148 protein-coding genes, 2 pseudogenes and 1 riboswitch (2 of these 151 running past the window's edge) are annotated in these 230,686 nt (G+C 54.9%); of the genes and pseudogenes, 73 read left to right on the top strand and 77 right to left on the bottom strand.

Features of this window, described 5'->3' with window-relative positions; translation table 11 throughout:
• From ABEA92_RS13810 to ABEA92_RS13800, 3 genes are all read right to left on the bottom strand, one after another.
• Window positions 1-308, bottom strand: the 5' portion of a protein-coding gene (locus ABEA92_RS13810) for a class I SAM-dependent methyltransferase (protein ID WP_345684418.1). 478 nt of this gene lie to the left of the window's left edge; 308 of the gene's 786 nt are visible here — the first part of the coding sequence; its start codon is at window positions 306-308; the stop codon falls past the left edge of the window.
• 107 nt (window positions 309-415) lie between these two features.
• Window positions 416-823: a VOC family protein gene (locus ABEA92_RS13805; RefSeq protein ID WP_345684417.1), complete on the bottom strand. Its 408-nt coding sequence runs from the start codon at window positions 821-823 to the stop codon at window positions 416-418.
• 139 nt (window positions 824-962) lie between these two features.
• A complete protein-coding gene (locus ABEA92_RS13800; protein ID WP_345684416.1) occupies window positions 963-1,436 on the bottom strand; it encodes a TIGR03067 domain-containing protein in 474 nt (157 codons plus the stop codon).
• 431 nt (window positions 1,437-1,867) lie between these two features.
• Here ABEA92_RS13800 and ABEA92_RS13795 point away from each other — a divergent pair, with 431 nt between their 5' ends.
• Window positions 1,868-2,995: an alpha/beta hydrolase fold domain-containing protein gene (locus ABEA92_RS13795; protein ID WP_345684415.1), complete on the top strand. Its 1,128-nt coding sequence runs from the start codon at window positions 1,868-1,870 to the stop codon at window positions 2,993-2,995.
• A gap of 75 nt (window positions 2,996-3,070) precedes the next feature.
• Here ABEA92_RS13795 and ABEA92_RS13790 read toward each other — a convergent pair whose 3' ends face one another.
• On the bottom strand, window positions 3,071-6,898 hold the full coding sequence (locus ABEA92_RS13790; protein WP_345684414.1) for a hypothetical protein: 3,828 nt from the start codon (window positions 6,896-6,898) through the stop codon (window positions 3,071-3,073).
• A gap of 631 nt (window positions 6,899-7,529) precedes the next feature.
• Here ABEA92_RS13790 and hflK point away from each other — a divergent pair.
• The 12 genes from hflK (at window position 7,530) to ABEA92_RS13730 (ending at window position 26,593) form a co-directional block, all read left to right on the top strand.
• Window positions 7,530-8,513 (top strand): FtsH protease activity modulator HflK, encoded by a 984-nt coding sequence (gene hflK / locus ABEA92_RS13785; RefSeq protein ID WP_345684413.1) that lies wholly within the window; start codon window positions 7,530-7,532, stop codon window positions 8,511-8,513.
• A gap of 2 nt (window positions 8,514-8,515) precedes the next feature.
• A complete protein-coding gene (hflC, locus tag ABEA92_RS13780) occupies window positions 8,516-9,481 on the top strand; it encodes a protease modulator HflC (RefSeq protein ID WP_345684412.1) in 966 nt (321 codons plus the stop codon).
• A 441-nt stretch (window positions 9,482-9,922) separates the two neighbouring features.
• On the top strand, window positions 9,923-10,630 hold the full coding sequence (locus tag ABEA92_RS13775) for a hypothetical protein (protein ID WP_345684411.1): 708 nt from the start codon (window positions 9,923-9,925) through the stop codon (window positions 10,628-10,630).
• 438 nt (window positions 10,631-11,068) lie between these two features.
• Entirely contained in the window at window positions 11,069-14,242 is a 3,174-nt protein-coding gene (locus ABEA92_RS13770; RefSeq protein ID WP_345684410.1) for a DUF1553 domain-containing protein, read from the top strand.
• A 16-nt stretch (window positions 14,243-14,258) separates the two neighbouring features.
• Entirely contained in the window at window positions 14,259-15,773 is a 1,515-nt protein-coding gene (locus ABEA92_RS13765) for a DUF1501 domain-containing protein (RefSeq protein ID WP_345684409.1), read from the top strand.
• Between the two features lie 607 nt (window positions 15,774-16,380).
• Complete coding sequence (locus ABEA92_RS13760) at window positions 16,381-18,108, top strand: purine-cytosine permease family protein (protein WP_345684408.1); 1,728 nt, start codon at window positions 16,381-16,383, stop codon at window positions 18,106-18,108.
• A 168-nt stretch (window positions 18,109-18,276) separates the two neighbouring features.
• The gene (locus tag ABEA92_RS13755; RefSeq protein WP_345684407.1) at window positions 18,277-19,773 is read left to right on the top strand and encodes a mannitol dehydrogenase family protein; all 1,497 of its coding nucleotides are present in this window, start codon (window positions 18,277-18,279) and stop codon (window positions 19,771-19,773) included.
• Window positions 19,774-22,303: 2,530 nt separating this feature from the next.
• Window positions 22,304-23,149, top strand: a complete 846-nt coding sequence (locus ABEA92_RS13750; protein WP_345684406.1) for a thioredoxin domain-containing protein — start codon at window positions 22,304-22,306, stop codon at window positions 23,147-23,149.
• 56 nt (window positions 23,150-23,205) lie between these two features.
• Window positions 23,206-24,423 (top strand): ABC transporter permease, encoded by a 1,218-nt coding sequence (locus tag ABEA92_RS13745; RefSeq protein ID WP_345684405.1) that lies wholly within the window; start codon window positions 23,206-23,208, stop codon window positions 24,421-24,423.
• A gap of 3 nt (window positions 24,424-24,426) precedes the next feature.
• Complete coding sequence (locus ABEA92_RS13740) at window positions 24,427-25,122, top strand: ABC transporter ATP-binding protein (RefSeq protein WP_345684404.1); 696 nt, start codon at window positions 24,427-24,429, stop codon at window positions 25,120-25,122.
• A gap of 117 nt (window positions 25,123-25,239) precedes the next feature.
• Entirely contained in the window at window positions 25,240-25,644 is a 405-nt protein-coding gene (locus tag ABEA92_RS13735) for an ArsR/SmtB family transcription factor (RefSeq protein ID WP_345684403.1), read from the top strand.
• Between the two features lie 223 nt (window positions 25,645-25,867).
• Entirely contained in the window at window positions 25,868-26,593 is a 726-nt protein-coding gene (locus ABEA92_RS13730; protein WP_345684402.1) for an NYN domain-containing protein, read from the top strand.
• A 202-nt stretch (window positions 26,594-26,795) separates the two neighbouring features.
• Here ABEA92_RS13730 and ABEA92_RS13725 read toward each other — a convergent pair whose 3' ends face one another.
• Together ABEA92_RS13725 and ABEA92_RS13720 are read right to left on the bottom strand one after the other, a co-directional pair.
• A complete protein-coding gene (locus ABEA92_RS13725; protein WP_345684401.1) occupies window positions 26,796-27,401 on the bottom strand; it encodes an SOUL family heme-binding protein in 606 nt (201 codons plus the stop codon).
• 113 nt (window positions 27,402-27,514) lie between these two features.
• Complete coding sequence (locus tag ABEA92_RS13720) at window positions 27,515-28,159, bottom strand: hypothetical protein (RefSeq protein WP_345684400.1); 645 nt, start codon at window positions 28,157-28,159, stop codon at window positions 27,515-27,517.
• Window positions 28,160-28,464: 305 nt separating this feature from the next.
• Between ABEA92_RS13720 and ABEA92_RS13715 the strand changes: the two genes are divergently transcribed.
• Window positions 28,465-29,016: an EF-hand domain-containing protein gene (locus ABEA92_RS13715; protein ID WP_345684399.1), complete on the top strand. Its 552-nt coding sequence runs from the start codon at window positions 28,465-28,467 to the stop codon at window positions 29,014-29,016.
• A gap of 71 nt (window positions 29,017-29,087) precedes the next feature.
• On the opposite strand, the gene ABEA92_RS13710 is transcribed toward ABEA92_RS13715, so the two are convergent.
• The 3 genes from ABEA92_RS13710 to ABEA92_RS13700 all read right to left on the bottom strand — a co-directional run bounded on the left by ABEA92_RS13710 (window position 29,088) and on the right by ABEA92_RS13700 (window position 34,253).
• Window positions 29,088-30,098, bottom strand: coding sequence for a zinc-dependent alcohol dehydrogenase family protein (locus ABEA92_RS13710; protein WP_345684398.1), 1,011 nt, complete (start codon window positions 30,096-30,098; stop codon window positions 29,088-29,090).
• A 294-nt stretch (window positions 30,099-30,392) separates the two neighbouring features.
• On the bottom strand, window positions 30,393-32,363 hold the full coding sequence (locus ABEA92_RS13705; protein WP_345684397.1) for a glycoside hydrolase family 97 protein: 1,971 nt from the start codon (window positions 32,361-32,363) through the stop codon (window positions 30,393-30,395).
• Between the two features lie 348 nt (window positions 32,364-32,711).
• Window positions 32,712-34,253 (bottom strand): arylsulfatase, encoded by a 1,542-nt coding sequence (locus ABEA92_RS13700; RefSeq protein WP_345684396.1) that lies wholly within the window; start codon window positions 34,251-34,253, stop codon window positions 32,712-32,714.
• A gap of 177 nt (window positions 34,254-34,430) precedes the next feature.
• Here ABEA92_RS13700 and corA point away from each other — a divergent pair, with 177 nt between their 5' ends.
• Window positions 34,431-35,450 carry a magnesium/cobalt transporter CorA gene (gene corA / locus ABEA92_RS13695; RefSeq protein ID WP_345684395.1) on the top strand — a complete coding sequence of 340 codons (1,020 nt, stop codon included), beginning with the start codon at window positions 34,431-34,433 and terminating at the stop codon, window positions 35,448-35,450.
• A 25-nt stretch (window positions 35,451-35,475) separates the two neighbouring features.
• Here the strand turns inward: corA and ABEA92_RS13690 are convergent, their stop codons facing one another.
• From ABEA92_RS13690 to ABEA92_RS13680, 3 genes are all read right to left on the bottom strand, one after another.
• Window positions 35,476-36,606, bottom strand: coding sequence for a helix-turn-helix domain-containing protein (locus tag ABEA92_RS13690; RefSeq protein WP_345684394.1), 1,131 nt, complete (start codon window positions 36,604-36,606; stop codon window positions 35,476-35,478).
• A 152-nt stretch (window positions 36,607-36,758) separates the two neighbouring features.
• Entirely contained in the window at window positions 36,759-37,946 is a 1,188-nt protein-coding gene (locus ABEA92_RS13685; protein ID WP_345684393.1) for a cysteine desulfurase family protein, read from the bottom strand.
• Entirely contained in the window at window positions 37,943-38,644 is a 702-nt protein-coding gene (locus tag ABEA92_RS13680) for a hypothetical protein (RefSeq protein WP_345684392.1), read from the bottom strand. The genes ABEA92_RS13685 and ABEA92_RS13680 overlap by 4 nt, the downstream gene beginning before the upstream one ends.
• Window positions 38,645-38,894: 250 nt before the next feature.
• Between ABEA92_RS13680 and scpB the strand changes: the two genes are divergently transcribed.
• The gene (gene scpB / locus ABEA92_RS13675; RefSeq protein ID WP_345684391.1) at window positions 38,895-40,124 is read left to right on the top strand and encodes an SMC-Scp complex subunit ScpB; all 1,230 of its coding nucleotides are present in this window, start codon (window positions 38,895-38,897) and stop codon (window positions 40,122-40,124) included.
• Between the two features lie 477 nt (window positions 40,125-40,601).
• On the opposite strand, the gene hemA is transcribed toward scpB, so the two are convergent.
• Both hemA and ccsA read right to left on the bottom strand, forming a co-directional pair.
• A complete protein-coding gene (gene hemA / locus ABEA92_RS13670) occupies window positions 40,602-41,885 on the bottom strand; it encodes a glutamyl-tRNA reductase (protein ID WP_345684390.1) in 1,284 nt (427 codons plus the stop codon).
• Window positions 41,882-42,856: a cytochrome c biogenesis protein CcsA gene (gene ccsA, locus ABEA92_RS13665; protein ID WP_345684389.1), complete on the bottom strand. Its 975-nt coding sequence runs from the start codon at window positions 42,854-42,856 to the stop codon at window positions 41,882-41,884. Before ccsA ends, hemA begins: the two co-directional genes overlap by 4 nt.
• A 220-nt stretch (window positions 42,857-43,076) precedes the next feature.
• On the opposite strand from ccsA, the gene ABEA92_RS13660 reads away from it, so the two are divergent.
• A complete protein-coding gene (locus ABEA92_RS13660; RefSeq protein WP_345684388.1) occupies window positions 43,077-44,135 on the top strand; it encodes a ThiF family adenylyltransferase in 1,059 nt (352 codons plus the stop codon).
• A 396-nt stretch (window positions 44,136-44,531) separates the two neighbouring features.
• Here ABEA92_RS13660 and ABEA92_RS13655 read toward each other — a convergent pair whose 3' ends face one another.
• From ABEA92_RS13655 to ABEA92_RS13645, 3 genes are all read right to left on the bottom strand, one after another.
• Window positions 44,532-47,111, bottom strand: coding sequence for an ATP-dependent Clp protease ATP-binding subunit (locus ABEA92_RS13655; RefSeq protein WP_345684387.1), 2,580 nt, complete (start codon window positions 47,109-47,111; stop codon window positions 44,532-44,534).
• Window positions 47,112-47,444: 333 nt separating this feature from the next.
• On the bottom strand, window positions 47,445-48,086 hold the full coding sequence (locus tag ABEA92_RS13650) for a tetratricopeptide repeat protein (protein ID WP_345684386.1): 642 nt from the start codon (window positions 48,084-48,086) through the stop codon (window positions 47,445-47,447).
• Between the two features lie 160 nt (window positions 48,087-48,246).
• A complete protein-coding gene (locus ABEA92_RS13645; protein ID WP_345684385.1) occupies window positions 48,247-50,232 on the bottom strand; it encodes an AAA domain-containing protein in 1,986 nt (661 codons plus the stop codon).
• 45 nt (window positions 50,233-50,277) lie between these two features.
• Here ABEA92_RS13645 and ABEA92_RS13640 point away from each other — a divergent pair, with 45 nt between their 5' ends.
• Complete coding sequence (locus ABEA92_RS13640; protein ID WP_345684384.1) at window positions 50,278-50,553, top strand: DUF1294 domain-containing protein; 276 nt, start codon at window positions 50,278-50,280, stop codon at window positions 50,551-50,553.
• A 181-nt stretch (window positions 50,554-50,734) separates the two neighbouring features.
• Window positions 50,735-51,178: a GNAT family N-acetyltransferase gene (locus ABEA92_RS13635; protein ID WP_345684383.1), complete on the top strand. Its 444-nt coding sequence runs from the start codon at window positions 50,735-50,737 to the stop codon at window positions 51,176-51,178.
• Here ABEA92_RS13635 and ABEA92_RS13630 read toward each other — a convergent pair.
• Window positions 51,168-51,998 carry a putative signal transducing protein gene (locus ABEA92_RS13630; protein WP_345684382.1) on the bottom strand — a complete coding sequence of 277 codons (831 nt, stop codon included), beginning with the start codon at window positions 51,996-51,998 and terminating at the stop codon, window positions 51,168-51,170. The two genes, ABEA92_RS13635 and ABEA92_RS13630, sit on opposite strands and share 11 nt — an antisense overlap.
• Window positions 51,999-52,223: 225 nt before the next feature.
• On the opposite strand from ABEA92_RS13630, the gene ABEA92_RS13625 reads away from it, so the two are divergent.
• Both ABEA92_RS13625 and ABEA92_RS13620 read left to right on the top strand, forming a co-directional pair.
• Window positions 52,224-55,958, top strand: a complete 3,735-nt coding sequence (locus ABEA92_RS13625) for a PVC-type heme-binding CxxCH protein (RefSeq protein WP_345684381.1) — start codon at window positions 52,224-52,226, stop codon at window positions 55,956-55,958.
• A 151-nt stretch (window positions 55,959-56,109) separates the two neighbouring features.
• Complete coding sequence (locus ABEA92_RS13620; RefSeq protein ID WP_345684380.1) at window positions 56,110-57,198, top strand: TIGR03032 family protein; 1,089 nt, start codon at window positions 56,110-56,112, stop codon at window positions 57,196-57,198.
• 52 nt (window positions 57,199-57,250) lie between these two features.
• Here the strand turns inward: ABEA92_RS13620 and ABEA92_RS13615 are convergent, their stop codons facing one another.
• Window positions 57,251-58,066 carry a hypothetical protein gene (locus ABEA92_RS13615; protein ID WP_345684379.1) on the bottom strand — a complete coding sequence of 272 codons (816 nt, stop codon included), beginning with the start codon at window positions 58,064-58,066 and terminating at the stop codon, window positions 57,251-57,253.
• Window positions 58,067-58,490: 424 nt separating this feature from the next.
• Here ABEA92_RS13615 and ABEA92_RS13610 point away from each other — a divergent pair, with 424 nt between their 5' ends.
• Both ABEA92_RS13610 and ABEA92_RS13605 read left to right on the top strand, forming a co-directional pair.
• Entirely contained in the window at window positions 58,491-59,162 is a 672-nt protein-coding gene (locus ABEA92_RS13610) for a hypothetical protein (protein WP_345684378.1), read from the top strand.
• 378 nt (window positions 59,163-59,540) lie between these two features.
• Complete coding sequence (locus ABEA92_RS13605) at window positions 59,541-61,595, top strand: DUF5722 domain-containing protein (protein WP_345684377.1); 2,055 nt, start codon at window positions 59,541-59,543, stop codon at window positions 61,593-61,595.
• Between the two features lie 498 nt (window positions 61,596-62,093).
• Here the strand turns inward: ABEA92_RS13605 and ABEA92_RS13600 are convergent, their stop codons facing one another.
• Window positions 62,094-63,347 (bottom strand): outer membrane protein assembly factor BamB family protein, encoded by a 1,254-nt coding sequence (locus ABEA92_RS13600; RefSeq protein ID WP_345684376.1) that lies wholly within the window; start codon window positions 63,345-63,347, stop codon window positions 62,094-62,096.
• 280 nt (window positions 63,348-63,627) lie between these two features.
• Here ABEA92_RS13600 and ABEA92_RS13595 point away from each other — a divergent pair, with 280 nt between their 5' ends.
• Window positions 63,628-64,761 carry a DUF3500 domain-containing protein gene (locus ABEA92_RS13595; protein ID WP_425572435.1) on the top strand — a complete coding sequence of 378 codons (1,134 nt, stop codon included), beginning with the start codon at window positions 63,628-63,630 and terminating at the stop codon, window positions 64,759-64,761.
• Window positions 64,762-66,651: 1,890 nt separating this feature from the next.
• On the opposite strand, the gene ABEA92_RS13590 is transcribed toward ABEA92_RS13595, so the two are convergent.
• From ABEA92_RS13590 to ABEA92_RS13580, 3 genes are all read right to left on the bottom strand, one after another.
• A complete protein-coding gene (locus tag ABEA92_RS13590) occupies window positions 66,652-69,180 on the bottom strand; it encodes a protein kinase domain-containing protein (protein WP_345684374.1) in 2,529 nt (842 codons plus the stop codon).
• A gap of 7 nt (window positions 69,181-69,187) precedes the next feature.
• The gene (locus ABEA92_RS13585; protein WP_345684373.1) at window positions 69,188-69,856 is read right to left on the bottom strand and encodes an EF-hand domain-containing protein; all 669 of its coding nucleotides are present in this window, start codon (window positions 69,854-69,856) and stop codon (window positions 69,188-69,190) included.
• A gap of 320 nt (window positions 69,857-70,176) precedes the next feature.
• Complete coding sequence (locus ABEA92_RS13580; RefSeq protein ID WP_345684372.1) at window positions 70,177-70,776, bottom strand: sigma-70 family RNA polymerase sigma factor; 600 nt, start codon at window positions 70,774-70,776, stop codon at window positions 70,177-70,179.
• Between the two features lie 406 nt (window positions 70,777-71,182).
• On the opposite strand from ABEA92_RS13580, the gene ABEA92_RS13575 reads away from it, so the two are divergent.
• The 23 genes and pseudogenes from ABEA92_RS13575 (at window position 71,183) to ABEA92_RS13470 (ending at window position 113,602) form a co-directional block, all read left to right on the top strand.
• Window positions 71,183-74,020, top strand: coding sequence for a sulfatase-like hydrolase/transferase (locus ABEA92_RS13575; protein WP_345684371.1), 2,838 nt, complete (start codon window positions 71,183-71,185; stop codon window positions 74,018-74,020).
• A gap of 623 nt (window positions 74,021-74,643) precedes the next feature.
• The gene (locus tag ABEA92_RS13570; protein WP_425572434.1) at window positions 74,644-75,876 is read left to right on the top strand and encodes a DUF6786 family protein; all 1,233 of its coding nucleotides are present in this window, start codon (window positions 74,644-74,646) and stop codon (window positions 75,874-75,876) included.
• Window positions 75,877-75,947: 71 nt separating this feature from the next.
• Window positions 75,948-76,892, top strand: a complete 945-nt coding sequence (locus ABEA92_RS13565; protein ID WP_345684369.1) for a ThuA domain-containing protein — start codon at window positions 75,948-75,950, stop codon at window positions 76,890-76,892.
• A gap of 29 nt (window positions 76,893-76,921) precedes the next feature.
• A complete protein-coding gene (locus ABEA92_RS13560; RefSeq protein ID WP_345684368.1) occupies window positions 76,922-78,184 on the top strand; it encodes an SGNH/GDSL hydrolase family protein in 1,263 nt (420 codons plus the stop codon).
• A 60-nt stretch (window positions 78,185-78,244) separates the two neighbouring features.
• Window positions 78,245-81,691 (top strand): PVC-type heme-binding CxxCH protein, encoded by a 3,447-nt coding sequence (locus ABEA92_RS13555; RefSeq protein ID WP_345684367.1) that lies wholly within the window; start codon window positions 78,245-78,247, stop codon window positions 81,689-81,691.
• Window positions 81,692-82,173: 482 nt separating this feature from the next.
• Entirely contained in the window at window positions 82,174-83,439 is a 1,266-nt protein-coding gene (locus ABEA92_RS13550; RefSeq protein WP_345684366.1) for a DUF1552 domain-containing protein, read from the top strand.
• Between the two features lie 158 nt (window positions 83,440-83,597).
• Window positions 83,598-85,856, top strand: a complete 2,259-nt coding sequence (locus ABEA92_RS13545; protein ID WP_345684365.1) for a DUF1592 domain-containing protein — start codon at window positions 83,598-83,600, stop codon at window positions 85,854-85,856.
• A 305-nt stretch (window positions 85,857-86,161) separates the two neighbouring features.
• Window positions 86,162-87,649, top strand: coding sequence for a sulfatase family protein (locus ABEA92_RS13540; protein ID WP_345684364.1), 1,488 nt, complete (start codon window positions 86,162-86,164; stop codon window positions 87,647-87,649).
• 39 nt (window positions 87,650-87,688) lie between these two features.
• Entirely contained in the window at window positions 87,689-89,218 is a 1,530-nt protein-coding gene (locus ABEA92_RS13535; protein ID WP_345684363.1) for a sialate O-acetylesterase, read from the top strand.
• A 72-nt stretch (window positions 89,219-89,290) separates the two neighbouring features.
• A complete protein-coding gene (locus ABEA92_RS13530) occupies window positions 89,291-91,159 on the top strand; it encodes a sulfatase (RefSeq protein ID WP_345684362.1) in 1,869 nt (622 codons plus the stop codon).
• A gap of 250 nt (window positions 91,160-91,409) precedes the next feature.
• A complete protein-coding gene (locus ABEA92_RS13525) occupies window positions 91,410-93,830 on the top strand; it encodes a glycoside hydrolase family 95 protein (protein WP_345684361.1) in 2,421 nt (806 codons plus the stop codon).
• Between the two features lie 199 nt (window positions 93,831-94,029).
• Window positions 94,030-94,758, top strand: coding sequence for an SGNH/GDSL hydrolase family protein (locus ABEA92_RS13520; protein WP_345684360.1), 729 nt, complete (start codon window positions 94,030-94,032; stop codon window positions 94,756-94,758).
• Between the two features lie 335 nt (window positions 94,759-95,093).
• On the top strand, window positions 95,094-96,206 hold the full coding sequence (locus tag ABEA92_RS13515; protein ID WP_345684359.1) for an alginate lyase family protein: 1,113 nt from the start codon (window positions 95,094-95,096) through the stop codon (window positions 96,204-96,206).
• A gap of 428 nt (window positions 96,207-96,634) precedes the next feature.
• Window positions 96,635-98,443: an arylsulfatase gene (locus tag ABEA92_RS13510; RefSeq protein ID WP_345684358.1), complete on the top strand. Its 1,809-nt coding sequence runs from the start codon at window positions 96,635-96,637 to the stop codon at window positions 98,441-98,443.
• A 224-nt stretch (window positions 98,444-98,667) separates the two neighbouring features.
• Window positions 98,668-99,666, top strand: a complete 999-nt coding sequence (locus ABEA92_RS13505; RefSeq protein ID WP_345684357.1) for a family 43 glycosylhydrolase — start codon at window positions 98,668-98,670, stop codon at window positions 99,664-99,666.
• Between the two features lie 25 nt (window positions 99,667-99,691).
• A complete protein-coding gene (locus ABEA92_RS13500) occupies window positions 99,692-101,116 on the top strand; it encodes a sulfatase family protein (protein ID WP_345684356.1) in 1,425 nt (474 codons plus the stop codon).
• 171 nt (window positions 101,117-101,287) lie between these two features.
• Entirely contained in the window at window positions 101,288-102,829 is a 1,542-nt protein-coding gene (locus ABEA92_RS13495) for a sulfatase family protein (RefSeq protein ID WP_345684355.1), read from the top strand.
• 321 nt (window positions 102,830-103,150) lie between these two features.
• Complete coding sequence (locus tag ABEA92_RS13490) at window positions 103,151-105,619, top strand: glycoside hydrolase family 95 protein (RefSeq protein ID WP_345684354.1); 2,469 nt, start codon at window positions 103,151-103,153, stop codon at window positions 105,617-105,619.
• A 164-nt stretch (window positions 105,620-105,783) separates the two neighbouring features.
• Window positions 105,784-107,274 (top strand): sulfatase family protein, encoded by a 1,491-nt coding sequence (locus ABEA92_RS13485; RefSeq protein WP_345684353.1) that lies wholly within the window; start codon window positions 105,784-105,786, stop codon window positions 107,272-107,274.
• Window positions 107,275-107,309: 35 nt separating this feature from the next.
• A pseudogene (locus ABEA92_RS31385) lies at window positions 107,310-108,818 on the top strand (alpha-L-fucosidase); the annotation flags it as partial.
• 726 nt (window positions 108,819-109,544) lie between these two features.
• Window positions 109,545-111,011, top strand: a complete 1,467-nt coding sequence (locus ABEA92_RS31380) for a sulfatase family protein (RefSeq protein ID WP_425572433.1) — start codon at window positions 109,545-109,547, stop codon at window positions 111,009-111,011.
• 94 nt (window positions 111,012-111,105) lie between these two features.
• The gene (locus ABEA92_RS13475; RefSeq protein WP_345684351.1) at window positions 111,106-111,990 is read left to right on the top strand and encodes an alpha/beta hydrolase; all 885 of its coding nucleotides are present in this window, start codon (window positions 111,106-111,108) and stop codon (window positions 111,988-111,990) included.
• A 226-nt stretch (window positions 111,991-112,216) separates the two neighbouring features.
• Window positions 112,217-113,602, top strand: a complete 1,386-nt coding sequence (locus tag ABEA92_RS13470) for a sulfatase family protein (protein WP_345684350.1) — start codon at window positions 112,217-112,219, stop codon at window positions 113,600-113,602.
• 43 nt (window positions 113,603-113,645) lie between these two features.
• Here ABEA92_RS13470 and ABEA92_RS13465 read toward each other — a convergent pair whose 3' ends face one another.
• The 9 genes from ABEA92_RS13465 to ABEA92_RS13425 all read right to left on the bottom strand — a co-directional run bounded on the left by ABEA92_RS13465 (window position 113,646) and on the right by ABEA92_RS13425 (window position 124,534).
• Window positions 113,646-113,915: a hypothetical protein gene (locus tag ABEA92_RS13465; protein ID WP_345684349.1), complete on the bottom strand. Its 270-nt coding sequence runs from the start codon at window positions 113,913-113,915 to the stop codon at window positions 113,646-113,648.
• 128 nt (window positions 113,916-114,043) lie between these two features.
• The gene (locus ABEA92_RS13460; RefSeq protein ID WP_345684348.1) at window positions 114,044-114,172 is read right to left on the bottom strand and encodes an Hsp20/alpha crystallin family protein; all 129 of its coding nucleotides are present in this window, start codon (window positions 114,170-114,172) and stop codon (window positions 114,044-114,046) included.
• A gap of 563 nt (window positions 114,173-114,735) precedes the next feature.
• A complete protein-coding gene (locus tag ABEA92_RS13455) occupies window positions 114,736-116,157 on the bottom strand; it encodes an arylsulfatase (protein WP_345684347.1) in 1,422 nt (473 codons plus the stop codon).
• A 163-nt stretch (window positions 116,158-116,320) separates the two neighbouring features.
• Window positions 116,321-116,500, bottom strand: a complete 180-nt coding sequence (locus ABEA92_RS13450; protein WP_345684346.1) for a hypothetical protein — start codon at window positions 116,498-116,500, stop codon at window positions 116,321-116,323.
• 141 nt (window positions 116,501-116,641) lie between these two features.
• The gene (locus tag ABEA92_RS13445) at window positions 116,642-117,733 is read right to left on the bottom strand and encodes a DUF1559 family PulG-like putative transporter (RefSeq protein WP_345684345.1); all 1,092 of its coding nucleotides are present in this window, start codon (window positions 117,731-117,733) and stop codon (window positions 116,642-116,644) included.
• 345 nt (window positions 117,734-118,078) lie between these two features.
• Window positions 118,079-119,281, bottom strand: a complete 1,203-nt coding sequence (locus ABEA92_RS13440) for a hypothetical protein (protein ID WP_345684344.1) — start codon at window positions 119,279-119,281, stop codon at window positions 118,079-118,081.
• Between the two features lie 10 nt (window positions 119,282-119,291).
• Complete coding sequence (locus ABEA92_RS13435; protein WP_345684343.1) at window positions 119,292-121,625, bottom strand: hypothetical protein; 2,334 nt, start codon at window positions 121,623-121,625, stop codon at window positions 119,292-119,294.
• Between the two features lie 15 nt (window positions 121,626-121,640).
• Window positions 121,641-122,645, bottom strand: a complete 1,005-nt coding sequence (locus ABEA92_RS13430) for a hypothetical protein (protein WP_345684342.1) — start codon at window positions 122,643-122,645, stop codon at window positions 121,641-121,643.
• 146 nt (window positions 122,646-122,791) lie between these two features.
• Window positions 122,792-124,534 (bottom strand): serine hydrolase, encoded by a 1,743-nt coding sequence (locus ABEA92_RS13425; protein ID WP_345684341.1) that lies wholly within the window; start codon window positions 124,532-124,534, stop codon window positions 122,792-122,794.
• Between the two features lie 223 nt (window positions 124,535-124,757).
• Between ABEA92_RS13425 and ABEA92_RS13420 the strand changes: the two genes are divergently transcribed.
• Both ABEA92_RS13420 and ABEA92_RS13415 read left to right on the top strand, forming a co-directional pair.
• A complete protein-coding gene (locus tag ABEA92_RS13420) occupies window positions 124,758-126,818 on the top strand; it encodes a S1C family serine protease (protein WP_345684340.1) in 2,061 nt (686 codons plus the stop codon).
• Complete coding sequence (locus ABEA92_RS13415) at window positions 126,815-128,053, top strand: SHD1 domain-containing protein (RefSeq protein ID WP_345684339.1); 1,239 nt, start codon at window positions 126,815-126,817, stop codon at window positions 128,051-128,053. The genes ABEA92_RS13420 and ABEA92_RS13415 overlap by 4 nt, the downstream gene beginning before the upstream one ends.
• Before the next feature lie 45 nt (window positions 128,054-128,098).
• Here the strand turns inward: ABEA92_RS13415 and ABEA92_RS13410 are convergent, their stop codons facing one another.
• Window positions 128,099-130,279: a S9 family peptidase gene (locus tag ABEA92_RS13410; protein ID WP_345684338.1), complete on the bottom strand. Its 2,181-nt coding sequence runs from the start codon at window positions 130,277-130,279 to the stop codon at window positions 128,099-128,101.
• 754 nt (window positions 130,280-131,033) lie between these two features.
• Here ABEA92_RS13410 and ABEA92_RS13405 point away from each other — a divergent pair.
• Together ABEA92_RS13405 and ABEA92_RS13400 are read left to right on the top strand one after the other, a co-directional pair.
• Window positions 131,034-131,276 (top strand): OST-HTH/LOTUS domain-containing protein, encoded by a 243-nt coding sequence (locus ABEA92_RS13405; RefSeq protein WP_345684337.1) that lies wholly within the window; start codon window positions 131,034-131,036, stop codon window positions 131,274-131,276.
• 247 nt (window positions 131,277-131,523) lie between these two features.
• Entirely contained in the window at window positions 131,524-132,705 is a 1,182-nt protein-coding gene (locus tag ABEA92_RS13400; RefSeq protein ID WP_345684336.1) for a phosphorylase family protein, read from the top strand.
• Between the two features lie 77 nt (window positions 132,706-132,782).
• Here the strand turns inward: ABEA92_RS13400 and ABEA92_RS13395 are convergent, their stop codons facing one another.
• Together ABEA92_RS13395 and ABEA92_RS13390 are read right to left on the bottom strand one after the other, a co-directional pair.
• Complete coding sequence (locus tag ABEA92_RS13395) at window positions 132,783-133,196, bottom strand: carboxypeptidase-like regulatory domain-containing protein (protein WP_345684335.1); 414 nt, start codon at window positions 133,194-133,196, stop codon at window positions 132,783-132,785.
• Between the two features lie 63 nt (window positions 133,197-133,259).
• Window positions 133,260-134,312 carry a DUF1559 family PulG-like putative transporter gene (locus ABEA92_RS13390; RefSeq protein ID WP_345684334.1) on the bottom strand — a complete coding sequence of 351 codons (1,053 nt, stop codon included), beginning with the start codon at window positions 134,310-134,312 and terminating at the stop codon, window positions 133,260-133,262.
• A gap of 1,280 nt (window positions 134,313-135,592) precedes the next feature.
• On the opposite strand from ABEA92_RS13390, the gene ABEA92_RS13385 reads away from it, so the two are divergent.
• Complete coding sequence (locus ABEA92_RS13385; protein WP_345684333.1) at window positions 135,593-136,735, top strand: hypothetical protein; 1,143 nt, start codon at window positions 135,593-135,595, stop codon at window positions 136,733-136,735.
• Complete coding sequence (locus ABEA92_RS13380) at window positions 136,732-137,100, top strand: hypothetical protein (protein WP_345684332.1); 369 nt, start codon at window positions 136,732-136,734, stop codon at window positions 137,098-137,100. The genes ABEA92_RS13385 and ABEA92_RS13380 overlap by 4 nt, the downstream gene beginning before the upstream one ends.
• A 729-nt stretch (window positions 137,101-137,829) precedes the next feature.
• Here ABEA92_RS13380 and ABEA92_RS13375 read toward each other — a convergent pair.
• The 4 genes from ABEA92_RS13375 to ABEA92_RS13360 form a co-directional block, all read right to left on the bottom strand.
• Window positions 137,830-139,569: a sugar phosphorylase gene (locus ABEA92_RS13375; protein WP_345684331.1), complete on the bottom strand. Its 1,740-nt coding sequence runs from the start codon at window positions 139,567-139,569 to the stop codon at window positions 137,830-137,832.
• Between the two features lie 271 nt (window positions 139,570-139,840).
• Window positions 139,841-141,052: a glycosyltransferase family protein gene (locus tag ABEA92_RS13370; RefSeq protein WP_345684330.1), complete on the bottom strand. Its 1,212-nt coding sequence runs from the start codon at window positions 141,050-141,052 to the stop codon at window positions 139,841-139,843.
• Window positions 141,053-141,066: 14 nt separating this feature from the next.
• The gene (locus ABEA92_RS13365; RefSeq protein ID WP_345684329.1) at window positions 141,067-142,083 is read right to left on the bottom strand and encodes an HAD-IIB family hydrolase; all 1,017 of its coding nucleotides are present in this window, start codon (window positions 142,081-142,083) and stop codon (window positions 141,067-141,069) included.
• Between the two features lie 18 nt (window positions 142,084-142,101).
• Window positions 142,102-143,193, bottom strand: a complete 1,092-nt coding sequence (locus tag ABEA92_RS13360; protein WP_345684328.1) for a GntR family transcriptional regulator — start codon at window positions 143,191-143,193, stop codon at window positions 142,102-142,104.
• 287 nt (window positions 143,194-143,480) lie between these two features.
• Between ABEA92_RS13360 and ABEA92_RS13355 the strand changes: the two genes are divergently transcribed.
• The 4 genes from ABEA92_RS13355 to ABEA92_RS13340 all read left to right on the top strand — a co-directional run bounded on the left by ABEA92_RS13355 (window position 143,481) and on the right by ABEA92_RS13340 (window position 156,415).
• Window positions 143,481-144,383, top strand: coding sequence for an HAD-IB family phosphatase (locus tag ABEA92_RS13355; RefSeq protein ID WP_345684327.1), 903 nt, complete (start codon window positions 143,481-143,483; stop codon window positions 144,381-144,383).
• A gap of 137 nt (window positions 144,384-144,520) precedes the next feature.
• Window positions 144,521-145,789: an MFS transporter gene (locus ABEA92_RS13350; RefSeq protein ID WP_345684326.1), complete on the top strand. Its 1,269-nt coding sequence runs from the start codon at window positions 144,521-144,523 to the stop codon at window positions 145,787-145,789.
• A gap of 190 nt (window positions 145,790-145,979) precedes the next feature.
• Complete coding sequence (locus ABEA92_RS13345; protein ID WP_345684325.1) at window positions 145,980-149,651, top strand: AAA domain-containing protein; 3,672 nt, start codon at window positions 145,980-145,982, stop codon at window positions 149,649-149,651.
• A gap of 488 nt (window positions 149,652-150,139) precedes the next feature.
• Window positions 150,140-156,415 carry a carboxypeptidase-like regulatory domain-containing protein gene (locus ABEA92_RS13340; RefSeq protein WP_345684324.1) on the top strand — a complete coding sequence of 2,092 codons (6,276 nt, stop codon included), beginning with the start codon at window positions 150,140-150,142 and terminating at the stop codon, window positions 156,413-156,415.
• A gap of 99 nt (window positions 156,416-156,514) precedes the next feature.
• Here the strand turns inward: ABEA92_RS13340 and dnaN are convergent, their stop codons facing one another.
• The 6 genes from dnaN to ABEA92_RS13310 all read right to left on the bottom strand — a co-directional run bounded on the left by dnaN (window position 156,515) and on the right by ABEA92_RS13310 (window position 161,996).
• The gene (gene dnaN / locus ABEA92_RS13335; RefSeq protein ID WP_345684323.1) at window positions 156,515-157,633 is read right to left on the bottom strand and encodes a DNA polymerase III subunit beta; all 1,119 of its coding nucleotides are present in this window, start codon (window positions 157,631-157,633) and stop codon (window positions 156,515-156,517) included.
• A gap of 590 nt (window positions 157,634-158,223) precedes the next feature.
• Entirely contained in the window at window positions 158,224-158,550 is a 327-nt protein-coding gene (locus tag ABEA92_RS13330) for a DMT family transporter (RefSeq protein WP_345684322.1), read from the bottom strand.
• A gap of 30 nt (window positions 158,551-158,580) precedes the next feature.
• Window positions 158,581-158,641: riboswitch (guanidine-III (ykkC-III) riboswitch) on the bottom strand.
• Window positions 158,642-158,680: 39 nt separating this feature from the next.
• Window positions 158,681-159,667 (bottom strand): FAD-dependent oxidoreductase, encoded by a 987-nt coding sequence (locus ABEA92_RS13325; RefSeq protein WP_345684321.1) that lies wholly within the window; start codon window positions 159,665-159,667, stop codon window positions 158,681-158,683.
• A 41-nt stretch (window positions 159,668-159,708) separates the two neighbouring features.
• Window positions 159,709-159,948 (bottom strand): hypothetical protein, encoded by a 240-nt coding sequence (locus ABEA92_RS13320; protein ID WP_345684320.1) that lies wholly within the window; start codon window positions 159,946-159,948, stop codon window positions 159,709-159,711.
• Window positions 159,945-161,396: a YeiH family protein gene (locus ABEA92_RS13315; RefSeq protein WP_345684319.1), complete on the bottom strand. Its 1,452-nt coding sequence runs from the start codon at window positions 161,394-161,396 to the stop codon at window positions 159,945-159,947. The genes ABEA92_RS13320 and ABEA92_RS13315 overlap by 4 nt, the downstream gene beginning before the upstream one ends.
• An 87-nt stretch (window positions 161,397-161,483) precedes the next feature.
• Window positions 161,484-161,996, bottom strand: coding sequence for a MarR family winged helix-turn-helix transcriptional regulator (locus ABEA92_RS13310; protein ID WP_345684318.1), 513 nt, complete (start codon window positions 161,994-161,996; stop codon window positions 161,484-161,486).
• A gap of 231 nt (window positions 161,997-162,227) precedes the next feature.
• Here ABEA92_RS13310 and ABEA92_RS13305 point away from each other — a divergent pair, with 231 nt between their 5' ends.
• Window positions 162,228-163,667, top strand: coding sequence for an FAD/NAD(P)-binding protein (locus ABEA92_RS13305; protein ID WP_345684317.1), 1,440 nt, complete (start codon window positions 162,228-162,230; stop codon window positions 163,665-163,667).
• Window positions 163,668-163,837: 170 nt separating this feature from the next.
• On the opposite strand, the gene ABEA92_RS13300 is transcribed toward ABEA92_RS13305, so the two are convergent.
• On the bottom strand, window positions 163,838-164,626 hold the full coding sequence (locus ABEA92_RS13300; RefSeq protein ID WP_345684316.1) for a carbon-nitrogen family hydrolase: 789 nt from the start codon (window positions 164,624-164,626) through the stop codon (window positions 163,838-163,840).
• Between the two features lie 504 nt (window positions 164,627-165,130).
• On the opposite strand from ABEA92_RS13300, the gene ABEA92_RS13295 reads away from it, so the two are divergent.
• Both ABEA92_RS13295 and ABEA92_RS13290 read left to right on the top strand, forming a co-directional pair.
• Window positions 165,131-166,345, top strand: a complete 1,215-nt coding sequence (locus ABEA92_RS13295) for a DUF1559 family PulG-like putative transporter (protein ID WP_345684442.1) — start codon at window positions 165,131-165,133, stop codon at window positions 166,343-166,345.
• 258 nt (window positions 166,346-166,603) lie between these two features.
• Window positions 166,604-166,768: a hypothetical protein gene (locus tag ABEA92_RS13290; RefSeq protein WP_345684315.1), complete on the top strand. Its 165-nt coding sequence runs from the start codon at window positions 166,604-166,606 to the stop codon at window positions 166,766-166,768.
• 41 nt (window positions 166,769-166,809) lie between these two features.
• Here ABEA92_RS13290 and ABEA92_RS13285 read toward each other — a convergent pair whose 3' ends face one another.
• On the bottom strand, window positions 166,810-168,282 hold the full coding sequence (locus ABEA92_RS13285) for an RNA polymerase subunit sigma-70 (protein ID WP_345684314.1): 1,473 nt from the start codon (window positions 168,280-168,282) through the stop codon (window positions 166,810-166,812).
• Window positions 168,283-168,297: 15 nt separating this feature from the next.
• Window positions 168,298-168,942, bottom strand: a complete 645-nt coding sequence (locus ABEA92_RS13280; protein ID WP_345684313.1) for a sigma-70 family RNA polymerase sigma factor — start codon at window positions 168,940-168,942, stop codon at window positions 168,298-168,300.
• A gap of 191 nt (window positions 168,943-169,133) precedes the next feature.
• On the opposite strand from ABEA92_RS13280, the gene ABEA92_RS13275 reads away from it, so the two are divergent.
• From ABEA92_RS13275 to ABEA92_RS13265, 3 genes are all read left to right on the top strand, one after another.
• On the top strand, window positions 169,134-173,435 hold the full coding sequence (locus tag ABEA92_RS13275; RefSeq protein ID WP_345684312.1) for a sulfatase-like hydrolase/transferase: 4,302 nt from the start codon (window positions 169,134-169,136) through the stop codon (window positions 173,433-173,435).
• A 211-nt stretch (window positions 173,436-173,646) separates the two neighbouring features.
• Window positions 173,647-174,978 carry a Na+/H+ antiporter NhaA gene (locus ABEA92_RS13270; RefSeq protein ID WP_345684311.1) on the top strand — a complete coding sequence of 444 codons (1,332 nt, stop codon included), beginning with the start codon at window positions 173,647-173,649 and terminating at the stop codon, window positions 174,976-174,978.
• A 171-nt stretch (window positions 174,979-175,149) separates the two neighbouring features.
• A complete protein-coding gene (locus ABEA92_RS13265) occupies window positions 175,150-176,196 on the top strand; it encodes an LOG family protein (RefSeq protein ID WP_345684310.1) in 1,047 nt (348 codons plus the stop codon).
• A 53-nt stretch (window positions 176,197-176,249) separates the two neighbouring features.
• Here ABEA92_RS13265 and ABEA92_RS13260 read toward each other — a convergent pair whose 3' ends face one another.
• The 3 genes from ABEA92_RS13260 to ABEA92_RS13250 all read right to left on the bottom strand — a co-directional run bounded on the left by ABEA92_RS13260 (window position 176,250) and on the right by ABEA92_RS13250 (window position 181,123).
• Window positions 176,250-178,259 (bottom strand): MutS family DNA mismatch repair protein, encoded by a 2,010-nt coding sequence (locus ABEA92_RS13260; RefSeq protein WP_345684309.1) that lies wholly within the window; start codon window positions 178,257-178,259, stop codon window positions 176,250-176,252.
• A gap of 11 nt (window positions 178,260-178,270) precedes the next feature.
• A complete protein-coding gene (locus ABEA92_RS13255; RefSeq protein ID WP_425572430.1) occupies window positions 178,271-180,046 on the bottom strand; it encodes a hypothetical protein in 1,776 nt (591 codons plus the stop codon).
• Window positions 180,047-180,196: 150 nt separating this feature from the next.
• Window positions 180,197-181,123: an EamA family transporter gene (locus ABEA92_RS13250; protein WP_345684307.1), complete on the bottom strand. Its 927-nt coding sequence runs from the start codon at window positions 181,121-181,123 to the stop codon at window positions 180,197-180,199.
• 26 nt (window positions 181,124-181,149) lie between these two features.
• On the opposite strand from ABEA92_RS13250, the gene ABEA92_RS13245 reads away from it, so the two are divergent.
• From ABEA92_RS13245 to ABEA92_RS13235, 3 genes are all read left to right on the top strand, one after another.
• Window positions 181,150-182,355: a hydrolase gene (locus ABEA92_RS13245; RefSeq protein ID WP_345684306.1), complete on the top strand. Its 1,206-nt coding sequence runs from the start codon at window positions 181,150-181,152 to the stop codon at window positions 182,353-182,355.
• A 138-nt stretch (window positions 182,356-182,493) separates the two neighbouring features.
• Entirely contained in the window at window positions 182,494-183,924 is a 1,431-nt protein-coding gene (locus tag ABEA92_RS13240; protein ID WP_345684305.1) for an aminotransferase class III-fold pyridoxal phosphate-dependent enzyme, read from the top strand.
• Window positions 183,925-183,980: 56 nt separating this feature from the next.
• A complete protein-coding gene (locus tag ABEA92_RS13235; RefSeq protein ID WP_345684304.1) occupies window positions 183,981-185,018 on the top strand; it encodes an arginine N-succinyltransferase in 1,038 nt (345 codons plus the stop codon).
• 1,021 nt (window positions 185,019-186,039) lie between these two features.
• On the opposite strand, the gene ABEA92_RS13230 is transcribed toward ABEA92_RS13235, so the two are convergent.
• The 7 genes and pseudogenes from ABEA92_RS13230 to ABEA92_RS31375 all read right to left on the bottom strand — a co-directional run bounded on the left by ABEA92_RS13230 (window position 186,040) and on the right by ABEA92_RS31375 (window position 193,127).
• The gene (locus tag ABEA92_RS13230; protein WP_345684303.1) at window positions 186,040-189,087 is read right to left on the bottom strand and encodes a sulfatase-like hydrolase/transferase; all 3,048 of its coding nucleotides are present in this window, start codon (window positions 189,085-189,087) and stop codon (window positions 186,040-186,042) included.
• On the bottom strand, window positions 189,084-190,211 hold the full coding sequence (locus ABEA92_RS13225) for an FG-GAP repeat domain-containing protein (RefSeq protein ID WP_345684302.1): 1,128 nt from the start codon (window positions 190,209-190,211) through the stop codon (window positions 189,084-189,086). Before ABEA92_RS13225 ends, ABEA92_RS13230 begins: the two co-directional genes overlap by 4 nt.
• 316 nt (window positions 190,212-190,527) lie before the next feature.
• Window positions 190,528-191,262, bottom strand: a complete 735-nt coding sequence (locus ABEA92_RS13220) for an SDR family oxidoreductase (protein ID WP_345684301.1) — start codon at window positions 191,260-191,262, stop codon at window positions 190,528-190,530.
• Window positions 191,241-191,507, bottom strand: coding sequence for a hypothetical protein (locus ABEA92_RS13215; RefSeq protein WP_345684300.1), 267 nt, complete (start codon window positions 191,505-191,507; stop codon window positions 191,241-191,243). The genes ABEA92_RS13220 and ABEA92_RS13215 overlap by 22 nt, the downstream gene beginning before the upstream one ends.
• Window positions 191,494-191,709, bottom strand: a complete 216-nt coding sequence (locus ABEA92_RS13210; RefSeq protein ID WP_345684299.1) for a hypothetical protein — start codon at window positions 191,707-191,709, stop codon at window positions 191,494-191,496. The genes ABEA92_RS13215 and ABEA92_RS13210 overlap by 14 nt, the downstream gene beginning before the upstream one ends.
• 487 nt (window positions 191,710-192,196) lie before the next feature.
• A pseudogene (locus ABEA92_RS13205) lies at window positions 192,197-192,769 on the bottom strand (peroxidase family protein).
• 103 nt (window positions 192,770-192,872) lie between these two features.
• Window positions 192,873-193,127: a polysaccharide lyase family 7 protein gene (locus tag ABEA92_RS31375; protein WP_425572429.1), complete on the bottom strand. Its 255-nt coding sequence runs from the start codon at window positions 193,125-193,127 to the stop codon at window positions 192,873-192,875.
• A 115-nt stretch (window positions 193,128-193,242) separates the two neighbouring features.
• Between ABEA92_RS31375 and ABEA92_RS13200 the strand changes: the two genes are divergently transcribed.
• The gene (locus ABEA92_RS13200) at window positions 193,243-193,986 is read left to right on the top strand and encodes a type 1 glutamine amidotransferase (RefSeq protein WP_345684298.1); all 744 of its coding nucleotides are present in this window, start codon (window positions 193,243-193,245) and stop codon (window positions 193,984-193,986) included.
• Window positions 193,987-194,372: 386 nt separating this feature from the next.
• On the opposite strand, the gene ABEA92_RS13195 is transcribed toward ABEA92_RS13200, so the two are convergent.
• Both ABEA92_RS13195 and ABEA92_RS13190 read right to left on the bottom strand, forming a co-directional pair.
• Entirely contained in the window at window positions 194,373-195,866 is a 1,494-nt protein-coding gene (locus tag ABEA92_RS13195; protein WP_345684297.1) for a cryptochrome/photolyase family protein, read from the bottom strand.
• Between the two features lie 180 nt (window positions 195,867-196,046).
• A complete protein-coding gene (locus ABEA92_RS13190) occupies window positions 196,047-196,712 on the bottom strand; it encodes a PP2C family protein-serine/threonine phosphatase (RefSeq protein WP_345684296.1) in 666 nt (221 codons plus the stop codon).
• Between the two features lie 563 nt (window positions 196,713-197,275).
• Here ABEA92_RS13190 and ABEA92_RS13185 point away from each other — a divergent pair.
• A complete protein-coding gene (locus ABEA92_RS13185; RefSeq protein WP_345684295.1) occupies window positions 197,276-197,785 on the top strand; it encodes an NAD(P)-binding protein in 510 nt (169 codons plus the stop codon).
• 247 nt (window positions 197,786-198,032) lie between these two features.
• On the opposite strand, the gene ABEA92_RS13180 is transcribed toward ABEA92_RS13185, so the two are convergent.
• Together ABEA92_RS13180 and ABEA92_RS13175 are read right to left on the bottom strand one after the other, a co-directional pair.
• Window positions 198,033-199,886, bottom strand: coding sequence for a dockerin type I domain-containing protein (locus ABEA92_RS13180; protein ID WP_345684294.1), 1,854 nt, complete (start codon window positions 199,884-199,886; stop codon window positions 198,033-198,035).
• 248 nt (window positions 199,887-200,134) lie between these two features.
• The gene (locus ABEA92_RS13175) at window positions 200,135-202,510 is read right to left on the bottom strand and encodes a glycoside hydrolase family 95 protein (RefSeq protein WP_345684293.1); all 2,376 of its coding nucleotides are present in this window, start codon (window positions 202,508-202,510) and stop codon (window positions 200,135-200,137) included.
• 679 nt (window positions 202,511-203,189) lie between these two features.
• On the opposite strand from ABEA92_RS13175, the gene ABEA92_RS13170 reads away from it, so the two are divergent.
• From ABEA92_RS13170 to ABEA92_RS13150, 5 genes are all read left to right on the top strand, one after another.
• Complete coding sequence (locus ABEA92_RS13170; RefSeq protein WP_425572428.1) at window positions 203,190-203,585, top strand: ArsR/SmtB family transcription factor; 396 nt, start codon at window positions 203,190-203,192, stop codon at window positions 203,583-203,585.
• A complete protein-coding gene (locus ABEA92_RS13165) occupies window positions 203,582-204,607 on the top strand; it encodes an ArsJ-associated glyceraldehyde-3-phosphate dehydrogenase (RefSeq protein WP_345684292.1) in 1,026 nt (341 codons plus the stop codon). Before ABEA92_RS13170 ends, ABEA92_RS13165 begins: the two co-directional genes overlap by 4 nt.
• A 16-nt stretch (window positions 204,608-204,623) precedes the next feature.
• Entirely contained in the window at window positions 204,624-205,871 is a 1,248-nt protein-coding gene (gene arsJ / locus ABEA92_RS13160) for an organoarsenical effux MFS transporter ArsJ (RefSeq protein WP_345684291.1), read from the top strand.
• A 32-nt stretch (window positions 205,872-205,903) separates the two neighbouring features.
• Window positions 205,904-207,016: a phosphate ABC transporter substrate-binding protein PstS gene (gene pstS / locus ABEA92_RS13155; RefSeq protein ID WP_345684290.1), complete on the top strand. Its 1,113-nt coding sequence runs from the start codon at window positions 205,904-205,906 to the stop codon at window positions 207,014-207,016.
• 69 nt (window positions 207,017-207,085) lie between these two features.
• Window positions 207,086-207,538, top strand: a complete 453-nt coding sequence (locus ABEA92_RS13150) for an arsenate reductase ArsC (RefSeq protein ID WP_345684289.1) — start codon at window positions 207,086-207,088, stop codon at window positions 207,536-207,538.
• 141 nt (window positions 207,539-207,679) lie between these two features.
• On the opposite strand, the gene ABEA92_RS13145 is transcribed toward ABEA92_RS13150, so the two are convergent.
• The 15 genes from ABEA92_RS13145 to ABEA92_RS13075 form a co-directional block, all read right to left on the bottom strand.
• On the bottom strand, window positions 207,680-209,284 hold the full coding sequence (locus tag ABEA92_RS13145; RefSeq protein ID WP_345684288.1) for a sulfatase: 1,605 nt from the start codon (window positions 209,282-209,284) through the stop codon (window positions 207,680-207,682).
• Window positions 209,271-209,624 carry a YciI family protein gene (locus ABEA92_RS13140; RefSeq protein WP_345684287.1) on the bottom strand — a complete coding sequence of 118 codons (354 nt, stop codon included), beginning with the start codon at window positions 209,622-209,624 and terminating at the stop codon, window positions 209,271-209,273. The genes ABEA92_RS13145 and ABEA92_RS13140 overlap by 14 nt, the downstream gene beginning before the upstream one ends.
• Window positions 209,625-209,730: 106 nt before the next feature.
• Window positions 209,731-210,576, bottom strand: coding sequence for a YciI family protein (locus ABEA92_RS13135; protein WP_345684286.1), 846 nt, complete (start codon window positions 210,574-210,576; stop codon window positions 209,731-209,733).
• A 157-nt stretch (window positions 210,577-210,733) separates the two neighbouring features.
• The gene (locus ABEA92_RS13130) at window positions 210,734-211,975 is read right to left on the bottom strand and encodes an RNA polymerase sigma factor (protein WP_345684440.1); all 1,242 of its coding nucleotides are present in this window, start codon (window positions 211,973-211,975) and stop codon (window positions 210,734-210,736) included.
• Between the two features lie 159 nt (window positions 211,976-212,134).
• Window positions 212,135-214,018 (bottom strand): glycoside hydrolase family 97 protein, encoded by a 1,884-nt coding sequence (locus ABEA92_RS13125; protein WP_345684285.1) that lies wholly within the window; start codon window positions 214,016-214,018, stop codon window positions 212,135-212,137.
• 1 nt (window position 214,019) lies between these two features.
• Window positions 214,020-215,066 (bottom strand): family 43 glycosylhydrolase, encoded by a 1,047-nt coding sequence (locus ABEA92_RS13120; RefSeq protein WP_425572427.1) that lies wholly within the window; start codon window positions 215,064-215,066, stop codon window positions 214,020-214,022.
• Window positions 215,067-215,311: 245 nt separating this feature from the next.
• Window positions 215,312-216,436 carry an alpha/beta hydrolase fold domain-containing protein gene (locus tag ABEA92_RS13115; protein WP_345684438.1) on the bottom strand — a complete coding sequence of 375 codons (1,125 nt, stop codon included), beginning with the start codon at window positions 216,434-216,436 and terminating at the stop codon, window positions 215,312-215,314.
• A gap of 139 nt (window positions 216,437-216,575) precedes the next feature.
• Window positions 216,576-218,729: a right-handed parallel beta-helix repeat-containing protein gene (locus tag ABEA92_RS13110; RefSeq protein ID WP_425572432.1), complete on the bottom strand. Its 2,154-nt coding sequence runs from the start codon at window positions 218,727-218,729 to the stop codon at window positions 216,576-216,578.
• Window positions 218,730-218,839: 110 nt separating this feature from the next.
• Entirely contained in the window at window positions 218,840-220,372 is a 1,533-nt protein-coding gene (locus ABEA92_RS13105) for an arylsulfatase (RefSeq protein ID WP_345684283.1), read from the bottom strand.
• A 162-nt stretch (window positions 220,373-220,534) separates the two neighbouring features.
• Complete coding sequence (locus ABEA92_RS13100; protein ID WP_345684282.1) at window positions 220,535-221,212, bottom strand: transposase; 678 nt, start codon at window positions 221,210-221,212, stop codon at window positions 220,535-220,537.
• 248 nt (window positions 221,213-221,460) lie between these two features.
• Entirely contained in the window at window positions 221,461-224,967 is a 3,507-nt protein-coding gene (locus ABEA92_RS13095; RefSeq protein WP_345684281.1) for a GH116 family glycosyl hydrolase, read from the bottom strand.
• Window positions 224,968-225,543: 576 nt separating this feature from the next.
• Window positions 225,544-227,067, bottom strand: coding sequence for an SHD1 domain-containing protein (locus tag ABEA92_RS13090; RefSeq protein WP_345684280.1), 1,524 nt, complete (start codon window positions 227,065-227,067; stop codon window positions 225,544-225,546).
• 110 nt (window positions 227,068-227,177) lie between these two features.
• A complete protein-coding gene (locus ABEA92_RS13085) occupies window positions 227,178-227,453 on the bottom strand; it encodes a hypothetical protein (RefSeq protein ID WP_345684279.1) in 276 nt (91 codons plus the stop codon).
• Between the two features lie 32 nt (window positions 227,454-227,485).
• Entirely contained in the window at window positions 227,486-230,209 is a 2,724-nt protein-coding gene (locus ABEA92_RS13080; protein ID WP_345684278.1) for a GH116 family glycosyl hydrolase, read from the bottom strand.
• A 4-nt stretch (window positions 230,210-230,213) separates the two neighbouring features.
• Window positions 230,214-230,686 carry the end of a sulfatase family protein gene (locus tag ABEA92_RS13075; protein ID WP_345684277.1) on the bottom strand. The gene runs 973 nt beyond the window's last position, so 473 of the gene's 1,446 nt are visible here — the last part of the coding sequence; the start codon falls outside the window, past its right edge; it ends in the stop codon at window positions 230,214-230,216.

The following is a 230,686-nucleotide window of genomic DNA, read 5'->3' as shown; positions in this document are numbered from 1 at the left end:
TCGGCGACCATTCGATCTTGGTCCAATTGTCGTGGCGAGTTGTCAAAGACCGTCACTTCCGCGCCGGCCGCTGCAAGCACCGGAGCCTGTTGACCACCCGCCGAGGCAAGGCAAAGCGTCTTTACCCCATTGAGTGGTGGGAACCAATCGGCGGGCACCGGAGTTGTAGGCGTCAAGACGATTTCAAACTCACCATTTCTAGCCTTCCGAATCGTTTCTTGATCCACCGGTTTGGTCCATCGGTTGCCTTCGCGGACCTGCTTGTCCCACGACCGACGATTGTGCTCGCGAACGTCATCTTCGTTCATGCATGATTCCTTGGGGTATTGTTCCGATCTTCTCAAATGATGACTGAACGACCTTTCGCGTCGTCACTAGTGGATGCCGTATTACAAGATCGATAAGCATCGGTGTCTCACCATCCACTCGGCAATTGCCAGACACCGGGCGTGATTAATTCGACCGAATTGCCAGCTGGATCGCGAAAGTAGATGGACTGTCCGCCGGCGGGCCATTCCACTTCGGCTTCGATCTGGACGCGATGATCCTGCAGGTGTTGCCGCCAATCACCGAGCGACTGTCTTTCAATGCCTAACGCGAAATGGCCTGGTCCCATTGCACCATGATGCGGCAGCTTGTCTCCCGTGCATGTCGTCTTCGGATTGAACGCGAGCAGAACCTGGGCCTGGCCGACTCGAAAGAAAACATGCCGCGTGGGCTCTTTGGCAATCACATCCAGACCAAGGATTCGTTGATAGAAGTCTTCGGCGGCATCGAGGTCGTCGACATAGATCGCCGTTTCAACAACCGACAGCACTTTCATTTCAATTCACCATCCAATGCAGAAACGCAACCGCGACACGACTGCCAGATTCAAATCGGGTCTCGCATGCGATAGGTCACAGCACAAACAGACGCAAATTATTGCAACCGCCCTATCCAGGCGTGAATTCGATACTTCACTACTCAGACTTTATCCGTTTCAGCGTAACGAAAATGTGCTGGTTCTCAGCCGTGGAAGAAAACTCAGTGGGCCGAACCTTTCCCGAGGGTGCAAAGCACAATTTCCGAGCGTTCTTTTCGAGTTGATAGATTCCGAAAAACTGCTTGCCTTTTGCGTCCCCTTCGCTCGGCGTGAAGTCAATCGTCTTTGGCTTTGTTGTTGGGTCGAAAGTGCTGGTCCCCATCGCGACTTTGCGATCGTCAGACCAGAGGGTCCATGCGCCCTTATCGTCGTTAACCACGGTAAACTTTGCGGCGTCTTCATCCTTCGACTTGTTCCCCTGGATGACCAGTTCAACGATTTGCCATTTCCCTTCAATTTTCTTGCGATCTTCTTTGATCGCTTCGGCTTTCGCATCGTCAGCCGAGGCTACGGACGAAAGCAAGAATCCAGCAAGCAACAGACTGGAAAACAAATATCGCATCGTGGTCATCGTCGTAGCCTCCACCAGCATTCGAAAGAAACCAAGCACCCACACCAATTATAATGCACTAGCGGTGACCGCTGCTTCATCAACCTTAGAGCCGCGGAACGTGTGCGGTTGTTTTAGGGGCGTTTTCGTGTAATCGAAAGTCTTGACGGCTTGTTGATTTGATGAAGTCTCCTGCGGCATGGGGTGTAGGATGGACTTCCTAGTCCGTCAATGGTGGATTCGACGGACTAGGAAGTCCATCGTACGACTAAAACAACAAGCCGCCCGCGACTTCCGCTACCGGTTTTCAGATCTGTTTTAATGTAAGGTTCCGACCCTAACCGATCTCACACGTTAGCATGTCACCGCGGATGCCGCGAAACCAATGGCCTCGTCGTGGGTTTCATTGGAGGGAATCCGCATTTACTCACTTGAACCGAACCAAGCGATCCATGATGAATCATCGACGATATTTCCTCACAATTTTGTGTCTCGCCTTGACGGGAATCGGCACGTCCACGAGTCATGCTCAAACCGCATCCCAAGAAACCAGCCCCCAATTCAAACGTCTCGATCGCAACCGAGATGGCAAACTGACCGACGACGAGTTCTCTGGGCCGCTGTTCCGCCGCATCGACACGAATCAGGATGGCGTCATCAGCGTCGCAGAAGACCAAGCATTTACGCGTCGCGCCGGTCGTGGGCCAGCCGCGGCAGTCACAACATCCGTCCAGGCTGAACTTGATCTGCCTTATGCCGGCACGGACAATCCGCGGCAAACACTTGATTTGTATCTACCCAAGACACGCAAGGACGACAAGCCGTTGCCGGTTGTCGTTTTCATCCACGGCGGCGGTTGGCAAAACGGGGATAAAAAGGGTGGCTACGGGCCCCTTGCTCCGCTGGTCGAAAGCGGCCAATACATCGGAGTCTCGGTCGGATACCGACTCAGTGGCGAAGCGATCTGGCCCGCGCAAATCCACGACTGCAAGGCTGCCATTCGTTGGCTGCGAGGCAATGCGAAACGCTACAACCTAGACCCTGACAAAATCGGCGTGACGGGCACTTCGGCTGGCGGACATCTCGTCGCAATGCTAGGAACGACCGGCGATGTCCCCGAACTCGAAGGCCAACTGGGCGACCACCTAAGTCATAGCAGTAGCGTCAATTGCGTCGTCGATCAGTACGGTCCCACCGATCTGCTGTCGATGGGTGGTTGGCACGACGATGCGAATTCACCCGAGTCCAAACTCGTGGGCGGAACGCTTCAAGAGAACCCAAAGGCAGCCCGCAACGCTTCACCGATCACGTATGTCTCGAAGAACGATTCGCCGTTTCTGATCATCCACGGAACCGATGACCGCGTGGTACCGCTGGATCAATCCGAGCAGCTGCACGAAGCACTCAGCAAGGTCGGAGTCGAGTCGATGCTGGTTCCGGTGCAAGGAGGCGGGCACGGCCGATTCTCGTCGCCGGAAGTCGCCAAGCGGCTGAAACAGTTTTTTGACAAGCATCTGCTTGGCAAAGAGGTAACGATTTCAAGCGAACCGATTCCGCAGCGAAGTAACAATCCAAAGTAGGCAACGCCTGAAGAATCATCGACGGATTGTCGCTGATATGTCGGGAAGAGCACCTTGATCCGTCAGCGGTCACGGTCAAAACATAGCGTTGTGGATTCGTCGCTGTAGCCTAAGAATCCGGTAGTGTGCCGCGCGGTCTGGATCGGACGATTGGTTCGCCGCTGCTGCAACGTAAGCGATATACTCGTCTTGATCCGGAGTGCTGCACAGCATCAAATCCGTAAACACGCGCGCGGCATCTTGATTGAATCCCTCTGCACTCAATTGTTCGGCAAGTTCTAGTGCTGCGGATGGACTGAACGCGAGGCACCGGGCGTGCATCTTCGTCCGTTCCCCCTCGGCTGCATCCAAGTTCGCTTGGCACAAGCCTGCCATGTACAGATGAAACGGCGAACCAAATCTTTCAGGTCCACTCCAGCGACGCTCCGACCACCAACTCCATGCCCTCAGAAAGAAGTCACTCGCGAGATCATACTCTTTTCGATCCAATGAATCTCGACCATCCAGAACTAACCTGTCGAGTGAGTTTGTCGATGGTTCCTTCTCGCGATTTCGATACTCACTTAATAATCCATACCGCGTAAAGACCGCAACAGGGAAGTAGGGAACCATAAACGGCTCCACCGAATCCTTGAATGGATCGTCCGTCGTTCCGTCGTTCAGGATCTGAAACGGATGGGTTAGCATTTTTCGTATCTCACTCACGTCCTCGCGACCAGAAACAATTCGATCCACACTCTCTAACCGGCTCACGAACGAAATTTCAGGATTGTCGTTAAAATTCAATCGCCAAAGCTCAGCGGCTTCATCAGAGAGACTTGGCAACTTTCGATCAGAATAAACTTGACGAAAGAACGACATCGGAACTTCGTCCTCCTTGTGCAATTCACTTACGATTTTCCAAGCCTCTTGCCGATGCCCATGCTCGTAAAGTGATATTGCGATTTTTTCCAAGTAGTCCAATTCCTCGGCTTCACTCAGGTTCCCCCGCTTGGCATATCGTAAGAGCGTTTGAAGCACCGCCCCCCCGAGCTCCTTTTCACCTTCGGTATCAAGTGCAATCCCGATCTTCAGCAAACGATCGAGCGAGTCGACACGGTCTTCGATCGGATACCACGCATGGTTTGCCAAACGATCATAAAGTTCATCTAGATCATCGCGTTGCTTACGGACGATGTTCATCGCCGGCGTCGGGTCCGCTTCAAAATAGAACCAGAACAACGAGTCTGCGGGAATGTGCTCGCGGATCGCGTTCAGCGCTATCACGCGTTCCTCATTTGCCAGGATGGAATCACAGGCAATTTGCAAAGCGTCGAAAACCTCGGAGTTTTCTTTGAGGCACAGTAAGATCTGACCTAGCAACGCAGTTCGTTCTTCAGCGAGATTCAATCGAGAACAAATTTCGTACTGAATACAGTTCGATGCAAGTTCAGCGGATTTGTTGTTCGAATGTTCATAATCAGGCACTCGAAGACTTTTGGCTGCACTCCAATCGAACCGTTCGATGGCATCGAACCAAGCGAGTTCTTGTCCGGCTCTTTTCGCTTGTTTCAGAGTCCGCACTTCGCCTTGGCCCGAAAGATGAGCGAAGAGCAATGTGTCAACTTCGCCGATCTTGGCGTCTTGAAGCTTGCTTAATCGCTCTAAAGCAACTGACATCTCATCGCTGCGAATTGCACTTTGAATCGATCGATGTAACGAACTGATGTAGTAAGATCGCAGTGAGTCATCGCGGGCGCTCTTCGCGAGTCCAATCAGTTTGTCGATTTGCCCATTCTTCCAAACAGCATCAATGTAATCAGGATTGGAACTCAGTTCTCGTATCGAATTTCGATCTCGCTCGTTGAGAAAAATCGTCACAATGCCATTGGCAAATCGCTTGGAGTTCATCGCGTCATGAAATCCGGTGATTCGATGGAAGTTCCAATAGAAATTTAGTCGACGTCTCGAGTCGTCCTTGGATGCGTCCATCGAATCAATGAAAAGGCTTAGATCCCTGCTCTCGATGTAGAATTTCTTTGCACCTGGCAAGGTGAGGTATTCCTGCTTGTCACGATCCTGCATTTCTTGGCTAAACCGCTCCCAGCAACCGTCATGCAGAATCCAATTCAATGCATCTGCTTTGTCATGATCATTAAGAGTTAAACGGACTCCTTCGCGTTTTCCCCTTTCGATCATGTCGATCAAAAGCGACGCCTTCTCACCACGCGACCTGAATTGTGCGATTGCCGAGCCATGAGTGTAGAGACTCCAGCGGGATTTCAAGCTTGGTTTCCAATTGCGTTTTCCATCGGCAAGATCGCGGAGAAGATCGAAATGGCCCAAGGCAATCAGTTTATGGATTACGTTCGCCGAGTCGAACAGGGTTGCGAGATACACTTCCGAATCAGAGCGTTGAAGCAATTCATCCCAAACACCATTGATCTCGTCGCCCGTCATCCGGTCAGTGAGCTGGTGAAAGTGCAGTGACTTTTGCAAAACGCGAAATCGTGCCTCGGGGTCAGTGATCCGGTAGGCTGCGTCAATAAAACTGCGGCCTCGTTGCGTTGTTGCAAAGTAATATGGCACACGGGATGCATATCCAAGTGACAACTCAAAAACGTTGGCATTCGAACGCTCTATTTCACTCATTAGCGAAGTGAAGAGGGGTGTCGTGACCAATTGGGTATTGAACTCGTGACTATTTCGATTGAGCATGACAATACAAAGTTCACTTTCAATCTCCGCGTCGCCATTTGCCACCCTTTGAGAATACTTGACAAGCACGTCCACAGATTTGCTGGGCGTGGATTGACAAACTCTCCGTGCAATCTTTCGGCTGAGCTTTGCATTTTTCACCTCGCCAAACGCTTTCAGCACGCGGATTGCTTCGTCCTCTTTTCGCCCGCTCATCCTCAAAGTCATACCACGCAGGATCCCATCATGGCTCTCTTCGGGTACGAGCGTCATGAGTGGTTCAAAGACCGAAAACTGGTCGAGCATGACGAGATCAATGGCTAGGTTTCGCGACAGCGCCTTGGCGATGACCGTTTTTAAAAACTCGCGGGCAGAACTCGTTGGAGAAAGCAACAACGATAACTCACCAGTGGACTTTCCGATGAGCGCTGCCCGAAACCACTCTTGCAAAAGTAGTTCGGTTGCGATTTGAGTGCCGTGGCCCTCGCTCAGGATCGCAAAGGACCAAAGTTTCTTCGCATACATCGGTCCATGAACATCTCCCAATTGTTGCACAAAGTCCTGAAGGAATTGAGAACATTGATAGTTGTTTACAAATTCAATCAACCAGAGAAATTCAATGACTTTGTTCTGTTGGAGGATTACGGAAGGCAGCGTTTTGTAATACGCCTCCTCTTTGTCCCGAAAGAGACGATTGACCGCATCGAGACGCACCGAATCGTCATCTTCGTTAAGCAACACATCGATCATCTTGCTGTAAACTTTGGCATTCTGTTCCGAAAAACCGCTCCGAAACTCTGAAGTGACCACTTGCCACAGTTTTTTACGACTGTAGGGTTCTTTCTCCGTTGCAATCGCAGGTAGCACGCCAAGAAGGATGTCGTTACGACCTAGTTCGAACATGGTCCGAATGGCGAATGATTTGTCGTCACAAGCCGCAAACCACGCTTCGGTGTTCGCCGAATTTGGGGCGTCTGTCGATGAGAGTTCAAATTCGCTTAGATCTCGAACGAAACGAATACTTTTTCGCACGCTTGCATTATCGTGACTCGCGTGCTGATGGATCCATTGCGACCAATCCGCATGATGACGCCACAAGTGCATTATCGCCCGACTTCGCAACAGAGAATCATGGCTCTGCAGGTGTTTTAATAGATCGCCTGGATCGATGCCTTGGCTATCAGAACGCAGAGGAGTCGACGTTTGACCGACGGTCCACGTCGACATAGGAATCAAGCACAAGAAGAGAGCAAGTAGAGAAGATCGCATTTGCCGACTGCCTGAAAGGGAAACTCTGAACGACGTCGCTCATTGTAGCACACGAATGCGTCGAGATACCACAAAGAACGGGCGTTGCCGACTCGAGCAGCGAGCCGGATGTAGGCGACATCGGTGACTTATCCCTAAACAAGCGTAACGTGTTTACAACTTGTTGATTTACTGAGCCGCGATGCGTCAGCGGCCGGGTACCACCCGCTACCCACTGCCTTACGACCAATGCCGTCTACGTTCGCCCCAACCAGGTGATTTTCGTAGCGAAACGGCGCAAGCCGCCCGGTAAATTTCGAACATATTACTCGCTACAACCCGGCGGTCGCCGCGCCGCTACCCAAAGTAGATGGCATTGGCCATACGGTTCACGGCTCACCGTTGCGTTTTGTGTTTGGATTAAATCAAAAAGCCGTTTGAGTTTTCCGTCGTTTCGGGTGGATGTCTGCATCCGATCGAAGATCGTTTTTTTTATGCCGCCGTCCGGCGCTCTCAGCAAGCTATACTTGCGGGAACTTGGGGATCGGTGCCACGAACTTTGCGTGCACAATCCTCTGAATCCCCATAACCGCAACAAATCAACGATCCCATGAAATTTGATCCCGACGACTGGCGAGACTTCGACTGGCGTGACATCGACTTCCGACAATTGCGTCTGCTGTGGGTGATCCCAGCGGTCCTGCTGGCCCTGGCTGTCTTCTCGAGCGTTTACACCGTGCAAGCCGAATCCGAAGGCGTGGTGCTGCGATTCGGTAAATATGTTCGCAATGCCGAACCAGGACTGCGATTCAAGTTGCCTTTCAATATCGAACGCGTGTTCATGGTGCCGGTCAAACGCCAACTAAAACAAGAGTTTGGTTTCGGAACCTCCGGTGGAAGCAACCCAAACCAATTTTCCGCCGAGCAGACGCTCGAACGTGGCATGGTAACGGGTGATTTGAACGCCGCGACGGTCGAGTGGATCGTTCAGTACCGAGTCCAAGATCCCGAGCTCTATTTGTTCAAAGTTCGCAACCCCGACAACACGCTGCGTGACCTGTCGGAATCGGTCATGCGTACCGTGGTTGGCGACCGCACGGTCGACGAAGTGATCACCGTTGGACGTCAAGAAATCGAATCCGATGCTCTGACTCAGCTACAAGAAATGGTGAACAAATTCGAGCTCGGACTAAGCATCGACCAGGTTCAACTGAAGAATGTGAATCCGCCGTTGCCTGTCCAACGTTCGTTTAACGAGGTCAACCAGGCTCAGCAAGAACGCGAGCAGTTAATCAACGTGGCCAATGGCGAATACAACAAAGTCGTGCCGCGAGCCAGCGGCGAAGCCGAACAAAAGATCCAAGCTGCCGAGGGCTACGCGCTGAAACGCGTCAACGAGGCCGAAGGGGATGTCGCTCGATTTAACGCGGTGATGACCGAGTACCTGAAAGCTCCCGAGGTCACCAAACAACGCATTTATGTCGAAACGATGCGTCAGATCGTTCCCAAGCTTGGCAAAAAGATCATCATTGACGAAAACGCCAGCCAGATTTTGCCTCTATTGCAACTGTCCACCGAATCCACAAAGAACTGATCATGAAAAACATTCCTATTCCCGCTCTGATCGGATTCGGGCTGCTGTTTACGTTTTTGTTGTACAACGCGTCGTACACCGTGGATGAAACCGAACAGGTAATCATCACCCAGTTTGGTAAACCGGTGGGCGATCCGATCAGCGACGCCGGGCTGCACTTGAAGATCCCCTTTATTCAGGAAGTCACCCGAATCGAGGAGCGGATTCTTGAATGGGACGGTCGTCCCAACGAGATGCCGACCAAAGACAAGACCTACATTATCGTTGACACGTTTGGACGTTGGCGGATCAATGACGCCAAGCAGTTCTTTCTGCGACTTCGAGACGAGCGGAGTGCTCAATCACGCTTGGACGATATCCTGGGCAGTGAAACGCGTAACGCGATCGCCAAACATGAATTGATCGAAGTGATCCGGACCACCAAGGACCGGCAACCTGTTCGCGACGCGGTGCTTGTCGATGCACCCGGGAACGTCGGAGTGCTGTATCCGATTAGCAAGGGGCGAGCCAAGATCGAGAAAGAGATCTTTGACAAGGCTGCCGGAAAGCTGAGCGATTTTGGGATCGAGCTGCTTGACGTTCAATTCAAGCGGATCAATTACAACGAGAGCGTTCAGCAGCGAATCTATGACCGCATGATCAGCGAACGCCAACAGATTGCCGAGCGATTCCGCAGCGAGGGCGAAGGCGAAGCGGCCAAGATTATCGGAAAGAAAGAACGCGACTTGCTGGAGATTGAATCCGAAGCCTACAAACGGGTTCAACAAATCCAAGGAGCCGCCGACGCCAAGGCAACCGAGATCTACGCCAGTGCCTATAACCAGAGCGAAGACTCAGTGTCGTTCTATGAATTCATCAAAACGATGGAGACGTATCAAGAGATGCTCGGCGGCGATAGCACGTTGATCATGACGACCGGCAGCGACATCTTCAAATTCCTCAAGCACGTCGATCCTGACGGCAAGTAAGGCGGACTCGGTAGCCACTCAAGCATGAATCTTCGAGACGCTGTGTCCGCCGGGACAAGCTCCCACGGAAGGATTGAGGCAGAAAAATGGGTGACTCTCAGATTCAAGAGCCCCATTTTCTTACCTCTATCTTCCTACCAATCTATGGTTTCCTTCTTTGAAGCGACATAAAATCTGCGTTTAAAGGCCCGCGGCTAGCGACGTCGGCTCAATTCTTTTGGATGGGTTAGGCTCCAACGACTCCGGCCCCTTTGTCGATCTATGTTGGCCCCATGACTAGCGTTCATACGCAGCGCTGTGAAGCATTTCGTAGCGGAACTCGTCAAGAGTTTCGGGGACATACACCTTGGAACGAAAGTCTTGACGACTTCCGCTACGCTAAATTAGCACAATCCCTGTAAGGAAAAATACTTCACAGCGTTAATCCATACGGCTAACCGCATGCGGGCAACCATTTTTGTGGGTGGCACGGATTTGGCCCTCAATGGAACGGGGAATGCACATGATGCCCTGGTGACCGGTGGAAACACCGCTATCGATATTGGACTTCGAGTGCAAAGAAAACAAATGGCGAACGATCCAGGGATGCTGAAACGGTTGAAACACGACCTGATTACGGCCTGCGTGATTGGAACCGTGATCGCCGTTTCGATCGCCAGCGCAGCGATCGTCCTGGGACATGTCGGGGACACCGAGGCTCGACGACTGCTGGAGGCAATCATTCCCACAAGTCGCCTGTTCTGTTCGTCTCTCTTAACGGTGTCTGCCACCATTTTGGCGTTGATGTTGACGATGATCGGACTGGGAAACAACGCCGATCGCAACCTTGCCGATGCGCATTACCACCGAATCATCAAGATCGCCTTGTATGATGCGATCTTATTCTGTGCCGCGGCGATCATGTTCGTATTGCATTGTGTCCCCGTTTATGAATCCGATTCGTTGCCGGGATGGTGGTATCCGACGATCTATTACGGCGTGCTGATTGCATCCTCGTTACTGGCCGGCGGGGCGGTCGCGATCGTCAGCCTGCTGTACTTGGCGGTGAAAGACGTCGTCCAGATCGTAGCACTGGGACAAACCGATCATCGCTACGCTGCCTGCCAAACGGACGAGGATGACGCGTCATCGACCACCGATCACGCGTGACCCGATCATCCGCGGACTAACTTCGCAGCAAGCAGTGAGGTAAGAGTCTTTCAGAATATCGGCCGTTTTGGCGCTGTGAAGCCTTTCGTAGCGGAACTCGTCAAGAGTTTCGGGGGCATTCATCATGGAACGAAAGTCTTGACGACTTCCGCTACGCTAAATTAGCACAAACCCTATAAAGAAAGATGCTTCACAGCGTTGCCCCAAACGGCTAACGAGATTTTCACACAATGATTCCTGCCTACCTGCTTCGATTCGCGAAACCGACCCTGGTCGCGCCGCGTCTCATTCGGGGGTAGATCCAGCGGCGTGGGGATCTTTAGCAAGATCCACTACGTTCATGACCCCACTGCACAGGTCGATTTGTGATCTCGGTCATCCATTTAGGATAAGATGGCTGTATTCGATTATCCCCAACATCGATCACAACGCCTCCCAATGCTACCTACCACAGAATCCGCCACCCGCTCCGCTCGCCGGCGTCTCGTTCGCCTTGCGACCGCTTGTAGTTTTGCTATCGCTGGATTTGCCTTGCCGGTGAAGGCCGACGAGGTGGAATTCAATCGCGACATTCGCCCGATCTTTTCCGATACCTGCTTCAAATGTCATGGGCCCGATGCAAATACTCGCGAGGCCGGTTTACGATTGGACCAGCGTGAGGCGGCGGTCGAAGACTTGGGCGGGTACGCAGCGATTGTGCCTGGAAACGCGGACGAAAGCGAAGCGGTAGCACGTATCGAAAGCGAGGATCCCGAACTGCGGATGCCGCCACCCGATTCAGGTTTGGTTCTGACCGCGGACCAACGGTTGCGTGTGCGACAATGGATTGACCAAGGTGCAAAGTACCAGCGGCACTGGGCATTCGAACCGATCACCCGGCCAACGGTACCGGCCGAATTTGATTTACACCAGCCAATCGATGCCTTCGTATCGAAGCGATTGAAACAAGCGAGTTTGGAACCGCTCGGGCCAGCGTCACCGACCACCCAGCTCCGCCGCGTCACGCTCGATCTAACAGGATTGCCGCCAACGATCGAGCAGACACAGCGGTTCTTGGCCGATGTTCATTCCGTGGGAATCGACGTGGCTTACGAAAACGCCGTCGACCGACTGCTGCATTCACCACGCTTCGGCGAACGGATGGCGTGGCAGTGGTTGGAAGCGGCTCGCTATGCCGACACCGATGGTTACCAAAATGACGGACCGCGAGAAATGTGGCGTTGGCGAGATTGGGTGATCGACGCCTACAACCAAAATCTGCCGTTTGATCAATTCACGATTATCCAACTTGCGGGCGATCTGTTGCCTAATCCAAGTGAATCCGATTTGATCGCGACCGCGTTCAATCGCAACCACCGCTATAACTCGGAAGAAGGCATTCCGATCGACGAGTTTCTGCTCGAAAACGCCGTCGATCGTGTCGATACCACGGCAACCGTTTGGATGGGCATTACCGTGGCTTGCGCTCGATGTCACGATCACAAGTACGATCCGTTCAGCCAACGCGAGTACTACCAATTGATCGACTATTTCAACGACGTCGCCGAAAGCGGACGCGCGATCAAGTTCGGCAATTCTGAACCCTGGATCAAAACACCAAATGACGTCCAACGAACGCAACTCGAAAAACACCGGCAACGCGTCGCAACGTGTCGAGCAAGACTTGATGCAGCCAACGACGAACTGAGCGAGGCCCAGAGAGCATGGGAATCGACGGCCGACTTTGCTTCGCTGCCGCCCGTCGTCCATCACGGGCTGGACCATTTCTTTGACTTCGACTCGCCCAATAAACGTGTCGTTTTTAAAGGCGACACGCTGGCGTCGCAGAAACAATCCACTTCGCCAACCGGTCACTTTGGCAACACCGCCACGGTCTCAGGCCGCGATCACTATGAACTCGGAAAGATCCCGGGACTGGTCGGCAACGCACGGTTTTCGATCGCGTTTTGGATGTCGCCGGAACAAACCGATGCGGGGGTCGTGTTGTCAAACGAACAAGCCAGCACGAAACGCGAAGGCATTTTCGTCGAGTTCGTCAATGGACATTTGCGGTGGAACATCAACAGCCGCTGGATCTCGGGGGTATCAACGATCCAAACGCAGCGAACCTTTGCACCGCGCCAATGGAAACACATCGTCTTGACCAACGACGGGACACAGCGAGCACAAGGCATGAAGATTTATGTCGACGGTGTACTGCAACCGGTCGAGGTCATTCGAAACACCAACAGCAACACCGCCAATCGAAACCACGGCGGTACGATGAGGATCGGCTACAGCCCGCATGCCGGTCGCTGGAAAGGCCAAGTCGACCAGCTTCGTTTCTATACGACTCGCACGCTGGCGGCCGACGAAGCGGAACTGCTGGCGGTTGCGAATTCACCAAAAACGATCGCCGCGATTCCCGAGGATCGACGGACCGAGCGTCAATCGCGTGTCCTCCGCACCGTTTATCTCGAGAACACCGACAACACCGCACACCGTCAATGGTTTTCCGAACTAAGCGATGCCATCGCGGCGGAAACCAAGTTTTTTGACTCGGTGCCCACGACGATGATCATGCAAGATCTACCCAACGGCCGTCCGTCGTTCGTGCGATCACGCGGGGTGTACGACCAATTGGGCGAAGCGGTTACCGCGGGCGTACCCGCTGTTTTGACGTCCGCGAACCAGCCCACCGATCGGCTCGCCTTTGCTCGATGGTTGGTCGATGGAAAACATCCGCTGACCGCGCGGGTGACCGTGAATCGTTATTGGCAGTTGCTGTTTGGCCATGGTCTGGTCAATACACCCGAGGATTTTGGGTCGCAGGGAGATTTGCCGACGCACCCTGAATTGCTGGATTGGTTGGCGTCGGAGTTCATGGATGGCGGCTGGGACATCAAAGCCATTTTGAAAACCATCGTCACCAGTGACACCTACCGTCGCAGTTCCCAAGTCACCCAAGAGCATCGAAGTCAGGATCCCGACAACCGTCTTTACGCGCGAGCTCCGCGAAAGCGATTGCCAGGCAACGTGCTGCGTGACCAAGCGTTACAAGTCTCCGGATTGTTGGTGGAAACAATCGGCGGCCCGAGCGTGTACCCCTACCAGCCCGCTGGGCTGTGGAAAGAGGCGAGCAACTTTACGTACAAAGTTGGTAAAGGCGATGACCTTTATCGCCGCAGTCTGTACACGTATTGGAAGCGGACGCTGTCGCCGCCCACGATGGCACTGTTGGACACCGCAGACCGCGAGTGGTGTTCGGTCAAACCGCGTCAGACAAACACGCCGCTGCAATCGTTGACCCTGCTGAATGACGTGACCTTTGCCGAAGCGGCGCGCAAATTTGGTGAGCAGATGCTGCAAAACGGAAGCAGCGATGACGAGCGGATCACGTACGCGTTTCGTCGTCTGTTATGCCGCGACCCGTCGGCGGCCGAGACGAAGGTGCTAAAGGATGCGCTGGACACGTATCGTGGCGAATTTTCGCAGTCGGCTGAACAAACCAAGGCAGTTTTGTCGATCGGACAGTCCGAGTCGCTTGAAAAATATTCGGCTGTCGATCGGGCGGCGATGACGGTGCTGGCCAACGTCCTATTGAACTTAGAAGAGGCGACCACTCGTGACTAGAGAATCGACGAACCCCATGCATCCGAAAACCGCCGACCCCTGTAGCGGAAGTCGTCAAGACTTTCGTGATTCAACGAACCGTTCGAAACGATTGACAAATTCCGCGACGCCAGCAATTTTTCCAAAGGTCCTTAACCGCCGCGACCTGTTGGCGTCCGCCTCGGCAACGCTCGGTGGTGCGGCAGCCGCATCGCTATTGGACCCGTCATCGACGTTCGCCGCCGCGGTGGGACCACGAGGGCTGCATTTCACGCCCCGCGCCAAACGCGTGATCTATTTGTTTCAATCCGGTGGCCCGCCTCAGCACGACATGTGGGACTACAAGCCGTATTTGAACAAGGTGCATGGCGAAGAAACGCCCGCGTCGGTGTTCGGAGGGCAACGGTTGACCGGCATGACCGCAGGTCAATCCTCGTTTCCGGTGGCCCGATCCACTTTCAATTTCAAACAACATGGCGACAGCGGTGCCTGGGTCAGCGACGTGTTACCGCACACCGCAAGGATCGTCGACGATCTGTGCATCATCAAATCGATGCATACCGATGCGATCAACCATGACCCCGCGATCACGTTCCTGCAAACCGGTTTTCAAATCGCGGGACGCCCCAGTATTGGGTCGTGGATGAGCTACGGTCTGGGCAACGAAAACGCGAACTTGCCTGCCTTCGTCGCGATGCTTTCCGGCAGCGGTGGACAACCGCTGTACGATCGGTTGTGGGGCAGCGGTTTTCTGCCGTCGGTACACCAAGGCGTGCGATTCCGCAGCGGCAAGTCGCCCGTGTTGTATTTGAACAACCCGCCTGGATTCAGTCCAAAGCTGCGACGGGACACCTTGGATCGACTGTCCCAGCTGAACCAATTTCGTGCGGACGAGGTGGGCGACCCCGAGATCGTCTCGCGGATTGCTCAGTACGAGATGGCGTATCGCATGCAAACCTCGGTGCCGGAGTTGACCGACGTCTCGGATGAACCCAACAGCACCTTTGAACTGTACGGCGAAGACGCGCGGAAACCGGGCACCTATGCGCACAACGCGTTGATCGCCAGACGGCTTAGTGAGCGTGGAGTGCGATTTGTGCAGCTGTTCCATCGCGGCTGGGACACGCACGGCGGGTTGCCGAAACAATTGAAGGCTCGCTGCCGAGAGACTGACCAAGCGACGGCCGCCTTGATCACCGATCTGAAGAATCGCGGGATGCTGGACGAGACCTTGGTGGTATGGGGTGGCGAATTTGGTCGGACGGTCTATTGCCAAGGCGATTTACAACCAGCCAACTACGGCCGCGATCATCACCCCCGCTGCTTCACGATGTGGATGGCCGGCGGCGGAATCAAGCCTGGCATCACATATGGAGCGACGGATGAGTACGGTTACAACATCGTCGAAAATCCGCTCAGCGTTCACGATTTGCACGCCACGATTCTGCATCAATTGGGCGTCGATCACGAAAAGTTGACGTTCAAATTCCAAGGCCGGCATTATCGATTGACCGACGTGCACGGTGAAGTCGTCAAACCGCTGCTTCGTTAGCCAGGCATATCGTAGCCGAACGTCATTCGCACACTTGGAATCGGCATTCGCAGACGTTCCTGGCTCCCCTCTCCGTGGATCGAAAGTCTTGACGACTTCCGCTACGCAAAAAAATAGACAAACCCTAGAGTAAAAACTCTTCATCGCGTTGCGTTTTGGCGTTAGTCACGGTTCCCGAGTTCGACCAGGGTTCCGCCACCTCTCCACCAACTTCGTTGGGGGAGAGGTCGTACGGAGCCTTCAGCGACGTTCGGGTGAGGGGGCGACCGAGCAAGTTGCTCGCCGACGATAACGCCGTTTGCACCGGACTTGCTCGGACGATAGCGCGGTCGCCCCCTCACCCGAGCAACGCCTTGAGGGCGTGCTCGACCTCTCCCCCGACTTCGTCGGTGGAGAGGTGACGATCTAATTCGTCGCAATTAAACCCAACCCTTCACCGTGAACGGTTACCTTTCTCTTTCGAACTTTAATCGTACAAGATGCAACAAATCATTGCTTCTGGCCGCCCAACGTGACTGCACATCGGTTTATAATCGGACTTCTTGTCACATTGAATTTCGCCTGCTGCTGAAATCTAATCCCCCCGAACGAAACACGAGAAGTCACCATGAGTGCCGACACCACCCCGCAAGCGATTGCGGACATGAAGCAAGAGCAGCTGCCGGTTCCGCAGCACAAGCTTCATGGCTGGACGCACTTCGTCGGTTTGTACGCGGGTGAGCATGTGGCGGCGACCGAGTTTGTGATCGGGGCGACTTTTGTTGCCCTTGGCGCGACGACGATGGACATCCTGATCGGGCTGCTGGTCGGCAATATCCTGGCGATCCTCAGTTGGACGCTGATCACGGCGCCGATCGCGGTCCAGACTCGGCTCAGCCTGTATACGTATCTGCACAAGATCGCTGGCGACTCGATGACCGACCTTTACAACTGGGCCAACGTCTTGATCTTTACGGTCATCTCGGCGGCGATGATCACGGTTTCGTGTACCGCCGTGCGATTGTTGTTCAACATTCCAGCTCAGCTGCAATGGTATCCCACCAGTGCATTGTTCGTGATGGTGGTGCTTTCGGTCGGCATGATCGTCGTCTTCGTCGCGATGTATGGATTTAGCGCCGTGGCCGAATTTTCAGGACTGTGTGGGCCCTGGTTGGTGGTGATGTTCGTCAGCGGTGCCCTTGTCTTGTTCCCCGCTCTGGCGGAATCGGTGCTTGGCCGCACGACGCTAAATGGGTTCGGAGATTTCATCACGATCGGTGACCATTCGATCTGGACCGGAAAGAACAGCGCAGGAGAACCCGGCATCGGGCTATTAGAGGTGATCGGTTTTGCCTGGGCAGCCAACACGATCACCCACTTTGGTTTGATCGACATGGCGCTACTGCGATACGCCAAGCGATCGATCTACGGACTGTGTACCAGTGCGGGGATGTTATTCGGGCACTATGTCGCCTGGATTTGCGCAGGCATCATGGGCGCCGGAACCGCGGTGCTGCTCAAATCCACGATCATCGAACTTGACCCTGGCGATGTCGCCTATCGCGCGTTGGGGCTTTCTGGTTACGTGATTGTGATCATTGCGGGCTGGACGACCGCGAACGCGAATCTGTACCGAGCCGGGTTGGCGGCCCAGGCCATCTTTTACAACCACTCCCGCAAGGGAGTCACGTTTACGGTCGGCTGTGTGACGGTCGTGGTTGCATGTTTCCCGTTCGTGTTCGGCCAAATGCTTCCGCTGCTGACCTACGCCGGTCTACTGGTCGTTCCGGTAGGCGGAATCGTGTTTGCCGAACATGTCGTTTTTCCTCGTATCGGTTTCACCCGCTACTGGGTCACCTACCGCAAACTAAATCACAGCACGCCGGCAGTCGCATCATGGGCGGCTGGATTGGTGTTCGGTTTCGGGCTGAACGCGATGCAGGTGATGTCGTTTTATTATCTGTTCCTGCCGACATGGCTATTCACCATCATCCTCTACACGTTCCTGGCCAAATTGTATGGCGCCGCCGAAGAGTATCCGGCCGAACAAGAGGCCGAACGTAAGAAGAACGAAGCGATCAAGGAGTTTCAAATCCAGCAGGCGATCGAGGAGGGCGAACCGGTGAAGGATCATTCGATGTTCTCTAAGGTGTTGCACGTCTTCTCGCGAAGCAGTCTGGGATTGACCGTCGTGCTAGCACTGATGGTGATGTTCTGGAGTCCCGATCTAGAGACCTACGAGCAGAACCGCGACATTTTTTACACCTGGGCCTTTGTGTTCACGATCACCTACTTTGTCTTTGCCTACTGGGTACTGCATCGGCGAAAGGCACTGAACCCGCAACACAATGATTGATGAAACCGTCGGGCTAAAGATGACTCGTAGCGGAAGTCGTCAAGACTTTCGATTCACGGCGAGTGTCCCCGAAACTCTTGACGAGTTCCGCTACACAGCGATTGATCCAAACGCTACTAACCAACGAAACATTCAAAACAACCCACTGAAGATTTGCGAGAGAATTTCATGAGCACCCCCATTCCGCTAAGCCAGGAAAACCTGCCACAGCTCTCCACCGCAATCGCACGCCCCACGTATGACCGCAGCAAACTCAAGACCGGCATCGTGCATATCGGCGTCGGCGGGTTTCATCGATCGCACGAGGCCTACTATACCGATGCTCTGATGAACTCGGGTGATTTTTCGCAGTGGGGCATCTGTGGTGTCGGATTGCGCGAGCCCGATCGCAAGATTGCGACCATCTTAGAACAGCAAGATTATCTGTACACGTTGATCGTCCGGCATCCTGGCGGCAAGATCGAAAACCGGGTGATTGGTTCGCTCGTCGATTTCATGATGGGAATCGACGATCCACAGGCGGTGATCGACCGGATGGCCAACCCCGACACGAAGATCGTCTCGCTGACGATCACCGAAGGGGGCTATAACGTCGATGCCGACAGTGGTGAATTTGACATGGCTAACCCCGAAGCACAGCACGACTTGCAGAATCCGCAACAGCCCAAACTGGCGTTTGGCTATTTGACCGCGGCGCTACGACAGCGACGCGACAAGGGCATCCCGGCCTTCACCGTCCAGTCGTGTGACAACATCCAGCACAATGGCAACCTGACTCGCAAAATGGTGCTGGGTTTTGCCCGTCAGCAGGATCCGGAATTGGCACAGTGGATCGAGCGTGAAGTCTGCTTCCCCAACGCGATGGTCGACCGCATCACGCCAGTCACAACGGCGGCGGATATCAGCTATCTCGAACAGGAAATGGGACTGCAGGACCAGTGGCCGGTGACCTGTGAACCGTTTTGCCAATGGGTGATCGAAGACGATTTCTGCGACGGCCGTCCCGCCTGGGAAAACGTCGGAGCCCAGTTCGTTCCCGATGTCACGCCGTACGAAAAGATGAAGATCCGGCTGCTCAACGCCGGCCATTCGGTCCTGGGAATCCTGGGTTCGATCTATGGTCATCAAACGATTGATGAATGTGTTTCGGACGAACTGTTTGCGACGTACCTGCGTCAATTCATGGACATCGAGGCCACACCGGTTCTGGACGCCGTCGAAGGCATCGACTTGGACGCCTACAAAGACACGCTGATCGAGCGATTTGGAAACCCGAACATCAAAGACAAACTGTCGCGAATTTGTTTGGAAAGCTCCAGCAAATTGCCCGTCTTTCTGATTCCCACGATCACCGAGAATCTCGAGCGAGGCGGCAGCATCCAGTATGCAGCGTTAGTGATTGCGACATGGTGTTGGTACAGCGACCAAGAGGTGAATCAATACAACAAGGAACTCGAGATCATCGACGGCAAGCGAGCGGAGCTGCATCAAGCGGCCGCCGCCACACGCGACGACCCCTTGTCGTTTCTAAGGCTGACGTCGGTGTTTGGAGAACTGGCAAAGAACGAGCGGTTCGCCAAGGTGTACACCGAGATGATCAACAAGATCTACGAGGACCCCGACGTCTCACTTCAGATGCGAAAGATTGTAAAAGCCAACCAGTAAGGCCGGTTCCCACATTGTCATTACCCGAAATCTCAGTCGCGATAGCGACGACAGCAGTGAGCGTGATTAGCTGGCGTCACTACCGACGCTCAATCCCGTTTCCACGCGTCTCGCTGGAGAGGAAACGACCAGAGTAAGATCACGATCAAAAATCGATCCGAAATCCGTAGCGGAAGTCGTCAAGACTTTCGACGGGCATCAACGTGGTCCAAGCTGCCCGATGTTTGGGATCAGCCTTCGTATGTGGAGAACAGGTGAAGATGCGGTACGCCATGCCGTACGCTGCGTTCTCGCTGCTGACAACGATTTAAAAGTCGGCGTGGGGGAACGAGGTGCCCTGGCACGTATCCCCCACACACCCTGCTGTCGCCTCTACCGGGGCTGATGGATATTTCGGTGGAATGCCTTCCCACGGCTCACGCCGTGGGCTATGTGCTGCCGTCCCTACCGGGACTGAGTGATCTCGGCTTTGCACGATGACGCGGCGGGACGTTGCTATTTTGGTGCCGGAGGCACCTTCAGCGATAGCCTTGGACTTTAGTCCAAGGTTTCGGAGCCTCGGTGGGCCGCCAGTCGCGGAGCGACGTTTTGTGACGAACGATCGAAACACAAATCGTCCCGTTGGGACGCGGGTCGACGTTGACGAACATTCCTCGGACTAAAGTCCGAGGCTATCGAAAAGAGTCGCTCCGCGACAGCTGCGTGATATGCATTCCGGTGTTTCCTTGTTGTCTGCGAACGCATCGTTGCCATACCGACGCTCGATGATATTGCTGGAATGGATCGAGTACGAATGAGTCGCTTCGGGTGCTGACCCGGAAATGATTGCCCGCGAATAACGCGAATTGACGCGAATGTTTTTATCATCCGATTTGGATTCGCGTTCATTCGCGTCATTCGCGGGCCAACTATCTTCGCATTCTCTTGGGACTTTGTCGCGCAGGTTGAGGGAGGAACGGCTTCGTCAGCGTCCAGCTAGGTTTTCGATCTGCGTGGAAGCGAGAAGAAAAGGGACGCGAGGTAATTTGAACGTGGCTGCCATTGCGTCAATCTGTCATTTGATATTTTGAGAGATCGCTGTCTTTTGGTGGGACACACCCATTTCCGATATTTTCCTCCTCCCATTTTTTAACCCTTTTATTTTCTAACCTTCTCGTCCGATGCACCGCAACTCTGCCGCTGACACAGTCAGTCTCGTGTAGATCATGCGTCGTTCGACACCGGCTAACCAGGATGGAGAAGAGGTTAAAAGATGAGGGGTTAGAAAATTTAAGAAGGGAAAGCTATCGCTGCGCTGGCGGGGGACTCGCGGACAGAGCGGTTGTTCATCGTCGAACAAATCAAAGGGGTCAAACAAATCAAAGGCGTCAAACCTCTTTGTTCTGTTCAACTGAACAAATCAAAGGGGTCAAACCTCTTTGTGAACAAATCAAAGGGGTCAAACCTCTTTGTTCTGTTCAACTGAGTAAACTCTCTGCATTGATAAGACTTGTTTGCGTTTCGCGATTGTATTCTGCGTAACTTCAACAGCTGATTTTCTGTGAGCCTTCTGCACGTACCTTGCTGTCGCCCCTACCGGGGCTAACGGTTGTTTGGTGGACTGCGTTCCCACGGCTCACGCCGTGGGCTATGTGCTGCCGTCCCTGTCGGGACTGACCGATCTAATGGTTGCTTTGGGTGATGGGCCGGAAATGATTGCCCGCGAATTGACGCAAATGTTTTTATCATCCGATTTGGATTCGCGTTCATTCGCGCCATTCGCGGGCCAACTATCTTCGCATTCTCTTGGGACTCTGTCGCGCGGGTTGAGAGGGGGAACGGCTTCGTCAGTGTCCAGCTAGGTTTTCGATTTGCATGGACGAGATGGAGACGAGGTTAAAAAATGAGGGGTTAGAAAATTTAAGAAGGGAAAGCTATCGGCGCTGGCGGGGGACTCGCGGACAGAGCGGTTGTTTTCTGTCGTGTTGCGATTGACGCTGAACATTGCTATCGCTGCGCGCAGACATGGACTCTAACGGTGACCCAGTGGCAATCCAAATCGTTTAGGACGGCCGCAGCCTTTCAGGGAACGCTCCGTCGATCCCTCGCTTTGATTACCGGATCCTCACCCCTACGACGTAACTGCAGCGCAGCGACCGCGGTCCGTTTGCAACTGGACGCGTGACATCCTCCCCCCGTCCAATGACAATCAACCCACCATCGGACGCAAGTCAAGTCGCTTTGCTGTCGTCGTGCTGACTCATTCGTCAACGCGAGTTTGCGAAAAAAATTTCCGACTCCGCTGCATCCCACTGCGTTTCATTTGACTCCGGAAAATCCTTGATTTCCGAGCCGCTGCCGCCGCTGCAACAACTGCTTTTTGCTGACCAGCTGCGGAATTCTCGAAATTGGGCTGGACGCTCTATATCCGCATAGGCGAATATCCATATACATTCGCCTGGACGCATATAGATCACGGAACCGCCGTCCTCGCGTCCTTCTCCGTTTTTCGATGACGGAGATTTCGTTTCTTTAGTGCAAAGGATTTTCAATGAAACGCATGAAGTTGCATGTTCGCATGCTAGCCGCTTTGACAATCGCTGGATGCTCGCTCGCGCCGATCGCTTCACTCAAAGCCCAACAGGTCACTCCGCCACAAGCGGTCGCTGCGAGCCCCGCGGTCGCCGCGATGCAAAAGGCTGCCCAAGATGGCAAGTACCTGTTCATTTACTTCTGGAAACAGGAGGACCGGCAGACCGAATCGATGCAGACGGTCTTTCAGCAGACAACCAAGGAAATGGCGGAGGTCGCCGACGCGATCCGCGTGCAGATTACCGACCCCGATAACGCGGCCCTCGTGAAACAGTTCGGCGTCGACCGCGCTCCCATGCCTTTAGCCCTGGCGGTCGCCCCCAACGGTGCGGTGACTCGCGGACTGCCGGTATCCTTCGAAGCCCAACAATTGCGGGACGCGATCGTCAGCCCCGGCACCGCCGCCACGTTGAAGGCGATGCAGGATCGCAAGTTGGTGCTGCTGTGCGTGCAACCCGCCGCTGATGCCACGGCGTTTCCAGGCGCCCTGGAATTGACCCGCGACCAGCGTTTTGCTGCTTCGACACAGATCGTCAACATCGACCCCACCGAAGCATCGGAACACAGTTTTCTAAAGTCACTGGGCGTCGAACCGTCGGCCAGCGACGGAACCATGGTCGTGCTGACTCCGCCCGGTCAGGCGGTGGCGACCTTTGCCAAGCATGCCAGTAAAGAGCAGATCGTCGAGAAGCTGACCGCGCTCAGCTCTGCTTGCTGCCCCGACGGGCAATGTGGTCCCGGCGTCCAATGTGCTCCCGGCCAGCAGTGCTGTCCCGGCGGAAATTGTGCTCCCGCACAAAAATAGCCCACCGTCCGATTCGCCCCACCACCCTATTCGCTACTGAGTAAGGAGACAACGCAATGAACTTGAGGACATTAGTCTGGCGCGAGCTGTTCGAGCGAAAGAGCCAGATGATCACGATTTTTACGGGCATCCTGCTGGGGATCACCACCGTCATCGCGATCAAGAACATCACCTACTATTCCGAGATGGCCGTGGCCCGGGAAATGGACAGTTTGGGTGCCAACGTGTTGGTATTACCCAAGTCCGTGACGCTGCAGGACTACTACTCGGCCGACATGCACAACGACACGATTCCCGAGGAATACGCGCTGCGGTTGACGATGTCGAACCTCGCCGGCGTCGACAACCTTTCCCCCAAGTTGTGCGTGCCGGTGGAACTCGACGGTCGTTCCTTCACGCTGACGGGGATCCTGCCCAAGAGTGAATTCCAAGCCAAAGCGGCCTGGGGCGGTGCCGGGATCTTCTCGCGGCCGATCGGCTGTGGAGCGATCGACGTCGGCGGCTCGAGCGAATCCGAAGACCCCAAGACGCTCGTTCGCAACCGCGTCATCGACGACCTGGCGACTGACGAAGCTTTGGTGGGTGCCGACACGGCGGCGGTGATGGGAATCAAGGAAGGCCAATCGCTGGAGTTGATGGGTAAACAGTTTTCGGTCGTCGCGGTGTTGCCGGAAACGGGAACCGTCGACGACTCACGGATCTTTGCTCACTTGCACACGGTGCAAGAGATGTCCAACCAAGATGCGGTGGTCAGCTGTATCGAAATCGTGGGCTGCTGCAAAGAGATTTCGGCGGGGCTTGTCGACAACGTTAACGACTTGTTGCCCGATGCCAAAGTCGTGACGGTCGCCCAGGTGGTGGCCACACAGACCAAGGTCAACGGCATGATGGAAAAACTGTCGATGGTGTTTGTGGCGATCATTGTGGTGATCGGCGGCGCGGGCATCGCCAATTTTATGTTCGCCAACGTTTACGAACGCCGCCGCGAAATCGGCACGCTGATGTCGTTGGGTGCGGAATCCAAATTGATCCTGCGAATCTTCATGCTCAAAGCCTTGCTGTTGGGCGTTGCCGGGGGCGTGGGCGGATACGTGATCGGCACCACCCTTGCGGTCACCCTGGGGCCTCGTCTGGCCAACGTGCCCGTGCTGCCCATGCCGGTGCTGGCGTTTTGGGCGATCGGGATTTCGGTTGGCACGGCGCTGTTGGCCAGCTACTTCCCCGCCCGCAACGCGGCACGTCTGGATCCCGTCACATCCTTCAAGGAGGTTTAAACCATGTTGTCGATGCAAAATGTAACCAAGACCTATGAAATGCACCGCCAGAGCGTGGTGGCGCTAGACGATGCGACGTTGGAGATTCCCAAAGGCGACTTTGTGTCGTTGATCGGGCCCAGCGGCAGCGGCAAAAGTTCGCTGCTGGTGATGCTCGGCGGGATGCTCTCTCCCAGCTCGGGACGAGTGCTGTTGAACGGGCAGTCGATGTACGATTTGAACACCGACGAACGTGCTCGGTTGCGGAAGACGGACATCGGGTTTGTGTTTCAGACCTTCAATCTGATCCCCTACCTGTCGGCTCAAGAGAACGTGCAGATCCCGCTGTACCTGGCTGGTAAGAACGTCGCCGAGCAACGCGACCGAGCCGCCGAGCTGCTGGAGCGGGTTGGCCTGGGCGATCGCCTGGATCACAAACCGACCGAATTGAGTGTCGGCCAGCAGCAGCGAGTCGCGCTGGCGCGGATGCTAGCCAATGATCCGGTCGTGATCCTGGCGGACGAACCGACGGGGAATTTGGATCCAGAAACCAGCGAGCAGGTTATCGGTTACTTCGAGGAATTCAACCGCGAAGGGCGGACGATCGTGATGGTCACTCACAACCCGGAAGCGGCCGAACGAGCCAAACGCGTGCTCAAGCTTCGCAATGGCAAAATCGTCGACGACCGCGCGTCGTTGCCTTCCGTCGACGCCGCATAGACTGCAAATACTTCGGTTGATCCAGTCGCGTCCCCCCGGCTACAATGCCACGCCAATCGGCATGGTGGCGTGCGGGGTACGCGACTGCCGAACCACATCTGCAAAGGCCCTTCGATCATGACTTCGACGACAAAACGACGCTCGCGGGGAACCATATCGAACGTTGCCTTGGCAGACCTCGGCGAACAGATCAACACGGTCTTTCGGGCCTTCGCCGACAGCACGCGGTTGCGGATATTGCATCGCCTAGTCGACGACGAAATCTGCGTGGGCGACCTTGTCGAAATCCTGCAACTGCCGCAGCCCACGGTATCACGGCACCTAGCGTATTTACGCAAAGCCCATCTGGTCGACGTCCGCAAAGAAGGACTCTGGTCGTACTATTCGCTGGCCCCCGCCCAATCCTGTTTTCAGCAGAAGCTCTACGACTGCCTTACCGATTGCTTCAATGAGGTCCCCGAATTGCGGGACGATGCGCTTCGCGCCCAGCAGTTGAAGGAATCCGGCGGTTGCTGCGAATAGGCCTTCGCAACGCGACCCAATCCAGCCATCGACGGCGCAAATCACACACTAAACCTTGGGGCCGCTGGCGACGCTATAATCGACCGATGGGGAGCGGCGAAATTGGCCAAATAGGCTTCTGATCGCAACGACGCCTGCAGCGATGCTTGATTCCCGGAATCGGCGTTCGACTCCTGCTCCGCCTCATTCCATTGCTCATCTTTCTCTTGTGTGATCCACCTTCATGCCCGACAAAAGTCTTCACGACAGCATTGCGTTGTTGATTGATGCAGACAACGCGCCAGCTGCAAAGATCGACTTCATCATCTCTGAATTGGCCACCTACGGCATTGTCAACATCCGAAAAGCCTATGGAAATTGGACCAAGCGTCCACTGGAAGGATGGAAGAAAGTGCTGCATGAGTACGCGATCGCACCGACACAATGTTTCGATTTGGTGAAAGGAAAAAACGCGACTGATATGGCGCTGCTGATCGACGCCATGGACATCCTGTACACCAAGCAGGTCCGTACGTTCGGACTGGTTTCATCCGATTGTGACTTCACCCCGCTGGCGCTGCGAATACGTGAGGACGGAAAGCAAGTGATCGGGTTCGGTCGACAAAACTCACCGGAGCCCTTTGTGTTGGCGTGTAGCCATTTCATCTATTTAGACGAAGACGATCACGACAATACGCCGCAAAAGAAAAAAGAGCATTCGGTGTCGTCGTTGAAACAGAACACGAAACTGATGAACACGCTTCGAACCGCGGTCAAGGAAGCCGCCGACGACGATGGCTGGGCGTCACTCGGCCCCGTGGGATCTCATATTTCCAACCAAGGACCTTTCAATCACCGCACCTACGGTTTTCCCAAACTCAGTGACATGTTCGAAGCGATCGATCTGTTCGATATCAAAAAGACCAAACAAGCAGGTCGGACGGCCGTTCGAGTCAGGCTGCGGAAATGAACGCGCTCAAAGCAAACAGGCTGTGACCGAGCGTGATCAAAACAGACGCGGCCGCCGCGGCCAACATTGTTGACGGTATGTTGATTGATTGAGCCGTGACGCGTCAGCGGCCGGGTCCACGCGGTACCCGGTGCCTTACGGCCAACGGCTCACCATTGCGATTTCCATTTGGATTAAATCAACAAACCGTTATCAAGTTTCGCTACGACTTGTCCGCAGGAGCCTCACTTTTCAAGCGAATCAGCACTTCGTTTCGTCGCAGCGGTCCGGGAGTGAAGGGCGGATCGTAGCCTGCGGTTTCAGCCGCTTGCTCGGCGACCAATCCCTTCTGCTCGATCCACGCTCGCAGCTTCGCTTCGGCCTCACTTGCGGTTTCGGTATTCATGATGCCTGAGAAGCGAATCACGGCAAAACGGCCACCTTTGCGTTCGCGGATTTTAACGGCCTCAGATACCGGCTCTGGCGGCCCGTCGGAAGCGACCTGCTTGGGAATCACAAACCCCATTTGACCTTTGGTTTCCTCCTCGCCCGCTTCCATAAAAACCGGCGTGGTCATCTCGATTTTTTGCTTGGCTTCGTTTCCGCCGCTGATGTAGCCAAACAGACGCATGAAGCTGCCGTCACGACCTTTGGAATCACGCTTCATTTCGGTCGCGGCCAATTTCAGATCGGGATAATCGCGGATCTCAAACTCGCCGTCGGTTTCGACCACCGTGTACTCGGCCGATTCGTACCCGGCGAACGCCCTCAAATTCCAAGCAAAGATGCCTGCGACGACCACCAATAGGATCAGGGTGATGTGACTCATTTTTCTTTTCGTCATCGAACGAATTCCGCTGTCAAGGTTCCAAGAGGAGAAGGATGACCACCAGAACTGTAGATGGACGGCAAGAGATGTGAATCGACCAAGCCGAGGTTCACCTATTTGACTTGACGCCACACCTTGATGTCATCCACTTCGACACCATCCCCCTGGCAACGAAAAACCAGCGTCGGCTTTTTCACACCGAAGGTTGGATGATTGGCTTTGAGCGATGCGTCGCCGTCGATCGTCGCGGTCACGTAGGTTTCCCATGTGGTCAATCGCAGCGTGTACCAACGGTCTTTCTCAAACGACATCGACTCGCTGGCCAGCACTTCATTGGGATCCTGTTTCGGATTTTTCTTGTCGACGTGCTTCATGATTTTCCACGCACTCGGGGTGACGATCACCGAAAACAGGTGTCCCTTTTTATCGAGTTCGCCGGGTGCCGGGTCAAAACCAAAATGAAACGCCTTGGCATCGCCGAGCAAGCGGAATCGCAATTGATAAACCGCGTTGTTGGTCTCTACCGGAAACCGGGCTGCGGCCGCATGCTTGTCCGACGCGACTTCGCTTACTTTCAGCACGCCATTTTTGACCGCCCAGTTTCCTGTATTGATGTGCCACTTACGATCAAGCGAATCGGAATCAAACGATTGATCGACGACCAGCTCGCTATTGGCCGGTGGAGCCTGCTGGGCAACCGCCAAGCTACTGGAAAGCAAGCAAACACAACACGCCGCAAATGAGATTCGAATCATCATGGGAATATCCATCAGTGAAAAAGGAAGTGAGTAAAAGGGAAAGGCGACAAAAAAGATTGTACCAGCCAATCAACCCGACCGAAAAACTCGCTCGTCATCATCATTTGACCCCGTGCAAGACCGATCTCTGATGTCCTTAACTGCAACCGAATTAGGTCAAGAGTACGATTAAGATTAAGAAGGAAAAAAGAGTCGTGTTGGGGTAACATCGTAATTTTTGGAATTCCGTGGCCCTTGCTGGCGAAAACCAACGCATTGGTTTGCAGACCACGTTTACCCTCGCCGCTACTTTCGGAATCACGAACATGTATCGCCTGCTCCCCCAACTCGCCATATTTGCGCTGATCGCTTGCTCGAACATCGCCACTGCACAGCCTCCAGGGCGTGGTGGCCCGCCGGGATTTGGGGGTCCCGGTGGGTCGCCGATCGAGATGATCAGTCAAATCTTTGACCAGGCCGATGCGAACCGTGATGGCTGTTTGAGCAAGCAAGAGCTGTATGCGGCGATGCAAACGATGCAGGCGAACCATCAACGCGGTCGCGGTGGACCACCGCCACAAAATGATGCCTATGGTGCCCCAGCCGGTCGCGAAATGGATCGTCAGCCTCCCGCAGGCGAACATGCCGGTCCGCCACCAAGTCCAGGCCAAGTGCTTCCTGATTTTATCGTCGAATCACTCAATTTGACCGAGCGACAAACTCGACAATTGAATGCGTTACAAGCCGATGTCACCAAACGATTGGCAGGTATCTTGACGGACGAGCAGGAAGCGCAGCTGCAAACTCCACCCCCGCCGCGCCACGGTGGCCCCGACGCTGAAGATGGTGAACGGGGTCGCCCGCAGCGACCTGAGTAAAGCTCGCAACATCCTGGCCAAAAAGCGACAAGTCGTTTCATCGCGAGCATTCACCGCTCGCGTCTGGTCGGCTACGAAACCGCCAAGACATTCGCGCCCTTGATTTGCCCACGGCGAAGGTTGCGAAGCGCCTCGTTGGCTTGCTCAAGGGGATACAGTGTGACTTCGGGCCGCAGTGGGATCTCGGCCGCCAATGGCAGAAACTCGGCAATATCACGGTGGGTCAAATTTGCGACCGATTTGATTTCACGTTCCATCCACAGATGTTCGTGATAGCTAAGCTTTAGCAATTCGCTCTTATCCGCATCCTCTTTACGGATCGCGTTGATCACCAGCCGTCCGCCAGGGCGAAGTTTTTTCATCGATTCGACGACCGGTTTCCAAGCTGGCGTGGTGTCGATGATCGCTTGCAGCGGCTGGGGCGGCACCGCATCAACGCCACCGGCCCAATCGGCGGCCAATTCGCACGCAAACTGCTGGACCGATTCGTCGCGAGTGAACACGTAGACGGGAGAGTTTGGGTACAGATGTTTTGCGGTGGGCAGCACCAGATGCCCCGAACCACCAAACCCCATCAATCCGAGTGGCTCGCCGTCGCGAAGCCCTGTTAAACGCAGTGCACGGTAGCCGATCGCGCCGGCACACATCAGCGGTGCCGCTTGCGTGTCGCTCAGTGAGTCGGGGATCGCCACCGCGTAATCTTCGGGAACGGTCATGAATTGGGCATAGCCGCCGTTGACGTCGCACCCGGTCGCAGCGAACTGAGGCGATAGATTCTCGTCCGCCGTGCCGCTGGAGTGATGAATCCAGCCGACACCGACGCGGTCACCGCTGGCAAAACGGGTGACGTTCGCACCGCACTCAACCACGCGGCCCACGACTTCGTGGCCCAATACGACTGGCAAACGAGGCGGCGTCAGTCGGCCTTCGATCTCGTCGAGCTCGGTGTGACAAACGCCACACGCCGCGACCTGAATCAACAGTTCGTTCTCTGCCGGTTCGGGCGTTGCCATCTCGACGCACTGCAAGGGATCTGGTCGCTCGTTGAGCGGAGCCGTCTGCGACAGCACCATCGCTTTCATTGAATCTTCCGTACCGATTTGTCACACCTAAAGACCTTCCCACAATCAGGTGCAAACGCGATACCATTGGTTCCCGAGAGTGGAAGTCGCCAACGGCTTGTTGAATTCGCGAGCCGCTCGCGCGTCAGCGACCGGGTCCCACGCACTACCCGGTGCCTGACGGCCCACGGCTCGCCGTTGCGATTTCCATTTGGATTGAATCAACAAGCCGTCAACAATTTCGGAAAGCACGGCATTTTGGTCGATCGAGAGAGAATCGCCGAACGTCTTAGCGGCTTTCGCTACGCCCTCAACTTAGTTCGGTTGCTTAATCAGCTGCACGACGAGGCCGCCGCCTTTGGCAAGCGGGACTTTGAATTTTTGAGAACGATCCACTGAACTGCGATCAACTTTAAATGGTACCGCAGTGGTCCACTGTTTTCGTTTGGCCTTGATGTTCACACCGACGCTGGCGAGTTCAACCAGCTCTGCGTCTAAGTCGTCACTGACAATCACGGCTTCGTACGTACCGGACGGCAAAAACCCAAAATCGAGTGCATAGTCGCGAGCTCCGGCACCATTCAAAACACCGACGAACCAATCGTCACCGCTGCGACGGGCAATCGCCGCGACGTCACCAATCCGGCTGTCGGGAAGCACGATCGTCTGATCCCAGACCGTCGGAATGGACTGCATGACGGGAAAGGCCCGCTTCAAAATTGGGGCCTTCATCATCGCATCAGGATGCTCTGCATAGACTTGCAGCGGTGAGACAAAGGCAACCAAGGTGGCTAGCTGATGCGTCCACGTTGTCGGTCCAGGGCTGGTGTACAGAATCGGTGTGTAATCCGCATGTCCCACGACGAATCGGGTAAACGGCAACGCAGCGTTATGTGACGCAGGCAAAGGACCTTCCTTGTGCTTATTGACCTCGATCCCCCGGATGCCTTCACGTGTCAGTTCGTTAGGGTAGGTGCGTTCTTCGCCCGTGGACGCATGACAGCCGTGAAAATTGATTAACAGCTTCCGCTGGGCCGCATTCCGCAAGACCGCTATTTCAAAATCGATCTTCTCTTTTGCCTCGCTGTCCATAAAGTCGATCTTTAATCCGACCGCCCCCACGGCGGTTACCCGATCAAAGTAGTCCCGCAGCTGCCGATAGTCATTTGACGGATCATGGATTTCGTGCGAATGCACCCACAACCACACGCCGACGCCTTGGCTGCGACCATGTTCGCACAACGAGCGAACCGTTTCCCAGGGCGAGTCCCAGTCCTTCCAACCGTCGTCAACCATCGAATACTCAAAACCCATTTCGGCGGCGAGATCGATGAATGTTCGCTGCGTCTCAGGCGTATCCAGTCCCAGTGTCTCCCAGCTCCAAACACTGCGTCCAGGTAGAATGTAACCGGTGTCCGCGAAGAGCTGGGGATCGGGAGCCGGATTCAAATTGGTGATCAAGTCGCTGTTGACCAACTCGTTTAAATCGTCGGCCAGCATCGTGACTCGCCAAGGAGAAACAATCGTACCGTGGACATCAAAGCCTGCGTCGCCTTCGGTAAAGTTGGCCACCACGGTCCGATCGCCAACCGCCTTCAAACGCATGCCACTGTAGTTATAGAGCGCTGCCTTGGTGACTGCGGCATATCCGAGATTGCCCGGTAACTGAAACACCAACGGCGTGCCTTGGATTGGGCCGACGTTTGCCGGTGTTGCGGTTTCAAGTTGGTTGATATCAGTCGACATCCATTCGCCGGCGTACGACTTTAGCTTCCACCTCTTTGCCAGACGCTCGAAGTACCAGACCTTGGCCCCGTCCATCATCTTCCAGCTGGAAGTTTCGCCATCAACATGCTGAGCCGTTTTGCTGGGCCGCGCTTCCGCTGGCACGACATAGCGGTAGGCAACGCCGTCATCGTAAACCCGAAACTCGAGCGAGTATTTGCGACCACTTGCTTTGTGGTGGACTGGGAATTTAAAAACCTTGTAATGGTTCCGTGCCTGCGTGTGATTGCCGCGAGTGTCGTACGTCTCGTCGACCATGCTCGTGTTGGGGTCACCAACCATCACGCCGTTTCCGAGATCCACTCCGTCCACTGTGATGCCAAGCACCGACGGCTCGACGACCTGTTGGTTTTTGAATTGCACGCGATATCGCAGGCCACCGCTTTGAGTCACGAAAACGGAAGCCGCAACCTTCCCATTGGGGCTGGTCATGTTCTCGTCGGCATGACAATCAACCAGAGCAAAACAAGCCACGATCAGAGGAAGGGCGAATCGCTTCATATCAAGCAGGATCTAGCGTGAGTGATCGATCGTGTGAGCCGTGGGCCGTGAGGTACCGGGTAACCTGCGGGAACGGTCGAAAGTCTTGACGACTTCCGCTACGAGGAGCGGCGGACGGTCGAAAGTCTTGACGACTTCCGCTACGAGGAGCGGCGGACGAACGAAAGTCTTGACGGCTTCCGCTACGGAGGAATGTGGGGTGTCGAAAGTCTTGATGGCTTGTTGATTTGGTGAAGGTTCCTGCGGCAAGGGGTGCAGGATGGACTTGCTAGTCCGTCAATGGTGGATTCGACGGACTAGGAAGTCCATCGTACGACTAAAACAACAAGCCGCCCGCGACTTTCGCTACTATGGGGCGAGGTCGGGACGCTGCGAGTTGATCTGCTGTTTTAGGATCGCTTTTAATTGCTCGACCTTTTCTGGATATTGGGCGGCAAGATCATTGCGTTCTTCGTTGTCTTGCAGAATGTTGTAAAGCTGAAACAGCCCCTTTTTCCTGTCAGCTTCCACCAGCTTCATGCCGTCGCCGGCGATCAAGGCACAACTGCCCATTTGAGTAAAGCTGTTGTTGACGATGACATAGTCATGCGTCTGAGTCTGGGGTTCGCCTCGCAGTGTCGGCAGGTACGAGATACCGTCTTTGCCAGCCGGTTTTTCGACTCCGAGAAGATCCGCCAACGTCGCTAGGAAATCGTAGTGCGCGGTCAGTAGATCGGTTTCGCTTCCCGCGGCGACCTTGCCAGGCCAACGCACGATTAGTGGGCATTGCATGCCGCCTTGATAACCACTGCGTTTCAATCCAGCGCGTCCTCCGGCACCATCAAACACGTCACCGGCCTCGGACGTTCGCCATTTTTTATCCGTCAAATTTGTCGGTTCTCCGTTGGGCAACCGCTGTTGTTTGTATTCGGGTTTGGGGCCGTAATAAAGTTCGTGGCCATTGTCCGAGGTAAACACGACGACGGTGTTTTCATCGAGCCCCAATCGTTTCAGTTCGCTCATGATCAGCCCGACGTGATCGTCAAGCATTTTGACCATCGATGCGTACTTCTTTTCCGCAAGCGACATCGTCGGATGATCGGCAAAATCGGGGTGCAATTCGGGGATCGCTACCGGGCCGTGCGGAAGTTGGGTGGGATGATACAAGAAGAAACGTTCCTCTTGATGGTCTCGCAGATACTTCAAGATGCCTTTGATGAATACATTTTGCGAATAGGTTTCTCCGCCATAGCCGACCGGTTCATCTCCCTTTTCACTCGTCTTGCCACAATCAGCGAGGGTGTTTCCAGGCAATTCGAATCGTTCGCCATTCCGCCACAGATAGGGCGGATAGAAACCATGACATCGCTGGTGATCATAGTAGCCTTCGTAGAAATCCCAGCCGAAGCGTTTCACTTGTTCGTGCCAAGTCAGAAAGCCACGGTCGAGTTTGCCGAACTGAGCGGTTTTGTAGCCAGCCTGCTGGGCGATTTGTGCCAGGAAAACCTCGTCCTCTGCGATCGGATGTGCGTTGGATTTCAGTGCCGCTAATCGCTTCTGATATTCTTCTTCGGTGATCTTCCCAGCGTCTCGCAGGATCGGAAGCCCCGGCCGGGTTTGTGCCCAACCCCCGATGCGACCGTCGTGCATTCCGGTCAGTAGCGTCCAACGCGCCGGGGCGCAATAGACGCCGCCGTAATAATTGTTGAACTTCATTCCCTCGGCCGCCAATCGATCGATGTTCGGTGTTTCGATCACTTGTTGGCCATAACATCCGATCATGCCCGGCCCAAGATCGTCGGCGAAAATCAGGATCACGTTCGGTGAATCGGTCGATGCTGCCGGCACGTCACTCGAAAGGTTCAGCACGGAGAGCAGCACGGTCGCAACAAGGCAGATTAGTCGGTTCATCAGATCAGCGGGGTTGGTAGAGAAAAGGGACCGAAACGATTTGCAAGGATCGATTGGGCACTATATTGCAGAAAACAAAGTGTCATCATGCGATGACCTGGGTTTTCGCATTATTTCATTACCATCATGGTAGTTGATTAGACTGCCATTGTAAGCGGATCGCACAGGAACGTCGTTTTGAGCCCCGGAAGCCCTCGCCCTGAATCATCCCCACCGCAGCGGTGCGTGATCAACTCGGCCGCCTATCACAATGGGGTGCGAGTGGCCGACGTGCCGATCCCAGATCTCGGCGATGCCTGGACCCATTCGAACCGCTTCATTTGGGTCGGATTGTACGAGCCGAACGAGCAGGTGCTCTCGCATATTCAAAAGGCATTCGGGCTGCACGACTTGGCGATCGAAGATGCCCATGCTGCCCACCAACGTCCAAAGCTCGAAGTCTATGACGATTCACTGTTTGTGGTCATGCGAACCGCGCGGCTATGCGAACGGGGGGATCACCGGATCGAATTTGGTGAAACCCATGTGTTTCTCGGCCCCCGTTACATCATCACCGTGCGGCATGGTTCGTTGACGTCTCACGTGGGACTGCGGGCGCGCTGCGAATCGACGCCGAATTTGTTGGCCAAGGGCGAAGGTTTTGTGCTGCACGCGTTGATGGACTTTATTGTCGACCAGTATTTCCCAGTGGTCGATGCGTTGGAAGCCGAGCTCGAGGAACTCGAAGACCATATCTTCAGCGGACAATTTGTCCGCAGTGTGACGTCTCGGATCTACCATCTTCGGCGAGATCTGCTGGCGCTAAAACAAGCGGTCACCCCGCTCAGTGATGTGTCGGCGCACCTAACACGAATGGATTCCGATCTGATCCCTGCGGACACGCGGCCCTACTTTCAAGATGTTCACGACCACGTCAGCCGCATTGCCGAGTTGATTGACAATCTGCAACAACTTTCGCACACCGCGCTGGAAAGCAATCTCGCGTTGATCTCGGTCGCTCAGAACGATGACATGAAACGGTTAGCGGGTTGGGCGGCGATCCTTGCGGTTCCCACCATGATCGCAGGATTGTACGGGATGAACTTCAAACACATGCCTGAAACCGAATGGACGTGGGGCTATCCGTTCATCTTGTCTCTGATGATCGTGTCCTGTGTTTTGTTGTATCGATGGTTCCGACGGCTCGGTTGGTTTTAGACCTCGAATCGTATTCGACCTCGAATTAGCAGCCAAGCTTGTCGGCAAGCTCTTCGGACGCCAATCGCAATTCCGCGTCGTCGTGCAATAGCGATTCGGTTTTGCGGATCGCGTGCAGGACGGTCGAATGGTCACGACCACCAAAGTGTTCACCGATGTGAGTCACACTTTTGGACGTGACTCGGCGTGCCAACCACATCGCCAGCGATCGAGCGCGGACGATGTGTTGTTTGCGTGAACTGCTACGCAGATCCTTCGCCTTCAAACGAAAGTAGCGTGCAACGGTGTTGGTGATTTTGTTAAGCGGGATTTCCTCGTCGGGTGCCGCCGACTGGATCGCCGAGGCAATCGCTTCGCAACAAGGCGACGATTGATTCATCCGGCACCACAGATCGACTTGGCGAACCGCGGCCGACAGCGCACGAACGGGCAGCGATGGATCGAGCCCGTCGTCGAGCATCTGAATCAGCGGAGCATCGAGCTCGAGACCTAACTGCAGCGCCAACTCGGTCAACAACATCGTTCGTGTCCGACCCACCGGACAACTGATCGCGATCGTCAAACCGGGCAGTGAACGACTCACCAGCGACGGTCGCAATCCACGCACCTCGGTGGGCAGCCGGCGACACGTCAACACCGTAGGCTGTTGCAACTCACTGCGTGCTTCGATCCGCTGAGCCAATTCTTCTTGAGCGGCTGGTTTGCTGGTGATCAAGTGCAGGTCATCAATGATCAACACCGGAACATCATCGATTTCTTGTCGCAGATGCTGCAAGTCATCCGCAGCGACCGCTTCGGCAAACCGGCGAGCAAATTCGATCGCCGGAAGATGCTGCACGCCGCTGGCGTCGATGTACCCCAGCTTGTTCGCATGACGCACCGAAACGTGAAGCGCCAACGCGGTTTTGCCGGAACCGCTCGGACCGACCAACAAAATCGGGTTACCGAGTTCGAACACCGAGGTTTCTTGGCGAGCGACAAAGGCGGCTAAGCGATTCTCGGGCCCTGCGATGAAGTAGGGCAGCAGGATCGGGTTAACCGCAGATTCACGACGGCGCACCTTTAGCGGCGGACGTTCCAGCGGAAATGCGAAAACTTCGCTCTCCACGGGAGGACGCTTCAGATCGGGCTCGGCTGTCAGCGTTACAGATGACAAAACAGCAAGGTCGTGATCCCACGTCGCCGCGTCGTAGGAAGGTTAGGAATAGGAATTCGACACCTACACCGTTCTGCGTGCGGCGACGCAGAACATCCTGCAAACCAGCGGGATTATACCGAATCCAAAATGGATAACGAGGGGAAAAATCTTCAGTTTTCCACAGCCCTATTCTGCCTTAAACGCTTATAGCACCTTGAGATACGCTCAATTGCGTCGTCGATTTTTTTCTCCGTGGAAAACTTTGACACCCCGAACCTCAATGCCGATTGCACCTGTTCTGCGGGTAATCCCATCGCTAACAGCACATGGCTGGGGGGGCTGCTGCCGCTGCTGCACGCCGATCCACTGCTGCATGCGACCCCGGCCATGTCCAATGCCATCAACATCGATTGTCGATCCGCTCCCAAAAACGACAGACAGGTGGTGTTGGGAAGCCGCGGGACCAATGACCGATCGCCATGGTCGGGCAAGCTGCCGTGCACGACCAAATCGGGGTGAGCCGATCGCAAACCGTGTTCGAGACGATCACGAAGGGAGCTCATCTGGAGCTGGGATTGGGCCAACTCGCTTGTCGCCAATTGCAGTGCGGTTGCCATCCCACAAATCAGCGGCACCGGCTCGGTCCCCGGCCGGCTTTCGAGTTGCTGTTCGCCTCCATGCAGCAGAGGCCGCAGTTTGACACCGCCATCGATCCACAACCCGCCGATCCCGGTGGGGCCGTGGAATTTGTGAGCCGACAAAGTGACCGCCGAAGCACCGAGTGTGCGAAACGAGATCGGCAGCTTTCCGATCGACTGCGTCGCGTCGACATGGAACGTCACACCAAGATCGCGGCAAAACTGAGCCGCCTGTTCGATGGGCTGGACCACCCCGGTTTCGTTGTTGGCGGACATCAACGACACCAACCCGGCGGGTCGATTGCCAGCTTGGATCAAATCGGGCAGCAGATCAATTTTGGCAACCCCGGCGTGGTCGACATCCAACCAGCGGATTTCGCGTCCTCGAGCGGCCAGCTGCTCCGCGACCGCAATCACGCTGGGGTGTTCGATCCGGCTAAGCACAATCGGGGCGTCGGGATCGGCAAGTCCGGTGAGGGCGAGATTGTTCGATTCGGTCCCGCCGCTAGTGAAAATCAACCTCGGGCCGCCTGGTTGATCCAAGGGCGAATCGATCGCCGAACCGATCACGTCGATGGCTTCGTCGATTCGCAGCCGTGCGGCACGACCGACCGCATGTTGGCTCGATGCGTTGCAGGGACCGCTGCGGAGCACGTCGATCATCACATCCACGACGCGAGGATCGATCTCGGTCGTCGCATTGTTATCCAGATAGATCACTTGGCACTCAATTCGCTAACACTTGCCACCGCAGGCAAGCTGGCTTGGTTGTCTGCGGCGACGTCGGGCTGCGACAACGCCTTTAACTCGTTGGATTCCGGAAAATCCATCAATGCTTCCTTCAGCAATCCGGCGGCCAATTCGCTGCGATCGGCCGATCGCATGTCGAGGATCAAATCTCGGTACTGAAGGACAAGCAATTGGTTGATTTGCGTGGTTAACTCGGCAGCGGTTTGCTTTCGTTGGGCCAGTTCAAATAGGGGGGGCATAAGTAGATAGAGTTCGCGATCGGCCAACCGCTGGATTACCGGCCAAAATACTTTGGCGTGGGCAGGGTGATCGATACTCCATTGCCGCCAATATTCGTTACCTTGGTGCTCGAGCGACAACTGATCGACCAATAGTTGACCATCCATTGGGGTAGCGCCCGTGAAGCCTCGCGTGATGCGGACCAGATCCCAGCGTCCGGACGAGGTCGAGGGATCGACGATTAGTTTTTTCTGACGCAGGTAGATTGCGGTTTTTGGCGTCGATGCGGTGCGGCGGATCGGAGTGATCTGCAAATGAACCATCGGGATTTCATAGAACTGGAAATCTCGCATGACAAAGGTGTCGGGCGAAATTTCCCGACCACTGACGTAACCTTGGGTGCGAACAAATAGCAGGACGAACAAGGAGACGAGAATCGTGCCGATCACGATGACCCATCGTTTCAGCGAACCTCGCTGTTTTCGGAGCCTTCGTGGTTCGGAGCCGGCTGACGAAGCGGGCGATGACGTTGATGCCGTGGTAGACAAGGGAGCCTAGATGAAAGATGTTGCGGAAAAAGTGAAGAATCGAAAGGATACGAACGATTGTCAAACAGTATATGCGTTTCGTAGCGAGCGGAATTCGCCGCAATTCTTCGCAAATCGTGATTGATATCTTACCATCCTGACACGTAAAGCGATGAAACGTACCCCATCCATCTTAACGCTGCGAAGTTCGCGTGATCGAGGTCACTTGGCACTCATGTCGGTGACAAATACTCGGTTATCGCGACCCTACAGCGTGTTAGCGGGGCGGGATCCCGATCAGACGCTCGAAGACGAATCGGCCAACGATGACGAACCAGTTCGGCCTCACCCCTCGGATGATAGTGTCGAGAAGAAACGGAAACGGGCCGAAGCGGTGCTGTTTCTCTCCAAATCGCCAATTTCGCTTCGAAAACTTGCCCAATTGGCTCACTTGGCGGATGCAACTGAGGCCCGTACACTTGTCCGCGACCTCAATAGTACGTACGAAACCTATGGACGAGCGTTCCGAGTGGAACTGATTGCGGGTGGTTATCGTCTGATGACCCGAGCGGCACTTTCCCCTTGGTTAACTCGACTTGGACATTTGCCTTTAGCCATGCGGCTGTCGACGCCGATGATGGAAACGCTTGCGGTCGTCGCCTACCGTCAACCGGTTTCACGAGCGGACATCGAAGCGATTCGCGGTGTGGCTTGCGGCGATTTGTTGCGACAGTTGATGGAAAAGGACTTAGTACGCATAGCAGGCCGTAGCGAAGAATTAGGCCGACCGTATCTTTACGGAACCACCAAACGTTTCTTACAACTTTTCGGATTAGCAAACACTGACAGCTTGCCTCCGATCCAGTGGCAAATTCTACAAGACGCCCAACCCGATCCCGCTGCTGAAAACGAAGCCCAAGAAACCCTCGATTCAACCTCCCTAGATCCGTCCCCTAACGATAATTTTTCATCCACGAAGGAGTCTGTCGTGAGCACCGCCGTAGCATCGGTTCTCTCCGAAGCCGATTCAGAAGTTCTGGTCGCCCTCGGTCCCGCTGAAAACTCGTTTGATCCCAATCCAGAAATCGTCGACGACCCGCAGTCGATCATCGAGGACGAAGAAGACGAATTGTATGGCGACGACGATGACGAGGATGACGACGACGTCGATGACGATTGGGACGAGGACGATGATGACCTCGACGAAGACGACGACGATCTCGACGACGATGATGATGATCTTGATGAAGACGACCTCGACGAAGACGAGGACGACGTCGACGATGAAAACGCCGACTGGGAAGAAGTCGACGACGACGAAGAAGACGAGGACTGGGACGAGGACGACGATGATGACGACGACTGGGACGATGAAGATGACGACGACGAGGATTGGACCTAGTCGCCGTTCTCGACCACTCGCAGCGTTTTTCAGTCGCGATAGTTGCTGTCGCTGAGCGACAATTTTCGCTCACCTCGGCCTCGAGTCCGAGGAATTTCTCAAGCGAGCGTCCGGCTTAGAAAAATCCTAATCCGACGCGTTAGCGAGGGAATCTTTATCTTGACTCGGTCCCTCGCTCACGCGTTTTGAAGCTGCGGGTTTGTATTTAGGGGCAAAGCCCCGGACGTTTACCTAGCCCAGCCCAACGGGCTGGGACCAAGAAAACCAATGAATTGTAGGGCCAACGGTCCGGCCGTTTACTGGGACTTAATGAGGGCGGCAAGCAAATGGCCGGGCCTTTGGCCCTTAGGTTTCTTTGCATCGAAAACCTGGCCCGTTGGGCCAGGCTAGGCAAATTGCTGGGCCTTTGGCCCGAAGAACGTCTAAAATCGCAACTTCAAAACTCATTCGCTGAGTAATGATGATGATTGCTCGCGGTTACTCGTCACCTAAATTGAACAGGTGACGCAGTGCTTCGAGCAGCCCGCGTTGGTGCCCTTCGGCGGCGTCATCGCGGACCGACGACAGCGGCGGATGGAGCAATTTGTTGGTCAAGCGATCGAACGATTTGTCGATCTCTTGAATCACCGAAGCGTCGACGTTTAACTGCTCGAGCTTGTTCTTTAACCGCTTCAGCTCTTCCTGTTTGATACCTGCGGCGTTTTCACGCAGACGGCGAATCACCGGCCCCGTCGACCGATGGTTGACCGCCAGAATTAATCGTTCGGTTTCGTCTGCGATGATTTGCTGAGCCTTGGGATACTCTTTCTCTCGCTCACGTCGATTGCGTTCGCAGGCCGCTTTCAAATCATCGATCTGGTACAGATAAACGTTTGGAAAATCTCCTAAGGCGGGATCGAAATCGCGAGGCACGGCCAAGTCCAAGATCAACAACACCCGGCCTTGTCGCTTGCTGCGGATCGATTCGAACATCGTTCGGTCGACGATTGGATCAGCAGCACTGGTGGTGCCGATCAACAAATCGGCTTCGATCAGTTTCTCGGTCAACGATTCCCAGGGCGCGGTTTTGGCGCCGAACCGGCTGGCTAATTCCTTGGCTCGCTGCGAGCTGCGATTGATGATCGTGATCTTGGTCGCGCCGGCTTGGATCAGATAAGGCAACGTTTCTTCGCCCATCTCTCCGGCGCCGCAAACGACGATCTGTTTGTCCTGCAGCGAATCAAAGACCTCCGGAACCACTTCACCCACCGCCACGCTCGGCACGCTGACGCGGCGACGATGAATCGACGTCTCTTGTTGAACTCGTTTTGCCGTTCGGTTGGCGGCTTGAAAAACCGCATGCGTTAGCGGCCCCGCCGATCCACTGTTGCATGCCAAGTCGTAGGCCTGTTTGACTTGCGACAAAATCTGAGCCTCTCCCAACACCATGCTGTCGAGACTTGCCGCAACGGTAAACAGATGCTCGACCGCTTCGGGACCAGTCCGGTAGATCATGTGATGGATGACTTCGTCGGCCGACAAATGGTGTTGCCCCGCCAAGAAATCGGCGACGGCATCGCGATCCAAACCGAGCGAATCATCGTTGGTCGATGCGTACAGCTCGACACGGTTACACGTGCTTAGCAGCACCACCTCGGCGGCCGGAAAACGCTTGCGAAAATCGCGTAGCGCTGTGCCCACCTGGTCGGCGGTAAAGGAAATTCGCTCGCGAAATTCGACGGCAGCATCATGATGGCTGCAACCAATCATTTGTAATTTCATGATCGCTGCCCCTCAGGACGCTGCCCCTTTGGACTCGGCAATTGCCCCATCGAACTCGGCAGTTGGGCGGTCATCACGATCGCATCACGCTGTTCTGCCTCGGACGTTCTTGCCTCGGGCGTTTTTGCATCAGGCGTCTCGCCGCTGCCGTGAGATGACGTCAGCACCCCAAAGAAGGCGAGCACCAAAAAGCCAAGGCTGGCCAAGGTTAGATAGATCGCCTTGCGACCTTGGCTCGCCGGGGCATAGAAAAACTCGACACACGTAGCCACGATCAACCATAACAGTAGTAGAAAACTCAGCAGGGTCCCTCCCTCGGTCCATCCGACGTGTCCCCAACGATTCAAATTCATGACCACGCCGGCCACCACGCCAATCGCAACCGCGGTCGTGCTGACAATCAAACAGCGGCGGTTCAATCGGGCCAGCGTTTCGAGCGTCGGCAATCGCAACGTCGAACCAGCTCGTTTTCGCTTCAGCCGCGATGATTGAGCCAAGTACATCACGCCGGCCAGAAACCCAATCAGGACGGCACCGGCACCGGTGGCCATCGCAAATGCGTGAACGCTCAACCAAACCTCGGCCGCCTCGCTACGCGAAAATGGAGCCATCGGCCGAACCGCCACCGACAATCCGATCAAACCAAGGATCACCGGCAAAAAGTAAAAACTGATGATCGTATCGGGACGCCGCAAATAGAAAATCAAAAAGCATATGGCCATCCCAAGCGCCAATAACAAGGACCATTCCGACCAGCTTGCCATCAGCCCACGGTCCCCTCGACCGACCACATCCATCGTTCGCAGCACCAAGTAAGTGGTGTGCGCGAACAGCCCCAGCGACATCATCACGATGACGAGCAGGCCGCGGCCAGGTATCTTGCCTAGCAGACGGAGTAGTTCCAAGACGAGCACAACGATGTAGCTCGCAAAGAAACAAGTCACGGTAATCTTGCTAAGAATAGCGAGCATCGTGGAGGTTTTTGGGGCTTGGGGGACTGTGACGCTCGACGGGGGACACCGCGGCCGGCCACAGCGACGGGCTACTGCAACGGCCGCAACAAACAGGGGGGGACCCACAACCGCAGACTGTGCTGCGTCACAGCGGAATTTACAACGCTTTTCCAGCAACCATCCTACACACTTGCCAAAATTTGTCAGCTTGGCATCACCTTGAAGCTACGAAACCACGATGCACGATACCCATCACAATCGCTACGCTCGCCAAATCCAATATGCGCCGATCGGTGCGGACGGCCAATCGCGGATCGAACAATCGGCGGTCACCATTCTCGGCTGTGGAGCGCTTGGCAGCGTGGCTGCAGAGATCTTGGCCCGCGCCGGGGTGGGACGATTGCGATTGATCGATCGCGATTTGGTGGAATGGACCAACCTGCAGCGGCAAGCACTGTTTGACGAGAACGATGCGGCAAATGGCCGCGCCAAAGTGCAGGCGGCAAGCGAGCGGATCGCTCAAATCAACCGCTCGATCCAAATCGAACCGCTTGTGATCGACGTCACCGCTGCCAATATCACCGACGTGCTCGAAGGGTCCGATTTGGTGATCGATGCTGCCGACAACTTTGCGATCCGCTTCCTGCTGAACGATTGGTCACTGAAACACAAAACCGCTTGGGTGCATGGCGGATGCATTGGAGCGAGCGGCCAAGTTTGTTTGTTCGATGGTTTGGGATCCCCCTGTTTCCGCTGTCTGATCCCTGAACCGCCGCCAGCCGCATCGGTGCCCACCTGCGACACCGCCGGAGTGCTCGGTGCGGCGACGCACATGATCGCCAGTTTGCAGTGCCTCGAAGCAATCAAATGGTTGTCGGGGAACCGTGATGCAGTGCACGCCGAGGTGTGGTCGTTTGACCTGTGGCGAAACCGGTTCCGAGCCCTGCAACTCGATCCCGGTTTAAGTGAATCATGTCGCGGTTGTGCCCAGCACCAATACGATTACCTGGACGCCGATCATGATCGGTCGGGCGCGGTCATGGAGATTTGTGGACGCGACGCGGTGCAGATCACGCCAGCGACATCGGCCAAGATCGCACTGAAACAGGTCGCCCAGCGATGGCAGGGACAAGGCGACGTCCAGTCGAATCCGTTTTTCGTTCGCTTGACGATCCCAGCTCAAGCGAATCAAGCCGAACTCAGGCTGACGCTGTTCGCTGATGGCCGCGCCGTGATCGATGGTACCGAAGACGCCAGCCGAGCGCGAACGCTGTACGATCGCTTCGTCGGCGGTTGATAAGTCGCGTCGTCCCCCGTAGCGGAAGTCGCGGGCGGCTTGTTGTTTTAGTCGTACGATGGACTTCCTAGTCCCTCGAATGCGCCATTGACGGACTAGAAAGTCTATCCTACACCCTTTGCCGCAAGAACCTTCACTAAATCAACAAGCCGTTGACGAGTTTCGCTACGTCAACGCCAGTCGAAACTCTTGACGAGTTCCGCTACGTCAACGCCGGCAGAAACTCTTGACGAGTTCCGCTACGTCGACGCCGGCGGAAACTCTTCGCGAGTTTGGTTACGTCAACGCCGACCGCAACTCCTTGCGAGTTTCGCTACGATGGTGAAGCGACGAAAAAAGGGCAGAAGCTTTCACTTCTGCCCTTTGATCTCGATGCTCACGAATTCTTAGCAATGACTAGGAATCGTTGCCTTCGGATTTTTCGCTGTCACCTTTGTCTTCGCCAACTCCGGCGCTGACCGTTTCGCTTTGCTCAGGCAATCCGCGTTTCTCGCCTTTGAAATCGAGACGAGTCACTTTGCCGTCGCTGTCCTTGAACGCGTCGATCACGATCGTGTCCTTGCCTTCGAAGGTGCCTTGCAGCAGCTCTTCGCTGAGCGGATCTTCGATACGTTGTTCGATCGCTCGGCGGAGCGGACGTGCACCGTAATCGAGGTTGCTGCCCTTCTTGACCAGGAACTCTTTCGCTTCGTCGGTCAATACGATCGCCAAGCCGCGTTCGAGCAAGCGTTCGCGAACCTTGGACAATTCGTAATCGATCACCGATTTGAGGTCTTCCTTGGTCAAGTGGCGGAAGATGATCGTGTCGTCCAACCGGTTCAAGAACTCGGGTCGGAAAACGCGTTCGATCTGATCCATCACTCGGCTCTTCATCGAATCGTAACTGGCGTCTCCGTCCGGTTTTTGGAAACCAAACGATGACTCGTTCTTGATCGCTTCGGCACCCGCGTTGGTGGTCATGATCAGGATCGTGTTACGGAAGTCGATGTTACGACCGAACGAGTCGGTCAGACGACCTTCTTCCATCACCTGCAACATCATGTTGAACACGTCAGGGTGAGCCTTTTCGATTTCGTCGAACAAGACCACTGCGTACGGACGACGACGAATTTTTTCGGTCAATTGACCGCCTTCTTCGTAGCCGACAAATCCCGGAGGGGCACCAATCAAACGGCTGACGTTGTGCTTTTCCATGTACTCGCTCATGTCGATGTGCACGAGCGCTTCGGCGTCACCGAACATGTATTCGGCCAATGCCTTGGCAAGCAACGTTTTACCAACCCCGGTCGGACCAGCGAAAATGAACGATCCGGTCGGACGCCGTGGATCTTTCAAACCGCTGCGGCTACGTCGTACCGCCTTGGCTACCGCGGTAACGGCTTGCTCTTGGCTAACAACTCGCTTGTGCAGTTCTTCTTCCATCTTCATCAGCCGCAGACTGTCTTCGGTCGACAAACGTGTCAACGGAATACCCGTCATCTTGCTGACCACTTCGGCGATCACTTCCTCGTCGACAACACCGTCGGTCTGCTGACTCTTTTGACGCCATTCGGCAGTGATCTGGTCTTTCTTCTTACGAAGTTTTTCAGCCTGATCACGCAGATTGGCGGCTTTTTCGAAGTCTTGGTTCGCGACCGCGTCCTCTTTTTCCTTGTTCAGCTTTTCGACTTCTTCGTCGATTTCCTTCAAATCCGGTGGACGAGTCATCGTGCGAAGTCGGACCCGAGCCCCTGCTTCATCGATCACGTCGATTGCCTTGTCGGGCAAGCAGCGTGCGGTGATGTAGCGTTCGCTCATCTCAACGGCGGCAACGATCGCGTCGTCGGTGAATTGAACACGGTGATGTTCTTCGTAACGTTCGCGGAGTCCTTTTAGGATCGCGATCGTTTCGGTCTTGCCCGTTGGCTCGACGATGATTTCTTGGAAACGTCGTGCGAGTGCATTGTCCTTTTCGATGTACTTGCGGTACTCGTCCAAGGTCGTCGCACCGATGCACTGGATTTCACCCCGAGCGAGTGCGGGCTTCAAAACGTTGGCAGCATCGATTGCACCTTCCGCACCCCCGGCTCCCACCAAGGTGTGCAGTTCGTCGATGAACAGGATCGTGTTCTTGACGCGGCGAACTTCGGTCATGACCGCCTTGATTCGCTCTTCGAATTGACCGCGGTATTTTGTTCCCGCGACCATCATCGCCAAGTCCAAAACCACGATTCGCTTCTCGGCCAAAATCTCAGGCACTTCGCCTTCGATCACCTTCTGGGCAAAGCCTTCGATGATCGCGGTCTTACCAACGCCTGCTTCACCCAACAGCACGGGGTTGTTCTTGGTACGGCGGCAAAGGATTTGGATCGCACGTTCGATTTCTCGTTCACGTCCGATCACCGGATCCAATTCGCCCTTCTTGGCCAACTCGGTCAAATCGCGACCAAAGCTGTCCAATGCCGGCGTCTTGCTCTTGCTGCTTTTGCCGGATGATCCGCCGCTGCTTTCGCCATCGCCGCTGCGGCCACCACGTTCGCCAACCTCGGCACCTTCGAGCCCGTGGCCCAAAAGATTCAAGACCTCTTCGCGAACGTCTTCGAGCTTCAGTCCCAAGTTCATCAGAACCTGAGCGGCAACGCCTTCTTGCTCACGCAGCAGTCCCAGCAAAATGTGCTCGGTCCCGACGTAGCTGTGGTTCAAATTGCGTGCTTCTTCCATCGAGTACTCGATGACTTTCTTGGCACGCGGCGTCTGTGGCAACTTGCCGACGGTGACCATCTCAGGACCGCTTTGGACAAGTTTTTCGACTTCGAGTCGGATTTTTCGCAAATCGACTTCGAGGTTCTTTAGCACATTGGCGGCAACACCACTGCCCTCTTTGACCAAGCCCAACAAAATGTGCTCGGTGCCGATGTATTCGTGGTTAAACCGCTGTGCTTCCTGATTAGCCAATTGCATGACTTTTCGGGCGCGGTCGGTAAAGCGTTCGTACATATCTATTATCTCGTTTACCCAGGCTGTCAAACTGGCGATACATTTCGCAATGAGTCAGTTAAGCAAACCGTACGCCACTTTCGCACTTGATGGCAATGGCGGTCTGACTCGCAATGACGATTACGGAATGATCTTCAGTCAAACGCAATGACTTTTGACTCTATGTCTGATTCTATCGGTTAGGTCAAAGGCCGGGGATAGGAGCTTGACGTAGGAAACCAGAAAAGAAGGCGATCGCGTGCAATTTGTCTTAAAAAACGCGACGAAGTTTTCTTGCAGAACTTCACGCGGTTCCTGACTCGCAGCGGGATCGACAGAGCTAGAAAGCTAGCATTACGCAGCGGTAGCCCGGTCTGCTGTCATATCGGCAGCGTTTTCAGAGGGGGCGGCTTCGTCGGTGGCGGGATTTTCTCGCGCGTCACTCTTCGTTTTTTTCTTCGCTTCCGCCTCCGCAGCCATCGCACGGCGGATGCGTTTTCGCTCCGTTTCCACTTCGACCCACCACGGATCGGCCACCTCGAGACGGCTGATTTCGTTAATCAGAACGGTGGCGTGGTCCAATTGATCCAAATGACGATATACCGAGCACAACATCAGTAGCGCCGGGGGGTCACGTGGCTCGATCGCCAGGACCGAAGTCAGCAGTTGCTCAGCCGCTTCCCAATCGCCACGCAAAAAGGCCGCATGGGCTTCGCGAAAACGATCAGGCTCTTCACTGACTTTGCGAGGATGAATCAATTCGGGCAGTTCTCGCAGTCCCCGGACCACGTAGAACCCCCACACCGTGACGCCCACCAACGTGGCCATCCAGAACAATCCGCCCGAGATCCAGCCGGGATAGACCCAGCCAAAAACCAGAAAACTATTCAGCGCTAGGCAAAATGCAATCGCCAGCGGTAACGAAGCCATCCGGCCACGCCACCACAACTCTGGCAATCCTGGCCAAAGACACGATAAATAGTAACTCGCGCTCATAACCTCGCTTGTACTGTTTTTGAGCCAGCCAAAGCAAGCACAATTGCCAAATTACCTAAATTCACATCTGGTATCCGATGTAGTGGATCTTGCTAAAGATCCTTCATCGACAAAGGGTAGCTACCGTCGCCAGACGGTGGGCAGTACACGGTGTCGCTACCTAGACGTCACCGTACTGCCAGACCGATTTGTAGGCGTCGGCGTCTTCGAAATACTTTAGCAGCGAGGCGTAAAAATCGTGACTCGCCAGCGTGGCGCTGTCACCCACCATGATCATTTTGCGACGCGCTCGCGTCAGCGCGACGTTGGTCCGCCGGGTATCACTCAAAAATCCGATCTCAGCTCGATCGTTGCTGCGGACCATCGTCAACAGTACCACCTCTTTCTCGCGACCTTGAAAACCGTCGACGGTATCGATTTCGAGTTCGGGCAACTCTAAACGCGAACGCAACAGTCGCACCTGAGCCGCGTAGGGAGCGATCACGGCGATCTGCTCGGGCTGGACTCCGGCTTCAAGAAACTCATGAATCAAACGAACGATCAAATTAGCTTCTTTCGGATTCAACTTGCTCTGCCCATCGGGTTCGAGCGCTTCGTCAAACTCGGCTCCGGCGGTGTCGATGAACTCGATCGGCTGGGTGGTCAATTCGCTTTCAACCACCTCGGGCAAATCGCTGAGCTGGTGCGAACGAACCGAAGCATCAGCGATCAAGGTGCCCTCATAAAATTCTTCGGACGAAAAATTCATGATCGTTTCGTTCATCCGGTACTGGACCACCAAGCGGCGGAACACCGATTCGCCTTCGCGTTCGACGAGCAACTGCATCAACGATTCCTTCATTCCTTCGCGCGATGCTTCGTCGCTAAGCACCGTGGGCGGCAATTGGCAATGGTCGCCAGCCAAAACCAAACGCTCCGCTCGCAGCACGGCTTGCCACACGCTGGGTTGGGTGCATTGGCATGCTTCGTCGATCACGACCAAGTCAAAATTTTGGTCGTACAACAATTCATCATCGATCGTGGTGGTTGTGCATACGACGTCCGACGAATCGATCACGCTACGGATAACGCTGCGTTCAAGTGAACGGATTTGGCCGCGTAATTGTCCCGCTTCGGCATACAATTCCCCTTTCCGCCGATAACCTTCGCGGCCTCGTGGTTTCTTTGCTGCCGCCCGCATCAAATGCTCGAGCTCACGACGCATATCGCGAACGATTTCGGTCGAGGGATCGGCATCCACCAGTTCATCGAGCGTATGCCCTCGAAGCGATTCAAACACTCGCGCCGGATGACCGACTCGCAACACGTTGGGCATGATCGCCACCAAGCGTTCGAGAAGATTATCGACTGCGGTGTTGCTCGGCGCACACGCCAACACACGTTCGCCGCGTGCGACGGCTTGATAGATGACCTCAGCGATCGTCGTCGTTTTTCCGGTCCCCGGAGGCCCATGCAAAATCGCGACGTCTTGAGCCGACAACGCAAAACGAACCGCGTCTTGTTGAGGCGGATTCAAATCGGTCAGAAATTGGACATCAGGCAAATCCGCAAACCGAATCGGGCGAAACCCCAACAGCGCGTCCCGCAGACGGCCGGTCCGAGCGGTCGCGACTTGCGCCTTGGCCATTGCCGCTAATTGGCGTCGACGTGTGGTTTCATCAGGCGACAGATCGATGCGAAACGTCGACCCGGATGGCCACTGCTCGGTCGCCACCTGGATCGTGTTGTGTTTGCGGCGGCTGACGACTCCCGCGATGCCCTCATCGGACGCATCGGACCAGTCCGAGACGACAACGGGGGAACCGACTTTTAAGCGGTTCATTGGTAATGGGTTGCCGTGCGGTTTGACGAAATCCAGCAACAATCGGCCCGCCAGCCCCGTTTTGTGATCGGACATCTGTAGCGAAACGAGGGTTTCCCCGGTACTTTCCACGTCTCGTTGTGACCGCATTTGCCGACGCACCGCCATTCGGGCGCGTTCGGCTTCGCCTTCCAACGCAAGCCAGTGCTCCAAAACGCCGAAATAGTCTTCGGGGGTCATGCAATCCCTCACCCCTTTTAATCCGCCACCAAACGTGCCGGACCCTGAAACCGCAGGACGTGAGGATCCGCGACGCGGACGAGATTGGCCAGAACGAGACGACATCACAGAGAGCTCAAAAATGAAAAAGGTCCGGGAAAGTTTCTGCTCATGTTAATCGGTTTCACAATTTGGACACTGGTAGCAAGTTTGATCACCGCGATTCTGTACGCCTGGGACAAGCGTGCCGCGCGGCTGGATCAACGTCGGATTCCTGAACGAACGCTGCTGGGGTGGTCGCTCGTCGGTGGATGGCCGGGGGGTTGGATCGCTGGCCGTTGGCTGCGGCACAAAACCTACAAGCGATCTTATCGAATCCAATTTGCGATGGCCGCCACCCTGAATCTGCTCGGGATCGCTGCGGTGGTTTATGCAAGCTTTAACTAAGGACCGTCAGAACCTCAAGTGACGGTCCTCACTGGTAGCGGAAGTCGTCAAGACTTTCGTGAATCCCGGCACCGGTCGAAACTCTTGACGAGTTCCGCTACGGCAGCAATCCGACTTAGCTAAGTTCACAACCCAGACCCATTGTTGATTTGACGTCATGCCCTGCGATAGCGCCCCATCTTTGTCAATCAAATTCGTTCGCATCGAATTCCAGTCCGACCTGTATGCTCAAGCGATTGAGTTGCGTCACGCGGTGCTTCGTCAACCGCTGGGGTTAGCGTTCAGCCCGGAACAACTTGCCGCGGAACACGATCAACTTCATTTCGGCATGCTCGGTGGCGATGATTTGCTCGCCTGCGTGTCCGTGATGCTGCTTTCACCGACCACCGCCAAAATCCGTCAAATGGCAGTCGACGCCACACGGCAAGGTCGCGGAATCGGATCGAATCTGCTGTGCCGAGTTGAATTGGAATTGAAATCCATGGGGGTGGAATGCATTCAGCTGCATGCTCGCGAGACCGCTCGAAGGTTCTACGAGCGGCTTGGTTATACGGCGACGGGAGAACGGTTCACCGAAGTCACCTTGCCTCACATCAAGATGACCAAAACGATGGTCACATGCTGAGCCAAAACCAGACGCCCAGCGGAATACAAATCAAATTGACGACCCAGGCAAAGATCAACCTTCTTCGCGCACTGGCGTCACGATAGGCCGTTGTTGGAATGGTGAGGGTGACGTACAGCGAATAAAAGTTCAGCAGTGGTGGGAAGACCAAGACACCCACGATCGACGACAAGTACGCTCGCTTGACGGCGACATCGATCGGTTCATCGAGTACGGACTGCACATCGCGGCGATCGATTGGCAAGGCGGGTGGATGTTTCGGTAGATCCGAAATCGGATTTGGCGGATGGTAGGGATTGGTTGAAACGGCCATCGGATCCGGAGCGATTTCACCGATGAAGTCACCGGCACCCAGCGTCGATACGACACTCTCGTCTTGGTTCGGATCGTGTCGTCCGGTGGCATCGTCCTCGCTACGTCGCTTGTTGCAACTCCAGCAGACCTCGAACGCCGGTTCGTTCTGTTCGTCGCAGCGCGAACAAATCCATGGTCCCACACTTTGGATCAACCTCTCGTCGGCCGCCAACAGCTCGATAGCCCGCTGGTAGTCGGCCGGAGCGACTTCGATCCGCACCAAACGATCTGTCCCCGCGCCACCCATACTGAGCGCCACCGCGGCATCGGTGCCGGTCACGATCGAGCGGATGCCGGCGGCCGCCAGCCGAATTCGCGTCGTTTCGGCCGAAAACGCGTCTCCATACTCGCGAACGCTGACCATGGGACCGCGATAATTCGAACCCGGCATCGCCTTCGCCGCAGTATCGATTTCGACTGAATCGACTTCCGATGAATCAGCGTCTTGAAACTCCGAACTCGGCAAAATGCTTGTCTCCGCACACGCATAATCGGAAAGTGGAACACGCTCAGCTTTAGAATCACCGTGGCTGGAGTGGTGCCAGGGGCAAAATCATTGACTAATATAGTCGCTGGGTGATCGCTGATCCTGCCTTACCACCCTTATTCGCCTGTTCCTCATCGCGGCGAATCCTGCCCCCTTTCACTATAACCACATCCTATTTTCCTCCTATCCGTTAGGTGAACTTCCATGCCGATCCGTTATCGGTTTTCCCAAACCCTTGCTTTTACCGCGTTTTTTCTTTCGATCGCGGTGCTGGGTCCTGCCTGTTTTGCAGAGTCGATTCAGCTTCGTGACGGACAACGCGTTGCCTTGGTTGGCAACAGCACGGCGGAGCGAATGAACTTGTTCGGCAATTTGGAGACCCGCTTCCAACTGCGAACTCACGATCAACGGATCCAATTCCGCAACTTTGGTTGGCCCGCCGATGAAGTTGCCAACCAGCAGCGTCCCGGCAACTACACGCTGATTGACGATCCGTTTAAGGTCTATGGCGGCGACTTTTTTCTCTGCTTCTTTGGCTTTAACGAATCCTTTGCGGGTGATTCTCCCGAGGCGATCGAGACGTTTGTCTCGGACTATCGCAAATACCTCAGCAAACTGACCACTGATTTCACGGTTGATGGACGCAAGCCCACGTTTGTATTGGTCACGCCCATCGCATTTGAATCGACCGGCAAACGGCTGCACGCGGACGCAGATCTGCGCAACGCGGTTCTTTCCAAATACGCCGCGGCCATTCGTGCGTTTGGTAAATCAGACGGTTACCGCGTGGTTGATGTTTTCGAGGCCACTGAAAAATTGTTCTCCGCCGAACCCGGAGCCCAGTACACCATCAACGGAATTCATCTAAACGAACAAGGCGACGAGGAGCTTGCTCGTTTGATCGACGCTCAATTATTCGACGAACCGCTGCCAAGCGTTGACCCCGCTCGCAAGGAAAAGCTTCGCACCGCGATCAATGACAAATCATGGCTGCATTCTCAAGATTATCGCATGCTGAACGGTTGGTATGTCTACGGCGGTCGCCGAACTTGGGATACCGAGACCTTCCCGACCGAGTTCCGCAAAATTCGACAGATGGTCGACGTTCGCGATTCCTACGTTTGGGACATCGCCGCAGGACGGCCGGTTGCCGACAACCCGGATGACTCGGGAACTGGCGAAGTGTTTACTCCGGAAACCATGTTCGGTTCGCGTGACGAAAACTTCCGCAAGATGCGTGAGCCAACGACTCTCGAGTATCCCACGCCCGAAGAATCGATTTCTCAGATGAACGTGCCTGAGGATTTTCGCATCGAGTTGTTTGCTTCGGAACGCGAATTTCCTGAGTTGGCAAACCCCACCCAAATTGCCTTTGATGAAAAAGGCCGATTGTGGGTTTCATGTATGGTGAATTATCCGCAGTGGTTGCCCGGTTCATCACGCCCGAGCGACCGGTTGCTGATCTTAGAAGACACCGACGGCGACGGCAAAGCGGACAAATGCACGACGTTTTACGACAAGCTGATTTGCCCGACCGGATTCGAGTTCTATGACGGCGGTGTGCTGGTCGTGGACGAGCCACGGATTATTCATTTGAAGGACACCGATGGCGACGACAAGGCCGACGAAGTGGTTCATGTGCTCGACGGGCTGGCGACCGATGACACTCATCATACGATGGGCGCTTGGGAATTTTCGCATGGCGGTTTGCTGTACATGCAAGAAGGCGTTTCGATGTCGACGACCTTGGAAACGCCGTGGGGCCCTTTCCGCAATCATGGACCGTCGGGTTCGTACGTGTGGGATCTCGAATCGCTAAAAATCCGCCATTTCCGTACCCCGGCGTATGGAAACCCGTGGTGCCTTGTATTCGACAAATGGGGCATGGGGGTGATCGGTGACGGTACCGGCGCTCAACAACACTGGGCAAGTCTGTTATCGGGCGCAGCGGTTCGTTCGCGAAGCAGCGTGCAACCGATTTTCAATAACGAAGGAATGCGACCCGCGGTCGGCAGCGAGTTTCTGACGTCGCGTCATTTTCCGGAGTCCTATCACGATCACTTTATCTATGCCTGTGTGATCAACATGCACGGGATGCCCAAATTCACGATCGAAGACGAACCGGGCACCGCCGGTTTGACTGGCAAACGAATCGAAGATTTGCTCTCGTCGACCGATATGTTCTTTCGTCCTGTTGATCCCAAAGTGGGCCCCGACGGCGCGGTGTGGTTCGGCGATTGGTGCAATGCGTTGATCGGACACATGCAATATTCGCAGCGGGACCCGAACCGCGATCACGAGCACGGCCGCATCTACCGGATGGTTTACAACAAAAAACCTCTCATCGAACCCGTGCTGCAAGCGGGCAAAAGTGTTGAGGAACTGCTTGATCAACTCGATACCTACGAACTTCGCACTCGTTATCGCGTCCGCCGTGCACTGCACGACCGCGATGAGAACGAAGTGTTGACCAAGGCCGCCGCTTGGCTCGGCGATTCGACCGATCCGATGAAAATGTGCGAAGTGCTGTGGTTGCAAGAGTTCTTTCATCGGGTCGACTCCGAATTGGTCAACCGGATCATGAACAGCGATGACTTCCATGCTCGCAGTGCCGCCATTCACGTGGTCGGCAACCAATGGGAATGGATGGACAATCCCAATGAAATTTTGCGTGGATCGATTGTCGATGCACATCCTCGTGTGCGTCTCGAAACGCTGCGGGCGATCAGTTTCCAAGAGACGATCGAAGCTGTGGAAATTGCCTTGCGGATTGATGAAAACCCACGCGACCAGTGGATTGATTATGTGTTCGAACATACCCTTCAAGCACTGCAACCGGTTTGGGAGCAGGCGACCAAAGACCCTGAATACTTGGCAAGTTTGTCGCCGGAATCGCAAAAGGTGCTGCGGGATTATCAACACTCGACCGGACCGGGACGCGACATCTACGTTCCACTGCGAACGTTGATGAATCCCGACAAGAAGACCGATCACAACAAGGCACTCGAGAAATTGGTAGCCGCCGGCGGCGGAAATATCCAAAACGGCGCCAAGGTGTTCGAGCGAACCTGTGCTGCTTGTCACTTGCATGGCGAACTTGGCAAAGAGTTTGGACCGAAGTTGACCGATGTCGGCAGCCGGATGTCGCGCGAGCAGATCATTCGTTCGGTCATCTGGCCCAACGAAGAGATCTCGAAGGGTTTCGAAACCGTGCAAATTTTGACCTATGACGGACAACCGTTCGCCGGGTTCATTCTTGCCGAAGACGAGGACACGCTGACGCTGGGGATTGCCAATGGCAAAATCGAGAAGATCGACAAAGAAGAAATCGAAATTCGCAAGGAGATGAAAGCCAGTAGCATGCCCGAAGGGTTGCTGGAAACGATCTCGCCCGGCGAGTTCTTGGATCTGATTGTGTTCTTGACCGACGGATGGATTTCGACCGATCCCAACCGCAAAATGAAGCTGAGAAAGTATGGCGAATTCGAAGAGATTTCTCGCGATGCTCAGCTCAAGCTCGGAGCCGACTTTCAAAGCCGATACTCTGGCGGCGCATCGTCGTTCATGAGTGGCAAATCGCCAACCGAGTTTGACTTTGCGTTTCACTCACGCGAGGGTGCCAAGCCCGAAGACACGATGATGGTCATTCGGCTGGCCTCGCCGTCGGAAGTGCGTCACGTGGAATTGACCAATCGACGCTCGGCACAATTTCACAGCCGAGCGAAAGGGCTCGCGATGTGGGCCAGCAACGATGGTCAATCGTGGACCAAAGTATGGACAAGCGAGCAACCGCAAGCGAAATATTCGTTTGATTTGCTTGCAGGAACCCAAGCTCAGTTCATCAAGCTGGGACTCGAAAACGGCGGCACATTCCATCTGGATCAAGCCGTCTTTTACGGTCGCCGTTTGCCCGCATCCGGCGCGGTTAGCCAGAAGTAACGTGTCGCGAGTTCTCGGCGTATGGAATTGAATTAGGTAGACCGGAACAACGATTGGCAACTTTTGCCGTAGTGGACGAGGTACGAGTCCTTTGGATCGGATGAAGGCGATGGGACTCGTTGCCTCGTCCACTACAATTTCTCTTGGAACCATGGCTGCGGTGACCGACATTCCGCCGAACTCGATCGACAAACATGACGCAGGCCTGCGTTCGGTTCATACTTCGAATTTGCCTGACTTGTTGGACCAGTTGGGAATCACGCTGCTTGTGACCACTTACCAGGCGGGCAAGTTGGTGATGCTGCGTAGCGAGGCGGGAGTGCTGAATACACATTTTCGCTCGTTTGATCAGCCGATGGGGTTGGCGGTTGACGCCGATCGCATTGCGATCGGAACCGCGATGCAGGTTCACGAATTTCGCAATATTCCTGCGGCGTGCGACCGTGTGCAATCATCGCATCGCCACGACGCCTGCTTCCTGCCCCGCGTGACACACCAAACCGGGGACATCGATGTTCACGAGATGGCTTGGGTGCAGAACGAGTTGGTCTTTGTGAACACGCGGTTTTCTTGTTTGGCGAAACGCAGTGGCACGTACAACTTTGTTCCCGTTTGGCGGCCTTCGTTCATCACCCAAAATGTGCCCGATGATTGCTGTCACTTAAACGGCATGGCGGTGCGTGACGGCAATGTCCGCTACGTGACGGCACTGGGGGATTCGAACGAGCCGAGCGGTTGGCGAGCGAACAAGAAAGATGGCGGCGTGTTGATTGACGTGCAATCCAACGAGATTGCCGCTCGCGGGCTTTCGATGCCCCATTCACCGCGTTGGCATGACGGCAAGTTGTGGCTGTTGAATTCGGGCAGCGGATCGTTTGGTACGATCGATTTGGCGTCGGGTCGGTATGAACCGTTACTGACGCTGCCCGGTTTCACACGAGGTTTGTCGTTTTACGGACCGCTGGCCTTCATCGGGCTGTCGCAGGTTCGCGAGACCGCCGTGTTTGCAGGAATCCCGATCGCTGAACTGCCGATGGAACAACGCTGCTGTGGCGTGTGGGTCGTCAATTTGCAAACCGCAAATGTGATTGCGTTTGTGAAATTCGAAGACACCGTGCAAGAAATCTTTGCAGTCGAAGTTCTGCCGGGTTCACGTTATCCCGAACTGGTTAACGAAGACCGCGAGTTGATCGCCGGCACGTACGAATTGCCCGATACGACGTTGCCTTGCAATTCTTGATTTCGCTGCCAATGATCGATTGGTGACGTTTCTCGAGGATCGAGGTAACGTTTTAGCGCGGTTTAGAGTGAGTGATTTTGCGGATCGCGGAAATCGTTTCTTCGATCTGTTCGGCTCGAACATCCGCAGCGACGTCGCTGTAGTAATCGGCTCGGATACCTAAGGATTGTTTCATGGCGTTGGCCAAGGCAGGGTCCAGATCCAGCATTTCATCGGCCATCTCGAAATCGCGGTCACTTAGAATCTGGTCGGCAAGGCTTTCGATCAACTCGCACCACTGCGTCATGTCCTCGCTATCGGCGGCCGGCATGTCGTCACTGTCAAAGCCCCAACCGTCGTCGATGAGATCTTCGTCACCAAAACCATCCACCTCGTCAAAGCCCACCTCATCCCCCAGTCGATCGGGACGGAGACCTTCGTCGCCGAAACATTCCTCACGAAAACATTCGTAGTAGGCCTTTAGCGTCAACAATCGCATACTTGGTGCGCGCTCGCTGTACCAATCGTCCGCATCCAATCCATCTGCGTCAAAGCCTTGCCGCTGTTGATCGATCTCGTCCTCGATGAACTGACGAACCGTTTGGAAGATCGCGTAGACCCCGGCATCATTGATCGCCGACGGCGCAAGTGTTTCCGCGGTCGGAGTCAATAAGTACTCGGTAATTTGATGCAGCACGGCGAGCTGTTCGCTGGTCGTCAATTGATCGAACAGCGGGACGTCGAAATCCCAACGCCAATCGCCCTCCAAATTCTTGGGATCTAAAACTCGGCTTTGCAGCCGATCGATCATGCAATGCAGCGATGTGCGAACGAGTTCCGCCTCGGCGCCGTCGAGAACCCGATCCCCTTCGGGTGTTTGCCATGTCATCTCGGTACTCCCTTGTGTGTCATGCGGTTATCGTATCCGAGAGCCCATGGATGCGGAAACCGTGGATCTGGCGATTGGAGCCGGGATCGTCGCAATCGCCCATCGACGGGCGTTAGGCTGCGGTGGTCTGAATCAGCGTGATGGTCCAAATAGCGGGGGGTGGCTGTGGGACCATGCACGACGGGCGGATGATGCTAAGATAACCCCCATTAACAAAAACAGTGAACTTCCGCGCCCGATGAGCTCCTGGTTTGGTGCCAATGGGGGCGAGAGTGATAATTCAACGTGATTACGCAAGCGTGGGAGAAGGATGATGGCAAACGACGCAATCGGCGGCGACGAAAAGCAAGACACTTTGGCAAACACGGAGGGCTCCGCGTCCAAAAGCGTGAAAAAACAACCCAGGTCGAATTCGATTTTGCTGGTGCCATACCCAAAGTTCATCTTTATGTACCCCACGCTGATCGTGGCGACGATCGCGGCAATCGTGATGTATTTTGGCGGCTACCATACTGTGGATCCCGATACCCAAAATCTGCCGGTGGTGATGACGGGTCTGTTTTTGGTTGTGATGATGGCCAATATGTTTGTCATCGTCTTCGATTTCCCGCGGGCCACCTCGCTGACGTTGGTTTTCGTGTTGGCGACGATCGCAATGGGGCTGTGGATGTTGACGCTACTGAAACCCGATCTGTTGCCCGCGATCGGGCACTTGTTCACAGGGTTGCGGCCAGCGGCCAATACGACCTTCTTTGTCTGCACGTCGCTGGCGATGATTTTGATGTATATCGCGGTCTTTGTTAGCGTGCGGTTTGATTATTGGGAACTTCGCAACAACGAATTGCTTCATCACCACGGTTTCTTAAGCGACTTGAAACGTTACCCCGCGCCAAACCTGCGAGTCGACAAAGAGATCAATGACGTCTTTGAATTCTTGTTGCTCGGTGCCGGCCGCTTGATTCTGCACCCCACAACCGAGAAACGAGCGATCGTGTTGGACAACATTTTGTTCGTTGGCAAAAAAGAACGTGAATTGACTCGCGTGCTCGGTTCGATCAAAGTGCAAATCGGCAGCGATTCGTCTGGATCGAACTAGCAAACGGCAGCCCATTTTCCTTTTAAAGCTGCGTCTTTCGAGTAGACCGGATCCCCCACTGACGCTGTTTGTAGTTGCACTATTTGCTGTCGCGGAGCGACATACTTCGATAGCCTCGGACTTTAGTCCGAGGGATTTTCGCCAATATCAATCGAGTCCCAGCGGGACGTTTTGTGACTTGATCGATTGCCACAGAACGTCGCTCCGCGACTGGGTGCCAATTTCAGAACCGAAACCTTGGACTAAAGTCCAAGGCTATCCCATAAAGTGCCTCCGGCACAAAAACAGCAACTTCAAAACTGACGCTTCGGGTTGTGAAAAACGCGCAACTTCGAAACTCCCGCCCCAACATTCCCACCTGATCCCCAACCTTCCCCCATGTTTATCAAACGCGTTTGCGCTGTTTTTTTAGCGTCTTTGGTCATGCCGCCGGTTGCCTCGGCAGCCAATTGGACTGTCGTGCCAGCGCGTTGCAACGACGTTGATATCCAACGACAAGACCAAGTGATTGAGATCCGAACGACGGGAAGCGATCCGTTTCTCGTCGGTGAATTGAGTGACCTCGCTGCCGAAGACTCGGTGCTTCAATTCGACTACTTTTGCGTCTCGGGCGTCAAACAAGTCGAGCTGTTTTTGGGACGCCCCCGTTATGGAGACACCCCGCTGAGTCTGCCCGCGATTCCCGTGGCGGAAACGTGGCAGACCTATAGCACAACGGTCAATCTCGATTCGCTGCGAAATGCGAATCCAGACTCCAAAACCATGCGAATCGATCTGGGTCGAAAACCGGGCGTTCGAATCCAACTTCGTAACGTTCACGTCCGAGCCAAGACGCCGCAAGAAAAAGATCGCGAAGCAAAGCAGCAGCAATTGCGGCAGCAAAAGGTCGTGGCCGCCGAGCGGATTGAAAACTACCTGTCACAATCGTTCCCCGCTCGAATCGACTCGGTAGTCGTCGACCCATCGACCATCACCGTTACGTTCTCGGGGTTACCTCAATCGCTCTCGGAGTCAGAATTGCAGCTGATCGAGTGTCCGCCGTGGCAATCGATCGGCCAATCCGCAGATCCCCGCAAAGTCGACGTGCCGATTCAGCTTGAGGGTGCACGGGGCACGGTGGTATTACCGCGGTTCGAGGGTCATCGAGATCGCTTGCAAAGCAGTTGGCGGCTAGCCAAGTCGGTCTCGGGTTCATTGTCTTACCTGACCGCACGGACGTTTGCTACCGAGATCGATGTGATCGGTGGGAACCACTCGCCACATCGCCCGGTGCCTGCGAATCAGAAAGGGTTGGGCGGTATTGGGCTGCATGGGCCCATCGATGAACTCCGAGAACTTGGCGTCACCGCGATCACCGTCAATATCGCGATCACGTCGTTCGTCAAGGATGCCCCCGGTCAAGGACGGATCAAAATCCCCACCTCAGGTGCCCCCGTTTATTTCGATACATTGACGCTGAGCCACTATGACCGTGTGATGAATTGGGCTCGGGAAAACAACGTGGTCGTTTCGGCCATCATCTTGATTCCGACTCCGCGAGCTGGCAACGACGCTTCACCGCTTGTGCATCCTGAACATGACGGCGGCATCTACACGATGCCCGATTTGACCACGCCTCGTGGCACCGACATCTATGCGTTTGTCTTAAGCGAAATGGCACGGCGGTACAGCAATACCGACTCCGCTCCTGGCGGCATTACCAACTGGATCGCCCACAACGAAATCGATTTCCACACCGTGTGGACCAACATGGGATTGCAGCCTCGAACGATTGTGACCGAGTCCTACTATCGTTCGATGCGAATCATTCACAACGCGGCTCGCCAACACAATCCGCACGCGCGTGTGTTTACATCCTTGACGCATCACTTTAATGTCCCTGAGGATGGCCAGTGGCGGCAACTGTCCGGTCGCGAAGTGATCGAATCGCTGCAGCGATATTCCGTCACGGAAGGCGATTTTGCTTGGGGTGTGGCCTATCATCCCTATCCTCAAAACCTGTTCGCAGCGGTGCCGTGGAACGACACTCGCATCAGCGACGATTTTGAAACGCCGTTGATTACGATTCAAAATTTGCAGGTGTTTGGTCGTTTTATGCAGCAGGAATCGATGCGTGATTCGTCGGGTGCGGTACGACCGGTTTTGTTCAGCGAGCAGGGTTTTCATACCGATTCGTACGACGATGATGCTCAGGATCGTCAAGCCGCGGCGCTGCTGTATGCGATGCAAAAAGTGCGTGCGATGCCGATGGTCGAATCGTTTCACTACCACCGCTGGATCGATCATCCTCGCGAAGGTGGATTGAAGGTGGGATTGCGAACGTTGCCCAGTGAGACCGAACCGTACGGTAAACGCAAACGCGCCTGGCACATGTACCAAGCGATTGGCACCGAACGAGAAGCACAAGTCAGCAAAGGATTGCCGACACCGTAACGTCACGTTTTAGCTAGTCAGGGGAAAATAGTATCCCATCCGATGCGTCAGTTTTGTAGTCGCGTTTTGTAGCCATACAGTGGCGGCAGAATGTAGCATGGGGGCGAAAGCTGGACTGCTGAAACGCTGCTGCTGTCATCCGATATTGGGGGTGAGTTTATCATCCGGTCGAAACTGCTGCTACTTCTCCACCGACGAAGTTGGCGGAGAGGCGACAATCCACAAGTCACCTCTCCCGAGCGAAGCTTGGGAGAGGTCGGACGGGCCTTTAGGCCTCGTTCGGGTGAGGGCCGCGGTGGGCAACCTTGAAGCATGGTTCGATTGAGCTTGCTCGGACGGCCCTCACCCGAGCAGTCGCTAAAGGCTCTGCTCGACCTCTCCCAAACAAGTTTGGGAGAGGTGACTGTTGTAGCGGAATTCGTCAAGAATTTCGGCCACGATTACGTTTGATCGAAACTCTTGACGAGTTCCGCTACGTCAATTGTCGTTGCGATGGTCCTACGGGGTTCCAACACAGTACAGCGACTGGTTGCTGCGTAGATACAGCTTGCCATCGCTTACGGCGGGCGAAGCATTGAAGTCGGTTTCATCGCCGGCGAACTTGTTTTGCGAGACCGGTTTAAATTCGTCATTCGGTGCGTAAACAATCGTGCCGCTGCGGCGAGTCACGACGTAAATGTTCTTGCCGATCAACACCGGTGACGCGTAAACGGGGCGACCGCTTTCAAGATTATCCACTCGTGATTTGTAGATCACTTCTCCGTCTTTGGCCAATGTACAGTAGGCAATGCCTCGATCATCGATCCAGTAAAAACGTCCGCCCTGTAATAGCGGTGTGGCAACATAGGAACTGGAACGATTTGTCCACTGAACATGCGAGTCGGTGACGTCGTCCTTGCCGCCAAGTTTGACGGCGATACTGCCCGAGGCTCGATAGCCGCCAAAACTGTAGACCGTGTCACCATCGACAATCACCGACGGCGTGACGTTGCCGGTCATCGGCGACTCACAATACCACCGCAGCTTTCCCGTCCGAGGATTCATCGACCAAATCTCGCCAGGAACGCTGATCACCAACTCCGGTTCACTGTTTGGCAGCGTTACGATACGCGGCGTACCGTACGTCAGTTCCAACATGTCGGCGTCTTGTCGCCAGTTTTCTTTGCCGGTGGCTTTGTCCAACGCGATGATCGCTCGCGACTCTTCGGCAGCGTTCACGATGACGCTGTTTTCAAACAGCACAAGACTCGATGCAGACCCCCATTGGCGGTTGCTCGATCCTTTGCCGACATCGAAGCTCCAATTCTTTTTGCCATCCAGACTGATCGAATGCACGCCTCCTTTGCCGAGGAAAACGAACACGTTTTCGCCGTCAGTCACCGGGGTGTTACTGGCGTACCCATGTTCGGTGATGTATCCCTGGTATCGGTCTTCGCGGTAATCGATCGGAAAATCGACTGCCCAATTCTGCTGGCCATTTGTTTTGTCGAAACTGATGACTTGACGTTTCGCTTCCGACCCGCTGACGTAACACGTGACAATCACTTGGTCGCCCACGACGATCGGGCTCGATGCACCGGATCCGGGCAGATCGACTTTCCATAGCAGGTTCTCGGTTTCGCTCCAAGTCGTTGGCACCGTATCGGACGACCGGGCTTGTCCGCCAGGCCCTAGGAACTCGGGCCAAGCCGCATTGCCGACGCTCGCGGTCAGGACCCATGTAACAACGGTAAGAAGGGAGCAGATTTGCATGGCAACAGCTTGGGCTAATGGACTTGTGACGCGAAGAGATCGAAATTAAAGGCGGATTGAGTTCAATCAAGTGGATGAGAAACAAGAGCAACCCAGCGAACAGGGCGACCGTGATTTTTACGATCCAGGGACAACTCGCTGGTTCGACTACGTTAATATGCGTAAGATCTGTCAGTAGCGCCCCCTGATACCGGAAAAAATTTCCAGAAAGCTTCCACCAACCACTGAGAAACCAATGATAAGACATCACCGATGGATTGCCGCGTCCTCAATCTTGCTGATGGGCACTTGTGTCGTCGTTTATTCACAGCGTCCGGGCGGTCGGCCTGGTCGCGCACCCGTGGTCGACGAGCCGTTTGTCGGTATTGTCACGTCCGAAGGCATCCAGCGCGACCTGTTTTCGATCAAGTCCACTGGCGTGTCCACCGCGCCGGTTCGCGAGGCGGCCGACGCATTCTTGGCCGGATTGAATGACGATCAACGCAAACGGACGGTCTTTCCCGTGGACGATTCCGAGTGGCGTCAGTGGGACAACCGGCACCGATCGCCACGCCAAGGCGTTGGATTTGATGAGATGTCCGATGCGCAGCGAAAGCTGGCTTTTGAAATGATTGGGCAAAGTCTGAGTGCCAAGGGGCTCAAGAAAACCCAAGACATCATGAAACTCAACGGCACGCTCGCCGAACTCGCCAACAACTTTGACGAATACGGCGAGTGGCTGTACTGGGTCACGATCATGGGCGAACCCTCCAAGACCGAACCATGGGGTTGGCAACTCGACGGACATCACCTCGTCATCAACTATTTCGTGTTGGGCGACCAAGTCGTGATGAGCCCCGTCTTCATGGGCTCGGAACCGATCGAAGCCAAGGGCGGAAAATTCAAAGGCACGATCGTCATGCAAGACGAACAGAACAAGGGTCTTGAGTTCATGCAGAGCTTGACGGACGACCAGCGGTCCAAGGCGATCGTGATGCAGAACAAGGATGGCAACAATAATCTAACCGAAGCGTACAAGGACAACGTTGTCCTTGATTACGCCGGCATCGCTGGATCAGAACTCAGCGACGAGCAGAAGAGCGGGCTACTCAACTTGATCGAAGAATACGTCGGCAACATGCGTCCAGATCACGCAAAGGTTCGCATGTCGGAGGTCCAAGAGCACCTTGATGAAACCTACTTTGCCTGGATTGGCGGAACAACCGACCAGAGCATTTACTACTATCGAGTCCACAGTCCGGTCGTCTTGATCGAGTTCGACCATCAACGCCGGGTAGCCCCGTTCCGTACCGCCGAGCCCACACGCGACCACATTCACACCGTGATCCGCACGCCCAACGGAAACGACTACGGCAAAGACCTGCTGCGTCAACACTACCATGACCACGACCACTCGCACCCACACTCTCATTGATCGATGACGGCACCCGGTGCTATACGAGAGCGTCCGGCTTAGGCCAGAGGCCGATACACTCGCTGCCGTGGCCGCAAGGCTACGGCGTGAAGTAATTGAGCGGCATAGCACTTAGACGCGAACATTTCCCTGCTGTTAATCTTTCTGTCGTTACATCCGGTGCAGAGAAATGTTGTGTACCGCGACGACGCTTGGCCAACGGTAAACGTAGCGCGTAGCGAGTCCCACGATTGCCGTTCAGTTGTTGGCATGCTGACGGGTTTACAGGAAAATGTGGGACAGGAAGATAAGACGATGGTGGGTACCCGTGACCCGAGACCCCGCGTTCGTCGCTTCCCCCATTTTTTAACCCTTCATCTTTTAACCTTTCTTCACCTACCAAGTGCGAGACATTGATGTTGAATGAAGCGACATCGCACTTTGGTTCAAACATTTTTCTGCCGTCCTCCGTCTTCCTGCCCAACCTTGGGTTGCATGGAGTGACGTTTGTCATCGATTTGCGCCTTTGCAGCGACTGCGGGACGAGTTGAAGTGGTGAGATTGGTTCACTGTAAGATCGACCGTTCAGTTCACTTGCTTTTAATCTTTCTGTCGCACCCATCTTTCTGTCGTCACATCCGGTGCAGAGAAATGTTGTGTACCGCGACGACGCTTGGCCAACGGTAAACGTAGCGCGTAGCGAGTCCCACGAATGCCGTTCGGTCGTTGGCACGCTGACGAGTTTACAGGAAAATGTGGGACAGGAAGATAAGACGATGGTGGGTACCCGTGACCCGAGCCCCCGCGTTCGTCGCTTCCCCCATTTTCTAACCTTTCATCTTTTAACCTTTCTTCACCTGCCAAGTGCGAGACATTGGTGATGAATGAAGCGGCATTGCACTTGGGCTCGAACATTCTCCTGCCCCCTCCATTTTCCTGCCCAACCTTGGGTTGACCGTTGTGACACCAACCATCGATTTGCAACGTTGCAGCGACTGAGCGACAAGTTGAAACGTTGAGCTCGGATCACCGTAAGATCGATCATTCAGTTCACTTGCTTTTAATCTTTCTGTCGCACCCATCTTTCTGTCGTCACATCCGGTGCAGGGAAATGTTGTGTACCGCGACGACGCTTGGCCAACGGTATGCGTTGCGTGTAGGGCGTTACGCGATTGCCGTTCAGTCGTTGGCATGCTGACGGGTTTACAGGAAAATGTGGGACAGGAAGATAAGACGATGGTGGGTCCCCGTGACCGGAGCCCCAGCGTTCGTCGCTTCCCCCATTTTCTAACCTTTCATCTTTTAACCATTCTTCACCTACCGCATGCGAGACATTGGTGTGAAATGAAGCGGCATTGCACTTGGGCTCAAACATTTTCCTGCCCCCTCCATTTTCCTGCCCAACCTTGGGTTGACCGTTGTGACACCTACCATCGATTTGCAACGTTGCCGCGACTGCGGAACAAGTTGAAGCGGTTAGCTTGGATCACCACAAGATCAACCGTTGAGTTTCCCTGTTTTTAATCTTTCTGTCGCACCAATGTTTCTGTCCTTACACCCGGCGTGAACGACGTCATTAGCGGAATACGAGTGCACGGTCTGTGAGGCGATCTTAGCGAGTCTTGAGGGGAGAGGACTCTGATAATGGGTAGGCAAAAAAATGTGGGGCAGAAAGATAAGACGGGGATGGGTGTCCGTGACCGGAGCGTTCAACCGGCGTTGGGAATTTGCCAGGCTTAGATTTTGAGGTTGTGGATCTTGCTTAAGATTCTTCCAGATTTGTGGAACGAGGAGCTTTAGCAAGCTCCACTACATTTGAAATACCAATGATCTCTGCTTACCTGCTTAGGCCATCAAGTCCAGTGGATGACACGCGTCTTTGCGGATGATCGGTTGCTACGGACGGCCACGTCATGGACTCGATAGGGCTTCGATGATCTGCTGCGTCTGGACGACGAACGGATGGTCGCGGTCGGCGGGGGCGATTGCGTCGATGTCTGCGGCGGCGTTTGCGATCGCTTCGCCAGCCGCGTCCTGGTTACCTTGTAAATTGTGAACCTCGGCAAGCGACCGATACAATAACGCTCGCCAGCACCGATGGGAAAGATTCTCGGGTGCTGCGTTGACCAACGTGGACTGCATCGCCAACGCCTTCTGCAACTGATGATTCGCTTCGTCGAAATCCTTGTCCGTTCGCGCCAAGTTGAACAGTTTATGGCGAATATGGACTTCCGATACGACGAAGATCGGTGTGTTGGGAAACTGTTGTTGCAAGGTTTGCAGCTCCGCCAGAGCTTTACCCAGCCGCGTTGCCGCTTCGGATCGCTGCAGCCTCGTTTGGACTTCGCGCCGCAAATTCACCGCTGCCAAGGCTTCGACCAACGTGTATCGCACCGTGGTATCGTTGGGCGAAACCTCCAGTTGTTGCCGGAGGATTTCAATGGCGCTCTCAAATCTCGCCCGTTTCGCCGCGGGCCGTTTTTCGATCCGTGATTGTGCCAGCCGAACTCGGGCACGCAGCGTTACGACGGAACTGGTGCTGTTACCGGTTTCGTATAGCGTATCAAGCATCTCGTCCGCCGTCCTCAGGTGCAGCCTACGCTCCCGTGGCGGCTTGTTTCCCTGAGACTCGATCCGCATTCGCTGTGGCGGTGGATCGCCGAGGCCGACGTGAGCACGTGCGAGTTGCAGCATCGCTTCGGTGTTGCTCGTGGCAAGTCCACTCGCTGCGGACAAGGCTGATTTAAAGGCTTGTTCGGACTCATCGAACCGGAGCTCCACTGCAAAAACGTCCCCCAATTCATTCTGCAATCGAGCCATCAAGGATCGGCTCTGCTCATTCGATAAACCCGCGGTCGCGCCGCGGGTCCGGAGCACATCGATGCCATGCTCGAGCGACTCGATCGCGTCGGACGTGTGGCCGAGTTGCCGCTGGATCAACGCCAGCCGGATCGTGGCGCGGATCATTTGCTTGACGATATCGGGCCGGGTTGGCGATTGCTGAGAGAGTCGTTCGTAGAGCGGTTGGATGCTTTGCAGAACGTCCGCCGTATGCGGCGACGGATTCAGCGAGTAGGTGGTCGCGGCGGTTTCGTCGAAACCGACATCGCTGATGCTAGACGCCGGCACCGAAACCATGTCGACAACCCCGTCAAGCGATTGAAGCGCGAGGTCCACGGTTTGCTCGGATTGACGCAGTGCGGTGTTAGTCCGCCGATTCGCTGCGGACGTCATCCACCAACCGCCGGTCGACGCCAGCGTTGCGAGTACGAGCGAAGCGGCGGCGACCGTCGTGGTCGTCGCCATCTTTGGGTTTCGCCGACACCAGCGAAACAATCGTGCTGCGGCGGACGTGCGGCGTGCGTGGATCGGTTCGTCGGCCAAATAGCGGTCCAAATCATCTCGCAGCTCCGCCGCCGTTTGATAACGATGCGCCGGTTCATGACTGATCGCTTTGTCGATGATGGTTTGCAGGTCAAGCGGAATGTCGCCGCGTAGGCTACTGAGTGGCTTGATGCGATGCTGGAGAACCGATTCCATCAAGGGGTGCGGGTCCGATTCGCTGAAGGCGGGAACGCTGGCGACCATTTCATAGAGCGTCAAACCGAGTGCATAGATATCGCAACGCGCGTCGGATTGGCCGCGGAATCGCTCCGGAGCCATGTATCGCGGACTGCCACTGAGCGCGCGAGACATCGTGGGATCATCGCGTGTGTTTCGAGCGAGTCCGAAATCGGTGACTTGTGCAGTCCCGTTTTCGTCGATCAAGACGTTGGCAGGTTTGATGTCGCGATGCAAGATTCCGTTGGCGTGGGAATAGGCCAATGCGTCCGCGATTTGCCGACCGATTTGCGCGGTCTCTCGAAAGCCGAACGCCTCGGTTCCACTCGCGGCGATCCGTTTGTCGATCGATTCGCCTCGAACCAATTGCATCACCAAGTAATGCGTGCCATCGTTTTCTCCGGTCCCAAAGATGGGCACGATGTTCGAGTGATGCATGGCGGCCGCGGTTTTGGCTTCGTGCTGGAACCGCGCCAGTGCCTCGTCGTCGAGCAAGCTTTGCTTGGGCAACACCTTGATGGCAACTGTCCGCGTCAGCGACTCTTGCATCGCCTCGTAAACAATCCCCATACCACCGCGACCGATTTCGCGAACAAGTCGGAAGTCACCAAGCTGCTCGATCAATCGGCCCGCCAGCGTCGCGCTGCCGTCTTGCTCGGCTTGCTCGTCAACCTTGACCTTTTCGACCGACAACGCGAGCGGAAAGACGCGGCGAATCGGCTCGCTCAATTCCGGATGGCGGATCGCGTACTCTTCGATCGTGGGGCGATCGCCGTTTCGATATCGGGCAATGAAATCGCTGGCCAACACATCGACGATGGCATAGATGTCGTTGTCGTCGTCGCAGTTATCAGGATCGGCGATTTCGGAATGGATCATACGAGCATCAATTTCCGCCGCCACGGCGACCTTGCGTGGGACGGTTTTTCATTTCGAGGTTTTCGGATCCAGGTTGAAGTCGGTTGCGGCGAAACTGTGACGCCAGCACCAAACGCTCTCGCTGATCCAGCGTACCATTTTTGTCTGCATCGGCGATCGCAAATGCGTCGTGCATGTGTTCGGGCAGTTCCGATAGGCTGAGCAATCCGTCGGTGTTGACGTCAAACGCCAAGATTTGGTTTGCAAATGCTTCGTCACCTTGAGCGGAATCACCGCCGCGTCCGCCACCGCCATCTGGTCCTCCCTGTCCACGACCACCAGGACCTTGTTGTCCGGGACCACCTTGACGTCCACCAGGCCCGCCCGCGCCGCCTCTCTCGCCACCACGCTGACCGGCGGGACCGCCCGGGGCACCAGGACCGTTTGGTCGCAATTCTTCGGCGGTCAAACGTCCATCCCGATTTCGGTCTAGCTTACGCAACGCGACTGCGGCGGCATCAATTTCGGCAGCCGATAGTTCGCCGTCGTTGTCAGCATCAAAAATCCGCAACAGTGGCGGCGTCTGCTGTGCCCCGCCTTGTGGTCCCCGCATGCCTCCGCCTGATTGTCCCCCACGACCGCCGCGTCCACCGGGTGTTTGAGCCAGAGCAAGCGAACTGCCGAGGGAAAGTAGCATCGCGCAGGAAACCGAAAAAAATGCCAAACGTTTCATCATGAGGTCCAGTGAAGCGGAGTGTGAACAGCGGGATAATACAAAAAACCCCACGACGCCGGAATTTCTACAGGTAATCTGCACTGCTTTCTTCATTTTGCGGGGCCGAAACTCTTGGCGGGTTTGTTGATTTAATCCAAATGCAAATCGCAACGCTGAGCCGTGGGCCGTAAGGCACCGGGTCGTGCGTGGGACCCGGCCGCTGACGCGTCGCGGCTCACTAAATCAACAAGCCGTTGGCGAGTTTCGCTACTGACAAGTTGAGCTGGATAACCAAGCAGCCATCACATCCGTTCCAGCACGTTTCTGAGTCGTTCTAGCGCTCGGACGTAGCGAATGCTGGCTGCCTTGGGGGAAATCCCCAGCTCAATCGCGACCTCTTGATTGGTCAATTCTTCGAAATGGCGGAGCGCAACTACTTCGCGGTCGATCTCGTTCATCGTCTCGAGCGAATTTCTCACTTCCGCGATCAATTCCTTTTTCACCGCCGCTTGACTGGGCGAAGTCAAATGGGCGACGAATCGCTGCGAAAGGCACGCGGATGTTTTCCCCCAATCGCTGCCGAAACTCGCCCCCGACTCTCGCAATGTCGATCTGGATTCGGTGGCCAGATGACGACGATGGACGCGGCTGAGTGTCTGTTGAGCAACGAGCCGTAGCCACAGGAAGAACGACGGAAAATCACCGCCGAGGAAATGCGACAGCCTCTTTTCCGCATCCAAGTAAACTTCCTGAACCACGTCGTCGGCGTCGACGCGAGCACGAACTTGGTCGTTCAAACGGAAGTGAATGATTTGCCACAGACGCTCGCGATGGAGCGCAAACGCATCGGAAAAATGCGTCACCTCTCCGCGCCGCAACGACTGCTCTAAATCTTCAATCACAAAATCTCAACAAAGCGAGTAGATTGGCTGGGATAATCGGGTTTTAAGCTGGTAGAGCGAAGGCTCGGTAGCCGCTTGGGCCAACACTTTGAAGCATTTTCTGGTAGCGGAACTCGTCAACGGCTTGTTGATTTAGTCGTACGATGGACTTCCTAGTCCGTCGAATGCACCATTGACGGACTAGGAAGTCCATCATACCCCCTTGCCGCAGGAAACTTCATTCAATCAACAAGCCGTCAAGAGTTTCGGCGAGGCATACGTCAATCGAACGAAAGTCTTGCCGACTTCCGCTACGCAAAATTTGTGGTGACTCACAATGTCGCGGCAACCATCGACGCTCTGACGAGCGTCGCTACAAAACGCAACAGTAAGAACCAATCCCACGTCTCTCAACAGCGAAAATCCAATGGCACTTCCAATTCTAACCCCGCCCCGACGAAAAGCGACCGTTGGAAAACGGCTCGGCCTTGGTCACCACCTACTCGTTGCGTTCGTTGGTTTCGTACTCGCTTGGCAGTCGTCCGTCGTGATGGCTCAGCACAATGTCGTCGTCCTGTTGGCCGATGATCTCGGGTGGGGCGATGTGGGCTTTCATGGGGGCACGGCTGAGACCCCGAACATCGACCAATTGGCGGCCGAAGGGGTCCAGCTGGATCGCTTTTACGCCTATCCAGCATGCAGCCCCGCGCGGGCCGCGATGTTGACCGGGCGTTTCCCGCACCGCTACGGAATCACCGGGCCGGTCCGTGATCGCGACGCGGGGCTGCCCATCGACGAACGACTGATCACCGCCGATTTTAAAGCCGCCGGCTACCAAACCAGCTTGATTGGCAAATGGCATTTGGGCGGTTCCAACCAACCCAAAGCTCATCCGAACCAGCGTGGGTTTGATCATTTCTACGGATTCATGGATGCCTCGGTCGACTATTTCCAGCACACCACGGGTCGAGGGAAACTCGATTGGCAACGCAACGGGAAAACGGTCAACGAACAAGGCTACGCCACCGATCTGCTTTCGGAAGAAGCTGCAAAGCAGATCCGGTCACGCGATAAACGCAAACCGTTTTGCATGGTCGTCTCGTTCAGCGCCCCGCACAATCCATTCCAAGCACCCGAGCATCTGACCGCGAAATACCAAGGACGTTTGAATCAGCGTGACGCCACCTACGCAGCCATGATCGACTCGTTGGATCAAGGCGTCGGTCGGATTCTGAAAGCGATCGACGATCAAGCGATTCGCGACGAAACGATTGTCGTCTTCGCGTCCGACAACGGAGCGGTTCGAATTGGAACCAACGCACCGTTTCGGGGTCAGAAACGAGAAGTCCTCGAAGGTGGCATCCATGTGCCGTGCGTCATTCGATTGCCGGGCGTGTTGAAGCCAGGAACCCAAAGCAAGCAGCTCTTTGCAATCCACGACCTGCTGCCGACGCTGGCTGCCGCGACCGATGTGAAGCTGCAAAACCAAAAGCCGCTGGACGGAGTGAATCTGTGGGCGAATCTCAAAAACGGAACGCAAGTCGATCGCACTGTTGTCGTCGCTGAAAACGACCACGCGATCATTCGCGGCGATTGGAAACTCATCCAACCCACCGACGGTGCAATTGAACTGTACAACCTTCGCTCCGATACCGCGGAATCCACGAACCTGGCCAGTCGTCAGGGGAAGGTTGCCGCTGATTTGCTAGACCAATTGACGCTGTTTCAAAAGCATGTTCGCAACGATGAACCGGCGGCCTCCAATGGCGAGTTGCTTGTCGCTGAAAATAACAACACGAAAACCAATGCCGCCATCACGCTGCCGCAAGAAGGTGAATTGCTCGCTCGTGCAGAGCTGAGTGGTGATGCGGTCTATGGCGTGCTTGGCAATCGCCACGTCGAATCCAACGGCTCGGGCGTGCGGCTGTTTTCGGCCGAAGACCGAAACGGCGATGGAGTGATCGCGGGTGAAGCGACGGTGGAATCCTCGCAAGTCACCTCCGACCAACCCTGGTACCGTTTCTATATCTCGGGGCTCGCCCAAGATGATTTCCAAGTCGATCAAGACGACTTGTATTTGAAGGTCGAGTTCCTGCAAAAAAACGGCGACTCGTTGGATCTGATCAAAGAACGCATTTACCCGCAGGTGTTGCGTGAACGAAAGGATTTTCGAGACGAAGCCACCAACGAAAGTCTTGGCCACGCGACGTGGCGAACCTACGCCATGGATTTCCGCACTCCATTCGCCGAAGTCGATTCGCTCAAGCTGAGCGTTGGTTTTGCCTCCGGCAAAGGCGAAGGCAAACGCACCGAGTTCTGGATCAATTCAATGAATCTTGAACCGATCGATGCACCGGCGAGCTACCGACCGGCCAAAGCGACGGCCGACGAATTTCCGCAACCCGATCCAAAATCACTGGTGTCACTTGGTGGACGATGGTACTTCGATCCCAAAGGGGGCGATCGCACGGTGCCAAAGCAATTCGATTACACCAACGACGATCAACTGCTTTATAAAACCGATCAGTTCGTTGCCCCGTTTGCCGGCAACATGAGTTCATGGTTGCGAGCGGGCTACTTGGATTTCGATGGCAACGAAGTGACCAAGGACGTATTCAAACCGTACGCGGTCATCATCAATGTCACGGACACTCACATCGTGATCCGCAGCCGCAACTTGCCCAATCACCCCACCGCGACGTTTCCGGATCGTTGGCGGATGCTCGACGGCAACCCGTCCTACATCAAAGAACAAGCCAACACGCACTACTTGCCACTTCAGCCCAAAGTCGATCCCAACGCATTTGCGATGGACGAAAAAAATTCAAACCAAGCACTGCCGATGGGACCGATCGGGGTGGCGACCAATGGGGTGATCTTCTTCAATCCATTCGACCATATCTTTGAAACCGATGCGGTTTGGCGATTAGACCGTTGCTGTGGTCACCCCAGCCCGCAGCAGCAATATCACTATCACAAGTATCCGGTTTGCGTGAAAACGCCATGGAGCGATGAGGGGCACGGACACTCGACCGTCATCGGTTTTGCGTTCGACGGTTTCCCCGTCTACGGACCTTACGAAGCGGCAGGCGTGTTGGCGAAAGACGACCGAGCGAATCCGCTCAACGATTTTAACCTTCACGAAGATGCCGACCGCGGACCTCACTACCACGTCACTCCCGGACGTTATCCGCACATCATCGGCGGCTATTGGGGCGAGCTCGACCCGATGAACGGACGTCGACGAAACGCTACCCGCGGCTAGGCACTGTCTGAGAACGCATCAGAGGCGAAAACCTGGTAGCGGAATTCGTGAAGAATTTCGATTTATCACTGGGTTATGCCATGCTGCCGAAAGTCTTGCCGACTTCCGCTACGGTTTTCAGACAGAGCCTAGAGGCCACCGCCATCTAGTTTCGTAGCGGTGCAGCGCGAGCCGCCCGGTCAATATCGAACGTTTAACTCGCCGCAACCGGGCGGCTCGCGCCGCTCCGCTATAAAAAGCCCCCGGTGCCAAAGTAGACGGCATTGAGCTTCCGCTGCGGGCTCGGCGATTCTCTTTTTGGAAGCGACCTCAAGGACGACCAACATCGAACCTCGCAGGTTCGAAATCACATCGGTTTTGCTAGCTGGCGAGCCGAATTGGCTTGGTTAATGTCGCAAAACATTAATCTAAGGTCGCAAATCATGATCCTATCAGCAACATAATGGATCATAATGCCCTCTTGGCGCCCGGTCTTTGCGATCCTCGTTTCGTCTCGGCCGTGTCGTCCCACCACAGGACCTTTAGAACCGATCCGGCAACCGAGACGCGAATATCCCTCCTGTAAATCCCTCCGTAGAAAGATGAGACCCAAAATGAGACGTTTGAGCCCATTGTTGTTGGGGATGTTCTGTTCCGTCATTTCTTTCAGTCAGAGCCCTACTGTGTTAGCACAAGAATCAAATCAAGTGACCAACGGATTTCGTGAAGACCTCTCGTTTCTGAAGCAGCACACCGACATCATCACGTTGACCAACGGCGAGGCCGCAGTCGCCGTGGCGCCGGCGTATCAGGGACGTGTGATGACCAGCACGGTCGATCGTGAAAATGGAGTCAGCTTTGGTTGGATCAACCGCAAGGTGATCGAGAAAGGATTGCTTTCAGAGGAAGAGCGCAAAGGCAAACTCGAAGAACACATCTACATCTTCGGTGGCGAAGAACGATTTTGGCTCGGTCCCGAAGGAGGCCAATTTGCATTGTTCTTCAAACCGGGCAGCAAGTTCGAATTTTCGGATTGGAGGACTCCCGCAGCGATCGACACCGAACCGTTTGAACTCGTCCAACAGTCGAGCACGACCGTCAAATTCAAACGAAATTGCAAACTGACCAATTTCAGCGGAACGCAATTCGTGATGGGGATCGAACGATCGGTGCGTCTGCTCGATCAAGCCGCCATTGCCAAGGTTTTAGAAACAGATTCGATCGACGAATCGATCAAGTATGTTGGCTACGAGACCGACAATCGGCTGACCAATCGAGGCGAAAACGCGTGGACGAAGCAGACCGGCATGCCGTCGATTTGGATCTTGGGGATGTACAACCCCTCGCCGAAAACGACGATCGTGATCCCTTTCAAACCCGGTGACGCCGCCGAGCTTGGCCCCAAAGTCAACGACACCTATTTTGGAAAAGTGCCGCCAGAATACCTGCAAGTCGAAGAAGACGTTTTATTCTTCAAGGGGGATGGCACGCGTCGCGGCAAGATCGGCATCACACCGGAGCGATCACTGGGAATCGCAGGCAGCTACGACGCCGAAGGGCATGTTTTGACGATCGTCACCTACAACGTCCAAGACGCACCCAACGGGTACGTCAATTCGATGTGGGAAATGCAGGAGGAACCGTTCAAGGGTGACGTCATCAATGCCTACAACGACGGATCGCCTGCTCCCGGCGAACCACCGCTTGGGCCATTCTACGAATTGGAAACCTCGTCGCCAGCAGCCGCGTTGAAGCCGGGCGAAACGATGACCCATGTGCAACAAACGTTGCATCTGCAAGGCAGCGAAGCCGCGTTGGACCCGATTGCCCAACGACTGCTTGGCGTTCATTTGGATGAAATCCAAGTGACCCAGTAGTTCAGCCGTTCTCATCGAAAGATGACGCTCACCGCATCCCGCATCAACCACGACCTGGAGCTCGCAAGTCAATGAAAAACCAACGATTTCGGCCTTACTTCTCGAGTGCGTCTGTGGTCAACGCAAATGCATTGCGGTGGCGGACCTCGTGGCAGTGGACCATAGCGATGGTCATCGTCGCATTTCACGGGCTCACCGCAGCTCCGGCCATTGCCGAGAAGCCGCATGCCGTTCTTGTCGTTGGGACGCTGCACTATTCGCCGGAACTCAGCATGCCGCTGCTTGCCGAGGAACTGGAGCGATTTGGATTTCGCACGACGGTGGTGATGGGCAAAGGCGATCCGGAAAAGAAACGCGAAAATGTTCTGCCCGGGATCGAGGCGTTGGCTGATGCCGATTTGGCAATCTTCTTTATGCGTTTTCTGCAGTTGCCTGATGACGAGTGGCAGCCGATCGAAGACTACGTGAAATCGGGCAAACCCATCATCGGGCTGCGGACCGCCAACCATTCTTTCAAATATCCCGCGGCCCATCCGCGGTCCAATTGGAACGACGACTTTGGTCGCCGCGTGCTTGGGACGCCTTACATCGTGCATCAATCCAGCGAGACCGAAATCAGTGTGATCGAAGAATCACGGCAGCACCCGATCATGACCAATGTATCGAAGTCGAACTGGACATCGCCGGGGACGCTCTATCTGACGCGTTTCGAAGAGGGTGTCGTTCCGTTGGTCAAAGGCAGCGGCAAAGGCCGACGTCGTGAGCTGAAGAAATCGTTTGGTGTCATCCAGGTTCAAGAGGATGAAACCGATACCGTCGCCTGGGCGTGGCAAAACGAATGGGGCGGCAAGGTATTTGGAACCTCCTTCGGTCATCCCGGTGACTTTGCCAAAGAATCGTTTGTCCGCATGGTCATCAATGCTGCCTGTTGGGCCGTGGATCGACCGCTTCCGCAAGCCGATGAAACGATTTCGACTTGGGAAATCCAGCGACAAGATAAAAAGCCGAAGAAGTAATGCATCTCGATCGAAAAACGCTCACAACCATGATTAGAAAACCTCATTCCATCATCGTGCTTTTGTTTTGGGCCGTGGCCGTTTCGACGGTTTCAGCCGAGTCGCCGCTTCCGCCTGAATCGCCCATTCGACCGGGGGATCGTATTGCGATTGTTGGCAACACGTTTGCGGATCAATTGCGAATCCACGGCTATCTTGAAACGATGTTGCTGCAGCGTTGGCCAGACAATCCGGTCTCGATTCGCAACCTGGGTTGGGGTGGCGACATGCTGAACGCGCGTGATCGACCAACCAATTTTCCCGCTGAAGAAGAAACATTGTTGGCACATCGTACCGATGTGATCGTCGGCTGTTTTGGGATGGGAGAATCCTTCGCGGGCGAAGAGGGGGTGCAATCGTTTCAAGCCTCCGTCGATGCATGGATCAAATCACTCGAGGGCAAAACGTACAACGGGAAATCTCAAGTGCGTTTGGTCCTGGTGTCGCCGATTGCCAACGAACCGCTTGGAAAACTGACACCTCGGCACGAGCAACGCGACCGAGAGTTATCCGCATACAGCCAAGCGATGAGCGAAGTGGCCATCGCCGCTCAGGTTCCCTTTGTCGATCTCTATCAAACTTCGCGTTATTTGATGGACGAGCCGATCGGTCCCAATTTCACGACCAACGGCATCCATTTGAATTCGTATGGGTACTGGGCACTGAGTCATTACCTATTCCGTGGCCTCGTCCAAGACGATCTTGCTTCGCCGCAACCACCATGGCGAATCTCCCTTGACGCGACGGATTTGACGGTACAGGCCAATGGGCTTGCGGTTTCCGATACGGCTCGCACCGAGGCGGGATTGACATTTCGAGCCACTGAGTTGATTGCCCCGACGTTGCCACCACCTACCGGCGAAGACCTGCCGCCGCAGCTGCATCATTTTCGTGACTCGCTGACGATCGCCAATCTTGCACCGGGAATCTACAAATTGGCCATCGATGATGTCTCCGTCGTCACCGCTAGCCATGACGATTGGGCTCGCGGAGTCACGATCGACACTTCGCCGGCTCACCAACAGGCCGAAGCATTTCGTGCTGCGGTCAACGACAAGAATTTACAGTTTACGTATAGCTGGAAAGCCCTGAACCAAGTCCACATTGTCGGGGAGAGAAAAAAATCGCCCAGTGGAAAGGCATTGCCAGCGGAAGTGATCGAATTCAATCAACTCGCACAAAAACGCGATGCGAAATTGCGAGATGGGATCGAACGTCAAACGCGGAATTGGCGTGTGACTCGGATTCACTAGAAATCGACGGTAGCTACGTTCGCCAGAACGTGAACCCTAATGACTTTTTTCAAGAACCTTATGAATATCCGAACTTTCAAACAAGCGAACGAGTGTTTTTGGCGAGCGGTCCGCCCGTTGGCGACGGCAGCCCTGATGACCATCGTGTTGACGACCATCGCGTCGGCGCAGGATGCATCGGGTATCAAGAACATCAAGGACGCCAATTTGGACTTGATGAACAATCATGATCCAGCGTCCGAGCAAGAAAACTTTGAACTGCTCGACGGTTACCAGGTCAACCTTTTCGCTTCCGATCCGATGCTCGCCAATCCCACTCACATGCACTGGGACTCGCGAGGCCGGTTGTGGGTGGCGTGTTCGTGGGCGTACCCGCAATTGAAACCGGGCGAAGTCGCAAACGACAAAATCATCATCCTCGAGGACACCGATGACGATGGCGTCGCAGACAAATCAACCGTGTTTGCCGATGGATTGTATATTCCCACGGGGTTAGAGCTTGCCAACGGCGGGTGTTATGTGGCGCAATCACCCGACGTCTTCTTCTTCAAAGATACCGACGGAGATGACGTGGCGGATGTCAAGGAATTGGCGCTGACTGGGTTTGGGATCGAAGACAGCCATCACTCGGTCAGTGCGTGGCGACGCGGTCCCGGCGGATGGATCTATTTCCAAGAAGGTATCTTTTTGCATTCGCAGGTGGAAACGCAGCACGGGGTCGTGCGGAATTTCAACGGTGGCGTCTATCAGTACAACCCTCGGACGCAAGAACTGAGAATGTTCTGCACCGGCACCGGTGGTAATCCTTGGGGCCACGTGTTCGACCAATGGGGGCAATCGTTCATGGTCAACAATCCGCGGATCATGTACCTGTCCCCCGTGACCGGAAACGGGGCGCAGAGCATTCGTGTTCCTACGTTGATCAGCACCGAAAAGCAATGTGGCGGCGACCTCGCGACAGGTTCGCACGTGGGCGATGACATCCGTGGCAATCTGCTTAGTGGCCGCTTTAAAAGTCGAACCATTATCCGCTACGAATTCTCGGAGGACGGTGCCGGTTTTAGCGCCAACGTTCTGCCGCCACTGATGACCTGTAAGCACCCAAATTTTCGGCCCGTCGATGTCAAGATCGGCCCCGACGGAGCGATCTATGTCGCCGATTGGTACAACTCGATCATTAATCATGCCAGCCATGATTTTCGCGATCCGCGTCGCGATCATGAACACGGTCGCATCTGGCGGATCACGCACAAGGATCGACCGCTCGTCAAGAAACCCAAGTTCGATGGAACCACCACTGAGCAACTCGTCGATCATTTAAAGAGTCCCGAAACATGGATACGCCATCAAGCGAAAAAAGAAATTAGCGAACGGGATCCCGACGAGGTCCTCGCGGTACTGCAAACGTGGGTGGACCAACTCGACACCGAGTCACCCGACTATGAACTTCATCTCGTGGAAGCGATGTGGGCGTGTCAAAATGTTGAACGTCCGAGCGAGAAGATTCTAACCAAGGTACTCGCTGCGTCAGACGGTCACGCGCGTTCCGCAGGGGCGCGGGTGATTCGCTACTGGCACGATGCGCTGTCGGATCCGATTGCGATGATTGCCAAAGCGGCTGCCGATCCCTTCCCACGAACACGAATGGAGGCGGTTCTGTCGGCGGGATTCATTCCTCAAGCCGAGGCGTTTGCGGCGGCGCTGAATGTGGTCGATCATCCCGGCGACCCTTTCCTCGACTTGGCATTGCCCCAAACGACGAAGGCGCTCGAACCGTATTGGCGTCCAGCGATGGAGGCAGGAACGCTTCGTTTTGCCAAAGCATCCCACAAGGCGGCTGCGGAACGAGCTGCGGGAATTGGTTTTGCTGAACGGATTGATCACTTTCTCAAACAGCAAGACCCCAGCGAGAAAGAGATCAGCGAATTTCGCGACCAGGTTATCGCAATGGGCACCCCCGATGATCTTTTGCGAATCGTCGCCTCGTTGACCAGCGGAAAGGATTCACGATCGGATGATGCACAAATCGCGCTGCTTGAATCGCTCAAGTCGATGGCAAATTCGCGTTCCTCGGGTGTGCTTCGTCGGCGTTTGCGTTCGTTAACGCGATTGCTTGACGATAACAATGCGACCGTTGCCTCGCTTGCCGCAGAGAATCTTGCGGCTTGGAAAGCCAACAAGGTCACCGAGCCACTGTTGGATGTTGTCCAAGACGAAAGTCGTCCCGCTGCCGTACGTCGGTCTGCTGCGGTCGCGTCGGCAAAGCTAGGTGGCGACAAAGAACTGCAAATCCTTACGAAGCTCGCAGAACATCGTGATCCAGAGACTCGCTACTGCGCACTGGTTGGCATCGTCGCCACCGACATTCAGCAGGGGACGAAGTTGGCTGCGGCGTTATTCAGCCAAGCCCCAGGCGAAGCGGATCCTGTTCCGCTGGTTCAGGCAATCCTGAAGAATCGAAACGGAGCCAGCGTTCTCTCTGATGCGATGAAAGGTGTCGAGGTTCACCCGGCGGTGGCCGCTCGTATTGATCAGTTTCATCGGTCGACGGGGTCGCTACCTGAGAACTTGGCAAAACAATTTCGCCCCTCGCAAGATTCCGAGTCGCTCAACTTGCAATTGTTGGCCGAAGACCTATCGCAACTGACCCATGATGTGGAAACGGATGGCGATGCGGTTCGAGGTGAAGACATCTATCGACGCAAATCGCTGTCGTGCACGAGTTGTCACGGCATTGGTCCCGTCGGCCCCGTCATCGGTCCGAATTTGGTAGCGGTGGGTGCAGCGGCCAAGACCGACTATATCGTCGAATCAATTCTGCGACCCAACAAAGCGATTGCCGAACACTACGAAAACCGCATGTTCGTGTTGGACGATGGAACGACTCAGACCGGCATCGTGACGTTCCAAAGTGATGACGAAGTCGTTGTGCGAGACGCGGCACAAGGTGGAAAAGAAATCCGTCTTGCTGCGGATGAAATCATTGCCGAGAAGGCGATGAACTCGGCCATGCCCGCGGGACTCGTCGATCAACTCGGCAGTCGTCAAGAGTTTCTTGATCTCGCAAAGTTTGTCGCTGCCTTGGGTCGACCCGGCCCCTTCGCCAATGATGAAAGTCCCGTGATTCGAAAGTGGCATCTAACCGCCACTTCCAACTTTGATGAACCGCCGGCCTCAGACACCTCTTGGGTCACAGCGTACAGCAAAGTCCGCGGTGAATTGCCGGCCAACGATTTGCCAAGTGGAGATCACGTGCTCGCTCGAGGCTATTTGAATGTATTGGTCCCTGGTGGGGTGCAATTCAAAATCAACGATTCTGTGGGACTCAAACTTTGGGTCGACGGAGAGGAGATCCTCGATCCAACCAAGACCCTCACACTGGCCAAGGGACGGCGAGCGGTAACGATTGGAATCGACCGAACGAAACGCGGCGACATGGGATTAAAAGTCGAACCGATTGCGGCGCCGCAGTCGCCGGCGAAGTTTCAAATCGAAGGCGGTTTTTGAGGAGACAGCTTTTGCGGGGACAGGCACACTTATTGGCCACACATACCGCTAGCATTGCGTCGGCTCACGTGGTCAACGGTCTGAGGTCAACCTTTTGGAATCGTCGGAACAATAAGTGACGGGTTTTCCTGTAGCGGAAGTCGTCAACGGCTTTCGTTTTCCAGGCTGGTCGAAACTCTTGACGGCTTGTTGATTTAGTCGTACGACGGACCTCCGAGTCCGTCGAATACACCACTGACGGACTAGGAAGTCCATCATACGACCCTTGCCGCAGGAAACTTCACTAAATCAACAAGCCGTTGACGAGTTCCGCTACGTCAGCAATGACTCCGACGATGCTTAACGGCTTCGCACGAGATTCGGGACGCAATTCGTTAGTCATATGTCGCAAAAGTTGGTTTTTTCTCATCCAAAAGTAGATAGGATGAGTTTGTATTGCCGCTAATTCGATGGCGACTGCGTCGCTACGGAAGGACGAAACCATGAAAGCCTTGTCTAGTTCGCCACCAGCCCGCCGATCCTTCTTGAAGGCCGCAGGAATCACGATCGCGCTGCCGATGATGGAATCGGTCGCCACCCCGGCTGGCAGGAGCGACGGCGGCGAGGCGATGCGAATGGTTTGCATCAGCCCGACGTTGGGCGTCTATCCCAAAGCGTTCTTTCCAAAATCGACAGGGGCGAATTTCGAACTGACCCCGACGCTCAAACCTCTGGAAAACTTGCGGGGCGATTTCACCGTTTGTTCCAACATGGATCATCCGGCGATCTTTTCCGGCCACGGTGGCATCTCGACGTTCCTTACCGGGATTCGCGGCGGCAACGTCGTTTCAATGGATCAGCTTGCGGCTGAATACGCAGGTTACCAGACGCGGTTTCCGTCCATGCACGTCGCGGTCGGCGGCGGAATGAATGCCTCGTGGACCTCCTCGGGCATCCGGGTCCGCGAACTAGGGGATCCTCGTGACATGTTCGACCAATTGTTTGTGCCCGATTCGGCTGCCGCGATCAAGGAGCGTGAGCTACGGATTCAGGAACAGGGCAGCATCTTGGATCTGGTTCGCGAACAAGCTAAACGATTCGCGCGTCGGACCAACCCGGCGGATCGGCAAAAGTTGGAAGAGTACCTGACAGCGATTCGTGATGCCGAAACAAAGCTGCAGGGCATGAAACGTTGGGCAAACGTTCCCAAGCCAAAGGTGAACTACCAACCCGAGGGACATCCGCACTCGGGCCAAGATTACGAGTTCCTCGCACCGATGATGTTCGACTTGATCCTGTTGGCCATTCAATCGGACTCGAGCCGCGTGTTCACCGCTGGATTTGGCATGCACAATCGGATGATCGAACTCGATGGCGTTTCCACCGGCTATCACTCGCTGAGCCATCATGGCAATCGTCCCGACATCCTTCGACAATTGGGCATCATCGACAATTTTTACATTCAGCAAATGGCTCGGTTTGTCCAAAAGTTGAAAGATTCTCCTTTGGGCAATCGCGGCGATGGCACGTTGTTGGACAAAACGATGGTGTACTTTGGCAGCGGCATGGGGGACGCTGCTCGGCACAGTAATCGAGATCTGCCGGTCATCTTGGCCGGCGGTGGTTTCCGGCATCAAGGCCATGTCGACTGCAAGACCCCCGGCGGTGAATCGACGCCACTGAATAATCTTTACACCACGATGCTACAGAAATTCGGTGTCGAGATTGAAAGTTTCAATGGTGCGACCGGAACGTTTAGCCTCTCCTAAAAATGATGTGCAGCAAACCCTCTCCCGATCACCGGACTCCTCTTGCACGCCACGCCACAAAGCCGAAGTTGCACCCTTCGATCTTGTGGTTGGCGTCGGCTCTTCTTCTGTTCCCAGCGACACGGATCGATGCAGATGACTTTTCAACCATCGAACCGATGATCCGCCAGCATTGTGTTCGATGTCACAATGCGGACGAGCAAGAAGGCGACGTACGGTTGGATCCATTGTCCAGCGTTGATGCCGAACTGCTGACCAAGGTCTACGAACAAATTGCCGGCGGGTTGATGCCGCCTGAGGATGAACCCCAACCTTCGGCCGCACAGCGCACTTCGCTGGCGAAACAAGTGCTTGAACTCGCCAAGCAATCGCCAAGTGAAAACGTGGGTGGGCTGCGGCGGCTCAACAAACGTGAGTATCAAAATACGGTTCGCGATTTATTGGGGCTGAACGATGGCAACTTTGACCCCAGTTCCTATATCTACGATGACAACGTGAACGAAGGCTTCGACACGAACGCATCGTCGTTGGTGATGTCCGACGAATCACTGTTTGAATACATGGAGGCCGCCCAGGCCGCTCTGTGGCAAGCCTTGTTCACCATGGATGCCAAACAACCTGAGCCGAGGGTGTTCGAGGTTCCCATGCGTCAGCTCACCGGGGCGTCGCGAAGGTATGAAAACCAAGGCAAGGATTTTTATACGTTTCGAATCGGAGGTAACTCGAAAATCGTCGACGGCAAGGCAACGCGAAACTGCCAGATCCCGGGTCGGTACCGGATCACCGTCACCGCATCAGCCGTTGACGAGGACCGGTACCCTGTCAAATTTGTTCCCAAGAATGAACCGCCCAAGTTGGCGATTGGGGTGGTCTCGGCACGGCGAACCGGGGTCAATGAGCTCGGCAAGACAATCGAAACCTTTCCGCTAATCTACGACAAAGAGCAGACATTTACGGTCGAAACCTGGATTGACCGAGATTTTTACCCTTACCTTCGTATGGCGAACGGAACCTCGAAACCGATCGTGCAGATTCGGGCAGCGCTGCGAAGAAGCAAGTTCAAAAAATCGGACTTTGCTGGTCCCTTTCGCGGTCCCGGCATTCGCGTTACCCAGTACAAGATCGAAGGCCCGTTCTATGAACAATGGCCGACCGAGTCGATGAAGACCACGTTGTTGTCGGACAAGATGCCCGATCTGACCAGTGCCACGGCACGTGAATATCTGCTGGGGCGGTTCGCCATCCGAGCCTTTCGGCGACGCGTCACTCGAGAAGGGATTGGGCTCTGGTTCGATTACTTGAATAAGCAATACAAACAATCTCGCGATTGGAACGATGCGGTCGTCAAGACGATGACCGCGATGATGGCATCGACCGATTTTCTGTACCTGTTCGAAGAACAAGGCGAACTGAGCGATTTCCCGCTGGCAAGTCGGCTTTCGTATTTCTTCTGGAGCACGATGCCAGACCAGGAATTGTTTAGTGTCGCCAATTCGGGCAAGTTGACCGAACCAGCAACCCTGAGGGCTCAGGTATTGCGGCTGATGCAAGACCCGCGAGCCGATCGGTTCTGCGAGAGTTTTGCCGATCAGTGGCTGGCACTGGATGAACTTGGAACGATGCCGCCCGATAACAAAACAAGGGAGTTTCGGATCTATGGCGAGAGCATGGAGCAGGCGATGCGTGAGGAAACGCGACTGTTCTTTCGCCATGTCTATGAAGAGAATCGGAGCGTCGCCGACTTTATCGATTCGGATTATTCCTTCATCAACAACAAACTTGCCGAACTGTACGGACTGCCCAAACAAAGTGATGGCAAGTTAACGCTGACCCAACTTCCCGCGTCTTCAAAACGTGGCGGGCTTTTGACTCAGGGAAGCGTGTTGACGCTGACGTCCAACGGAGTCGAAACGTCGCCCGTGGTTCGTGGGGTTTGGGTGCTCGATCACTTTTTGGGCACGCCTCCGCCACCACCGCCCGAAGAAGTGCCTGCAATCGTGCCCGATCTCACCGGCGCCACGACGGTCCGTCAGATGTTAGAAAAACATCGCAACGACAAAGCCTGTATGCAGTGCCACAAGCGAATCGATCCACTCGGTTTCGCGTTAGAAGCGTACGACCCCATCGGACGCTATCGCACCAACTACACTAAACGGCAAAAGGTCAGCACCGACGGTACCTTTAGCGGCCAGGCGTTTCGCGACATCGATGGCTTGAAGAAAATTCTGGCCGCTGATCTGCGACCCTTCGCCCGCAATTTGATCATCCGTATCGCCGAATATGCCAAGGGCCGCGAACTGGTCGCCGCCGACTACCCCATCGTTGAATCGATCGTTCAGCAGACGCAAAAAAACAATTTCCAACTGAAAGAAATCGTTTACCGGATCGCGACTAGCGAATTGATGACGCAGCGCTGACCAAGTTCGCACCCCCCAATCGCCCGTTTTCAGCTTGAATCTCGAGATCGACCACGACGTCGCAAATTGACAGCAGTTTGTCGCAATACCTTATTGATTCGCCCTCGAGCCTCAAGCACAGTGGCCTGATTCGATTGTAGGCTTCCTTATTAGCCAGGGCATTCGCAGACAAACCGGCCTGAAACGTAGCGACGGATGACGGCGGCGGTCAAACAGTCGTTTTACAATGCAAACGCCTATTGATTCCCATTGTCCGTCCCCCCCACCCACCGCACTGGCTTCGAAGCTCTAAACAGGATAGCACTTTGAATAAAACAATCACGACCATGGTCCTCTGCCTGATGGTGGTTTGGAACGGTACGGATGCGTCGGCAATTGAACCGAATTCGCCTACCAAACCGAACATCGTGTTCATCCTTTGCGATGACCTTGGTTATGGCGATGTGCAATGCTTGAATCCAGAGCATGGAAAGATCGCGACGCCCTCGGTCGACAAATTGGCTGCCGAAGGAATGATTTTCACCGACGCCCATTCTGGATCCTCCGTCTGCACGCCAACACGTTATGGATTGATGACGGGGCGTTACAGTTGGCGAACCAAACTGCAAAATGGCGTGGTTCAAGGGTTCTCGCCCAATCTGATCGCCGAAGATCGACCGACGGTGGCCAGCTTTTTAAAGTCACAGGGATACCACACCGGCATCATTGGCAAGTGGCATTTGAACTTTCAATATGTCGATCCCGACACCGGCACCGAACTCAACAAGAAAACAGTAAAGAAGGGGTTGGCGCCGGTCGGCAGCAAGATCCCCGACGGTCCGATCCATCGCGGATTTGACTACTTTCATGGGTTCCATCACGCTCGGGATATGAAATGCGTGATCGAAAATGACGAAGTCATCGAGCTCGACGAAGAGATCAACATGCTGCCGCGGCTGACCCGCAAAGCGGTCCAGTACATCGACGACCGTGCAAACGACGCAAACGAATCGCCGTTCTTTCTGTACGTGCCGTTTGGTTCTCCGCATACTCCGATTGTTCCTACATCACAGTGGCAAGGTCGAAGCGGACTCGGTGCGTATGCGGATTTTGTGATGCAGACCGATGCGGCAGTCGGAGAAATCACCAGCGCACTTCAGCGGAACGGTCTCAGCGATAACACACTTGTCATCTTCAGCAGTGACAATGGATGCTCCAAAGCGGCCGACATTCCTCAGCTCGCCAAACAGGGGCACCTTGTCAGTGCCGGTTATCGAGGTTCGAAAGCTGATTTGTGGGATGGCGGACATCGTGTTCCGTTTATCGTGCGGTGGCCGGGCAAAGTGGCTGCGGGCTCAAGGTGTGATCAAACAATCTGTCTGACTGATTTGTTTGCCACACTTTCGGATTTGACGGGGCAATCACTACCCGAGGGCAGTGCCGAAGACAGCGTTAGCTTTCTGCCAGCCCTAAGCGGCGAACCGATTGATTCAACGCGTGCTGGCGTGATTCATCACTCGATCAGTGGCCACTTCGGATATCGGCAGGGAAAATGGAAGCTACTGTTGGCAAAGGCGTCGGGGGGCTGGAGTTCTCCGACTGAAAAACAAGCCGCCAAAGGTAGCCCGATCGCTCAGCTGTATGACATGCAAAACGATCCCGCCGAAGATACGAACTTGTACGAAACGCATCCCGAAGTGGCGGAACGTTTGCTCGCCCAACTCGAGGCGGATGTCACACGAGGACGCAGCACCGCGGGATCCGAATCAAAAAATGATGTCGATACGATCAAACTATGGAAGAGCGGAAAATAGAGCGACATGCACCGAAACGAGATCCATAACCAAGGTAAAATGATGAAAACTTCTCTCGCGCTCGGTCTGCTGATAGCCGTCTTGGTGCCCAGCACCGCGATCGCCGAGCTTCAATTAGGTTCGCTGTTTACCGACCACATGGTGCTACAACGCGACGCACCGGTTCCCGTCTGGGGAACTGCAGATCCGGGGGCCACCGTCACCGTGAAATTTGCCGGTCAGGAAAAAACAGCCAACGTCCAAACCGATGGCAAGTGGATGATCCAACTTGATCCGCTTTCCGCTTCGTTCGAACCGCAAACGATGACCGCCACGTCGAATTTGAATTCGACAATCGAGAACCAGCAATGCGCCGACGTCCTTGTCGGCGAAGTTTGGATTTGTTCGGGACAATCCAACATGCAGTTTGGTGTCGATGCGGTGCCCGAAGTCAAGGCGTTGATTCCACAGACAAAAAACATTCGCAACTTTACGGTCAAACGCAGCGTCGCGTTGACCGAGCAAGAGCGTTGCGAAGGCCAGTGGGTCGATCGCTATCCTGATAGTGCGGTTGCGTTTGGCTTTGCTCATTTTCTGCAAGCGTCCGCGGACACTCCGGTTGGCATCATCTTGTCGTGCTGGGGAAGCACGTCGATCGAAGCATGGATGCCCCGCGACATGACCGAAACCGTGCCCCATTTCAAAGTCATGATGGAAGAGTTTGACGCCAACACCGAAGCACAAGCGGAAATCAACGCTATTCTCAGTGGCCCTCAACCTTGGAGCGGCAAGGAGGATATCTTTTTGCGTCGGCAATCCAACATCATCTACAACGCGATGATGCATCCGCTTGCGCCTTATGCGTGTCGTGGTTTGGTGTGGTACCAAGGCGAACGCAACACGCAGTCGATGCACGGGATGGTCAAAGAGCCTTGGTTTTCCCGCAACTCAGGCATGCGTATTTATGGCGATGTGCTGAAGCAATGGATGCAGCGGTATCGCCAGCAATGGAACCAGGATGATTTGCACTTCTTAGTCGTGATGTTGCCCGGATACGGAAACGTTTTGAAAACGTCGCCCAACGTACCTCGTGATAACCCGGCGGCACACTCGTGGGCCTGGATGCGGGAATCGCAACTCAAGGCTCTCGAACTGCCGCATACCTCGGTTGCAAACACCATCGACTTAGGCGACATCAAGAACGTGCATCCGAAAGACAAGCTGCCGATTGGGCGGCGATTAGCGCTGCTCGCAGCGCGTGACACGCTCGGGCAGAAGGTCGAAGCTCAAGGCCCCGTCTTTCAAAAAGTCGAGACCCAAGACAACTCGCTAGTCGTCCATTTCGAACATGCCGAGGGTCTAAAGACAACGGATGGTTCCCCGCCAAAGGCGTTTTGGTTGGCCGATGATGATCAGAAGTGGGTTCGAGCCGACGCAATGATCCAAGGCCAGAGCGTGGTTTTGCAGTCCGCTGAATTGGCAAAGCCGTTGTATGTTCGCTACGCCTTTGTCGGAAAGCCAGACGTGAATCTTGTTAACGACGCCAATCTACCGGCCCTTCCGTTTCGCACCGACCGGTTTGAACCCTAAGAAAGTGTCTGCAAATCCTTCCATCGGATCCCGACCAAGCACTCCCTCGATCGCATACAGAAGAAAATCATCATGTTTGTACAGCGCACATCGCACTTTTTGATGTTTGGGTTGGTCGTTAGTCTGATGGCCACACAGCCAGCGTTTGCCAAAGAGCCACCGCCCAACATCATTATCTTCTATGTAGATGACCTCGGATGGCAGGATGTGCAGCTTAATGACGTGGATGATCCGTGTCCCTACGAGACGCCAAACATCGTGAAGTTAGCCAAGGCAGGGATGAATTTTACCGAAGGCTATTCACCCGCCCCGTCCTGTTCTCCCTCACGCGCCGGGATCATCACAGGGCAACATCCCGCAAAAATTCGGCTCACCCATGTTGATCTAGGAGTGATCCGAAAAGGAAGCAAGACGGATCGCGTGGTCGCTCCCTATCTGGAAAAACCGCTGGACCGAGATCTGCTTACATTGGCAGATGCGATGAAAGCGAATGGCTACCGCACCGGGCATTCGGGGAAATGGCACGTCGGGCTGACCGCGGCAAGCTATGGTTTCGACACCGTCAATCAAGACCGAGGGCCGCATCGCAGTGTGCCGGATCGGACCAAGGATTTCGCGACCTCCGATGATCCTAAATTTCCGCTCAGCAAAGAGAAATACCCGCCGGTGAGCAAGAAGAAACCCGAGGGCATCTCGTATCCGTACGACGAGGTCACCGGTTCGGCCATCGAGTTCATGGCACAGAGCAACGATGAGCCATTCTTTCTCAACCTCTGTCACTGGATGGTCCATTGGCCGGTGATGACCCGCAACGGCGAGTTGCTGGAATATTACTGTGACAAGATGGGACAACCCTTTCCGCCCAAGCGTGGCGCGATGACGCTGCCGGGACAGCAAAACCCGTACTTTGCTTCGATGGTCACTAGCGTCGACTGGAGCCTCGGACGGATCGTCGATTTTCTTCAGAAGACCGATGACCCTCGCAGCCCAGACAAGAAGCTGATCGACACCACTTACATCTTCTTTACCTCTGATAACGGTGGCGCAGAGAAAAAGGGCAAGGAGGTGATCTCGGACAACGCGCCGCTGAAATATGGAAAAACGCATGCCGAAGAAGGAGGCGTTCGTGTGCCGATGGTGATCGCGGGACCAGGCATCGAACCGGGCAGCCGCTTTGATGGACTGGTGAACCAGCTCGACTTTTTCCCCACCATCTTGGAATTGACCGATTCCGAAATCTCGCCCGATGATTTTGCCGAACTCAGTGGTTTGGATATCTCAGCCGTGTTGAGCGGGGCGAGTCGGCAGATCGTCGATGCCAACGGGAAAGAACGTGATCATCTGTTTTGGCACTACCCGCATGGTGGCGACTCGATGAAGTCCGCGATTCGTAGTGGTGACTTCAAACTCTACAAACGATACCAGACGGACGATTACGAACTGTATCGGCTCTATAAGGACGGTAAACGCAACGATTACGAAGAGGCCAATGACTTGGCACAAAATCCCGAGTTCGCTTCGGTAGTCGAGCGTCTTGGAAAGATGCTTGAGGCCGAGCTAGTGGCCAACGATGCGGAACTGCCTTACCTCAATCCGAACTACGCCGACAAAAAAACGCCGGTCGCCGATCTGGGCAAAGCTACCTATGAGTCAGCGGCACGAGAGGCAAGGCTCAGCATCAAGCCCAATGGTCCAGCGGTCAAAGAAGCCTATGTGATCTACTGCGAGGATCCAGAGGTCACGAAGACGAAAACCAGAAGGCCCCCGGCAGACATTCCGGAAACCCGTCCGGTGCTTCCCGGAATGAAGGCCCCTGCGACGATCAGCACCGATGGCTCCACTGTTAATGCGACCATTCCAAAGGAGATCGCGGCTTGGCGATTCCAGATCATCGACCAGAATGGTTACCTGCAGTACAGCGATGTCGTGATGGCCAATTGAGTCAATGAAACAGTGACCTGATTGAACAGCGACTTGCCAAACAGTGCACCGGCGAAATTCACCCGCTTTCGAATTGAGTGGGCCTGTTGACTACCGCATCGAATGCAGACACATGTGCAAACCGAACTGCACGACATGTTCAAGATCGTCCCTGAAGCCAAAAACCTTTCCGGCAGCCAAGCTGGTTTTCGGGATCCGGTCGAGGCTTAAAAAAACACTCGTAAACTTTACTACAACGACGAACGGATCAATGAACAAGACCTCACTCTACCTATGCGTCGTGATCAGCATTGCGGCCTGTCCCGTGCTGGCTGCGGATGCACCTAGCAAGGGCAAACCAAACAAGTTCAGCTACAGCGAATCGGCACAGGTGCAACCGCTGAATCAGGCTCCGAAACAGCCATTGTCCTTGTGGTACAACCAGCCGGCCACTTATTGGGAAGAAGCGTTGCCTGTGGGTAACGGCCGACTCGGAGCGATGGTCTACGGGGGAGTTTCGAAAGAGATCATCCAGCTGAACGAAGATTCGATCTGGGCAGGCCCGCCGATCCCCGTGGTGAAAGAGAACGTCCGCAGTACGATCGATGAGGTGCGGCAGCTGTTGTTTGCAGGGAATTACACCGAAGCTCAGAAAAAGCAGCAGGCGATTTTGGCTGGTCGCATCTCTCCGAGAAGCTACCAGACGATGGGGGAACTGCGGTTCGATTTCGGTCCTGTCGCGAAAGCGACCGCGTATCGTAGATCGCTGGATCTGGACACCGCGATTGCAACGACTCGGTACACAGCCGGCGGCGTCAACTATACCCGGGAAGTTTATTCAAGCCCGGTCGACGATGTTATCGCCATCAAGATCGCAGCCGACAAACCGGGCGCGGTCTCGTTTCGTGCGGAGATCGAGCGGGCGGGGACCTTTGCGACCAAAGCAAACGGAAACGACACCGTGATCGCCACCGGGCAAGCTGCGCACGGAAACAAACACTTGGGTGTCAAGTTTGCCACGGTCTATAAGGTCGTTGCGGAAAACGGATCCACCCAAGCGGACGACAATCGCTTGACCGTTGAAAATGTGGACTCGGCCGTCATCTACATCACCGCAGCAACGGATTACAACCGCGACGATACAGACCATCCCTTCACTCATGACTTGGTGGAAATCTGCGACCGCACCGTCGCTGCGGCGAAGCAAAAGGGATACGAGCAAATCAAGGCGGACACCTCCGCTGCACACCAAAAGCTTTTCCGCCGAGTTGAGCTGAAGCTTGGAACTCCATCGACCGAACCGACCCTTGTTAGATTGCAGGGGTATCAAAACGGAACAATCGATCCCGACTTGGAAGCACTTTACTTTCAATACGGCAGATACCTGCTGATCTCATCCTCGCGGCCCGGTTGCTTGCCGGCCAATCTGCAGGGACTCTGGTGCAAAGACATGGCCGCACCCTGGAACAGTGATTATCACATCAACATCAATTTCCAGATGAACTACTGGCTCGCCGAAACGACGAATCTTTCGGAATGTCATCTTCCCTTCATGGCCTACATTGAACGTCTGGTCCCCTCGGGCCAACAGACCGCCAAAGACTTGTATAGTTGCCGAGGTTTTCTAGCGGGGCATGGGTCGGATGTTTGGCATGGCACCGTCCCGTTCGGAAACGTTCAGTACGGACAGTGGGTGGTCGGCGGTGCATGGACGACCCAGCACTTCATGGAACATTACCGGTTCACCGGGGATCGAGAATTCCTGAAAAATCGGGCCTATCCGGTTTTGAAACAATCATCGCTGTTTTTTCTGGATTGGTTGGTCGAAGACCCAAAAACCGGCAAATTGGTTTCCGGACCAAGCACATCGCCTGAGAACAAATTCATCGACCCAAAAACCAACGCTCGATGCAACTTGACGATGGGTCCGGCGATGGATCAGCAGATTATTTGGGACGTGTTCACCAACACGCTCGAGTCAGCGAAAATCCTAGGCATCGAGGACGATTTTACTCGCGACGTTCGGTCCGCACTCGATCAGCTTGCCCTACCGCAAATCGGATCCGACGGGCGATTGATGGAATGGACCGAGGAATTTCAGGAACATGATCCTGGGCACCGTCACATATCGCATCTGTTTGGTCTGTATCCCGGACGCCAATACAACATTGACGACAACCCCGAAATGGTGGCCGCCGCTCGCGAAACGATTGATCATCGGCTCGCCAACGGAGGTGGTCACACCGGTTGGAGCCGAGCTTGGATCATCAATTTCTGGGCACGGTTTTTGGACGCGGAAAAAGCACACAACAACCTTGCACGGTTGCTTGAAAAATCGACTCATCACAACCTTTTTGACAAACACCCGCCTTTCCAAATCGATGGTAATTTTGGTGGCGCGGCCGCAATGGCGGAGATGCTGTTGCAATCTCATGCAGGCCATATCGATCTGCTTCCTGCACTTCCCAAAGCATGGGCCGATGGATCGGTAAAGGGGCTTTGTGCCCGCGGCGGATTTGAGATCGACATGCAGTGGAGCCACGGTGTTTTGACGTCAGCAACGCTGCGATCGAAACTCGGTAATCCCTGCACCATTCGCTATGGCGATAAAACGAAGACGCTGAACACCGAAAAGAACGAAACCTATGATCTAAAATCGCTTCTGGAATCTACTTCGGAAAAAGTGCATTAAACGAATCGGTACTTTTTGATCTAAGATCACAGAACCTGTTGATGTGTTATTGGTTTGGAAGTCTTCTTAAAGAAAAACAATGAAAAGAATTCGATTGCTATTTGCGGGGCAGTGTCTTGCAGTCACAACCACAAGGCGATACTTGCAGGGTACCGCAGCAACCAAAACCTGGGCTTCGCTGCTGTATGCAGCCCTTTTAATGGCGACAACGGTTGTTGCAACGGGTCAGGACTTGGCGAGCGACTTGGCGAGCAAGGAGGAACTGTATACCGGGCAAGAATTTTCAAAGGCATTTGCTAATCCCGAGGATGATCCGGATCTGCCCAACGTCCTGCTGATCGGTGACTCGATATCGATCGGGTATACCATCGATGTTCGCAAGCGTTTGGCAGGCAAAGCGGATGTGTTCCGGATCCCTAGCAACGGAAAATACGCCGCGTTCGGGTGTGAAAACCTCGATCAGTGGCTGGGACAACGGAAGTGGGATGTCATCCATTTCAATTGGGGATTGTGGGATATTTGCTACCGGAATCCGCAATCCAAAACTCAGGGGCATCGAGACAAAGTCAATGGAACCTTGACCGCCACCCCGGATCAATATCGTCAGAATCTGCAGCAGGCGGTGGCTCGTTTGAAACAAACCGATGCGACGTTGATTTGGTGTGCAACCACGCCGGTCCCAGAATTAGAGGCGGGACGAAAGGTCGGCGATGAGATCAAATATAATTTGATTGCCGAATCCATCATGAAGAAGAATGGAATCCGGATCAACGATTTGCATACTCATGCCTTGCAAAAATTGCCTGAGATCCAGAAACAACCCGGCGATGTCCACTTTACGCCTGCGGGATATGCGTTTTTAGCAGAGAAAGTCGCTCTCGACATCGCTTCGGCGCTATCAGACCAAAATAGCAGCGCAAAGAAATAGACTGCCCCGTATGGCATTTTGAGAACGACATACCGCCGAGCGACTGGAGAGAAAGGCGTCACGCATCCGCCAAGTGCTGTGACAACCGAAGTGGTGTTTGATTTGTTCGCCCAAGCATCATGGGGATTGAAACCTTCCCACAGCGACAAACGCGGTTAAGCTAAGAAGCAATGTCATTGCCCCAATATTCAATTCGAACTTCTTTGAAAATCATGATTTCAATCTCGCGAACGATAAAACCAAACCTTGGCGTTGTTGCAATTGCTTTTGTCGGTGCATGGGCCTCATGCTGCTGCGGCGACAATCCTCCGCGAAATGCAAAATCGCCAACCCCTGTGAATCGCTCGGGTGAAACCGGATTTGTGCACCCCGGGATCGCACACAGTGCCGCACGGATTGAATTTGTCAAAACCAAGATTGCCGCCGGCGAACAACCCTGGGCGGGTGAGTGGAAACGACTGCAGGAGTCGAGTATCGCCAGCCTGGATTACCAACCAAACCCAAGGGCTCATGTCGAGCGAGGTCCAAGCAACAATCCTAATATCGGTTCGTCGGAATTTTCCAATGATGCCGCGGCCGCCTATACGCAGTCGCTACGTTGGGTGCTGTCTGGCGACCCGCGGCATGCCCGTAAAGCAGCCGAAATCATTGATGCTTGGTCCTCGACACTTAAGACGATCACGAATCACGACGCCAGGTTGCTGGTCGGCATGGAAGGGCATCTGTTCTGTAACGCCGCCGAGTTGCTGCGACACACCTGGGATGGATGGTCCGAAGCGAAACAGGAACAATTTCGCAAGATGGCTCGCAACGTATGGTATCCAATCATCAAAGACTTTTATCCAACGGCCAACGGCAATTGGGACGCGTCGATGTTACAAACGATGATTGCGATGGGCGTATTCCTAGACGATCGCGAGATGTTTGATCGGGCAGTGAACTATTTCCTTGACGGCGAAGGCAACGGTGCGATTGGAAATTATTTCAATGACTTTGGTGAGTGCCAGGAATCGGGACGCGATCAAGCCCATACCCAAATGGGATTAGAGTTTCTCGCCAATACCTGCGAGACGGCTTGGAATCAAGGCATCGACTTGTACGCCGCAAAGGACAATCGCTTGTTACTCGGATTCGAATACACCGCGAAATACAACCTAGGATTTGACGTTCGCTATGAACCGTTTCGCAGTGTCGAGGGACGCTACCACTACAAGCAAATCTCAGAAGACCGAGGGCGACTGCGTCCGATGTATGAACGAGTTTACAACCACTATTACCACCGCAAAGGTTTGCCAGCGGAATTCACTCAGCAAGCGGTGATGAAGATCCGCGAAGGCGATCGCGATGGCTCTCGTTCACGCGGTCGCCGCAACCGCAATCGTCGCAACAATCGCGAAGGGGGTTTCAGCTCGTTGCGATGGGACACGTTGATGTTTGCAAGCGAATAAGCGCACAACGCCTTCGATCCCATCATGTTTTCTTGCAAACGGCGTCTTAAAGTGGGGACGCCGGCGGATTCGAGCGATACCATGCAAAGTACTTCGGTAAAATGAGCTTGTGGTAAGGCCGAAATGAGATGCGGCGTCTCGCCAAGGCCAGGAAAATGACGCAAATCATTAACTGCATGTCGTAGATACGTCTCGAATGAACCGATCTGGCGAATGATAATGCATCGCATGTAACGCCCTCCTTCCACCCGCCATGATGCTTGCTGCGCGTCACCGGTGCTCGTCCCACACGGCGAGATCGAAAGTCGCTACCGTCGCCGCTTTCGGCCTCAGCGAATAAGTCAATCGACTCCGGCTTGTTCGACAAAGGTCCAATCAATTGCGGCCCCACCGATTGCAGCAACAACGACTTGACGAAAGAAGCAAAAATGAAACTTCTGAACCTAATTTTCGTGATTGGCGTTGGGTGCGTCCAATTGCTTGCGGCCAATACTGGGACCGGAGCTGATACTGACGCCAAGCCCAATGTCATCCTCGTCATGACCGATGATCAGGGCTACGGTGACCTCGGTTGCCACGGCAATCCCATTCTGAAGACGCCGAATATCGATCGTCTCTATTCCGAATCGATTCGTTTCACCGACTTCCACGTCAGTCCGTTCTGCACACCGACGCGGGCGGCGTTGATGACGGGTAACCATCCTGGTTACTCGGGCGCGTACCGCACGAGCTCGGGGCGTACGATGCTGCACCGTGACGAAAAAACGCTGGCGAATCTATTTGCCGAAAATGGATACGCTACCGGCATGGTTGGAAAGTGGCATCTCGGTGACAACGCTCCTCACCGGCCACAGGATCGCGGGTTTCAGGATGTCGTCTGGCATCGATGCGGCGGTGTGGGGCAGGCTTCGGATCACTGGGGCAACGACTACTTTGACGACATCTACGAACGCAATGGAAAGTTCGAGCCGTTCGAAGGCTATTGCACCGACGTTTGGTTTCGAGAAGGCATTCGATTTGTAGACGAGCACAAGGACCAACCGTTCTTTCTGTATCTCGCTTTGAACGCACCGCACGGACCCTATCGCGTTCCGCCTGAATGGGCCGAACCCTATAGTGGCAACAAATCGGTGGCCAACCCGAACTTCTACGGAATGATCGCCAATATCGATCACAACATGGGGATCTTGCGCAAACGGCTCAGTGAGCTGGGGCTAACCGAGAACACGATCCTGATTTTCATGACCGACAATGGGACCGCTGCCGGTGCGAAGTTCAAAGGCTTGGACTCGGAGGCAATCGTGGGCTACAACGCGGAGATGCGAGGCAAGAAGTCATCAGTATACGACGGTGGTCATCGTGTGCCGTTCTTTATCCATTGGCCCGCCGGCGGGCTGAGCGGGGGCAAGGATATCGAAACACTCGCGGCCCACATTGATGTGTTGCCGACGCTAGCAGACCTTTGCGGTATTCCGGTGTCCGAAGATTACCGGCCCGACGGAGTCTCGCTGAAACCGCTGCTCAGCGTCGCTCAGCCAAGCAGCGTCGCTGATCCAGACAGCACTTCAAAGCCCGACGAACCGGATCATGGCTGGCCGCGAGATCATCACGTGGTGCAATTCCATGGCGGGGCCGGAGGCAGCAGGTTGCCTTCGGCGCCGTTTGAATATTCGGTAGTGATGACCGAGCGATGGCGATTGGTCAATTCCGACGGCCAAGCCCTGTATGACATCCAGGCCGACCCCACGCAACGAAACAATGTCGCTGGGGATCATCCCGAAGTGGTGGCGAAATTGCGTGAACTGTACCAACCGTTTTGGGACAAGGTTTCGCCAAGGTTGACGCCGGTTCGAATCGATGTCGGCAATCCAGCCGAGAACCCGACCGTCCTTTGCTCGCAGGATTGGTTCATGCCCACCGGAAACCCACCGTGGAACTTCGCTTCCATCCAAAAACTTCCCAAGGTCACCGGACCCTGGATGATCGAGGTGAAGCAGGCCGGCCGTTACCGAATCACGCTCCGACAGTTTCCCAAAGAAGCCAACAAAGTCGTGGTTGCTGAGCGAGCAAAAATCGAGATCGCCGGCAAAACCGCAGAACAACCCGTCTCCCCGCAGAGCCAGGGAGTGGTGTTTGAGCTGGAACTGCCAGCGGGTCCCACCGAATTGGTGACCTATCTGTATGACGCCAAGGGACGCGCGGGCGGAGCTTACTTTACCGAAGTCGAAGCGATTTGACCGATCTCAAGCCATTTTTGCAAAACTGCGTTGCTACCGTCGCAAGACGGTGAACGTCGAAGCGGGTAAGCAATACGAAGTCATCCAACATGCCACTTGCCTCTAATGAGAAACAGTCGACTCTCTTCACCCCTGCGATATTCGTGATGCTGGCGAAATCAGAAACCGTCGCAGGCTCTCGATATCAAACGCAGATCAATAAATAGTCGAAAGAGAAAAGGATAATGAAAACGGTACCATGTTTGGTCGCTCTTCTGATCGCGTTCGCGGCTCAGGCTCAAACGTTCGCTGAGTCATCGAGAAGCGAAATGGGAACGGTGATGGTGTCGCATTCCGACGTGACCGGGATTGGTGCAGAAGACGGTGTGATGCGTCGCGATCCGAGCGATGTCATCAAGGTCGACGAGCTGTACTATGTGTGGTATTCGAAGGGGCCAACCAAAAGCGGTTATGATGCAACGGTTTGGTATGCCACCTCGTCTGATGGCCACAACTGGACCGAAAAAGGGATGGCACTAGGGAAAGGGAAGCCTGGTTCGGGTTCTTGGGACGAGGCCAGTGTCTTTACTCCCAATATCCTTGTTGCGGAGGGAAAGTACTGGCTGTTTTACTCCGGCATCTCTACCGCTCCGAAAGTCATGCCGGACTCAAAAATTGGTATCGCGGTATCGGATTCTCCCGACGGCCCCTGGGAACGTCTGACCACCAACCCCGTATTGAAAAATGGCGACAACCCGGCGGACTTTGATAGCCATCTGGTTGACGATGCCTGCTTGATGGTGCGTGAGGGAAAATATTGGCTCTACTACAAGGGGCGGCAGTTGGGCAAAAAGCCTGCACATACTCAGATGGGGCTCGCCATTGCAGATCACCCACAAGGACCCTATGTGAAACATCCTGAAAATCCGGTGATCCCAGGGAACCATGCTGTATTGGCTTGGCCCCAGGGTACGGGCGTCGCAGCGATGATCGGGACCACCGGCCCCGAAGAGATCACGAACACGATTCAGTATGCGGCGGATGGCGTTCATTTTTCGAAAACGCACGATGTTGTTGACGGCCCCGTAGCGGGTGGATTTTATCGCCCCGAAGCGTTTACCAATCGCAGCGAAGGTGAGCTGCCCCAATGGGGGCTCGAAATCGGGACACAACACAAGCTGCCCTGTATCAGGCGTTTTGATTGCACGGTTAGCCCAAGTCCTGGGTCCGCCAACAACGAGTAAGAACATAACTAGTAAGTCGATAGCGATGAAATCAATGAAACGCTTCTTAACGGTGATTGCTTTTCTGCTGTTCTCCGGTGCCAGTGCAGCGTTGGCTTCGGACAGCAAACCCAACTTCGTGGTGATCTTTACCGACGACCAGGGCTACAGCGATCTCAGCTGTTTTGGCGGGCAACATGTTGACACGCCGAGGATTGACCAGATGGCGGCCGAGGGCGCACGGCTGACCAACTTCTACGTGGCTGCACCTGTCTGTACACCCTCGCGTGCTGCGTTGATGACGGGTTGCTATCCCAAACGAATCGATATGGCCACCGGCTCTAACTTTGGGGTGTTGCTTGCCGCAGACACCAAGGGGCTGAACCCTGAAGAGATAACCATTGCCGAAGTGCTGAAGACGGCGGGGTACAAAACGGGGATGTTCGGCAAGTGGCACCTTGGCGACCAGCCCGCCTTCCTCCCGACCCGGCAGGGCTTTGACGAGTTCTTCGGACTTCCCTACAGCCATGACATCCACCCGTTCCATACCAATCAGAAGAAGCACAATTTCCCGCCACTGCCGTTGCTCGATGGCGAGACGGTGATTGAAACCGACCCGGACGCCGACTACCTGACACGGCGAATCACACAGCGGGCGGTAAGCTTCATTGAAGCCAACAAGGACACCCCGTTTTTGGTTTACATCCCACACCCCATCCCCCATCGGCCGATTCACGCTTCGCCTCCCTTCATGAAATCGGTTCCTGAGCCGCTCAAGGCGAAACTCGCTCGGGAAGAGCCGAACAACACGATCGACTACAAAACGCGGGATCAGATTTATTCGTCTGCGATCAGCGAAATCGATTGGTCGGTCGGACAGATTCTTGACGCCCTCAAACAGAACGGCATCGACGACAACACGCTGGTGATCTTTACATCCGACAATGGCCCGTCGATCGGCAAGGCGACCCCGCTGAAAGGCAAAAAAGGGTCGACGTTCGAGGGCGGAATGCGAGAGCCGACCGTGATCCGATGGCCAGGAAAAATACCGGCGGGTGTTGATAATCATGAAATCATGACCACCATGGATCTACTGCCGACCTTCGCCAAATTGGCCGGTGCTGAAGTTCCAAGTGACCGAGTGATCGATGGCAAGGATATCTGGCCGACACTGGCTGAAAGCGGAAAATCTCCTCACGAGGCGTTCTTTTACCATCAGGGGGACACGCTTGTTGCAGTACGTTCTGGCCAATGGAAACTGCATTTAGGCAAGTCAAGTGGGAAGCGTGCTGCATCGCCGGTGCTTTTCAATTTACAGCAGGACATCGGAGAAACCACGGATGTAGCGAAGGCGAATCCAGACGTCGTCGCGCGGCTGCGTGCACACATGGTCGCGTTTGAAAAAGAGCTCTCTCAAAACAACCGTCCGGCCGGTTTTGTGGAGAATCCAAAAGCATTGTCAGAGCGTTGAATCATGAGTGGTTTCGTTCCAAAACACATCCCTTCGCTGCTGCCGGGTTTGCCCCGCACGGCACGGCAACTGAAAGCTAGACCTTTGAACCAGACGATGCCTGACCGAGCGACGTCATCCTGAAACGCGACCTAGAAAAATCAGAAATCAATCCTCCCGAGATTATCAAGAATGAATTGCCGATTGAGTTTCCTTTGCCTGCTGTTCCTCGGATCGGCTCTGTCGCTGGCGGCTGCCGAGACGCCGCCCAACGTCGTCTTCATTTTTGCGGATGATCTCGGCTATGGCGATCTTAGTTGCTATGGCGCGACCAAGGTGCAGACGCCAAACATCGATCAACTTGCCAACGAAGGACGAAGGTTTTCGGATGCCCATTCCGCATCCGCAGTCTGCACGCCATCGCGTTACGCCTTGTTGACCGGCGAGTATCCGCTGCGGGCCAATGGCGGCAAAGGAGTCTGGGGACCGCTTCCAGCCAGCTCGGGTTTGATCATCGATACCGAGACGTTAACGATCGGCAAAGTATTCAAAAACAAGGGCTACGCAACGGCTGCTCTGGGAAAATGGCACCTGGGATTCGGCAAGGGACAAAACGATTGGACCGTTCCGCTGCGTCCCGGTCCGCAAGACCTCGGTTTCGACTATTACTGGGGTGTTCCGCTAGTCAACAGCGGCAGTCCGTTTGTCTATGTCGAGAATGATACGATCGTAGGGTACGATCCATCCGACCCTTTGATTCCCGGCGGCAAACCACCGACACCGACGCCTACCTTTCCCAAGGAAGCCTCGGTCAAGCAACCCAACAAGTTTGGTGGAGCAAAAAAGGCACATGCGATTTACGACGATGAAAAAACCGGGACCTTGTTGACCGAGAAGGCGGTCAATTGGATCAGCGAGAACAAGGACAATCCGTTCTTCCTCTACTTCTCGACGACGAACATCCATCACCCCTTCACGCCGGCTCCGAGGTTCAAAGGAACAAGTCAAGCTGGATTGTATGGAGACTATATCCACGAGCTCGATTGGATGGTGGGCGAGATCATGCGATCCCTCGAGGAAAATGGTTTGAGCGAAAATACGCTGGTCATTTTCACCAGCGACAACGGAGGCATGCTCAACTTCGGTGGGCGGATTGCCATGGAAGCTGGGCACAAGATCAATGGAGAGTTGCTTGGGTTCAAGTTCGGTGTGTGGGAGGGCGGACATCGGGTTCCGTTCATCGCCCGCTGGCCCGGCAAGATCGCGGCCAACAGCGAGTCCGATCAACTGATTTGCAACGTTGATATGTTCGCCACCTTTGTTTCGCTCACAGGACAGGACCCCAATTTGTTGCTGGACAAAGACAGCGTCAATGTCCTGCCCGCGTTGCTCGAATCCCCAGCAGAGTCTCTGCGTTCGGATTTAGTCCTGGCACCCAGAAACGAAAAACTTCTGTCGCTCCGCCAAGGCAAGTGGATGTATATCCCCGGCAAAGGGAGTGGTGGTTTTTCTGGTTCCAAGCCCAACCAACACGCCTGGGGTGGCCCTCCCGCCGCCGCTTTTGCCGGCAGCGAAAATAGCGACATTGTCAACGGCAAGATCAAAAAGAATGCGCCCGCTGCCCAGCTCTATGATCTAGAAGCCGATGTTCGTCAAACCAAAAACCTTTACCGTGAATACCCCGAAGTTGTCAGTGAGATGGAAGCACGATTGAGTCGTTATCGACAGCATTAGCCGGTTTGGGCAACGCGGTGAAGCATTTTTTCCAACAGGTTTCGCACCAATCGATCGTAGCCGAGGCCGTCGAGACTTTCGCTTGATTGACGTATTGCCCTCCGAAACTCTTCACGGCCTGTTGATTTAAATGAAATGTAGATCGCATGAATGAGCCGTTGGCCGTAAGGCCTCGGGTGATGCGCCGGACCCGGCCGCTGACGCGTCGCGGCTCAATAAATCAACAAGCCGCGAGTTCCGCTACAAAATGCTTCACAGCGGCGATTGTGTACTAAATCAGCTCACTTGAGCCTCTCACGATATAGAAAGCGATTGAACAATATGAAAACCAGAATACTGCTAGTTCTAACCTGCCTATCGATGCTGGCGGCGACCGCGGATGCACAACATGTCTTGTTCTACGATGCGCCCGTATTGCCCGGAGCGAAGACCATCGCTGGCAAAGGCGAGAAGGATTTTATCCAGCGAGCATTGCCGCTGGGGAACGGGCGACTCGGAGCCATGTTCAGTGGCGGAATCGATCGCGAGCTGATCGCGACCAACGAGATCACGTTGTGGGCCAACGCAAACCGAGGACTCGATGAAGTCACCCAATCGGGAACGCGACTGGGTGCAGGAGCCCATCTGGAAACGGTGCGACAGGCTTACCGGGACGGAAAGTATGGGACGAAAAAGGGCAGCATGGAACAGATGGCCGACCAGTACCTAATCAGTCCCCAGAAATTAGGTAACTACTCGACCTTTACCGAGGTTCAGATTAGCACCGGTCACGATCCGAAAAACGTAACGGACTATCGCCGCGAATTGGATCTAAAAACTGCGATTGGGAAAGTCAGCTACGACATCGGTGAAGCAAGTTACACACGCGAATACTTTTGCAGTTATCCGCACGATGCCATGGTCATGCGTTTGACAGCCCACAACGCGACGCTTGATTTGACGATCTCGACATCAACTCGACATCAAACAAAATCACTCAAAGCCGACGGAAGCACATCGACATTGATTGGTGAAGTCAAACTCGCCAACGACAAGAGTTATTTTTCACAACACATTCACGTGGAAGCCGATGGCGGTAAGGTGACCGCAACGAACGGTGGCAGTTTGCAAGTGTCCGGTGCAAAAGCCGTCAACCTGTATCTTGCCGGCTATACCGATTACCTGCCTGTTTACCCGACTTTCAAAGGCCGTGACTATGAACAAGACGGCTTAGCGACTTTGGATCGCATTAAGCAAGCGGGTTATCAAGCGGTTAAGACGGCGCACATCGCCGATTACCAGTCGCAGGAACAGCGTATGTCGCTGCAGCTGGACTACGAACCATCAGGTTTGACGACTGACCAATTGGTCAAACGCGGCGGCAGTGTCGAGCTTGAGAATCTATACTTCAACTTCGGTCGCTATTTGCAGTTGGGTTGCTCTCGCTCGGCGCCAGTGCCCTCGAATTTGCAGGGATTGTGGAATCCGCACACCAAACCGCAATGGAACTCGGATTATCACTTTGACATCAATTTGGCAATGAATTACTGGTTGCCCGACCCGGCAAATTTGCCAGACTGTTTTTCGCCTTACGTGGACTACATGAAAGTCATTGCCCGCTCGGGTGCTCACACCGCGAGAGAAACCTATGGTGTCAACAAAGGTTGGACCGCTGGCGTGAACGGTAATGTCTATGGGCTAACCGCACCGATCAACGACGGTCGCCGGGTACAGCAGTCCGGAGCTTGGCTGTCACAGAATCTGTTCGATCATTATGCCTTTAATCAGGATCGGGAATACCTGGAAGAGATCTATCCGATCATCAAGGGAGCGGCAGAGTTCTACGTCGAGTTTCTTGCTCCTTGGAAGGACGGCACGCTGGTCGTCTATCCGACTTGGTCGCCAGAGAATTTCTACCTGCCACAAATCGGTGGGAAACTGAACAAACAGTGCTACGGTGCAGCATGGGACCAACAACTCGTTTTGAATTTGTTCACGGACTGTATCGAAGCGAGTGAGAAACTGGAGATCGATTCAGAGTTTCGTGACCAATTAAAAGCGATGATTCCGAAGTTATGTCCGCAAAAAATTGGTCAGCACGGACAACTGCAAGAGTGGCCGGAAGATTGGGACATCCCCACCAACACCCATCGTCATATCTCGCACTTGATCGCGTTACACCCTGGTCGAGACATTTCACCGCTGACGACCCCCGCGATGGTCGACGCAGCACTGGTGACGATGAAACATCGTGGTGATGAATCCACCGGATGGAGCACGGCGTGGAAGACCTGCTTCTGGGCACGGCTGCACAATGGCGACAAGTCTCATCAATTCTACCGCTACCTGACATCCAAACGAGCGTATCCGAATCTATTCGACTTTCATCCACCGTTTCAGATCGACGGAAATTTTGGCGGTCCGGCCGGAGTTTGCGAGATGCTTTTGCAAAGCCATCTGCGAAGCATCGACAATGGCGCTAGTGACATTTCCGATGCCGTGTTTGTGGCCTATCAAAGCGATCCTCAATCACCCAATCACTTTGTTCCGATCAGTCCACCGAAAGCGTTGGCCACGGCGCCATACATCCTGCACTTGTTACCCGCTCTTCCCTCGGCTTGGCCCAATGGCAACGTCAGCGGGTTAAGGGCACGAGGCGGTTTGGAGGTGGATATTCAGTGGCAAAGCGGCAATCTGGTTGCGGCCACGATTCGAGCCACCGAAAACACCACCTTCCGCGTTTATGCCCAAGGTAAACTGAGTGAAGTGTATTCGTTAGCGAAAGGTCAACACAAAACATTGACTTGGTAATTTGCCGCCACACACCAGCGTCATGCCGTAGACCCTTCGCAAACGGACGGCAATTGCGGCCATCTTGTTTAGTTGTTCTCCCCGACACGTCGAAACCAATTTGATGGAATGCTGGCTCGGTTCGATCGATTCCCCATCCTCCAACACAAATCCCAGTTGAACCTATGAAAAACCTACTCGTTGCGATGCTGCTTGCAGCCTTTGTGATTCCCTCGGTTGCGTGGGCCCAGCGTGATCCCATCCAGACGTCGTCACGCGTGGGCGCCGAGGATCGGCCGCCGAACTTCGTGATCATTTTCGCGGATGACTTGGGCTATGGAGACCTCGGCTGTTTCGGATCGACGACGATCAAGACGCCCAATCTCGACAGGATGGCGGCCGAAGGGATGCGGATGACTCAATTTTACGCTCAAACCGTTTGCGGGCCTTCGCGAGCCGCCCTGATGACCGGGTGTTATCCGCTACGCGTTGCGATCAATCAAAACAAAGTCGAGGTTCATCCAGAACTTCACAGCGATGAAATCACGATCGCGGAAGTGCTGAAGCCAGTCGGCTACACCTCTGCCGCATTTGGCAAATGGGATTTGGCAGGGCACCACGGCGAGCGGTACGTCCGCTCGCTGCTACCACTGCATCAAGGTTTTGATGAATTCTTTGGGACGTCGACCAGCAACGATTCCAAGGTCGACCTCTTCCGCGGCGACGAAGTGATCGAAAAGCGGACCGATATGCGGCTGTTGACACAGCGTTACACCGACGAAGCGATCGACTTTATCCAGCGAAGCAAGGATCGACCGTTCTTTGTCTATCTGGCGCACACGATGCCACACGTGAAGTTGGCGGTTTCAGACGCCTTCAAAGGAAAGTCCGATGGCGGTTTGTACGGTGACGTGGTCGAAGAGATTGACGCCAACGTCGGACGGCTGTTGGAAACACTCAAAACTGAAGGACTCGACGACGACACCTACGTCGTTTTCACCAGCGACAATGGGCCCTGGTATCTCGGTCGCAGCAAAGGGCATCTGAATAGGATTGGCAAAGATGCGGCGTCGCATGGCGGATCCGCGGCTCCGCTTCGCGGCGCGAAAACCTCCACTTGGGAAGGCGGACTGCGTGTTCCTTGTATTTTTCGTGCCCCCGGTAGGATCCCCGCAAGTACAACGTGCGATGAAATTGCATCGACGATGGACCTGTTGCCAACCTTCGCCCGGCTGGCCGGAACCACCGCTCCGACCGATCGGGTGATCGATGGGCATGACATCCGCGATCTGATTCATGGAGTTGCCGGCGCCAAAAGTCCTACCGACGCGTTTTTCTATTACCGCCGTACGCGACTAGAGGCGGTTCGATCGGGGAAATGGAAACTGCATCGAGCTTTTCCTGCGGATCCGCAGTGGTCTCATTACAGCAAGGCGGAAGACGCGATTGACATCACTCGACCGATGTTGTTTGACCTCGAAGCGGACATTGCCGAGACCAAGGATGTGGCTGATCAGCATCCCGAAGTTGTCGCAGAGCTAATGAAACTGATCGAGCAAGCACGCACGGACATCGGCGACCATGATCGAATCGGCGAGAACGCTCGGTTTTTTGATCCGCAACCTCGCCGGCCGGACATCAACAAATCCGCCGCTCGTAAACGCAACCAAAAATAAACATCGAGATATCCATCTTTTCAGGACAACATCAAATGACATCCGACCGTGGCACAATTCTGCACACAATCACGACAGCACAATGGCTTAGGGCGCTGATGGCCATCCTGCTTGCTTTTGTTTCCGGAGGCATTGCATCGTGCCAGGAAACTCAGGCGACGAAGTACGATGGCAGTTGGGAATCGCTGCAAAAGATGCCGGTGCCAGCGTGGTTTGATGATGGCAAGATTGGCATCTTCATTCACTGGGGACCGTACAGTGTGATCGGTTACAAGAAGGGCGGTCGCGGCTATGCCGAACATGTACCGAAGCTGCTCTACGATGACTCGCAGCACTATTATCCGTACATGGACCAGCGATGGGGAGCGCATCCGCCCGAGTTCGGTTACAAAGACATCATCCCGGAATTCAAAGCCGAGAACTGGGATCCTGACGCGTGGGCAAAATTGTTCGCCGACGTTGGTGCGAAGTACGTTGTGCTGACGGCTGAACATCATGATGGCTGGGCCAACTGGGATTCTGACCTGACGCCTTGGAACGCGGTCGATAAGGGGCCAAAACGAGACTTGGTCGGCGACCTTGGCAAGGCCGTGCGGAAGCAAGGACTCAAGTACGCGCCGTCGTATCACCGAGAACGTCATACCGGTTTCTTTGCGAAAGAGAAATATGTGGTTCACAGTGAGCCGCAACCGGATATTGCCGAAGAGATCAAGCGAGTTCCCGAGGCCGCCTCGCTGTACGGACCGTTCAGCTACGACAAAGCGTTTGTCGATGACTATGTCGCCCGTTGGAAAGAGATTCAAACGAAGTACCAACCCGACTTTCTGTGGTTGGACGATTTTCCGATCTACACCCGCGACGGCAATCAAGTGCGGGCCGGAAAGATGAAGCCAGAGATCCAATACATGGACGATTCTCTCCGCGGCATGATCACCGACTTCATGAATGATGGTGCCGCGCGTGGACAGGCTGTCTACGTCAACAATAAAGGTGCGAACCGCAATTGGCCTGATGGTGTTGGTTGTTTGGAAAAGGACAATCTGAAACTGAAGGTGATTGGACCGAAATGGCAGAGCTGCACGACGTTTGGAACGTCATTCGGCTATCTCGAAGGCGACAAGTACAAGACCATCGAAAGCGTGATCCACGAGATGGTGGAAGTCATCAGCCGCAATGGAAATTTCCTGATCAACATTGGCCCCAGGGCAGACGGAACGATTGTTCCCGAGCAGTTAGAGCGATTGCATGCGATGGGCGATTGGCTGCGGATCAATGGCGATGCGATTTATGGATCTCGTTATTGGAAACAGAGTGACCAGACGGATGAGCATCTTGTCTTTACCACCAAAGGCAAGAATCTGTATGCGATCAAGATGACCGAGCCACAAAAACCTTTTACGATCACCGGCACGAAAGGGTGGAACGCAAATCAGGTAACGTCGGTTCGGCTGCTCGGTTCCGACGCAAAGACAACTTGGGAAATGACGCCGCAAGGATTGCAAATCACTCCGCCGAAAAATCTCGGCCGCAGCAAGTATGCATGGACCTTTGAAATCGTTACGGATCGCGAGCAGCACGTCCCCAATGTGATTCAGCATGATGCATCCGAGGCTTTGAAAGGCACGAAAAAGGTCGACCTGGATGGGCATGACACTTCGCAGCGTGCCGTTCCGATGGGACCGGCTCATCCCGCAATGAAACCATTCGTACTGCCGGGATCGACCGTAGTGATTGAAACCGCATCGAGTGCCGATGGCTTTCAAAAGCTGGTGCCGTCGCTGGCATCAGGCAGGAAGGTCACGGCGAATCCGGCAACCCGCAACGATCCGCTGAAGTCGCTGACGGACGGAAAACTGGCTGCGGGAATCGGGCCGGTGTTCGGAAATGGGGTTCGTGGCGGAGCCTATAAAATGGACTTGGGCTCGGCACAATCCGTTTCGGCGATCACCAGTTGGTCGCACAATTGGAAAGGGATCCGCGGTGCTCAAAAGATCGTCCTTTACGGCAGCGACGCGGCGACCGATCCGGGGTGGGATCTGACCCGCTTTACCCCACTTGGCGTCATTGATACGACCGGCGAGGCAAAGGCGAAGTTCACGGCGGCATCGTTGCGAGCATCGGCGGGACAGTCGCTTGGTCAATTCCGCTGGATTGTCTGGGCTGTGTCACCAGTGACCGATACGGGTGGCGGCGAGAACACCGCCTTCCAAGAGCTTGCGGTCGACGTTCTCGAATCGAAGGATTCTGCTGCCTCCGATAAGCCTAATTTCTTGTTCATCGTTGCCGATGACCAAGCCCCGTTTGATCTCAAAATCTACGATCCCGCTTCGGCGCTAGAGACCCCGGTGATTGACCGTTTGGCCGCCGAGGGTTTGGTGATCGATGGAGCCCATCAAATGGGAGCCTGGTGTGGCGGCGTGTGCACTCCATCGCGACATATGATCATGTCCGGCCGCACGCTTTGGCATGTTCCGGATAAACCAAAACAAGGTCGGAATCCGCTTGAGGCGGATCCAAATCATGTGCCACTGGATCTTGCGGACCATACCATGGCGGCGGTCTTCAACGCGGCGGGGTACGACACGATGCGAACCTGCAAGAAGGGAAATAGTTACGCTGCTGCGAATGCGAAGTTCACGGTGGTTCATGATGCCACCAAGCGAGGCGGCACGGATGAGTCCGGCAGCGCGTGGCACGCAAAACAGGTGCTCAACTATCTCGACGGGCGCGAGGCCTCAAACGACCAAGACCCGTTTTTAATCTATTTCGGTTTTTCACATCCCCACGATACGCGAGACGGAAAGCCTGAGTTGTTAGCCAAATACGGCGCGGTGAATCATCGGGACAAAAACAGTCTTCCAGCGGCCGATCCAAAGCAGCCGAAGCTTCCCAAAAACTATCTCACGAAACACCCGTTCAACAATACAGACCTGAAAGTGCGCGACGAGGTGAACGTCAGCGGGGTCTGGAGCAACCGTGATGAACGCACCATTCGCAACGAGCTGGGCCGCGAGTTTGCTTGTAGCGAAAATATCGACATCCAGATCGGTGCCGTGTTAGAAAAGCTCAAGCAGATGGGCGAACTCGAAAACACCTACATCTTCTATACGTCGGACCACGGAATGGCGATCGGCCGGCACGGACTGCAGGGCAAACAGAACCTCTACGAGCACACCTTCCGTGTCCCCTACATCGTCAAAGGTCCCGGCATCAAACCAGGGTCTCGCGCTGTGGGGAATATCTACCATCTCGACGCGCTCGCGACCTTGTGCGACCTCGCTGGGATTGAAACGCCAAAGACGAGCGAAGGCATTAGCTTTAAACCGGTTCTCGAAGGCAAGCAGGACACGGTTCGCGATGTGCTTTATGGAGCGTACTGCGGTGGTGCAAAACCCGGGATGCGTTGTGTCAAGAAAGGCGATTGGAAACTGATCCGCTATGAATCGACCCAAGACGGCGTCAGCGAAACCCAGCTTTTCAATTTGGCCGAGAACCCCGACGAACTATTGCCCCAGCACCACGATCCGAAGCTGATCGCGTTAACGCAGTACACACCGAATCCGCAGCAAACCAATCTTGCGAGTGATCCGGCCTATGCCGAGAAGCTCGAGGAAATGGAGCAGATTCTGCTGGACCAGATGCGCAAACACTTTGATCCGTATCGTTTCTCCGATCAGCCAGAGGATGGACTGAATACAACATACATTTCCAATTCGCCAGCACACCAGAATAAGTAAGATGCAGAGATTGACATCTGGACGGGGCAGTTGAATCAACCACAACCGAAACGTCAGCGGACTCCGCACGCTGTCGCCATACCGAGGTAACGAAATGAAGACAATGATCGTATTCGTGGGACTTGTACTATTCTGCAATCGGTGTCTCGTCGCTGATGACTTCACGCCGGATCGCGTCGTGACTTACAAGACCGTTGGCGACGTGGAGCTGAAACTACATGTCTTCGAACCCAAGGGACATCAGACGAGTGACAAGGCTCCTGCCATTGTTTTCTTCTTCGGCGGTGGCTGGGCCGGCGGAGATCCCAAACAGTTTTTCCAACAAGCGAGATCGCTTGCCGACGACGGCATGGTCGCCTTCTCGGCCGATTATCGCGTCAAGAGCCGCAACAAAACGACGCCATTTGAATCGGTCAAAGATGCGAAGTCGGCGGTGCGTTGGATTCGCAGTCACGCGTCCGAACTTGGAATCGATCCCGAGAAGATTGTAGCCTCGGGCGGTTCGGCGGGTGGACACATCGCCGCTTGCACCGGAGTGATTCAAGGCGAAGAGGAGGCAGGCGAAGATCTAACGGTCAGCTCGCGTCCCAACGCGATGATCCTGTACAATCCCGTATTGGACACCACCGCCAAAGGTTATGGGCTATCCAAAGTCGGCGAAACGCGCCAAACCGACATCTCGCCGTGTCATCATGTCAGACCTGGGATCGTGCCAACGCTGCTGTTGCACGGCACGGCGGATACGACGGTCCCGTTTGAGAACGCGGAACGCTTCGCGCGATTGATGGACGCTGCCGGTAACCAATGTCAGCTCGAGGCTTTTAAAGGCCAGAACCACGGATTCTTCAATTCGCCTTTTTTCCGTCCTAAAACCAAAGACACCAGCGTCTACGAACAAGTGATGCAAAATACCCGTGCATTCCTGGTTGCACAGGGCTATTTGGACGATTCGACGTCCTCGAAATCGAAACAAAAGTAGAGTCTCTGAAAAACCCACACTGCGAGTGGCTCGTGTTGGCGACCGCGACCTTGCGGATGCACATGATGGCTGCAGTCATGTTGGGCTGAGATTAAACTGCCAATGGCGTGCTTATCCCTTCCCAGTTCTTTCGGCCAACTAAAGGACGTTCGCTTCATACCGACACGGACAACCTGTAGTGGTGGACCCGCCCCAAAACCATATCGCTTCCCACAATCGAGTTAACATGAGTCTACGCATATTTTTACCACTGCTGTCGGCCTTCGGGCTTTCGATTCTTCCATCGTCCGCGGATGAACCCGATCGCACCGTTGATTCCGAACGACCCAATGTTGTTGTCTTTGTGGCGGACGACATGGGGTGGGGTGATTCGGGAACCTATGGACACGAGTTAATCAAAACGCCCAACTTGGACAAATTGGCGGCACGCGGTGTCAAACTAACCCAGTGCTATTCTGCCTGCGCAGTTTGTTCTCCGTCTCGATCCGCGATCCTGACGGGACGTCATCCCTATCGCAACGGTGTTTGGCGACACTTGTCGGGCAATCACAAAGCGCATCTACGTGAGAGCGAGATTACCTATCCAAAACTGCTCAAATCGATCGGTTACGAAACCTGCCACGTCGGAAAATGGCACCTCAATTCGCTGCCCCACTTCAATACCGCCGAGTACCCACAACCAGGCGACCACGGCTATGACCATTGGATGGCGACTCACAACAACGCTCATCCGAGTCACAAGAATCCAGATAACTTTGTTCGCAATGGAGAGCCCGTCGGAGAGCAGAAAGGCTATTCGGCGCAAATTGTGGCAGCAGAGGCGACGCGTTGGTTGAGCGAGAAACGCGACAAATCCAAACCGTTTGCCTTATCGGTGTGGGTACACGAACCACATTCGCCGATCGCAACGGATCCCAAATTCGAAGCCCTCTACGGTGATCATGAAAACCGGACTTACATGGGCAACATCACCCAGCTCGACGAAGCGGTCGGACAGGTGATGCAAACACTTGATGCCGAAGGCGTCGCCGACAACACGCTCTTTATCTTCACGTCGGACAATGGTCCTGTTGCTCGATTCGGAGGCACGACGGGCGGATTGCGTGGAGGTAAACGCAGTGACCACGAAGGTGGGATCCGCGTACCAGGAATCGTCTGCTGGCCCGGTCATCTCGCGGCTGGCACCACCAGTTCCATCCCGGTGGTGGGAACCGACATCTTCACCACCGTGCTTGCGATCACGGGCATTCCATTGCCAAAGGACCGCACCATTGACGGCGTCAACATGCTGCCTGCCTTGGCCGGAAAGCCTGTCGACCGACCGATCCCCCTGTTTTGGCGGACCCATGTCTCTCCACCGCAAGACCGTGTGGCAATGAGGATCGGAGATTGGAAGATCGTGGGCAATGACACACTGAGCAAATTCCAACTTTTCAACATCGAAAACGATTGGAAGGAAGAAAACGATCTCGCCGATGCAATGCCGGAAAAGACCGAGGCGATGAAGCAGCAACTGCTGACACTATGGAAACAGATCGAAGCGGAAGGCCCGAACGAGTGGTGGGAAGGAGAACGAAATAAGCCTGCCCGAGGAGGAACGCTGAACTATTGAATTTGGGCGTCGCGGATTTCCAACGGCATCATCCGTGTGTGAATCACGAGATCGATTTGCGAATACGCCGGAAGCCGTCTTTGATCTCGCCGCCGACCAATTTCATCGCATCCCATACGTCTTCACCCGTCTCTTCGACAGCGTCTTTGAGCGGTTCATAACGACGGTTCAGGTCGTCAAGCTTTTTACCCAATGCCTGCCACTCGCTCTTCGCCTCCTGCTTGCCAAGATGAATTTGTAACGCCAATTCGTCGCGTTCTTCTTTGAGGTCGTTGAGCATGTTGCGAATCAAACGCCGAGCGGAAACAGGCATTGGACCATTCCAGGACAATTAGGAGTTGTGAAAAAGCGGAACGCCACGAGCAAATCGGAAATTCAAGAGGCGGATCGTGAAGTGATCCAATTCCCCCGTGCCGTTCCGCGAAAGAATCGTCACCAAGATCACGCTTTGACGGCGATTTTCTTGGCTTGGGCTTCTTTTGACTTAGGCATGCTTACCGTCAACACTCCGTCCTTGTAGTGAGCGTCGACCTTGTCTTCATCGACCATCGACGTCGTGATAAATTGCAACTCATGTACCAAATTGCGAAGCACCGAAAGTGCCGGGAAACGGAGTATCGATTAGTGGATGGGATGATCTTCGCGAGCCAATTTGTCACATTCGCTGCGTTCGACTGTGCCGACGCGGTACAACCGCATTGCCACCTGCGGCGTTCGTCTGGAATGCGAAAACTTTGGGGTTGGCGTCGGACATTGAGGAAGATTTTTTGCTTCCGGCCTAGACTGTGGTCTCCTCTCCAGCGACGGAGGAGACTGCTGTTTTAGTGGCAAGCGAATAGGCCGGAGGCCGACACATGACCTGCCGTTGGCGTGAGCCAACGGTTTAGGGGCGAACTGGCGCCGTAAGGCCAATGCCATCTACTTTCGCACTAACCGAGTAGTTTTTGTAGCGGAGCGGCGAGGGCGACCGAGCAAGTGGACGCCTGCTGCAAGCTCAGTTGCGCGGTCGGCCCTCACCCGAACGAGGCCTAAAGGGCCCGTTCGACCTTTCCCAGCTTCGCCGGAAGAGGTGACTCACACATGCTGCCCTGTCGCCGTCAGTGGTGCAGGCATCATGGTAGACATATGAAACACTACGGTAAGCGGATGCGGTCGCGTTCGACCTCTTGGCTCCACGCTTGGAGCGCCTCGTTCATCCGTGCGGTTCGAGCGGGATACTGCGCCGAAACATCATTCGATTCGGTAGGATCCGATGACAGCTGATACAGTGCAGGCGGCATTGTTGAATCGGCTTTTGGAATACCTCGAGTCACATAGGGACGGACCAGTTTCCAGTCGCCTTCACGCATCGCGGCGTTATGCGAGTAGAGGGGATCCTTGCGATTCCATTGCCAAAAACGCGATTGCGGCAACGTCTCGGTCCCAGGCTGTCGTCGTAAAATCCCCGCGAAACTTCTACCGTCAAGCTTCAAGTGATCCGGAATCTCTAACTGGCAAAGCTCCATTAGCGTTGGTAACACGTCGACGAAATGGACCACCTCATCTCGTTCGCTTGGATCCAACTGAGCGGGCCAGCGAATCATCATCGGAACGCGAATGCCTCCTTCGTACACGGTGTACTTCGTGCCGCGTAGCTGTGCATTGAATCGCGAACTCACAAGCGGATCGGGACCATTGTCGCTAGCAAAGATCACGATTGTGTTCTCACGAAGCTTTAACCGGTCCAATTCGCCAAGCAGATTGCCAATGCCTTCGTCCATGATTTCGATCATCGCATAGACGGTCGCGGTCTCACGATCGAATCCCTTCTTCAGATACGGCTCAATGCGATCTTCCGGAGCCCCAAGCGGTCGATGCGGCGCGTAGTGGGCGAGATGAAGAAAGAACGGATGTTGTTGGTGACGGCGTACGAACGCCACCGCGCGGTTGGACAGATCATTCGTCAAATATTGCTTGGACTCGGCGTGGAGCTTGTCTTGAATGAGCAGCTTGTAATCGAAGTAACTCGGCACATGGGTGTGATCGACAAAGCCTTCGAACTCATCAAAACCTCTTGCCAAAGGTTGGTATTCGGCTCCGTCACCGCAATGCCATTTGCCAATCAGCCCAGTGACATAGCCGTGGTCTTGGAACAGATTCGCCAGCGTGGTTTCGTCCTTTCGCAGCCGCGTCAACTGCGGATAACGCTGTTGATTCAGTGTCACCACTCCCGTCCGATGCGGATACCGGCCAGTGAACAAACTGGCTCGAGCCGGCGCGCATACGGGCGCTGCCGAGTAAGCGTGTTCGAACCACACACTCTGTTGTTTCAACTGATCCAAGTGAGGCGTGCGATTGCGATTCCCATTGCGACTGGCGAGATCGCCCATCCCCATGTCATCGGCGAGGATCAAAATCACATTGGGCTTGGCCGCTTGCGAACCGTTTGTGTTTCGATCCACCGCTGATAGCGAGCCAGTGTTGCAAATACACAGAAGCGGCAAAATTAGGAGGCTATAGAGCAGCTTGATATCCCGTGGCATGATCTGATTCGTTGGCATAGGAGAGAGCTTCATTTTTCCGTATCCGACATCGTAGCGTTGGTCGTTTCACACACCAATAAAAAAATGGCAGCGGGACGAAGGTCCCACTACCATTTCGAAAATCTGCGACAAGCGATTCCGATTGTTGCGACCGCGACCAGATAACAAAAATTTGCTATCCGGCCGACCACGTCGATCAGATGCCTTCTTCGCCCTCAACGTATTCTTCGGTCTCCTTGTACGCTTCGTCCTCTTCGAGACCAGCATCCTCCACACCGGGATTGGTGGCCGTCGAGCCACATCCGGTCAGCGGCATGCAAAGACATCCGGCGAACAATAGAAACGCAGCAGTTTTCAGCAAAGCGGAAATATTCATGGAGCAATTGAAATGGAGTGAATGAGAAAAAGAAACACGGACAGGTTCCCCGGCCACCGCGACGCGGCGGCCGGGCACATCAGAAATTTGAGCATCCTGTCGTTGATTAAACGACGGCGGATGCATCCGACAGCGAAATTCTTAAAGCGATTCCACATCAATGACTTCGCCTTCGCCAATCCCACCCACGGCACGCCAGGTGAGAAAGTCAACGGATTCAGTGACGAATTTGACCGAACCGTCCCCCATCAACGACTGCACTCCACCGCTATGCAATGACCGCGTGGCGTACATATTGCGGTCACTGTTGGCACCGCAATCCCATAGTTTCGAGTTGGGGACCATCAACGTATTGAACGAAACCTCATTGGGCGAATAGCCTCTCAACCAAGTCATACCACGAGCACGTCCCGAATTGGTATCCGCACTGCCGGTCATCGGACAACCATTATCGGTCGCGGTCGCAATCAAATCACCTACCGCCCCCGTCGTCTGGGCTTCGTAAGACCGTGTGCCCCTCATCGTTGAATTGATGTTCATACGAGGATGTCCGATGATGCCTTCAGAAACGGCCACGGTGTTGGACAACCCATCAAGCACGTCGCGGAATTTACGATAGCGAGCCTTGATGGTGGAGCTGGTGGCATGCGAGCGGATTCCATCGAAAAATCCAAGCCCTTCATTGTTCCAACGCAACCGGCTATCCGGTCCAACACTGGCGAAATAGTTCATCGGAGCATACGCTTGGTGTGATGGTGACCCCGAATGTCGTGCCGTGGTCGAGTCGTACCAGATACTTGCACCAGTACCAGGATCGGTCGGACAACGGAACGCTTCCACGACGGTGGGCGCCACGATGTCAAAGGTGTCGTTGGGACGCCAAGTACCGGAATACCAATTGTGCAGCGAATAGTCGATGTTCTCGTACAACCCTGGCTGCTCGATGAACGGCAGCAGTCGAGAGGACCAACTAAAGTTCTGAGTATTCCAATTGTTGACGACGCCTGGATTGATATTGTCGTGCCGGTCACGCAGCGGCGGCACCGCCTTGTACGTGCTGTGGTAATTGTGGATCGCGAGCCCAATCTGTTTCAGATTGTTCGAACACTGCATCCGCCGAGCTGCCTCGCGAGCCGCTTGAACCGCGGGCAATAACAAGCCCACTAATACGCCGATGATCGCGATTACGACCAACAATTCGACAAGGGTGAAACCAAGTCTTTTTTTAGTCATCACTGCAAAGTCCCCTCAGAAACGGAAAACAAAAACGAAAAGATGGACAGAGCCGGAAAAGAGCACAAAACGTAGGATAAGAGTGGTTCTCGCCCCCTAAATTGACTCTGTGTCATCCGGTTCTACCCAATCCAGCACTCCGATGCAACAAATTCCGGGGGGGGACTCTTGCTTTTTTCCATCTTTTTGTTCCGCCACAAACCGCGTTGCTCTATAGAAAACGCGATTAACTCTATAGAAACAACACACCTGTTCCGGCCCTTTGTGTTGTTTACGCCGACTGTAAAAAAACTCACTTCAAGGGGTGCACGACCCCCTCTTGTGCGAGTCCGCACGGAATTTCCCTCACCGAATCCAATGATCGGTAAAACGAAGCCCCGGAGCGAAATCGGTCATGGGCATATGGCAGGACAGACAGGCGGAATCGGCCGGTTGCTGCGAACACGTCACGGCCTCCGTGATCGGGTGGGATGGCGAGCCTGAATCCTGCTGCGTCGACGTGTGGCAATCTCGACAAATGGCCTCAAAAAATTCAGGCTCGGTCCGCGATGGCAAATGCGGATCGTGACAGGTGATGCAGTCCAGCCTCGGATAACGCCCGACATTCTCCGCCGCGTTGGCGACTTGGAAACAACGACTCATCGCCAACCCGACCGGAGCAAATCGAATCAAATGGGTTTGATCGACCGAAATCTCATACGACTTCATCTCATCTGCTCGCCGGTGACACTCCCCGCAGCGGTTGATGGATTCAAGCGGCGTTAGTTTGCTCCATCCTTGCAGCAAGGGAAGACTCCCACCGGACCGGGCATGCTCGGCTGCTCCGAAATGACAGCGGCTGCAATCCAAATTCGCAATCATACAGTCCTCGTCGGGCAGCGTGACGCTAGCCGATCCTTTCGCTGTGCCGGATGCTGAATCGGAGTCCATCCCCAACTCACAATGTTGCAGTCCGACAAAGTCGCTCTCAGCCGGCAACCGGCTGACGTGGCATCCGAAACAACGCCGCGTATCGGCCGCCGCTTGATAATTTCCCAACCGCAGTGGAGTGGAATTGACGGCCGATGCACCGGGCGTGGTACGCAATTGACCATCGGCAAAGGATGATACGTACAGCTGGGTCAGCCCTTTGAAATCGAGCGACACAGGCGTCAAGGCGTGGCGCCCCGATCCGAATACCCAATCCACGCGGCGTTGGTAATCCAGGTCGTTGCTTTTGAACCACAACTCGTCTTGTTCCACCGAAAACGAGAATTGGCGACCATCGATCTCGACGGACTGACCGGCAAACGCTGACAACATCGCCGGGTCGTTTCCCCGCCGCAGCGTACTGGAGTGCGGAGCGGTGGCAAAATCGGCGACAATCCCACTGTGGCATTCCGCACAAGTCTGTGACGCCACACGCGGCATCCCCGCTTCCAAACGGCTGACCGGACGCGGCGACGATCCGTACAACGTCACGACCAAGACCACGACGATGACGACGGCCAGCGCACTTACCATCGCGGCGGTCATGTTCAGCGGTTTCAAGCGAAATTTCCTAGCCATGTTTCAACGCTCAGGAGTCCTCATCCGAAGTGGTCTGCGACGGATGTAATTCGCCATTGCGAACTTCGACCAACCGTTTGACCTCCGCCGATACCTGATTGTCATCGAACCACTGCAGGTAGCGATCCGCCGTTTCGTGCTGTCCCGCCTCGATCGCGGCACAAAGTCCAGCATACATCAGTTGAGCGTGCTCGATGCCCGCGTCCGTTTGAAAGTCGGTTGCCACCATCAACGCTGCCGGGCCTCGCTGCAAATACCCAGCGACCCGATTGCGAAGTTCGGCAGCGATTCTGTTTTCCGGCGGTGCATCCCAGAGGGGACGTCGCGAAGGGTTCTTGGCTGCGAATTTCAGTTGCATCGGTGACACGTCCTGCTCGTCCGCCAAATTTTCGATCGCGGCAAAGTAGCGAAACCAACTAAGAACCCCTGCCGTAACGATCTCTGCTTCGGCGAGTTCCGTTTGACAACGCGTCATCGAATGTGCCAGTGGCGTTGACGTGGGAAAGGCTTGGCGAGCGACAAACAGCACCCGTAGCGCCGCATACCGCAGCCCCATCGCCCGAAACACTTCGGCTTGGCGGTATGCTTGATCCACATCGACGATCACCGGAATGATTCCCCAACGATCACGGTCGAAAAGTGAACCGGTCGAGTTTGGAAACGAATATTGCCAGTTCTGAAACTCGACGATCTCGCGACTGGTAAGCGTGTCGATCATTTGACGTGCGTATGGCTCGTCGCCGGCGGCCGCATAAGGAATTGCGGGTGAATCGAGCGAAAGGGGCTTCCAAATTGACGGTTCTAATCCGCGAATCAACTCGGTATCGCGATTTGAAACGACCAACAACGTGGTCTCACGATGCTCAAGGGGCACCCAATATCCGCCTCGCGATCCGTCGCTACGCCAATAGCTCATCAGCCGCTGCTGACGCAGATCATCGATGATTTGTTGATGCGTGGAAAAGCGGCCTGCGATCACCGCTCGCGGCGCCACATCCTGTAACCGAAGCCCCGCAGCGGCGTCTGCGCCCGAAAGTTCGTTGATCTGGGGAAGCTCCCATGCCAACATCCCGCCGCTTCGCGTGTCGTCGGCAAACGCCGTTCCATAAGGATGCGTTGACGCGAGTGCCCTTCGCAACATCCGGCTATCCAGCAACGCATCGATTCCCCACCCCAACGTGGGAAGCCACCCGCTGAATAACAGCATCATCGCGAGAACGATCGGCACCGCCAACGCACCCATCCGTTTTCGCCGCGCGTGATCCACGTCAAGGATCGTCCATCGACCACGACGGTGCCAAGACCACAGCACGTCAAATGCCATCCATGTCGTGGCGAGGGCAACGTTGTGTAGCGAGGTCCACGCCAACCACTGCATCCATGCAAAACAAAACAGTCCGCGTGGCAGACGAGCTCGAGCGATGGTTTGGTTCGCGATCCAGATGGCGGTGATCAAGAAAAAGACGATCGCTTCCTGATTTTGCACTGCGGCGATCAGCGGCTGCCAAGCCGTATCGGCAAGCAATGCCGGATGGTTCCGCCACGCCGGTACGATCGCCGAAAGTGAATCGGACCAAGCGAACACGCCGCGAGGATTGATGCAACCGCCGGCCAACATCAAGCCAGCCAGGATCCAGTTTTTGCGGCGGTGTGGATCGGCCACCAAGGAAGCGCCCACACTGAACGTGACCCACGCGATCAGACCCGCCAGAATCGCGGGCGATAGGTTGCTCCAGATGACGAACAATCCCGCTGCGGTGACCATCGATGCGGCAGAACGGCGACGAGTGTTTCCGGCAACCTGCCCCTCGCTATCCTCGTCCGTTTTGCGATGCATCAACGCGACCAACACGGCCAGTGCAACGACGTCAAACATCGCAGGCATCAAATCAAAGCGTCCCGCCGGCGTGACCAACACCGCGGCCGTGACGATCCAGACCAGCGGATGAACGACACCGCCCGATCGCCGCAACGAAACCAGCCATGCCAAACCACCGGCGACCATCAGCACCCGAAACAACATCAACCCGTGGCCGCCAGCGAATTGATAGACGACATAGGCCGGCAATCCGCCCAGCCAATCCGCTTCGGCCAACGTTTCCTGCGTCAACAGCGATCGACTGGGCGCGATCTCGCCGCTGGCAACTTGTCGTCCACGCGCGAGTTGCCACCACAAATCGTCGGCAGCCAATGGCTGAAACGCCAACACTGCGGCCAAACACGCTAACGCCAACCATTGCCAACCAAATTCCAACCCGGCTGCACGTTCAGCATGGGACGAAGTTTTCGCAGCGGCTGAATCGCGAGCGGGAATCGGTTTGGCTTTGGCAACTTTGGAACGCATCAGGACCTAGCGGCGCTATGGCAGGTAATCGGATTGGCGAAGCAGGTAGGGCGCGACACGTGCCATCATCTGCGGGCTGCCCTCGTAAGCCTGCCAACTGTGCGTTTTGCCAACGCTGCGGCTGACGTTCATCAATTGCACCTTGTCGCGTTCGGCTCCCAAACAAGACGTAGCCATGCCAACCGCGCCAAGTGCCGGTGGCCCCCCGCGACCATTCAGCCGTGGATACCAGTGCAGTACCGAATCCGATGGATTGTACGCGATCAACATGTGTTCGACCTGCGTCAACGCTCGGCCATGATGTCGATGTGGCAACAACCAATCCGAATCCAATGCCGACGCAAACAAAGCCACTCGCACTGTGGGTCCGATGTACGTTCCGCTCGGTGGCAATTGGTAACCTGCAATCGTGCCACCGGCACGAAAATGCAGTGCCGCGGTAATCAAGCGAGGACCATAACTGCTGCCAAACAAACTGACGGGAACTCGTGGATCAATCTGGTCCAATAACCACGCCAAATAGTAACCGTGCATTTCGCTTCGCTGGGCTTTGATCTGAGCATCGGGTCGCGGTCGCACTCCGATTCGATCGCTTGGCCACGAAATCATCACAAGACGGAAATGACCGTTTGCCGATGGCGCGGATTGCTGCAGTTGACAATAGATCGCCTTGGCTCGCCCCCAAGCCTCTTCGGCACTGACTCGATTCTCGTGCACATAGATACACAGTGGCAGCGGATCGCCATTGACGCACTCAAAAAAGTTCGCCGAGGTCGACGATTGCCAACCGACGCCCACGTCACTCGACCAGAATTTGATTCGGTCGGTTTGACTCAGCGACGGCGAACAGCTCGAAGCCGCCCGTGTACTGACCAACCAAATTCGGCTCGAGCCCCATTCATCGGCCCGGCTGGCGTTGACCAGCGCGGCCGATCCGAGCAGCATGGTCACGATCAACGCGATGCAAAATCGCCGTGACGGAAAATGCGAAAGCGGTCGAATCAAGGTTTGCAAGTTCATGGTGTACGTTGGGGTGGCTTTGTGGGATGGTCAATATGGCATTCTCCCTGCCTGAATTCATTGGCGAGAGGCATTCCCGACCTCTGCACAATATAGCTGACTTTCAAGGAGGGCAACGTCGGTAGCGGATCCCAGGTCAAACGAAGCTATTCGGGTTGCGGCGTGCGGATTCTCGACACTTCCAATTGTTGGCCCCCTTGCGTATGCGTCGCCCCGCTAACGGATCCATCATCGTCGACTTTAAACTCGATGCTGGCCTGGACGACTTGCCAATGAAACGTGGTTTCGTTTTCAGGCAGAATCGGAAATTCAGGTTGGCTGCCGAGTTTCGCCAATAAACGGTCGCCTTCGCGGCGGATCGTCATCGTCGCGGGTCCATAATCGTACAGTCCGACGTAGCGATCAAGCGTCTCGGTGGAAAGTTTGACCACCACGTGATCGGGCAACCGATCGACATTCATGGTGTGACCGTTCTGAGTGTGTTTACCGCCGGTGCAACGTCCTTCGGCGTCGACTTGAAATGCCAGCGACGCATCGACGATTTTCCAGAAGAATTCGGTTTCACTGCTCGGGAATATTTCCGCTTTGCCTTGACCCGTCAATTGGGCAAACAGCCGCCCCTCTTCGAGCGTCACCACCAAAATCGCGGCTCCATAGTCGTAGCGGCCCACATAACGCGAAAGGATCTCGGGGGTGACCTTGGTGTCGACCTGATGCACCACAGGCGGCTCCATTTCGGCATCCAAAAACATTTCGGCGATCTTGCTGGTGACCGCTGCCGGATTCATTTCGGGAATTGACGGAGACGCGTTGTGCAGCGTAACGATGGTCAGATTTTGATCCGGGTAGCGGATCAAACTGCTGACAAATCCATTAAGACCTCCGTTGTGCCCGATGGTCTGCAGCCCTCGATGTTTGCCGATCAACCAACCGTATCCATAATCATTCTGGTAGGGCGTGAATGCCTTTTCTTGCAACTCAGGCGTTAGCACTCGCCCACCGAACAATGCTTCATTCCACAGCATCAAATCGTCGACGGTCGAATACATCGCGCCCGCACCGCCAACTTGCGACATGTGCCAATTCAGTGCCGGTTTAAATGTGTCGTCTTCGAGCGAGTAGCCATGGGCCTCAAGGTCGAGATTCAAATCAGGCGAGTGAATGCCGGTGTCGTTCATCCCCAAAGGCCGGAAGAAGACTTCCTGCAAATAGTCACCAAACGATTTGCCGGATACCTGAGCGACGATGTGCCCCAGCAGGAAATAGGCGGAATTGTTGTAGTGATATTTTTTTCCTGGTTCAAAAGACAACGGCAGCTCTTGGAACGAAGCGATTACCTCCGCTTCGGTCGCCGGGCTCGTGACTCGCTGCCAAAATTCCTGTGTTTCCGTAAAGCTAGGGATGCCCGAGGTGTGAGTGAGCAGGTGGTGAATCGTGATTTCATCACCGCGTGGGAACGACGGCAAGAATTGATCGAGCGTATCATCGAGCGCCATTTTGTTTTCAGCCACCAAACGCAGAATCGCTGCGGCGGTGAATTGTTTGGTGATCGAGCCAATTCGAAATTTTGTCTTTGCAGTGGCCGCTATCGAATCTTCGAGGTTCGCCAACCCGATGGTGCGGCGATAGAGCACCCGGCCGTCACGGGCGACAAGCAACGACAGTGCAGGAAGCTTTGATGCATCGACGCCAGCGAGCAGTTGATCCAGCTTCTGTGAGGGCGTTTCGGAATCGGGTATCGCGCCAGCGGTCGATTCGGTATCCGCCGCGGTGGCCGACTCTTGGGTCTGGCCCCAAGCCTCGGTCACGCCACCGACCAGCATGCCCAGCAGCAAGCACCAATACAGCGATCGAGCGTCACTGAAACGCAATTTGCAAAGGATTGTCATCAAAAAATTCCGGTCCGCACAGGAATGATAGAAAGCCAGAGAATTGGAAATGGGGTGAAGTGTGCCGATGAAACACCCCCGAATCACTTTCGTTTCCACGGGCCATTCTATCGCAGGAGCATCGTCGATGGGTCAAAGATTTTGCACCGGGAAACGCGATGAGACGCGGAATACCTGCTATTCTTGCAGACGGGCCATTGCAGATTGCAATTCAATCCGAAACATGAAAACCGAGACACCAAGCATGACGAAGGACACCCATCGCAAAGAGCAAACGGGGGTTTTGATTCTTGTCGTTGCTGGTTTCCTGCTGGTGTTGGTGCTCGTCGCCAGCGTGGCCTCCTTCGCGGCTTGGAAACTTTATCACAGCGTGTTTGTTGTCGCCGAGAATCCACCGCCATCAGCGGATCTTCCGCATCCAGAACATTCGATCGTCTCGGAGCCGCAGAACCATCACGATGCCGCGACCGAGACAAACGTGACGGTCATCCCGATGGCCGCCGAACAGGCAGCCGAATCGACAGCCAATCCGCAGCAGGAAATGGATGTTGAAAGTGATCGCAAAAACGAGCTTGATGACGACGGTTCTAGCTCCGCTGTGGCGCCGGTCCGGTTGATTGCGGATCTTCCACCGCTGGGACCTGAGGTTCCTAAAACACTCGGATCGACCAAATCGCCGATCAAGTACGCTTGGGAATCCATCGAGTCGTTAGTTTACGACTTTGACATCGAAGCTGAACTGGGATCGCGGAAAATCAAGTATCGAGGTCGCAATACGATCCAGACAACGGACAAGTCTTCCACAGAATTCAGCGCCGACGCTCAGACCAACCAAGGGACTGGCAGCGGATTTCTGATTCATCCGCAAGGCATCGTCGTGACCTGCGCCCACGTCGTCAAAGGTGCAACTCGCATCGAAGCGGTGATGGAAGATACAAAATTCAACGCCAACGTGATCAAGTTTGATTTCGAAAATGATTTGGCGGTGCTTCGACTCGAGCAAACCGGGCTTCCCTTTTTGACGTTTGCCGATTCGGATCAAGTCCGTTTAGGCCAAGAGGTCCGCGCGATTGGCTATCCGTTGTCCGACGTCTTGGGCGAGTCGATCAAAGTCACCAGGGGAGAGGTGTCCGGAAGGGGCGGACCCGATGGAGTGGACGGGTTTCAGATCGATGCCACGGTAAACCCAGGAAACAGCGGTGGACCGCTCGTGGATGACACAGGTCGCATCGTCGGCGTCACCAATTCGCTGTTGGCGGGGGCCGGCATTTCTGAAGTCGGTTTCGCAATCCCATCGAGCAAGGTGATCCAGCTTGCCAAGCAGTTAGGCATTCCGATCGTGGTCGAGGATCAATCCGCTGCGATGTCTGCCGCCGATGTGATCGATCGGGTCAGTCCCGCAGCAGTGCTTTTAAAAGTCACCGTTGGCTCGGGTGGCGTCGGGATCGAGCCGCCACGTGCGATGGAGTATTCGGGTTACGTGTACGAATCGCGTCCGCCAAATGCGGGAAATTTTTCGACGGGATTGCCGCGTGATGAACAATTCTCCGGAAAGTTCCGAGTCAATGCATCGGGTGAACTTTTTAGCGACGACTCGCAAGGCATGATGCCGGCGATGTTGGGCGGGAGCAGCCAGATTGGGATCGAAGTATTACCCGATGCAGCGCCTGGACGCACGGTCTCTCGGCACAGGATCTTGATTCCTCCGCAGCAAAGTCACGCTTCGGGATCTACGCTGGACCGCTATGGTTTCGAAAGCTTTTCATCGCAGCGGCGTCTACCTTGGAATCGCCAGCCATCTCCGCCCGAGAAGACGTCCAAATGGATGTTGGGTACCGAATCGACAACCGTCACGCTCGGCAAACCTTCCGCGGATGGGATCGAGCTCGAGAAATCCTATTCACTCAAGGTCGAGGGCGAATCGAAAGATCAGCCACCGCTGAGCATCACAGGGCACGGGAAAGGCACGTTTGATCCAACGGCAGGCCGGATGTTGAACATGCATTACCGCGTGACGATCACGGTGAATCAGGACAACATCACCGCAAGGATCCCGATTACGTTGAACTATCGGCTCGTCGATCCGTCAGCGCTAGAAAAAGAGCGTTTGGCCAGGAAAGAACGCGAGCAAAATCGGATCCGGGAAAAAGCCAGAACATTAGAACATGCGGGGTTTGCATCGTCGCCGCCGACATCGACTGCGGCCGCAAACGAAATCGAAGTTAAGAGTGTCAAAGCGGTCCCCGAGTCACCCAATTTGAATAAGTTTGATCCAAACAAATGACGGTCGCCCGAATGATCCGTATCGTTTCCCTTACCATCTTGCTCGCGTTTGCCGTTTGCCCGACGGTGCTTGGACGAACGTGGACCGACCGCACTGGCAAATCGCATGTCGAAGCCGAATTGGTAACAGTTCGCCAAGGAAAAGCCTATCTGGAAAAATCCGATGGCACCGTCAGTGCGGTTCCGCTGCAGCGATTGAGCATCAAGGATCTCGCGTACCTTGCCGCAATGCCAAAGTACGAAACGCAGGTCAAACCATTTCTAACGGAAAACGCATCATCGCAGCCCTCGGCACCAACGAGCCCGACGATGGCCACAATCGAAGTCGAGACACCGTCCGCCTCGGGTTCGATTCGCCAATTTCGTTCAGACCGTTGGGGCTACAAGGGGTTGGCCTTTTCCAGTGACGGAGCGTATTTGGTCACGTTGGGCAGTAACAACATTGTCGTGATGGACATCAATGCGTCGACCAAAACGGAATACGAGATCGACAGTGGAATGCGATCGAGTTTGACATTGACGCCTGATGGAAAACGTCTGATGGCGGGATCACACGATGGCAACGTCTTGGTATGGCAGTTTGGGGACGACGGCCAATTGACCCCTGAGAAACAGTTTTCGATCTACCAAGGCGAGATCAAATCGATCGTCGTGTCGCCCGACAATCAACACGTCCTGACGATTCATGCACCATCGGTCGCTTGTCTTTGGCAGTTGGATACGGGCAAAGTGTTGGCACGATACAGCGACTTCGCGTTTAACTCGGGTGCCGCAGCCCGCTTCAGTCGTCATGGCGGCCATGCCATGGTGAGCGACGGCCGCGTTGCGGCAGTGATCGACATTGCCACTGCCAACATCCTTCAGCAGATGTCGCTTTCGCGTGGCAGTGGCCAATTCGCTGCGGTCTCGCCCGATGGCAGCTTGATCGCGACCGGTCGCATTTACGACATTCATTACTTCCAACCTCAGACCGGCGCGCAGTCGGCCACCGGGAAAGGAAATGAAACCTTGTGGTCCGCCGCGTTTTCACCCGATGGCAACCGTCTGATTAGCGGTGGCCGTGAAAACATCAAGCTGTGGGATGCCGAAACAGGAGCGATGTTACAAGAGTTCACAATGGGCGACAGTGGCTATGTCAAGTACGTCGCCTTCTCACCCGACGGCATCCACTTCGCAGCCATAGGCGGCCCGATCGGAAAGCTCGTCGAAGTCTTCCGGCTGCCCCAACGTCGTTGATCGCTTTGCCATCAACGACGAGCGGATTGTGGAGCGGCGTGACCTCTAATCGTCCGAGCCAGCAGCAGCGAGGTGTTCGTTGAAGTAGTGGGTCAGGACCGAGTAGAAATGCCGAACCGTATTCGTTCCCTCGTTGATCGCGTGAGAGCGTCCAGGATAGGGCATCACCGAAAACTGCTTGTTATTGGCGATCAATTCGTTGATCAAATACTCGGTTCCTTGATAGTGGCCGTTGTCATCTCCGGTCCCATGGACGATCAACAAGTTCCCTTCCAGCTGACTTGCATAGGTCAGCGGCGAACCGAGCCGGTAGTTCTCGGCATTGTCATCAGGTAACCCCATGTATCGCTCTTGATAGATGGAATCATAAAGCAATTGATTCGCATTGGGGGCGACCGCGATGGCGGTGCTGTACAGATCGGGATAACGGAAAATCGCATTCAGACTCATGCTTCCTCCGCCGCTCCAGCCCCATACTCCGACACGCTTGGGATCCAAATAACTCCACTTGGCCAACAACGCTCGTACCGCCGCGGCCTGCTCCTCCGGCGCAATCACGCCGATCTTTCGATAGATGCATTTTCGCCATTCGCGACCGCGTGGCGATCGGGTTCCGCGATTGTCGATACTGACAACGACATAGCCTTGCTGTGCCAACATCGCGTGCCAAAGACCACGTGCCCCTTGCCACACATCTTTGACGGTTTGACCGTGCGGTTCGCCGTAGACGTGAACCAACAGTGGGTACTTTTTGGTTTCATCCAATTGTGGCGGCTTCAGACACCATGCATCCAACTGCAGCCCGTCGCCGATATCGACACGAAAGAACTCCGATGTCGGGGTGTTCAGTTCAGCGAGTCGCTCTCGCAGTTTGGCATTGTCGCTCAGCACGCGAACCACGCTGTGGTCGTCGAGCCGAATCAGCTTGACCACCGGCGGCGTGTTGAATGTCGAATAGGTATGCACGGCCCATTGACCATCATCAGAGATCGCGTAGGTGTGCCACCCTTGTTGATCTTGTGGCGACAATTGCGTCAGATCCGAACCATCCAACTTGACTCGGTACAGATAACGCTGGGTCGGGTTATCAGGCGAGGCCGCGAAGTAAAGCCAACCCGCTTTTGCATCGATCGCCTCGATTTCGAGCACGTCGTAATCGCCGGCGGTGATCTTGGTTACTTGTGTTCCATCACGGCTGACGCGATAAGCATGTCGCCATCCATCGCGTTCGCTGAGCCAGACAAATGCGTTGCCGTCGTCGATCCACCGCACCGGGTTTTCGTTTTCTAACCAGGTTTCGTCCGTGTCGGTAAAGACGGTTTGTGTCTTGCCATTTTCGGGATTGGCGAGCATCACACGATTGGTGTTTTGCAGGCGATTCATCTGCTGCAGCAAAATCTGGTCACCCGCGGGCGTCCATTCCATTTGCGGCAGATAGTGTTCGCGAGCGTCCCCAGGCACATCAAGCCAAGTGATGTTTCCGCTGTCAATGCGAACGACTCCCAATCGTGTGGCCGAATTTTTCTCGCCGACTTTGGGATACGGAAACGTGGTGATTTGTGGGTAGATGCCGCGAGTGTTATCGATCAAATGAAACCGTCCGACACCCGTGGTGTCGAATTGCCAAAACGCAATCGCTGTCCCATCAGGACTCCAGCGGTAAGCATCGCGGATCGCCAATTCTTCTTCGTTGACCCAATCCGAGGTGCCATTGATCGTCTCGGCGGATCCGTCGTCGGTCAGTTGCGCGATTTGCAGACTGTCTATGTCCTGAACATACAGGTTGTTATTGCAAACGTAGGAAACGCGAAGATTCTCGGGAGAAAATTTCGCGAACATCAACGTCGAGGGTGCTGCGTCCCCACCGAGTTGCTTCAGTTTCTGGGTTGCGACATCAAACACCCAATAATCGCCTCGCGTATTCCGCCGCCACACCCGCTTGCTATTGGTAAAGATCAACAGCTTCGATTCATCGCTGGAAAACTGAAAACCATCGATCGCAAGAGGGGCTTCACGATCGCTTGGAATCAAAGCCTTCGCGGGCACAACCGTTTGTTTTGTGCCATGGGCCGTGTCGACTTGAACCACATCGACGCCCCCTTCGACCTCCGATGATTTCTCAAGCGTGAAGTAGGTGTCGGACCGTTTGCTCCAAACGAGATCGGGCAGGTGGTCCGCTGATAACTCATCCGAGCCAAAGATTCGATCCAGTGATAATGTAGACATCTCGACGTTTGGTTTACCTGTGGGATGATCGGGTGAGAGCGAAGCTGGCGATTGTGAACGGGCACTCTGTTGCCCGCTGGCCGCGAACATGCTAACGGCCAAGAGTGTTGCAAGTATACGACCCGCAATACAAAGACATCGCTTTGTCGTGTGCTGTGAAATCACATTCATCCTACGAGTGCCTCGATGGTCACTGATGCTGGAAATCGCGCTAGAAATTGAAACGGAAACCGACAGCCTCATGTTTTAGTTTCAATTCGGCCGCGAAAATAGGATCAATGCGTTATCGCATCAAGAAACTGCGCACAGTTCGGTCGATTGGAAATATTGTCAATCTGGATGTGCACTGCACGCCATGGCTCTTTCGTTCACTTCATTGTCTGCGAGCCCTCGCGGTATCGGCGTCTATCACCGACCCACCGATTTACGATCTCTGAACAGGCCACTGCGCCCCTTCCGCGTACCCCATCCGGTGCCGTGGCAGACGCTTTTCTAACTGTCATTCCTAACCGAGAACAATTCGCAAATACGGCCGGACGATCCCGAGCCGGGGTCCCGTCGGGCGGTGGCGGCTGCGGTCGAGTGTCGATCAAACAAATGGTTGAGTCCGAGGAAAAAACGTGACCGATATGCCGCTATTGATCGACGCGATGGACATGTCTACTTGGACAAGAACGACACCACCAAACCGAAGCAGACTCAGTCCAAGCAGACCCAGACAAAGCAGACGCCGACGCGAACTCCTGGCACCACGATGAAAAAGAACACTACACTGATCAACCTGCTACGAACGGCGGTAAAGGAGAAAACTGGAGAGGGCGGTTGGGCCTCACTCGGGCAAGTCGGTTCTCATCTTTCCGGACAGGGAGAGTTCAATCATCGCGATCTCGGTTATGCAAAACACATTGACTTGTTCGCGGCGATCGATCTATTCAAAGTCGAAAATCGCAGACAACCTGGCCATCCCCGGGTGCAATTACGGCAAAACAAGAGCTGAGCGTGCTTGAGTACCTGTAGCGCCAGAACCTATCGGTCAATGTCATTGACTTTGGTAGCGGTGCGGCGTGGGGCCCCGTCCGGTTGCAGCGAGTAAAACGTTCGATCTTGACCGGGCGGCTCGCACCGCGCCGCTACGAAAACCACCCGGCTAGTACCAAAGTTGGTCCCCAGGAAATTTTATTCGTCCCGGTGGCTTAACTGCGAAGGGCTTTTGCTTTGCACGGCGATCCATCAAACTGGGGTGTATGAGTGAACCATTTAAAATTGATCCGACTCTTTCTGCAGACGAATTGCGTTGCCAAATCGACTTGGCGTGCGAGCGGATGGAAGCGACGTACGACAATGGGTTTTATTCCAAAGTCAATGTGGTTCGACATTGGTCCAAACACAATCCCGAATTGTCGGGCAAAATTGCGCGTCCCAGTGCGCTGCGTTGGTACCTCCGCCGAGAACTGCTCAAATTAGCCCGGCTCGGAGCCGAGATCACGATCACCCAGTCTCGGCCGCGTGTCGATCTTAACTCGCCAACACTATTGGAGATGATTGACGAATCGGAATTCGATCTGACCGCCAAAAAAGTGTTCCTGTTTGGACCCGAGCGTTGTGAATTGTCAATCGAACGTCTGGAACACTACACCGGGACCCGGGCAGAGGATTTCCAGCGTTTTGTCTTGTTGACGAACTACCAGATGCACATGGATGCGTTCGTCGAGCAGTTTCCCTATTGCGTTGGATCCTCACGAGCCAATGTGCAGATGCCTGCGTTGCATCATCGTGATGTCGGCAATCAAGGTATCAGCATCGTCAATATTGGTGTCGGGCCATCGAACGCCAAGAACCTGACCGACCACTTGGCGGTACTTCGACCCGACGCGATGTTGATGGTGGGGCACTGCGCCGGAGTGCGTAACCACCAAGAGATCGGTGACTTTGTTTTGGCAACAGGCTACATGCGGGCCGACTACTTGCTCGATGAATTGTTGCCTCCATCGGTGCCAATCATTCCCAGTTTTCTGCTCAATCGCGCACTCGCCCAAGTACTGGATCAACGAGGACTGCGTTATCGAATTGGGGCGGTCTATACGACCGCTGACCGAAACTGGGAATTGATGCTGCGGAGGACCAAAGAACATTTGCGGGTCAGCCGCAGTATTGCGGTCGACATGGAATCGGCAACCGTCGCCGCGAATGGGTTTCGCTATCGGATTCCCCACGCCACGCTGCTGTGCGTGTCGGACAAACCGCTGCACGGAAAGCCAAAACTACCCGGTGAAGCGGTCGCGTTTTACAACGAGACAAAGAAACATCATTTGTCCGTCGCGATGGAGGCCATCCGGATCATCAAACAAGAACATCCAGAGGGTTTGCCCAACACTGAAATTCGAGCTCCAGGCGAACCGCTGCTCGGCGGCCCCGGCACCGAGTGATCCGCCCTCGGCAGCAAGCTAGTTGTGGTTGGGGCCTAATGGCTGGCGATTGGCATGTACGCGAGTTTCACGTCGACTCAAGGAAAGCTGACGTCGATGGTATTGCTGCCCGACTCGACCGTAACGCTCTTTTGCACCCCAGCAAACTCGCTGACGCCGCTATCAGGCCCTTCTAACATTTCTGATCCAGTCGAAGTGTCCTCCGGCGCCAGCACTCCCTCGACCGCAGCGATCGTGACGGTGTGAGGCCCCGGGATCGCTCCGGTTGCCGACGGACTGTAGATCAATTCATACTCACCCGCTTCGTCGGTCATCCCGACCGAAGCGCGTCCGCCACTGGTGGGTTGAAAAGTGATTTCCACGTTCGCAGCCGGTTTCCCGTTGACCGTGACCACTCCCTCGACGTCACTTAGCTCAGGTCCACCGCCGCATCCGACCAACAAAGCGGACAAGCATCCAATCCATAACCCATTCCAATTTCGATTTTTCATCAACTCTTGATCCACTGCAACGTTTGAAAACTTATCAATACAAACCATGGTCGCCCGGCCGATTTAGAAGGCGTCTTCGTCGATGACAAGACGATCGTTACGCGACCCGAGTTTTTCCAGCACGCTGTCGACATCTCGATTGTTGGTGGTCGTGAATCGAATGTGTTCGATCGAGTCGGTGATGAAATGGACACTTCCATCCGCAAACAGCGTCATGATCCCACCGGGGTGATGGCTGGAAAAACCATATTGGCACTCGGTTCCTGAAATCGAATTGATGGGTGCCGAAAAGCCGCCGAAGGTTTTTCGGATCGTCAATTGCTCGTTGCCGGAATCCGTTCCCACGAAGATACCGGCGTAGCAATCAATCACACGCGTCGGAGTGCCCTGGCTGTAAACTCGCTCGGACACCGCGATGGTGTTACTTAAACCATCCAAAACATCACGGAATTTGATCGCTTTGTCGCGTAGAAAGACTCCATTGGGAGCGGTGGTCGGACCGGGTGGAATGGTCCATTGACTGAATTCGCCTTGATCGGGTCCGGTCAATCGGCCGCCCGAGTGCCATCGCCGCGTCGTGTTAACACCCAAGTAATTCGACTTTGCTACCGCGGTAATCCAAGGACCTCCGGGGGCATACAGTTGGTTCGAAATGTGCACCATGGGACCGTCGTCGGAGGGGCAAACAAACGTCGCGACCGAGTTCTTGATGACCTCGGTTTTGTCAAGAATGCTGCCATCGGCGGTCAGCGCGGTGGAAAGCGGAATCTGGCCGACCCGCAATTCATCAAACAGCGCTCCCTCTTCGAGCTGTGGCAGCAAAAATGCGCCCCACGCCCACTGCGATCGTGTGTTGTTATTGAACGACGGTCCCGCATGGGCGGTGGGCTTGGGATAGCGAATGTAGCCCGGCGGAAGGCTTTGGTAGGTCGAGTGATAATTGTGTAGCCCCAATCCAATCTGTTTTAGATGGTTGGAACACTGCATCCGGCGAGCCGCTTCACGGGCCGCTTGTACGGCGGGAAGCAGCAATCCGACCAAGACACCGATAATTGCGATAACCACCAATAATTCAACCAGCGTGAATCCATTGCGAATCGTCTTTTTAGTGTTCACAAGAGCCTCTTTAAGCAGACAAAAAAATGACAGCAAACGAAAGCTACGGGAATTTCATTCTCCATAGACTATAGTCTATAGCTTCTGATTCAGACCTATGCAACAACGCAATCGAAAAATGGTTGCACGAAAAGGGAGGATTCCGCACCCTTTAACTCGCAGAATTTCGTGGCAAATCATTGCAATTTCTTGCGACTCGGCCTTCGATTTCGGCCTTCAATGCGTCTAATTGGGAGCCTGGCCGCATGGAACCGTAGAAATACCGTTGGAATAGGGCATCACAAGCTGAACGGGCGACAGGCCGCATGAGAAAATTCAACGTCCTATTGGAATAGTTAATCGCTGACTTGCCGATGCCGAGACGAGGGACTGGTAGCCCGCACCGAAACGCTTCGCGGATGGATTCCACAATCTCCTTTGCAGCCTAAACGAAGACACGGAGGTTTACCTTGAACTCCCCGACATTGATCATCCCGATCCAACGGCAGGTGCAGAGGACACGACAAACCTAGCGACGGAAGTCCGCGATCATCGCAAAACAGAAATATGCAACAACCGACAGCAAGTAAAACTATTCAGCGAATTCGAGTGTGATGTCGATCTCTAGATCGATGCATTAAACCTAAACCGGATTATTGATGCTGACACGCACAACTTCGGATGACCAGTGCATCTTTCACTACTACAGCACCGAGGTGAAGAACTTAGTTATCGATCCGTTCCTAAGCTCCAACGCTGCGACTTGTCGTCCCGAAGGGTACACGATGACGGTCGCTGCTTTCGCAAGGTGTCCAGACTGGTCATCGAAGAACTCAGCGCGGCCGACCACACTCGAGCGTTAATCTCCGAGGGCACAGAAAAATGCGGCAATGGGCACACCGAAACTAAGAGAAAGCTAAGGCGACGCCGTTCAGGAACAAAGCAAACCGCTACGACGAACAAGCCGAAACTCATGAAGCGAACCTCGCTGATTTGATAGCAAAATTCGACCCCGCTTGAAATCAATGCAGTGCAACAACGCCTATCAGATATCGAAAAGCGCCTGCTCAAATCGTATACGCCATCCCACTGGCCGACTCTGATTGTTTGACAGTTTGGAAGTAGCCATGTTCACACCGCCGGGGCTACGGATTCCGACGGCGCAGACAAACGTCGACATTCTCATTTTTGCTGAACATTGAGTGACATATCTCTTGATGAACTATTTGAATACAATAAACGTAAAACTTGGCAGCTATTTGGCTTTTCCCTCGCCGTATCGTTTAGCGGCACGCAATTCCATGACCGAAAACATTGACTTTCTGAGTCCTCGCCTCGTCGGTGACCGTTTTGACGGGCACTCGATTCCGCTTGAGGTCTTGAAAGACTTATCTGCTCTGGAGGAATTGCTTGTCGAGGTTGCGAAATGGCACTATCGAAATGAAAACCCGCAACGGAAGCGAATTCCGAAAGGATTCGCAGAAGAAGTTTCGTTGAAGGTTACCGAGATCGGCGATGGAAGTGCCATCCCTAAAATCGTGTTGTGCGTTTCGTCAGTGACTGGCACCCTCTTTCCGGTCGACCATCGGGAGTACTTCGCAAAAGCGAAAGAGTCAATAGTGACCGCGATCGACCAAGCTCACCACCAGCGTTCGGTGGCTGGGATCTTGCAAGACAGTCATTTAGCCTATTTCGATCGAATCGGACGCAGCCTACGTGACAGTGAAGCATTGGAGTTGAACTATCCGGATACCAAGCGTCCGGCACGAATCAACCGAGCGACTCGTCGCTACTTAACGCTGGCGGCGTCTTCCGTTCAAGGCTTTACCGAGGAAGTCACGCTGCGGGGAAGTGTTTGCGAGGCAGATCAGCGGAAGGACCGATTCCAATTACAACTGATCGATGGTCGCATTATTGATGCACCGATCCAATCCGAACACCGCGAAACGATCTTAGATGCCTTCCAACGCTTCCGTCAGGGAGTTCGGGTGATGATTGAAGGTGTTGGTCGATACAATCGCCGCAGCCGATTGGACGGTCTTGAATCCATTGAACACATTAGCTTGCTCGACTCAATGGACGTCGGCGCACGGCTGGAAGAATTTACTTCTCTGGACAATGGATGGCTGGAAGGCAAAGGCGTTGCACCGAAAGTCGATGAGTTGGAATGGTTGACCGATCAATTCGAGACAAACTACTCCGACCGCTTGCCCGCTCCTTATTTGTATCCTACGGGCGAAGGCGGCGTACAGGCGGAATGGAGTCTCGATCGGTGGGAGGCGACGCTCGATATCGACCTGAAATCGAAGTCGGCGTATTGGCATGCATTGAACCAGAGTAGTGACGAAGAGAGCGAACGTGAAATCGATTTATCATCGCTTGACGGTTGGAAGTGGCTAGCCGATCAATTAACTTCGCTCGTATCTGGAGATTCAGGCGAGTGAATCCTTCAACGACTTTAATTCGGCAGATCCATCCGTCCTTTATTCAAGAAGGCAGGGTCACTTCACAGGCCTTTCGTCCAACGCCGAAAGATGAAGACAAGCTTTCAACCTATGATGGTGACCAGATCGATGCCAAGGCCGCGTGGAAGCACTACACCGAAACGCTCGGTCATGCTTCCGACGGTGCCTTGGGAGTGAGCGTCAGCGAATGCGAAGACTTAGATTTGAGGGTTGTTCCTGATCCCGAACCGTTCCCCGAACACGTGCTGATTGATTTTTCCGAGCACGGACGCAAGCAAATCGAAAAGCGATCAAAAAAACTCAAATCTCACGCTGAAACGCGAGGGTGGTTGTTTCAGCCATAACGTGCGATCCGCCTCCAATCGTCGTGATTAATTTTAGACCGACCTTAGGATGCCGTGAGCTGAGCGACAACTCTTTTTAGGAGTTGTTGGGCAAAGCGATCCGCGAGCACTGCAAAGACAAACGCCGCCAAGCCGCAGACCACCAACGAACCCGGAGTTGCCCCATCAAACGGTCAACCGGGAGACGCTGATTGGCTCTGATGCACGGTTCCGCAACACCTGCGAGGACCGTTAGCTCGTCACTGATATACAATTCTGTGATCGAATTACTCAAACGCGGCCGACCGTCGAAATAGGGGCGACCTTTCATGTGTTTCCACTAATTGCCATCTATTGTTAGTAAAGTGGCCAATGCTGCATCATAACCAGACGTGTCGATGGGGCAACTTACGCTCATTAAATTGATGGCAATGCTATGCAAGCCCAATCGCAGTATGTACCTACGGAAGACGCGGCATTGCTGACAATTGCGGTCCCCTAGGGGCCGCAGTTCCCTCGTTAGACTGCAATCGTTTTCGTCGAATTACAGCTTCGTGAGCAGCTTATGCGACTCAGTCCGGAAATCGCTAGCACTCAAACCGGCTGTGGCGAATGGCGATTGATCTAAATGTCTTCTCGTTGAGAACAATCGAAGGTTCTGTAGAAATCTAAGCGTGGTTAGAAAGGTTCCTCACTGCCTTGCCTACGAGATTGAACTACGATCGATGTGAAGTTCGTAGCCCGCTACGTCTATCGGTTGGTGATCCACAGCGATTGATACGGAGTCACTTCCAAGACCGTGGTTTGCTCGTCGAAGCGGCGGCCTGAGATCGCGTCGTACCAGGCGTCGGTGGAAATCAAATTCAGATCCGATAGCCGCAGTTCCTGAGTCGTGTTGGTCATGTTGTGCACACAGAAAATGCTCTGGCTGCGGTCGGTGCTTTGACGCCAAAACGCAAAAAAGGCATCGCTTAACTGCAGCGTGAACTGCGTCGCGTTGGGGTGGAACGGAGCGTGCCGACGACGCAGTTGCATGCGGCGAGTCAGCTCTCCGAAGACCTGGTGATGAACCGATGACTCATCGCCGAGTCGCTGCTGCAGTTCCTGCCAATCCCACTTGTGCCGATTGATGCTGCGGTTGTGCTGCGTTGCCTCGACCCCCGCTTGGTCATTCGCCGTCGCTAACAAACTGTGAATGTAGAACGCGGGAATGCCCTCCAATCCCATCATCACGGTTTGGGAACAGAGGAAACGCTCGACTTGCCATTCGTCTTCGCCATCAATCGTCCCCTTGAGTGCATCAAACAACGCGACGTTCAGTTCGTAGACCCGTTGGCCACCGTCGGCGGTGCGACGCGTCGAGATTCGGCCTCCAAAACGACCGACGGTCTCGACAAGCTGTAATTGCTCTTCGTCCGACAACAAACCCTCGGCCGGTCGCATGCCGATTCCATCGTGTGAAGCGGTGAAATTCAGATAGGTACAACCGACCGGGGCCGGCGGCATACTCATCATCCATCGCTTCAGGTACTCGGTTTTGCCGGTCAACAGTGCATGGACCAGCAGCGGAGCGAGGCTGAAGTTGTAGATCACATGAGCTTCGTTGCGGTTACCGAAGTACGTCAAGTTCTCGTGGTTCGGCACGTTGGTTTCGGTGATCAACCATGTTCCCGGCGCGAACGCATCGGTGAGCGTACGGATCAGCTTGACAACCTCATGCGTCTGAGGCAGGTGCATGCAGTTCGTTCCGGGTTCTTTCCACAGAAACCCAACCGCATCCAAACGAAAGATGCTGACGCCGTTCTGCAGATACAGCCGAATGATCTTCAAGAATTCCATCAACACCTGAGGGTTGCGGAAATCGAGATCGATCTGATCGTGGCTAAAGGTGCACCAAACATGTTTTAGACCGCTGGCGGTTTCGGTTGGCCGCAACAGGGGTGAAGCCCGCGGTCGGACCACCGCGGACAGATCGTCACCGACATTGGCTTCCATGAAATAGCTCGCCCCCGGCTCGACCCCGGCGCAGTAATTTTGGAACCATTGACTTTGCGAAGAGACATGGTTGATCACGATATCGGCCATCAAGCGATAACGCTGCGAGATTTGCGAGATCTGGGACCAGTCGCCAAGCTTGGGATTGACCTCGTTGTAGTCAATCACGGCAAAGCCGTCGTCAGAGCTGAACGGACAAAATGGCAAAACGTGAACGGCAGAGACGGAATCCTTCAAATGCTCCGTTAGAAACTGCTGAAGCGTTTCCAGCGGAACGGTATCGCGGTCGATGATCGAATCCCCGTATGTGATCAGCAAACAATCCTCTTGTGACCACAATTGATGCAGCGGAAGCGGCGTCTGTGAATTGAAATCATCAAAGATCGCAATCACCTGATCCGCTAATCGCTCGGTGTCGGCATTGGGATACAGAAAACGCAGGTGTTGGCAAAGCTGAGAATGGACGGCGGAGTCGTCGTTTTCAGAAGGATCCATGGCAACAATCGTTGGATGCGAAACGTTCGAAGTCGTATTGAGGTTCGTTTGGGGGTCGCGAATCGGCATTGCAGACCGACTTATCCGCCTAGCCGGCATGGACACCTCAGCCAAGCCGACATGAGCTCATCGGCTGTGCCGGCGCGGGTTCGATGAACCCCAGGTGCCGCTTTCCAGCATCGGCCAAACCGATCGCGTCCCATGTTTATCCTAGATCATGTGGGGACAGGCCTGCGTTGTCGGAGATCGAAATCACGATAAGGTCGCAAAATCAGGCGTTGTCGGCTTCTACCGCCCCCAACAGCATGTCGTAAATGTCCGGCAGCGCACTGGTCACGCGTGACCAATTGGGAATGAAAGGACTTTCGTCGGGACGATTCAAGAAATCGTCTCCGGCAGCAACCAACACGCGGCTGAACAGTTCGACCGTGGCTTCCTCGCGATGACGATCCATGTTCAATCCACTCATCACGGCATCGTTGTGATAATGATCGACCACATCGAGTGCGGTACGGTAGTAACACGCTTTCAGAGTTCGCAGCATGCTGTTGCTGATCACGATGCCTTCGACGGCTAGTTTGCGAATGAAGGCTTTGCAGATGTCATTCGCCATCCGGTGCAATCCGCCGCTTCGATCGTCTTCCGAGACCACTTGATGTTTGTGATCATAGGCGTCCGCGACATCCGCTTGGCAAATCCGATTCAAGCTACAGTTGCGATACATTTCCGAGAGCGTGCCAATTTCGAGTCCCCAGTCGCTGGGAATCCGCAGCGAGGTGACGACTTCAGACCGCATCGAAAATTCGCCCGACAAGGCGTAGCGAAAACTGCCCATGTAGTCGAGGTATTCCACACGACCAAGCACCGTTTTGAGTGCTCGGATCAACGGAATCACCAGCAGCCGGAACACACGACCATTGAGTTGTCCGTTAGCGGCTCGATAGTAATAGCCTTTGCAAAACAGATAGTTAAACGACGGATGAGCCAATGGATACAACAATCGAGCGGGCAGCGACCGATCGTAGGTCAGGATATCACAGTCGTGCAGCGCGACCGCTTTGGATTTTCCTGAGGCCAGAAAATAGCCCAAGCAGTACCATACGTTACGTCCTTTGCCCGGTTCAATCGGCGAGATTCCTTCGGCTTGTAGTGCCGCGTCCACGTGCCGCAGTCGCGTTCCGTCATTCCAAAGCACGACATAGTTCTGCGGCAGTTTGTCAAAGAATCGTCGGGCGGCGTGAAATTGTTCTTCATTGGCTCGGTCCAGCCCAATGATGATTTCACTCAAGTAGGGAATCTTCGCCAATTCTTCGACGATCGGACCCATCGCCGGGCCTTCGAGTTCGGAAAACAGGCACGGTAACAGCAACGACATCGGTGTCTCTGCTGAAAACTCGACCAGCTCCGCTTCGAGTTCTTCGGTGGAACGATTCCGCAGATTGTGCAGCGTTCCAATGATGCCGTTTTGAGCGAAGTCAGCCATGGTGTTTCGTTTGATTAGACAAGGGGAGGAGAATTTTGTGTCGCGGATGCCGCGGCATCCAGTCGCGACAGCAATTGAGTAACCGCTTCGGCCCAGCCCGCTGCGCCTTGCTGTTTTGCCACGATGCCAGGTGACGCGATGTTGACCCCAAGCCCGGACGGTGTCGGAATGCCAATCGGCACGTCCGCTTGGTCCAACATGCTTTGATCAATCGGACTGTCTCCGATCGCGGCCGTCAACGTGTTGGTATCGGGGTGTGACAAACACTGGGCAACTCGCTGCATCGCCACGCCCTTGCTCGTTTTTCCGGCGACGTGCCAGAAACGTCCACCACGGGTTAATGTCAGCTGGTGAGTGCACAAGGCTTGTTCAAACTTTGTTCGCTGTTCGTCGCTATCGTCCCACAACAGCGGTTCGGTTCCCTGGCGGGCGATTGCCAATCGAGCTTTGTCTCGCGAGAGCTGAGTTTCGTCCATCACGCCGTCCACACCCAAATCAGCGAACGAGCGAAAGCGATATTCTGTCTTAAGTTGCTTCAGCACCGAGAGAATATCGTCGCGTGACGCACCAATGACTTCGATCTCGCCCGTGGGAGAATCCGATTTGCCTTTCTCCAGCTCGTCACCCCAGCGAATGACCGAGCCGTTTTCGGAGATAAAAGTCTTGCCAGCGAGTCCCAATTCGCGGGCCAGCTGAGTCATCTCCGCCACCGTTTTGCTGGAGTTCAGGATCACAGGTATCTGACGCTTACTTAGAATCTGCAGCGTCTCTGCGGCGGGGGACCAGTCGTAATCATGCTTATTAAGCAAGCAACCATCGAGATCGGTGAACAGGATCAGTCGTGTGGAGTTCGGTAGCATGCCGTCAAGTTTAGGCGAACGCCAAGTAATTCGCCACAGAGCATCGGCGTGCGGTCGAACAGCCGCGACATTGTGGGCCTTTCTCGATGTCGCCGGCGTGTTATGCGGCATCCCCCCTTGAATATTGTCAATCTGAACGCCGCTGGTGGACGCGACGGATGTCCAACACATGACTCCTTACCGCATGAATCAGCGACCCAAGTAGGCACCGCAGGATTCACGGATGATCAATTGACCCGGCAGCAGACAGTGTCTGGGGGGTACGACGACCTTTTCGATACTGTCCAACATCGCTCGAAACGCGACCATTGCGATGTCACGGCACGGTTGGTGAATGGTGGTCAACGGAACTGTCAACAATTGTGCGTATTTCACGTCATCAAACCCGACCAAGCGGATATCCGACGGCACCGCAATTCCGATACGCGCCAACGTTTGCATCAGCGTCGCCGCCAAACGGTCGTTCGAGCAGATGATTGCATCCGATTTCGCAGCAATCGCTTTAACCCTTTGTTCATCGTCCGGCTGCAACCGCTCGACGTCAAACTGGACCTCTGGTTCATGGTAGCTCAGCGCCGCCTCTCGAGCTCCGGCGATCCGGTGCAGGATCGTCGGTGCCGCCATGGGAGGGCCGAGAAAAAACAATCGTCGGCAACCCAGTTTTAAGAGGTGTGACGCGGCAAGGTACCCGCTGGCGAAATTATCAATCCCCACCAAGTCAAACTCGCTACGCGCCGGGAAGGGGTGAATGTCGCGATCCAGCAGGACCACCGAAACTCCGGCCTGACGCAGTTGTCGGGTGATTTGCAAGTTCAACTCGCGACTCAGCTCGTGCAGTTCAAAGGGCGCAAAAAACACACCACTGACGTTCTGGTCGAGAAATGGTTTGCACAATGTTCTTGCGATGTCGTCCGAGTCATCATCGACGCCGGCGGACCACAACAAACTGAAGTCATGCAATCGAGACAGTCTCGCCAAGTCGCCACAAATCACTTCGAGTATCTCGGTCTCGTTGATCTCCGGGACGAGCAGCCCGATTTGTTGCTGCGCCGTTTCGACCCGACCGGGGTGTTGCCGAACGAAGCTGCCCGAACCAGCGCGACGAACCACAAGCCCCTGATCTTGCAATTGTCGCAGTGCCAGCGCCGCGGTCGGCCGCGACACATCAAATCGCTTGACAAGCTGGGCTTCGCTTGGCAATCGACCCGTTGGTTGATACTTACCGGCTGTGATTTCAGCCATTAATTCTTGCGCGATTTGCTTGTATTTTGGATCGGCCATTTTCCATTAACGTTTTCAAATATGAAGGAAATAAGTGGATTCAATCCGTTAATGGCCAACTATTTTCCCAAGAGCGACATCACTGGATTGTCACTAACAACTTGACATTAAAACCTTACAGCTATTTTGGTCTTCTGAGCCTATTTGTCTATACCATTTCATGGCATCTCCGTAGGATTGACGACGAAGAGCACGGCGAAGGCGATCGACATTTCGACATTTGATGATCGCCGGGTTCTCGTGAATTCCATTTGAAATGAAACTCATAGGGCAATAGGAAGACGAACATGCACCAGACCATCTCGGTTGAACGTTCGTTCAACTCACATTCAATCCTCGACGATTTGGTGGAACCAAAATCGCCCTCGCGGAGGAAACACTATCTGATCGCCAGCGACTTTGATCAGACGCTTAGCTTCAACGACACCGGAGTCGAACTCAGCGCGATGTTGGGGCTCGCGGACTTTGAAGCGAAGGTGAAGGGTTTGGCCAATTCGCACCTCGTCCAACAGGGCGGCGAATTGACTTACCTGTTGCTGCACGATCCCGATTATCGCCAAGTCCGCCGCGAACATTTGTGGGAAGCAGGCAAGCGGATTCGTTTGAAAAAGAATCTGGCTCCGCTGATGGAGCTGCTGCAGCAAGGAATCGATGGACATCGCTTCACATTTTATGTGGTGTCCGCATCGCCCGAAGAAGTCGTTCGTTCGGCGCTCGAAGGCATCGTGCCACCGGAACGTATTTTCGGAACGCGGCTGAATTACCATCCCGAAACGGGCGAGATCACGTCGGTGTCAAAATTGACCGCCGGCTATGGCAAGGTCACCGTGTTGGACAAGTTGCAAGAACAGCTTGGTATTCCTTGGGACCGGATCGTCTATCTCGGTGATGGCAGCTCGGATGTTCACGTCATGCTGCACCTGAACCGCTGTGACGGCTACACGATCGCGGTATCGGAAAACACCCATTTGGCGCCGATCGCTCGACGCACGGTACTGAGCGACAACGCGTTTAGTGTGTTGATCCCGATCCTCGAAGACGTCATCGGATGGTCCGATCGATCCCAGATTCGCGAACTGTTTGAACAACACGGGCTCGACGTCCAAGGCTGGGAGAAAACCCAAGTCGATCGATTGGCGATCGTTGCCACCGTGAATGAAACCGCGAGTGCTCCGCTACATGCGGTCTAAGCATGCATTGACATCAACGCGGTGTGTCCCCTTTTTACTCTTAGACGGTTCGGCCATTTGCACGCCACGCCAGCGGCGATCGCGGCGAATGGTCGATCCGTCAGTCCCCCCCTTTGAACCATAGTCACCAACTGATCATGGCGAACGTCATCCATCCAGCTCAAATGATCCGTACGCCTGCGGCGATGCCGTTAAACGCTTCGCTGTGGGCGGTGCGTGCGCTGTTCTGTTTGAACGGATTTTTGTACGCGACCTGGGCAACGCGAATTCCCGCGATTCAATCTCAGTTTCAACTTTCCAATGGAACGCTGGGGCTTGCGTTGATGGTCGTAGCGGCCGGGGCCGTGGTCGCGATGCCTTGCGCGGGCTGGCTTTGTTCGCGAGTGGGCAGTCGGCGGATCGCTGCGATCAGCCTCGCGATTTATCTAATCGGGCTGCCGACGATCCCGCTGATGCCCGGTTTGGTCACGTTGATCGCTGCGTTATTCATTTTTGGCGTCGGTCATGGCATGTTGGATGTTTCCATGAATGTTCAAGCGCTCGAAGTCGAGCGACGCATGAACCAGCAGATCAATTCGTCGATCCACGCGTTGTGGAGTATCGGAGGATTGGCAGGTGCGTTGGCGGGCAGTTTAATCGCCATCAGCGGTGTGAACGTGCAGTGGCATTTCATCCTGGTCACAGCGGCGTTTGCCACCGCCACCCAGCCGATCATTTCCCGTCTGTTACACGACCGCGTCGAAAACGATCACGCTGCGAACGACAAACCTCTGCGGCGATCCAATCCGACGACGGCGAACGACCGACATGGCAATGCGGCAAGTCAGCAAACGAGTTTGCCGCACCCGGGTCGTGCCTCGCGAAACGCGACGCTCGTGCTAGGCGTGATTGCGTTTTGTGTGATGGCAGGCGAAGGCGCGATGGCCGATTGGAGTGCGGTGCTGCTGCATCAAACACTTGGCATTGGCGAAGGCATCGCCGCGATGGGGTATGCGACCTTCGCGATCGCCATGGCGATGGGGCGATTTGCCGGAGACCGTTTTTCGGCATGGCTAGGGCCGGTCAAACAGGTGCGAGTATGTGCGTTGATTGCACTGATCGGTGTTCTGATCGTGGTAACATCTCATCACGTTGTCGTGGCGCTGATTGGATTCACGTTGATCGGAGCAGGCCTTGCCACGATCGTTCCCGCGGTCTTCAGCGCTTGCGGGAAACTGCCGGGCAGTTCCCCCGGAGTCGCGTTGGCGACGGTTTCCACGATCGGCTACTTCGGATTTCTGCTTGGACCACCTCTGATTGGGCTGTTGTCCGAATGGGTCAGCCTGCGAGTGGCACTTAGCAGCTTGGCGGGAACGATGTTGGTCACGATCGCGCTGGCGTCCGCGACGCGGCCGCATCGCCAATAGAATCGGCGACTGAAAACGGGACGCAGACAAGACAACCGGTGGAACCGACCACCGTCTTTTCTCCATTTTCGCCGGTCCATCTCGACCCGGAATCCGCCGCTGCGATGGTACTCATCATCCGTCCGACACGTCATACTAGCAATTGTATGGTGGCTGCCGAGGTCTCGAAGGGTTACAGGGCACAGATCGGATGGAAGAAGCGTTTCCGGAATGCGAGTCGAATGACAATGCGGCACAGGATGACCTGTTTCGTCCCGCTCGCTTTGCGTCCGAGCTTGATTTGCCGTCCGGCGACGAGCCGCTGCTGAAGGATGCGGCGACGGCGATTCGCCAAGAATTCCGCGATTGCTCGAAATGGAAACGGCTGCGTTGCCGCCGTGTCAGCCTCTTTGCCGAACGCGATCGCGGGGTGGTGTGCGTGATCCATTTGGGCAGCTCGGTCGAGTTCGATTGGACTTGGGAAGGTGCCAAGGCATTTCGTCCGAAATCCTTTGATGACGACGCCTCGGATTTTGCGTATGAACAGGCCGATGTGGACGACAGCGTCGATTGGTCGGGCGAAATCTTGGAGGTCGATGAACGCAACGGTTGTCTCTTTATTAGTTTGGATAATCCCGAAGCGATCCCCACAACAGGATCCTTTTTCGTCCGTCCGTTCGAGTTTCTGTCGGTCTTGGACGCCGTCTACAATGCGGCCGAGTACGCTGAAATTCGATGTCTGCTGCCAGGTCGTTTGAATGCCACCCAAGGTGATGTTCATCCGACCATCTCAACCCCATCCAACGTCGGTTTGTCACCGCTGCAAACCTGGTGGCAACATGCTTGGTCGATTCTGTGGGGACCGCCGGGCACCGGCAAAACCTATACGACCGGACAACAGATTGCCGCGGTGTTGGAAGATGACAGCGAGCGGATCCTCGTCGTTTCGACCACCAATCGCGCCTCCGATGCAGCGGCGTTGTCGATCGGCCACGCCGCTCGCGAGCGATCCGCTGATGCGCTGGCCGAAGGGCGATTGTTACGCATCGGCAAGGGAGCCTCGCTGAAATCGTTTGCGGCGGCGGAACTCGAATGGATGCTACAAGGCACCGAATCCGAGGTGCTTTACAAAATCGATGATCTCGCCCACCAGCTGCGGCAATTCGACAGCTGGGAAGACAAGGCACTGACTCGCAAACAGATCGGTGAATTGCGAGCCAAGGGAAACGACCGCAGCCGACGTCTGTTTGTCGATCCTGATGTCGATGTGGTGGTTGCGACCGCCTTCAAAGCCACAAGCTTTTTGCGGGATGACACGATCATCAAAATCTTGGAATCAGGCGATGCTCCGTTTACGACCATCTTCATTGACGAGGCGGGACTGATCTCGCGAACGGCCGTCGCGGCGCTTTCGCTGCTGGCCTCGCGACGCGTTGTCTTGGTCGGCGACTCGAAACAGCTTGCGCCGATCAGCCGTATCTCGCGAATCCTGCCCACCCGCCAACAGACGTGGTTAGCCAGCAGTGGGCTCAGCCATCTCGATCAGTTAACCGCTACTCCCACCGCCGTACATGTGTTAACCGAACAGCGACGCATGCATCCCGATGTGTGCCAGGTCGTTTCCGAATTCCAGTACGACGGAATGCTGCAAACCGCCGAAGAGACCAAAGAACGACCTTCGCTAATTCCAGCGATGCTCCGCAATCATTCGCGAGCGATCTGGTACGTACTCGATGAAGAGCCCACCGATCTAGCGTCCATTCGTGCCCAGCGAGGGGCGGGCAACAAGAGCTGGATACGATCAATCACGTCGCGAGTGCTGCAAAAGATCTTTGTCGATCCTGAAATGCGGACCGCCAACGGTCTGTTCGTCTCTCCCTACAAAGCCCAAGCACACGCGATCGAAAAGCAGTTCGCTGCGTGGGATTTAGCAAACTGGGAAGCGTCGACGGTTCACAGCCAACAGGGTTCCGAAGCCGACATCGTGATCTTCGATACCGTCAATGCGGGCAGCTACAATTGGCCCTACGACGAATGGAAACGGCTTGTCAATGTCGCCCTCAGCCGGTCTCGCGAAGCCGTCATCGTGTTGGCCAGTCGCAGTGAAATGGACGAACCGTATCTAAAACCGCTAAAACTGCATCTGACCCCCAGCGTGCTGAAACCCCATGGTGATGCGTTCGGCTGGGAAAAAGTCAGCCGAACGAATCAGGGTTTTCATGCTGCGGGCAACGCCACGACCGTTGCCGAGTCGCGTCCCAATTATCAGACATCTTCAAATGCGAATCGCAGCATGGGACACCAAGTGGCCAACCGCAAAGGAATGATGCCAATCCTTTCCGAAGAACAGCAGCGGCTGACCCAATTGAATCTCGACGGTAAACCGAGATTGGTTCGTGGGGTGGCGGGCAGCGGGAAATCGATCGTCCTTTGTAACTGGCTTGCCAAGACCGTCAAGCGATTCGAAGGCAGCAACGATCTTCGCATCTGGGCCGTCTACGCCAACCGGTCGCTGCACAAATTGCTTCGCGAATCGATCGAATCGGCGTGGGAAAACCTGTGCAAAGGAGAACTGTTTCCACAGCAACCATTTCCTTGGGACAAAGTGCATCTGTTGCATGTCAAGGACGTGTTGTCAGGAATGCTTCCCAATGTCGCGTTGTCGATGGATAGTTTTGACTTTGATTATGACCGGGCTGCGGAACAGTTTTTGAGTCGTCAAGATGCGTCTGAGCTGTTGCCGCGGTGTTCGGCACTGTTTATCGACGAGGCTCAAGACATGGGGCCATCGGTATTGAAATTGTTGTTATCGGTCGTCGAGCAAACGGACCCGCAAGACACCAACAGCCGCTCGGCTCACATTTTCTACGACAACGCTCAGAACATCTACGGACGAAAAACGCCAAAATGGTCCGAGTTTGGGCTCGATATGCGAGGCCGCAGTACGATCATGCGAGAAAGCTTTCGCTCCACCGCTCCGATCGCCGAACTCGCTGTCAACGTGTTGCAACGTTTAACCCCGCGAGACCAACGCCAAGACCAGAACGAGTTGTTGAGCATGGGGTTGTTAGATCGAACCGAACGCAACGGCTTGGAATGGTTGAACGTTCGATTCAATCAGATCGAAGGTCCCAAGCCAATCTTTCATCCATTTGATCATCGAACCGCCGAGATCGAGGCGATTACGACTCATTTGAAGTACCTGATCCAACAGGAAGGAATCTCACCGAGCGACATTTGTTTGTTGTACAACGGCAAATCGGTCGTTTCCTTGTTGCAAGAAAAACTGGCGCCCAAGTTAGCCGAAATCGGCGTCGAGTTATCGGTTCAAACCAACCGTCCGTTCGAGCGGAATGCCAACACGTTGATCGTGACGACCTCGCACTCTTACAAAGGCTACGAATCCGAAGTCGTCATGATCCCCTGTGTCGACCAATTCGTTACCGCCGGCGGTGACATTCTCGCTCGCAATCTTTATGTCGCGATGACGCGAGCCCGATCGTTGTTGGCGTTGTACTGTACCCGCACCGGTTCGGCCGCTTCGGGGCGGTTGTGCCGAACGATTGAACACTGCGTCAAAGCGATGAATACGACGCCGGAGATCGAGATATCGACCAGTGCCGGAGAGGACCAACAGGACGTCTTGGACCGCATCGGACATGAACATCGCCAATGGCTGGCCGATCTATGGAATCGTTTTGAGATTCACCAAGAACCCATCACCGACAACGACGGCACGTTGTTGGCGGAACCGCTGTTTTGGTTTGAACACCAAGACGGCAAATTCGCCTGCTTTGCGGATGATTCTGTGACTGAACAGCAACCCAAGGTGCCCAACACCGAGCAGATCATGGTGTTAAAACCTGGTTCGAAGCTGGTTTAGGTTTGTGCTAATTTCGCGACGAAATGCTTCACCGCTAGTTGATTTAATGAGCCGCGACGCGTGAGCCGCCGGGTTCCACGCACTGTCCGGTGCCATTTGCAATTGGATTCAATCAACAAGCCGTTCACCGCGTTGGTCGAAAGCGGCTAACCCATTGAGACACGGTCGATGTTGGTGCCGAGGTGCCAGTCGAACAGCCACAGCCGCTGCCCCGATGCGGATCCCCACGGCATCCGCAACCCAGACTTGGCCTATCATCCGCTGGATAGGGGACCATGCTGCGTGTTTTTCCGGTTTTTTTACACGCATCCGGCACTTTCGATCTAATAAAGGGCTCGATGGATCGTTGTGACTATGATGTTTCGGCGATCTATAATGGCTATGGCCATCTCCTTTTGCACCTGGAACTTGCTGTCATGCATGCGACCTCGCCCGCTCGGGCCCTACTCGGTTTCGGTCTTTTTTTGTCACTCGCCATAGGAAACGTCATGGCAGAACCCATCGGCATCATGGAACGATACGCTTTGACGGACGATCGCGAGGCGTTTCTTGCTGAACTGATCCCCGCCAGTGATGACTATTACTTTTACCACTGTTTGCACTACCAAACCTCGGGCCAATTGGACCGCGCCGAAGTCTTCCTGAACGATTGGTTGGCTGAAAACAAAGGCCGAGAAACCGCGGTCATTCGCGGCATGATCGATCGCCAACGGCTGCTGACCTATTCACAGACCCCCGAGCGAACGATCGACCATTTGGTCAAACGGCTTGGTGTCCAATTGCATCATCCTGCGCCGCCGGTCAAAGGCGAACGACGTTACCCGAGCCAGTTTGATGTCGCACTGTTGGATCTTGATCGTTTGGTTCGAGAGGCGGTGCAGCAGGATGACACGCTGTTGCCGATCGGGATGCAGCGATTGGCCGAAAAGTATCGAAGCGGCGAAACCGCGGGTCTAAAACTGAATTTGCATGATTTTCTCGCCCGAGTCGATCATGCCACGATCAAAGACCTCGACGAGCTGGTGATTCGCGAACTGCAATCGCGACGAAAACAAGAGGTCCGTTTTGGCGACTTGGCGGCGCATCAAGTGCTAACGCTTGCCGAACTGGATCGTGTCGCGGCGGCGGTGCCCGAGATCACCGACGATAACTCGTTTGTGTCGGCCAAGTTATTGCGTCTGCGTCCAAGCGACGATGTTGATTTGTCACAGCAACCGGCTCAGCGGCGGGCCTACCTGCAGCGAGTCGATGCCTATGTTCGTACGCTGCCACCAAGTTACAACTCACTGAAAGCCTCGTCGGCGTTCCGTTTGCTCGAAGCCAATTTAGCGGCCGGTGTCTACGATCGCGAGCTCTTTCTGCGTTATCTCGCGTTGCCGCGGCACAGTCCCATCGTGCACCCGGAATGGGCAAAACGTCCTGCACCGAAGGCGAACCTTGGTGAAAACTTCATGCCGATGGCTCTGCTGCCGCCGATCGGGGACGAAGTTTCGCTGGTCCGCGTCTACCTCGAACACTTTTTGAAGGACGCCGATAACAGCGATGCATTCGCAGAACTGATCCAACCCGATTACCTGTGGCGTGTGTTTGCCGAAACCAAGTTGATGTTCGGCATTGGTGACGAAGAACAATGGTATCGCTTGCTGTCGCCTGCCGAGCGGCAATCGATCCGTGATTCGGTCCAGCTGCGACTGGCCCCGCAAAACAAACCGCGATTTGATAGTGACAATCCGGCGCAGTTGATCGTGGATATCAAAAACGTCGACGAATTGGTACTTCGCATCTATGAAATCAACTCACTCGCTTTTCTGCGAACGCACCAAGAACCGCTGGACACCGACATCGATCTTGACGGATTGGTCGCCACCCACGAGCGAAAACTCACCTACACCCAACCTGCGGTTCAGCGTCATCGCGAAATTTTGGAACTCGACGAAATCCGTGGTCGAGGCGTCTGGGTGGTGGATTTGGTCGGCAAAGGCGTCCGCGCTCGAGCGATGATTCGCCGCGGCGAACTGCACCACGTCGACACGATCACCGCCGATGGAATGAAATTCACGATTGTTGATGAAGACCGCAAACCGATCGCTCACGCCCGCATGATCGTCGCGGGACGCGAATTTCTAGCCGACGATTCGGGCTCGGTGACGTTGCCGCCGGTATCCGATGCCACTCACCGCGATGCGATCGTGAGCGATGGTGAATTGGCCGAAAAAATCAAATTTTCTCACTTTGTCGAAGATTACGTTTTGACCGCCGGGATGCACCTGGATCGCACCCAAGTGCAATCAGGTGAAAGTACTTCATTGCTGATCCGCCCACGCATTGCCATGGGCGACACCCCGCTCGATCCTTCGCTGTTGACCGATGTCAGCGTCCAAATCGAGGCGGTCGATCTGGATGGCATTACGACCACCAAAACGATCGAGGACATCAAATTAAATTCGCAGGGCGATTTGGTGGTGCCGTTTCGCGTCCCCGCTCGAGTGTTGCAGGTTCAAGCGTCGTTGAGCGGCCAAATCCGCTCGTTATCGACGAACCAGTGGCGTAGGCTTCGCACGACTCAGCAGTGGCAAATCGCTACGATTCGGAAAACCAATTCGACACATGATGCATTCCTGACGCGTGATGGTGATGAATATGTGATCGAAGTTCGCGGTCGATCCGGCGAAGCGATTGCCGGGGCGACCGTCTCGATTTCGCTCTCGACCCATGTCCGCGGCTCCGAGATCAAGCAAACGCTGCAAACCGATCAACAAGGCAGGGTACGGTTGTCGTCACTGCCATACGTGAAGCGCATCAGCTTCGCTGCCGGATCGGGGCCGCGACATACTCGTGACCTAAAACTTGACGAGGTGTTTTGGCCTAACACCGTTCACACAACCACGGACATCGGAATTGAATTGCCGGTGGTTGATTCGCCCGACCCGGTCTCGGATCGCTACCGATTGATTCGACTACGCGCGGGAGTCAACGACGCCGATTTGAGCGATCAATTGGTGATCGACAAAGGACTGCTTCGCATCAAAAAGCTGGCGGCGGGCGATTACCGTTTGATCGACCGTAACACCGCGGCACCAACCGCGATCGCGGTCGTCGATGGGCCGGTGATCGACCATGTCGCGGTTGGAAAGATTCGTCATCGCGAGGTCTCACCCATCGTTCCCCTCGGCGTGGCGTCGATGGTACGGGATGCGGAGGGCTTGCGAATACAGTTGTCTGGACAAACCGACTTGGCTCGTGTGCATGTGTTCGCGACTCGGTACTTGGATGTGGAAAGTCCCGCGGATCCGCTGCATTTGCCAATGCCGGGATTGCGTGGGCGAAGCGTTTCGCTTCCTCGATGCGGTTACATCAGTGATCTACGATTAGGCGACGAATACCAATACGTGCTGCGTCGCCGGTACGCCGCCAAGTATCCCGGCGTGATGTTGCCGCAGCCCAGCGTGATCTTGAATCCCTGGGAAACCGAGGAAACAAGCAATACCAGCCAATCGGTGACGGCGGGGGATGAACCGAGGGCGAGTGCCCCGCAAGACAATCTGTCGCGGATGAGAGCCGAGGCGGATCGTCGAAGTGAGGACACCGAAGCCCCAACGTCGGACTACGACTTTTTGGCGGATTGTGGCGTCACTATCACCAATCTGCGACCCGACGAAAATGGGGTTGTCAGTGTGCCGGCTAATTTGATCGACGGGCTGCCGCTGCTGCAAATCATCGTTACCGATCCATCCACGGTGATCCAGCGAACCATGACGGCTCCGCTCGACGATATCGAGACGATCGATCTGCGACTTGCCAAAGCGATCGCAGCCGAAAAAGCGGTCTCGTTTGAACGAGCCGTGACGATCGTATCGAAAGACAAACCGCTCGATTTCCAGCAACTTGGGTCGGCTCAACTGCAGGTTTATGGAAATGTCGCTGCGTTGTTGAAACTGTATCTGACCTTGGTTCCCGACCCTCGGCTCGAAGAATTTCAGGAACTCGCCACGTGGGATCAACTCGAAAAATCAGCCAAGCTGGAAGCCTACTCTCGATTGGCAAGCCACGAACTACATCTATTCCTAAAGATGCATGACCCCCACTTTTTTGCTGAGATCATCAAACCTTATCTCGAAAACAAAAAGGAAAAGCAGTTTGTCGATCACTGGCTGCTCGAAGACGATCTGAAACCGTACACCGAGCTGTGGAAATACAATCAACTGAACTACGCCGAGCGAGCGTTATTGGCAATTCGGATGCCTAAGGTTCGCAACCAGGTGCAACGCGAATTGAAGGAATGGATCGATCTGCAGGACACCGATCACCAACAAATCCGCATCAACATTGAAAGCGCGCTGAAAGCCAACGTCATGTTCGAAGATTTCGGCAGCGACATGATGATGATGGATGACATGGCCGAGTTCGAAGGACTTGGCGGCAGGGGCGGCGGGATGGGAGGCGGCGGATTTGCGTTTGGCGGCGGCGCGATGCCCCGCAACGACAAAGCCAAGGCGGCTCCCGCTCGAAAGAAGCGATCGTTGGATCTCAAAGATTTTGAATCGCTTGACCGAGAACGACTGGGCGAAGAAGAGGAAAAGCGAGTGTTGGGCCGATTCTCGCGTCGCTCCGCTGCGAGGGAGTTGGCTTTCTTTCGTGAACTCGACTCGACAAAACAGTGGGCCGAAAGCCAATGGGATCAAGTTTTTACCGTGCAGGAACCGTTTCCCAGCGATCTGATCGAAGTCGATCCGTTTTGGGCTGACTTGGCACTCTCGGACAGCGACAATCCACCGGTGTCGTCGCATCTGTTGTATCCCGTAGAGAATCGTCACGCCGCGTTGGTGGCGCTTGCGATGTGCGGGTTGCCACTGAAATCGGGTGATATCAGTTTGCCCGGCAACGAAGGTGAATCCTACGCTCCGGAACATCCGGTTGCCGTGGTGATGAAACGGTTGCGGACGCTAAAGGTCAACGACGACGCCAACAGCAGCATCTTGGTGGGGCAACGGTTCGCAGCTGCCAATACGCCGCCACCGAGCCAGAATCGCCGCAGCGAAGAGCCCAAGGAGTTTCTGACAGGCGTCGCTTACAAGGGGCAAACCGTCATTTCGAATCCCACAGCCAATCCACAAACCGTCGATGTGTTCTGGCAGATCCCCGAGGGCAGTTTGCCGCTGAGCGGTAGCCAAGTGACCGACAGCAAGACCGTCACGCTCGCTCCGTTTGCGGTCCACGCGGTTGAGTACGAGTTCTACTTTCCCGCCGCCGGCGATTTCCCGCACTATCCTGCCACGGTCGCAAGCGATGGCGAGTTGCTTGCCCGTGCCCAGAATCGATCGTTTAACGTCGTTGATCAACCAACGGAATTGACTAGCGTGACGTGGGACAAGGTCGCTCGTAGCGGCACCGCGGCCGAGATCACTGATTTCCTCGCCTCGGCGAACCTTCGCGATCTCGATTGGATGTTGATCGCACATCGCATGCAACAGCCGGACGTGTATCAAGCCGTCATCAAGGTGCTGCGAAGTGCCAATCTCCCCGAATCGGAACTCTGGGCCTATTCGCTAAAGTACCGTGATGAACCCGCGATTCGCACCTATTTGTCGCTTTCGGACGATTTGGTCGAACGAGTTGGACCGGAACTGGACAGCCCGCTGCTGCAAGTCGATGCGATCGAGCGACGGATCATCGAGATGCTCGAGTACGCTCCACTGGTACGGGCTCGTATTCATCGTTTGAAGGCCGAAAACGAGATTCTTAACTCGACCTTCCTTGACCAATATCGTGACTTTGTCCGCGTGCTGGGGTTCCAAAGCGAGATCCCGCAAAACCAACGTCTTGCCTTGACGTACTATCTTTTGATCCAAAATCGAATCGAAGAAGCAATCGATACGTTTGCCAAGATCGACCGAGACTCGATTGCGACCCAATTGCAATACGACTACATGGACGCCTACTTGGCCATGCATCAGGGCCAATACGACCGAGCCGAACAAATCGCCAACCTTCGCCGTGATGAATTGGTGCCGCGTTGGCAATCACGGTTTGGTGAACTGGCGAACCAGCTGCGTCAGCGCCGCGATTTGCGAATGAACGAGCAACTTGTTTCCAAAGACCCCGCCAAGGGTGAACCCGATGCGATCCAACAGGGTAGCGGTGATCTAGCGGTACTCGATCGAGAACAGCAACAAGCCTCTGCTGCGGACGAGCAACCCGAGGTCCTTGTGCGTGTCGAAGGCGACTCGTTGCGAATCGATCATCGTCAATCCAAATCCGCGACGCTGAATCTGTACGGTGTGGATCTCGAGTTGCTGTTTAGCAAGGCTCCGTTTGTTCGCGAAGATCTGCAGCGAATGGCGATGGTCAAACCAACGCGGAGCGAAACGCTTGACTTTGATCAAGCCAATGGGGTGGCCCGTTATGAGCTTGATGAGAACCGCCGTCGACAAACGTTGTTGGTGGAAGTTGTCGCGGGAGCCTCACGAGACACGGCACTCTATTTTGGTGGCGAGATGACGACCTATGTCTCGGAAAGCTACGGGCAGCTGCAGGCCAGTGATGCGAAATCTCACCATCCTATCGATACCGCGTATGTGAAGGTCTATGCAAAGTATCCCGATGGAGACGTCCGTTTTTATAAGGACGGTTACACCGATTCACGCGGCCGATTTGATTACGCCAGCGTCAGTGCCGATGATGCCAAAGGTGCGACCCGTTTTGCCATCCTGGTGATCAGTGCAGAGAAAGGTGCATCGTTACACGATGTCGCTCCGCCCCGATAAAGGTCTTTGTTGTAGCTAGTGTCGCCAGACGGTGGACCACGTTCGGGCGAACGTAACTACGGCTTGGATTCTGCAGTATTTATGCAGATGCTCTAATCGTTAGCGGTCGCGGGCCATCGGCATGATCACGTAACTGAAACCATCATCGGTGGTTAACAGTGCGGGTTTGGATGACGATTCGATTTCCATGATGAAATTCGTTTCGTTATCCAACACCTTGCAGAAATCGGCGACGTAACGATGGTCCATCGTCAACGTGATGGTTTCGCCGTCGTAGGGAATCGGCAATTCGATCTGCGACTCACCAATGTCGGCTGTGCTGGCTTCGAGTTTCAGCGTGCCTTCACCAAAGGTAAAATCGATCCCTCGGCTCTCATGATCGGTCACAATCGCGGCTTGACGAAGTGCGGCAAACAACGGTCCGACCGCCATGTCGATCTGTTGGGCCGTTTCACGTTTTGGGAACACTTGTCGCCAATTCGGATAACGCCCTTCGACCAATCGTGAATAGATGACCGCTCGTGGGGTCCGAATCAGCAAATCGTTAGAGCGGGCTGCCACGTCGACGGTGTCGTCTTTGTCGCTGACGGCACGTTCCATCAACTGGATCGCTCGCGTGGGCACAATCGTACTGGTTCCGGTCGTCTGGTGACCACCTTGTGATTCGCCAGTCCCTTCCATCTTGGCCAACCGGCGACCGTCGGTACCGACCGCAACCACCGAGTCGCTTTCCATTTCAAGCAGTACCCCACCGAGAGCGTAACGACTGCTCTCGGCGTCGGTGGCAAACACGGTGCGGCGAACCATTTCACGGAACAAACGGGTCGGTAGCACGTGGTACTTGTCTTCGTTGAATTCCGCGACGCTGGGGAATTCATCAGGATTGTTGCCGGGAAGCCGGAATTTACTGCGGCTGCCGGTGATACGAATCCCCGCTTCATCGGTCTCGATCGTCAGCGTTTCGTCATTGCTTTCTCTCAGGATCGCCATCGTCCGTTGGACGGGCAGCAATGCGGTGCCTTCGGTTTCCACTTCCACCCCTTCTTCGAGATCCAAGCGAATCCCGACATCCAAGTCGGTGGCGGTCAAGGTGATCCGCGAACCCGATGCGGTCACCTTCACATTTTGAAGAATCTCTTTGGGCGAACGAGTCGGAGCGATGCTGGCGGCAAGTGCAAAAGCAGCGGTGAGCGATTCGCGTTGGCAAGTGATCTTCATGGAACCATGGACTTACAAAGAGAAAGAAGATTTCGTAGCCATGTTGTACCGGTTCATGGGCGGATGTGTGTAGTGGTGAATCCTTTCTACAGCTGAACATTCACTGGGTGGCTATCAAAGGCTTAAAGAATATATAAATCGTCGTAGTCTTAATTCGAGCAAAGCAGCTGTTGGTAAGTCTAGATTCACAATCGTAACTTGTTGATACAGAAAGAGTTGCGGTTCAGGTAGGAATGTGGAAAAAGCGTGAATGTCAGGTGTGTGAATGGTTGATAACCAGGGCAAAGTCCAACACGGGCCAACACCGCCACGAAACGACAAACAGACCGCGATGACAACCGTCCACCAAGGACGCTCGAGGAATGAACAGGTTATCCACGAAAAAAATAGTTTTGAAAGCTTTCCTCGTCACCACCAATCGGGGCGTTTCACGATGCCAGTGAGTGTGCTCGTGTAACGTTGTTGCAGCGAGACCAAGCTGGATCCGAGGTAAAGATGGAGAAGGGGCGACAAACAAATCGAGCTCGCTTCGCGGCGAACCCTTGGATCCCCAGCGAGTCCCTCAAGCACGATTTGTCGCTGGACCTCCATCACGCCGAGACCGACGTCCACTTCAATCCGATGATGGCCAGCAGCAGCAAACCGAGAAAGAAAATCCGGGGCAACGAAACCGGCTCACTCAGAAACAGCATGCCAAAGGTCGCGGCGCCGACAGCGCCAATTCCCACCCACACGGGGTAGGCGGTGCCGATCGGAAGCTCGCGTACCGCGATGGCGAGCAACACCATGCTAAGAATTAACGCGACGGCGGTCATCAAGCTCGGCCAAAACCGGGTAAACGCGTCGGTATACTTCAGCCCCACCGCCCACGCGGTTTCTAACAATCCGGCAATCAACAAAATAATCCACGGCTTCATGACGATGCTCCTACGGAAACTAAATTCGTAAGTGCGTCGTCTTGTCTTGACCGGGTACGGCGCGTCTCGTCCGGGCGTAGCGAAACCGATTCTAACGAATGACGCGGTCGTGACAACGGTCTCCACCCGATCAAAACGTGTCGGAATCTTTTTTGACGCCTCGCACAAGTGCCACCACCTCGTCGGCACATCCCCATGCGACGGTGTAGCCGCCGCCGCCATGACCATAGTTATGTACCACGGGGCGGGCTGAGGAGCTCGTGTCCAGCTCAAGCCGGACGGCATGACGGCCGGGGCGAAGCCCGACGGCGGTGCCTAGCACGTTGGCGTCCTTGATCTCGGGCACAATTTCAGCACAGCGAGCAAGGATCGCCGCGGTATCGGTATCGCGTTCGCTGCGGTCCCAGTCACCTTCTTGCGCCGTCCCGCCAAGGATGACGTCGTGGGTGCGAGGCAGCACCAACGTGAATCGATCGTCCTTTTGATAGATCCGCGTCGATCGGCGGAGCCCTTCGGGACGAGCCACACGGACGACTTGCCCGCGAATCGGAAAGACCTCTTCATCGTGGGCAAATTCACGAGCCTCGACTCCCGTACAATTCACGACAAGATCAAACTCGGGGAACAACGAATCAGGTGATTCAATCGTTCGCGTGACAAACGCTGCGTTGGCGCCGGCGACACGTTGTTTCAATTGCCTCATGAAGATGGGAACGTCGATCACCGGCACGGTGACGCGGAACGCTTCGGCACAGGGCACTCCATAATCGGCGCCGTCGACTCGTTCCCATTGGTCGACAATGTCGAGCACGTACGCGCTGTCGTCGGGATCGAGACAGAAACGAAGGTGTTGTTCAAAAAAGACGCCCGAGTCAGCGTCGGCGCTTTGTTTGACATACTCGTCGTACGTGGTTTTGGCCCACGAAGTCACGCGGTCCATGGGATACGTTCGGTGCGGCCACCAATAGGCGCCAGCCGACATCGAATTGGTTTGCTCAAACGGTTCCTTGCTAAACAGCGTTACCGCAAAACCAGCTTCCAATAGCCGCAGAGCGGACGTCAGCCCCATCAATCCTTGACCGACAATCGCGATGTTACCTTGGACTGGTTTGTTCATGACGGTTCTTTCAGGCTTAAAACGGCGATCGAAAGTAATGGTTACCGAGGGTGGTGCAGAAGCTCGGCCTGCCGCTGCTTCGCCAAAATATCCTCCATCACCTCCAGCTCGGTGTAATACATCGCGCTGGGGTCGATACCTTGATCGTCCAGCCACTGCAAATGATCACGCATCTTTGGCTGGCGAGCATACGCCGGCAGGATCACCAACCAAATGATCCAAAGCACGGCAATCGAACCCGCCAGCGATACCGCTCGGTAAACGCGTCCGCGTGGGGTCATGGCGTCACCGCATCCGCGAAGATGACTTTGAACATCAACCAAGCCATCAGCAAAGTCAAAATCAAGTTGAGCGATTGACCGCAGACATACAGAACCAGAGGTTTGCCGCCTTTGAGTTGAGGAAACAATTGACGGAAATTGGTTTCCAACCCGATGCTAACAAACGCCAAACAGAAGAGCCAACCGCGAAGCGTTTTGGTCGACCCGCTGATCATCGCGTTGATCAGTTCCGGTCCGTTAATCAACGAGGAATAGAGTACCGAAAACAGGATCGACATCGAGACAAAGCCGAGCACAAATTTTGGGAAACGATACCAGATTTCGGACAGCCCGATCTTGGGACCCGTTGGATCTCGTTCGACAAACGTGACCCAATAGATCGCCACGCAGAAAGCGGTCACGCCGATTAGAATGTTTTGGATCATCTTCACGGTTGCCGCGACTTCGAGTGCTTCGTCGCCCAGCACCGCACCGGCGGCTGCCACTGCACCGGTAGCATCAATCGTTCCGCCCAACCACGCGCCACCCAGGATGGGATCCATACCCGTGGCGGTGATCACCGCGGGCATCACCGCCATCATGATGACGGTGAATCCCAATGACAAACCAATCGAAAGTGACAATTCCTCTTTCTTGGCTTTGCATGCCGCCGCCGTGGCAATCGCGGCCGAGACACCACACACGGACATGTCCGCAGAGATCACCATATTGAGCGATTTGGATTGGATTTTTAGAATCTTTTGGCCAAACACGTACGTCGAAATCAACACGACCGGCGTGACCACCCAAGCGACAAACACACCGGGCAAACCCAAGGCTAACAAGCGACTCATCAGCACTTCCGCCCCAAGCAGTACCAAGCCGGTCTTGATAAAAAATTCAGTCGAGATCGCCGGACGCAGAAACTTGGGCGTGCCGACCGTGTTGCTGATGATCAGCCCCACTAACAGTGCCCACAATGCGTATTCAAGATTGTAGGCTTTGACCACGCTTTGACCCGACATCCAATACGCCAACGTCGCCAGCAGAAACACGAACGGGAACGCCGCCAAGAAGGCCGACGCAGATTTACCCCGCATCTGATTGGCGACCGCAAACAACGCCCCGATGATCACAAAGGCTCCAAGGATGCCTTGCCAACTTGATGCGATGGCGTCAATCGGGTTGTCGGTCCACTTGCCCGGTTTCGAGAGGTAGGGTTTTAGCGGACTGGTGATACTGACCGATTCGCCGGCGACGATATTTTCGCTGACGTGCTCGCCTTGGCTGAACCAAACGGCGGCGAAGGCACCAAGAAGCAACAGGCCGGCACACCAAATCGCCCACCAATCTTCGCTGGTCGACATGTCCTTCCACAGACTCGGTCGCGGTGGTGGTGTGGCAAGGACCGAATCGTCGTCGATCGATTCATGATCGCTGGATTTTGGTGAAGATGCTTCAGTGCTCATGGGTGGGAATCATGGGGTAGGAGGGTGGAAAAATCGGAATGCAAGACGCAATCGAGGCAAGGGGAAAGAACGAACAGAAAAACGAAGCTACAGAGCGGAACTAGAAAGCGATTCGCCGGCACGACGTTCGACCGCTTTGTTCATGCTGGTTCGCACTAACTGCAGCAACCGAATCAACTCCTTTTGTTCACGGCGTTTCAGATCGCTCATGACATCGCGTTCGAGTTCGCGTAGGTGTTCAACGATCGGCGAGACCAACTTGCGGCCTTCCTTGGTGATCGTCACATAAACCGCCCGACGATCGGTTTCACTTCGCTCGCGCGTAACGAGTTCACGTTTTAACAATCGATCGACCAATGCCGTGACGGCCGGGACGACTTGGACCAGACGCTCGCCAATTTCGCTGCACGTCAACGGACGGTCCTCCATATCCAAAATGCGAAGCAGATTGTATTGCGAAAACGTCATGTCGTGTTGGCGAAAGAATCGCGCTAAGTGATTGTCGAGTTGGTCCCCGGTGCGAACCAAGCTCACGACGGCTTCTTGATCCACGCTTGCGAAAGGTTCGCAGCGGTGCAGTTCTTGGGAAAGGTCGCTCATCAAAAGGAACCTGAAGGGAGGGATTCGTAAAGGAAGGTGAAGGATCGATATCAGTTGACGCAATAATACTTTATCGATAAGATATTCGCGAATCAAGATCTGATGTATGCGGTTTAAACCCGTTGCGACAGAGACTGGTTTACGGTCCCCCCCCTCCTTGAAAACTGCAAGTGGGATGCGTGCCCCCTTGGGCGCATCACCTTCCCTCTCTATCTATGGAAGTTTGTCGACATGCCAACCACGGCCATCATCGGTGGCGGGTTCAGCGGAACGCTGGCCGCCGTCAATCTTACTCGCTTCGCCACCACACCTCAGCGAGTTGTGATCATCAACTCAGGAAGCCCATTTGGCCGCGGGACCGCATACGGAACGACGCGTAGCGAGCATTTGCTGAACGTGGCAGCCCGAAACATGTCGGCTTTTCCGGATCATCCGTCGCACTTTTTCGATTGGTTGCGCTCGCGAAGCGAGTTTGATGCGATCGACGACGATACCCTTCGCGAAACGTTCATTCCTAGGCGAATTTTTGGTGATTATGTTCGTGGCTTAGCAGCTCACTATCTCGGTACGGCGGATCCTCGATCCAGCGTCCAGTGCGAAGTGGTAGAGGATTCTGCCGTCGACGTAGTTCCGCGCGGTTTGTCGGCTAGCGGCAACCAAGGGGGCGTGGTGATGTTGGAAAACGGCGAGCCGATCGAAGCCGAATCGATTTTGTTGGCGACCGGGAATCAACCGCCGGCCGGATTGCCCGGCGCCAGCGTACTCGCGAACGATCGACGTTATTGCGGCAACCCATGGAAGGATTGGCACGAGAATCTTCCCAGCGACGACAAGCACATTGTGATCTTGGGGACCGGGCTGACTGCGGTTGATGTGATCGTGACACTTCGCAACAAAGGGTGGTGCGGAAAGGTGACCGCGATCTCTCGCAATGGAATGTTGCCGCAGCGTCATTTCCGTGGCATCGAGTGGCCACAGGTGATCCCTGATGACGGGCAAACGCGTTCGTTAAAAGAGTTGGTGCGATTGATTCGCCAGGATTGTGAACGTCTGCGGGGCGCCAGCCAAAACCCTGCGATCGCGGTCGACAAATTGCGAAGTCGCACGCAACAGTTGTGGAAGGACCTATCGCTCGATGAACGGACATTGTTCTTGAAAAAGTACTCGGCGGACTGGAACGTGATTCGTCACCGTATCGCCGGCCCGATCCATGATGCAATCACCGATGCGCTCGACTGCGGTCAATTGACCATCACCCCAGCGACAATCCAATCGTTAACGGCGGGTGAACATGGTATCGAAATTCAGATGGTGGATCGCGAAGGATCGCCGAAACGCATCGAAGGTGACTTGGTCATCAATTGCACAGGTCCCAAATCTCGATTCTCCGATTCCGCGTTGCCGCTGTATCGCAATCTGTTCGATCGAGGTTTGGCCAAACCGGATGCTATGGACATGGGAATCGCGGTGGCCGATGACTTCACGGTACTGGACACCAATGATGCTCCGGTGCCTTTCATGCGCGCGATCGGCCCGATCTTGAAGGGCACGTTATGGGAGAGTATCGCGGTGCCCGAACTGCGTCAGCAAGCGTACTTGGTAGCGCGGTCCATCCTGGATCAAGAACCGGTCGCGGTTTCTAACCTGGATACGATCGAGTACTGCATCTGAACGGATTCACGGTCACTTGATTGAATGTCAGCAGCCCTGCGTGAATCAGTTCGCCTCAGAAGATCAGTCTCGCCGTTGCTGATGGCGAGCATCGATCACACCGGCCGTCCCGACGCGGTGGCGACCGACGACGGGGTGTCTCCACCGACGCTTTGAAATTGCTGATCTGCCTACTTCGTATACAACTCCGGGCGGCGATCCGCGAAGACGGGAATTTTTGCACGAATCTCTTCCACCGCTGTGGTATCGATGTCGGCCGTGAACAGTCCTTCTTCCTCGCCCCCTTCGACCAGTACATCGCCCCACGGGTCAACGATCGCCGAGTGGCCACAGAAGGATACGTCGCCGCCTTGCCCCACTCGGTTGCAGGCAATCACAAAGAGTTGATTTTCGATCGCGCGTGCGCGGAGCAGCGTCCGCCAGTGATTCAAACGCGGATGAGGCCACTCGGCAGGAACGAGAATGAGTTGGGCACCAGCGAGCGCATATTGGCGATACAGTTCCGGAAACCTCAGGTCATAACAAATCGAAAGGCCCACCTGGCCCCAGGGTGTCGCGATCATAACGGGCTCGTCACCAGCCGTTAGATATTTCTCCTCGTCCATCAATCTGAATAGATGCATCTTATTGTAGCTTCCGAGCAGAGTTCCATCGGGTGCTGCCCAAGTAAGCGTGTTGCCATATTGATTTTCAGCGAGCAGCGAGAGATTGGATCCCACGATGTGCAGACGATGTTGCTGTGCAAGTTGAGAGACGTCGGCAAAGATGCCCTCGGTGGTACGGGTGACGAACTTCTCGGCTTGTTCCAAGACGTATCCTGTTGACCAAAGCTCGGGCAAAACGAGCACATCCGATCCGGCTACCACGGCCGCATCAATGAACGTTTTTAATGTTTCTAAATTGCGTCTCGGTTCGCCCAACGCAATATCCATCTGTGCTAAAGAGATTCTCAGTTTCATGGTAGAGCCTAAATAGAAGCGAATGACGCGAGCCACGAGGACCGTGGCATGTGGGGGTGCTGGTCAAGGATCGTGTCCAAGATCGCGTGGGTATTTGCCAGGATTGATGGCACCGGATCGTGCTCGCCAAAGCGAGTGACCCGTATCACATCGTTTGATTCCAGGTTGGAAGTCACGATTTCGTTCCTACGTTATAGCGGTCCGGTCGTCTGGATTCAGTGGATCAGTGAGATTGACGATTGGCACCTATAGGGACCCTGACACGGTCATGCAAAATGCCCGTTGCGTGCAAATCGGCGACCTCCTAGAGGAAATAACGAAAAAATTTCTGTTATTAATGTCTGAGTTCGTTTACAACCGCTCTATAAATGAGGACTGCGAACTATCGGGACTGTCCCCCTATTATGAGAATTCTCATTTCGTAAATTCGCTCTATAGAGAGTTTCTGTTTTCCGGATCGTGGTCACACCTTCGCTCATCCCTTTCTTATCAAATTGAGGTGGTATTATTAACGGTCAAAAGTGTCCTCGTCCTGCGTTCACCCTTGTTGAATTGCTGGTGGTGATCGCCATCATCGGCGTGCTAGTCGGTTTATTGTTGCCGGCGGTTCAAGCCGCGCGGGAAGCAGCACGGCGGATGTCGTGTAGCAACAATTTCAAGCAAATCGGGCTCGGTCTACACAACTACCATGCGGCCTACAACAAGCTGCCCAGCGGAGGCAGCGGGACTCGTCATCACACGGGGCGACTGAATTGTCTGGTCGCCCTGTTGCCGTTTATCGAACAGCAATCGCTATGGGAGATGATGTCCAATCCGCTGTTGGCTCAACCCGGTGAGTCCCCTCATTCGAGCGCCGCGATCACGCTTGGTTCAGGAACAGGTTGGCCGGCGTTTGGTCCAGCACTGCACATTGATATCGATGATTATCGTCCATGGCGAACGCAGGTTGTGTCCTATCGCTGTCCTTCCGATCCAGGGCAACCGGCAGGCGGAGCCGCGTTAACGAATTACGCGTATTCGCTTGGTGATTCGGTCAAACGAATCTTCTACAACGAAAACACCAATTGGAATACAAGTCCACCAAGCAATCCGAACATCTACCTTGATCGTGGTTCATTGCGAGGCGTCTTTACTCGAGAACGGTATCGAGGTTTCCGAGACATTCTCGACGGCACCAGCAACACGGTGGCGATGGCTGAAATCGCAACCTATCTCGGTGACACCGGCGTGATCGGTGGCGTGTTGGACAACAGCCACTTTTCGGGATCGGGCGGAGCTCAAACGGTTTCGCGTGGACCCGCGATTCTCGATACCCTACGCGACCCTCAGCGGCCGCTGTTCTATAGCGTTCCTGAATCGCAGCTCTTTACCACGTTTGGGCAATCACGCGGCGGCCGTTGGTACGACGCACTGCCAGCGATGACGTCGATCACCACGGTGTTGCCACCGAACTCGCCGAGCGTGATGGGATTCAATGGCTACGGAACCTATTGGGAACATGGTGTCTATAGCGCATCGAGTCGCCACCAAGGTGGTTGTCACGTGTTGTTTGCCGATGGGGCAGTGAAATTCATCACCGACAGCATCGATTCGGGCAACACCGCGTCGGGTTGGAGCATTTCTAAGGACAACAGCAACGTCGGAGAAAAGAGTCCTTACGGTTTGTGGGGAGCCCTCGGTTCGGCTGCCGCCAAGGAAACGGTTCAAGCCGATTTCTAAAGTACGCCGACAGGAGCGCGGCTGTGTCCCGTTTAGAAAGCCTGGTTCTTCCTTGCGGGACGCTCATCATCGTAACCCGATGCGTCGGTGAAGTACCGAGTCAAGATAACGATTCCCTTGCTCACGCTTCGGGTTGTGATATTCCAGAGCCAAACGCTCTTTAACGCCAACAGCTCACAGGATGCCCGGTCGTTTTACTGGCATGTGCCACACGATGTCGGTTCTTTTTCTTTCCTTCTTCTTTTAGGACTCCCCAACATGTTTCATAGGTTATTGATGTTGATGCTTTTGGTCGCGCCGTGTGTGATCAGCGGGTGTGACAGCGGTCCGACGTCGGAAGTCAAACCGCTCGAAGACAAATCGGTCTACGAGGCCGAAGAGTCTCGCTTTGAGTCAGAAAATGCCGGAGGCGGTGGCGTCTAAGCGAAAGAAAGTGTCCGTAAAAAGGTGTCCGACATTTTTTGCTAGGGAGTTAACGTCAACCGCAGTGTTGGCGGGGATGCGTCGGGGTGTCGCCGGCTGGCGAATCCATGCACGTAACAATCCTTGATGCCGGCAGTTTCCGAGACCAGGATCAGCGTAGCACCGCCGTTGGTGTCTTGGTTCAGGAACTCGGCAAGTTCGGGCGTCGCGATACTGAACATTCGCGTGGGATCGGATTGGGGCACGACAAATTTCCCCAGCAACTTGGTTTTTGCAGGGTCGAGCGTCACGCCGTCAGCAAGCATTCCGGGTGATGATTGCCACCTCAGCGTCGCTTCGTCCCAATCTTCGAGTGACTCGTCGGTCAACCCGTAAACGGCAAACGTGGCATCGGGCATTAATGATAGAAAACCGATCTCGGTGGGAACGCCTTGCAACTGCAGTTTGGCCGAGTGGACCGTTCGCTCGGAAACAAACGATAGATCAAAATGCAGATAGCCACGGCGGCGGAAAGGCGTGCCCCAATGAAAATCAGGCGGTTCTTTCACCAACAGGGCAACTCGCGACACCTTTTCTTCGGACTGTTTGCTCGCCATCACGTAGCCGTCGCGGCCCTCGCCAATGGCGGTCGAGATTTGAACGGTTGATAGTTCGTCCGTAGCGTAGGAATGCCTCGGAGCATCCGTTGCTTCGTCGTTGCTTTCCCTGGTAAATGTTTCAATTCCCACACGGGTGAATCGTCTCGCATCATGGGTGGTCACTGAGACGGTCGCACCCGAGGACAGATGTTTCGCATCGACGCGACCGTTGACCACGGTCAAATCCGAATTGCCGTCGGCGGTGACGTTCACACCGAACACGGTACCGCGATCGATCAATAGTGAAGTGGGGGTTTGCACCTGGAAACCCTCACCGCCAGCATGGACTTTGGCAAGGATACGACCTGAGTGCACAAAACATCGATCCGAGCCAATCAATTCCAAATCCGCTGGGCCTTCCATCGTCACGTCGACCAAACCAATCCGTAGTTCGGCAATCCCGCGAGCGAGAACAAGTCGGCCACGACGCAGCGAGGATCCTGGGACAGTCGGGATGGTCGATCCCTGCCATTGGCAGTTTTCGGTTTTGACGATCAGCCCCATCTCTTGGTCACCACCGCGATCAAAGTATACCCATGCGGAGGTCATGAAAAAAAGAATCCCAGCAGCGATCCCAAGGTACGCCCATTTGGGCATGGACCACCACCGCGACGATGACGGCAGTGTCGCCGAGGTCACCGGTAGGAATGTCATGGCCCATTTTTCGGGAGAAACCGCCAATTCATCTTTCGTATAGGTGATCGCGGCACGAGTTTGTAAGGATTCAACAAAATCGCGTTTAAGTAACGAATCCGCGACAACGCATGCTTCCAGCTCTGCTAGCTGAGCTTCGTCCGCCTCTTCGTCGAGCACCAAATCACGCAGCGCGCAGTAGCGGTTCCAGCGATCGGGGTTTACTTCGTTTTCGGTCGTCATCGTTTTCGGTTGGTTTTATGTTTCACGATCCATCCGCATTCGCGTTGCGACACAATCACGCAAAGTTTCGCGGACTCGGTTGATCATGCGACGAACAGTGGCACTGGAACGGTTGGATGCTTGGGCAACCACTTCGAGGGGAATTTCGTTTCGGTACCGATCTTCGATTAAAGCGCGGTGATGATCAGGAAGCAGTTCAATACATTGATCCAGCGCGGTCACATAGCGTTCATAGTGTTCACGATGATCGATCAGTTCCGAAGAGACAAGTTGCGTCAAATCGTCACTGAAACGTAGTCGTTCACGGCTTTGTCGTTTTCGCCAGGCACGCACTTGGTTGTACGCCACTGTGCAGGCCCAGGCTGCGAAATTGGTTCCACTTTGGAAGCGATCAAATTCACGCCAAGTCACTAGGCAAGTTTCTTGGAAGACTTCGTCGACATCATTTTGGGTTGGAAGCAGGCTTCGCAAATACAGCAAAATCACGCGGCGATGTTGTTCGAACCGTTGGGTGTATTCTCGTTGCCGATCGAGTTGTCCTCGCTGCAACGCGGCATCATTCGCTTCGGCAGCGCTGTCGATTTGATCCGACGAAGCGTCATCGACCGATGAAGGGACACCGGTTGGCGGCTGAGAATTCGCTTTGGCATCGTCCGTCATCCGTCGATCATCAAACCTCGATAGCGCTGGCTAGGGAAAGAGAGCCGAAGTTGGCTCTACAGGACACGATTTTAGCAATTTTTGTTTTTTATTGAGCTACGATGTCTCATTCCGCGTTTGAAGGCTCTTATGGGGCAACTCTCCCGCCCTGCAAATCCCTCCTCGAATTCGTTAACGAAACGGTATTTCTAATGAGACGTCTGAGTTCCCACCACGTTGCCGTTTTGGCCAGCCTGATGTTCGCCGTCGCGGGGACGATCGCCTCGGCCGACACGGGCAAACCGAACATCGTCTTTATCCTGACCGACGATCATCGCTGGGACGCAACGAGTGAATCTGGCGAAGCGTTTGTTCGAACCCCCAATCTCGATCGCATTACCGCGTCGGGAACCCGTTTCGAAAATGCGTTTGTCACCTTGGCGATTTGCTCGCCGAGCAGAGCCGCTTGTCTAACCGGCCGCTATGGAAGTGCCAACGGGGTGACGGAAATCGGAAAGAGTCAAATCCACCATTCGGAAGTCACCTTTGCCCAGTCGCTGAGAAGAATCGGCTATCAGACCGGCGTGACTGGAAAATGGCATTTGGGAAACAAGCCCGAGGATTGTGGATTCGACTTTGCATCGACCTGTTGGTCCAACGGCACGTGGTACGACCGCAAATTCACGGTCGCAGGCGAAACCAAAGTCATGCCAGGGTTTGTCGACGATGTCACCGCCGATGAGTCGATTCGTTTCATCCGCGAAGCGATCGAAAACGACGCTCCGTTTGTGTTGTGGATGAACACGCAGGTGCCGCACATGGACCACCGTCACCAATGGCCAGCAGAACAGGCTTATCTGGGGCAATATGAAGCATCTGAGATGCCACTTCCGCAAACCTGGGACGATGACCTTTCGGGAAAACCTGAATACCTGAAGTCGGCTCGCAACCGCACTCAAGCATTAGCGTATGGCTATGACGACCCAGCCAATATTCGTCAACACGCCAAAGAATACTTTGCCAGCGTCCAGCAGATGGACGCCGCGGTCGGCCGAGTGCTCGATGAAATCGAATCGCTCGAAATCCGTGACAACACGTGGATCATCTTCATGGGGGATAACGGCTGGATGCTTGGTGAACATGGCATGACCAGCAAGGTGTTGCCGTACGAGGAATCGATGCGGGTACCAATGGCGATCACCGGTCCCAACACGAAAACGCAAGTTGTTTCCGAGTTGGTTTTGAACATCGATTTGACAGCGACGATCTACGATCTAGCGGGATTGCCGATTCCAGAATCGCTACACGGTCGCAGTTTGCTGCCGCTGGTGCGTGCGGAAAAGCCTGCCGATTGGCGAACCAGCTTTCTGTACGAAGCTCCGTCACAACAATTAGGAAGCCAACCGTTGTGGGCCGTTCGCAGTTCACGTTGGAAGTACATTGAAACCGAAACGAGCGAAGGAGAACGTTTTTTAGAATTGTACGACTTGGATCGAGACCCGATCGAACAAACGAACGTGGCTAGTGATCCAAGCAACGCGATGGTCGTCGAAGATTTATCGAACCAACTACGCAAGCACCGCAGTGACATCGCCGCGGACGAGAAGACTTTGGTTGCGGAGAATCCGACAGAAATTGAAGCTAGAAAAGTTCCACAGGCTGAGAGTGTGCCCAATGCGGACCGAAACGCTGGAAGCCTATCTCACCGAGACGAGAAGGTTCGCAACGACCTCCACATCAGCGGGGTGTATCCGCATTTGACCACTTATGGCATCTACAGTCAAAACGGAGGCCACTTCAAGTCAGGGCATGATGAGTGTGGGATCGGAGCGATCGTGCCTTGGGCCGACAGACTGTGGATGGTCAACTACGCGCCGCATCAACCTCGCGGCAGCGAACACAAACTGTTCTCGATCGGCGAAGATCTGCAAACGCTGAGCGTGCATCCTGAAAGCGTTGGCGGTACTCCGGCGGGACGGATGATCCACGCGGAATCGAATCAATTGCTGATCGCTCACTACCTGATCGACGCCGAGGGCAACGTTCGTGTCATCTCGCCAGCAGACATGCCGATGCGAGTGACCGCTATCACGCGGCATCTGACTGATCCCGCGAACATGGTTTACTACATCGATATGGAAGGGGCGATTTGGGAAGCCAATGTGCACACGTTGGCGGTCAAGCGATTGTTTAAAAAACCGGTTCCCGGTTGGCATGGCAAAGGGGCTTATGTTTCTCAGGGACGTTTGGTGGTATCCAATAACGGCGAACACGCCGCGGGCACCTACGATGATCTGGTTGTCGGAGGCGCCGCAAAGAACAGCGAAGAACGTGGTGTACTAGCCGAATACGATGGCGAAAATTGGAAAATCGTCGAACGTCGTCAATACACCGAGGTCACCGGCCCCAACGGCATCGCGGGTGGAAGCGACGGCAATGACCCGATTTGGACGATGGGCTGGGATCGCCGCAGTGTGCGGCTAAAGGTGCTCGACGACGGAACGTGGCATACTTACTTGTTGCCCAAAGCCGCCTTTTGTAACGATGCCATCCATGGTTGGTACACCGAGTGGCCGCGAATTCGCGAGATCACCGACGGTCGCTGGATGATGGATATGCATGGCATGTTCTTTGACTTTCCCAAGACGTTTACCAGCCAAAACTCGGCTGGCATCAAGCCGATCGGAAGCCACTTGCGGTACATCCCCGACTTTTGTGCTTGGAATGACAAGTTGGTGTTGGCGACGGATGAAACCAGTATCCAAGGCAACCATTTGGCGGGACAACCACAAACGAATCTGTGGTTTGGCGACTACGAAAACCTGAAAGAATGGGGCCCTGCAAGCGGTTACGGCGGTCCATGGATCGAAGACAAAGTGACGGCAAACACCCCGTCGGATCCGTTCTTGGTTTCAGGGTTTGATCGCCGTGTTTTGCATCTTGCCACCGGACGCACAAAGCCAACCGAAGGCGAAGAGGCCCTCCGAGCGAGCGATCAACAAGAGATTCGTTCGATGCCCGATCGGCTCGCCTCATTACCCCGAGTCACCGTCCCTCGAGGCGATTGGCATCGCGCGGCCAAAGGCTATTCGTTTGACGTTGACCAAAGGGTCACGGTCTTTCTAGCCGTCGACCAACGTGGTAATCCAACCTTGGATCCCGCCTGGAAAATGACCGACATGACGCTCATATGGGGCAAGAATTTACAAGACGTGGTTTACGCTCGTTCGTTCGAACCGGGCACGATCACGATTCCTGAAAACGCAACCGAGCATCAACCGGGATCATTTGGGATGCCTCATACCGCGTTTGTGCTTGGATCCAAACCGAGTGAGCTGAACATCAAAACCGATCGCTCTTCGATTGTCACCCGACCGGTGGAGCAGCGAATCGTCGATGGCGATGCCACCCCCGTTGTTTTTGCATTGCAAGTGGACCGTCGTGGTGATGGCACTTGGGTCGATTACGAATCGATCGAAGTCCCCGCCGACGGATACGTGGCCTATGAATTGCCAGAGGATTTCGATGCAATTTGGTTGCGGCTGAAAACGAATCGTGATTGTGTTGCCACCGCGTATCTGCACCAAACGGCGGCCAAATTTGTCGACGGAAGCGCGTCCGAGAATCAGACGTTGTTTGCCGGACTTGCTAGCGTAGACGACGATCAAGCACGCAGTGCGTTGGTCTATGCCGCCAAGCAAAATCGAAATTTGCGTGTGATTGCGTCAGAGGACCGCTTCTTTGATTTCACCAAGGCAGGTTTTGAATTCAAAGCCGACGAAGACGATCCAAAACTAGCGGACCTATTGAACGTCCAACCGCAATTTACGGTCGATGAAGCTTCGGTAGTATTGAAGCACGGCGGAAAACGGTTGCGATTGCCCAAAGGAAACGCGGCCTATGACAAGCCGTTTGCGTCGGGATGGCCGCGAGATGTCCGCGAAGTCGAATCCGAGCGAGTGTTGGCGAATATCCATGGCACGTTCTATGAGGTGCCATTGGTGATCAACGGAGCCCCGCCGGCGTTCAACTTGATGCGTCCCGTGTCGAGCCACGCAAAACAGATCGCCGATTTCTGTACCTGGAACGGACTGCTCGTACTGACCGGCGTTGGCGAGGATGCGAAAAACGATGGTCACGTCTTCGCCGATGAAAAGCAGGATGCGGCGTTGTGGTTTGGCGGGATCGATGACCTTTGGAAGTTCGGCAAACCGGTCGGTCACGGCGGCCCATGGCTCAGCACAACGGTCAAGGCCGGACAGCCATCGGATCCGTACCTGATGAAGGGTTACGATCGCAAGTCATTATCGCTAACGCACGACTCAGACACACCCGTCACGATGCATGTCGAAGTGGACATCACCGGGGACGGTCATTGGCGACGCTACAAGTCGTTTGATGTGCCGGCCGGTGAAACGCTAACGTATTCGTTCCCCGATGCGTTCAGTGCGGCCTGGGTGCGTTTGATTTCGGCAAGCGACACGACCGCGACTGCTCAATTGCAATACGAGTGAGGGTTGCCGTGTTTTAGCAGGCGAGAAGTTCTCACTTAAAAACGAAACTCGCGTGCCACTAAATCGCGTAAAGGCTCACATTGTGAGCCTTTTTTCTTGGACTCTGACTCTCACCTTCCGGATAACCGCCACAAACTGCCTCATCGGACGCTTTTAACGCCATCGCTTTGCTGCGATTGAAAGTCGCGGCTCATAGCGTAACCCACCTTTAATGACGAGCGATCCCAGCTTTACGGGATTGCCGTCTTCTCATTTAAAGCTGGGGCAGCGTGATTTGATGTCGGGGCAACCAAAACAACGCGGACTTGTTCGCAAGCTGATCGATAATTCATTTTTACTGATCGTCGGGGCGGTGTCGGCTCTGGTGTGGGCGAACATCCATTCGCCCAGCTATCAAGCGTTTGTGAACTTTGATTTGGTGTCCTTATTCACCGCTACTCACGCCGGTGGTCATGATGCCGCCGAGCATGCGAGTTCGCATGGCTTTACGTTACATTTCTTTGTCAACGACATCGTGATGGCATTGTTCTTTGCGATCGCGGCCAAGGAGGTGTGGGAATCGTTGCTGCCCGGCGGATCGTTGGCGGATCCCAAAAAGGCAGCGACTCCGCTGCTTGCCACTGTCGGTGGGATCATGGGCCCAGCCCTGGTGTACATCGCGGGGACTTATTTCACCGGAACGCATGATTCGTTAGGCAAAGGGTGGGCGATCCCGTGTGCGACCGATATTGCATTTAGTTACTTGATTGCACGATTCATTTTTGGTGCCAGCCACCCAGCGATCGCGTTTTTGTTGTTATTGGCGATCGCGGATGATGCCGCAGGCTTGATCATTCTGGCCGTGTTTTATCCACAAGCCGAAATCCGTCCCGAATGGTTGTTACTGACCGTGGGGGCGATGTTGTTCACGATGCAGCTGCGGCGGTCGAAGGTTCATTCTCACTGGGCCTATCTGATTGGTCCGGGGGTCGTTTCGTGGTTTAGTTTTTATCAGGCCAACATTCATCCGGCCTTGGGTTTGGTCCCGATCATTCCCTTGTTACCTCATGCCCATACCGACCTTGGCATTTTTGCTCGCGAGGAACAGAACCGGCACGACACCCTCAATGAGTTCGAACACGCATGGAAATTGCCGGTCGAATTTGGGCTGGGATTGTTTGGGTTGGCCAACGCGGGCGTCGTGATGAGCAGTCTCGGTACGGGAACCTGGGTTGTGCTGGCCGGACTATTGGTGGGCAAACCGGTCGGCATCACCTTGCTGACGTTATTCGCAGAGAAAGGATTGAAACTGGAAAAACCAGCAGGGATGGATTATCGGCACGTGGTGACGCTGGGCATGGTCGCTGGCATTGGTTTTACCGTGGCCTTGTTTGTCTCGGTTGCGGCATTCACCGTCCCCGGTTTGGATCAAGACTCGGTGAAGATGGGAGCGTTGCTGAGTTTTGCGGCGGCTCCGATCGCGGTCGTGCTCGGACGATCTCTCGGCCTTCGACCACTTCAATCAGTTGCTAGCGAAGAAGAATCGCTGGCCAAGGCAGCATAATTGGGATGCCGCAGACCAGGGGGCTCGTGGCCAACGGCAACGAGCTTCCCTCGGCGGACCCAAGCACGTTACACTGGCATACCGAAGACCTTGATTTACGCGAAAACACGCGTTGTATTCACTCTGCTGCTCTGAACTTATTTGCAACACTGAACAGGCACTGAAGGACACATGGACCCTAAACGTCTGCCCGACGAAGCGATTGGCGAAGATGAACTTCAGCGTCCCCAGCCGGCGGACGAACCAATATCGACGATTGAAACGCAAGACATTTTGCAGGTCATGCGTCATACCATCGATCGACTCGAGAAGGACAATACGGCTCGGGGCGACTTAAAGATTCTCTCGCGAACGCTTCGCGAATTGCGTTATGCGTTTAAGGTGTTTCGTCCTTTCCGCAAACGTCGCAAGGTCACGATATTCGGTTCCGCGCGGACGATGCCGGGGCATCCCGAGTACGAAAGTGCAGTGGAACTAAGTCGCCGGATCGCATCGCACGGATGGATGGTGATCACCGGTGCCGGCGGTGGCATCATGGAAGCGGGACACCGCGGCGCGGGCCGTGAAGCATCGATGGGGCTGAACATCATGTTGCCCTTCGAACAGAGTGCAAACCCTTACATCCAAGGTGACGCCAAACTGGTCACGATGAAGTACTTCTTCACTCGCAAGTTGATGTTTGTGAAAGAGTGCAGCGGAGTGATTTGTTGTCCGGGCGGTTTCGGCACGCTTGATGAAGCGCTTGAAACATTGACGCTGATGCAGACCGGCAAACAAACGATGATCCCGTTGGTGTTGCTGGACTCGGCCGAAGGCAGCTATTGGCGAGACCTGGGCGTGTTCTTCGAAAAGCAATTGCTTAACAATGGAATGATCAGCCCCGAGGATGTGAATCTTTACAAGATCACGAACTCGGTCGATGAAGCGATCCAAGAGATGTTGCAGTTCTATCGCAACTATCACAGTATGCGATATGTCCGCGACCGACTCGTTTTTCGTCTGCAAAAAGAATTGACGGCCGACGCGCTTGAATCGATTCGCGAGCAATTCAGTGACATTCTGGTCGACGGTACGTTCGAGCAGTCGGCGGCATTGCCGGACGAGATCGGCGAACCCGATCTTGCTCACATGCCGCGTTTGGTGTTCCATTTCAACCGCCGCGCACTCGGTCGATTGCGGATGTTGATCAACACGATCAACGTCGCCGAAACGGTGTAGCCACATCGCGATCGTGATTGCGCTTTCGGCTTGGAAAGCCGAGCGACAATGCGCTACGCTTTCGGGCCTAGCCCGACCATTTCTAACAATCGCAGTGCGTTGGTTGTGGGCGAGACGCCTTGCCGCATCTGGTAATCGAACGTCATCGTGTCATTGCCATCGTCATCGGTGGTGATGGTCTCGCGAAAATGAACCGTGTGCGCGATCGAATTGAGCTCGGGTTCGTCGGCAAGTTCCAAGTCGTGCGTGCTGATCGCACCGATCGCTTCGAATCCAATCAAGTGCCGCAACACTTGCACGACTGCGATTTGCCGTTCGCGGCTGTTGGTGCCTTGCAGGATTTCATCGAGCAAAAACAGCAAGACACGGTCTTCTTTGTCGGCCAAGCGGCGGGCGTGATCGACGACTTGCTTCAAGCGATGAAGCTCGGCCATGTAAAACGATACGCCTTCGCTGAGGTTGTCGCTGACACGAATACTGGTTGCTAATTCAATCGATGGCAACGCAAACCGCGTGGCACAAACCGGGGCTCCGGTTCCAGCCAAGGCAACGTTTAGCCCGATGCTACGCAGCATCGTACTTTTGCCCGACATGTTGCTGCCGGTCACCAACAATAGGGTGCCTGGTGGGCCGACGGTAACATCGTTTCGAACGCGGACCTGATCAGGAAGCAGCGGATGCCCGATCTCGACCGCTTCGACCGAGCGATCACTTGCTTCGTTTTTCCACTTGGGCGTCGTCCAACTTGGATACTCGTCGCGAAGTGCTGCCAACGACATCAGCGATTCAAATTGTCCAAGCGATTCGAACCAACCGGCAACCACATCGCTGTAGTCCTGTTGCCACTGTTCAAGCCGTTTTAGCACTCGGATGTCCCAAAGTGCGAACGCTTGCAGCGGCAAGTAAATCAAAAACGTCGCCGCGGATTGCCGCAGCGCCCCGGCGGCAGCTACTTTTTGTAACGCTCGCATTCCGGCGGCAGCAGAGCGAGGACCTGCGACCAAGGTTTCACGGATGGTTTGCAAGTGAGCGGTGTGGCTTGATTCGTGATCGCTCGGCAGTCGCTCGGCGGCAGCAAAAAGATCACGATAATCGTCGACGGCTCCGCGGCTGGCCATCGCGATCGAAAAGATCGCATGGGCCGGTCCGAGTGCGACGCCGGTCAAGGTGACATTGATAACGCCAATGCCCAAAAGGCCGAACAGCCCGATTTTGAACCATGTCGCAGATCCGAGCACAAGGAAGCCCACGATCATCGCTAGCAGAAACACGATCGCCAGGATCGCCGAGAGATTGGCCCAACCAGCAAGCCATTTGCGTGATGACAACCAACGTGGGCCGGTGGCCCAGGCGGTGAATCGATCAGGATCACCACTGCTTTCGGCGACCTTGCGTGCGGTGACGTAGAACCGCAGTCGCTCTTCTCGCAGTGGAGCAAGCGTTTCGATAGCTTTGGTCCGTTCGATTGCATCACCCGCAATCGCCGGTCCGGTCAACCACGACGCGAGCGTGCGAATACCGGGAGTCGTCGCGGTCATCGATACCAAATGGAACAACGACGCTCGGCCTAATAGATCCAAATCGGCTGCCGCGTCTCGCTGGCCCGCTGGCAATTCGACTTCACCAAGCTGGCGAGACAGGCTGGACGTGGCCAAACGATCCCAATCACGTTCGATCCGTGCGACCAAACGGCGAAACACCGAGCGTTCACGTCGCAGCGCATCGAGTCGATCACGGATCGGTTCGTTCAGCACCACGGCTACGATAAAGCCGATAAACGCGGCCCAGCCGATGGGTTGCGCGATGGTGACATCGCTGGAATATCCGACCACCCAAAACACGATCGCCACCAGAAACAACACCACACGAACGGTCCCGTAGGTCCGATCGCGAACTTTCAAACGATCGCGTTCGGTTTGAATTTCCGCTAGGTGTTCGCGATAGCGGTGCAGCGCTTCGCCGGCATGACTTGCTTGGGCACTAGGATTCGCAACCGTGTTTGCACTCGCGATGGAGTTTGCATTCGGATGGGGGCCAGGGTTGGTCTGCGGGCCAGAGTTCACGTTCAGATCCGTCAAGCCGCATCTACCTCCAACGCCGCGGGGCGTCGTTTTTTATTCGAAGAATCCGAGACGACTTTCAAGGCAATACGGTCCTGCAAGTTCGGTCGGAAGATGGTCAATAACAACAGGGGCAAGAACCAAGCGATGTAGAGTCCGCCACCGTAGCCGTGCCAGAACTGGGCACCGACCATCACGGCAGCCGAACATCCAATCAACGTTCCAAGATTCTTTTGCGCCGGCCAAGCGGCAAAGAACGAACAGAGAATCACAAACCCGACGATCACCGGCAACCGCCAAATGGGATTCCATCCAAGTCCCCAAATGCCACCTAAAATATTCGATTTCGTTTCGGGTTTAAACAAACCAAACATCGTTCGCAAATGGTCGACAAGCGATTCGACTCCGCTGAGCGACAGCAACATCATCAGCAAACCGAGCATCACCGCGACCCCGATCGTGAACCGCCATACGCCGCGTCGCCAATAGAAACTGATCCACAGCGGCAGCAAGAAAAACGGGTAGTACACCAGCCCCGCGGCAAGCCCCAGAAAGATGCCTGCGACGAGCGGTTTGCGATAAAATAACACAGCCCAAAGCAGCAGCGCCGCAGGCAGCGCATGATCGACCCGCCCGGTCATTTGTGCGGTGTACGGCATCAATAAATACAGCGTCGCACAGCCCACGCCGGCTCGCATATTGCCAAAGTGCCAATTGCCGATCAGCACGATGCCTGAAACGATCGCCGCGTGTGCCAAGATCGCCAACACCTTGGCAATCGTGGCCAGTCGGCTTTGCGATTCGTTTAATTCGTTCTCGTCACCCAATGTGGAACCGGCCAAGGCGTCGGTCACGGGCCGCGTGGGAATTGCCGGCAACATGTTCATCAATGCGTAACCGGGCCCAAGTTTGGGTCCCTGTTCGATTTGGATCCGTGGGGTGCTGGCGACAATGTTTGCCATCATAAAGATGAACAGCGAAACGCCGATAAAGGTCAACCCGCCGCTTGAAAGGTTCGGGTCCAACAGCGGACGACGCACCATCAACGGATCCAACAGCAAGCGAATCAGCAGCATGAATTGAACGATGAACAAGCTGATGAACCCGTAACGACGAATATCCTCGGGATCAATTTCCGAGGACGCTTCGGGGTCGACATCCGCCTCGATATCGGCAGTCGATGCATCCGCCGATCCCGCAGCATCGGCGTCCAGCATCGACTCGGGCGAGTCGGTTGCCAGCGGTACAGCGGGCTGCGCCAAGATCGCGGCTTCGGCACGCACCGACGCTTCTTCTTCGGACATCGTTGCGGCATCTGGATCGTCGGTAGGGACCGCTTGGGTGAGTGCCACCAAGACGTCTCCGCCGCTCGAACCGAGCTTGCTAGATAAGGACGATGTCGCGGCGTTTTGTGACCTCGGGGACGGGTTCAAATCGCCCGCCGCCGCCAACTCTCGCAGCCCCGTGTTTGCCAGCCCTGTGTTTCTAAGCTCGGTATTGCTCAATCTCGAGCCCTGATCCGAGTCGGCATTGGCGGAATGGGGCGTCGCCGGAACCGTTTCCGTTTGGCGGTGCGTGATCACTTCCGACTCAATTTCCTGCAGTTGCCGTCGGCGGCCCTCATGGACCATCAATAACCCTGGGGCCAGCAGGATGAGCAGGAAGATATCGAGGTTACGGATGCTCCAAAATCGGTGAAAAACGAAGAACAACCCGATCGTCAGAAATGACGACAGGTACACCCAAGTCGTTGGGTCAGGACGTTTGTAATAGAGCAGGATCTCGCTCATCAACATGAAGCAACGTTGGTTGCCACTCGCTTTTCACGTCACTTGATTTGAAACAAAGCTGTCACCATCACGCCGGTCACAGCCCTCGAAAGATACAGTGCCGTATAGGATACGGGGATTCGGCTCGACTGAAAAGCACGACACCGGCCTTCACCCCCCTAACACCAACAAGGCGACGCCGCACAGGATTGTCACCACGCACGCAGCTTTGGGCCAGAAATTGGCCTCCCCGAGGGCTCGAATACCAAACAGAAACGCAATCACGACACTGCATCGCCGCACCACCGAGATCACCGAAACGAGTGCATCGGGGTCGGCCAAGGCGGTGAAGTAGACGATATCCGCGGCCAACAGCAACGGACTAATTCCAAGAATCGCCCACCGCCACTCGAATAACGCGTGAACCGACAGCTCGCGATCTTTGTTCTTTCGTCCGCTTCGCCACCAAATCAACGCCATCGGGACCATTACGGGGACTAAGTACACCGAAAACCAGGCCTGAACGGTGGATGGAGCAATCATTGCCGTCTGCAATAGATACTTGTCGTAAATCGAGCTCAATGCACCCAGAATGGTCGCCGCGACCATCATCGCGACACCGCGATCCGTTTTAAAGGAAACGCCTTCGCGAAGACTAACCGCCGAGAATGCCCAGAATGCCAAAAGTACGATCACGATGCCAATCCACTGGGTGCCGGTGGGACGTTCACCGAGCACCAGCGATGCCATCGCGATCGTCCAAAACGGGCTGGTCGAACGAATCGGAGCCGCGATCGATAACGGCAACCGTTTGAGAGCGAAAAATGCAAAGGTCCACGAAGCCCCCACCAAGATGCTCTTGGCCAACAACAATCCGTGCTCGGCAAACGACAACGAATCGACTTTTAGAATCGGATGCGGCACACTGGTCGGCGAAAAGGTGGACCAGCAGATAAATGGCATCCAAATCGCAGCACCGACCGAAACGCTGATCAACAAAACGATTGGCACGGCGTTCTTTCGTACCGCAATCTTTTTGGTAACGTCATAGAAGCCCAACAGGACCGCAGAAATCGCCGACAATCCAATCCAAGTCATGGCCAACTATTAATTCTTAATTCCAAATGATTTCCGAACCGATTCAAGCTGCAATCGAGTGGATGCACCGCCAACAATCCGCTTCGGTCGATCGGCTCGAGCGTTGGTGCAACCAAAACTCGTGGTCGATGGATGTACCCCAGTTGCAACAAATGGCCGAGATGCTGTGCACGGACTTTCGCAGCTTTGGCGTTTCGTTTGACCAAATTCCCCTGGGACCGATGAGGCTACTGGATGACGCAGGCCAGTGGTACGCCCCTTCGACGGGGCCGGCACTGCTGTGGCACCACCAACCCGATGCTCGGCAACGCGTTTTGTTGATGATCCACTACGACACCGTCTACCCCGCGGTTGGATCGAACACCGCCGATCGCTGCGTTCGCCAAGGCGATCGATTGCTGGGGCCGGGAACGGCCGATGCCAAAGGCGGGATCGCCGTGATCGCGATGGCGGTCGAAGCAGGATTGCGATTCGGTTTGTTCGCCGATTTGGGGGTTTCGATCCTGCTCAATCCTGATGAAGAGATAGGCTCGACCGCTTCGGAACCATTGATGCGAACATTGGCCCCCCAATTTGATGCCGCATTGGTGTTCGAACCGACCCTGCCCGATGGAAAACTCGTCGCGGCACGCAAAGGATCAGGCGGGTTCGCCTTTGTCGTTCGCGGACGCTCGGCGCACGCAGGTCGTAATCCCGAACAGGGTCGCAATGCGATTGTGCATCTGTCGCGGATTGTCGTAAAGCTCGCTGAACTTCATGACCCCGATGGTGGCGTGTTGGTGAATGTCGGCAAGATCGCTGGCGGTGGGCCGTTGAACCGCGTCCCCGACTATGCCTCGGTTCACTTGAATGTGCGAGTGACCGACACTCAGGCGATGCAGAGGATCGAGTCGATGCTCGAGACGATTCGCGATCAGTTCACCGGCGACGGTTACGAAGTCGAGCTAAACGGGATGCTGCATTCGCCTCCGAAATGCTCTAATGACGCGTTGGTGGCAATGCAGGATAGAGTGGCGGCGGCGGCAAACGCTGTCGGTCGCTCGATCGAGTGGCAAGACACCGGCGGTGCGTGTGACGGCTGCAAATTGGCGGCAATGAAACTACCCAACATCGACACCATGGGAATCACAGGCGATAAACTACACAGCAGCGAAGAGTACTGTGTTCCTGCAACACTGGTACCCGCAGCGGCGACCGTTTTGACATTTTTAGCGAACAGCGCCGCCAAGTAAGTGTCCTGTACGAGATCGTGGTTGTGCGATTGTCGGCACGAGCCCGCAAAGCATCACGAAAAAACGTCACATCAAGGGATGTGGCCTATTGAACTTCCAAAATTCACTTTGATTCATTTTCCAACCCAAACGGAGCCAATGGCTGTGGTTGAACCAACGTCCAAATCGTCCGCGACAGCTGCGGAAGCCCTTCGATCGGATCCTCGTGTGGCCGAGGCAAAACGGTTGATCGCCGAAGCGGTTGCCGAACATGCAAAATCGATCGACGATGTCCGTGGTGCGGATGAGTCGTTGGTGCCCGGTTATCAAGCGATGCTCGAGCGATTGGGCCAAGCACGCGGGGGTGCTCCGATTTGGCCGTACCTATCGGCCGGTTTAGGCAACGGACCCTATGTCCAATTGGCTGATGGCAGCGTCAAGCTTGACTTCATCGGCGGCATCGGGGTGCACGGTTGCGGGCACAGTGATCCGCGAATGGTTGATGCGGCAATCGACGCGGCGCTCGAAGACACGGTGATGCAAGGCAATCTGCAGCAACATCCGCCGAGTCTAGAGATGTGCGAACGGTTGTTGAAGTTGGCGACCGCTGGCGGAGCCAAATTCGATCATTGTTTGTTGTCCACCAGCGGGGCGATGGCGAATGAAAACGCACTGAAGATCGCGCTGCACCACAAGGCACCTGCGAACCGAATCATTGCGTTTGAAAACGCGTTTGCCGGCCGCTCGATCGCGCTCGCCGCACTGACCGATCGACCGAACTATCGAGCCGGCTTGCCATTGGCACTGGCGGTCGATTACCTGCCGTTTCGTGAACAAGCCGACCCCGAGGGCAGCACCAAGCGAGCGGTTGCTCAGCTGAAACGATTGCTCAACCGACACCCTGGTCGCTACGCCGCGTTTTGGGCGGAACCGATTGCAGGCGAAGGAGGCTACTATCCCGGCAGCCACGATTTCTTCGAAGCGCTGTGTGTTCCGCTGCGTGAAGCCGGCATCCCAATCATCTTTGACGAAGTCCAATCGTTCTCGCGAACGTCCAAGCCGTTTGCGTTCCAGCACTACGGGCTCGACCGATTCGCTGACATCGTCACGATCGGCAAGATCACGCAGGTTTGTGCAACGCTGTACGGCGAAGCGTTCAAACCGACCGGGCCGATTCTGAGCCAAACGTTCACCGGAGCTTCGTCGTCGATTGCGACGGGGCTTGCCACCCTCGATGCTCTGGAATCAAGCAATTGTTTCGGAGCGGATGGCCAGAACGTCAAGCGACATGAATACTTTGAGAACGCTTTGAATACGTTGGTCAAAAAGTATCCTGGATTGATCTCGGGTCCGTTCGGCGAAGGAATGATGATCGCTTTCACCCCGGGTGACGGCAGCTTTGATCAGGCAAAACGGTTGATGGGGATCATGTACGATCTTGGTTTGCTTGGTTTTGTCTGTGGAGCCGATCCGACCCGCATTCGCTTTTTGCCCGCACCGGCAATCACAACGACCGAGCATATTGATGCGGCGATCACGTTGTTGGATCAATCGTTAGCGTTGTTTCGCGAGCCAGACCAAGTAAAATAGAATGGAACCGCGACGCACGCGGGTGTGGCACGAGTCATCACAAGAGGTCGAAAACGATGTGGGTTTTACGTGCCGTTCGCATCGATGATCTTGATGCTCTGCATGACTTGGTCAAATCCGCCACACGCGGATTGACCAGTTTGCAACTGAAACGCGATCAACTGCTTGATCGCATTGAACATTCTGAGTTCGCGTTTTCGCGAAGCGGTCCCTCGCCACGCGGTGAGCCGTATGTTTTGGTTTTGGTGAACCAGCAAACCGGCGAACTGGCGGGCACGTCGACGGTCTATGCAAAAACCGGCGGTTATCAACCGTTTTATGCGTATCAATTGGTGGAAACCGAGCACGTCAGCGAACAGCTTGGTGTTCGCCAACGACGCCAATCGCTGCTGTTGACGAGGATCCATGATGGTCCAACGGAAATCGGCAGTTTGTTTCTGCGTGGCAAATACCGCGGCCATGGCTTTGGTCGTTGGTTGTCGATGGCACGTTTCGCGCTGATCGCGATGCGGCCTCACCGCTTCGCCGATCGCGTGATTGCCGAGATGCGAGGACGTGCGGACAAGGACGGCACGGTCCCCTTCTTTGAAGCGATTGCGGGAAAGTTTATGCCGATTGAATTTTCCGTGGCCGACGCGTTGTCGACGGTTTCAAAGCAGTTCATCGAAGAACTGATGCCCGATTCGCCGATCTATCTGAATCTGTTGCCCAGCAAGATACGTGACGGCATTGGGCAAGTCCACGACGAAACCGTTCCTGCATTGGCAATGCTGAAAAAGGAAGGTTTCCGCGAAACTGATTTCGTCGATATCTTTGACGGCGGACCGATGATCAGCTGTGAAACGAACCAAATCAAAGCGGTCAAACGAACCCGAGAATTGACCGTCAAAGCGATCCTCGTGGAGGAACCGAGCGGCTCCGAAGCTGGCAGTTCAGAAAAGCACATCGTCTGTAGTACACACCACGGCTTTACCAGCGTGTACACGACGATTTTGATTGATCCCACCACCGGCGACGTCACCATCGATGCCGCAAGTGCCGAGGCGTTGCAGCTCGGCATCGGTTCGACATGCTACGTATTGGGCAAGTCGTAGGGCTACCGTGCTCCTGGTGCTACTGTTGGACCGCAAAAACTTCAGGCTTTTTGTAACATTAGGTTGCACCGTTCTATTGCCACCTCTCCCGTGCTTCGCTCGGGCGAGGGTACTTGTTGTTTGTCACCTCTCCCAAACTTGTTTGGGAGAGGTCGAGCAGAGCCTTTAGCGACTGCTCGGGTGAGGGCTGTCCGAGCAAGCCCAATCGAACCATGCTTCAAGGTTGCCCACCGCGGCCCTCACCCGGACGAGGCCTTGAGGGCCCGTCCGACCTCTCCCGTGCGAGGTGACTCGTTGTTTGTCACCTCTCCCAAACTTGTTTGGGAGAGGTCGAGCAGAGCCTTCAGCGACTGCTCGGGTGAGGGCTGTCCGAGCAATCCCAATCGGACGATGCTTCAAGGTTGCCCACCGCGGCCCTCACCCGGACGAGGCCTTGAGGGCCCGTCCGACCTCTCCCCAGCTTCGCTCGGGAGAGGTGACTTGCGGATTGTCACATCTCCCAAACCTGTTTGGGAGAGGTCGAGCAGAGCCTTTAGCGATTGCTCGGGTGAGGGCCGTCCGAGCAAGCCCAATCGAACCATGCTTTAAGTTTGCCCACCGCGGCCCTCACCCGGACGAGGCCTTGAGGGCCCGTCCGACCTCTCCCGTGCTTCGCTCGGGCGAGGTGACTTGCGGATTGTCACCTCTCCCAAACTTGTTTGGGAGAGGTCGAGCAGAGCCTTTAGCGATTGCTCGGGTGAGGGCCGTCCGAGCAAGCCCAATCGAATCATGCTTTAAGTTTGCCCACCGCGGCCCTCACTCGGACGTGGCCTTGAGGGGCCCGTCCGACCTCTCCCGTGCTTCACTCGGGAGAGGTTACGTGTAGGCTGTTGCCTCGCCGAAATGCAGTTTGGGAGTCATGCGTGGGACCCGGCCGCTCACGCGTCACGGCTCATGAAATCAACAAGCCATTGACGAATTCCGCTACGGTGGGATCGGGCCGAAATTCTTGACGAATTCCGCTACTCGAGAAGCGATTTTCCTACTCGATCACGATGTTTCGTGATGGATACGACGGTGAGTGGATTTCGTAAACGCGACCGTCCTCGCTCTCGACAACATAGACGCCTCCGAGGCGAGCATGGAAGCGTGCGTCTTGCGATGGCTTGATTCGTGTCGCTCGGCCTCGTCGCCCCGAGGACGTGATGGGGTAGACCAACAATTCCGTTTCGGTCTTGTTGGTGAAACTCAGTTCGGCACTCCAGCGTCCGGGATTCGGATTGGAATGAACCGCGGGTGTCATTCGCAATGGCTTTCTTGGATGCGATTGGACCAATTGCTTAGTCAATTGGTCGACCAAATCGGCGGATGCCGACGCAACGATGTTTTCACTCTCGATGTCGCTGGATCGATGATCGTAGAGTTCGCGGTCGGTCACCTCGCCGGTCTCGAAGTCTCGCCACTCGATAAAGCGATAGTCGTCGGTCCGCATCGAATACCCCATGTACTGACGCCCTTCAAAATTTCGGTAGTATTGGCTCATCGCTGTGTCGTGCACTTTGGTTTGAGGGTCTTTCAAAATGGGCACTAGACTGCGGCCGTCGACAAAGTCGGGAGTGTCGATTCCGGCGAGTTCGCAGAGCGTTGGAAACAGGTCAAGCAACTCAGCCAATTGATCGGTCTTTTGTCCTGCAGTCTTCATCCCCGGTGCAGCGATCAGCAGCGGGACGCGTGCGTCGATTTCGTAGTTGGTCATCTTTCCCCAGCCACGGTTCTCGCCGAACTTCCACCCATGGTCGCTCCACAAGACCACGATCGTGTTCTCAGCGAGCCCTTCCTCCTCAAGGGCATCCAGTAGTCGGCCGATCTGGGCGTCCACGTAGCTGACGCAGGCGTAGTAGGCATGAACCAGATGACGTCGCTTTTCAAGCGGTAATTCTCGGTCGTCCCACGGTCTGGGCATGTCGATTAGATCAACATAGTGTGACAATTCGCTGTTGTTGCTTGGCGCGTAACCAGGCGTGTTGGGGATCACGTGTTGATCCTCCAGTACTGGCAATTTAGATGGATCGTGCATGTCCCAATACTTTTTCGGGGAGACCCAGGCCAAGTGCGGCCGGATGTATCCCATCGCCAGAAAGAACGGTTCGGATTGCTGGCCCAGTCGACGCAAGTCTTCGATCGCCATCTCGGTCCGAGCACCGTCCAGGAGGTCGGTGTCATCCAGTTCAGGAGCCGCTGTGCTCGGGTTTCGCAGATTGTTCTTTCGCCAATCCCTCGCAGGCAATTCCTTCATCGCCGCTTGCACTGTCTCGCGCGTGCCATCGGGATACGGATTCGGAAGCGATCGCAGAGCGCGAATGGGCTCGCTCCACGATTGCGGATCGGGAGTGGGATTGTGATAGATCTTTCCGTGGCTGACGGCGGTGTAACCAAACTTGCGAAACCACTGAGGCATCGTCACCGCGTCTGGCTTGGCCTCGCGAAAGTGAATCGGCAACGTCCACACGCCCAAGTTGTCAGGGCGCAGACAAGTCATCAAACTGGCTCGCGACGGATTGCAGACCGCAACTTGGCAGTAGGCACGATCGAACTGCATCCCTCGGGCCGCCAAGCGGTCCATGTTCGGCGTGATCGCAACGGGGTCACCGTAACATCCCATCGACGGCCGCAAATCGTCGACCGCGATGAACAAGATGTTCGGACGCGTTTGCGATGTTGTCGTGGTTGTTGTTTGAGGTACCGCTTGGATCGCCACCAACGTCTTGGTCGTGCGAACGTAGAGAATTCCGTCCGAGATCGCGGGTGTGGCGAAACAAGGGTGCTCCATTTCATTTTCGGCCAGAATCTCGAACTCGGGACCTGCTTGGACCACATACATCTTGCCATTTTCCGAAGGACAGTAGATCTTGTCGTCGGCGGCCACCAACGATGCGGTAATCGATGCACCGCTGCCAAGCCGTTCCTCGTAGATCTTTTCGCCGGTCTCGGCGTGAAAACAGCGGAGGACGCCATTGGTGTTGCCTAGGTACAGATAGTCGCCCCACACCACAGGCGTCGACATGTAGCAGCCGCCCCGGTCGACTTTCCAAGCCACGCTTTGCTCGGCCGCCGATTCGGATTCGGTCAAGTTTCCTTTGGCATCCGTTGCAATCGCATAGATCGGTGACGGACCTCCATGAGCATTGGTGATATAGATGCGATCGTCGTGAACAAACGGCGTCGGAATCGGGTTGTCACCGCCGCCTTCGATCCGCCACACCTCATCTCCGGTTTCCAGGTCGTAGGAAACAATCCACGGCCAACCATTGACAACGACCTGCGTGACGTCATCGTTGCGGTGAATCAGCGCCGTGCCCCAGCTTCGCTCGCAATCTTCCTGACGCGACTTTCGCCAAAGCTCTTCACCGTCGGACAGTCGTAGCGCCACTACGTAAGGATCCGTGGGGTCATCGCAGACCAGAACGACGCGGTCACCGTAAATCGCAGGCGAGCTGGCGTAGCCCCAACCGATTCCGTACTTGCTGACGTTGATGACTCCCAAGTCGCGTTGCCACAGCAGGTTGCCGTCGTGGTCGTAACAATACAGACCCTCGGAACCAAAGAAGGCGACCACATGATCGGCATCCGCAGCAATCGTCGTATTGGCATGAGTCGCCTTGGCATGGCGAGTCGCTTTGGGTTCCCCTTTGCGAGCCACACTGCGCCAAAGTTCCTTGCCCGTTGCTTTGTCGTAACACAACACCCACCATGTCTGCTCGCCGTTGTCGTCGGCTGCATCGGTATTGCCATTGCGACCGACGTTCAGCGGTGCATCGCCACTGGCTGGAACCGCAGTGGCAAGAAATATCTTATCGCCGATGATCGTGGGACTGGCGTGACCGAGTCCGGGGACGTCGGTTTTCCAGAGGATGGCGTCGTCATTCTCGCTGGTCGCATCCCACGATTCCGCAGTCACTTGATCGGTGGCAATACCTCGCCCGGCTGGACCTCGGAAACCTGGCCAATCGCTTGCGACTTGGGCCGAGGCGGATGTGAATAGACATGCAGCCATCAGAAACGCTGCCACGGGAGTGGTCAATTTACTCATCGATTCTTTTTCATCTGATTTAGGAACACTCGATTCAAACCATCGGAGTTGGCGACTGCAACATCGGCGAATCCGTCTCCGTCGAAGTCGCCGGTACACAGTCCGTACGTTGCCGTGTCGGCAGTTCCGAACCGTGTTTCAGTGAACGTCGTTCCCGAGTTCGCATTGAAATAGACCGCATGGGGTTGTCCGACGTTGCCGACAACAATATCCGGAAGACCATCGTTATTGAAATCAGCCACCGCGACGCAGTACGTTTTTCCGTCATCTCGGCCGATGGAGGTTTGGGTTAGAACGCCGCCGTTGCCGTCACCGAAGAAGACCGAATTCGCTGCGTCGACGTTGCCGACGACCCAGTCGATGTGACCATCGGCGTTGAAGTCGGCCGTCGCGATGGCTCGGCTAGAAAGATCTTGTGGACCGAAGGGCTTGGGTTTGCGAAAGCCGCCTGATCCATCGGCGATCAAGATTGTGTTGGGTTGCCCATCGCGATTGGCGAGCAACAAGTCGAGACGACCATCCTCGTTGACGTCCGCGACCGCGACATCGATCGTCGAATCGTTCGAGCTGCCAAATTCGAAAGCGACAGGAAAGTTCGCAGAACCGTCGTTCAGATGGATACGGTTTGGTCGACCGCGACATGTAACAAGAATATCGATGTCGCCATCGCCGTCGATGTCGGCGACCGCAAGACTACGGACGCTCGAGGGGCTACCGAATTCAGAGCCCGCCGTGAACACGCCGTTGCCATCGTTCAGCATGATCATGCACGGTGCGTTGTCGCTGCCGACTGCGATATCGACATCGCCGTCTCCGTCAAAGTCGGCCGGCTCGCAAGCGTAGCTGGTTGATCGATCGTCCCCCAGCGGCCGCATGACATTGAATCGACTGCGGCCTTGGTTGATGAATACAAAATTCTGCTGCGGCCAGTGACGCCCATTGGCTACGATCAAGTCAACGTCGCCATCGCCGTCGACGTCGGCGTTTCGCACCGAGGCAGAACGGTTCGTCTCGGTCCCCAGAATCAGCCGATCGTTTGAGACAAAGATTCTTTCTTGTCCGCTGCAGAAACCATCAGACATCACCATGAACAGCAACAGGATGGCGGGGATGGGTTGCTTCATCACGGTTCAGTCGTTGGGTGGTGATCGTCGCTGACTCGCTGCGCGATCAAAGCGATCGGTATCATCGTCCATTGTCGGCTCGTCTGCCGCGTGCTCGGCAAGCACGCATCGTCGTGAAAAGGACAGCTTAATATCATCAAGCGATTTGTCACCCTCCATATCGCCTCAAAACTACGGCGGCTGGGTGTCGCTGTCGCATGGCCCCTTATTTGCCACTGCGGTCGCCGGATCGGCCTTAACCTCGTCATCCAACCCAAGCACATACTTCATTCCGGGCGTCGAATCGTACCGTAGGATCGTTATTGGCTGAACGCAATCAGTTGGACGCGCCGCCATCGACTCGCAAGTGTTGACCGGTGATCCATCGGGCATCGTCACTGAGCAAGAATTCAACGACACCCGCGATGTCATCGGGGTGGCCAAGTCGTTTGAACGGAGACAGATTACGAAAATACGCTTTGCGCTCTTCGCTGCTGCTGGCAAACATTCCCGGCTCGGTCGCACCGGGGCGAACGCTATTGATCGTAATACCTCGTGCACCCAATTCTCGTGACATCGAAACGATCATCGCGTCGATGGCGGCTTTGGTAGCCGAGTACAGTCCGGTGCCTTCACGCGGTCGTTCAGCGAGTTGTGAGGAAACGAAAACGATTCGACCACCCTCTTCGATCCGGCGTGCGGCTTCTCGAATCGTCAGATAGGCTCCGACCACGTTGACACTGAGCAGTTTTTGAAAGTCATCGAGGGTCGATTCGACAACCGGTCCGCCGCCGCCGACCCCCGCACAGGCAACGACGCCATCGACTTTGCCAAACTCGGCGATGACATGATCGAACAACTCCGCGACTTGTTGTTCATCGCTGAGGTTGCACTTCGCAGCGATCGCACTGCCTCCGGCGGCCTTGATCTCATCGACCTTCTTTTTGGCCGCATCGTGGTCGCTGTGATAGTGCACCACCGTGTTGCAGCCAGCGTCGGCAAGTCTGCAGCAAATGGCACCTCCAATACCTCCCGATCCACCGGTCACGATTACAGTTTTGCGATTTGCCACGATTGTTGCATCATTGAAAGAAGCGAAAAGCCAGACTTGGCTCGAGAAACATCCTCTTCGGGTACAATGAGCGACGAGCGTGCTGATCCGCCGCCGACATCGCCACTCCGCTTCCGATCAATTCGGCTGATTGCCACGACGGCGGTGGCTTTGCGGGTGGATGCAAAGTGGGCTTGGAATTGCTGGCTGCGAACAAGCCAGCAAGCCAAATCGCCACCCATCGAAATCGGGTCAGTGACCTTCACGCTGATAGGCAACTCTGACGACACCGGGCACGGTTCGCGCGATAGCAACGGCGATCGCAAGATCATTCGCTGACTCGGTTAGCCCTCGTAGTTCGACGGTTTGATCACCAAGATCGATTGCCGAGATCGTTTCGAATCCGTACCGATAAAGTGAATTTTGCACTCGGTCGGCGACGGATGTCGTCGTTGTTTTCTTTGTCATCAAATTCTCCTTGGAATGTCCTGACGGATAGATTGTGCATTTGAAGTGGCAGATGGTCGAAGTGTTCGGATCCGTTTGGGATGGTCACCGTCCGTTTGGGATGGTCACGGGTGAAACGCTTGACCAAGTCGCTCAATCATCAATGCGTCCTACACTCCAATGGGGTGCCACGGAAAAACAACAATAGGGGTTACCGAACAGGGTGGTTCGCAGGCCCTTCTGCGTCTGGCTAGGTGCCCAGATGACGTAAAATTGGCCCTCCAAAAGCTTCGATGATGCATCGGCATGGCGAGTCAGCGGGGCCGATTTTGGAGAACGATTTCGATAACTCGTAGTCACACGCCGAACCGCGAAATTCGTTGTCGAAGCCCGCGAAGTGCTGCTGGCGTTGCGGTGGGATTCGGACTTGCTGGTCCACGTGACTGGGACGATTCACGTGACAGGGCCGATTTGCGGGACAGTGGTGGGGTAAACTCCGTCGTCGAAATCACCCAGTCCGACTCGCTCGCTTGATCATGCACCTCCTGGTCCCATACTCGTAGTAGGTGATCGACTGCAGCTCGGCGTCACTGATTCGCAAACGGCCCGCTTCGAATTCCCGCAGCGAATGGGCGACGTCTTGAGTGCTGCCGTAAATTTGTGATCCGTCAATCCAAGTGGTGGTCGCGTTCACTTGTTAGGCAGGGTTAACCAGCGACGTTCCGGTGCCTTCGGCGAATTCAGATCGTATCAACTGCATCGATACTTCGCCGCTGCCGAGCGGATCAAACAGAAAATCGTCACTGGAGACTGCAATATCAAACGCGGCCGTGTCGTTTGCGTCCTCCGGTTCAAGTGACAGAGTGATGTCGTGGTCGATGAATTGACTCGATAGGAAGACGAGCGAACTCAAGTCACGTAGGCTGGAGATTCCTTCGATGTCCGCCGCAGAGAGGGTGTTGCTGATCTCGCGAGCACTGCTGCGATCTTTGCCCGCAGGTTCTGCGATGCCGTCGGCGTCGTCGTTTTCGGCGAGTCGAATCAATTTGCTGCCTGACGCTCCCAACGTTGGGTTGGCCACATTGTCGCATCGTCTTTGTTGTCCGGAGGATGTACACCCACTTTGAAATAGAACGTCTGGTCGGACCAGTCGTCATCGTTTTGCAAAATGTTTTGCGTTTGCGTTACACCGTTAACCGTAACCTAATCAGCGGCTTTGTCTTTCCTGTGTAGCTGTGGCTCTGGCCAATGATCACGTTTGAGTTGCTGGGGATCTGCATCACCCGGCAACGTGCGTCCAGAATGTGAGTGCCCTGGGCCGGCCAATTCACATCCGGATCAGGCATCTCGCGAAGTTCGGACCGTAGAAATTCCGTTCCTTCGGTGGTATGCCTTTTTTCATCAAGAGGTCTCGTGGGGAGTTGGAAAACGAGATGCAAATGTTAAGCGGTGTTCCGATAGCCGTTCGCAATTATTACGGTTCGCTCATGCGGTGGTATCATGATCGTTTGTACCGTGGACTTTGATTGATCCCGAATTTTGGACTCATCGACGATGAATACGTTTCTACTCTTGCAGGTTCGCAATGCCGATGATCCGATGCGAACGCAGGAAGTCGATTGCTTTGCCCGAGCACTCGGTTGTGCGACGCAGCAGATCCGCGTGTTTGATCTGCTCTCAGGGGTGCCAACGCCGAGGCAACTCGATCAGGTTGACGTGGTTTTGTTGGGCGGTAGCGGCGACTACTCGGTTGCCGAAGGAGGCGATTGGATTCTGCCGGCACTCGAGGCGATGCGGGAACTTTGCGATTTGAACAAACCGACGTTTGCTTCGTGTTGGGGGCATCAAGCGATGGCCCGAGCACTCGGCGGCGAGGTGGTCACCGACATGCAGCGGGCCGAGCTCGGTACGGTCGAAGTTCGCTTGACCCCGGCGGGCCGCGAGGATCCGGTTTTCGGACAGCTACCGGAGCGTTTTCTTGCTCCGATGGGGCACCAAGATTGCGTCACCCGATTGCCGCCCGGAGCGATCGTTTTGGCTTCGAGTGAGCGAACCGAAAACCAAGCGTTTCGAATCGAAGGCAAACCGATTTACTGCACGCAATTTCACCCCGAACTCAACCGCACAGCATTGATCGAGCGTTTGCAGGCTTACCCGCAGTATGTCCAGTCGATCAGCGGCGAGACGATCGAGTCGTTCGTCGCCGATTTTAAAGAGACCCCCGACACGAATCAGTTGCTCGGCCGCTTCATGAAGCACTTGCGAGAGGAAGGTCATCCGAAAACGCTTCGGCCGTAGCGGAATTCGTCGACGGCTTGTTGATTTAGTCGTACGATGGACTTCCTAGTCCGTCGAATGCGCCATTGACGGACTAGAAAGTCCATCATACACCCCTTGCCGCAGGAAACTTCATTAAATCAACAAGCCGTCAAGAATTTCGGACGCGATAAGGCTTGATCGAAAGTTATGTGCGACTTCCGCGACCCACGATCTGCTTTTCGACTGCGGTTAAGTCTTCGACCCGACTCTGGTCTAGATCCAGTAAAGGACAAATTCACCCTCCGACGCTAAATGCTTGCCTCCGAGCACTCACGTGCGTTTCGCCAGTGCAGCGGGTAGCGATTCCTGTAGCTCATCAATCTGGATCATGTTCTTGCACGGGTGTCAGACGACGGTGGATCAATTCACAAATCGCAAAGGAACGTTTCGGCATTCTTTAAATGCTGCTCGCGTTTCTCGGCATCCATTTTCTTAGCCATGCTGCACATCATGGCCCATCTCGGGTTCTTGCCGAGTTCATCGGCGTGGTTCCAAATCCATCGCCAATACAGTCCGTCCCAAATTTCGCACCATGGTTCCTGTTTGTAGTGACTCATTTTGCGGACGTAGGCGGAACCGGAAAAGTAAGGTTTGGTGGTGATCAAGCCGCCATCGGCGTGTTGGCTCATCGCGTAAACGTTGGGAACCATCACCCAGTCATAGCTGTCAATGAACATTTCCATGAACCAGCGGTAGATGTCATCAGGGTCGAATTCGCAAATGAACATGAATCCCCCCAACACCATCAGACGTTCGATGTGATGGCAGTAGCCTGTGTCGAGAATTCGCTGGATTGTGTCGTCGATCGGCACAATTCCCGTCGTACCGTCGTAAAAACTGTTGGGGATGGCCCGGTGATGTCGCCAGTGATTCGTGGTTCGCATCGGTACCCCGAGATCCTCGTAGGTTGCCCGCATGAACTCGCGCCAACCGATGATCTGCCGCAAGAATCCCTCCAGCGAATTGAGTGGCACATCATGTTTGGTTGCGTGCTTTAAAGTCGCCTCCAAAACCTCCTCAGGCGTCAGTAGTCCGATATTCATCACGGGCGTCAGAACGCTGTGCCATAGCCATGACTCGCCCTCGACGATGGCGTCTTCGTAGTCTCCGAACGGAATTAGGCGTTTGGACAAAAAATGTTTGAGCCAGCGCTGAGCGTCGTGGCGTGAGGTGGGGTAAATGAGTTGATCGAGGTTGCCGGGGTGATCGGGGAAGCGTTGCAGAACATATTCCTTCGCCTCGCTATCAACCGAATCTCGCTTGAGTTCTAAATTCTTTGGAATTGATGACAGTAGTTTCTTGGGGACTTTCTTTCGGTTGTCTTCGTCATAACTCCATTGCCCGCCAACGGGATCGTCCCCTTCCATCAAGACATCAAGACGTTGTCGCTGCCATTTGTAAAAGTCCGCCATGAACCAACGTTTCTTGCCAGCCCGATACTGCTGGTTCTGCTCCGGCGAATTGAGGAACCCTGGATTCGGTAGGATCTTGCAATCGAGACCGAGTTTTTTGCAAGCTGACTGTAGCCGTTTCGCGAGGATGAAATCGGTCGGATCGATGACGGCCAGCGTCTTGCCTGTTCGCTCCTTCGCCCAGATCGCCTTCTTCAACTGATCGGCTAACGTAGGATGTTTCGGGTCGAAATCGACGTACTGAGTTGATTGTCCTTGCTCGCAGAGAATCGATTCGTAACGCTTCATTGTGGCGCGATGGAGCCATAGCTTTTGCTTATGGAATTTCATCCGGTACCGCTGGTCGCCAAAGAACAGTGAATCTTCCAGTAAGATTACTTTCGATGGGCGAAGCAGCAGCCCGGGATGGTCGGCGAACAACTGATTGGGAAGAACAAGAAGAATCAACTTTCGTCCCCTGCAGGTGTGGCAGTGCCAGCGGCACCTCGGCTGGCAATCATCGGGTACCGCGAGTCAGCTTGGTGAGAAGATGTACAATTCCGGTACCAGAAAACGTACGTGGTCACTCGATTCCCCTTTTTTCTAATTCCTCGTGCAGCTGGTTGTACTTCTTCCGAAGACTTTCGCTTAACCCAGTTCGGTTTTGTCAGCGACCTGGCCAAACAACCGGAAGGGTGCGAGGAGACTGTTTTTCAGTGGGGTGGCACTGCCCGTGGCTTCACACAACAGCAGGGTCGTGTCGTCCCGTTCGAGGCTGCGAGGGTCAATTTCATCAATCCGTCTAACCAGCGCTGGGATAAGATCAGCCGGATTGCTGACACCCAATTCCGAAACTAGACGCAAGACTCCGTCGCAACCAAGTTGCTGTCCGTCAGCATCCTTGGATTCGCTGACCGCGTCGCTGTAACTAAGGACCATGTCTCCGGTCTCGAGACGAATATGGTGTTGGAAATAGGCGGCTTGATCGCAAACGCCCCAGGGAATATCCGAGATGACATCCGCCCGTTCTTGTCTATCCGAAAGCTCGCTCCAGTCGCTAGAAGCCTTGCGGTAAAGCAACGGGGGAGGATGCCCCGCGTTGCAGAGCGAGTAGGTTCGCGTCGGAGCAAAGAATGTGCTCACGAGCGCCGTGGCAAACTCGCCATCTTGGTTCAACTCTGCAAATTGTTTATTCATCCCTGAGACAAAACGAGATTGGCTGATGTAATTGACATTGCGTCGCATTAGATCGCGAAGACCAATTGCGATCTTGGAAACCGCTTCACCGTGACCGCTGACATCTGCCAACAGCATGCGGGAAATTCGACCCGAAGCGCACGACGACAGATAGTAAACATCACCGCCGGATGCGGATCCAGAATAAGGTCTCGAGTAGGCCCAAATGCGGAGTCCCGGCGCTTCGATGTCGCGATCCGTGGCCCGATTACCACCCCACACTTCCATGCACCGCATTCGTTCGGAGCTGTTGGCGATCAATGTAGACTCGAGCTTCGTGATTAGGAACTGTATGTCGTGCTAAACCGTATCTGAAAACGACGGTTTGGTAACAAGCGAGCATGGTGGAAGGACGGTTGCTGTAAACACGGTTGCTATAAACACAGAACCTTGTTCGTGACTGTGCTTTCGCCGGAACTTACGCTTTCACACCGACACTGTAGCGGAGTGGCAAGCTGGCCTATTGACCGCGGTCGTCGGCGAAAACGGACGTTCAATGTGTCATCAAATCGGCGACTTGCCCGCTCCATATCACTGAAGTGTTAACCGAGTCTCAAGCGACTGGTCACATAATATTGCGGCTCAAGAATCGTTGCCTTGCCGATCAATCAACCTCATTCAGTGGTTATGTGTGAATCGCTGTGATCGGATCGGGATTCAGCGGAAATCTCGCAGCTCGCTTACTTTCGGCAGAGCACGAGGTCGACGTGTTTGAGGCCTCGTCGCATGTCGGTGGGCACGCTCAAACGATAGAAACCCACACGTACCGTTGCAACGTCTCAGCGGATGTTGAATACCAAGGCAGCTCACTTAACGGATTGTTTGCCCAACGCCGCAATCTGATCCGTGGATCGTTCTACCGGATGCTGTTGGACATCGTGAGGTTCAATCAACTCGCGACCGAGTTTTGTGAATCGAGCGACGAACAGACGTTGCTGGGTGAGTTCTTAGATGGCATTGGGGGCGGACGCGAATTTCGCGAGCAGTGCTTTGTCCCGATGTCGGCTGCGATTTGGTCATCCGATCCTGAATCTTTGAATGCATTTCCCGCGAAGTTTATTTTGGGCTTTTGTCGCAATCACGGCCTGGTGCAGCTGAAGAATCGCCCACAGTGGTTGACGATCGACTGCCAAAGAAGGAAAGAAGGTTAGAAAATGGAAGGTTAGAAAATTGTGAGCTAGACGATGGGGGCTGAGCAACATGGACCTCCATTTAAGCTCGACAAAGACGCCCCGATCGCCCCACATTCATCGAGGGCGTCTTCTTCATGCGGTTGACGACAGGTTCAGATTGTCGCAGAACGAACGAGGCAATTGCGGCGATCGCGATTGAGTCTGATGACCACGATCCCTTCATCGGTGGAGTTGTCCACCGAGACGTGACAATCGAACTTGCCTGTTAAAACAAAAATCCCTCGTCGGCTAATGCGGCATCGACCGATGCGATGCGATTGAGCTTGGCGCGATCTTGATTGTCTTGGGGTTGTCCGTTGTTGCGGTCCTTCGGTTTGTCGTTGTCACTTTCGGACGTGTCATCAGTTGCCGCGGCGGAAAACTCGGACGCCACACTGGTGGCGATCGCGCTGCCAACTTCTTGACCGACGGTGTCATCGAAATTGAAATGAATACCCAAGTAGACACGGCTGCGACCGTTCTCGGCCATCGCTTCGCTGAACGAGTCAAACGAACGCGTCGCGTCGTCAAGTTCGATACCATAGGCTTCCTGCAATTCAGGATTCTCCAACAGCACTTCCAATTCTTCGGACGTAAGCTCAAAGGCGATGTCATCGGTGCCGTAGAATTCCTGCAGCGTTGTGAACAACGCGCCGCCGAAGGTTGCATGACCCGAGATGTAGGTTGGGAATTGGGGGGTGAACCCGCTTAGGTCTTCGCCATTGGGAGCGCCCAGTGCGACCCAGTCGGCATCGCCTTCGGTTAGGTCATTGCCGTCATCATCACCGGCTTGGATCGCCGTGACCGGACGCCAAAATTCTTCACTGAACTTTGTGTCCCAAGCCACGATCGCAGCGTCGGCCATTGCGACCGAGGCCTGGGCGAACAACGCCGCGTTCTCTTCCATCGTATTGCCTTGCTGCTCGGCAATCTGAATCAGCACGTCGTTATAGAGTGCCAGAGGAGTTCCCAGCCCTTGGCGGTCATAGGCCCAGAAGAGGCCGGCTTCGGTTTGATCCTCGGTGCGAACTTCACTGTCAATCGAGCCCAATTCGAGCACTTCGTTGTAGGCTTCCGCGTACGCTTCGCTGGTCAGTTCCGGTGGTGACTCGGGGACAAAATCGTCGGTCGAGTCGATCGCAAACGTGTCCACCTCGCCCCACGCCGGGCCCCAAGCAGGGACGTCGGGGTTGAGCGGATCGGGTTGAAAGTACCCGGCTTCATCGGTGTACTCGTATACGCCGATGACATCGGAGCCATCGTTGGCACGAATGGCAAGGATCGTCTCACCGATTTCGCTGCCGATCGCCAAACTTGCCTCGGTCGAGCGACTGGTCTCGGTGCCGGCGAGGCTGGTTTGTAAAAAGGCGTTGAGTGTTTCTTGTTGGTCGGGATACAAGCTGCTCAGCACGGTGTAGGCGGCTTGCGAAGCGGCGACTTCGGCCGACAATTCGGTGTTGTTACCAATGTCAATCGCGTAGTCGTAAAACGTATTGGCGTCGTCGCCATCGGTTGCAATTCCGACGGCATCGTAGATCGCAAGGTTCAACATCGCCATCGAGCGGGAGGCGTACCCAGGCGTTTGTAGCGATCCGTCGGTGTCTCCCAGGATTTCGCCGAACAGATCGTTCCATGCCAAGACGACGTCCGAGCTTTCGTCGGCGACGGTGTCATCAATTTCGTCCGAGTTCTGGTTGTCCGTCTCGTCGCTTGGTGTTTCGGTAGGAGTTTCCGTCGGTGTCTCATTGCCAAAGTCGTCATTGCCGAAATTCCCGCGTTCGCGATTGAGCCGATTGATCACCATCAAGGCGTCCAAGGCGGTATTGCGACCATCGTTGTTGACATCGGTCATGCGGCCGCTGCCAGCTGCACTGGATTGACCGTCGAGCGAACCGGTTCCTTGCGATTGCCGATTCATCTCGTTGATGACGGTCAACGCATCGAGCGCAGAGATTTGGCCGTCTTCGTTGACATCCTCGGGCATCAATTCGTTGTGAAAAATGTTGGCGGCAAGCAGTTGACGCGTTTCGAGCGATTCGGCTCGCAGCCGACGTCGAGTCTTCAAGCGTTTTTTGGACATGGAGACACCTGGCGAAAAGATTGGGGGTAGATAAGCCGATAGGCCGCGGCTTATTACGAAAGGACCATTGTGCCGCGGAAATGTCACAGAAAATCGAGCGGCAGCGATGCGGTCGCCGCGAGATAGGGCGGTACCCCCAACCGCACCCACGTGGCGACGCACATGTCCAAAAACGGTCCCAGAGACACTCAAGAGACTGTCCCCGAAACGCATCTGAAGATGCTCTCAATCACCTTCGCGGATCACCGTCACTTGATCGTGTAAACGTTGCCCACGACGGTGCTTTCGTACGTTTGCTGTTTTCCGTCGGGAGTTCGGACGACCAATGGATTGCCAAGCAGCGACGTGATCTTCGCACTACGAAGCTTTCCGTCTTTCCACGCGATGTCGACTTCGAAACCACCGCGGGCACGCAATCCTTCGACCGATCCGGTCGACCACACGCTCGGCAGTGCGGGCAGTAGATCGACGCCGCCATCGTGGCTTTGCAGCAACATTTCTGCGATGGCGGCGGTTCCGCCAAAGTTGCCGTCAATTTGGAACGGCGGATGAGTATCAAAGAGGTTGGTCAGTGTCATCTTGCCCAAAAGGTTGCCCAACAACTTATGAGCGCGGTCACCGTTATGAAAACGAGCCCAAAAGTTCACCTTCCACGCCATCGACCAACCCTTGCCGCCATCCCCACGAGCCTCCAATGACTTCCTCGCTGCTTCATACAATTCCGGCGTCGCGTTCTTGGTGATCTGTTGGCCCGGATGAAGCCCAAACAAATGAGAGGTGTGACGGTGATGTGGATCTTTCTCTCGATAATCTTCGATCCACTCTTGCAAGCGGCCGGTGTCGGGACTGATCTGTAGCGGCTGCAGCTTGGCCAAGGCCGTTTCTAGCTCACTGCGAAATTCCTTATCAAAGTTGCCCGACGGATCGATCGCCTGATTCGCTTCGATCAAATTGGTGAACAGGTCGTGAATGATCTGCAGGTCCATCGTTGCCCCATAAGTGAATTCCGACTGGGTTCCATCCGCTTTGATGAATGCATTCTCAGGCGAGTGCGATGGATTGGTCACCAGTCGACCGGCCGCCGGCGTCCCTGCGGGGGCTTCGACCAAGAAGTCCAGCATAAATCTCGCGGCGCCTTTCATCATTGGATAGGCCCGCTGTTTCAGGAACTCTTTGTCACCGCCAAAACGATAGTGTTCCATCAGCCCGCGGCTTGCCCATGCGGCCCCCATCGGCCAAATGCCGTGCACCCCGTCGGCCGGAGCGGTCATCCCGAAGATGTCCGAGAGGTGATGCAGCGTCCAGCCGTTCGCGCCGTAGTGCACCTTGGCCGTCTTTTCACCAAACGGGACGAGACTCTCGACGTAATCGAAATAGGGTTGGTGACACTCCGCCAGATTGCAGACCTGGGCCGGCCAGTAATTCATTTGGAAGTTGATGTTGAAATGGTAATCGCTGTTCCATGGCGCATTGTAATGTTGCGCCCATTTACCTTGCAGATTGGCGGGCAGATAACCAGGACGCGAGCTGCTGATCAACAAGTAACGGCCGAATTGAAAGTAGAGGGTCTCGAACTGCGGATCATGATTTCCCTTCTTGATCGCCTGCAACCGCTCGTCCGTTGGGTTGTTCACCGCATCGGTGGTCCCCAAGTCCAACTTCACACGATTGAACAGTTTTTGATAGTCGGTGACATGGGCGGCACGCAAATCTTCGTACGACTTGTTGCCGATCGATGCAAGGTAAGCCTCGCACCGCGCGGTGGCATCGCCCGAAATATCAGTGGCGTTGTTGTAGCTGGTCGCTCCCACGATCAATAGCGTCACGCTATCGGCGCCGGACACTTCTAATTTGCCATCTGCCGAGGTCACGCTGCCGCCGTGGACCAACGGGCGTAGCTGTGCTTCATAATCGACGCCAAGTTTTCCACGCAAGATCAAGCGGTTGTCCGACGCGGACTGTGTCGATGCATTTTCACGAGCAAGTCGGGCGGTGAAGTTAACCTTCCCTGGCTCGTTCGCCTGCAAGTGGACCACGATCGCTTGGTCGGGCGCACTCACAAACACTTCCCGCGTGTACTTGATCCCGTCCACCTTGTATTGAACCCGGCTGATGGCCGTGGTGAGGTCCAGGTCGCGGCGATAGTTCGAAACCTTGTCCGTGTCCACAAAGTCAAGAAACAGATCGGCCAGCGTTTGATAGGATTTGATCCTACTCGGATCCCCCATCATCTTTCGTCCCGCCAAGCGGGTCGCTTCAGCGTTCTTGCCTTCAAACAGCAGACGCCGGACTTCGGGTAATGCCTTCAGAGCTTCGGGATTGTTGTAGTCCGTCGGCACGCCGTCCCAGACGGTTTCTTCGTTGAACTGAATCCGTTCGTTATTGACGCCGCCGAAAACCATCGCGGCTAGCCGGCCGTTTCCCACCGGCAACGCCTCGGTTTCCCAGCGGGTCGCCGGTTTGCGGTACCACAACGTCAACGGATTCTCAGGTGCAGGAGCTGGATCGGCGAATGCCATGTCCGCTTTTGGATTGTTGCTTTCGTCGACGTCGTGACGTGCGGCCGATGATGTTTGCCCAAACATCAAACCAACCATCGCGAGCGTAATCAGAAGTCGATGCATGTTGTTGTCCTTCTTGCCGGGGGGCGTTGCTTGATTGTGTGTCGTTTATCTGTATGTCGTTGGATTAGGGTTGCTTCCGTGAGCATGGCTTGACTGATTGCCAGCTTCACGGGCGGCCGATCGATGGTGGCGACTCATTGCGGTCGAGCGATTGGACTGCACGTCGTGGTTGGATTCGGTTTCGTATTATCCAGTTCCATGTTCACGCCCGTCCAGGTTCACGTTTGTCGTGCCCCAGCACGGCGACAGCATTGATACGGTTCCGACAAATCGCCGCGTGCGTTGACGTGAAAATGGGGGATTGGCGGTCAGACTCGCTTACGACCCATGGGTCACGGCATCCCAAAAAACGAGGAATTCATCATATCTTCATCGTTGCCGCCGTGCGGGAAAGAAAGGGGTTGTCTGATGGGATTGGTTTCGAAAAAACGCAAACGTGCCGGAGACTGCTGAAAACCTCGGTTTTACGTGACTTTGGCGGGCTTTTGGCGGATAAATGGTTTCCACGTCGAACCCAAAAGGGGGCGATCCGCAGTCATGATCCTCCTACTCTGATCGACTGGTTTTGGTTTTCAGCGTGGGTCTCATTCGTCCGTTTCGAAGCGGATCGGCTGCGATTTTGCGTCGTCGGCGGCCTTGCTGCGTCGCACCCGGTGCACCGGCCATTGACACGCTTGGAATGTTCGATAGTTTTACAACCATGGAAATAAATCAGGCTGTTATTGCTCTTCATGCGCTCGCCCAGGAATCACGCTTGGAGGTCTTTCGGTTGCTTGTGCGGCTGGGGCCCAGCGGGCTGCCGGCGGGTCAAATTGCCGAGAAATTGAAGATACCTCCGGCGACGCTGTCATTTCATTTAAAGGAACTGTCGCATGCTGGGCTGGTTGAGTCGCACAAACAGGGACGTTCGGTCATCTATGCGATCAACGTCAAGGGAATTAATTGCTTGATGGGTTTTCTGACCGAAGACTGCTGCCAAGGCAGGCCGGAACTTTGTGCCCCGGGTTCTTGTGATCCGGTGGGAAAGAAACAGACCAAGAAACGGAAATCGTGTGGAAAGGTGGCAGAGAAATGAGTGTCCGCGTCGGGATTAACGGATTTGGCCGCATGGGTCGCCTGGGCTTTCGAGCTGCCTGGGATTGGCCCGATTTCGAAATCGTGCATGTGAACGAAGTCAAAGGCGGGACCAAGGCAGCAGCTCATTTGCTTGAGTTTGATACCGTTCATGGCCGCTGGCAAAAAGAGATCGAGTCCACCGATGACGCGATCGTTGTCGAGGGCAAACGCGTTAGTTTCTCGAGCCACAGTACGCCTGCAGAGGTTCCATGGCGGGACCTGGGGGTGGACATCGTGGTGGAGAGTTCGGGAAAGTTTCGTACGCCGGAAACGCTGAACCCGTACTTTGAACAAGGTGTCAAGAAGGTCGTCGTCGCGGCACCCGTCAAGGAAGGTGCATTGAACGTGGTCATGGGTTGTAATGACGATCTTTATGATCCCGATCAGCACCATCTGCTTACCGCGGCGTCATGCACGACCAACTGCCTGGCTCCGGTCGTCAAGGTGGTCCATGAACAGTTTGGAATCAAGCATGGGGTGATCACCACGCTGCACGATGTTACCAACACGCAAGTGATCGTCGATACACCGCATGCCGATTTGCGTCGAGCGAGATCGGCTTTGAATTCTTTGGTTCCGACGACGACCGGTTCGGCGAAAGCGATCACGATGATCTACCCCGAGCTCGAAGGCAAATTGAATGGTTTGGCGGTTCGTGTGCCGCTACTCAATGCATCGCTGACCGACTGTGTGTTTGAGCTGCAGCGACCTGCGACTGCCGACGAAATCAATGATCGACTAAAGGATGCATCGCAAGGCAGTTTGAAGGGCATTCTTGGATTTGAAACAAAGCCACTTGTGTCGGCGGATTATGTGAACGATATCCGTTCGGGAATCGTTGACGGTCCCTCGACGATGATGATCGACGAAACCATGGTGAAGATCCTGGTTTGGTACGACAACGAGGTCGGTTACGCCAATCGTATGATGGAATTGGTCAAGAAGGTTGCTTGTCGTTTGCCAGGTCACGCACCCGCATAACACCGTAGGGACACCAGTGGACAAAAAAAGCTACGGACTTGTGACAGCGGCGTATTGGGGGTTCACCCTGACCGACGGTGCCTTGCGCATGTTGGTGCTACTTCATTTTCATGAATTGGGGTATTCGCCGGTCAGCCTTGCGTTTCTGTTCTTGCTGTATGAATTCTGTGGAGTCATCACCAATTTATTGGGTGGTTGGATCGCATCACGCTACGGGCTTCGCATCACTCTGTTTGCTGGATTGGCACTGCAGATCGTTGCGTTGACGATGTTGTCGTTCATCCAGCCCGAGTGGATCGCGTGGGTCTCGGTTGCCTACGTGATGGGCAGTCAAGCGATTTCCGGCATCGCCAAAGACTTGACGAAGATGAGTTCCAAGAGCGCGGTCAAGTTGTTGGTCAATGATCCCGATGAAGCAACGAGTCAATCGCGGCTTTACAAATGGGTGGCGATACTGACGGGCAGTAAGAATGCACTGAAGGGCGTCGGTTTCTTACTTGGTGGCGTGCTGCTTCAGTGGCTCGGCTTTGCAGCGTCGCTTTGGGCGATGGCGGCGGCGCTTGGCGTGGTGCTTGTGTGTTCGGTCACCATGCTCCGGTCCGAAATGGGCAAAGCCAAATCGAAGGTTCGGTTCAAGGAACTGTTTTCGAAAAACCGCGAGATCAACATCCTTTCGTTCGCTCGCTTCTTTCTGTTCGGAGCCCGAGATGTTTGGTTCGTCGTCGGACTTCCGGTCTTCCTCGCTTCGCATCTCGGTTGGAGCTTTGCCGGCATCGGCGGCTTTCTCGCCGCGTGGGTGATCGGTTATGGGATCATTCAAGCATCGGCGCCACGGTTTGCGAACCGTACCGGCGGAATCACCGGCGGCGCACGAGCCGCACAGAGCTGGGGATTCACGCTGTTCCTCGTTTCACTCGCGCTGGCGATTGCCATCCAAGTCGACTTCTATCCCAACATCAGCATCCTGTTGGGGTTGGCGGTGTTCGGAGTGGTGTTTGCCGTGAACTCATCGGTTCATTCCTATCTGATCCTCGCCTACGCGGACTCGGACAAGGTTGCGCTGAATGTCGGTTTTTATTACATGGCAAATGCCTGTGGTCGGCTTGTGGGCACACTCCTATCGGGCACGATGTTTTTGCTTGCCGGATTGCCAGGCTGCTTGTGGACCTCGTGTGTGTTCGTGTTGATTGCCGCGGCGATGACGCTTTACTTGCCGACCTCCAAACGATCTTCCAATGCCGAGATGGCTCCTCAGACATCTTAAGACAGTTTTTAGACGCCGAAAGGGAAACCGAAATGAACGACTTGGGTACACGCGGATATTGGACCGCTTTGGCGGCATGGTGCGTGATGGCACTACTGACAATCGGCTGCAGCGGATCAAGACCGAAGATTTCGGACTCGGCTGTCACCGGCGGCGGATCGACCTTTGCTGCTCCGATCATCAAGACGTGGGCCGAGCAGTATCACAAGCGACACGCCGATGTTGACATCCACTATGAATCCATCGGCAGTGGCGAAGGAGAGAAACGTTTCATCGAAGGTTCTATCGATTTCGGCGGGACCGATGCGGGGCTCTCCGAAGCGGCGTTGAGTTCCGTCGAGGGTGGAGCGATTCAGATTCCAATCACGGCCGGAATCATCGTCCTCGCTTACAACCCCGAAGGTCTTCCCGCAAAATTGAACTTACCGCGAGATGTCTATGTCGACGCATTTCTGGGGAAAGAGACACGATGGAATGATCCGCGGATCCAAGAAGCGAATCCAGGCAAAAAACTTCCTGACCAACCGATTCATGTGATCGTCCGGCAAGACAGCAGTGGTACGACCTTTGCTTTTACTAATCACTTGGCTGCGATCAACGACGAGTGGGCCGATCAGTTTGGTAGCAACCCATCGGACGCTTCGAGGGGCCGTGGAGTCAAGGTGCTCGATTGGCCAGGGGCCGCGATGAGCGCATCAGGAAACTCGGGCGTTGCAGGAAGAATCAAGCAAACGCCTTATTCGATCGGCTATGTGCAATACGGTGCAGCCCGCGAAGTAGGGCTTGGCATGGCCGCCCTGGAAAACAAAGCCGGGAACTACGTGGCTCCCTCGGGAACGTCGGGGCTGGAAACCCTGTTGAATGCAGAGCTTCCCGACAACCTGCTCGCTTACGTCCCCGACCCCAGCGGTGAATACTCGTACCCGATTGTCACCTTCACATGGATTCTGCTTCGCAAACAGTACGCCGATGACGCGCAGACCGAGCGAGTGAAATCATTTATCCAGTGGTGTCTTACCAGTGGTCAAGATTACGCCGAAGCCGCCGGCAACGTGCGTTTGGCGCCACACGTGATTCGGGCATCCGAGTCCAAGTTGGAATCGATGAAAGTGGCATCGCAGGATTCGTTCGTGCAGACGCCGTAGCGTGCCCTCCCGATTGTGTCGCCCGCTACGAGTCACGCGACTAGATAGATTGTTGAACCGGAGTCAGTCATGTCCAAACCCGTCGTATTGTTCCTCTGTGAAGGGAACTCGGCGCGAAGCCAGATGGCCGAGGCGTTTCTACGCAAACACGCGGGTAACCGCTTCGAGATTCACAGTGCAGGATTGAATCCACGCGACATTCATCCGATGACCATTCGCGTGATGGACGAAGTCGGAATTAGTTTGCAAGGTCACCGTTCCAAATCGCTAACGGAGTATCTCGGTAAACTCGCTGTCAGACATGTCATCATCGTCTGTGAGTACGACGAGAATTCGTGCCCTCACGTGTGGCCATTCACACGCCACACCATTCATTGGCCGTTTGAAGACCCTGCCGCCGCCGAGGGGAGCGAACGCGAACGACTCGATCGATTTCGAGCCGTTCGCAACACCATCGAAGAACACATCGTCCAGTGGGTTCGTCGTGGCGGCGCGGATGCGGAAGAATCGCGTCTGGCATAGCGTGATAACTTTTGCTGGAATCGCGTCGAGGGCGCAGGTGGATACATCGAGCCCAGGACAGCTTCATGCACCGCTGGCGAACCCCGCAGTTTGCTCGCTGCAGGCATCTTGATGCGATTGGTGTAGACCCTCGCGAGCGTCTTAAAATTCGAGCGTTGAACTTGGCGGCAGCGGCACGTGGTTGGCTTTGCGCCAAGCGACCAGTTGCTTCACCAGTGCTTCAGCCACTTCGGGATTTTTCGCGGCCAAGTTTTGGCTCTCTTTTTGATCCAGACGAAGATTGTAGAGTTCGGTTTTCCCGTCTTTGAGAAATTGGATCAGCTTCCAGTCTCCCTTGCGGATGATGGACGCGGCAGGATTCTTGTAGGCACTGGCGACATGCCAAAACAGGGCGCGTTCTGCCAGCGGGTTGCCGTGCATCAACGGCAACAGGCTGTCGCCATCAAGCGTTCCTTCGTAATCGTTGATCCCTGCCAGTTCGAGGAAGGTTGGAAAAAGGTCGAGCCCGTGGATGGGCAGCTGGCAACGGGCGGGGGTGACGGTTTCGGGCCAATGGATCAGCGCCGGAACACGCAATCCTCCTTCGTAGAGAGTTCCTTTGGCTCCACGAAGGTTGTCATTGCGACTTTGCAACCCGTTGTGACCGTTGTCCGAGGTAAAGACAATCACGGTGTTCCGGCGAAGTCCGGCTTGATCGAGATAGTTGGTGATCCGTCCGACATTCTCGTCGAGCGATTTGACCATTGTGGCGTAGGCGGCAATTTCTTTTTTCTTCTTCAGCGGCCCCGTTCCCTGTCCGGTCGACGCGTCGCCTGGCTTGTTCATGAAATGATCCAGCCACGTTTGATGCCGTGGGACGGACGGTCGGTGCGGCGCATAGAAATGCAGGTTCACAAAAAATGGCCCGTCCTTGTGACGCTGCATGAAATCGATCGCATCCGAGGTGAGCCGATCGGTGAGCCAGTGATCGCCCTCCTTTTCAGCGATGAAGGGATTTTTGAAGGGAGCCACATAGCCACCACCCTCCGCGTTGTAGCCTTTTTCATAACCACGAGCCGGATCGCCCCACCATGTACCGCCGACGTTTTCATGAAACCCGCGACCGGTTGGATAATACTGCTGGATCTCGGCGGATTGGTGCGCGGCGAGCCAGCTTAAGTCGCCATTTTTCGGCTGGCCCAACTTCTTCTCAAACGGCAGCGCTCCTTCGGCTTCGGGATACGGACCGACAATGTGCCATTTTCCGAGGTGGATCAGTTGATAGCCTGCGTCCGCAAGTGGTTTTGCATAAACCGGATGCTCTTTTTCGACCGTCCATCTCGAGAAAATATTGTCCTTGGCACTGCCCTGCTCTAGCACTGGCACGGTGTAGCAGCCGGTACGGAACGACTGTTTCCCGGTCAGAATCGCCGCTCGCGACGGCGAACAAGTGGGATACATGTAGGCCTGATCAAACACCAAGCTTTGTTCGGCCAGCGAATCCAGGTGGGGAGTTTCGAAATAGCGGCTGCCCATAAAGCCGACGTCTTGCCAACCCAGATCATCGGCAAGGATAAACACGATGTTTGGCTTGACTGGCTCGGAGCTCGTCGTGGTGGCGGTGTCAGCCATCACCAGCGGTGAGAACAGGATGCTGACGCACCAGATCAGCGAAAATGCCATCGTCACCTGTTTTGTCGTCATTGCTTCTGTTACCTGGTTCTTGTTACCTGATTCCTGAGGACTGCTAGGATCACGAGGGGACATCCGGCAGTGTCTCGATCGGACGAATCTCAACCGTGCCTTTTTTCGCAGGTGGAAGTCGTTCAGCAATCGCGATTGCTTCGTCGAGGTCATCCACGTCGATGATGTAGTATCCGCCGAGTTGTTCGGTCGTTTCAGCAAACGGACCATCGGTGATTTGACGTTTCCCCTCTCGAACGCGGACACTCGTCGCGGTGGTCACCGAATGCAGTGGTGACGACGCGATCCATTTTCCCTGCTGCTCGAGTTCGCTAGCGATCCCCATCGATTCGACCATGCATTTTTTGCGTTCGTCTTCGTTCCAGCCGTCCTCGGAACTGTAAATCAATAGCATGTATTTCATGCTTCACTCCTGGTCGTATTCCTGTTCTCTTGCTTTCTCATCATCTTAATCAAACGCTTTCTTCCATCGACCAACGGATCGAAGTTTAGGGATAGGGAATCCAGGATTACGATTCAGATCCTGGGACCATTACCATCCAACCAATACCAAATTTGTCGGTCAGCATGCCGAAGCGTGGTGACCAAAACGTTTCATCCAGCGGCATATCGACGTTGCCGCCTTCGGCGAGTGCTGTGAAAACGCGATCACAAACGGATTCGTTTTCGACCGATAACGCAAGCCGAAATCCCTGGTGAGCCGTGGCTTCGCCGCAGCCATCGGACGCCATCAACGTCATCTTGCCGACTCGGAAGGAGGCATGCATCACTTTTTCCTCAAACCCCGACTCGAGCATACCCTCGGGCAGCGGGTCGGGGCTGTCGCTGAACCGCATCTTCATCAATACGGTGGCTCCAATCGCTTGCTCGTAGAACGCCAGTGCTTCTTCGCAGCGACCGCCATAGAAAAGGTAGGGTTGAACTTGGCTTTGCAGCATCGTGATCTGCTCACGAAGATCGTCTTCTTGATCGCCGATTTGGCCGGTCGGATCCGATTCTGCAAAATCTTCCATTTCGTACAGCGGACGAATTTCGATGTCCGATTCTTCGATCATCGGATTGGGACATCGTTTGACCCAATCGATCGCTTCCTGCATCGAACTCACTTCCCAAAGCCAGAACCCAGCAACCAGTTCTTTGGTTTCCGCGAACGGCCCATCCGTTACGGTTCGGTCGGTTCCACTGAAGCGGACTCGCACCCCTTCGGAACTTGGCTTCAGTCCTTCACCAGCCTTCATGATTCCCGCTTGAACCAGTTCCTCGTTGAACTTGCCCATATCGGCCAACAATTTCTCGTCAGGCATTTGCCCTGCTTCGGAGCTCTTGGTTGCTTTGACAAAGACGGCTACTTTCATGTTTTTCTCCGCGATAGATTCAACGTTGATTAGGTTGTTTTTGCTGTTGCTTTACCCAATGGTCGCACGGGGAACAGGCGAATCGACATGGCTTCGCATTTTGTTGAAAAAGATCCTGTTGCGTGTCTGGGAGGCGGTTGGGGGAACGTTCCCAGCATCAGGATGGACGCAGATTCCGCAGTCGTTCCATCAGAAACCGACGCTCTGGCTGCTGCTGGCACAGCTCCAATGCCTGCTGGAACGCTGCGATCGCGTCGACGTTTCGACCCGCTCGCCGCAAAAGCTCGCCGCGCGCCGAGTGGGCGAGATGGTAGTTCTGCAGTTCGCCTCGCTGGAGGACCGCATCAATGATCGCAATGCCGGCATCGGGGCCGTCTCGCATGGCCACCGCGACGGCGCGGTTCAATTCGACCACAGGCGACGGATCGACCTGCAGCAAGACTGAATAGAGGGCAACGATCTGGTTCCAATCGGTTTGGGCCGCGGTGGGTGCGTCGGCGTGAACGGCCGAGATCGCCGCTTGCAGCGTATAGAATCCGAAACGCCGTGATGCCAACGATTGTTCGACCAATTGTTTGCCTTCGGAGATAAGGTCTGGATCCCACTGGCTGCGGTCCTGATCCTCTAGCAGCACGATCTCGCCATCGCCCGATGTGCGAGCCGTTCGCCGCGATTCATGCAGCAGCATCAACGCAAGCAGCCCCATCACTTCAGCATCGCTGTGCAATTGCAGCAGCAGTCGACACAAGCGAATGGCTTCATCCGACAGTTCGCTGCGAATCAAGGAATCTCCGCGGGACGCCGAGTAGCCTTCATTGAAGATCAGGTAGATAACTGAGAGCACGCCGTCGAGTCGCGCCGGTAATTCGCTCAGATGGGGAACGATAAATGGGATCTTGGCATCGCGAATTTTCGCTTTGCCGCGTACGATTCGCTGAGCCATCGTTGCCGGCGATGTGAGAAATGCCTTTGCGATTTCCTCGGTGGTCAGCCCACACACCTCACGCAGCGTCAAGGGAACTTGAACCTTCGGGTCAATCGCCGGATGGCAGCAGGTGAAGATCAGCCGCAATGGGTCGTCTTCGATTTCCGTTGCCGCCCGTTCCGCGTTAGCCTGGCAAATCTCCTGCATGCGTCGGCTGACGTCGGGGGCGATCGCTCGAGCCTTCTCGCGGCGACGAATGATGTCAATTGCTTTGAATCGTCCGGTTGAGATCAACCAAGCAGACGGGTTCGCCGGAATGCCCTCGGCGTCCCACTGCGAGATCGCCGCTGCAAATGCTTCCTGCATCGCTTCTTCGGCCAAATCAAAATCGCTCAATAAACGAACCAGCGACGCAAAAACTTTGCGCGACTGCGTTCGATAGAGTTCATCGACTTGTGCTTGGACTGTATTCATGCCACCGGTATACGTCAAACCGCCGCCATTGACGATCACCCGTTTGTTTTGACAAAAGCGCTTTGCCAAACCGATTTGACTTTTAAAACCGGCGATAGAGCTTGCCGAGCCGCGCGAAGTTAGTGAATGCCTAAGCGGACCGATGGGCAATGCTGACGGTCACTTTGTCGTTGTTGGTCGCAGGATCATCGCGTGCCCACCACCGATCGCCATTTTGATCTGCATCACATCGCCGTGCTTTGCGACCGCGGTTGCGATCTCATAGGCTTCCGGATTTTTCACGCCGTGCGAGTCCGCCGCATCTTGATAGAGCGTGACTTCGTAGCGATGGTCCGGATCAAGGAAATCGAGCGGAATGTCCAGCGTCCGTTCGGATTGGTCGTTGACCGAAGCCACATACCACTGGTTACCGCTGCGACGGGCGACGGTGATGTAGTTTCCGATCTTCGAGTTCAACACGCGAGTCTCGTCCCACGTTGCCGGCATGACCTTTAAAAATTCAAATAGATCCGCCTTCTTGTTGTATGCCTCGGGTGCATCGGGCAGCGTGACAAGTCCTGTGTAGATCACCAGATTGCGAGCCACTTCGCTGACCACGGTCGAGATGTAGCTGTTTTTCTTTCTCGGCCCCTTCTCTCGCTCGCCCGCGTTGATGCTGTTGATTCCAAAATTGCCGTTGGACATATCGAGCGGTCCCGACAACGCGCTGACCATCGCCATCTTCAGAAACGTTTCCGGGGTAAAGGCACTGCGAGAATCCTGTTGACCGTGGCAATATTCGCGAGTGATCATGTTGGGCATGGTTCGTTCCACGCCCGCCATCGGCACAGGGCCGTCATGGAAATTGATCAACAGTTTGTTTGCTGCGGCTTCATCAATGGCATTTCGAGTAAAATCCGCTTTGTTGCCCATGAAGCCATATTTCATGCCTGCAGCGCCGAGTTCGGCATAGTGGCGAAAGAGAGTTTCGTCGCCAAAGTTGCCCTTTTTTCGATCGTAGTAAAGCATGATCATGACGCCCTTCTCTTTGGCGTAGCTCATCACTTTTTCAATATCGACCTCCGGCGAAACCACCATCTTTCCGTCGCCAGCGGATTTGAACCAGTGATCGTCGACCGTCAAATACTCTAGCCCCTGTTCGGCACAAAAGTCGATCAGGTGCAAGTAGCTATGGGTGTTGATGCCGTACACGAATTCGCCATTGTCATAGCCGTGAATCCGCCAGTCCCAGAGTCCTTTACCGGGTTGAATCCATTGGGTATCGGTCAATTTGCAGGGGGCGGCCAAATTCAATGCCACGGTATTGATGGTCAAATCGCCTGCGGTCTCGTCAATCAGAATGACACGCCAAGGGGTGAGCTGGCCATCGCCGCTTGAGACCGCGGAACTCGCGGCCACCATCGCTTTCTCATCCTTCGCATAACGAATCCGCATACTCTCCAATGCGGCCGCGGAATAGAGATCCGATTCCAGCAACGCCACATGCAATCCATCGTTGCGTTCGGTAACCAACGGAACCGAGATGTTTCTTGCCTTTGCGGGGTTGGTGAAACTTGCACCACGCTGGCCCGAGTAATACGCCACACCGCCGAGCACCTTGAACTGGCTCGAAAAGGTCATCCGCTTGCCAGCGGATTCTTCCGACAGCACAAAGCGAAACCCGACCCCCGTGTCGAACACGCGGCAGAGCAGCGTCACCGGGATGTCGTCGGCAGTCAGTGAAAGGGTCAGTTCGTGATGCTGATCGCGGATGCTGCTGAATTGGCCCCATGTCGGCTGCCAAACGGAATCGTTCTGGAGAATGGACTGGTCCACTATCGACATCGTTGCGCCAGCGAAAATCTCGACCTTGGACGGATCAACGATCGCTTCGCCTTGCCGGGTAATCCAATAGACCAGCGAGTCGTCGCTTAGCTTAAACGACACGACCGTTTGACCATCCGGAGAATCAACGGTCACGGTGTCCGCAAACAGATTCGTCGCCGCGAACAGTTCAGAAACCGCCAATGCGAACACCAATAGGCATGCGAAACGTCTCGTCATCTTACTTACCTTTTTTGATGTCAAATCGATGAATGAATGGCAGCTGATTTTTTGCCCTTCCGATTTCGACACCCCAGTTTGGAATGTCGCCTTTGCCACTGTCCGTGAACGCTTCGGGACGATACGCGCCGCCCGCCCACGGGCCATTCTTGACCTTGTGCGTTTTGGTGAAATGGATTCCGTCTTCGGCATACAGGATCGAATTGGTGATCTCTTTGGGGCCGGTGGTGCCAATCATCGCCGCCACGCCATCGCCGTGCGGCCAGACCAGCACTTCATGATTGCCGGGAATCACCGGGTTCGCTGGATGTCTGAGGTAGGGGCCCTGAGGATGATCCGCGATCGCGAGACCCATCTGGGTTTGAGCCGGGCTCTTTCCCAGCTGACGTCCTTTGTAATAAAACCAATACTTACCATCACGGACAAGCAAGCAGGCATCGTCGACCAAGTGACTGTCAAAGTCTTCGGGATTGTCGCTGTTCTTCAATGCGGGGTTGGAATCAAGTCGTTCCCAGGGGCCATCGGGGGAATCCGAAACGGCGATCCCGATTTTGGAATCCGGATTGAAACCCTTTCCATACTCCTTTGATGTGCCTGTGTAGAACAACCAATAGCGTCCTTCGGCCACCAGGATATTAGGCGTAAACACGCTGCCTGCCTCCCATGTGCCCGCTTTGCCTTTATCCAGCGACATGCCTTGTTCGGTCCACTTGTGGCCATCACTTGACGTGGCATACCAAACGGTCGCGTCGTAGCCTGGTGAGATCTTTCCCTTGGAATACCAGACATAATACAGGTCGCCGACTTTGATGATGTCACTCGGGTCCCGCCGCATCACTCCCGGCTCGGCCCCAATGCCCTGCAACGGGGAATGGGCGACTTCGATCGTTTCCAGTTCCTGTGCGTTCGCCAGCAAAGGCGAATTGACCAACGCGGGAACGATCATCAATGCGATCAACAGCGCGAGCGAAACGCCAGCGTTGTTCGGAATCGCACCAGGGAATTCTCGGTGGCGATGGTCACCTTGGATAGAAAATGGGCTGATCAATTGCCGTCTCCGATTGTTGTTTCTTCGAAAAAGCCCAGCAGCCGTTGACCCATCGGATCAAACGCAACCACAAAAACATTGACCTGCGGTGTGAATCGGGCGAGTGAAAGTGAATGATATGATTATCATCGCTGTTAAGCCATGGTTGTTAACGATTTGCGACGTGGCCGTGTGGATTTGCGACAGGTGGCGATTGCAATCTCACGCTGCGTTGCTTGCTTCAGTTCGATCCTTAATCGATCCGATCAGTTATCAAGGTGGTCGACGAAAAACTGTACCGTTCGTTCGACAATCGCCTCTCGCGAAGGTTGGATCTCTGCGTCGACTTTGCGCCAATTGTGGCCTGCGTTTTTGATGATCATGATCTCGACAGGGGCCTTCGCCGCGTCGGCCCTCTGCTTCATATGATAAGCATGTTTTACTGGAATGGTGGTATCACTGTCCCCCTGGATCATCAGCAATGGAGGACTGTCGTTGCTCAAGTAATTGACGGGGCTCATTTCGCGGTAGCGTTCTAGTTTGGTTGCGGGATCGGAGTTGGAACCGATGATTCGAGGGCCAAAGCGATCACGAAAATCGGCTCGATCATCATGATTGAAGAGGTCGGTATTTTCAAAATCGCTTGGCCCATACCAGGAAACGCCCGCCACCATTCGATAGGACGCCGAGGCCAACTCTTTTTCTCCCACCAGCGTTTGCGGCGATGAGAGCAACAGCATTTGTGCGATTTGCCCGCCAGCCGAATCGCCCATCACGAAGAACCGTTGTGGATCAAGGTGCAAGGGTTCGTGGTTCTTGGCAAGATAGCGGACGGCATCCTTTGAATCGATCACACAGTCTCGCATGGTAACACCGCTGTTCGGTCGGCTGAGGCGGTAGTTCACCGAGGCGACGGCAAACCCGTGGTCAAGCAGCGATTGAAAGACCTCCGTGAACAATCCTTTGGCAATGCCCTGCTTACTACCCGCGGCCCAGCCACCGCCGTGTGTGTAGACAATGACCGGAAGCGGCGAACCAGCTTGGTGGTTAGCCGGATAATAGAGGTCCAGCAGCAAATTTCCTTGAGGGGTGTTCTTGTAAACGATATCGAGTTTTTGTTCTCCTCGGGTTTGCAGATAGACGGTCTGCAACTTGCGAAGCTCGTCGATCGTAAGCATCCCGTCACGATTCGCATCAAGCGTCCGGTACCGTTTCCATGCCGCTATGTTCTCGGACTTGTCAAATTTGTCGTCACCATTGGTGTCGATCTTCCGCATGATTTGCGTCGCACGAACGAGCGAATCGCGATCGCTGATTTTTGTCTCTGGTTCTTGAGGCTGCAAAGCCATACTCGTCAGCGGCATCAGCGCGACGAATAGCCCCACAATCAACGTCGATTTGCCCCCATTCGAAAACCTCGCTTGGCCTGCCTCACAAGAGGTTTGTGATGACGCGACGACAGCGGAAGTGGAGCGGTTTTGTTGGAACATCATCAAGCCACCTAAGCGATCCTAAGTATTGTGTAAAAGTTTAATTCGCAGTCACATCTTTGACTAAGCCGACCTTGGACTTGTCGAATGACATCATGCCCATCTCGAGTGCTGGGGAATCGGGTCGGAGCCGAAAATCGCCATTGGCGGGATCAACAAACCTTGGATCCACAGCCCGGCTGTGCTCATCGACACCATCTTGTTGTTGCTTCGCCAACATCTGTTCGCCAAGCGCAGGATCCGCGGCGCAGTAGTAGATGTTGTAATCCGTCTCCGCATCGCTGGCTCTCGCCAATGCACGCCCCCGACTATCCTCGGTTTTTCTGCCTTTGCCAGGCGACAGTTCGTCGATAAAGACGGCATCTTTGTCCGTGGCGTAAAAAATGTTTCGCTGGATCACTGCACCGCTCAGTGGGCCCTCACGCAGCGACAGGTAGTAGCCACGCGGCGGCGCCAATATTTCGGCGACGATGTTGTTTTCGCAGCGATTGTTCAACTTCAATAGGATTCCCTGGGACATGCACTTGTAAATCAGGTTTTCCGAGATGGTCGTATCCATCTGTCCGCCATCGGTGCGGATCGCAGCCTGCATGATCATCGGGGTGACCAGATGATGGATATAGTTGTGTCGGATCACATTGCCTGGGCCTGCACCGCGGATGTAGATCGCGTTGCCGTCGCCCAGCGATTCCATCGCATGGTGAATTTCGTTGTACTCGATGAGGTTATCGCGTGTGTGAAGATACGGGCGAACATCGTCCAGTTGTGGATTCCGCGGCAAACGAGTGATCTCGTGACGGCGAATCGTTCGCCCGAGTTCCCTGCCCTGTCGCGTGAAGAAGTCCGTCATGCAGCCCGAGATAATCAAGCCGGTGTAGGGCGTGTGATGCACCAGATTGTTGGCCACACGATTTTCGCCGCTCTGCCAAACCATGATGCCGGGCGAGTGGGAATAGATTTGACCGGTATGGTGAATGTGATTGTTGTAGACAAGATTCTTTCGATTCACGTCTTTGGTGCCTGGTCCATATCCGCACAGCAGAATACCCGTGCCACCGATGTGCTCGATCACATTGCCCGAGATGATGTTTCGCTGGCCGTGCAAATCGACGCGGATCGCGCCACTGCCGCTGTGAGCGAACCGACATTGCTCGATCCGGCAGTTCTCGGTTCCTCGCAGACGGATCAGCGAATTCGCTTTGTCATACATTTCCCAGTCGTGTTGCAGCCCGGCATCGTCGCTGGCGACGCGGTAGCGTTCACCATGCATTAATGTCAGTCCTCGAAAACACAGATTGCGAACTGGCGTGTCCTGCGGACCTTCCTTGTCGATTTCGCCTTCGACGCGAATCAGTTCGGTCAGCGTTGCGGCGAAGACGGGCGAGTCGTTTCGCGGCCAGCGATACAGTTTGCCTTGCTCTGTATTGAGGACCCACTCGCCCGGCTGATCCAGTTCCTCCAATACATTTTCGACCCAGCAAGAGTCGGTTGTTTTCAGGAAGTGAAGCGAGTTCATCGCATAGGTGGCGTCGATCGATGTGTTCGCGATCTGCGCCGCTTCATCGACGGATTCCAAGGGCAGGATATTGACGATCCAAGCGTGATGCGGGCGAACCACGATTTCCACATCCTTCACGTTTGACCAATCCTTCAACTTGCCTGGCGGAAAGTGCAACCGATTGCGACTGCCGCCGGGAAGCGGAATGAACCCGGCCGACCGCGCTCGTGGCAACCGTCCTTCGTCGTCGTAGAGGGTAAAGAAGTGATCCGAAACATCCGCCACCAACACGTTGCCGCGTGCGACCGCGGGTAAACCGGGGAGGTCATCGGGTGCCTTTTTCCAGCCTTTGATTTCGCGACCCGAACTGAAGACGGGCGTTTCGCCGGGGTAGGCCGCATAGGTGATCGTCGCGTCGCCGGTTCCTCCGTCATCGCGACCGAAGACGACGGTATCGTCAACCTGGTATCGTCCGCCGCGAATAAGCACCACGATGTCGTTAGGAGTGTCGTTCTTCAGCGCTCGCACCGCGTCACGTGCACGCTCGAGCGTGGCGAACGGACCATCGCTGTGCTGTGGATTGGCTTCGGCCAACGTTCCCGACCAATCGTCGCGACCATCGACCGCCACAAAAAAATTCGCGGTCGGCTCAGCGGCACCACACCGCGGCGTGCCGCATAAATGGATGGCCATCATGACGCTAAACAGCATCGTCGCATGGAACTTCATGGTGCATTTCTCCTGGAAAAATAACTTTTTGTCAGCGGCAATTAAACGGATTCTTGTTCATGGTATTCGGCAACGCGTCACTTGGTGAGCGTCTGATCTCGCATCACAAAACGTTCGGCGGGTTCCCATTCAGGAATCCCTCGCTCATGGCGTTGTTGTTCGTAACGTTTTACCAATGGCTGGTCGTCTGGCTTTACCTTTGGCAAACCCTCGTTGACCATCAGCGGCACGGCCGAATCCCACCACCGGTCATAAGCTTTTTGCAACTGGGAGACGACTTCGGGGTTCGCCGCAGCAACGTCAGTCGTCTCTCCGGGATCGACTGAGATATCAAATAGTTCGCTGTGATTCACCAACCGCCAACGCTCGGTGCGGACTGCGCACTTGTTGTATTTTTCCTGCTCTCGGTTTCCATCATCCCATCGCCCGCAATGCACGAACAATTCGCGGTTCGGCCAGTCCGCGTTCGGGTTTATCAGCAGCGGCAACAATGATCGTCCGTCGAGCGGTTGCATCTTCTCGGGCAACTTTGCACCGGCCAACTCTGCAAAGGTGGGGAATATATCGAGGTGGGTGATCAATGCATCGACATCCACCCCTTCACTCAGCACGCCTTTCCAGCGAAAGAAAGCTGGAACATGCGTGCCGCCTTCATGCGGTGAATTCTTGCCACCGTTCATTCCGAAATTATAGTGCTTCACTCGTTGCCCGTTCAGCTTGCCGCTGAGATGAGTGGCCCCGTTGTCGGTCATGAAAATGACCAAAGTGTTGTCAAGCGTTTTCCAATCGGCAAGCTGCTGCATCAACAGCCCGACATTGTCATCGATGTTTTCGATCATACCGTACCGGCCTGCCGTGCCACTGTCATAACCGAGATCGAGAAAACGCTGCATGTATTGGTCCGGTGCAACCAGTGGCGCATGAGGAGCATTCAATGCGATGTAGGCAAAGTAAGGCTTGCCGGTATCGGTTTGCTGTTTGATCCAGTTCAATGCGGCCTGGAAAAACAGGTCGGTACAGAACCCTTTGGTTTGCACAATCGTGTCATTGTGTAACAACACATTGTCGAAATAGACGTTGTCCTTGTTGGGCGGAAAGTCGCCGAGGTTCGTCTGTCCGATGCCTCCGGCGCCATGCATCAGCACTTCGTCAAATCCACGGTTCTGCGGCAGGTAGGCTGGTTCATCGCCCAGGTGCCACTTGCCGAACAAGCCAGTGGCATAGCCGGCCGACTGCAGTGCCTGGGGCAACGTATATACGTCCAACGCCATGCGCTCACGCTGCCGAATCGTATGAGTTACGCCGACTTTGAATGGGGGGCGGCCACTCATCAACGCGGAACGAGTCGGGGCGCAGGTCGGACTGACTTGAAAATCCGTCAGCCGCGTTGACTGTTGATAGAACCGGTCGATGTGAGGCGTTTGCAAAACGGTGTTGCCCATACAGGCCAAGTCGCCCATGCCTTGATCGTCAGTCAAGACGAAGACGATATTCGGGCGACTGCCCTCTAGCGTTTGAGCCGGAACGGTCCCTGCGGATGCGATTACGATCACCAGGGCTAGGTTGGTTATCAGGATGATTTGGTTCACTAATGTTGTGGTGCGTAGCATGGTTGGGTTCCGGTTGAGGGACGACGGACGAAGACGTCCATCGTACGGGACGATGTACGATGGACGTCCACGTCCGTCGAGCGACTTGGTGTACGATGGACGTCCTCGTCCGTCGCACGACTTGATGTACGATGGACGTCCACGCCCGTCGAACGAAAAAAATCACGCAGCAAACCTCCAGCCCGCGGATTGCCAATCGGGATGCAACCACCGGTGCCACTGCGAATTCGGCAGTCCAGCCATGGCGGCATTGCGACCGATGTACTGCACCACCCGATACAAATGTTCTTCATCGCGAAGAATTCGGTCAAAACTTTCTTGCTCCCACAATGTGCCTTTCCGTCCGAGCAGTTTATTCGTCCGGTGGGACACGTACCCTTTCATGTTCTTCAGGATGATCTCCAGCTCGTGGTCATCGGCAGGCTTCATCACAACGTGCACATGGTTGGGCATGATTTCGAAACAAGAAACGAAATATCGGTCGTCTTGAAACTTCAACAACGAGTCACGCATCAATTCCGCGATCTGCGGTTGCTCGAGTTCGCAGGCACCGTAGCCTTCGTCGAGCCATCGTTCGGTCTGATTGGTAATCTCGCGAGCCAACTCTTTCCACTGACTTTCAGATCGGGGTTCAGGATTGTTTCGTTCCCAGATTGCTCGCCACCGTTTGAGGGCTTGCAGTTGTTGTTGCGGAATGGAATCGGCCAAACGGAAGGTGACGAAGTAGGTGGCGCCGACTTGACGCCAATGAGGGAGATGTCGCTGGTAGATGTGGATCGGCAAGTCGGGATGCAATCCCCGAAAGTTGGGCGGTGCGGAAAGGTTAAAGTTGTCGTTCATCGCTGTTGGTGCTTTGATGGACAAGTTTCTCGACGGACGAAGACGTCCATCGTACGGGACGATGTACGACGGACGTCCACGTCCGTCGCGTCACATTTGGGTTTCAGTATCGGTACGATGGACGTCCACGTCCGTCGTACGGGGATAGGTACGATGGACGTCCACGTCCGTCGAGTCGCGGCTGGGTTCCGGTTTGCAATCCGTATCCTTGGATGCTTCAGGCCCATGTTCAGTTTATTTTGCGCTGTTCACGCTGATTTCACTTCGACTTGCATCTCAAGCTGCTGACCTGCCTTCAGGACAATCGGGATGTTCATTAGGACATGCACCGCGGCATCCTTCGTTTCTTGACGCGACGAAATCGGCTTGCCATCGAGCTTCAAATCAACCGCCTTTGCCTCGGCTCCTTCGGCGAGTCCGAGGCTCACTTCCGTCAGTCGCAGCTGGCCTTCGGCAACGTGGATGGACGCCTGAAGCGTGTTGGCCTTCCGAGCCTGTGTGAACAGCCCATAGCCTTCCGCGACAGTAAAGAAACTGGCGTGGTCTTCGGGACTGAAGATGGGCTGAAAACCGATACGCCCCGCAGGCCCGTCGTAGATGAAACCTTGTAGTGCGATCAAGGCCGACCACACGCTCAACGAGCGACCATAGTATTTGCCGCATTCATCGTCGCCGAACGGATTGCCCGAGTAACCCCAAGGACCGTTCTTCATGTTGGTAACACCCTCGGTGCGGAGGCGGCCGTTGTAGCGATCAGCAATCGTCTTGATGACCATCAGTCCTTCTCGCAGCATCCCGTTTTGCATCATCGTGACCGCCGCGCCGTATTCGAATCCGGTCATCACCTCGTCGCCATACTTCATGCCCGGAATCGGTTGAGGGTTCTTGGGCCACGTGATCATCTTCATCCCACCATCGTCGACTTCGCAGTACTGACGCGGCTTGAGCGATTGGCCATGAAAGTCGGCCAAGAAGTTGTACTTCAATAACGACTCCATCGCCTTACGCGAGCGATCTTCGGGATAGTTGCGGTCGATGCCCACTTGGCCCGCCCACCACTCACCAAGGATTTGATCGATATGGCATCCGTCGAGGTAGTCTTGGGCACGCTCGGCACCAACCTCTTGAATGTAATATTCACCGTTCCACAATCGTTCGTTCTGCAGCTTCTTGCCAGACTGCCGAATCTTACGGTATTCCGCCGCCATGTCGGGCTCACCCATCACCTCGGCCATGCGAGCCGCCGCTTCGAGTGCGGACAGATACAGCGTGCCGATCCACGAGGAGCATCCCGTGAACGCGCCATCGAGTGTGTTGTGCTGGATGTGCTGCATGTATCCGTCACGATTGGGATCCCAGTGGTCGATCCCCCACTCCATCGCCTTCTTGATGTTGGGCCATTGCGATTGAAGCCACTGGTTGTCGGTCGCACAGAGGTGCTCGCGGTAGCAGTTCAGGATGGTGCCAAAGTGCCCATCGGCTGCGGGACTCTTGTTGGTGTGTCGATGCGGCAGCAAGCCACTGGGCACCATCGTCGAAAAATCCTGCTCACGCATCTTGCGACCGAGTTCGGGAAACAATCGCGCGTGGCCTTGAGCATAGTGCCAGACGTGGGTGCAATTACCAGCACAGCAGCCATCGGTCGGATTGCTGCCTTCCCAAGCGCCAAAGAACCCATCGGCGGCCCACCAGCAAGTTTGGCTGCGCAAGACAGCCAGTTGTGAGCTCATGCGATCCAGCAACCACCTTGGCAGTTTGGAGGCATAAAGCGTGTCATGAAAGCGGCGAGTTCGTGCGGTCAAGTCTTCGAGATTCTCGATTAGGTAAGTCGCCACACCGCGAGCACTGGGCCACCAATTGGTGTAGTTTTGTCCTTGGTGCGACCAGCCGACGCTCTGTCCGCTTTCGCCTTCTAATTTCACCGGTCGTCTTCCCGACCCATGACTTCCGGCTTTGAAGTACCAAGTCAATACAAAGGTGACCGACTTCGTTTCGCCTGGTGCAAGTTCGATGGGAGCCGAAAGAGCACCATTGACGGTCTTGCCGGCCGCGGTGACGTCGCTCGTACGATGGACGTCCACGTCCGTCGAACCGGATTCTTGACCGACGAGCGTTGAACCGGAATCCCGACGGACGTTCGTTGAATTTGACTCACGACGAACGTGGACGTCGGTTGAATTGGAATCCCGACGGACGTGGACGTCCATCGTACTTGATTTCCGACGGACGTGGACGTCCATCGTACTTGATTCACGACGGACGTGGACGTCCATTGTACCGGTGGTTTGGAAAGCACGATGCAATTCATTGACGGAATTCCAACTGGCACGTCCTGATGCACCGGATGCCTTTGTCATCAACACCATATCCGAGTTGTCGATGCCCGCGCAGGTCATGTGCAGCAGCATCGCATCGCCTTCGCTAACGATCTGATTCTGATTCCTGCCGAACTTGCCCCCCTGCCCTTCGGCATATCCGAGTGCGTTCTTCTGTGCGGCGAGGACATCGACCTTGACGCGAGCGGAGGAGGTGTTTTTGGCGGTGATGGTATAGATCGCACAGGGAATCGCCGAGTTCTTCAAATCCATCGGTAGGAAAGGATTGAAAACCTGCAACTCAATTTCCACTGGCAGCGCGGGCTCTTCGAAGCGATACGTGCCCAGCGGGTACTCGCCTTCGAATTTTAGTGATGGCATTGCTGCAAATGGGCCGACCGCCTCGGTCTGCAAGGCACGCACCACAGGTTTCCCGCCCTCGGACTCCGCCCGCACCGCAAGGAAGCTGTCGGCGATCCGTTCTTCCGAAAAGTTACAAGCGATCTGCCAAATCGCGGGCTCGGCTTTTCCGTTGAACTGAATGGCGCCGGCACCGATGCCGCCCACCATAAAGTTAATCGCGGCCAAGTTTTCCCCCTCGTAAACACGCGGCTTGCCTGGAGCTGTCAGCGCGGGATCACTCAGGATCGTCTGCTCTTTTTGTGCACGGCGAGCGTTTCGCTCCGCTTTAACGCGGGCAACGATCTCGCCGGTTTCTTTGAGACGCTGTTCCCATCCCGCCGCCTGGAGATGTTCTTGGATCTCCGCCTGAGTCAATCCGGTCGCATAGCAGGCGACTTCGTCCAAACAAATATCCGCTGATCCCCAACCATGGACCGTGGTCGCCCCCATGGTCATGGTCGACTTGTTGGGTCCTCGGCGAGTGAACTCAAACGCACCGCCGCGCAGACTGCACTCGTAACCATCCACGTAGGCCCGCAGGTCGAGATCAAAACTGGTGATGGCCAGGTGATACCATCGCCCCACTTCGATCGGCTGGTCGGTGGGCAGATTGATCGTCGTCAGCACGTCGCCATTGACGTTGCGATAGACCAGCGTCGACAAGTCGTTTTTGATCCCGACGATGTAACGAGCCTGTTGTCCGGCGGTCTGTGCGATGATCACCGGATCCTCGTTCCCCTTGGGTGGCGAGGCAAGTTTAAAGAACAGCTCCAACGTCGCCGAGCGGCCTCGCAAGTGATTCGTGTTCTGTACTGAAACCGGCTGTTCTGGGACAAGACAGATCGCTTGTCCGTCCACGACACCATCGACATAGGATACCGATCCACCGTCCTTCGCAGGGGCCTTGCCCATCACATCGGTCAAGTTGCCATCAAACCGCCAATAGCCTCGCAGAGATTCGTGCGACTGGATCGCGTCGGCATAATTTTCCCGGCGACCAGCAGCCAACAGCGGCTTGCCAGTGAGCGCGGTGGTCATTGCGCCCGCCGCAATTAAGAAACGCCGCCGTGACAAGTCGAAATCGGAAGCGGGCTGGCAACAGGATTCTTCCGACGGATGGTTGATGACGTTGAACTGCATAATGGATGTATCGGTTGGCGGTTAACTTGAGTTGCTTTCGCTAGCACTGGAAACGTTGGCGAGTTCCCCAATCTGCTCGTCTCCGATGCGTGATCGACTGCATGTCGACCTCGGCGCCCACTGGATTGATGGTTGCGATGAAAACGGGGACCGAGTGACTTGGTCGCATCAAATCGCTCGGTAGATAAGACCAACATTCGTCTGTGACAACCGTTTGACGCTGTCGGATGATTGGCGTCAGCCGTGTTCGGCTGCCGATGTCACGCTATCCTGGCTGTGTAACCCATTTATCTTAACCGATGGGACGGTCCTGCCGAGGATGAATTGCGACATGGATTTAAGGTTTTGCGACAGGCTGAAACAGCAACTAGATTCGGGAAATCGCCGCGTTTCTAATACGCAGAATCTTTAAATGAGCTGCTCGCGTTAAGGCGCGCACCCCATGGATCTCATCGGGCAGTCGACTTCTAGCGGTCAGTCCTTCGGAATGACAAGAGATGCGAAGAAGCGTTTGATCTCGGCGGTCACCTTGTCATTTTCGACTTCGCGGGCCGCATTCAGGACATCGACGAACACCCAAACCACTTGATTCTCGATCAGATACAGTTCGTGCATCGCCTGGCCGCCACCGTACTCGCCAGCCGAATTTTTTCCTGGCGGATAGCGATACTCTAATCGAACGGCGGGATAGGCCGAGTCTTTGATCGGCGTCAGTGATATCGATTCGCTGCCCGATTTGCTGCGCATTGTTGCGTTACCGATTCTCGCGATGAATTCAATTTTGTCCGTCGCCGCGTCAATCACTGCCGCGGGATACGTGATGACGTGGAAATTCCAGAACCGGCCCCGCGCCGAGACCTTGTAGATTTCGAAGGTCACTGAGCCTTGGGAAATCGGCGTCACTTGGTCGGTCCTGGTCGGTTTACCCGGCAGCTGGATACGGACGCGGCCGTCGATCGCGGTAACCGTGTGCCAATCGCCACTCGGTTTGGCGGCTGAGTCCTTGTCATCGGAAACGGGCGCCGCTGCCCCGCCTTTGTCACGCATCGCTGTCTCGATCTTGTCGCGTGCCGCTGTTTCGATTCTGTCGCGTCCCGCTGTCTCGATCTTGTCGCGTGCCGCGAGGGCCGCCACGCGAGCCTGGATGATCGGCGCTGCGTCGACTCGCCAGCCATTTTTTTTGCGAATGAGCGAGTAGGGAATGGGATGATTGGGAATCTGTAACAGGACTCGCTCCGTGCTGACATCCTCGTCGCCCACCGTCATCGTCCGTCCGCCCGGCAAGGAAACCTTCTCGCCCAACTTCAAGCGTCGGATCTCCTCCGACGCGATTTGCTTTTTCATTTCCGCGACGACTTGCGGAGGCGCCGCTTCCCCTTGCAAAAGAACAGCTGCATTGGGATGTGGCAAAATTAGCGTTACGACTTGTCGTCGATTGCCGCCAGCCAGTGCCACCAGAAACTGCCGCAACACGTCTTCCGGCGAAGCGTCTCCGCCCTCATCGATTTGGGACGCAATGAAAGCTCGGTCTTCCTCGCAAAGACGCTCAAGTGGCAAAACGGTTTGCGATCCGTCCTTCTTCCGCAACGTGACCTTGCCCTCAGTGACCTCAACGAACTCCGCTTCCACCTTGTGTTGCCCGGTGCTGTCGGTCCACAGACGCAGTGCCGTCGGAGGTTGACCGTCACGTGGTTGGTTTGCGGTTGTCGCTGATTTCGTGTCGTACGCCCGCCGAATCAATTGCCGAGGAATTCTAAGAACGCGACTTGCCGGCGCGCTGTCAAGCTGCACTTTGACCAATCCGCCACGCATCGACTCAAGGACCTCACCCTCGATCCACTTGTTTCCTTGCCGCACTTCCACGCGATCGCCGATCGCAAAGTCCACGTCGCGATTTGGCTTCCCTGGCGATTGTGCCTGGGACGAATTCAAAAATGCAAGGACAACGATTGCGATTGGCAAAACGAAAGAACCGCGAAACAGACGAGCAGCAGTCATCGAACGATCCTTTGCAATGGAATGGGGTATTCAGGTAGGCCGCCATCGATTGGCTCAACGATATGATACATGTGGTCCGTCACCTTTTCGAAGCAGATTCGGAAATATTGTTATTGTCCCCTTGAATAGCCGAAGTACGCTAGGATGGTTTCAAGCGGCATCTGGCGAACGAATTCGATGTATCGGTCGTGGATGTTGGGCCCGGCTCGTGGACCATCGGACGCAATCCGAGCTTCGATCGTGCGAATGCGGGCCTCGCGTACCTGCTTGGCCGCATCGACAATCTTCGTGTGCGGAGCGTCTTCATCAATCAGCTTGAACAGCGTTATTTCACGCCGCTGCAGGATCGCTAGTTTTTTACTCGAGTGGGGAAGGTAGTTCGTCACAGCGGTGCTCCGTAAAACGCTAGCTGCCTTACTTATGACGTGTAATCAAACGTCAATTTTTGCCCGGCGTTGACGGTCACGGGTTCCGCGAAACGCAAAACGTACTGGCCTTGGTTTGACCCAAACGTTGCAGGAATCTCGTTGCCGGCAAGCTTCACGTTGGCGCCGCTTGCCGTCGTTTCCGGGACTGCATCGAGTGTAAACTCTTTCAGAGTGAGTTTGCCGTAATGCAGTTCGACCGCGGCCGACTGTTTGCCCGAGTCGACTTTTTGGGAAAAACGCCCCCAACCTTCCGCCGTCGTAAACGCCGCCCGGAAATTCTCGGGACTCAGCCGCGGGCCGAATGCCAACTTGCCTGCAGGACCGTCATAGCGATAACCGCACGCTGCCAAGTAGGCACCGTAACTGGCCATCGCACGCGAGTAGTGATCACTGCATTCGACTTCGTTGTAAGGGTTGCGGGCGTCCGGCGAGTAGCGGTCATAGATCGCCTTGCCAATCGCCAAACCTTCCTGGACCATCCCTTCGCGGATCATGTGGGCGGCGACCTGCCATTCGAATCCGGTCATGCACTCGTTCAGATAGCCAGCGTAACTGGGCTTGCCGCTCTTGGGTTCAATTTTGCCATTGGGGAAGCTGCACATCACCAGTCCCGCATCGCCAGCGGCGGCATACCAACGGCCGTTTTTCATCACTTTGCGGAACTCGCCCACGTTTGGTGCAAAGTTGTACTTCCACAGCGATTGCAGCGACTTTCGAATCTTGTCCTTGGGCAGGATCGGATCGAGTCCGACTTCGTGCAGCCAGCTTTCGCCCAGCACTTGGTCGATATGACAGCCGTTGGTCGAGCCGTGCTTTTCACTATCCGCATCCCCGGGAATGTGAATGAAGTAGCCGAATTCTTCCTTCCAAAGCAGATCCACCATCGCCGGTGCGCCTTTGGCGACAATCCGTTCATAACGCTCGGCCACGACCGGTTGATTCATCTGACGTGCCATCACCGCCGATGCTTTCAGCGCGGCGTGGTAGACGTTGATCAACCAATGCACCTTGCCGTACCAAGGTTCGTCCAAAGTGTTGTGCTGGGCACCGGCCAATAGCCCGTCTTCATCCGGATCCCATTCCTTGATCACAAAATCCATCGAACGTTTGACCCGGTCCCACATGCTCTCGAGGAAGCGGTAGTCCGTCGTCATCTGGCTTTCACGCAGCACGCGAATGATCGTGCCGCAGGTGCCGTCCAAAGCATCGTCTCTGTCGTTTTTGCCTTCTCTCATCGAATAGCGGAAGTAGATCATTCCAGTGGACTCGTCGAAACCGAGACCATACTCGATCTTGTCGCGGCACTCGCGTTCGATTTCTGGAAAGACCCTCGCTAAACCTTGGGCATAGTTCCACACGTGCGTGCAATTACCGGGACAGCATCTGACGCCTTCTTCTAAATTGTAAATCTCGGTGTCGTTGCCACGTGGATAGACTCGCTGTGCGACTTGGGTTTGCATGCAGTTGATGGGAATAAACGCACGCTCCAAAAACCAATACGGCAAGCTGGAATCGTACCAGGTATCGATCCATTTCTTGCTGGTGTCGTACAGCTCGCTCTCACGGCTGGCTACCTGACTCGAAGCTTCGGCAGCGGTCGGCCAAACCGTCGCGTAGTGATTGCGGCCGGGCGAGGTCGACTTCGGCCCAACGCCAAAAGCGGTGCCATAGCGAACATTCGGAAAACGCCAGGAAACGGCGAAGGACACCGTCTTGGATTCACCGGGGCCGAGCGAAAATTTGCGGCCGATCGAAGCGAGAGCAGGCCGTTTGGGATTCATCTCGGCTTGGGCACCATCCTCGGGACCGGCATCGGAGTCAAAGATGCCGTTGGGACCAGGATTGGTTTTTGCCAAATCGACCAGCTCCGGCTTCTCCTTGCCAAAGACACCAAGTGCCATCGAATTGGCATCTTCGAAATCTGCCGTGCATTCGACGGTAGCAATCCCATCCAGTTCGCGATACACACAGACTTTCTTTCCCTTCGAGCCATTGGTGCTGTTATCGATCCAGCCCGCCATCGCCACCTCTTGGGAATCCGGCGAGTGGTTGGTCACCGTGTATCGCATCACGATGACCGGATAGCTGGACTCATCACGGCGAAGCGGAATGAAGGGAGTGTAGGCTTCTAATTGAACGTTTAGCGGACACGATTCATCCGCGTAGTCCACTCGCCCCATCGGGTATTGATTGGTGAACTTGACGCTCTTGAATCCATTTGCGTCCAGCGTGTGAACCTTGCCACCGACTCGCAATGCAAACCCTTGATCCCTCGAGGAACGGGCCACATCGGGTTGCATGTAGCGAGCGCCTTTGGGGTTATTCTTTCGGTCCTTCGCAGCGGTAAGGTTCCAGTACCAAAGCCCGCCATCGCCGCCGAGATAGACTTGCCCGGTACAGAGACCACTGATCGGCATGCCGATGTACTTCAGACCATCGCCGGTCGCGGTCAGCGGCTCGCCGCGTGCATACAGACTGGCGATCCAATCTTTGCTCAGCTTCTTGTCGGCAGGAATGACGTGATCGATTTCCGCGGCTTCAAATGGTCCGGCCATCACATTGCTGCGAGCCGCCATCATCATCGCTGCAGTCAACCCGGTTGCTTTGACGAATTGGCGACGTCCCACCAAGGCATTCTCGCCCCCACAGCAACCGGACGTGGAGTCGCAGCCGTTGAGAGCATCGGAGAGTTGAGTGTTGGTTTCGTTTTCCATGGTGTTATTTCGCTCGTTTCAGTGGTGTGGGGGCGTCCACGAATGCCGCAGGCCGGCTGTTTTCAGCTAACCGTTTTTCAAAGGCTTCGACAGCCGCACGAAGCCGCGACACCACCTCGGGGTGTTCCGCGATGACATTCCGCTTTTCGCCAATATCCGATTCCAGGTCATACAACGCCGATGCCGGTGGGCTCTTGTCACCGTTGGCTTGTGGCAGCGCTAAGTGCAGCTTCCACTTGCCCGATCGGACGGCCTTCAAGTCGTTGTCGCGATAGTAGAAAAATGTGTCGTGTGGACTCGTTTCATTGCCAGTCAGAACGGGCCAAATGTCCTTGCCGTCAATGATGTGATCCGCTGGCAATTCGGCTCCGGCGAGCCCCGCAAACGTCGGCAGCAGATCCATCGCGGTCATCAATTCATCGTTCTCGCGACCAGCCGGAATTTTGCCTGGCCAACGAATCACCGCCGGAACACGAG

It is taken from the genome of Novipirellula caenicola (assembly GCF_039545035.1).
In the GTDB taxonomy this organism is placed as follows: Bacteria; Planctomycetota; Planctomycetia; order Pirellulales; family Pirellulaceae; genus Novipirellula; species Novipirellula caenicola.
This window is presented reverse-complemented; position numbering and strand designations above follow the sequence as displayed.

What these genes read in the sequence shown, in the direction of transcription:
- ABEA92_RS13805 (WP_345684417.1), bottom strand. Translation starts at nt 823, where the DNA reads ATGAAAGTGCTGTCGGTTGTTGAAACGGCGATCTATGTCGACGACCTC.
- ABEA92_RS13800 (WP_345684416.1), bottom strand. Translation starts at nt 1,436, where the DNA reads ATGACCACGATGCGATATTTGTTTTCCAGTCTGTTGCTTGCTGGATTC.
- ABEA92_RS13795 (WP_345684415.1), top strand. Translation starts at nt 1,868, where the DNA reads ATGATGAATCATCGACGATATTTCCTCACAATTTTGTGTCTCGCCTTG.
- ABEA92_RS13790 (WP_345684414.1), bottom strand. Translation starts at nt 6,898, where the DNA reads ATGTCGACGTGGACCGTCGGTCAAACGTCGACTCCTCTGCGTTCTGAT.
- hflK (WP_345684413.1), top strand. Translation starts at nt 7,530, where the DNA reads ATGAAATTTGATCCCGACGACTGGCGAGACTTCGACTGGCGTGACATC.
- hflC (WP_345684412.1), top strand. Translation starts at nt 8,516, where the DNA reads ATGAAAAACATTCCTATTCCCGCTCTGATCGGATTCGGGCTGCTGTTT.
- ABEA92_RS13775 (WP_345684411.1), top strand. Translation starts at nt 9,923, where the DNA reads ATGCGGGCAACCATTTTTGTGGGTGGCACGGATTTGGCCCTCAATGGA.
- ABEA92_RS13770 (WP_345684410.1), top strand. Translation starts at nt 11,069, where the DNA reads ATGCTACCTACCACAGAATCCGCCACCCGCTCCGCTCGCCGGCGTCTC.
- ABEA92_RS13765 (WP_345684409.1), top strand. Translation starts at nt 14,259, where the DNA reads ATGCATCCGAAAACCGCCGACCCCTGTAGCGGAAGTCGTCAAGACTTT.
- ABEA92_RS13760 (WP_345684408.1), top strand. Translation starts at nt 16,381, where the DNA reads ATGAGTGCCGACACCACCCCGCAAGCGATTGCGGACATGAAGCAAGAG.
- ABEA92_RS13755 (WP_345684407.1), top strand. Translation starts at nt 18,277, where the DNA reads ATGAGCACCCCCATTCCGCTAAGCCAGGAAAACCTGCCACAGCTCTCC.
- ABEA92_RS13750 (WP_345684406.1), top strand. Translation starts at nt 22,304, where the DNA reads ATGAAACGCATGAAGTTGCATGTTCGCATGCTAGCCGCTTTGACAATC.
- ABEA92_RS13745 (WP_345684405.1), top strand. Translation starts at nt 23,206, where the DNA reads ATGAACTTGAGGACATTAGTCTGGCGCGAGCTGTTCGAGCGAAAGAGC.
- ABEA92_RS13740 (WP_345684404.1), top strand. Translation starts at nt 24,427, where the DNA reads ATGTTGTCGATGCAAAATGTAACCAAGACCTATGAAATGCACCGCCAG.
- ABEA92_RS13735 (WP_345684403.1), top strand. Translation starts at nt 25,240, where the DNA reads ATGACTTCGACGACAAAACGACGCTCGCGGGGAACCATATCGAACGTT.
- ABEA92_RS13730 (WP_345684402.1), top strand. Translation starts at nt 25,868, where the DNA reads ATGCCCGACAAAAGTCTTCACGACAGCATTGCGTTGTTGATTGATGCA.
- ABEA92_RS13725 (WP_345684401.1), bottom strand. Translation starts at nt 27,401, where the DNA reads ATGAGTCACATCACCCTGATCCTATTGGTGGTCGTCGCAGGCATCTTT.
- ABEA92_RS13720 (WP_345684400.1), bottom strand. Translation starts at nt 28,159, where the DNA reads ATGATGATTCGAATCTCATTTGCGGCGTGTTGTGTTTGCTTGCTTTCC.
- ABEA92_RS13715 (WP_345684399.1), top strand. Translation starts at nt 28,465, where the DNA reads ATGTATCGCCTGCTCCCCCAACTCGCCATATTTGCGCTGATCGCTTGC.
- ABEA92_RS13710 (WP_345684398.1), bottom strand. Translation starts at nt 30,098, where the DNA reads ATGAAAGCGATGGTGCTGTCGCAGACGGCTCCGCTCAACGAGCGACCA.
- ABEA92_RS13705 (WP_345684397.1), bottom strand. Translation starts at nt 32,363, where the DNA reads ATGAAGCGATTCGCCCTTCCTCTGATCGTGGCTTGTTTTGCTCTGGTT.
- ABEA92_RS13700 (WP_345684396.1), bottom strand. Translation starts at nt 34,253, where the DNA reads ATGAACCGACTAATCTGCCTTGTTGCGACCGTGCTGCTCTCCGTGCTG.
- scpB (WP_345684391.1), top strand. Translation starts at nt 38,895, where the DNA reads ATGAAACGTACCCCATCCATCTTAACGCTGCGAAGTTCGCGTGATCGA.
- hemA (WP_345684390.1), bottom strand. Translation starts at nt 41,885, where the DNA reads ATGAAATTACAAATGATTGGTTGCAGCCATCATGATGCTGCCGTCGAA.
- ccsA (WP_345684389.1), bottom strand. Translation starts at nt 42,856, where the DNA reads ATGCTCGCTATTCTTAGCAAGATTACCGTGACTTGTTTCTTTGCGAGC.
- ABEA92_RS13660 (WP_345684388.1), top strand. Translation starts at nt 43,077, where the DNA reads ATGCACGATACCCATCACAATCGCTACGCTCGCCAAATCCAATATGCG.
- ABEA92_RS13655 (WP_345684387.1), bottom strand. Translation starts at nt 47,111, where the DNA reads ATGTACGAACGCTTTACCGACCGCGCCCGAAAAGTCATGCAATTGGCT.
- ABEA92_RS13650 (WP_345684386.1), bottom strand. Translation starts at nt 48,086, where the DNA reads ATGAGCGCGAGTTACTATTTATCGTGTCTTTGGCCAGGATTGCCAGAG.
- ABEA92_RS13645 (WP_345684385.1), bottom strand. Translation starts at nt 50,232, where the DNA reads ATGTCGTCTCGTTCTGGCCAATCTCGTCCGCGTCGCGGATCCTCACGT.
- ABEA92_RS13640 (WP_345684384.1), top strand. Translation starts at nt 50,278, where the DNA reads ATGTTAATCGGTTTCACAATTTGGACACTGGTAGCAAGTTTGATCACC.
- ABEA92_RS13625 (WP_345684381.1), top strand. Translation starts at nt 52,224, where the DNA reads ATGCCGATCCGTTATCGGTTTTCCCAAACCCTTGCTTTTACCGCGTTT.
- ABEA92_RS13620 (WP_345684380.1), top strand. Translation starts at nt 56,110, where the DNA reads ATGGCTGCGGTGACCGACATTCCGCCGAACTCGATCGACAAACATGAC.
- ABEA92_RS13615 (WP_345684379.1), bottom strand. Translation starts at nt 58,066, where the DNA reads ATGACATGGCAAACACCCGAAGGGGATCGGGTTCTCGACGGCGCCGAG.
- ABEA92_RS13605 (WP_345684377.1), top strand. Translation starts at nt 59,541, where the DNA reads ATGTTTATCAAACGCGTTTGCGCTGTTTTTTTAGCGTCTTTGGTCATG.
- ABEA92_RS13600 (WP_345684376.1), bottom strand. Translation starts at nt 63,347, where the DNA reads ATGCAAATCTGCTCCCTTCTTACCGTTGTTACATGGGTCCTGACCGCG.
- ABEA92_RS13595 (WP_425572435.1), top strand. Translation starts at nt 63,628, where the DNA reads ATGGGCACTTGTGTCGTCGTTTATTCACAGCGTCCGGGCGGTCGGCCT.
- ABEA92_RS13590 (WP_345684374.1), bottom strand. Translation starts at nt 69,180, where the DNA reads ATGATCCATTCCGAAATCGCCGATCCTGATAACTGCGACGACGACAAC.
- ABEA92_RS13585 (WP_345684373.1), bottom strand. Translation starts at nt 69,856, where the DNA reads ATGCTACTTTCCCTCGGCAGTTCGCTTGCTCTGGCTCAAACACCCGGT.
- ABEA92_RS13575 (WP_345684371.1), top strand. Translation starts at nt 71,183, where the DNA reads ATGGCACTTCCAATTCTAACCCCGCCCCGACGAAAAGCGACCGTTGGA.
- ABEA92_RS13570 (WP_425572434.1), top strand. Translation starts at nt 74,644, where the DNA reads ATGTTCTGTTCCGTCATTTCTTTCAGTCAGAGCCCTACTGTGTTAGCA.
- ABEA92_RS13565 (WP_345684369.1), top strand. Translation starts at nt 75,948, where the DNA reads ATGAAAAACCAACGATTTCGGCCTTACTTCTCGAGTGCGTCTGTGGTC.
- ABEA92_RS13560 (WP_345684368.1), top strand. Translation starts at nt 76,922, where the DNA reads ATGATTAGAAAACCTCATTCCATCATCGTGCTTTTGTTTTGGGCCGTG.
- ABEA92_RS13555 (WP_345684367.1), top strand. Translation starts at nt 78,245, where the DNA reads ATGAATATCCGAACTTTCAAACAAGCGAACGAGTGTTTTTGGCGAGCG.
- ABEA92_RS13550 (WP_345684366.1), top strand. Translation starts at nt 82,174, where the DNA reads ATGAAAGCCTTGTCTAGTTCGCCACCAGCCCGCCGATCCTTCTTGAAG.
- ABEA92_RS13545 (WP_345684365.1), top strand. Translation starts at nt 83,598, where the DNA reads ATGATCCGCCAGCATTGTGTTCGATGTCACAATGCGGACGAGCAAGAA.
- ABEA92_RS13535 (WP_345684363.1), top strand. Translation starts at nt 87,689, where the DNA reads ATGATGAAAACTTCTCTCGCGCTCGGTCTGCTGATAGCCGTCTTGGTG.
- ABEA92_RS13530 (WP_345684362.1), top strand. Translation starts at nt 89,291, where the DNA reads ATGTTTGTACAGCGCACATCGCACTTTTTGATGTTTGGGTTGGTCGTT.
- ABEA92_RS13525 (WP_345684361.1), top strand. Translation starts at nt 91,410, where the DNA reads ATGAACAAGACCTCACTCTACCTATGCGTCGTGATCAGCATTGCGGCC.
- ABEA92_RS13520 (WP_345684360.1), top strand. Translation starts at nt 94,030, where the DNA reads ATGGCGACAACGGTTGTTGCAACGGGTCAGGACTTGGCGAGCGACTTG.
- ABEA92_RS13510 (WP_345684358.1), top strand. Translation starts at nt 96,635, where the DNA reads ATGAAACTTCTGAACCTAATTTTCGTGATTGGCGTTGGGTGCGTCCAA.
- ABEA92_RS13505 (WP_345684357.1), top strand. Translation starts at nt 98,668, where the DNA reads ATGAAAACGGTACCATGTTTGGTCGCTCTTCTGATCGCGTTCGCGGCT.
- ABEA92_RS13500 (WP_345684356.1), top strand. Translation starts at nt 99,692, where the DNA reads ATGAAATCAATGAAACGCTTCTTAACGGTGATTGCTTTTCTGCTGTTC.
- ABEA92_RS13495 (WP_345684355.1), top strand. Translation starts at nt 101,288, where the DNA reads ATGAATTGCCGATTGAGTTTCCTTTGCCTGCTGTTCCTCGGATCGGCT.
- ABEA92_RS13490 (WP_345684354.1), top strand. Translation starts at nt 103,151, where the DNA reads ATGAAAACCAGAATACTGCTAGTTCTAACCTGCCTATCGATGCTGGCG.
- ABEA92_RS13485 (WP_345684353.1), top strand. Translation starts at nt 105,784, where the DNA reads ATGAAAAACCTACTCGTTGCGATGCTGCTTGCAGCCTTTGTGATTCCC.
- ABEA92_RS13475 (WP_345684351.1), top strand. Translation starts at nt 111,106, where the DNA reads ATGAAGACAATGATCGTATTCGTGGGACTTGTACTATTCTGCAATCGG.
- ABEA92_RS13470 (WP_345684350.1), top strand. Translation starts at nt 112,217, where the DNA reads ATGAGTCTACGCATATTTTTACCACTGCTGTCGGCCTTCGGGCTTTCG.
- ABEA92_RS13465 (WP_345684349.1), bottom strand. Translation starts at nt 113,915, where the DNA reads ATGCCTGTTTCCGCTCGGCGTTTGATTCGCAACATGCTCAACGACCTC.
- ABEA92_RS13455 (WP_345684347.1), bottom strand. Translation starts at nt 116,157, where the DNA reads ATGAAGCTCTCTCCTATGCCAACGAATCAGATCATGCCACGGGATATC.
- ABEA92_RS13450 (WP_345684346.1), bottom strand. Translation starts at nt 116,500, where the DNA reads ATGAATATTTCCGCTTTGCTGAAAACTGCTGCGTTTCTATTGTTCGCC.
- ABEA92_RS13445 (WP_345684345.1), bottom strand. Translation starts at nt 117,733, where the DNA reads ATGACTAAAAAAAGACTTGGTTTCACCCTTGTCGAATTGTTGGTCGTA.
- ABEA92_RS13440 (WP_345684344.1), bottom strand. Translation starts at nt 119,281, where the DNA reads ATGGCTAGGAAATTTCGCTTGAAACCGCTGAACATGACCGCCGCGATG.
- ABEA92_RS13435 (WP_345684343.1), bottom strand. Translation starts at nt 121,625, where the DNA reads ATGCGTTCCAAAGTTGCCAAAGCCAAACCGATTCCCGCTCGCGATTCA.
- ABEA92_RS13430 (WP_345684342.1), bottom strand. Translation starts at nt 122,645, where the DNA reads ATGAACTTGCAAACCTTGATTCGACCGCTTTCGCATTTTCCGTCACGG.
- ABEA92_RS13425 (WP_345684341.1), bottom strand. Translation starts at nt 124,534, where the DNA reads ATGACAATCCTTTGCAAATTGCGTTTCAGTGACGCTCGATCGCTGTAT.
- ABEA92_RS13420 (WP_345684340.1), top strand. Translation starts at nt 124,758, where the DNA reads ATGAAAACCGAGACACCAAGCATGACGAAGGACACCCATCGCAAAGAG.
- ABEA92_RS13415 (WP_345684339.1), top strand. Translation starts at nt 126,815, where the DNA reads ATGACGGTCGCCCGAATGATCCGTATCGTTTCCCTTACCATCTTGCTC.
- ABEA92_RS13410 (WP_345684338.1), bottom strand. Translation starts at nt 130,279, where the DNA reads ATGTCTACATTATCACTGGATCGAATCTTTGGCTCGGATGAGTTATCA.
- ABEA92_RS13405 (WP_345684337.1), top strand. Translation starts at nt 131,034, where the DNA reads ATGAAAAAGAACACTACACTGATCAACCTGCTACGAACGGCGGTAAAG.
- ABEA92_RS13400 (WP_345684336.1), top strand. Translation starts at nt 131,524, where the DNA reads ATGAGTGAACCATTTAAAATTGATCCGACTCTTTCTGCAGACGAATTG.
- ABEA92_RS13395 (WP_345684335.1), bottom strand. Translation starts at nt 133,196, where the DNA reads ATGAAAAATCGAAATTGGAATGGGTTATGGATTGGATGCTTGTCCGCT.
- ABEA92_RS13385 (WP_345684333.1), top strand. Translation starts at nt 135,593, where the DNA reads ATGACCGAAAACATTGACTTTCTGAGTCCTCGCCTCGTCGGTGACCGT.
- ABEA92_RS13375 (WP_345684331.1), bottom strand. Translation starts at nt 139,569, where the DNA reads ATGGATCCTTCTGAAAACGACGACTCCGCCGTCCATTCTCAGCTTTGC.
- ABEA92_RS13370 (WP_345684330.1), bottom strand. Translation starts at nt 141,052, where the DNA reads ATGGCTGACTTCGCTCAAAACGGCATCATTGGAACGCTGCACAATCTG.
- ABEA92_RS13365 (WP_345684329.1), bottom strand. Translation starts at nt 142,083, where the DNA reads ATGTGTTGGACATCCGTCGCGTCCACCAGCGGCGTTCAGATTGACAAT.
- ABEA92_RS13360 (WP_345684328.1), bottom strand. Translation starts at nt 143,193, where the DNA reads ATGGCCGATCCAAAATACAAGCAAATCGCGCAAGAATTAATGGCTGAA.
- ABEA92_RS13355 (WP_345684327.1), top strand. Translation starts at nt 143,481, where the DNA reads ATGCACCAGACCATCTCGGTTGAACGTTCGTTCAACTCACATTCAATC.
- ABEA92_RS13350 (WP_345684326.1), top strand. Translation starts at nt 144,521, where the DNA reads ATGGCGAACGTCATCCATCCAGCTCAAATGATCCGTACGCCTGCGGCG.
- ABEA92_RS13345 (WP_345684325.1), top strand. Translation starts at nt 145,980, where the DNA reads ATGGAAGAAGCGTTTCCGGAATGCGAGTCGAATGACAATGCGGCACAG.
- ABEA92_RS13340 (WP_345684324.1), top strand. Translation starts at nt 150,140, where the DNA reads ATGGCAGAACCCATCGGCATCATGGAACGATACGCTTTGACGGACGAT.
- dnaN (WP_345684323.1), bottom strand. Translation starts at nt 157,633, where the DNA reads ATGAAGATCACTTGCCAACGCGAATCGCTCACCGCTGCTTTTGCACTT.
- ABEA92_RS13330 (WP_345684322.1), bottom strand. Translation starts at nt 158,550, where the DNA reads ATGAAGCCGTGGATTATTTTGTTGATTGCCGGATTGTTAGAAACCGCG.
- ABEA92_RS13325 (WP_345684321.1), bottom strand. Translation starts at nt 159,667, where the DNA reads ATGAACAAACCAGTCCAAGGTAACATCGCGATTGTCGGTCAAGGATTG.
- ABEA92_RS13320 (WP_345684320.1), bottom strand. Translation starts at nt 159,948, where the DNA reads ATGACCCCACGCGGACGCGTTTACCGAGCGGTATCGCTGGCGGGTTCG.
- ABEA92_RS13315 (WP_345684319.1), bottom strand. Translation starts at nt 161,396, where the DNA reads ATGAGCACTGAAGCATCTTCACCAAAATCCAGCGATCATGAATCGATC.
- ABEA92_RS13310 (WP_345684318.1), bottom strand. Translation starts at nt 161,996, where the DNA reads ATGAGCGACCTTTCCCAAGAACTGCACCGCTGCGAACCTTTCGCAAGC.
- ABEA92_RS13305 (WP_345684317.1), top strand. Translation starts at nt 162,228, where the DNA reads ATGCCAACCACGGCCATCATCGGTGGCGGGTTCAGCGGAACGCTGGCC.
- ABEA92_RS13300 (WP_345684316.1), bottom strand. Translation starts at nt 164,626, where the DNA reads ATGAAACTGAGAATCTCTTTAGCACAGATGGATATTGCGTTGGGCGAA.
- ABEA92_RS13290 (WP_345684315.1), top strand. Translation starts at nt 166,604, where the DNA reads ATGTTTCATAGGTTATTGATGTTGATGCTTTTGGTCGCGCCGTGTGTG.
- ABEA92_RS13285 (WP_345684314.1), bottom strand. Translation starts at nt 168,282, where the DNA reads ATGACGACCGAAAACGAAGTAAACCCCGATCGCTGGAACCGCTACTGC.
- ABEA92_RS13280 (WP_345684313.1), bottom strand. Translation starts at nt 168,942, where the DNA reads ATGACGGACGATGCCAAAGCGAATTCTCAGCCGCCAACCGGTGTCCCT.
- ABEA92_RS13275 (WP_345684312.1), top strand. Translation starts at nt 169,134, where the DNA reads ATGAGACGTCTGAGTTCCCACCACGTTGCCGTTTTGGCCAGCCTGATG.
- ABEA92_RS13270 (WP_345684311.1), top strand. Translation starts at nt 173,647, where the DNA reads ATGACGAGCGATCCCAGCTTTACGGGATTGCCGTCTTCTCATTTAAAG.
- ABEA92_RS13265 (WP_345684310.1), top strand. Translation starts at nt 175,150, where the DNA reads ATGGACCCTAAACGTCTGCCCGACGAAGCGATTGGCGAAGATGAACTT.
- ABEA92_RS13255 (WP_425572430.1), bottom strand. Translation starts at nt 180,046, where the DNA reads ATGAGCGAGATCCTGCTCTATTACAAACGTCCTGACCCAACGACTTGG.
- ABEA92_RS13250 (WP_345684307.1), bottom strand. Translation starts at nt 181,123, where the DNA reads ATGACTTGGATTGGATTGTCGGCGATTTCTGCGGTCCTGTTGGGCTTC.
- ABEA92_RS13245 (WP_345684306.1), top strand. Translation starts at nt 181,150, where the DNA reads ATGATTTCCGAACCGATTCAAGCTGCAATCGAGTGGATGCACCGCCAA.
- ABEA92_RS13240 (WP_345684305.1), top strand. Translation starts at nt 182,494, where the DNA reads ATGGCTGTGGTTGAACCAACGTCCAAATCGTCCGCGACAGCTGCGGAA.
- ABEA92_RS13235 (WP_345684304.1), top strand. Translation starts at nt 183,981, where the DNA reads ATGTGGGTTTTACGTGCCGTTCGCATCGATGATCTTGATGCTCTGCAT.
- ABEA92_RS13230 (WP_345684303.1), bottom strand. Translation starts at nt 189,087, where the DNA reads ATGAGTAAATTGACCACTCCCGTGGCAGCGTTTCTGATGGCTGCATGT.
- ABEA92_RS13225 (WP_345684302.1), bottom strand. Translation starts at nt 190,211, where the DNA reads ATGAAGCAACCCATCCCCGCCATCCTGTTGCTGTTCATGGTGATGTCT.
- ABEA92_RS13210 (WP_345684299.1), bottom strand. Translation starts at nt 191,709, where the DNA reads ATGACAAAGAAAACAACGACGACATCCGTCGCCGACCGAGTGCAAAAT.
- ABEA92_RS13200 (WP_345684298.1), top strand. Translation starts at nt 193,243, where the DNA reads ATGAATACGTTTCTACTCTTGCAGGTTCGCAATGCCGATGATCCGATG.
- ABEA92_RS13190 (WP_345684296.1), bottom strand. Translation starts at nt 196,712, where the DNA reads ATGCTGTTGGCAGATGTCAGCGGTCACGGTGAAGCGGTTTCCAAGATC.
- ABEA92_RS13180 (WP_345684294.1), bottom strand. Translation starts at nt 199,886, where the DNA reads ATGTCCAAAAAACGCTTGAAGACTCGACGTCGGCTGCGAGCCGAATCG.
- ABEA92_RS13175 (WP_345684293.1), bottom strand. Translation starts at nt 202,510, where the DNA reads ATGCATCGACTTCTGATTACGCTCGCGATGGTTGGTTTGATGTTTGGG.
- ABEA92_RS13170 (WP_425572428.1), top strand. Translation starts at nt 203,190, where the DNA reads ATGTTCGATAGTTTTACAACCATGGAAATAAATCAGGCTGTTATTGCT.
- ABEA92_RS13165 (WP_345684292.1), top strand. Translation starts at nt 203,582, where the DNA reads ATGAGTGTCCGCGTCGGGATTAACGGATTTGGCCGCATGGGTCGCCTG.
- pstS (WP_345684290.1), top strand. Translation starts at nt 205,904, where the DNA reads ATGAACGACTTGGGTACACGCGGATATTGGACCGCTTTGGCGGCATGG.
- ABEA92_RS13150 (WP_345684289.1), top strand. Translation starts at nt 207,086, where the DNA reads ATGTCCAAACCCGTCGTATTGTTCCTCTGTGAAGGGAACTCGGCGCGA.
- ABEA92_RS13145 (WP_345684288.1), bottom strand. Translation starts at nt 209,284, where the DNA reads ATGTCCCCTCGTGATCCTAGCAGTCCTCAGGAATCAGGTAACAAGAAC.
- ABEA92_RS13140 (WP_345684287.1), bottom strand. Translation starts at nt 209,624, where the DNA reads ATGAAATACATGCTATTGATTTACAGTTCCGAGGACGGCTGGAACGAA.
- ABEA92_RS13135 (WP_345684286.1), bottom strand. Translation starts at nt 210,576, where the DNA reads ATGAAAGTAGCCGTCTTTGTCAAAGCAACCAAGAGCTCCGAAGCAGGG.
- ABEA92_RS13130 (WP_345684440.1), bottom strand. Translation starts at nt 211,975, where the DNA reads ATGAATACAGTCCAAGCACAAGTCGATGAACTCTATCGAACGCAGTCG.
- ABEA92_RS13125 (WP_345684285.1), bottom strand. Translation starts at nt 214,018, where the DNA reads ATGACGAGACGTTTCGCATGCCTATTGGTGTTCGCATTGGCGGTTTCT.
- ABEA92_RS13110 (WP_425572432.1), bottom strand. Translation starts at nt 218,729, where the DNA reads ATGATGGCCATCCATTTATGCGGCACGCCGCGGTGTGGTGCCGCTGAG.
- ABEA92_RS13105 (WP_345684283.1), bottom strand. Translation starts at nt 220,372, where the DNA reads ATGCTACGCACCACAACATTAGTGAACCAAATCATCCTGATAACCAAC.
- ABEA92_RS13100 (WP_345684282.1), bottom strand. Translation starts at nt 221,212, where the DNA reads ATGAACGACAACTTTAACCTTTCCGCACCGCCCAACTTTCGGGGATTG.
- ABEA92_RS13095 (WP_345684281.1), bottom strand. Translation starts at nt 224,967, where the DNA reads ATGACCACCGCGCTCACTGGCAAGCCGCTGTTGGCTGCTGGTCGCCGG.
- ABEA92_RS13090 (WP_345684280.1), bottom strand. Translation starts at nt 227,067, where the DNA reads ATGACTGCTGCTCGTCTGTTTCGCGGTTCTTTCGTTTTGCCAATCGCA.
- ABEA92_RS13080 (WP_345684278.1), bottom strand. Translation starts at nt 230,209, where the DNA reads ATGGAAAACGAAACCAACACTCAACTCTCCGATGCTCTCAACGGCTGC.